We start from the raw sequence: 203,885 nt of genomic DNA, 5'->3' as shown, positions 1-203,885 counted from the left end.
GGCTTCGACTTGTTTGGCAGCCTTACCCTCACGCATGGCCTGATGTGATTTCTGTTCGTCAGACCAGAGATTTGCCCATGGGTTAGTATGTTCCCCATATCCAGCTTCCTTCAGATTCCACCTCACGATGGACACCCTTGCCTTCGGCTATATCCTTCCCACCACCGGGCGGATTCCGGACTTGCACCGGTTAGAAACGTGCGCCGCCGGGCGCACCAACAAAGCTGCAACACTTTATAAGTGCTGCAGCCTTGTTCTTGTCCCGCTCATACTGACCATATTCACAATTACTGTTTATCGTCCATAAACTTCTTTTATCTGTTCCAATTTTCCATCAGGAATCAATACTGCATAATAAGGCCGCCTCGCCTCCCTGATCTCTCCCTTTATTTCAATCTCCTCTCCCAAAATGATCTCCCGGTCAAAATCACAACAGGTAAGATTAATCATATTCAGTTTAATCCTTGCTCTTCCGCTGCCCTGTGTTCTGATCACAAGAGTTACTTCATTGCCTTCTTTCCTCGCCTTTATCTGATAATCATAAAACGGCGCATCCAGGCGATAGGAACGTGAAGCCAGCAAAGTCATATGTTTTATCTGACCACAGCAGCTAATCTCGTAATTCCCCGCCGGTAATTCTCCTTCATACCAGCCCGTTTCGGAATTGACAGACAGCTCATAGATACAGCCATAATCCATATTGGTAAAAAGTACTTTCCCATTTTTCTGCGGCATGAGTCCGCTGATTTTTGCTCCTCCATGCAGATCGGATGCCAGCCAGATCCATTGAAGAACCGAACGAATCCATACCTCCTTATAAACGCAGGTATTGACCTGTGGCCAGAATGGAGAATCATGTTCATCCAGTGTTGCAAATCCAACTCCCAGTTCCCCAACCATTTCTCCCGGCAGCACTGCATATTCCTGACAATAATCATACCCTTCTCCAAACATCACGGATTCTGCAAACGGATTTTTTCCGGATATCCACTCAAACTGCCGTTGCGCCAGTTCAGCAAGTGCATAATCATTTTTTGCGGCTGCAGCGCAGGCCACACCTTTTCCTCCCGCCAGAGTCACATCGTGATTTCCTCTATGTTCAAATGCTACCGGTTCACGGCGCAGATAATACCCATTTCCCAGCGATACTCCGTTTTGAACCTGAAGACGGTAATTCTCTCTGCGCTCGTCATCGGTTAAATACTTTTTAATCATGCCCATATCATATTCGTTATCGTGCATCGCCTCATTCTCGTGATAGATGGAAGCAGGCACTACATAGTATGGCGCTGTAGCTTCACTAGCATTCTGAATATAATCACTGTACAGGTTAACAGCATACATCCATTTTCCAAAGTTTTCATGATCCGGCATGCAGGCAGCCAGACGAGCCAGCGCCTGTATTGGTTCATTATCATGGCTTCTATGACTGCAGTGAGCAATCAGCTTATGGCTTGCATCATCGTAGAAAAAGCCAACATACGGTGTATCCCAATCTGTTATCTCCTGCTGCTGACAGGCAATGATTTCATCTGCAAAGCAGATTGCCATATCCCGATAATAAACCTCCTCCGTAGCCTTATATAAATCTACAGCAGACCAGCAGGCAGCCGATGATTTCAGCAGAGGGGTGCAAATACGGTTGGGGTCATCAAATTTACAAAAGTCCGGCATCTCGCGATTTGTATATGCAAAATTCCAGTCCTCCTTTGCACATTTCAGGCTGTATGCAGCCAGCTCGGGCTCAATCTCTCTAAGTTCCATATAGGCAAGCGCCTCCGCTCCAGCACACATAAAGTTCTCTATAGGTTCCAATGCAGCTTCACGGAAAATATCATCATCATCTCCAATAATACCGTTCGTCCAACAGGATTTACTGGAAGATGGCACACGATATCCATCACCAAACCGTGTTTTAAGAAGCCACTCCAATCCCCACTTTGCTTCCTCCAATATCCGTTCAAATAAGGGGTCATTATCACGAACCTTATCCAGCAGCTCGAACAACGCGTATGTACACTCCGATGTATTCGTCGTCACCTGAGTCATGTCTCCGGCATCGTGCCAGCCTCCATTCGCAATGATTGATCGTTCTCCATGGCGAATGGTTACATCGTGATGACAGCTGTAATGTTTCCCCGGTACCTCACAGCCACAGCGCTCACAGAAAAGGAAATTAAGGGTTTTCCATATTGCATCTTCCCATATCCCGGTTCCTATGGGAAAGGAACGTGATACGATGCTTCCGCATACCAGCAGATACTCTCCTGGAGTCTGTATTTCTGAAAAATCAAGGACCTGGTGAACTCCATTGCTATCACGCTGCACGTCAATTTCTTTTTCCAGCACTGTGCGCCCGCTGGCGGTTTCCACCAGTTTAAAACTTTTCGCTTCCGGTTCATTTACAACGGCAGTCTTCATACTGCCGGCCTGATAGCCTGATCCTGAAAATGCAATGCGGTGTTCTCCCGGCTGCCAGCCTTCATATACGTCCAAATCCTCTGGCGCAAGCGTTTCCAGCATGATATCCGTAATATACCAGCATGCTGTTTCTGTAGCACCTGGCTCTCCGCCCACCATATCGTACTCAAAACTCAATCCCAGAACATCGTCCCGGTGAACGTAGGGAATTTCGACAGAAACATACTGCCACTTTCCATTCGTCATGTTAACGTTATGATGCCCTTCCCTGTCGTAACGGTCTGGTACCGGATGATCTCCGCCATTGCGGAACTGCATCCGAAAGCTAATGGAGCGGAATCCTGGCATATCTGCATAAACCCAGAAAGAGATCCGGTTTATATGCTCCCAATTTTCATGGTTTACTTTACGTATCACCTTTGGCACAGTATAAATCCGTCCAAAGGCATTGGGCCAATGATCCAGCTTTGTTACTGATGTAAATTTCAGTGAATTTACACACTGTCTTGTATGTTCTTTACTTAGTTCCATTCTTGCATAAGGACCTTCCGTCTCCCAATGATCCAGGGAGGTCATATCGTCAAGCAGTATACTTGAAACAACCCGTTTACGAAGACATCTGGTTTCCCGCATCTCTTCTTCATGAATGCGCAGTGGACGGTGAATATTCTTTGACTCTTTCAAATCCTGCTTAAACCACTCTCTCATTTATTTTCTCCATTCTCACTTCATTTTCAATCCTACAGCATATAAAAACCAGCTGGCATGCGGAAGCCACTGTTCTGCCCAGCGCCAGTTATCCTGAATCTCCGGATGTTCGTCCGGATTCATGACAAATTCAATTCCTTCTTCATCCTCAATGCCGCTCGTAATACCATTTACAATCCCACCCGGAGCACCAATAAAATCATACTGATTCTGGAAATAATAATCGATATTGTGCCGTCCGGCCCCTTCCAGCATACATGTATCAAATGGATTCAGTCCCAACACCCAGGCGATCTGGTCATCCGCATAAATATTCAGCCTTTTTGCCAGGTCCAAATCCCTCGTCATAGACGCCGTATAGCGGGCTGCTGCAGACAGAGACAGAATACGGGCATTATCTCCCTGCCACCATGGAGCCATCTCTGTATTATGAGGGAAGAAAAACTGTTTTCCCCGATCACCGTTCTTATCCTGATAAAAAATCCGGGCATAACCAAAGGGATTCGACACTTCATTTGTTATATGAGCTGCAAAACGCATTGCACTCTCAGCAATATTTAAAGCTCTGTCACGGCAATTTTTATTTTTCTCAATCTGATAATAATTCAGCAATGCCACCACCGGCGTACCCTCATCGGTTGCAGAAAAATACGGACGTCCTTTCCCATCCACACTGAAGTACCCCATTCCATCTTCTACCAAGACAAAATGTGACATAACCCGCTCCGCCAATTCCCTGGCCCGATTTAAAAATCCAACTTCCAGAGAAGCTTTATAGAGTTCAACTGTCGCCTCCAGTGCACAAAATTCATCCAATAGATTCCATGCCCCGTCATTCGTATAGTGCTCATTGTTCTTTTCCAGGTAAAAATAGGACTCTCGGGCAGCGTTTAGATATTCGATCCCTGTAAATTCACAGGACGGGTATGGATAACGAGAAGCCGCTGCAAGAGCTGCGATCGCATATCCTCCGCCGGACCGGAAAGAAGTCTCGTAATATTCATCTCCAACATTCTCCGTCTGTGCAGTCTCGGCAGTACCGAACTGAGGGCTGGAATGCTTGTATTCGAATCCGATCTCACGAGTGATATCTGTTGGATCATAAGCATAATTCCGGCATGGACCCACTTTAAAAAAGCTTCCTGAAGGTGCCCTCCGCCGCATCAGCCAATTTGCACCATAAGATGCCTCATCCAACAAACGACGGCAAAAAACAGAATAACATGGATTCTCATTTTTTTGCAGTAAATCTAATAACCGGTAGAATACTGCAGCTGAGAATGACGCCTGCTGAGGATTAAAATAAGTCGTATGTGACTGATGAGTCATATGTACACCTACATCACCGGTGGCATCAAACCAGCCACCATGAACATCAAATGTTCCCTCACGTGGTCCCTTAAACCCAATATTATGGTCCTTAACCTCCCACTCTCCCGTAGCACGCTGAGATTTGAAATAGTACACAATGCTAGATAGTGTGGAATACTCTACAACGGATCCATAAATCTCAAATGGGGATGAAACTACTTCTCCTGCACTGGTTTCCACATCCAGCAGATAAAAACTGCTGTAATTCTTATGAGCGTTTGGGGCAAACTCAGTAAAATCCATCACCCAGTAATCCCCCTTGTTCCAGCGGGCTACGGGACTGCTTTTTTCTGCTTCTCCACAGTAGACTTCTATCCCTGACTTTTCCTCGAGAATTTTAAATCCAAGTACCTGTATCTCTTCATCTGACTGAAAGACAGCTTTTTTACTAAAATCAGAATCATAGCCTATTTGATTCATTAAAATTCGTTTCACGAATAAATCTCCTTTCACTAATACAATAATTGTGAGATACTGTGTTAACCTTTGACAGAGCCAGCCGTCAGACCTTTGACTACCTGCTCCTGCAGCACAACGTATAATACCAGCAGCGGCAGCATTGTAAAGAAAATAGCGGCCATCATGGCACCGTAATCCGTACCGATCATACTGCTAACCATAGACAGTATTACGCTGACTGGCTGCATCTTCCGGTTCGACAAGTAGGTAAGGGAAGTAAGTAAATCATTGTATGACCAGATGAATACCATAGTTGCTATGGTTGAATACATCGGTACACTCAAGGGACATATAATTCTCCAGTAAATCTGCATGGGACCCGCGCCGTCAATAATTGCTGCTTCATCAAGTTCTTTGGGAACCGAATTCATATAGCCAGTCAGCAGCAACGTAGAAAAGCTCATATTACTGGCAATCAGAGGCAATATAACTGCCATATACGTTCCTCTGAACGGAGACGCACTGATTGTCACAAAATTTGGTATCAGAGTAGAAAACGATGGTACCAGCAAAACAGCATTAAATACAATACTGATTACTGCGGTAAATCTATTAGCAAAACGTGTAATGCTATATGCTGCAAAACCTGCACAAAGCACTACTCCTATGACTACACCCCCCGAAATAATCACACTGTTTCGAAATGCACGCAGAAGATTCATATCGGGATAATTGGCCATTGTAATATAATTTTCCAGTGTCCAGTGAGACGGAAGCATAATGGAATTCTTTAAGATTTCGTTTGATTCCTTAAAGGAGTTGATAAATACCCAAACCATGGGAATAATTGCAGCGCACGCCCACATAATTAATATTCCATAAAGCAGAACGGCTCTGACCGCCGCCATAAAACGATCCTGCGGTGTTTCATAATGATATTTCATCCTCTCACCTCCTTAAGTATCGCCTTGAATCTTATTAGTAAAAACTTTTACAACACCTGTAATGCTTAAGCCAAGTACCATCATAATAATTGCAATTGCACTGGCATATCCGGTATTGTAGTCGGCAAATGCCTTATAATACATGTAGGAACTCAACAATTGGCTGCTGTTTAAAGGTCCCCCTCCAGTGATGATATAAACCATATCAAATACCCGGAAACATCCGGAGATCACAAGAACCACATTGGCAACCAGACTGCTTTTCAGCATGGGAACCGTAATATAGATTGCTTTCTGCCATGGCTTTACACCGTCTAACACCGCCGATTCATATATATCAATAGGGATATTGGCTATGGCTGTTAAATACACGACAAAATAGAATCCTACAAACTGCCAGCAGACCGGTATCAAAAGCATATAAATGGACCGCTCTTTCGTCAGCCATACCTGTGGTTCTCCTCCAAATGCCTGAATGATATAATTCAAAAGACCATAATCATATTTGTAAATCAAAGAAAACATCAGACCGATTGCTGTAGCCGAAATAACGATCGGGAAAAAATACACCGTGCGGAAAAAACGAAATCCATGGTGAGCGGAATCCACACAGATAGCCAGAATCAAAGCCACTCCAACCTGGAAAATAAGTGCAAACACGATCAAAAGCATTGTATTACGCAAAGCAATTCCGACAACTGAATCAGTAAAGAACTGTTTATAGTTGGCCAATCCAATAAAAGTTTTCGTCTGTGAGAAATTAAACCAGGAAGTAAAGCTGTAATAAACAGTTTTAAACAATGGTATAATTAAAAATATCAAAACAAAAATCAATGCTGGCACAAGCAATAAAACAGAATACATCAAGTTTTTTTTGTCTCTTCGTGTCATAAGCCATCCCCCCGCCTGACGATCATTTAGTTCGCTTTAATATTACTCAATGCTGTCCGGCATTCTTCTAAAAGTTCGTCCGCAGTCATTTCACCTTCGCATACATAAATCAATTTTTTAGCAAGGTTGTTAAACACTTCCCTTGGTATCATGGTATCGATCGGCGGATTCATAGCAGTTGCATTTGCCGTCATCTCATTTGCACTGACTAAAAGAGCCTCCGCTTCTTCCGGCATCTCAATATTCATAGCTGGCGTACCGCCTACTTCAATAAAACGGGCAAGGATTTCCGGTGAACACATATATTTCACAAAATTCAACGCGGCATCACTGCGTTCAGCGGCGGCCTTGGACATATACCAACCGGAACCAAAGACTGAGATAATGGCTCCCTCCTGTCCCTGAGCCCCTTCCGGAACCGGAACAGCAATCATGCGCATATCCTGATTTTCTTTCAGCGTATTTAAAACCCAGGAGCCGGTAAATGTCATAGCCGCACGTCCGTCCTGGAAAATAATGCGGGAGTCTGCATCCGAAATAGTTGCCGCATCAGCTGGAAATGCGCCTAAATCATACAGCGTCTTAAACTGGTCAATCGCACCCGCCCAGGAAGCATCCAATGGTTTCTTTTGATTTTCCGGCCCTACCTGCGCCAATAACATGGTTTCCAGTTGACATGTCGGACTCAGTAAAGAATTACTGATGGGAATGATATCCGTGTCTGCCAGTACCTCACACGCCTTTATAATATTATCCCATGTGGTCGGATACTCCAGACCGTACTCATCAAATATCTTCTGGTTATAGCACAATCCCTCAAAGGATCCAATATATGGAATATTAAATTGTTCGTTATTAATCTGGCCGGAAGGCATTACGGTAGAACGGAAACTTGACGCCCATTCGGAATCCTCTTCCAGATATTGATCCCAACTCACGTACAGTCCGGACTCATAGAGCGGCTCTGCATCGGAACCATTAAAATATAATGCAACATCGACCGGAGTTCCGGCTGCAATATCGGCATTCATCTTTGGACGGAACATATCGTTATTACCAGCAGTAGGAACCGATTCATCCGAAATCGTAATGTTGGGATTTGCCTCCATATATTCCTTAATGACTTCCTGCCAAGTAGGGGCCCACTGATCCGAACCTGCAAAGAATGTGATTACACGCAGATTTTCTTTCTTTACACTTTTTTCCCCTGCTGCACCTGACTGGTTTTCCGAAGCCGGTGTTTCCGTTTTCGAAGAACAGCCACTTATGGATGCCGCCCCCAGCATAACTGCCATTGTTATCCATGCCATACATTTTTTCTTCATGATAAAAATCTCCCTTCTCCAAATCATATTTATAATAGGTACCCTTTCATCCATACTGGGATCCTACAGTATGGTAAAATTTGAAATAGAAAACAATCTATCCTTCGTTCTTCTCTATCAGATGGTAACAGACTGAGAAAATACCCGCACCAATAAATGCCGCTGCTCCCGCAAGCCGAAGCATGGTAGGCACTCCGAATATATCGCTTAGATATCCGATCAACACACCTCCGATCACCCGTGATAAAATCGTAGTTACCATATTATTCATGCTTTGCCCCGTCGCTCTCAAATCTCTAGGAACATGCACATTTATATAAGTGACTATGCAATAGTTTAATGTTACAAAACAAAAACCATGAGTTAAGTTAATGCATATGGCAGCAAGTGGATTCATAGCTATGCTGAGTGTCGTCCACCGCAATCCCGTTACTACAGCCGCAACCACCATCATTTTTTTATAGCCGAAGCGTTCTGTCAGTCTCCCGGCAATCAGCCAAAATGGAACTTCCGACACCGCGGTAACGAACATCAGGATTCCTACTTTTTGGCTATCCCCGCCGATTGTTGTAAAATAAAGCGGATAATAGGAATAATAAATCACTGTACCTAATGAAAAAATAAAGTTCATAAAAATAAAGCAAAAAATTTTTTTGTCACTCAGTAGTTCTTTAAATGATGATTTTTTTGCTTTCTGACGATATCCCATAACAGGTGGTACAAACTGAAGACAAATAAATGCACACAGAAGAAGAAGACTGATCATATAAAACATTCGTCGATATTGATTCTGCATTAGCTGCCCAGCTGTCAGTACACCGATCGCATAACCAACTGTTCCTCCCAACCGGATATGTCCGAAGTCAAATATACTTTTGCTGCTCTCCAGCGTCTCCAGAGAAAGATTATCGAGGAGAGGCGGCACCGGATTATAAAAAACACAGAACAGGCAATTGACCACCATAATCCACCAATAATTTATATTTAAATAAAAACCCAATATTGTAGTTGCCCCAGCAATCAACAGTAAATTTAAAATACGGTTTTTTGTTTTTGAGCGATCACTTACATATCCCCATAGCGGTTGCACAATTAAGACAAGCAGTGTTGACAACGAAGTAAACATACCCATCTGCGTTTTAGAAAATCCAACATCATTCAGATACAGATTGAGATAAGTTCCGAATATTGCCTGTGCCGAATAAAAACCCAAATAAGGTAAAAATAGATTAATTGGAAATTTTTGCTTTTTCATATGGCAGCACTGCCTCCGTTCTTACTATAGATGTAATTAATTAACTAAGTTTGTTATTTAATTATGATTATAGCCCGAGACAGTCATTTTGTCAACCTATTTTTATATTTTGCACTATTGTAACTAATAATTAGTGTTTTTACAGTGCAACTTGCACATATATTTTTTTTGCTATTTCCCTTTTTCCATCAGTTGTTTGCCATGCTGCTTTTTACTGCGAATACACACTAACGATCCATCACATTTTTTTCACATTTTCATCAAATATTCTTCACATTCTTTGGGTATATTAATACTCGTAAACAAGGTAAACACCTTTTCAACATAAAACTTTTTTTCATACTCAAAGCCGGCAGGATCCCCCTCTTGCCGGCTTCCTCCCTTTTGGGAGAACTTTTCATCAAATAAAAGATCTTTGAAAGTAACACAGCTTCAAAGCACTGTTGACAGGCTTATGCCCGATTAATGAGACAGTTTCCATTAAGCCACTCCTTCTCACTTATTGTCTTTTTCATCTGCGTTTGATAAAATACTATTATCAAATATAGAGTAGAGGGTATGATTATGAAGAAGACCATTTTGGTTTTGAGTGCTGCTTTCCTTGCATCTGTATGGCTGGCTGCGTGCAATTCTGGGAATAAGCCATTTCCGGAGCCGCCTGAAGCAACTGAGATTAAGGAAACGGAGACAACAGCCGAAGGGAAAAAAACAGCTGAATTTTCAACCGGTTCCTGGGATGGTTATGCATTTACCAGCCCCTGGTTGAATCTCACTTTTACGTTTCCTGAGGACTGTACGATTTCCACGGAAGAGGATATTAAGAAAGCGCTGGGAACTGGCCAGGAGATCCTGGTCAACAATGGGGTTTCCAATGATGTGCAGTATAAAGTTGCGGAGTTTACAACCGCTTATGACTTTATGGTAATCCTGCCGGATCAGTCCTCAAACTTTCAGATGGTGCATGAAAATATTTCAGTTGCAACCCTTGGAAAAGGTATGTCTGCTGAACAGTATTTGGACTCTGTGAAGGAGCAGTTAGGGACTTTGGAGGATTATGGCTATGAGTTTAATGATTATGAGGATGTTAATATAGGGGGACAGACCTTTACGAAACTTTCGCTTTCTGCGCTTGGAGGAGCCTTGCTTCAGGATTATTACTGTATTTCCAAAGGGAAATATATTTCTTCCATAATTGCCAGCTATATCCCTGATTCGGCCGAAACAGTTGAAACTGTTATGGCAGGGGTTACAGCTGCGAAATAGAAAGCAAATATACTCATATTAACTTGTTTGTAAAAAATACAAAAATGCCGGAATCCTTGATTTTACAAGGAATTCCGGCATTCATTCTTTATTCCAGATATTTCTTCACATACTGCCCCGTATAAGATGCAGGATTAGCAGCCACTTCCTCCGGGGTTCCCTGGGCAATCACCGTGCCGCCCTTGTCTCCCCCTTCCGGACCGATATCAATAATGTAATCCGCAGTCTTTATGACATCTAAATTATGCTCAATAACGACCACGGTATTGCCGCCTTCCGACAGCTTCCGCAGTATCTCAATCAGCTTGTGGACGTCGGCAAAATGCAGCCCTGTCGTCGGCTCGTCAAGCAGATAGATCGTCTTGCCTGTACCGCGCTTGCTTAACTCCGTCGCCAGCTTGATACGCTGTGCCTCTCCGCCGGAAAGTTCCGTGGAAGGCTGTCCCAGCCTGATGTAGGAAAGCCCCACATCGTACAGGGTCGCTATCTTTCTTGAGATGGAGGGCACATTCTCAAAGAACTTCAGCGCCTCCTCCACCGTCATGTTCAGCACGTCATATATACTCTTGCCCTTATACTTTACATCCAGAGTCTCGCGGTTGTACCGTTTTCCTCCGCAGACTTCACATGGAACGTAAACGTCCGGCAGGAAATGCATCTCAATCTTAATAATACCGTCGCCGCTGCACGCCTCACACCGGCCGCCCTTCACGTTAAAGCTGAACCGGCCTTTGGAATAGCCCTTCGCCTTCGCATCTGAGGTCGATGCAAACAGATCACGGATCAGATCGAATACCCCGGTATATGTGGCCGGATTCGAACGCGGGGTTCTTCCGATCGGGGACTGGTCGATGGCGATGATCTTATCCAGCTGTTCCACACCTTCGATGCATTTGTGCTTGCCCGGAATGGTCCTTGCCCGGTTTAACTTTTTCGCCAGCGATTTATACAGGATCTCGTTCACCAAAGAGCTCTTTCCTGATCCGGAGACACCGGTTACACACGTCATCACACCAAGCGGGAATGTGACGTCGATATTCTTTAAATTATTCTCCTTTGCCCCGCGGACGGTCAGATAGCCGGTCGGCTTTCTGCGCTCCTCCGGAACCGGAATCCTGATTCTGCCGCTTAAGTACGCGCCTGTGATGGAATCCTTACACTTCATGATCTGGTTTGCCGTTCCGACAGCTACCACATTGCCGCCGTGCTCGCCTGCCCCTGGTCCGATATCGATGATACAGTCCGCCGCGCGCATGGTATCCTCATCATGCTCTACCACCAGCACACTGTTGCCTAAATCCCTTAAATGAAGCAGCGTCTTCAGCAGCTTGTCATTATCTCTCTGATGAAGGCCGATACTCGGCTCATCCAGAATATAAGCCACCCCTACCAGGCCTGATCCAATCTGCGTTGCGAGACGGATACGCTGTGCTTCACCGCCGGATAAACTTCCGGTGGCACGGGTGAGCGTCAGATAATCGAGACCGACATCGATCAGGAACGTCACTCTGGCCCGGATCTCCTTTAAAATCAGGTCGCCGATGGAATGCTGCATCGGAGTCAGTACCAGCTGATCCAGAAACTCCCGGAACTTGATGATCGACATATTGGTTGCTTCGTAGATATTCTTATCTCCCACCGTTACGGCCAGAGACTCCTTTTTCAGCCTCATTCCGCGGCAGGCAGGACACGGGGTAATCCGCATAAAGGTTTCATACTCCGCCTTGGATGCCTCCGAGTACGTCTCACGGTACCTTCGGGCCACATTCTGAACCAGACCTTCAAAGGCCACATCGTATACGCCTTCTCCGCGCTGTCCCTTGTAGTGCACCTTGATTTCTTTTCCGTTGGTTCCATTAATCAGAACGTCGTGAACCGGCTTCGGATACTCTTCGAACGGTGTGTCAAGGCTGAACTTGTATTCACTGCTCAGCGCCTCCAATATGGCGCGTGTAAAGCTTCCCTTATCTGTACAGGACTGCCAGCCCAGTACAGTGATGGCCCCCTGGTTGATGCTCAGACTCTTGTCCGGAATCATCAGATCCTCATCAAACTCCATCTTATATCCCAGACCGAAACAATCCGGGCAGGCGCCGAAGGGGTTATTAAAGGAAAAGCTTCTCGGTTCCACCTCATCGATACTGATTCCACAGTCCGGACAGGAAAAGCTCTGGCTGAAGGTAATCGGCTGGCCGTCAATCACATCCACGGTCATCAGCCCGTCGGACAGCTCCATCACCGTCTCGATGGAATCTGCAAGACGCTTCTCGATTCCTGCCTTTACCACGAGACGGTCTACCACGATATCAATGTTGTGCTTAATATTCTTCTCCAGCTTGATCTCCTCTGACAGCTCGTACATATTGCCGTCAATACGGATTCTGACGTAACCGCTTCTCCTTGCGTGATCCAGGACCTTCGCATGTTCGCCCTTCCGTCCTCTCACCACCGGAGCGAGAAGCTGGATCTTCGTTTTTTCCGGAAGACCCATGATGTGATCCACCATCTGATCCACTGTCTGCTTCTTAATCTCCCGTCCGCACTTCGGGCAGTGGGGAATCCCGATTCTCGCATAGAGAAGTCTCATATAATCATAAATCTCCGTCACCGTTCCCACCGTGGAACGGGGGTTGCGGTTCGTCGACTTCTGATCGATGGAGATGGCCGGGGACAGTCCCTCGATGCTTTCCACATCCGGCTTTTCCATCTGACCCAGGAACTGGCGGGCGTAAGAAGACAGCGATTCCATATAACGTCTCTGCCCTTCCGCGTATATTGTGTCAAACGCCAGGGAAGATTTGCCGGAACCACTGAGACCCGTTAATACCACCAGTTCGTTTCTTGGAATGTCCAGAGAAATGTTTTTTAGATTGTGCTCGTTGGCACCTCTGATTTTAATATACTGCTTTGCCATACATATGACTCCTGTCTTTTCGTATGAATATAATAACTGTATGATCTGTGCTGCATCCAGCACTCGTTCTAATGGTCTGCCATCTCATAATATCACAGCTTTTTCATTTTTGCAAACATTTGTTCGTGTTTTCCATGATTTTCTGTTTTGCTCTTTTGGGGGCTCTTTTCAGGGCCGGCAGACCTCTGATTCCGAAAGAAAATCGAAGGGATTCTTCTCTGTTTTGGCAACAGCGGTATAAAAAGAAATCCGGACCCCAGGGCCCATTTAAACTTACATGCCCTGAGATTCGGATTTCTTTTTACACTGCTGTTTCTGCTCTGCATTTCCCTTTAACTGGCGGAAATCCTTCAGTCCCGCTCACATAAACCATACCCTCTGATTCGTCACCGATATCGCAACCGCTCCCGCATTCAGCGCATTCATCACGTCCTCCTTATCGGAGATCAGGCCCCCCGCGATGATGGGCACATTCACGGTGCTGCACAGTTTCTTAATAATCTTCGGCATCAGCCCCGGCAGAATCTCCACCGCATCAGGCACCAGGGAAGCACACTGTTTTTCGATATTTCCAAATGCCATGGAATCGATCACAAAAATCCTCAGAATTCCGAACAGCCCCAGCTCCTTCGCCCGCTTCACCAGCTGCGGCTTCGTGGATATGATCCCGTCCACTCCGGTATGCTCCCGGATAAAGTCGACGGCCACCTCTTTATTTCCCAGCCCGTTAATCAGATCCATATGCACAAACACCATCTTTCCGGCGCTTTTGGCAATCTCCACATACCGGCCCACACTGCAGATATCGCCAAACAGCAAAAATATAATCTGACTCTCGGAGTACAGGCATTCTTTCAGTCCCGTCTCGTCCTTCACCGCGGCGATTACCGGGCAGTCCTCCAGGATTATTCTAAATTTCCTCTTCTTATCATCAATCATCATCTTCCCCCTCATCCAGTTCCTTCATCAGCTGCGGAAAGCTTTCCCGCTCAAATTCCTGAATCGATATGGACTTCTTATTCGGATTGGCGAATACGAATGTCTTATCCACATTCTCCACGTAATTCTGAATCTTATCATTGGTAGCACTGATAATCGCCTGGAATCCCAGGCCGCGGATCAGCTCAATACAGCTGGCTACCTTCTCCGCATCCATCTTGGAAAACGCCTCATCCAACACCACCAGACGGATCGTCGGATTCCTCCTGACGCTCTCCGGCATACTGATGCGGTACGCCTGGGCAAAGCTGGCCAGAAGCGCCACATAGAGCGGATTCTGTCCCTCGCCTCCGGAATTTTTCTTGATCATTTTGCTTAAGCGGATCTTAATCACTTCATCCTCATTCTGAATCAGCTGCTGCATATCAAAGGATAAGTAGGTCCGGTAGTCGGCATACTTGTCCATATTGCGTTTCGCCTCCTCCATCTGTTCCGGCGATGCGTTATCCGGCGGGATGAAGACGTGAATCAATTCCTCGATCAGTTCTCCATACTGGCTCTCATGCTCCATTGTGAACAGATTCATCTGGTTGTCCACGGTATCATTTAAATCGTTGGGATTTACTTCCAGGGAATCATCCATGAACATATCGTAAAAACGACCGTCTGCCCCCTTGTTCTTTCCGATGACAAACTGGTATTTATCCTTGCCGAAATCGAGGCGGCTGATGATGCGGTTCAGTTCATCCTTTCGCTGCAGCGCCTCCCGGATGGCGCTCCTGATCTTGAACATGAAATCGTCCTTAAAATGCTCCACCGCCGACCGCGCCTGTTCTGCCGCGATCTGACGGTATTCCTCCAGATGATCACACTCCAGGATCTCCATCAGCTTCTCATATTCCCGGTTATCCTTCGCCGTGATGGAAAAATTCCGGTTGGGATACTTTCTCGCGTACTCTCCCCTGGCGTCCATCAGCGTCTGGAACGCCTGATCCCTGGCCTCCGCCGCCGCGTTCAGCCTTCCGGTAAAATAGTCCCTAAGCTTCTCATACCTCGGCTGTTCCTTCCCGGCCATATACTCTGTAAATTCTGCCTCCAGGATATCGTCCTGCTTAAATTCCCGCTCTTTTGCCAGCAGCTCCTGTTCCACCGCTGTGACTGCCTGGGTCATCTGGGCGATTCTCGTATGAAGCTCGTAGATCCGGCGGCTGACCGCGTCCCGTTCTCTTCTCTTGCCGTCGGCAAGGGCCAAAAGAGCGCTCCGCTCTTTCTCCCACTGGTCCACGTTCTCTTCCTTCAGCTTTAGCAGCTTCTGTTCCAGTTTTTTCTTTTCCTTCTGCCGCTCCTTCAAGTCCCCCATATCCTTCTGCCATTCCAGATACAGGCCGGTCTCCTCGTTTAGTCCTTCCAGACTTAGCACGGCCTCGCATTCCCTGACCGTCTTTTCTTCCGGAGCCCGCTTCTTCTCCATTTCCGCCAGAGATTTTTCCAGAAGGCGGATCCTCTGTCTCACACTGTCCTTCCCGATATAGGCGGATTTGGTGTACTGCTCTGGATTCATCTGCTGCAGACGGAACGTATGATAAACCATACAGTCCGGCGTCACACCGATGCGGCAGCCGCGCAGCTCGTCGATACTTCTGCACTTCACCACCTGTCCCAAAAGCCGCTCCAGATAAGGCTTTAAGTACGATTCTCTTACGTCAAGCTCCTCACAGAGCGCGCCTTCCAGAACGGTTGGCGTATCTTTTCCGGCCTTTTCCGTATCGAGAACAGCCACGCGGAAATACTCATTTTTGTCCAGTTCACTGTATATCCGCAGCGCATCCTCCGCATACGCCGGGGGCACCACGAGAGCCAGCTTGTTGCCTCCTAAATATCCCTCGACTGCGTTTCGCCATTCCTCATTGCGGATATCCAGCAGATCGGCCATGACGTGAACCTCCACAGCCTTTCCCGTCTCCTCCAGCAGCCTTCTCTGGATATAGGAACGGGCGTGCTCCAGAACCTTGGGATATGCCTTACTTCCGGCCTTTAACTGGGCCAGTTCCTCCTTCAGCTGGCGCTCCTGGCGTTTTAAATCACGAAGAACCGCTGACGCCTCGCTCTTTAGGTCCTCCGCTTCCTTCCGCATCTCCGCAAGCGACTTTTTCAGGCGTTCCAGCTTCTCTCCATCGATGGTGTTCTTCTCAAATTCCTCGATATCCCAGATCGTCTGATTCGATGTGGTCTCCTGGTCGATCCATGCGTTTAACCGCTCTGCGGTCTGATGCCATTTCACCTCACTCTTGTTTAAATGCTCCATCAGCTCATTTAAGGATTCCAAACGCGTCTTTAAATCTTCGTATCCGGTGGAAGAGATTCGTTTCAGCAGTTCCTCTCCCTGAGTGGTCAGGTCTGCAATCTGCTCATCCAGACCGTCCTTTAAGCGTTCCTGATTCTGCAGATCATCTCTGGAAAGCGCCGCCTTATCCGTCAGTTCTCCTGCCCGTTCCATCAGCTCCAGAATCTCAAGTTTTCTTGTAAAGTATCCGTTCTTTTGGATCGTTTCTTCCTTTTCCAGAACGAGACCGTATTTCTCCTGCATTTCCTTCAGGATAGAAATCTCTGTGTAAGTATCTTCAATCTTTTTTCTCATGCGTCCGTACTGCATGACGCTCTCCTGCATGTCGTCGATATGGATATCCTGCTCCATGCAGATGTATTCCTTCACAAAGTCTTCCAGACGGATGTTCATACGGAACGGAATGGCCCGTTTAAACAGCAGCGGAAATTTCTCGGAATCCAGACCGCCTAAGTACACATCGTAAAGCTGCCTGCGGAAACGCTCATTGTGGGAGGTGGCGAAATACTCTTCTTTGCCGTAATGGCTCTGCAGCCAGCCTTCCAACTCCAGGGTAGACATGGTGCGTCTGGCCGTCCGGTAACCGTTTTCCAGAAGCGGTCCGCGGTGCCAGAAGAAGCGTCTCGATATCTCGTTGGTCGATGTGTCCACATCGAATACGATTCCCACACACTGGTATTCCTCTGTATCTGTACGCTGCAGCTCCAGAACAATGGTACTGGAGAAATTCTGGTTCCTTAGGTAGGCGAACTCATTGTTCTCTCCGATGTTCACCATTCCGCGCAGATACTCGATTAAGTTGCGGTCAGAATCGTCCGCAGCCGCCTTATTGAAAAATCCGCGGCCATCGGTGTTGGCATAGAGCACAATCTGCATGGCGTCAATCACCGTGGACTTTCCGCTGCCGGAATGCCCGGTAAAAAAGTTAATCTCCCGGTTAAAGGACAGCGTTTTGCGGTTGATATAGTGCCAGTTATTTAAACAGATCCGGGACAGGGCCTCAAATCTCTGATTCGTCATCGTTATCTTCTCCTTCGCCAAATGATTCCAGCAGCACCCGCACATCGTCACCGAACAGCACCACATTGATGCACGGATAGATAATCAGCCTGCTGTCGCCATTTAAATCTTCCAGCAGATCTAAAGGCTCCACAACCTGATATTTTTTCAGCAGGGTGACCGCTCTTCTGATATCGGTGGGCGACGGCTGTTTTTTAAAGAGCCGGTAATTTCCCAGCTTTTCATGTATTTCTCCCAGTGATGTATAGATATTGACACTGGTGGATACCGTGGCCATCTGTTCGTCATAGATCAGCTTTAATATCAGTAAATAAAGGGTAGCCAGCTTCGGAAGCTTGTCACCCACCAGCGTTTCGCCCTGAATGTAGATAACTCCCATCTGGCTGTTCTCCACCACCGAGACGCCGCTGACGGCAAAATATTTTCTTAGAAATTCCAGATGCTTGTTGCAGATCCGGAACTCCCGGTTATTCGTAAAGCGGCCGGAACGCTTTTCGTATTTCCGCTCCAGCACAAACGTCTGCCTGAGAAGAAGCTTAACGGCTTCTGTTACTTCCTGCTGCTCTTCCGGCAAAAGGCTGTCGTAATAGGGGATCCCCATGGTTCCTGTCGCCTGTTCCTCGTACCCCATTATGATTTCCTCCTTGTAAATGTCAGCTTCGGATAACGGTATCCTCCGCTCTCTATCATTTCCGGTTCCCCATCCGCATCTTCCACCCGGTACAGACTCTTTCGCCTGGTGGAATAGTCGTAGGCCAGTATCAGCTTCTCGAAGTCTTCCCCGGAGCGGATCATATCGCCGGTGACCTCCATCCGTCCGTCCTCCATATTCTCCTCGATGAAGCTCTCAATTTCTTTTTTACTGTAGCGGTTTTTCAGCTTATTCAAGTTCAGGATTTCTTCCCTGGAAAGTTCCTCCGCCTCTTCCTCCGGCTCCAGATTACCGGTGAAGTCTGCCTTTGGCCTTCTCCGCTTATACAGGGATTTCTCGGACAAAATAGTCATCTGGGACAGATTCATGCGCTCTCCCACCTGCCGGATCCGTTCCTCCTGCTTATCTCCCTCGGACAAATGATTCAGCAGCTGAATGACCATCCCCTTCATGTTATCATCCTGGTTGAGTAAGTAATTAAGCCTTGTGACTGTAGCGCGGATATATCTGGAATGCTCCCGGTCCATGTTGGCAATCCGGTGTTCAATGCTGTCGAAGCCTCTCTCGATCTGGTCCAGCTTCTCCGTGATATCGGCGGCTGATACCTTTCCCCCGCTTCGCCTGCTCATCTGTTCAATCCATTCCGTATCATCCCGCATGGCCGCTATCCATCTCTTAATGTCGGTTTTATAAAGGTAAAAATTATCGGAGGTCTTTAAAATGTGGTATTTCTTCTTCACAATTTCCTCCACATATCCCTCTAAATGATCCTTGAGAAGATCTTCATACGTCTTCTGTTCCAACAGGCTTGCAAAGAATTTATCCATATTGTGAAGCATGTCCTGCAGTGTCTTATTCAATCGCTTCGTGTTGACAAGCGCCGTATTTAAAAGGCTGATGCTGGCTCTCGGATCGTTCTTTAAGGAGAACAGTATGGCATAGACATTTTGAATATAGATCTGCGTCTCGTCCTCATCCTCGCTGTCAAGCCGCAAAAAAGCCTCTGTCATGACGGCGGCGTAGTCCGGAATCACAATATACACCGTCATAGAGGCATAATCATCCACTTTTCTGAGCCAGCCGGTCTTCAAAAGCCAGCTTAACACCCTCGTGGCCGGCGGTTCCAGCGTATCCAGTTCATCCTCCAGCTCGTCCTGCCAGATCACGTACCGTTTCTTTGCAAAATACTCGCTTAATATCTGGATGCAGACCTCACGGCTCAAAAAGTAGTTGCTGTATTCATATTCCTCGTTGATTCTCAATAGTGCTTCTATGTAGATAGACCGGTTCACCGAGCGGAACAGCCCCCAGAACCGGTCCGGTATTTCTTCCATCAGTTTCTTATTCTGTTTCATTCTTTATGCCTCCGCAGCCACATTCCGGCGGTTCGGAACGCAGTTCTTCCTGTTTCCGTTTCCGCTTCATCTGCTGCTTTTTCTCATACATGGTAAAATCGGCGCGGCGAAAGGCCAGATCGATTCCGCACTCATCCTCTTCGGCCCAGCCGACTGCGACTGAGACAGGAAACCCCAGCTCATTCTCCGCCTCTCCCAGTTTCTCCTCCAGCCTCTCTTCAAAGGCCTTCGCCTCTTTTCCGGAGATCCGGTCAGACAGTATACAAAATTCGTCCCCGCCGATACGGTAAAGTCCCGAACAGTCTTCCAGAGAAGCTTTTAATGCCGCTGCCACGAAAATCAGGGCGGCGTCTCCCTTCTGATGTCCCCACTGGTCGTTGATCCTTTTTAATTCATTTAAATCGGCGACCACCACCATGGTACCGGGGCCCGATTCACCGCGGAGCAGTGCCATCTGCTTCTCAAACGCATTCCGGTTGGGAAGCGCTGTCAGCATATCCGTATAAGCCATGTGCTCTAAAAGCTCCCGTTTCATGCCCTCATCACGCTCCAGTACAAGCTGCCGCACTGCGTAATAGATCAGAACGCTGAAAAATATTACCACGCCTATCTGGCTGAAATAGGCCGAGCTGATGTCCGTTCCTCCCACATAGAATCTCACAATATCGAGGCAGGCAAACAGGGCAAAGGACAGGCACGCCGCCATGAGCTGAATATCCTTCACCGGATCTCTGCGCAAAATCCGCATAATAAAGCGGAAGAGAAGTTCCGCCATAACAAGAAGCAGGATTACATGAGCTCCGATCAGGCTCTCTATAAAATCACTGATTCCGGTTATCTGAAGAATCGAAACCACTATGAAGTTTAAATTGGCGAGCCAGAAAAGCAGGTTCATCCATCTGTCTTCTGAGAAGCTCTCATACGTCAGAATAAACTGGATACAGGCAGGCGGTATCAGGTAAAACAGAAGAAAGAGCGCATTGGATACGAGAGGCGCCTTTCCCCACAGAATCTGGTATCCGCCGGATTCCAGTATAAGCCACATGCAGGTCACAAGGGAAAAGATACAGAGACAGCGCAGCTGATACGTGATGTATTTTTTCTGAAAGCTGAAACTGTATATCAGCAAAAGAAGCGCCGCCAGTATAATTGCTGAATTGAAGATCAGCGTCGGCATGCATTCATGGATAACCTGAAATACCAGCGCATTTTTCGTACCGATATAGACCCTGCCCAACTGGCCGGATAAACCATTGTAGTATTTTACCGTCTCGATGGATAGTGTCTTTCCCTGCCAGTTTTCCGGAAGTCTGGCAATCACCCAGGCATTATATGGCGCATTCCCGAAGGGAGTCTCCTGATTGTATCCGAATTCTTCAATGAGTTCTCCTTCCAGATAGATTCTCACATACTGGTGAACGGCACGGAGCATGACGGAATTCCCCTTAATTCCATAATCCCCAAGTTCTGTGGAATAGCGGATGAGTTCCTCCTTCTGCGGAGAAAACGGTCCGGGAAGCTCAGACTGCACTTCCTGCCCCTGATATTCAATCTTCCACTCACCGGTGACTGCTGCCGACTGTTCGCTGTCAAAACGGACATCCGGCGCCTTACCTGTGATAAAAATCCATAAAAAAAGACAGAAAGAAAACGCCATCACAAAATACATGACAGCGGACCGACAGCTCCTGTCACTTCCTGCTCTCTTCTTTTCCATGCCTGTGCACCCCATTTTCTTTAAAGGTTACAGCAATATTATAGCAAGAACAAACACATGTGACAATCACATTCTTTAAAATGGTTCAATTGACACACCGATGATGCCGGTTTTAAAAGAATTGTGTATGAAAGAAAATACGGCCGGAACAGCACCTCTGGAAAACGAAGTACAGTCCTGCCGTATTTTGTTTCATTATTTATGGAAATCAGTTCTTATCTTTTTTTCATATACCGGACGCAATATCGTTCCTGATTCGATCAATCGCAGCAGCCATACCATATTTTTTCCCAGTGTCCGCATGGTTTGAAGTCCTTCCTGATCCAACAGCAAATCGCTCCTTCTGTTTCCATTTCCATGAATCTGGTTCCAATATTGTGAAGTAACTACCGGCATATTTCTGATCTGAAAATATTTGTTGATCTGATCGTATGCAGTGCTGGCTCCTCCCCTTCTGCAGCTCACAACCGCAGCAGCCGGTTTTCCGGAAAAATCGCCACAGTAAAACACACGATCCATAAAGCACTTCAGCTGTCCCGTAATACCCGCAAAATATACAGGCGAACCGAACAGAAAGCCGTCTGCAGTATCTGCCATATCCAGAAATTCATTCACCAAATCCTGCTTACAGCACCGTCCTGTTGACTGACAGTGCTTACAGGCAATACAGCCAGCCACCGGTTCCATCCCAATCCAGAACCATTCTGTTTCAATACCGTCATTGATAAGCATTGAAGCCACTTCTTCCAGAGCTCCCCGCGTACAGCCATTTTCATGGGGACTTCCATTTACAATTAACACCCTCATGCTTTTCTTTCCCTCTCACTCTATAAATGTTTCGGAAACCGTCCATAGATGCGGTCAATATAGAAAAAAGTGACAAATGCCTCACTTCCCCGGTCTTTCATATACCGTTCCAGCATCTTCGCCTCCTGGCCTGACAATGCCGCATATATTACCTGGTACGGCTTCCCGCTGTACCCGCCCCGGCCTTCCAGAACAGTAGCTGAACGGTTACAGTTTGTGATGATCCATTGTATGGATTCCTCGTTATCTGAAACCAGAATGGCTCCCATACTTCTGTTCTGTAAATGGACCATATCAGTAATGGCAGACGACACACATACATACACCAGCGAATAAATAACAGTTTCCAGGCTGTAATGGAACGCACACCATGCGTAGACAGCCAGATTAATCATAAAAGCAATTTTCCCTACGCTCATACGATTATGGTACTTCATTATAACAAGTCCCAGTACATCCTGTCCCCCACCGGAACCGCCTTCCCTCAAAGTCAGCCCCACACCCCAGCCGCATATCACTCCTCCTACTGCAGCACTGGCAAATGGAGCATCTGGAAGTAACGGAAATGAAACGGGAATCACAGTCAGAAAAAACGTCTGTACAGCCACACAGACTATAGTCTTACAGAAAAACCGGCTTCCAATATTCAGCCAGGCCAGACAGAAGAGTGGAAGATTCAGAAAGAAAAAGATGATACCAGCTATGTCACGCTCTCCGACAGGCATATGAAATACTTCCTCAAGAATTGTCCTCATAATCTGGCAGATTCCCAAAAGGCCGCCGCTATACAGACCTGAGGGGACAATAAAACAGTTCATTCCAAATGCAAACAGAAAAGTTCCTGCCATCGCTTTTAATAGGTGCAGTCCATCATCCCGTTTCATCACAATTCTTCCAAACCTCTGCTTCTTCTGACCATGTTAATGCTTGCCAGCAATCCCTGTTCCATCGTATGGGCGGGTTTGTATCCGATTTCCTGCTCAAGTGCCGATGTATCAAAATGGAACGGTATGTCCATATCTCCCCCCAGAGGCTGGATATCCGTTTCAGGCAGAACTGACCGAATAAACTCTATCGCATCCTTCACCGGCCGGTACTCCCCTCTTGTATTAAAAATACCACTCTGTGTTGGTGGTGCTAAAAGAGCATCACGGAAGATATCTGCCATGTCTCCGACATATTGAAAATCAAACATGGTATCTGAATATGGTACTCTGCTGGCAGCTCCTACTGCAGGCTGATCAATAATAGAAGAGAAAAACGGTTGGAAAGAGGACATAATATACGGGCCATAGGAAAGATTAACCCGCAGAGCAATGGAATCAAGACCATATTCCTTCCGGTAGAATTCACTCAGCCCCTCGTTGAAGACTTTTGTATAGGAATACAGACTTCCCGGGCAGAGAGGCGTGCGCTCATCCATACTCTCCTCATTGCCGTCCCCATACCTCCGCTTTCTATCACTTTGGACTCCATATACAGCGGAAGAACTGGCCCATACCAGGCGTCTTAATCTTTCCATTTTACATATTTCGAGAAGATTCTGGAACGCAACAATATTCGTCTGCACTCCATCGGTCGGATTCGCCCTTGTCTTCTGGTTTAGCCTGGAAGCCAGGTGGGCAACCGAGTCACAGCCATAATCGACGATCAGTTTTCTGATTCTCTCTGCGTCTGTCATATCTCCCTGTTCCAATACCAGGAGTTCCCTTTCCTCCTCTGTCAGCATCTCATCCAGCCATCTGCTGGTACTTTTGCTGTGATACAGCGCCACCACTTCTATTCCAGCCTCTACCAGACTTTTCACTACATAGGAACCGATAAAGCCTGTTCCTCCTGTCACAAAACATCTCATCTCCCCAGTCTCCTTCCTGTATTACTTCCCCTTCCCGCCTGACAAATTCATTTTCTGCATTTCATACGTTACCAGACGTACCATGGCATTCACTTCCGCCTCTGTCAGCACTTTCCCTTTTTCTTTCGTACCGGCTTTCGCATCGCCCATCACACCGGTGGACGTCACCTCATCCCAGTAAGTCGGCGTACTGTCAAAATCTTCCGGAAACTTCGGATAATCACAGATTGCCCGTTCCATATAGACACGATCAGGACAGCATTCCAGCGCCTGGGATGTCTCGACCTCACATGCATGCCAGAATACCGGATGGGCGAACGGTGAGGTACAGACTTCCTTCGCTTTGTCCCTCATGCTCTGCCGCTCCTCCAGAATGACCATCTTCATATCCCGGAATTCATCATAGCATTCCCGGACTGCCTGCTTTACTGCAGGTACATTTCCATAATGGTGGCTGTGAATAAAAACAAGCTCAAAGCCTCGTTTTCTGAAGCTGTACAACAGGTCCTTAATCACCGCAATCAAGGTATGGTAGGACAGGGTCAAGGTTCCCGGGAAACGATTTAAAGACCATACCTGTCCCACAGGAATCGTCGGCATCAAAATAATTCCCGTCTCCGCACAAACTCTCCTGCATTGTTCCTCACAAATATGATTATCCACATCAAGCTTCATGTGGGGGCCATGGGCCTCAATTGCACCAAGCGGCAGAAGGCAGACAGGCATCTCCTCCACGGCCTCCTTCGCCTCCGGCCAGGTTAAATTTCTCCACTCCTTCATAAATAATCCCTCCGTGTTCAGGCTTCAAAGCTTAAGTACTGCCTTGGATTATTGCATATCAAATCGTCTCTGATATCCATAGCCTGTTCTTCCTGCATTCCCTGTTCTGTCAGCTGCCTGACCAGCCTGGGCAAAAATACTTTTAAAATATATCCAAAGCCCGGTCCGCCGCCAAACGATGTTAAATAACTCTGTCTGGCCATATCGCCGCACAAAAGTATCTTTTTCCGGTATCCCAAACGAATCAGTTCACAGATTAAATCAATTCTTGTCTGTTCTGTACAATACTTTATCTTGCTGATCTGATCCAATCCGATGAAAACACCATTCTTTAGTAATTCCCTGTAATACCACAGATCCGGATTCCTGTCCATGTGACCAATGCAGACCTGCTCTAAATTAGCCCCTTCCTCCTTCAGCAAAGCGATCTGCTCCAGTCCCATGGTTCCGATCCCTGTATGAGTAAACAGAGGCATTGACAGACTTTTCTGAGCCCTCGCCACCGCCCTGGCACATCGGTTCTCTGACTCTGAGATAAATCCGTAACTTGTACCGAATTTTAACTGGCCAGGCTTCAAATGATTTCTTCCATATCCATTTTCAGCAGCATCCATCACCCGCTCATAAAGTTGTTCCGTAGTACTGTTTCTGACCTGCTCACTGTGATGCTCTTTCTGACCAAAGCCGACGGTTCCCACTATGGGAATTCCACTTTTTTCGGATATTTCCAGTCTTAAGTGGGAATTCTCCCCAAAGTCGGCTATAGAGGCATCTACCAGAAGAGTTCCTCCTGCTTCTTTAAACAGTTTTACCTCACTCACCATTCTGTCAATATCGCACAGCTCCAGATCAGGTTCTTTTTCTCTGGAAACAGGAGATCTGGCAATCACATGTTCATGGTAATACACTGCTCCGGCTCTTTCCGGTATCATATCTCCTGTAAGCGTCCTGATTATCTCCAATTTCTTCTCCCCCTAAATCGGCTTTTCCTTCAACATCTTCTCCAGTGTCCGGCACGCCTCATCTTCATCCTCTCCGGTAATCTCAATATGAAAGGCTTCTCCCTTCTTGATCCCCAGCTTCAGCACAGAAATCATACTTTTTAAATCTCCTGTTTTTTCTTTGTATTTGATTTCCATTGATGAACGGTAATTTTGTGATACCTCTGCCAGTCGGCTGGCTGGCCTGGCATGCATACCGTAATCATCCTCCAATGCATATATAATCTGCTTCATAAAATCTCTCCGTATCCTGTCTTGTTTTTTTGCTTAAAGGTCATACATCTCTGTGGATTCTCATAAAAAAACTTGTGAAAAAGCTTCTCTCCCTCCAGTCCCGATTTCTCTGCCATTTCCTTAAACTGTATCTGGAACCAATCAAATACATATCCAAGCCCCAATCCAAACTGATAATGACGGTAATATGATTTTCTCGCCATATCTCCGGAAATAAGAATCTGATCTTCATACCCTTCCTTCACCAGTGTCAGAATATGGGTAATCAGACTGCTCTCCGTATGATATTTAGTTTTTCCAATACCGTCGAAACAGAGATACGCTCCCGTGTCTGCAATCCTGCGGTGATACCATAGATCCATGTTCCTGTCCATATGACCAAAGCTGACATTCTCAAGCGATACTCCCACGGCTTTCAGCAGTTCGATCTGCTCCAGACCCATAGTTCCTGCTTCCGTATGGGAATGAATCGGCGCCCCCGTTGCAAAATGGACTGCTGCAGCCACTTCCATTGTCTTTTTCTCCAGCGGAGAGATGGAATTATAACCTGTGCCGAATTTCACCTGCCCCGCTTTGCAGCTGGTTCCCTCCAGACCCACTTCCACCTCCCGGCAGACGAAATCCGCGAGTTCTGAGACGGAACTTTTTTCTATCCACTCTTTAAAGGTAGAGTATCCCCCGATCAGCCCGCGTCTTCTCTCATCCAGTGGGGCCTCCCATAAAAATCCTTTATTAAAGCCCGCGGTTCCAATGACATGGAGGCCACTTCTTTTCGAAAGGTCTGCAACCGCTTCTACCTCCCGGCCATAATCAATAGCCGTTGCATCCACGATAGCTGCTCCTCCCATTCTTTTGTAGTCCATCATGTCTGCCAGCGTTTTCTCGGGATCGTCAAGAAGCAGATCGTCGTCATTTTTCCACACCCAGTATGGCGGACGGCATACCAGATGTTCATGGGACAGTGTAAACCCCATCTCTTCCGGCCTGATATCTCCAAGCAGTGTTCTTATAAATCCCATGAACAGCACCTCCGTTCTTTTAACCGAACAGTCTGCCAAACAGGGCAAAAATCCAGAACAGTAAGAATTCATCTGTCTCTCCCGCCCACATAATAGTATCCGGGATAGTGGCTGGTACCAGAAACTTGATGAATACCAGCTGCCCAAGCGCGACTATGGTCGAAATAATAAATCCGCCCAGCAGTGCCCCCTTGATTCCTCCAGTAGAGTTTCCGAAGATTCCGGCCGTCGCTCCATGAAAAAACAGAACAATCATTGTGGGAACCACAACAAAACCGATAGACAGCCCCAAGGTCAGCATCCAGAAGATAATACCTGCAAACATCCCGACAAAACCAAGGATAACCGAGTTCGGAGAATAGGTAAACAGCACCGGGCAATCGAGAGCCGGGATTGCATTCGGAACAAGTTTATCTGCAATCCCCTTAAAGGACGGAATAATCTCTCCTACGAATAACCGTACCCCTACAAGAATCACTGCAATGCCTGCGGCAAAAGTGAGCGACTGTACAACAGCGTAAACAATAAAATTCTGTGTTCCCGCATTCGCCATTAACGCCTGTCCATTTTCTGTATTCTTCACCATAACGATCACTGCGCCGATTAAATAGAATATCATCATGACAAGAGCGGTGATCACGTTGTTGTCCCGCAAAAAAGACAGCCGTTTAGAAAACACAATTGTTTCTGCATCCTTTTTATTTTTCGCAAATACTTTCCCCGCATTTGCTGCAATAAAGCTTCCCACTCCGGAAGGATGCGCCAGAGCAAAATCATTGCCTCCAGTGATATTTCTTACGTATTTCTGGCAGATAGCCGGCTGTAATGTAAAGTAAAGTCCCAGAACAGGAGCCAGAATACAAACCATCTTCCAGGTGGCCATTTCCGGTGCGAAATTAATCAGTACACCGCTGGACACCACTGTAACCCACCAGAGTTCGTGCCCTGTTAAAAAAATATATTTAAATGGTGTAATCCTTGCCAGTATCACATTGATCAGGAACGAGGTTGCCATAACGATGGCAATCACGCTTCCAAATTTTCCTACGAATGCGTCATAACCCATACAATTGGTAAGCACAGCCGACGGCAGCCCGAATACCTCAGACCACAGCGGTTCAAAAACCTTTAAGGCACCGGTGACAATATTGCTTCCGGAGCTGATGACGAGAAAGCCGATCCCAGCTTTCAGCGTTCCTGATACGGTCTTCTCAAACGGTGATTTCTGCAGCAGATGACCGATGAGTACAACAAGCATCAGCAGGAAAGCCGGTGTGTTAAAAAAGTTATTAGAAAGCCATGTTGCGATTGTACCTAAAGTCCCCATAATTCTTCCCCTTTCTTTTCCCCATTTTCTTTTTACTTCTGTTCGTTCTCCAACGCCTGTAACACCTCCGCAATCTCTTTTTCTATAATTCCCTTATTGATATAATTGGTAATACAGACAATTTTCGCCCTCGGATTCGTAATACTGTCTGCAATCTCCTGTGATGTAATAATAAAATCACACCGCTCGCTGCAGGCACACGACGCATCCGTATGTTCTAACTCCGCCTGAAGCCCTTTACGGTTTAAAATATCCTGGACACTCATCTTTAAAATCAGGCTTGACCCCTGTCCTGTTCCACATACACATAATATTTTCATGTTCATCCCTCCTTTGTGCTTTAATCCGTTTCGTATCGGTGAATCAGTTCCACCACTTCTTCCACTGTCTGCGCCTCCATGAATTTCTCTAAAGTCTCTTCCTCCCCGAACATATTGGACAAATGAACCAGCGCGTTAATGTGGCTGTGTCCGTCTACACTTGACAGAATAATTAAAAGATTGGCATATTTTTCTTCGTTAAAATAAATTCTTTCCCTGGAGCACAGCATGGCCATTGCCAGTTTTTTCGCTCCTTCCGAAGGTCGGGCATGTGGCAGGGCTACTCCCGGTGTTAAAACAATATAAGGCCCTGTCGTCTCAATCGAATCAATCATAGCCCGCACATAGTTCTGTGTAATGCTTCCATCTTCAATAAGCGGGGCTGACGCCAGTCGGATCGCCTCCCTCCAGTCAAGTTTGTCATCCGTAAACTGTATTCTGTCCGCCGTCAAAAGATCTTTCAACATATAGTTTTTTGCTCCTTTAAATATGATTTCGTAATCACCGCTGTTATAAAGCTGTTCCAGTCTAATTCCTGCTTCATCCCTCTGTCCTGACGGAAGAAAATCCTTCAAAATATACATGGTTTCCTTCAAAAGAATTTTTGTTGAATCAGCCGCCCGATCCCCTTTTTCCGCCAGCATCCTGCTGATATTTCCCTTGTCCTGTGCCGTCAGAAAAGGATTCACCCGCACGCAGGGAATGTTCTCATCAATCTTTAAAAGCATCGGCGCCACAAGCAAATCCAGCTTGTTATAGAAGGTCCAGTAATTAATTTCATAGGAAGGAATCAGTATGGTTCTCACACCGGAGAACGTACTCTGTATCTGTTTTTCCACGAGAGCCCCTATCCCGATATTATTGGCACAGACGATCCCCACCAGTGGTATCTTCTGCTTCTGTTTTGCCTCTTCCCCCTGGATAAACCAACCGATGAGCTGCGCGGTTATATAGGCAGCTCCGTTCTCCGATATTTCCGCCTCCTGCAGTCCCCTGATCGTATTCATCTTTCGCGTAACATCAAAAATGTATTTATAATTGCTCCTGATCGTCTCTACGAATGGATCATAAATCTGAAATCCACAGCTCATACGCAGCAGTACACCGCTTAAAGACTGGCTTAATTTTTCGATCACCACCTCCTTCTGTGTACATCCAAGTCCTATTCGCTCTTCAAATTCAGTGATAATCTCCTCAGCAAACTGCTCCAGTGAAGTCTCATGCATCACAAACTGTTCCAAATTATCTTCCTGGACACTTCCCATGCATACAATCGTTTGGGAGAGCAGTTCCTTCTCCATTGTCAGGATCTCTTTCCAGTCGTCCACCTCTGCTGATGCGGTTTTAGAAGCAGTTTTTATTTCCTGCCAGATCCCCGACTTTAAGATCAGATATTCAATGCAGTTTCTGGTATATGCCTCTCTGCTCTCTTTACTGACTGCCCCTCGCTCTACATAATGCCCCTGTCTGATTCTCCGGGCAATCAGTTCCACAGCCAGGGAAATATTTACCGCCGACTGAAGCGACAGCTTATGTCCCAGTTCTTTTGATGCCGTCTCCAGTCTGTCAGCCCGTTTTCTAATCTGTACGTCATCAAAACCATATAAATGGAAGAGAATTTCTTCGTCTATATGATACAAAGGTGCATCTTCTTCTGATGAAAAGATGGGGATCAGAGATATGTAATAAGGAATCAGCCTTCGAATTTCCGACTCTTTCCCTGCCAGCATATACCCTTTTTTATTCGACGTAATCCTTAACTGAAACCCATTGTTTTTCAGAAACCGGCTGATCGCAGTCATATCCGCAATACAGGTATTCCGACTGATTTCAAACATCTCACAGATTTGGTAATTCGTGATAAAATGGTTTGTGAGAAGTTTAAAAACAATATACTTTCTTCTTTCAAAAAACGAATAATAATACTCTTTTTCTGAAATATTTTTTAACAATTCCCTCAATTGCTCCAGCCCTTCAGGTGGAACGGACACAGTCCTTTTCTCCCTTTCATCCTTAAGCACCACCCCCCTTTTCTCCAGCCAATAAATACAGTCCTCTATTATTTGTTTTGCCTGCGTCCTCGAAACTCTCATAACCTGAGAAAGCTGATGTACAGTCAGACATCCCATATTATCTGATAAAAGCTGGAAGGCGATGAGAATATCCCTTGCTATCTTCATATTTTTCACTCCCTGATTTCATTATATAGAATATTATTTTCCACCAACAGTCCAAATAGTTTAATTTTCCTTTCTATAAAAATATACTATATAAGTGTACGGAACACCATGACGGCTTATTTGTGTAAATATGCTTTATCTGTGCATATTTATATAACTTCACTGTTTATTTCCTGTATAACTCCAGCTTTTTTCAATAACCTGCTCAATTAATTCTGATACAGAGAAATTATAATTATTAATGGCAGCCATATTATTATCCATATATTACCAAAGAATAAAGAGTCCGCCTCCTGCCCGGAGGGCTTTTTATGTAATAGGAGCACTTTCCTATTACATAAAAAAACAGCCTAGAGCATATCAATCTGCCCTAGAGCTGTTAACTGTTATTCTTCCTTTCTTCTATCAGCAATTCCGCGCCACCTCAGCCGCCTCCCTGGCAATCTCCAGTTCTTCGTTCGTCTTAATGACCAGCACATTGACCTTCGATGTCCACTCTGAAATCCGGAACGCCTCCGCCTGGTCTCTGTTGCTCACCTCATCTATGGTGATTCCCAGGTATTCCAAATAGCTGCATATCTCCATACGGATATCGGAATCATTTTCACCGACGCCCGCAGTGAATACAATATTATCCACTCCATTCATGGCGGCCGCGTAGCTGCCGATGTACTTTGCGACTTTATAGGAAAATATCTCGCGCGCAAGTGCCGCGTGGTCATTATATTTGACCTCCGCGTCCTTCAGTTCCCGGAAATCACTGGAAAAATTCTTGGAAATACCGAGAACTCCTGATTCCTGATTTAAAATTGCCATCACCTGGGGAAAATCCAGATGTTCCTTTTTGGCCAGAAATTCCAGGGCTCCCGGATCTACGTCCCCGCATCTGGTTCCCATGACGAGCCCCTCCAACGGAGTAAATCCCATGGAATTGTCCACGACCTGTCCATATTTTACCGCGCAGATACTGGCTCCATTTCCCAAATGACAGACAATCGTCTTCACCCGCTTCGGATCCTGTCTCATAAATTCAGCCGCTCTTCTGGAAACATATCTATGGCTGATTCCGTGGAATCCGTAACGGCGTATTTTGTACTTCTCGTAGTACCGGTAAGGAAGGCCGTAGAGAAAGGCCTTCGGCTCCATAGTCTGATTAAACGCCGTATCAAACACACCTACCATCAGAGTGTCCGGCATCAGTCTGCGGCACGCTTCCACCCCCACTAAATTTGCCGGATTATGAAGCGGAGCGAGATCGTTGCACTCCGTCATGGCCTCAATTACCTCGTCATTAATCACCACGGAACCGGTGAACTTCTCTCCGCCATGAACCAGACGGTGGCCAATGACGCTGATTTCCTGAAAATCCTTTAAGACACCCTTTTCCGCATCTGCCAGCATATCTAAAAGCGTATGGACCGCCTGTGTATGATTCTCCATCGGAACCGATTCCTTCAGGGAAATGCCCGTATGCGTCCTGTATGTGAATATTCCATCTATCCCGATCCGCTCACATACCCCCTTCGCAAGCACTTCCTCGGTCTCCGGATCTATAACCTGGAATTTCAGCGACGAACTGCCGCTGTTGATCACCAATATTGTCATGCGCCCTCTCCCTCTCCTTATATTTCTTCCCCGACAGACTGCACCAATCAAATCTGTATCGTTTTTTCTATTATACTTTACGGAATCACCAAAGGCAATGAAAACCGGCATCATCGAGACCACGGACTGTCTGCCGTTTCGATGATGCCGGTTCCCCTGATCCGTTATAGTTTCTTCATCTGATTATCCGGATCCTATTCATTTCCCTCTGTAAATACTACACTGACCATCCCCATACTGCATGAAACCTTATAAAAATTGGAATCCCCCGCGTTCATCGTCTGGCTTCCGCCGATTCCGCTCAGTCTGTTATCTCCGATTCTGACCTCCCCCATTCCCACGGAAGTTCTGTAACCATAGTGCTCCGGCTCTCTTAAGTATAACCGGACAGCGCCCATGCCGCAGTCCACGGCACATTTTCCGTACAGTCCGCCCCGGACCACAATCTCACCCATTCCACACGTAATCTTTGAACCATTGCTGAAAAAATTCTTCATGGTGACCTGGCCCGCCCCCACACTTAAAACACACGATTCCGTAATAATACCCGCTCCGGTCAGCGTTCCCGCACCGATATTAAGATTGACAGAATCAAAATGATACCCCTTCGGAATGGTAAGAATCATCTTTCTCTTTGAAAGTGTGTTCCTTCCGATCCGCAGTATATTTTTATCTGCAATGTCACGTACCGTCCAGGTTCCATCCGATACCTCACTGATGATTTCACCGTCCTGATACCCCTCCGTCTCCAGGCCGAAATCACTGCCGTATTGAATCACTGCGGCACAGGCTCCGGCACTAACGGTAAATTCACGGATAGCGCGGGTCCTATCCTCAGCAGCCGGAACCACCAGCAGGCTCTGGAATCTGTTCGGTTCCCGGATTGGAGAACCATCCGCCGTCCCCTTCGCTTCTGCATTCGATTCTGTAATAGGTTCCGTATTCGATTCTGCGTGTTCTCCTGCTTCCATTGTACCGGATGCCTCAAATCCGCCGGCACCCATGCCGCCCTGAACGCCCAGAAGTTCATCCGTGCTCACTCCCAGTACCTGTGACAGCGGAACCAGTGTCATAATATCCGGGCAGGAAAGCCCTGACTCCCATTTACTAACGGCCTGCGCAGAGATTCCCAGTTGTTCCGCAAGCTGCGCCTGTGTCATTTTTTTGCGTTTTCTTAAATAAGTAATTCTCTCCCCCATGGCACCAGGGATAAATATCTTTCTGTCTGCATTTTTCTCTATATCCGTGCCGGACTGATCCTCTGACATATATTTTTCTGAATCCTGTGGCATACTGTTCTCCTTCCGTCTCAGCGTCTCATTTCACCGCGGTTTTCTGCGCTGTACAACTTTAAGATATCCTCATTTCACCCCAAAAATCAAGCAACCAGCGGTTGAGCTGCGCATTTTTTCAGAATAACAACCAATGGTTGATTTTTAAAGCCAGTATATCATGATTTTCATGAACCGTCAGCAGAAATGGAAAAATTTTCAGTCAGACAGGATCGCCATTTACACCCATAAGAAACGGAGATTTGATGCTATAAGCAGCACCAAATCCCCGCCGATATCCATCTATACGCCGCCCCCGGCTTCTACTGTCTCCAATTCAGGACAAATACATAAGTTCCTTCTTTTAAAGAAATCTCAAATGTCTCACTCACTGTAAACCCGTTGGCCGGCGCCATCTTCTTCACATGACCCGCGTTATGGGAATACAGAATCATGATTCCATCATCCTTTAAAACCTTCTTCGCGGAAGAGAAAAACGCTTCGTACAGGTTCTCGATCTCCTCCTCCGTCTTTCTGCCAATTTTAAACGGCATATTCGTAATAATCTCATCAAACAGATACTCGTGTTTAAAGTCAAAGAAATCCCGATTGATATAGTGAATAATCTGGCCTGCCGCCGCGGTATTTTCCCGTGCTTTTTCAATGGCTTCCTCCAGAATATCCAGTCCGTACATCGTACCGGCCTTTACCGCCTTGTGGCGCTCGATCAGCATGGTTCCCACGCCGCAGAACGGGTCCAGCACCTGCGCCCCCTCTTTCATATAAGGCTGTGCCAGCTTAACGGTCAGAGCCGCATTTACCGCCTTGATACTGGTTGGGATTACTTCCTTCCGGTATGAAAAGCGTTCATCTTTCAAGGTAAACAGCTTAATCAGCACATTGCAGCTTCCCTCTTTGTTTTCGATAAGCCGTATCTCGAACTCGTAATTGGATGTGGTATTAATCAGCTTCCTGCCGGACAGCTTTTCGATTTTGGAGGAAAGGCGGCGCGTAAAGGCACTCTTCTTGCTGTGATCCATCTTACATTTTAATTCTACCCGGAAGTAGTACGGGGGATTTCCCTCGTGACTTCTGGCCAGGAACTTGAAGAGATCGGATTTTACAATCATTTCCGCCGCTTTTTCTGCATCCATGGGACAGGACGGGAGCCCCTTTACAGCGAACAAAAGCTCCTGATACGTCCTGATCTCCTCCAGCCAGTTTAAATTCTCCACTCTGGCCATCACACCTGCCCCGAACACCTTAGTCTTCGCATGAGGCTCCAGTTTCCGCAGCTCCTCCCTGGTAATCTCCTGGAAATTGCGGTTGGTTAAGAGCACAATATCGAAGGTCTCCTCCCACCCGCAGAACGGATGCAGCAGAACACCTTCTCTGCTGATGATCATGGACGATAATTCACGGATTTCCTCCGTAATATGCTTCTCGGTCTCCGGAGTCAGCTTGATCTTCGCCAGTTCGTCCAGCCGTTTTTTAAAAAATGCCAGATGCTCCCCATAGTCAAACTTCTTAACCGCGTTTAAATAGGAGCTCTTCACAAACAGCTGCTCCTCTGACCGGTATGCCTTCAAAACGGGTTCTAAATACTCCTGGTTACCTAAGTCTCCCATGAGCAGCGCCGCGTTCTTTCTAATCTTGGCGTCCTCACTCTCCAATAACAAAATCAGCTTCTCTTCTTCTCCTGAAATGCAGGAACATGCGGCTTCCCTGCCTCTGCCCTCTTTCATCTCCTGCCTTAATTTACTTAAATTCTGCCGGACATCCTGATTCTGCACAATCTCATTCCACGTCTCTTTTATCATAGTTCTCCTTTTGTAAGCTATTGCTTTCCTATGAGTATACTATAAATTCCCTGACAATTCTACAAAATAAAGGATTTTTCGAATTGATCATGTGGTTTTTCAAAACAGCTGCCAGATATACAGTCCGCCCGCCACTGCCGTTAAGCTTGTTTTTGGCATTTGCACCCTTTTAAGCGATCACAGCCAGTCATGGAAAACACCGGACTTATTCATCCAGAAGCTCTGCCAGCCTTCCATAAGCTTTCTTATAAGCCGCGATTCCGTCCTGCTCTCTTCGCTCTTTCGCTCCCTTTTCCAGTTTTTCCAGCCCGTCAAAGGATACAAGATGTGGTTCCAGGCTCAAATATCCCTGATAGCCTGCGCCGTCCAGCATGGTCAGAATCTCCTTCACACAACCGTCCCCGTCTCCCGGGAGCACAACCTCACCGCTCCCTTTCACCGCATCCTTAATGTGGATATAGGCGATATAAGGCTTCAGCATCTCATAGGCCTCCATCGTATCCTGGCCGCACTGGACAAAATTAGCAAAATCAAAGACACATTTAAAATGATCCCCGTAAAATGCCTTCATCAGCTCTAAGCATCTGCCGGCGGCATCGCCGTAGATCTCTTTTTCATTTTCATGGAGAAGAACCACATCCTGTTCTGCTGCGTAGTCCACCATACGTTTTATCCTGGAAAACACCTCTTCTCTGTACTTTTCCGGCGCCTCTCCTTCTGGCATGAAAAAGCTGAACATACGGATATTAGGCACCGACCAGAGCTTCGCCAGCTCCACAACATGGCGGAACACTTCGAAATGCGGCTCGAAATCATCGGTAATCATGATTTTTCCTATGGGAGATCCTACAGATGAGACGGACACTCCCGCGGCCGCCATCCGTTCCCCCAGTTCCGCGGCCGTCTCACAGGTCAAATCCGCTACGCCGGTTCCATCGGCGCTTCGAAGCTCCACGTATTTCTGTCCTAACTCCTTCAACACCGCCATCTGCACATCAAAATCCCTGTTGATCTCATCCGCAAATCCTGAAATTCTGCAATTCTTTAACATGTCTGCGCCCTCCCTGCAGTCTCATAAGCCGTAAGCATCAGCTCTACTGTATCTTCAATCTGTTTTAAGCCCACCGAAAATGGCCGGTCCTGTTCTATACTTTCGTAAAAGCTGCGGATACAGTCCATATGACCGGATCCCCAGTAACTTTTCCCCAAATGTTCACTTCCTGAATAATCGACCGTCTGAGTCTGACCATCCGCGGTCATGACAGTCACCCGCAGGTCCTCGATCCGGACCCTGGCCTTTTCGCACTCCATCTCTATCATCGGCGGTACATCAGCCACATAGCCGGTTGTCGCATAAAAGCAGGCGGTCTGTTCGCCATAGGAAATGTAGGCCTCCATGGTGTCCTCCACTTCAATGATTCCCTTCAGATGATGATTGGAGACATTGGCTTCCATGAAGACCGGCTTTTTCCCAATCAGATACTGGATCAGATCGAGTGTATGGACAGACTGGTTGATCAGAGCCCCGCCGCCTTCTTTTTCCTTCGTCCCTCTCCAGCCGCTTTCCGTATAGTACTTTTCACCTCTGCACCACGTCACCAGGCCTCTGGCGCCCAGAATCTTCCCGAATTCGCCGGCTGTAATCCGCTCTTTCACCGCCGCCACGCTGGGATTAAACCGATTCTGAAAGCAGACGCCCAATTTTGCACCGTCTTTAGCGGCCTTCTCCGCCTGTTTCAGCTTTTCCCACTGTTCCCGGCTGATAACCGGCGGCTTTTCCATAAAGGTATGAATGCCCATTCTTAACGAAGCCTCCGCCATGGGAGTATGCAGATAATGGGGTGTGCAGATATGGACGACATCAATCTCCTCTTTTTCCAGCATGGTCCCCCAGTCTGTGTAGGGAACCGCACCGTATTCCCGGGCCATGGCCTCTGCCCGCTCCGGTATCACATCCGCCACAGCGGTCAGTTCACAGCCGCCCAGCCCTGTGATTGATTTTGCGTGTACCGCGGCAATACTGCCGCAGCCGATGATCGCACTTTTCATTGACGCTCCTTTTTATCCCGCTTATTTTTTAAATTGTCTTTCTAATACGTCCCTTTCGTATTAAAGGTCACCTCTTCCACTTTCTCCTTCTTTCTGGAACCGGCCCTCTTCTTATTCAGCTCCTCCAGAAATAATTCCTCATCGAACGGAATCTCCACCGGGCGCTTCAGCCAGCTGGATAAATGCATGGCATTGGAAAGCGTTAACCCGTTGATTCCTTCCTCTCCGCCCGCAATCAGCGGCTCTCCTCTTAAAATGGCTCCTGCAAAGGCCCTTAAGACTCCCACATGCTGAAGATTTTCCCCGTCTGTCTCCACGTCGATCCATCTTCCCTCAGGCTTCTTAAAGCCCTCCACAGCGGTATAGCAGTACTCCCGCTCATTGACATCCAGCTCGTAAACCTTGATCTCTTCATTTTCGCAGACGATCTTCGCCTTTTCCAAATCCACCTCAAACCGGTTGGTTCCCGGCGCATCCCCCGTAGTCGTCACAAAGACACCGGTCGCTCCGTTCGGAAACTCCAGATACGCGGTTACATCGTCCTCCACCTCGATGTCGTGCCATTTGCCTTCGCGGCAGAACGCCTGAACCGTCTTTGGCATACCACAGATCCACTGGATCAGATCCAGGTTATGGGGACACTGGTTTAAAAGGACGCCTCCGCCCTCTCCCTCCCAGGTAGCGCGCCAGCCGCCCGAATTATAGTAGGCCTGCGTCCGGTACCAGTCAGTGATAATCCAGTTGACCCGTTTGACCGCCCCATACTGTCCTCCGGTCACAAGTTCATGCATCTTCCGGTAGATATGGTTCGTTCTCTGATTGAACATCATGCCGAATACCAGATCGTGTTTGTTTGCCTCCTCGTTCATCTCCCGAACCTGCTTCGTGTAGACTCCTGCCGGCTTCTCACACATGACGTGGAAGCCTCTCCATAAAGCCTGGATCACATACCTGGGATGATCGTAATGGGGAACCGCTACAAGCACGGCATCCAGATCACTGTCGTCCAGCAGCTCCTCCGCTGTCTCAAAAATCTTTACGGTTTCCGGTACCGTTTCCCTGGCCCACTGACGTCTTACTTCCCGCAGATCGGCAACCGCCGCCAGCTCGATCTCCGGCACTTTTCCACCTAAAATACTCTCCACATGGCCGCTTCCCATGTTTCCGATTCCGATAATTCCAAGTCTCACTTTACTCATGCTGATTTCCTTTCTGTCTCCTTTACTGCATTTTTATCATCCAGCCTCTGTTAATATCTACCGGTACCCCAGCTCTGTGAGATTTCTCCAGCTCTTTTCCAGACATACAAACGGATTCTCCTGGCACGTGTCCTGCTCCACCAGGGCATACTCGCAGTCCGTTTTTTCCAGAGCTTTTAAAATGGCAGAAAAATTCATATTTCCTTCCATTACAGGGGCCATAACCTCCTGGCCGTTCACAATCCCTCTGTCCTTTAAATGGACACATGGAATCCGGTCTGCCAGACGCTCGATCCACTGGCATACATCCCCGCCCGCAGTCTGCACCCAGTAAGTGTCCAGCGTAATTCCCAGTTCATCCGGCGCAAAGTCGTCCAATAAGTAATCCAGCAAATATCGGCCGTCAGTTTTCTCGAATTCAAACGCATGGTTGTGGTACATGAGACGCATTCCCGCATCCTTTATCATACGGGCCGGCTCCTTAAAATCGGCCGCAAACCGTTTAATCCAGTCGGGATTTCTGTATTTCTCCGGCATCGATCCGATTCCGATGTACTTACACCCCATTGTCTCATGATCGCGGATCAGCTGTTCCGTATCCGTTAATATTCTGTTTAAATCGCTGTGGGTCAGCACAATTTCAAGTCCCGTCTCGTCGGCTGTCTCCCGGGCAATCTGCGGAGTAACCGCGCCGCCGATTGCAGACAGTTGTACTGTTCTGTAACCGATTTCCGCTACCCGTCTCATTGTCTCCTGAAAATCCGGCACTGTCTGTGTAAACAGCCTGACTGTATAAAGCTGTGCTCCTGTCTTCATAAATTCTTACCTCCTGTATTTCTTTCCTGTTGTCTCTATCATAGCGCTCTTCATGCAAAAAATGGATTGGTAATGATGAAATAAAGTTTGCAAATATAGCCCTCCATGATATACAATAGAAACAGCTGACTGCTGCCTGCTGGTCATACCACTGCTTACGGTTCACATTACGGAGGAACTGCCCATGATTTATGAATCTGCCCCGGCCCCTGTGTCGGGAAAAGTAAATTTTACCACCAGCCATATAAAAAGCGATACCTTTGAAGTGCATTACCATTCCTGCTATGAAATCTATTACTTTGTGAAAGGCGACGCCGATTATGTGGTGGAGGGAAGAGAATACCATCTGACTCCTCACAGCCTGATTCTGCTTTCTCCCTACGTTTTTCACGGAGTGAGGGTAAATTCTACGACGGACTATGTCCGCTGTTCGGTTCATTTCTCGCCGGAATCCGTCATCGCGGAGCGGCGCGTCCTTCTGCTGTCGTCATTTCCGGGAAATAAGAAGAGCGGGCCCGGCGAGGTGTTTTACGAAAAGACAGAGGACTATGGGCTCTATGCCTATTTTGAGCACCTCATCTGGTCTCAAAAACAGCCCGATGCCTTAAGCAGTTCCTACTATGCCATGTTTTTAGAAGCGCTCCTGGCCGAAATTTCCCTGATGTGCCAGACTCTGCGCCCCTCTACACCTGACAGCAGCGCCTCCGGCACAATTACAGACATGATCCGTTATTTAAATGAACACTTAACAGAGCCGGTCACTCTCGACGACTTATCCAGCCGCTTTTTCATAAGCAAATACTATATGAACCGCGCATTCAAAAAGGCCACCGGCACCACTGTCATGGATTACTTAATCTACAAGCGCGTCGTCATGGCCAGGCAGCTGATGCTCAATGGTTTTACGGCCTCCGATGCGGCCAATAAGACAGGATTCGGAGACTACTCCACCTTTTACCGGGCATATAAAAAGGTTATGGGATGCCGTCCCGGAGCTGACCGGCCTGGAAAAACCTCTCCGTATACAGACAATAAAATGGAAAAAGCACAGGGAACCAAAGCTTAAATGGTTCTTCTGTGCTTTCTTTTTACAAGCGTTTTGCCGATACTGCGCAGATCGTATCCGATTCCCCTGTGAACGGCCTTCCACACACATCGTCAAAAAACGTAACCGTTTCAAAGCCGGCTTCCCGCAGTTCTCTCTCCAGTGACTCCGCGGTAAAAAGCTGATTCCAGTTATTATAACACTGACATGCATCGTCCGTAACGATCACGTACTGTTCGACGTAATTATTCGTTTCCGGATACTGATAATTGCGCTGAATACATACATGGGGTTCTCCCGACCAAAAGCCCTGATCCAGATACTCCACGGATTTCATTTCTTTCAATTTCGTACCATATTTCATGGAATCTCCATCCACAATGAATATTCCATTATTCTTTAAGGCTTTATATATTTTTTGCAGTAGTACCTTTCTGTTCTCCGGAGGAAGCACGCCAAAATCACAGTAAATAAGAACAGCCGCATCAAAAACGTCCTGGTAATCCATATCCAGATAGTTCCGGTTTTCATATTCGACAGGAAGCTTCTCCGCTTCCGCATGTTCCATGGCGTACTTGATGGAGCGCCTGGAAAAATCGAGGCCCGTAACGGAAAAGCCCAGCCTGCTGAATTTTTCTGCGTAGAGCCCGGGACCACACCCCAAATCCAGCAGTCTCATTCCGGGCCTGACATTACAATACTGTGCGATCCATTCCGCCGACTGTTCGATGAAGCCATGGCGCCTGGAAGCCGCATCCAGCTCCGGGTCGAGGTGAGCCTTCAGCATATGCTTCGAAATATGTTCATCATCCCAGAACGGGGCCGAGCTTGGCGCGTAGAGAGCCGGTTTTTCCTTTAAATAATTGATAAATTGACTGTACATAGAACCTCCGTATCATATTTTTACTTCGATGTATTTTACTAAGTATACTCTTTATTCTCTATGGGACGCAACCCTGTAAAATATTTTATTTTCCTGTCACACACGTACATCTCTGTTGTCTAACTTTACAGGAGGTGAATTTGAAACAGCATAAATAATCAAAATAAAGGAAGAGGGATTAAAATTGAAAGAACTTTTACTGACTCTGCTGATCGGCATTGCGGCCGGAGTAATTGACGTACTGCCCATGATCAAAATGAAACTCGACAAATATTCGGAGATATCCGCGTTTGTCCATTATCTTATCGCTCCATTTATCATATTTAACACGGAGCTCTTCGGTATGGCATGGTGGCTTAAGGGCGGCGTGATCAATCTGGTGCTTGCCATTCCGGTTGTCATACTTGCGGCAAAGGATGATAAAACTTCCGCGCCTCCGATGATTGTCATGTCCGTTGTTTTAGGGACTTTGATTGGTGTTGTGGGGCATTTTACGTTTTCGTGATCAATGCGCCTTAAGCCAGGGCGTTACAACAGGCAGGACCATACACATCATGCGTACATCCTGCCTGCCGTCTCTATCCTTACATCTTACAAACTACTGTCGAAACCCCTTTTATGGATTTACACACTTACCATTCTCATCAAACCGATAGTCTTTTCCCTGATAAGTGATCCCATCTTTTACCATACTTCCCGTCTGATCAAAGTAATACCAGCTGTCCTTATAATACAGCCACTGATTTGCCAGCATGCTGCCATCTTCCTTCAAATAGTACCAGCTGCCATTATCCAGGAACCAGGCTTCGCTCACCATGGCTCCCGAACTGCCCAGCAGATACCAGCTGCCATTTAAGAAAATCCAGCCAGTCTCCATATAGCCATTATCGTTGAAATAATACCATTGGCCGTTAATCTTTCCCCACTGGTTTCTGGCATATCCGCCCGAATATTTGGAAAACCACCAGCCGTACTGATCCTGTTTCCACTGGCCGTAGATTGTATTCTCTGATGCTCTGACTACTTTTCTGGAGGAGCCGCTTCCACTGCCGGAACCTCCCGTACTTCCGCCGTGGCTGCCGGAGCCGCCTCCGTCTCCGGTATCGCCTTCATCTCCGCTTCCGCCTTCATCTCCGCTTCCACCTTCATCTCCGCTTCCGCCTTCATCTCCGCTTCCACCTTCGTCTCCGCTTCCGTCTTCGTCTTCATCCGCCGCTTCATTCACAAACGCCAGATGTCCCATATCCGTCAGCACCACTGTCAGCATTTCATCCTCAAGTTCTGTCTCCAAAACCTTCGGGGAACCGTTTTTCCAGTACAGAACGTATATTTCCCGCCCCGCGTCCAGTCCCTGGGGCAGTGCCATGGTTATCATAACAGGGGCCAGCGGCGCCGCAGAGTTTTTAATTCGTTTTCCCTCCTCCGTTCTGATCTGTAATGCGGCTTCCGTTACAACCGCGTTCTTTTTATCCAGCTTCACAGTTTTTCCATTTACCGTTACGGTGTCCGGGATGGCTGCGGAAGACTTCTTCCACTGAAGCACCGCGTTGGAAGGACTTGCAGTCTTCGATGGAACGCTCAGCGCGGCTCCCACCACACTCATGGAAGTGTCCATCACGCCCTCCAGAGCTTCAGGCATCTCTGCTTCCGTATCCAGGACATGTTCAAAATACTCCTGATACCGTTCTTCCAGCTCCTCCTCTACCTCCAGGAATCCCTTAGAGACCAGTTCCGCATTGGAAGCGGTAGCCACCGCTGCAACTGCCTTTTTCACTTCTCTTCTGGCTGCCTCTTCATCCTCTGCGAGACCGCTGTCCGGAGAATTGATCTGTTCCAGCAGTTCACGGATGAAGGAGATGATCTTTCCCGTCTCCGAGAAATCCGGTTCTTTCTTAAGGCCTTCCATGGCCTCCTTAAGTCTCTCTGCGGCTCCCTCCACGTCTGCGTCAATCTTTTTCGACTCTAATACGTTTCTGGCCTCTTCCATGGCTTTCTCAAAGGCCTTTCGGCTCTCCTCCGTACAGCCCTCTGTTTTCAGGGAAGACGCCTCTTCCTCCAGTTTTACCAGTTCTTCCTTATCCATGGCGACAACCAGACGGAAGCTGTCAATCATGACCACATCCGATTCTCCTAAAGGAGCCTCAAACCGAAGCTCATCGCCCTCCTTCAGTTCCAGGGCAACCGGCCGTTCCGCACAGACGATACCGTCTCCCGTGTTTCCAAACATCATGTTTTCCACGACAATTTCACCGTTGACGCTGATGTTCAGGCAGCGTTCTTTAGAAAGCTGGTTGGCATAGCGCAGAATCAGTCCGTCCGCGTCGTGCTCCACCGTATAGGACCAGTAAGCTTCCTGCGTTTCGCCGGTACTCCAGTTTTTGGAATTAAGCCATATCAGCGTCTCGCCTGCCGCACTCTTCGTAGTTCCTGCCACGTATCCGTTGATACCTGCCTCCCCGTCTTCCGCCTGGAATTCAAGTTCTGCCGGCAAAGCTGACACCGTGACTCTGCACGTATCGCTGATATCGCTGTCCCTGGCTGTCACCCTGACCGTGGTCGTTCCGATTCCGGTTGGGATCACCACGCCGTCTTCCACGCGCGCTACCTTTTCATCCCTGCTGCTCCACACGAGATCACCTGCAGCTGCATGCTCCGGTTCCACCACTGCTTCCAGCACTTCCTTCGCCTGCCCGACAAACTGCAGCGTCTCCGGTTCGATGGTGATACCGCTTAATACCATGTCTGCATCAATTCTTGTAGATACGTAATCAATCATGGCGACTTCGGATTCTCCCGCCGGGGCTCTTAAGGACAGCCGGTCTCCCTTCTTCAGCGCAATCTGCAGTTCCACCTCCGCAAATGTAAAACGGTCGCCTGTCGGTTCAAATACAACGCCTTCCATGACCGGTTTTCCATTTACGTAAATATCCAGATAGCGGTTCGTCTGCTTCTCATTGGCATGGCAGATCGTGATATGAGTGGCATCACTCTTAATATTGAAAGTCAGTCCGGAATTCTGATTTCCCGAATCATTAATCCAGACAAAGCTTCCGCCTGAGGCACCCTCATCACTGATTGTCCCCGTATAACCGCTCCGTTCCGCTGCTTCCGCCTCGTAGCAGGGTGTAATTGACAGATAGTCGAGATACAGCCCGTCAACACCGTTTCCTTCCAGGAGAATGGTCCCCGCATTTGGAATCTCGGTCTCCGCTTCCAGAGTTTTATACTCATCGCACGGCTCAAAATCAATGGTCTGAATCTCCTGGCCATTGATGGTCAGTGTGAGGCTCTGGCTCCTCTCTCCCGGATTCTTATAGCAGACGGTCAGGCGGTTTCCGCCGTTCATATATTCTGCTTCCAGAGACGCCTCTTCTCCCTCAAACAGAACAGCCTTCTTTCCTGACGCCTTACTGTCTGACACGATTTTTGCCGTTCCGCTTAACTTACAGCTCTCTGCCTCCGCAAAGACCCGTTCCTCCTCTTTCCTGTCCGGGTCAAGAGGCGGATTTTCCGTGACAGAATCATTGAGATCCAGAGTCAGGTTGTCAAATGTCACATCTGCCTGATTTCCCGTAATCGCAAACTTATTTTCAAAGATCAGGATATAATCATCGGCAGCTCCTGTTCGGAATGAGATTTTCTCTTCCTTCACCTGTCCCTCATAACCTTTTAAATACCGGTTGACCAGCACTTCTCCCGTACTCTCCGAAAGAATCGTATACTTCCAGCCATTGGCCGGCCCGCAGCTGGACTTGTAAAGGAAAGAAAGATCGTATCCCGTGTCGGGCTTAAACCTTAAGGTTCCCGGCTGTGTCTTGATTTTGCTGGCATTCCGGCCTCCCATTAAGAGGCTCATGGAGCCCTCCAGGGTTACGGCTTCATTGACACCGTTATTTGAATACGCAAGTCTTGCCATCTCCCCATTTTCATGGACAAACGGTCCCATGGAATGACTGGTCTCGAAATTTTCAAAATACTCGTGGCCTTCCGCTCCATTAGGATCTTCCTCCTCATAGATACGGATATCATCAAAGTAAACTGCTCCGCTTCCGCTCAAACCGGCCAGAGAAACGTCGGCTTCCCCGCTGTCAGCCGTAAAATAGACACGGATCTGGCTCCAGTTGTCAAACGCATTTCCCATAACCGTCTTCGTATCGTAATCGGCAGAATACTGGCTCTTTTTGACGCCTCCGCAGTCGATTTCCAGCATTCCGGGCCGTTTTCCGCTCGTTTTCACCATAGCGGAAACCACGTAACCGCGGCCCTGCTCCAGACCGGTAATGTGCTGTGTTACTCTGCTTTCTCCAGCCACTGCCAGATAATAGTTGCCGCTGCCGTCATCCTTGCGGATCTCCGCCTGTGATGAGTTCTCCGGAAACCAATACCGGAAACTGTTGCTGTTAAAATTGCCATCCTTAACCGGCAGGCCGTCTCCCCATACCACTTCCTTCTCTGATACGGCTTCTCTGTAAAGGACGTAGCCGCAGCCCGCCTCATACTCAATAGCCACCCTGCCTTCTGTAACCGGAACCTCTTTCACCAATACTTTTCCATTGGTTTCGTCCATGCGGTACAGCCAGAGACTGCTTAATCCCTTCCAGCTGTCCGGCAGTTCCCACTGACGGCTTCCGCCCGTACTCCGGTATGTATAGATTTTTTCTTCCTGTTCCGGATCCCATGGCATAAAAATATCCTGTCTGCTGTCATTGAGCTCTGCAAACACGATTCCATTTCTGGATATCGTCCGCTTAGAACCGTCAAACTCAGATTTTACTCCGCCCTCAAATTCAGCGGTTCTGCCGACGCCGTCCGCTGCTTCCCGAATGGACAGAAGGGGGAAATTCTTTAAATACGTATCAGCCAGGGTGTGCTGCCAGAATTCTGCCACCATGCCGTCCACCGTTTTCTGAGATTCCGACCAGCCCAAAAATCCGTATGTCTTCTGATACCCGGGTCCCAGTACCTCCTGGGAGTAATCCGTCCCGGCCTCATAGATCGCCTGGTCATTGATGATAAAACGGCGAATATCGGAATTTCCGTGATTGCCTCCGCCGTTCTCTTCCCCGTAATAATACGTATGGCACCAGGTAACGTACTTGGGGCTTAAGGCCGCGGTAGTGGTGTCATTGAGCGTATATTCCACATAGCCCTTATACATCTCCGTGAAATACGTCCAGTCCATCTCTTTGAATTTCTGCAGCGTCTTATAGGTCGTCCACCTGTCTTCTTTTCTGTCCCATCTCGCCGCGGAAACATCCAGATACTGGAATTTCATATCAGGGAATTCATTTTTATGCGCCTCGTAGCGGCTGTCCAGCAGGCCGCTCTCCCAATATTCGATATCATCCACCGCAGTGCCGCCGCGGTCTACGAAGTCCCACACACCTCCGTTGTATTTCGGAGTCTCCTCATAGAACGGGGATTCCGGATACGCCTCCACGGAATTGGTGTGGCTTCCCACGGTAATATTATACTTTGCCGCCTCCTCGATAAGCCAGCGGAACTGATCATTTCCCCCCAGCATGGGGTTGGTATCCCCATAGGATGGCCACCCGTCACCATACTGGCGGTGAGAGCCTTTTACCAGCATAATCTGCGGAAATGAATCCGTGGCCAGTGCCTGGCGCTTCACATAGTCAAGCCCGTTCTCCCATGTCCACGGCAGTCGGCCCCAGTAATTTAACAGGATATTGACCGCTATGGTCTGCCGTCCCAGATTTTCTCCAATCATGGGATCCATGATCTTCCGGTAAGCGACGGCGCCGTCCTGCCAGTTTACCACACCGTCTCCGTTGCAGTCGTCTGTAATGGTGATTTTACACCAGGGCAGATTCGTGACAGAACCGTCCGGGCCGCGGTACATGAAATCAATGTTGGAAACCGATGTCTCCTTCACCCCATCCAGATCCCTGGTCTGCAGATAATTATACTGGCAGGTCATATCGGATTCCAGCGTTGCCGCCAGCTCCTCCGTGTTAAAAAACACGTGTCCTACCTTTTTCCTCGATGCATCCGCCGGTTTTTCCGACGCCTTATAAAAATGGTCTCCATTGACGAAATTGTCATTATAGACTACCTCTCCCCCCGCCTGATCGCCGCGGACCGAGAGCAGCCCCTGATCCGGGAATTCTAAATACCTGACTTTTTCCTGCGGATCGCTGATTTCCGTCGCTTCCATCGTAAGAACACTACCGTCCAGCGTAAATGCCATGGTTATGGTGACGCCGTCAAGCTCCGTCCCGGAAAAATCCAGTTCATATTCCATGGTCTTTCCGCTCTGATCCGGCCTTCCGGTGACAGCCGGTTCATAGTCGATTCCGTTGATCCTTACCTTCGTCAGTTCTCTCGGCTGTCCGTAGAATACCTTGTCTCCATCGTTCCATTTGTATTCAATCACCCGGGGAAATCCCATATCCATTTCCACATTCATTTTATCCCCGGTTAACGTTACCGTGTCCGCCGCCCGGCTGGCCATCCCCGGCGTTCCGCATGATAATACCATGGCTGCCGCCCCCAAAACCAGCCCTTTCCAATACGTTTTCCTATTCATCTCTTCCTCCTCTTACAATTCGTTCCAGTGTCAGTTCTGCGGTCGACGTAAGCTCCAGATCCGGCCGTACCGTCCGGACCTCCACTCCGATCCCCACCGCGAACATTCTCCCCGCCTTAATTGCTTCGATCCCTGCCTGGGCATCCTCGATTCCCACACACTGTTTTGGCAAAATCCCCAGATGTCCGGCGCATGTAAGAAATATCTCCGGATCAGGCTTTCCCCTCTTTATTTCCTTTGCCCTCGCCACATAGTCAAACCTGTTCCGTATTTCGAGACGCTCCAGCACCGTATCCGCATTCTCACTGGCAGATGCCACCGCCATCTTAATTCCCGCATTCTGAAGCTGATCTAAAAATGCAGCTATTCCCGGCAGGATATCCCGGCGGGTCAAATCTTTCAGAAGTCTTTGATACGCTTCATTCTTCCAGCCGGCCAGAAAGGCCATCCTCTCCGGAGTATACGCTCCTTCCCTTCCATTTTCCCGAAGGATGATTTCCAGAGAATGCATTCGGCTTACGCCTTTCAGCTGTTGGTTCATGGCCCGGTCAAAATACAGGTTTTCCCGCTGTGCCATCTGCTTCCACGCCTCATAGTGGCACGCAGCCGTATCAGTCAGGACCCCATCCAAATCAAAAATTACAGCCTGCGGCCACATGATTTTCTCCTCCTCGTTCCACCGTTATCATATCCTGATTCTCCTCAAGAACCGCTTGTTTTCCTTCTATCCACATGTTCAGTCTGGCACCGGCCGTACTCCGGCTTCCCGGCAGTTTCTTCCCGCCGCCGTCTGCTTCACCGCCCTCTTCTCCGCATTCTTCTCCAATCCGCTTCACCGTCACCCGGGTTCCGGTAATCTCAATGCGGGCCGTCACACCCCCGAAGGAACCGGCAATCTCCAAACCGCTCCACTGCACCGGCAGATGCGGGTCGATCATCAGAGCGCCATTCTCGAAGCGGACGCCCGCGAACCCGAAGTAAACCGCCTGCCATGTACCTCCAAAATTTGCAAAATGAAGCCCGCTGACCGTATTTAACTGCGTATCCTCGATGTCCAGACATGCCGAACGGCAAAAATACCGGTAAGCCTCGTCTGTCCTTCCAATCTGCGCCGCCAGAATACTGTGGGGCGCATAGCTTAAAGAACTGTCGTGTGCCGTTCTCGGCTCATAGAAATCATAGGCCGTCCGCTTCTGCTTATTCGTAAATCTGGATGGATACATGGCCATCATCAGCACCACATCCGCCTGCTTCGTCACCTGATAGAGCGGCAGCGCCTCATATGGAAGTGTCGAATCAATGATTCTCTTTCCGGTGGGCTTCGCCCGCTTCATATCCAACTCCCGTCGTTTGAAATACGCATCATCCTCTTCATAGAGATCCCGTTCTTTACAGTATGGAAGTTTCAGCCCTTCGGCGATTTTCTTCCACTGCTCCGCCTCTCCCGGCCTGATGGAAAATCGCTTTTCAGCCTCCTCCTCCCGTTCCCTTACCGCCCGGTAAGCAGCCATCAGATTTTCAGCAGCCGATAAATTGGTGTAAGCGTTGTTATTCACATAGACGTCGTACTCATTCGGTCCGCGGACCGCCCGGATCTCATAAACGCCTTCTTCCCCGTTCCAATCGCATCTGCTGGCGAAAAAACGGGCCGTCTCGATCAGAATCTCCATTCCATACCGCTCGTAGAATTCCCGGTCTCCCGTCACCCGGCCGTACTCCAGAACCGCGTGTGCAATATCTGAAACGATATGAACGGCATAAAACGCCCCCACGTTGTATGGAGTCTGCTCCACACCATCCTCACTGGCCTGCCAGGGATACATGGCCCCGTCAAACCAGTTGCGCCCTGCATGGCGCCTGGCCGCGTCAAGCGTATGATAGCGGAACTTAAGCAGCCCCGCCGCCGCTCCCGGATTGGTATAGATAAAAAACGGAAGCTTGAAGATCTCATTATCCCAGAAGACACAGCCCTCATACATCTCTCCGCTTAAGCCGCGCGCTCCGATGCTTAAACGGTCCGTATGTTCCGGACAGACAGCCATCAGCTGGAACAGATTATAGCGAAGAACCGCCTGGTCCTTTAAGGCATCGGGATTCTCCGCCTGGCCAACCCTTATGTCTGACAGAATCCATTTCTTCGCCCACGCCTCTCTGTGAGCCTCCTCCGCCTCATGATAACCGGGCAGTTCGGCCTGCGGGCAGCTCTCCTTCCCCGTCGTCACACGAATCATTTTTTCCAGACGGAAGCTCTCCCCCTTTTCCAGGCGGCATCGAAACAGGATTCCCGCCTCCGCCTCCCCGTTGGTAAGACTTCCCGTAAGCTCTCTCCCGGCCGCAAACGCCCTGGCCCTCTGACATATATGGATTTCCGTCTCTTTATAATCCAGCATGACATGCAGGCTCTGTTCCCCGGTCTTCCATCTTGTGATGTGATTTCTCCCCGGCTGGACCGGCAACGGCTCACAGCTTTCCAGATTTAAATTTGTCACCCGCCCGTCGATCGCAGCTTCCACCTCCAGCTCCAGCCCATCTTCCTCCGCCCGGATCTCGATTTCCTGGCCAATCACGTTTTTCCATCGTTCATCCATGACTGCGAAGCGCCGGAAGGCGAGGGCAGCTTTTGCACCTTCCTCCGTGTAAGGATACCTTCTCTCATAAATCCCCTGCTTCATATCGAGTTTCTGAAAGAAGCCCGCCTCCCCGCTTTCCTGCAGACCGTTTTCCCCCGGCCCCTCTGCCGGCCGGCCGTTTATCTTAATCCTGGCCCGCAGTACATTGGGCAGATTACACAGCTCCCGGCTGTCCCCTTCCCAGGCCGCATAGCTTCCTTTCCCAAAGACTCCCGCCGAATAGATTCCTCCCAGGGCAGAGATCCCCCTGCCATCCTCTTCAAAAAATCCACGGATACCAAAGTACCCGTTGCCAATGGTAAACAGCGCATCCCGGCTCTGCCGCTTTGCCTGATCCATTTCCTCATTCACAATCGACCATGCTTCGTATCTCATCGTTCACCTATCCCTTAATTCCGTCTGAAGCGATCCCCTGAATAAACTGCTTCTGCAGAACGAGAAACAGGATCAGCACGGGAAGTGAGATCACCACAACCCCCGCCATGGTCAGATTCAAACGGTTGAAAAATGTGTCCTTTAATGTATTGAGCCCTACGACCAGCGTATACTTCTCCTGACTGCTGACAAACGTGGACGGCACTAAGTACGCGTTCCAGGACTGTGTAAAGTTAAATATGGTGATCGTCGTGATCACCGGTTTGGAAAGCGGAAGCCCAATCGAAAAGAAGATTCTCCCGTGTCCCAGCCCGTCAATTCTGGCCGCCTCTATCAAGTCGTCGGGCAGTGTAACGAAAAACTGCCTTGCCATAAATACATAGAGCGAATTGAGCATAAAGGGAATAATCAGGCCGATCAGCCTGTCATGCCATCCCAGCTTTGCCACCATAATATAAAGCGGAGTAAGCAGCACCTGAAACGGAATCATCAGCGTTACCAGCACACAGTTAAACGCGATTCCTCTTCCCGGAAAACGCAGCTTCGCCAAAGCGTATCCCGCCAGGAGCGCCGTCGTAAGCTGGCTCAAAAGGGTCACACCTGCCACCACGAGAGTATTGATAAACCATGTAAAAATGGGGCGGTTGACGAAAAGCTCCACGTAATTATCCAGAGTGAACTCCGAAGGCGGCACCAGCGTATTGACCTTATCCAGAGGCAGCAGGGAATTATAGAGCGCATACATCAGGGGACAGATAAAAACCAGCGCCAGAAGAACCAGCAGAATGTAAAAGGCAGCTTTCTTTAAATATTTCACCAAATCTCCCCCCTATTCCATGGCATCGCCGCCGGTCAGCTTCTTCTGAACCAGCGATACCATTAAAATTAACAGAAACAGTACGACCGCGATGGCGCTTCCGTATCCAACCTTATAGTACTTAAAAGAATTGAGATAGAAGTACGTTAAAAGTGTATTGGTCGCTCCCGCCGGAGACCCCAGACCGCCGCTTGCGCTGGTCACCGCTGAGATCTGGTCGAAAATCTGGAACGCCTGAATGATACTGTATGTAACGACCAGATACGTCGTCGGCTTCAGCAGGGGAAAGGTAACGTAGCGGAACTGCTTCCAGCCATCCGCGCCGTCAATGGCCGCCGCCTCATACACCTGATTCGATATGGTCTGAAGGCCGGACAGGTAATAGATCATATAAAATCCCACCTGCTGCCAGATAAACATGGTTCCGATAAAAGGCATGGCGTATTTGACATCCGCATACCAGGTCGTATTTTTAAACCCCAGCCCGGCGAGCGCAGAGGTCACCGCTCCGTCCTTCACAAAAAGGTACATAAAGACGGTCGCCACTGCCACGGGAGCCAGCGTGTAGGGGACAAAATAAATCGTCCGAAACGCTCCTCTCGCCCGAAATTTCTGATTTAAGATCACGGCCAGAAGCAGCGAAAACACAGTCATAACCGGCACCGTGACAGCCACGAACAAAATCGTATTTTTCAAAGATAAAAAGAACTTGGGGTCCTGAAACATCTGCAGGTAGTTTTGAATGCCGATAAATGCCTTTTCGTCGGGTTTCGTATATGAATAATCAAAAAAGCTGATATACACGGACTGTACAAACGGAACTACAAACCAGAGAATCCAGCACACCGCCGCCGGCAGCATGAACAGCCAGCCGGTAATCATTTCATTCCGGGGGATTTTTTCCCTCCGTTTTTCTGTTTTCTTACTCACAATCGCGCCTCTTTTCCTAAAAAAGGGTATAAATATAGAGTACCGCACGGTTTCACCGCACACCATGCAGTACTCTCATCCTGTTTTTACTGATTTCCGTATTTTTCAGCCAGCGTATCTAAAATCTCCTGGGCCGTGGTCGGATCTCCCGCGTACACATGAGACTCTAACGCAGTAGAAAAATCGGTTTTGAATTCCTGATCCGCCGGATACCCGAAACCGGTTGCCTGGCCGATATACTCATCAATAACGGCAAGAGCCGGGTTCTTCTCACGGAAGGAGACAAGGGCGGATTCGATGGAGGGACGGTCTCCCGTAATCTCCGCTCTGGCGATCTGCGCTTCCTCTCTGGATAGGTAGTAAGCGGCTTTCGCAGCCAGCTCCGCGTTCTCGGCATCCTTCACCACGGCAATGCCGTAGGAGTGAAGCGTTACGCCGGAATTTCCATTGCCGCCGGGCATCGGAATGAAGGAATAGTTCACATCCGGAGCGGATTCCGCCATCATTCCCACATACCATGGACCGCCTGTGGACATGGCGCACTTCTCGCCGGCAAACACCTCGCCATCCCATGTCATTCCCGCATCCTTGGCGGTTACGGCCAGGCCTTCATCAAACATTTTAAAGATATATTCCAGGGCTGCCACATTCTCGGAAGAGTTGATGGCTTTTCCGTCCTTCCAGCCGCCGCCGAAGGAATTCATGTACTGTGTCGGATGGAAGATATTTCCGATATCGAGGCAGAGTCCGGTCACACCGTCCTTTGTCAGGACTTTGGCCGCGTCATACACCTCTTCCCATGTCTCAGGATATTCCTCAAGCCCCGCTGCCTTCCACAGATCGTCATTCACCGCAAATGTCGCAGCCGTAGAGGTAATCGGGATGGCATACTGCTTATCCTCGTAGCTCCATGCCTCCACCGCGTTCTGGGCATAGCTGCTCAAGTCAAATCCGTACTGATCCAGCGGAAGCAGCAGCCCGTCCACGATAAGCTTCAGATGCTGTTCATTGGTGGCGATAATCAGATCCGGCGCCGTGCCTGCCGCAATCTGTCCCGGCAGCTTCTGATAAAAATCATCGGCGCCCGGATACTGCTCCATCTTAATTTCCGCAACTCCGGGAACCGCCTCCTTAATTCCCTCCGCCGCAGCCTGTACCGCCTTGTCCTCTCCTGATGATCCCCAGAATCCGACTGTCAGCGTAATTCCTTTGCCGTCTTCACTGCCGGACTCTGCCTGGCTGCTTTCACCCGCCGATGTTGTATCCTCTGCCTTTGCTGCCTCTGTCTTTACCGCTTCCTCATTACCGGCTTTGGAACATCCGCTCATGGCTGACGCCGCAAGCATGACTGACAGTCCCACACCAACAGCCGTCTTAAAACCTCTTCTATTCATCTGAATCTTCCTCCTTGCATTTGATACGCTTATTTTACCTCACCGGAGCCTGATTCTCATTACTGGATCTTGTCGATTCTTAAGCTTGCTTTACCACTTTTTCTTCTGATGCTTCCGCCATTTTTAAGGCCTGCTCCGGATTTTTACATATCTTAAACTTTCTTTACCTCACGGTCGTTCCGAAACTGGTTGGGCGTCATGCCGCAGACCTTTTTGAACATATTATTGAAATGGACCGGGGAATGAAAGCCGCACATCTCCGCAATCTCGTAAAACTTCAAATTAGTCGTAAGAATCAGATTCTTCGCCTTCTCGATTCTTTTCCCGATAATATAGGAAGAGAAGGTCTGGTTCATCTCCTTCGAAAACACTCGGCTGAAATAACTGGGACTGACGCCCAGCTTCTCCGCCACCCCCTCCAGCATGATCTCCCTGGATAAGTTCTCCGTTACCAGATCGATGGCCTGATGAATCAGATGGCTGTGGGAGCCGGCGTTTTTTGCCGTCTCAATCTCCCCATCCAGCTCCTCCAGCTTGTTATACACCATTGCAATGGATTCACACTCTTCAAAATGGAACCGGGAGTCCAGTTTATATTCCCGCTCCCGAATGCTGACCGCGCTGCTTAACAGATAACCAAAACGCTCCCTGTCTATTAACAGCCGTTCCTTCCTGCAGGACACCACATACTCTTTCACAACAGAGAGTAAATCTCCCTCCCCTCCGGCAGCTTCCAGGCGGGCCTCCAGCTCACACGCCTCCGCCGTCTTCCACTGATCCTGAAACCAGAACTGGCTCTTATCCGGCTGAAAAAATGACTGGCTTAATATCAGCTGTGTCTCCTCAAACAGACGGTTAATCTCGCTGATATCCCCATGCCCCCGGTTCACCGCCACCGCCAGGTCCAGATCCAGGAAGTTCTCCATCTGAAAACAGATCCGGTTTACGATTCCCCGCACCTCATTCTCTGTCTTCATCTGGCTCGGTTCATGGGAAAATGTGAGAAGAACCACGTAAGAATCCCCGATCCAGAAGTTTTCATGCTCCGGATATCCTTTTAAGCTTTCCCCCACCAGATTATCCACACTGTTAAGCAGAATCCGGGAATCCTGATTCTGGTAGCGCATCTTCACCGCTTCAAATCGTTTGATCTCAAACAGAATCATGTAGATTCCATCACACTTGATCCGGATTCCGTAACGCTTATGTACCTGAAGAAACTGGCTTTTATCGATCCCGCCGATTTTCAAAAGATTATTCAGAAAATTCAGTTTGAAAAATGCCTGTTCCTTTGCATTTTCCAGCGCCTCCTCGAAATCGGCTCCCTCATGCTTCCGTTCCCTCGGTATTTTTTCCAGATATTCAAGCATCCGCTCTCCGGTCATCTCATTCTTAAGCACATAATCATCCGCCCCGATTCGCATGGCCTTCTGAATCAGCCGGAAATCCTCATGACAGGTCAGCATGGCGATATACCCGCGGTATCCCTCCTGCCTTGCCTCTGAAAGCGTATCCAGTCCGTTTTTTTCCGGCATGGTAATATCCAGAAAGACAATATCCGGATTCAGGCTCCTGATCTTTTCCAGCGCCTCGATCCCATTTTCAGCCTCTCCGGCCACCACATATCCGTACTTCTCCCAGTCCAGAGACGATCGGATCCCCATCCGGACAAAATGCTCATCATCTACAATCAGTATACTGGTCATTGTCTTTCCCCCTGTTTTCTTCCTGATACACTTCCCTCGGAATCTCAATCTTAACCAGCGTATACGTTCCATATTCGCTCTCGATGGAAATCCCGTATTCCTCTCCGAAAATCAGCTTGATCCTTCTGTCAATATTGTAAATCCCGATATGATTGACTCCGCTCTCCGCCTTCTTCTCCCCCTGAAGCACGGCCCTTATGCGTTCCGCCGTCATGCCCTTTCCGTTATCCCAAATCTCATAGATCACCCTGCCGCCGCTCTCATATATCTTCACACGGATGAGTCCCTGCCCCTCCATCTCGTCAAACCCATGAAACACGCTGTTTTCCACAATCGTCTGAAGCATATATTTCAGCGTGCAGTTATTGTAGAGCCCCTCGTCCACCTCATACTCAATATCGAATTTGTTGCAGTAACGCAGGGTCAGAATCTGGATATAGGACTCCATCTGCCGCAGTTCCAGGGAAATGGGAATCTTCTCTCTCCGCTCCCGTACGGCAAATGTCAGAATATTGGCCAGACAGTCCAGCGCTTTTTCTATGGAGCGGTTTCCCTGAAGGCAGGCCAGCCACTTGATGGTATTGAGGGTGTTGAGGGTAAAATGAGGAGAAATCTGTGCCTGGAGCGCCTGATACTCCATCTCCCGCTTTTCCGCCTGCTCCCGGTATATCTTGTCAATCAGCTCCTTTGTCGTCTTCACCATACTGTTAAAGGATCCGCAGATTTCCTCAAAGTCTCCGGCGCCCTCCACGGTGGACCGTACCTCCAGATTCCCGCCGCGCACTTCCTTCATCAGCCCGTTCAGCTCGGCAATGGGCTTCATAATGCCTTTCGTGAGAACATTGGCAGCGATAAATGCCAGCGCTATGCAAAAAAGTCCTGCCATGACAATCAGGAAAATGGTCCGGTAGGCATCCGCATAAATAATATGCTCCGGGACCATAGTGATCATGGTAACCCCATATTTGGACGACTGCGTGCGGATAGCCAGCCGCTTTTCACGATCCAGTGTGACGGTCCCCACCATGCTTTCCCCGCCGCGGGCGGAGAGTTCTCCGTCTTTATACTCCTGCTTCGCCAGCTTTTCCGCCGGAAGAGAGCTGTAAAGCAGCCGGTCATTTTCGTCAAGAACGATGAATTCGCTTTCCTTTGCAAAATTCTTCCGGTTCCAGATTTTCTCCAAATCCTTCACCGCTATGTCGATCCGCAGCACTCCCAGCCCCTGATCCGTGATGTGATTGATCAACAGCCGCCCCACAGAGATAATCGGCTCTTCCCCCAGGTAAAGGTCATCCTTCATCTGAGGCAGCAGCACCGGCTCTTTGCCATTGGTGTGAATAAGGGTCTGAAACCAGTCTCTCCCGCTGGCATCATCGTAGCGGGCCGTCTTGCAGAAACGCTGTTTGGAATAGACGACATCGGTATTAAAAGGGATCAGCGTAACGGAATACACATACTCGTTCCTGTAGAACATCTCCGCATACAGTTTTCCATCGATCGTATCCATATCGCGGTAGAGGTAAAACCGCCTCACCTTGTCCTCATAGTCCTTCTCGTAATCCTTATTGAGAATCTCATAGATTTCGCGGTCCATGAGAGGAAGCTGTGACATGGTGCCGAAGGAATCCAGAAGATTGTCGAAGGTAATCAGGGTCTGCTGATTGACTGACTGGATAGACTGGACTGCATTTTCCTTCAGAGACCCCGATATATACGCGGTAATGATTCCGGTGTTCAAGACCACCACCAGAGCTACCAGAAAAAATACGGTCAGCTTCACTCTTGTCTTCAGTTTCATACCTTCCCCCTGTCCGCGCAGCGGCCTTCTGTGGCAGAAAGCCCTTTCCCGCCTGTAATTATTATTAAGTATATCCGGCTTTCCGCGGCCGGACATTAAAATATCTTATTAATTCTTAAAGTATTTTTACCTCCTTCCATCTTACCACCTGCCCCCGGAAAACGCAAAGCTGTTCCTCAACTGATAAGAGTATTCTCCTGTTTCACCAAAAAAGAGAGCAAACGGCTGGCCATTTACTGGATAGCCATCCGTTTGCTCTCTCTTAATCCGTAAACCGCATCTCTGACGGTTTACCAGTCTTTCCTTATCTCTTCACTTCACCAAAATCCGGATTCCCGAACATATCTCCAAATCCGTCTCCTGCGTCTTTCGTTTCTTCCGAAACGGCAGATACCTCACCGGCCGCCGGATTCTCCAGGGTACCGGAATTCCCCGTACCGCCGTCATTCCCCGGGCTTCCTGCGTCTCCGCCGTTCTTATCTCCGAACGTATCCTTATGGCTTACCACGTCATCCATCTTATCGGCGTCGGATTTCTCCTTCTCCTCCGGCTCCGGAATCCCCTTCATCTCTCTGAAAATCTTCATGAATTCTTTGCCGGTGATGGTTTCCTTCTCGATCAGGAACTCGGCGATCTTATCCATCACATCACGGTTCTCTGACAGCAGGGACTTGGCTTCCTCATAAGCTTCCTTTAACATCTTCATGACTTCGGCATCGACCTCGGCAGCCGTGGCGTCGCCGCAGTTCATAACAGTACGGCCGGTTAAATACTGATCCTCCTGAGTGGCTAAGCCCATCAGGCCGAACTTATCGGACATACCGTACTGAGTAATCATGGCGCGGGCCACTCTGGTGGCCTGTTCAATATCGTTGGCAGCGCCTGTGGTCACAGTATCAAATACCAGCTCCTCCGCCGCACGGCCGGCCAGGGCTCCAACCAGCATGGCGTGAAGCTCTTTTTTCGTATTTAAATATTTCTCTTCTTCCGGCACATGCATTACATAGCCGAGAGCACCCATGGTTCTCGGAACGATGGTGATCTTCTGAACCGGCTCCGCATCCTTTTGAAGGGCGCTTACAAGAGCATGGCCAACCTCGTGGTAAGACACGATGCGGCGCTCTTCCTTATTCATGATTCTGTCTTTCTTCTCTTTCCCCACAAGCACGACTTCGACCGCTTCAAACAAGTCTTTCTGGGCAACGGCCTGCCTGCCGCTCTTAACCGCCAGAATCGCCGCCTCATTGATCATGTTGGCAAGGTCAGAACCAACCGCGCCTGAAGTGGCCAGCGCAATCGCGTCGAGATCGACGCTCTCATCCATCAGTACATCTCTGGAATGAACCTTTAAGATATCCACACGGCCTTTTAAATCCGGCTTATCCACGATAATACGGCGGTCAAAACGGCCTGGACGCAGCAGCGCCGGGTCTAAGATCTCCGGGCGGTTTGTCGCGGCCAGAACCAGAAGTCCCTTGGAGGAATCAAATCCATCCATCTCGGACAGCAGCTGGTTTAATGTCTGTTCCCGCTCATCGTTGCCGCCTCCGAATCTGGAATCACGGCTCTTACCGATGGCATCCACCTCGTCAATGAAAATGATACACGGCGCGGATTCCTGTGCCTGTTTAAATAAGTCACGCACACGGGAGGCGCCGACACCGACGAACATCTCAACGAAATCGGAGCCGGATAACGAATAGAACGGAACCTTGGCCTCACCGGCCACTGCCTTGGCCAGCAGCGTCTTACCTGTACCGGGAGGGCCCACAAGCAGGGCTCCCTTCGGCAGCTTGGCGCCGATCTTCGTATATTTGCCGGGATTATGGAGGAAGTCGACGATCTCCGTCAGCGACTCCTTTGCCTCGTCTTCACCGGCTACATCGCGGAACGTAACTCCGGTCTCTTTCTGCACGTATACCTTGGCGTTGCTCTTTCCCACGCCCATGATACCGCCGCCTCCGCCGACACGGCGCATCATAAAGTTAAGTAAAATTCCCATCAGGCCAAACAGCAGCAGATAGCTGACAATGGTCTGGATAATAAAGTTTCCGTCTTTCCGGATCCTGTGCGTATCAACGCCGGCTGCCCGGAGTCTCTCCGCCAGAGTCAGGTCATTATCCATTCGCACGGTATAATATGTCTTCCCGGGCATGTAGCCTTCCCAGGTCTTCTTCGGCTCAATTGTAATTCTGGAATCCTCCACGCTTACAGCCTCTACCTGCTTCTCATCCACCATGTTCATAAATGTATCATAGCTGAGCTCTTCCGTAGTTCTGGCGGAGAGTGCGTTGTGCAAATAGGACAGCCCTGCCACCGCAATTAAAAAAGTAATCACCCATGCAATAATCACCTGTGCGTTCTTTGGCATCTTACTGTTATTATTCTGATTGTTGTTGTTATCCATATGTGTAAATTCTCCAATCCGGATATTCTATACCCATTCTATATCATTATAGTGTCAGTCTCTCCATAAATCAAGAAAAGAATTATAAAATCCTTATAAAGAGATCTGCATTCCATGCCATTTTAAGACAAATTTTACACTTAATAATCGAAAGTTTTTTCATGAAACGGTGGATTTCTGAAATAATTAGTTGTATAATATCGTTTTTATTGAATGACACATCCCCAAAAACACTCAAGGAGGTACCATTTTTATGCCAGTGAAATACGTATTTGTCACCGGTGGCGTCGTGTCCGGTCTTGGCAAAGGCATCACCGCAGCATCCCTTGGCCGCCTGTTAAAAGCACGCGGCTATCACGTCACCATGCAGAAATTCGATCCCTACATCAACATCGACCCCGGCACGATGAATCCGGTCCAGCACGGTGAGGTGTTTGTCACGGAGGATGGCGTGGAAACGGACCTGGATTTAGGTCACTATGAACGGTTTATCGATGAAAATCTGACAAAAAATTCCAATGTCACCACCGGAAAGGTATACTGGACCGTTCTGACAAAGGAACGCCGCGGAGACTTCGGCGGAGGCACGGTTCAGGTGATCCCCCACATCACCGACGAAATCAAGAGCCGCTTTCACCGCAGCGGAGAACGGACTCTTCCGGATGGCGAACCGGCCTCATGGGGCGTGGGACAGAACGGCTCCGGCAAGGAGGGCTCCCAGGAATCGGATGACATGGAGATCGCCATCATCGAGGTCGGCGGCACCGTCGGTGACATCGAGAGCCAGCCGTTTTTGGAGGCAATCCGTCAGTTCCAGCACGATGTAGGCCGTGAAAACGCCATTTTGATCCACGTGACATTAGTCCCTTATTTAAAAGTATCCGAAGAATTAAAGACAAAACCCACCCAGGCCAGCGTCAAGGATTTGCAGGGTATGGGAATCCAGCCGGACATCATCGTCTGCCGTTCCGAGCTTCCCCTCGACGACGGAATCCGCAGCAAGATCGCCCAGTTCTGCAACGTTCCGAAAAATCACGTACTCCAGAATCTGGATGTAGAGGTGCTCTATGAGCTCCCATTAGTAATGGAACAGGAGCATCTGGCCGAGGTTGCCTGTGAAAGCCTTCGGATTCCATGTCCCGAACCAGATTTAACCGAATGGAGCTCCATGATTGAAAGCTGGAAACACCCGCAAAAGCAGGTAACGGTCGCTCTTGTCGGCAAGTACATCTCCTTGCATGACGCCTACATCTCCGTTGTGGAAGCGCTGAAGCACGGCGGGGTGGCAAACCATGCCAGCGTATCGATCCGCTGGGTTGACTCTGAGACGGTAAACGACAGGAACGCCGCCGAAATCTTCGACGGTGTCAACGGCATCCTCGTCCCCGGCGGCTTTGGAAGCAGAGGGATTGAAGGGAAAATCTCCGCAATCCGCTGGGCTCGCACCCATGGAATCCCGTTCCTCGGCCTGTGTCTCGGAATGCAGATGGCCATTGTGGAATTTGCCCGCGATGTCGTTGGTTACCGTGACGCCCACACCGCGGAACTGGATCCTGACACCAGCCACCCGGTCATCCATCTGATGCCGGACCAGAACGGCGTCGAGGATATCGGCGGAACCCTGCGTCTCGGTTCTTATCCCTGCATCCTGGACAAAACCTCCAAAGCCTATGAGCTGTACGGACAGGAAACGATTCACGAACGTCACCGCCACCGCTATGAGGTCAACAACGATTACCGCCAGGCCTTGACGGAACACGGTATGAAGCTGTCCGGCATCTCCCCGGACGGACGGATCGTCGAGATGGTTGAGATTCCGGATCATCCCTGGTTCGTCGCCACACAGGCCCACCCGGAATTTAAATCCAGGCCAAACCGCCCGCATCCGTTATTTTCAGGATTCATCGAAGCTGCTTTGAAAAATCAGGAAAAATAAATTTTTCAGTGATCCTGCCGCCCGCATAAAATACGAATATTGGTTATACTATCAATATGATTAATTATGGGGGCAGACGGAATCGTGACTACAGATCAAGCAGTGATTCTTTTAAGGGCATACGCCGCCTGTATGCTAAGTGAAAATTGCTCTGACTGTCCATATCAGGGAAAGTGTTCCGGCTGGACAGAGGAGCAGTTGCTCCAGGCATTGCATCATTTAAATACAGAATCCGCAGAAGAGTAAAAAATTCAAAATAACGGACAGGAAAAGCTGATACCCAGTTTTTCCTGTCCGTTTTCTGCCCGATTTATGGAAGCCTCCTCCAGCCATGGCCACGTCTCCTCTGCGTCCTCTCCTGCTACGGGATCACTCTCCGTATGGTCACCGGCTGCCTGTAATTCCAGGCTGATATCTTAATGCCGCTTCTCCGGTTGGCCGCATGGACGATTTTTCCGCCTCCGATGTACATGGCGACATGATCGATGGTGCTGCCGCTGGCATAAAACAGTAAATCACCCGGCTGCATGGCTTTGGAAGAGACTGCCATCCCCTCCGCCGACTGTTCCCTGGAGGTTCTGTCTAAATGAATGCCGGCGGCGTGTTCCATGACATACTGCACGAAACCGGAACAGTCAGCTCCCGTATTGGGGTTTGTCCCTCCCCACCGGTAAGGATTGCCGACGAATCGCACGGCGTAGTTCACCACCTGCCGGCGAAGGGAATTCTCTGTTTTTTCCGCCTCCGGTATGGTATAGGCCACCACCGCATTGCCCGGCACACAGGCGTAACCCTCCTGTTCCCCGTAGCGGATCTTAATCCAGCCGCCTCCCGCTCTGGAGAGGTAATCATACGTCTCTCCCTCGTGAATCCGTCCCAGAATCTCAGAATCCGTATCCGGAGCGCTCCGGACCCTCAGGGTATCCGTATTTACACGGAGCATGAGCTTCATATCGCAATAGGCCGATGCTCTGGCAGCCTGTCCCACGGCGAGATACTTACCCGAGACGTAACCGGTCACCTGGCCCGATCTTATCTTATACCAGCCATGTTCCATCCCCAGCACGCTGCATCCGGCATGGCTTTCCATCTTTCCAACAATCTCCGCGTCATTCTTTGGTTCTTTTCTGATGTTTAAGGAATCCTCCACCATGGCTACGCCAAGGTTCTTAAAAATATCACGAAAGGTTCCAAACACCACTTTTTCCTGCGTAAGAGCGGCAGGCGCCGCCTGACTTCCCTTTTCCTCCACAGACTTAAGATGCCTGTCCATGGCCGTCCCGAATCCCGCAACTGAGGTTCCGGACGTGTAGGAAGGTTCCGGCTTCGCCGCCTGTACATCTGCTGTCCCCAGGACCACGGCACTGCCGCAGGCCAGGCAAAAGCCCAGCATTTTCCATGCTTTGTCAGTCATTATGCACATTCCTTCGCAAGTTATTATTCTGTTTTGCTGTATCTGTTTATGATAAATGAGTAATCTGCTGATCCGACAGGTTCTTCAAATACGCCAGAGCGTAATCCCTGTCTCTTCCTATCTGCGCCTTCAGCTGCTCAAGTCCGTCGAATTTCTTCTCCGGGCGTATAAAGCTAAGCAGCTGTACCTCTATATTCTTCCCATAAATATCCTGGTCTATACCATACAGAAACGTCTCCGCTCCCACAGGGGATTCTCCGCTCACCGTCGGCTTCCTTCCGATGTTCGTCACTCCCCCGTAATAAGTACCCTCTACATAGACCTTTGACACGTATACGCCAAACGCCGGCAGATGCTTTTCAGGCGGCGGCAGAATATTGGCAGTCGGAAATCCCAGGACGCTTCCCCCGATATGATTTCCATGCACTACCATTCCGTGGATGGCATACGGCTCTCCGAGAAGCTCGTTCGCCTTCACGATATTTCCGGCATCCAGCTCTTCCCTCACATAGGTACTGCTGATATCCCGGTTGTCGTCCCGTTCCTTGCGGATGACGATCAGCTCATACCCGTACTTCGCCTTCCACGCCTCGAGACAGTCTGCATTGCCCGCCCCCTTATAGCCAAAAGAGCAGTCCGTTCCGACGACAATGACCCTGGCGTGCATACGCGAAACCAGGATGTCCCGCACAAAGTCCTCCGGCGCCATATGGGCCGTCTCCTCCGTAAACGGATACTCCACTAAATAGTCTATGCCGATTTTTTCCAGATTATTCCGTCTTTCTAAATTGGTGGTGATGACTGTCTGCTGTTTTCCCGCCACCAGGCTTCCCGGCGTCATGTCGAAGGTAAATACGGCCGTCTTGAGACCGCGCTCCGCCTTCACCTCCAGCATCTGCTTTAACAGCTTCTGATGCCCTCTGTGGCGTCCGTCAAACTTTCCGATGGTCACGACTGAGGGCTCCTGAATCTGAAAATCCGTTGTTTCGGTTATATATTCCATCATTTGTTTCCTCCCAGAAAAACCTTCTGAGGCTTCAGTACATGTTTCTCTCTGTCCATGGCATAGATCCCGATAAATCGCCCCTGACTGTCGTAGACCCTGACCGGGCTGCCCTGCACAGGGAAGTCCCCTACCGCCTGACTGCGGCGGAACGCATTGCCGTTATGGACCAGCCTGTCAAACTCTTCTTTCATCGTGAGAGCCGGATAATCCTGAAACACTGCGTCGACAGAAAGAATGTGATCCGCAAGTCCGCCGCTGTCTCTCTGCCTTTCAATCTCGGAAAGCGTCAGGCTGTCCTTCAATTCAAACTGTCCGACTCTCGTCCTTAAGAGAGATTCCATACAGCCGCCGCAGCCCAGCTTTCGTCCGATATCATAACAGAGTGTGCGGATATAGGTTCCCTTCGTGCAGGACACCGTCATGGTTACACGGGGCAGGGCGGTCTCCTCCACGCAGATATCCAGGATCTTCACCGGCCTCGCCTTCCGTTCCACTTCTTTCCCGGCGCGGGCCAGCTCATAGAGCTTCTTCCCGTCCACCTTCAACGCGGAGTACATGGGCGGTACCTGTTCGTAATCGCCCTGAAAGCTTAAGACTGCCGCTCTCACCTCTTCCTCCGTCACGCTTACCGGATACTCAGCGAGCGTCACCCCTGTCGTGTCCTGTGTATCGGTCTCAAGACCCAGCAGCAGCACGGCGCGGTACGTCTTCGTCCGGTCAGCCAGCATATCGCAGAGCTTTGTGCCGTTTCCAAGACAGACCGGGAGCACACCCTCCGCATTGGGGTCCAGCGTACCGGTATGTCCGATTTTTTTCTGTTTTAAAATACCTCTCATTTTCGCAACAACGTCATGAGAGGTATAGCCTTTTTCCTTGTATACATTGATGATACCGTCTGCCATCTTTAAGTATCTCCATTTATTTGTGCTGAAATCCGTGCGGATAAGTTGTTGACGACATCGTGAACACTTCCGGCCATCGTACAGCCCGCCGCCTTCACATGGCCGCCGCCGCCGAAATACACGGCGATCTTACTCACATCCAGATCGTTGGTGGAACGCAGACTCACCTTGTATTCACGGCAGGCCGTCTCGTACATGAAAATCGCGCACTCCACACCCTCCGTAATCCTCAGCTGATCGATAATTCCATCCATATCGGCGCTGGTCACGCCGTAGAACTCCATGTCCCTCTTGTGAATGACGCTGAAGATACAGCGGCCATCCAGGAACGTAATACTCTCCAAAAGCGCACGCCCCAGAATCTGATTCTGGATGTACGTTTTCCGGTAAAAGCTATTGTCGATGATATGGGGGAAATCGATTCCCTTCGCCATCATCTTTCCTGCTATTTCCATGGTCTTTGCAGAGGTACAGTCGTATTTAAACACACCGGTGTCATGGATGATACCTGTGTAAATACACTCCGCCACCGCCTTGCTTATCTTCTCTTCATCCAGCAGACCGAAGAGAACCTCGCAGGTGGAGCTGGCCCCTGCCTCCACGATATTCTGTCCCGCAAACCCTGTATTGGTCACATGATGGTCCACGCAGACACTCTTTTTGGCGCTGTTTAAGTACCGCACCGCCTCACCGAAGCGGAGCACATCGCTGCAGTCTAAGCAGAGGCAGAGATCAAACTCCGCCTCCACTGAAAAGTCACTGCAGATACGGCCGATATTCTTTAAATAACCGAATTTTATGGAGGGTTCCTCTAAAAAGACGGTCACTCGGACATCAGGATAATGTTCTTCCAGGTAATTGTACGCTGCCAGACAGGATCCGATACAGTCCCCGTCGGGGCGAATATGGCCCATGATGGCCATCGTCTCAACACCTTCAAGCATGGTATCAAAAAAGCTCATGGAAACACCTCCTACTCTTTGATATCTTTCGTTACCTCGTCAATCAGCTTCGACATATTTACCCCATATTCGATGGACTGGTCCAGAATAAATTTGATCTCCGGAGTATTCCGTAAATTTACTCTTCTGGCCAGCTCGCGGCGGATATAGCCCTCCGCGCTCTTTAATCCCTCGATGGTCGCCTTGCCGGCCTCCTCGTCGCCTAAAATACTGATATATGCCTTGCAGAATTTTAAGTCCGGAGTCACCGAGACGGCAACCACCGTCGTCATGGGGTGAATTCTGGGGTCCTTGATCTCCAGGCGGATAATCTCGCTCAGTTCTCTCTGAACCTCCATATTGATTCTTGTATTCTTTATACTGTTTTTACGCATGTTATTCCTTTCGTTTTGCCGCTCCGCCATCCGGCGGGATTCCCCGGCTTCCGCTTAAGACCTAGCGGGGAACCTCTACCATTGCGTATGCTTCAATCATGTCGTCTTCCTGGATGTCGTTAAACTTCTCAAATACAAGACCACACTCATAACCTGTCGCCACTTCCTTCACGTCATCCTTAAATCTCTTTAAGGAAGCCAGAGGTCCATCGTAAATCTGCGCTCCGGCACGTGTAATACGTACGCTGCAGCCCCTCTGGAACTTACCATCCATGACATAGGAACCTGCGATCGTACCAACGCCGGAAGCCTTGAAGGTCTGACGCACAATGGCGTGGCCGATCACCTGCTCTTCAAAGATCGGATCCAGCATGCCCTTCATGGCCGCTTCCACATCCTCAATTGCCTGATAGATTACCTTGTAAAGTCTCATATCCACTTTCTCGCGCTCCGCTATGGACTTCGCCGTCACATCCGGTCTTACGTTAAAGCCGATGATGATGGCGTTGGAAGCGGAAGCCAGAGATACGTCGGATTCGTTGATGGCGCCGACACCGCCGTGGATTACTTTTACCATAACCTCTTCATTGGACAGCTTCACAAGACTCTGCTTCACTGCTTCCACAGAACCCTGTACGTCAGCTTTGACGATGATCGGCAGTTCCTTAATGTTGCCGGCCTTGATCTGGCTGAATAAGTCATCCAGTGATAACTTAGCTTTTGTATCTTCCAGTAATTTATTCTTGCCTTCAGAGATAAATGTCTCTGCGAAGTTTCTCGCTTCCTTCTCGTTCACAGTACCTACCAGAACTTCGCCTGCGTTTGGAACATCGTTAAGTCCAAGAATTTCTACCGGTGTGGATGGACCGGCCTCTTTGACTCTGCGGCCCTTGTCATCCATCATGGCGCGGACTTTTCCGTAGCAGGAACCGGCAGCGACGGTATCTCCCACGTGGAGAACGCCCTTCTGTACCAGAACGGTGGCAACCGGGCCTTTTCCCTTGTCAAGCTCTGCCTCGATGATCAAACCTCTGGCATTTCTGTTCGGATTGGCTTTCAGTTCCTTCACCTCTGCGGTTAAAAGGATCATTTCCAGAAGCTCCGGAATTCCTTCCTTCGTATGCGCGGATACCGGTACGAATACCGTGCTGCCGCCCCAGTCCTCCGGAATCAGTTCATATTCGGATAATTCCTGTTTTACTCTGTCGATGTTGGCACTTGGCTTATCGATCTTATTGATTGCCACAATAATCTCTACGCCTGCCGCCTTCGCATGGTTGATCGCCTCTACGGTCTGCGGCATCACGCCGTCGTCCGCCGCAACTACCAGGATTGCGATATCAGTAGACTGTGCCCCCCTCATACGCATGGCCGTAAATGCCTCATGGCCCGGGGTGTCTAAGAAGGTGATCTTCTGTCCATTGATTTCCACCATGTAGGCACCGATATGCTGAGTGATGCCGCCGGCTTCTCTGGATGTCACATTGGTCTGACGAATCGCATCAAGAAGAGAGGTTTTACCATGGTCTACGTGACCCATTACGCAGACTACCGGAGGTCTGGCGACCATATCGGCCTCGTTCTCCTCTTCCTCTTTTAAGAGTTCTTCAATAACGTCTATCTTCACTTCTTTTTCGCAGAGAACTTCGTATTCCATGGCGATCTCTTCGGCCTGATCAAAATCAATCTCCTGATTCAGGGTTACGATCTTTCCCTGCAGGAACAGCTTCTTAACGATTGCTGAAGGCTGAAGCTTCATCTTCTCCGCTAATTCCTTGATTGTTAAAATCTCAGGAAGGACGATTGTCTTAACGACCTCTACCTTGGGTTCCTCGTGTACCGGCGGCTGGATCGGCGCTTTAAACTTGCCGCCCTTACCCAGCTGCTTCTTTGCATCGTCATCCTTGTCTCTCTTATCAAATCTGTCGTTTTTATATGCGTTTTTATTGCCTCTGTTGCTCGTTGGCTTTGCCTGAATCGGCGTGTCAAAGGATTTTGCTCCGCCGTCTCTTCCTGCTCCCGGACGTCCTCCCGGTCCCTGCGGTCTGCCTCCGCGATTATCGCGGTTTCCCTGATAACCGCCCTGGCCCTGCGGCCTTCCGTCGCGGTTTCCCTGATAGCCTCCCTGGCCCTGCGGTCTTCCGTCACGGTTTCCCTGGTAGCCTCCCTGGCCCTGCGGTCTTCCATCGCGGTTTCCCTGGTAGCCCTGGCCCTGCGGTCTTCCGTCGCGGTTTCCCTGATAGCCTCCCTGGCCCTGCGGTCTTCCGTCACGGTTTCCCTGATAGCCCTGGCCCTGCGGCCTTCCGTCGCGGTTTCCCTGGTAACCCTGGCCCTGCGGTCTTCCGTCACGGTTTCCCTGGTAACCCTGGCCCTGCGGTCTTCCGTCGCGGTTTCCCTGGTAACCCTGGCCCTGCGGTCTTCCGTCGCGGTTTCCCTGGTAGCCCTGGCCCTGCGGTCTTCCGTCGCGGTTTCCCTGGTAGCCCTGGCCCTGCGGTCTTCCGTCGCGGTTTCCCTGGTAACCCTGGCCCTGCGGTCTTCCGTCACGGTTTCCCTGATAGCCCTGGCCCTGCGGTCTTCCGTCGCGGTTTCCCTGGTAGCCCTGGCCCTGCGGTCTTCCGTCGCGGTTCCCCTGGTAACCCTGGCCCTGCGGTCTTCCGTCGCGGTTTCCCTGATAGCCCTGGCCCTGCGGTCTTCCGTCACGGTTTCCCTGGTAGCCCTGGCTCTGCGGTCTTGCAGATGAATCCTGGCCGGTACGTGCGTCTGTCTGCGGAGGCTGAGCCTGCGGTGACGGACTAGCAGAAGCCGGCGCCTGAGGAGTCTGGCCCTGGCCCGGTAAAACCGGTGTCGTCTGGCTCTGCGCTGCCTGTGTCTGCTGCGGTTTTACCGCGTTGTCTGCTGCCTCACGCGGCTGGACACTCTGACCGGATACGGTGGTGTTTCCCGCGGTTCTCTGCTCATTGATGCCGCTCTGATTCTGCGGTCTTCCGTCACGGTTTCCCTGACTCTGCGGTCTTCCGTCGCGGCTTCCCTGGCCCTGTGGCCTTCCGTCGCGGCTTCCCTGACCCTGCGGTCTTCCATCGCGGTTTCCCTGACCCTGTGGACGCTGCGGCTTCATCTGCGCGTTCTGGGGACGGAAAACTGCTGCTATTTTCTTCTTGTGCGGCTCTGCCGAACCTTCTGTTTTAGCTGAATCTTCACCTGCCGGTTTTGCCGGGGCCGGTGCGTTCTGCCTTCCCTCGCTGCTTTTTGCAGCGCCGCCCATCGCTTTTCTGACGATAGACGCCTGGTCATCCGTTATATTGGATGAACTTTTTAAATTTATATCGTGCTTTTCCAGGATATCCAGTATCTCTTTACTGCTGTCTTTTCCCAGTTCTTTTGCCAGATCATATACTCTCATACTTACTACCTCCATTTGTATTCAATAGTTTCACGACTGCTTTTGCGAACCCCGCGTCCATCATGACAAGGGAAGCTCTCATTTCCTTTCCCATCGCATGGCCGAGCTCGCTCTTTTTTCCGAAAAAGTAGATTGGAACTTTATAGTAAGTACACATATTGGTGAACATCTTTCTGGTATTGTCAGAAGCCTCCTCCGACACGATCACCAGAAATGCCTTTCCACTCTTCACGGATTTCTCCGTCATGAATTCTCCGCTTGCAGTCTTCCCGGCCTTTGTAGCCAGACCAATCAGATTAAGAACTTTCTGTCTGTCATCCAAGCTGTTCCATCTCCTTTTCCAACGTTTCGTATACTTCCTTTGGAATCGCCGTCTTAAAGGAGCGTTCCAGACCCTTGTTCTTAACTGCCTTCTTAAAACAGTCCATGGAGGGACATAAATATGCTCCGCGCCCGTTCTTTCGTCCGGTTGCGTCCAGTACAATCTCGTCCTCCGACGTCTTAAGCACACGAATCATCTCTTTTTTACTTTTCATCTCACCACAGCCGATACACTGTCTGAGCGGTATCTTCTTTGTACTCACGTTTCAATCACTTCCCGTTCTATTTTTCCTGGCTGTCAGCCTCTAAGCCGTCGTCCTGGTAATCCTCCTGGTAGTCGTCCTGGTAGTCCTCCTGGTACTCTGCCTCGCCGTCTTCCTGATAATCGCTTTCGTAATCGTCATAACCTCCGTCTTCCTGATAATCGAGACCCAGTTCTTCAAATAATCCCATCTCTCTGGCCTGTGTCTCACTCTTGATATCAATCTTATAACCTGTCAGCCTTGCCGCCAGCCTTGCATTCTGGCCTTCCTTGCCGATTGCCAGAGAAAGCTGGTAATCCGGTACGATAACCTGTGCTTCTCTGGATTCCTCGTCAGCCACTACGCAGATTACCTTTGCAGGGCTTAACGCATTTTCAATTAAGTATGCCGGATTGTCATCCCAGTTGATGATATCGATCTTCTCGCCGCGAAGCTCGTTCACAATGGAGTTCACCCTCGCGCCGTTGAGACCTACACATGCACCTACCGGATCCACATTCTGGTCGTTGGATTTCACGGCGATCTTCGTTCTGGACCCCGCTTCTCTGGCGATGGCCTTGATCTCTACCGTACCGTCCTTTACCTCTGCCACTTCCGATTCAAATAAACGCTTCACCAGATCCGGATGAGTTCTCGATACGGAAATTCTCGGTCCCTTCGGTGTATCCTTTACTTCCAGGACGTAAACCTTGATTCTCTCCGTGGCCTTGAACACCTCGCCCTTAACCATCTCTGTCTCATTTAAAATGGCATCGACTTTACCTAAGTTAATGCTGACATTCTTCCCTAAATATCTCTGTACAATACCGGTAACCACTTCCTTCTCCTGGCAGTACCAGTCATTATACAGGGCTTTTCTTCCCTCTTCCCGAATCTTCTGAAGGATTACATTTTTCGCATTCTGTGTGGCAATACGTCCAAACTTCTTGGAATCGATCGGACACTGTACAATATCTCCAATATCATATTTGGGATCCGTCATCTTGGCTTCCGCCAGGCTGATCTGAAGCAGCGGGTCTTCCACTTCCTCCACCACTTCCTTCTCTGCGTAAACGGAAAAATCGCAGGTCTCGTGGTTCATACTCACCTTGACGTTGTCTGCCTTGCCAAAATGATTCTTGCACGCTGTAAGAAGAGAATTCTCGATCGCCTCCAGTAGGGTATCTTTGCTGATATTATTCTCTTTTTCCAGAATATTCAGTGCTTCTAACAGTTCCTTATTCATTTTTTTATCCTCCTACTCTCATCCATCATACTGTTTAGAAATCAAATGCCAGCCGGATTAATGCGATCTCCGGGCGGTTCAACACAAGCTCGGTCCCGTCTTCCACCGTGACTGTCACGGTATCTTTATCATATGCTTTTAAAGTACCCGTATAATCCTTCTGTTTATTCATCGGTTTGTACAATTTAATATCCACATCTTTTCCAATGCTTCTGTCGAAGTCCTTATCTTTCTTAAGCGGCCTTCCCAGCCCCGGTGAACTCACTTCCAGAATATAGCTGTCCTCGATAAAATCCTTCTCGTCCAGCCAGTCTCCCAGTCTTCTGCTGACGACCTCACAGTCGTCGACCGTAATTCCGCCTTCCTTATCTATATAAGCACGCAGATACCAGTTTCCCGCTTCTTTTACATATTCCACATCAACCAGTTCAAAATGATATTCTTCCATCAATGGAAGCAGGTAGTCTTCCGTTTTCTTTTCGTAGGTCTCTCTTTTTGTCATGTTCTTCCCACCTTTCTGCACAAAATTGAAAGAGTGGACTCTCGCCCACTCTTTATCAGTCTTCTATCATGTTATCGCTACGATTATAGCACTGTTTTCCAGTCAATGCAAGGTATTTTTAACTTTTCCCCATAAAACCGTCGTATTTACGCCATTTCCGTCTCATATCCCCTTCACTGTGTGCAACTTTTCCTGGATTTCTACTCACTCCGAAGCGCATCAATGGGATTTAAGCTCGCCGCCCGTCTCGCCGGCATATATCCAAAAACCAGACCGATTGCCGCAGAAACGCCAAACGACACAAGAATTGCAGGCAGCGTGGCCGCAGCCTTCATCTGCATCAGGCTCCCCGCAGCCGGAGTGATCACACAGCCCAGTACGATGCCCACCAGTCCTCCGATCGAGCTGGTAACCGCCGCCTCAATGACAAACTGCTGGAGAATCACGGATTTTTTCGCCCCCAGGGACTTTCTGATCCCGATTTCCCGAGTCCTCTCCGTCACGGACACCAGCATGATGTTCATCACGCCGACGCCTGCCACCAGCAGAGAAATCCCGGCAATTCCTCCAAGGGCGGCCGACATCATGGACATAGTAGACTCCATGGACTTTAACATCTCGCTCATGGAACTGATATAGAAATAGTCCGGCGACTTATACCGGCCCTGGAGAAACACGGTCAGAAGGATTCTGGCCGCGGCAATCTCCTCCACCTTATCCACCGTTATGATATAATCGGAAACATCGGCGTTCTGATTCATTAAGAGTGCCGTGGTATACGGCAGCAGGGCGCGGTCATCCGGTCCTCCCTGCTTTAACTCATCTTTATCCCGGCGCTTAAGCACTCCAACCACCTTGACCACATTTCCGTCAAACCGCACGCTCTCCCCCACCGCCGCTTCCGCACTCCCAAACAGGCGCGTGGCGGTAAAGTATCCAAGCACACAGACTGACTGTCTGGATGCGATATCCGAATACTGGATATACCGACCTGCTTCCAGCTTTTTCGCATCAATGCCGTAAAACTGCTCACTGACGCCGGAAATTCTGGTTCTGGTCAGCTTATCGGTCTTATGCTTGATCGTCGCCTTCACAGAAACCTGCGGAGACATTTCCTTAAAGTATGCTCTGTTCTTATCGTAAAACGCATATAAATCCTGAGGGGAGACCGATCTGGTTGGAGTATTGGTCAGCTGCACCTGCAGCTGGTTGGTTCCCATATCTGAGAAGCTGGCTCTTATGTAGTTCATCTGCCCTTCCACCAGCCCCACCAGAATAATGACCGAAGCAACCCCGATGATGATTCCCAGCATGGTCAGGAAAGAACGCATCTTGTTGCTCATAATATTTTTGATTGCCATCTTAAATGACTGCCGCATAGTCGCTCACATCCCCGTCAAAATTAATCTTGCCATCATGGATCCGGATTACCCGCTTTGCCTCCAGGGCAATGGAGTTATCGTGGGTGATCATCACGATGGTGTTTCCTTCTTCGTTCAGCTGCTTTAAAAAATCCAGAACCTCCCGGCTCGTTCTGGAATCCAGGGCTCCTGTCGGCTCATCGGCCAGGATCAGGGAAGGGCTGCCTGCCAGAGCCCTGGCGATAGAGACACGCTGCTGCTGGCCTCCGGACAGCTGGCCCGGCAGATTTTTATACTTATCCGCCAGACCCACCCGTTTCAGTGACGCCATTGCGCGTTCCCTCCGTTCTTCCCCGTCAATTCCGGCGTAAATAAGCGGCAGCTCCACATTTTCCAGAAGCGTACTGCGCGTCAGCAGATTGTACTGCTGAAAGATGAATCCGATCAGCCGGTTGCGGATATCCGCCAGCTGGTTGTCTGTCATCTCCCCCACGTTCTCGCCTTCCAGATGGTACGTCCCGCTGGTAGGCACATCCAGCGCACCGATAATGTTCATCAGCGTGGATTTTCCGCTTCCCGACTTTCCCACAATGGCTGTCATCTCGCCCCTTTCAATCGAGAGGGATATGCCGTCGTTGGCCCGTACCTCCTCATCTCCCATTTCGTATATTTTATAGATGTTCTGCAAATCAATCAAAGAGCCCATAGCCGCTCCTCCTTTCCTGTTATAGGTCCATCGTCATTCCTTCTCCCATATTTTCGCTTCCCGCAGTACTTTCGGCACCCGGAACCAGATAGACCTCATCGCCTTCCGCCAGGCCTGATGTGACCTCCACCTGCTCATCGTTCATGATTCCTGTTTCCACCGTTACCTCTCTGAATCCGGCGGGTACCTCCCCCTGCGCCGCTTTCACCGAGGGATCCTTTACATACACTACATTTCCTCTCATCAGGCTGGCAGCCGGGATGACCAGCGCGTTCTTCGATTCCTCCAGAAGGATTTTCCCGTTGACGTTCATTCCCGGCAGAAGTCCCTTCGGATCTTTTACTGTCACAGAGACAGGATACGTGGTAATTCCGTTATTATTGGCGCTTTCCAGGCTTACATTTTCCACAATCCCCCGGAATGACGCATCACCGGCCGCTTCCGCCGTAATCTGTACTGTCTGCCCCGTTTTCACCTTCGATATGTCCAGCTCGTCTATTGACATGGAAAACGTGATGGATGAAAGGTCGTAGATCACCGCCATCACCCCGTCTCCGCTTCCTTTGCTCGTAATTTTGTCACCAGCCTTCATGTTTTTGCGGATGACGGTTCCTGATATCGGTGCTGTAATCGTGTAGTTATTCATACTGCTTTTCGTACTCTCGATCTTACTGTTGGCGGAGTCCATGGCATCCTTCGCACTGTCCAGCTTCTCCCGGAAGCTTCTCATCAGCTTATCTGCCGATTCCCGGTCGAACCGGAAAATGGGCGCTCCTTTTGCAGCGTAGTCACCTTCTGAGACAAGAAGCTGTTCTACGGTCACACTATCCGGTAAATCTGCACTTAATATCGTCTCGACTACCGGGCTGAAGGTTCCTTCCAGGCTGCTGCTGTAATCGCCAACCGACGCGGCCGCTGACTGTTCCGTGGTCAGACCACCCGGATTGGCCGCCTCTATGGTCACATAGCGCACAATCCGGCCTCCTGTCAGCGTCTCGTCCTTTGAACTGACCGCTGTCACGGTACCCGGTATCTGTTCTCCCGTGGATGAAAGGGTAACAAGGGCCGTACTTCCCGTTCCGATGGCTGCCGCTTCCGCAGAAAGGAAAGGAACCTTCAGCCGCATGATGGAATCATCCTCGATATCAGCGATCTTCGTTCCGCTGGACACCGTCTCGCCTGCTTTTATGTAGATCTTTTTGATATATCCGCTGTCACCGGAGCGGAAAATACCGTCGTTAAACCAGCCCTGGGCTCTGGAATAGTCCTTCTGGGCCTCTTCTAAGTTTCTCGCCGCCCGTTCCGCGGAATTCTGCGCAGCCTTCATCTCCTCTTCCATGCTGCTCACATCGATCCGGTAAAGCACCTGGCCCTTTTCCACCTGGTCCCCCACCTCGAAATCGGCACTGGTGATCTCGCCCTCTGCCAGAGAGGATACATGATAGGAATTCCTTGGCTTCAGCACTCCCGAGGAGGAGAGTCTGGAACTGATATCCTGCCGCGTCACCGGCGCAGTCATCACCGCTGTCCCCTTGCCCGTTCCTGCACTTCGCCCGCTGCTCCTTAAGGCCGCGGTTCCTGCGGCCGCCAAAAGCACAAATGCCGCTGCCGCGATGATTACCGTTTTCTTCTTTTTCCTGTTTTTCATGGCCGTTCTCCTGTCAGTCTTCTAAATAATCCAATACCGTATACGTTTCTGTTCCGTCCTCTTTCACGGTCTTTTCATAGACCAGCGTGACCGTGTCCCCGACTCTGACATTCCCGTACATGGAGAACGCAAACTGCATCTCCGAACTGGCAAGCTGATACTGATCTCCGCTTTCCTCCAGCGTTACGGCGCTGGGTGACATCACGTCCACGGAGGTATAATAGATGTTGGAAACCGTCCCCCGGACGATTCCGCGCCTGCTGTCCGATGAATCCTCCGTGTAAGCCCAGATACTCTTTGATCCGGGATGATAATAGAGCAGCACCGCACCGCCGCTCTCCACCGCGTCTTTCAGTGTCGAAACCGTGGAGGACTCCCCGTTGATAAACACATTGGCCTTATCCAGCTTAAACGGAATATAGCTGGATAAACTTCTCTTGCTTCGAACCAGCCTGGGACCCTTCAAACCGTTGTCCGCCATTTTCAGGGGATTGATCTCTCCGTCAGAGGTCAGCTCACAGCCAAACAGTTTGCCGTAGATATCACCGCCGTCTTTCTGCTTCGTCTTTAACAGATTATAAAACAGATTGATACAATCCCCTCTCGACAGGAGCTCCGCCGCTTCCCGGTTCACATTCCTGTCAAGCTTCAAAAAACGGTACTGGGATATCCTTCCTCCCGCCTGGCTGCCTGCAAAATCTTCATCCTTATATCCCAGCAGTGCCAGAATGCCTCTGACTGCCTCCTGGAGTGTGACGTTCTGGTCCGGTTTAAACACACCGCCCAGATAACCCGTCATATATCCCTTTTCCACTGCCGTTTTAATGTAGGATGCACAGGCGTGATCTCTTCCGACATCCGCGAAGACGGAACTGCTGCCTTCCGGCGGCACCGAACTGCCGTAGGGGGAGGCCAGCACCACCATCCTGGCATATTCTGCCCTGGTAACATTTTTTTCCGTGTTGGTCACGTTCATGATCCCGGCCATGCCGACTACTTTCTTTTTCAAATCCATATTAACGGCAGCCAGGGAGGTCGTCGGATATACCGCTGCAACCATGATGCAGGCCGCTGTCGAAGCTGCAAATAATCGTCTGTTCATCAATTAAAATCCCTCATTTCTCATCATAAATTCATCCGCATTATAACGTGTAAGGCGGCGTTTTTCCATAAATCCGGCCTCTTATTCAGTTTTCTTCAGAATTTAAAATACGCCGGCTGAAATGACTTTTCAGCCATTTCAGCCGGCGTTTCTCTTCCTTTAGCGCGCCGTTCCCGGCAGGAACAGCGTCGCGGTAAATCTGTCTTCATCTTCTGTCGTCTCAAAAGAGCCTTCGTGTTCCTCCATGATCTTCCTGCACGTCTTAAGACCGATTCCGGAGCTCTCCACCAGGGCCCCATCCGTCCTTTTCCGGTTGCGGATCGTTATCCGGGCTCCTTCCTTCGTCTGTACACAGGTAATTACAATAGGAAATTCTCTGGCGGCGTACTTCGCCAAGTTGGAAAAAAGGTTATCCACTACCCTGCGGAATAAATCCACGGAAACGTAGTAAATCCCTTTCATCTCCTCCATTTGAAAATCCACCGTAAATCCCAGGCCTTCCAGTGCAAAAGCGCTCTCTCCCACCGTCTGCTGGAACAGAGCTGCCCCATCCACCGGCTCCATGGCCGGTTTTTCCTCTCTACCGTACACAAGAAAATATTCAAACAGACGGTCTGACATCTCCTTGATCTGCATGGCCTTCTTCCTGCTGGTAGCGATAAAATGCTTCTGCTGGGCAGCATCCTCCGTCTCCCCCTCGTCCAGGAATTCCAGATATCCCAGCAAAGACGTGAGAGGGGAACGCAGGTCGTGAGACATGGCAGTTACCAGTTCCTGATTGGCCTGTCTGGCCTCTGCCTCCTTCTGTTCCCGCTCCAGGATAGAAATCCGCATCCGGTTGATCCCCTCTGCCAGTTCCCCCAGTTCATCGCTTCCCTTAACGGAAACAGCGTACTCCATCTGGCCGCCCTCCAAGATCTGAAGCTCTTTTTTTAAGAGTTCGATATAAGAAGTCTTTTTCTGTATTAAGTGCAGAAATACAGTAATAAAGAGCAAAAATCCACAGATCACAGAAATACGGTCTGCCCACTGGTAATAGCGGTATTCATAGAACGGCATCAAAAGTACTGACGCCGTTCCGTCTGCAAATGTAAATGTATACGTGCTGTCGTCTGACACCGGCATGACCTCAGTCTCAGCCGCTTCCTCTTCTGAAATAGTTACATTTTCCACATCATAGGGATATGAGGAATAGATTACACGCCCGGAGCGGTAAATGACCATTGCCACATATGCTTCCCTGTCGACCCACTCGTCCAATGGGCTCAAATCAGAGAGTGCGATGTCCTTATCCCTGATATACTGCCGCAGCAATTCTTCCGACCGCGTCAGCTGCCGCGCATAGGCTTCCTGGGTACTCTGTGTCCTGTCTATCCAGTCATAGGCAGCCGTATGAATTCCCATATAGAGACAAAATGCCGCCGCCATGGCGATTGCCACCGAGGCCATTAACTCTGCCCAAAGTCTGTTTCTCCATGATAATTTCTGTTTTCCGACAGGCAGCTTAATCAATTCGGTACCCCTTTCCCCACACATTCCGGATGCAGCGCGGATTCTGGGGATCAGCCTCCAGTTTTTTTCTCAGATTCCGGATATGGACCATCACGGTATTGTTCGATGAAAATAAAAACGGCTCATTCCAGACCGCCTCATAAATGTCCTGTGTAGTATACGTCTTCTTACGGTTCTCCGCCAAAAGAAGCAGGATCCGGTACTCAATATCAGTCAGAAGAACCCGTTCCCCATTCTTGATCACTTCCTCCGTATCTGCAAAGATTTCCAGGCCAGGAAGGCTGATTACCTCCCTCTCTGTCCCCTTCTTGCCTTTATATACACAGTAGCGGCGAAGCATGGCATTGACTCTGGCCTTTAACTCCACACTGGAAAATGGTTTCACCAGATAGTCGTCTCCACCCGCCGCAAATCCTTCTTCCTTGTCCCGATCCCTGGATTTGGCCGTCAAAAACAGAATGGGAGCCGATGATTTCTTTCTGATCTCCCCGCACGCCTCCACACCGGAACACCCCGGCATCATCACATCCAAGATGATCAAATCAATCGTGTGGTCTGCCTTTTCAACCGCCTCGATTCCATTGACGGCCTCCACCACCTCATAGCCGTCTCTCGCCAGTAATATTCTTACAACCTCTCTTATCTCGGGATCGTCGTCTGCAAATAGTATTTTCTTCATTCCGGCACCTCCGATGTCATTATAACCCGGACGTCTTTTATTTTCCATCACTCGGACGTATCCTTAAGCATTCTTAAGAAAGCAGTATATAATCAGGCTCCGATTCCAAACTTCCATCCCGTACTTGCAACTTCCCGGACTTTGTACATATCATAACACTATATCAGATAAATCTGTTATACAAGGAGGACCCATGAAGCCAAAACTGGAAGTTTGTGGGGTCAGCTACTCCTATCATTCCCTCGAGGGTGAGACTCTGGCCCTTTCCAATATATCATTTACGGTAGATAACGGGGAATTCATTGCCATCGTCGGACCTTCCGGCTGTGGAAAATCCACCCTGCTGTCCTTATTGTCCGGTCTGATCGAACCGGATGAAGGAGAGATTATCATAGACGGAGTCCCGCGTACACATTCCGGTGCGGGCATCGGATACATGCTGCAGCGGGACCATTTATTCGAGTGGCGCACCATCCTGGGCAACGCCGAATTAGGACTGGAAATTCAGAAAAAACTGAACGACGGTTCCAAAAAGAAATTACATGAGATGTTGAATACTTACGGACTTGAGGCATTTAAAAACTCCCGTCCGTCAGAGCTGTCCGGAGGTATGAGGCAGCGTGCGGCTCTCGTCCGTACACTGGCCCTGGAACCGGACCTTCTTTTATTAGACGAACCCTTTTCCGCTCTGGATTACCAGACAAGACTTGCAGTCTGCGATGATATCAGTTCTATCATAAAAAGTACCCATAAGACAGCGATTCTGATCACCCACGATCTATCGGAGGCCATCAGCGTCGCCGACAGGGTTATCATTCTGACAAGCAGGCCGGGAAGAATGAAGGGTATCGTCCCTGTTTCCTTCGGAGATGGCTATGTAAGGCCACTGGAACGCCGGAATACTCCGGAATTCTCCGCTTATTTTAATCAGGTATGGAAGGAGCTGCAGAACCATGATTGAGACACATCCAACTCTGGCACAACAGGAATTCATTGCCAAAGAAATGCTTCACCGCCGGAATGTCCGGATTCTGCGCATCATGCTGCTGGTGCTCTTTCTCGCTCTGTGGGAACTGTGCGCAAGACTGGGCATCATCAATGATTTCATCTTCAGTTCTCCCTCCAGAATGACCATATGCTTCATAAGCATGGTGAAGGACGGTACGATCTTTCTCCACACTGGTGTTACAGTTATGGAAACACTGGTAAGTTTTGCTCTCGTCGTCGTGGTCGGTCTTGCGACCGCGATCCTGTTATGGTCCAGCCGCAGCGTTTCCGAGGTTTTAGAGCCTTATCTCGTCATGCTCAACAGTCTTCCGAAATCGGCTTTGGCCCCGATCCTGATCGTATGGCTGGGCAACAACATAAAGACTATCATTGTGGCCGCTATCTCTGTGGCCGTCTTTGGCTGTATCATGACGCTTCACACCGGCTTCATGCAGACAGATCCGGATAAAATCAAACTCATCTATTCCCTCGGCGGAACGAAAAAAGATGTGCTCACTAAGGTCCTGCTGCCCGGCTCCGTACCGCTGATTATCAGCAATATGAAGGTAAACATCGGACTCTGCCTTGTTGGTGTTATTATTGGAGAGTTTTTGGCGGCGAATAAGGGACTTGGATATTTGATCATTTATGGAAGTCAGGTCTTTAAGATGGATTTAGTCGTCATGTCGATCGTTATTCTTTGTATTGTTTCAGCAATTTTATATCAGGGGATTACGATTCTGGAAAAGAAAATGAAATAAACAAAAGAAGCGCCATTATTCTATAAGATTGATGGCGCTTCTTTTGACTGTACTATCCGATGTAGAATCAAGCTCTGCCTGAATCCTTCTTCCAATAATCTCTACACAACTGTCGTCATCGTCCCCGCTCTCGCAAAGTCGATCTCGCAGTCCAGATTTTCCCCGTTCAGGAACCGTTCCATGTCATCAAGCACATAGCTGGTAACTGCGTACCTTCTGTCTGCCGTAGGCCCCGCTGCGTGAGGCATCAAAAGGACTCTCTCGCAATCCCGAAGCGGAGAATCCATGGGAAGCGGCTCTGTTTCATATACGTCAAGCGCCGCCCATACCGGTCTCTCTCTCAGCACAGAGACCAGCGCCTCCTCATCGATCAGCGCACCGCGCGCCGTATTGACCAGCAGCGCGCCGTCTTTCATGCTGTTTAACAGCTCTGCCCCTATGCTGTGCTTCATCCTCATTGTCAGACTGTTGTGGAGCGAGATGATATCACAGGTTCGGAAGATTTCTTCCGCTGACGCCGCCTCAATTCCCGCTTCCGCAAGTTCTTCCTCAGAAATATGACGGGATGAAATCAGGATCCTGCATCCGAAGGGCTTTAGAAACTTCACGAGATACTCCGCGATCATCCCATATCCCACCAGACCCACGCTGCGGCCCAAAAGTCCTCTCGTTCCGATGAGGGAAGGCCATTCACCGGCCGCCATGCGGGCCTCATACTCTCCAATTTTCCTCAGGGAACAGAGCATATAAGTGAGAACGCCTTCTGCCACACTCTCCGCGAAGACCCGGTTGCCGCTGCAGACCCGGATCCCCCTCTCAAATGCCGCGTCTCCCACCATGGGACGCACGGATCCGCCGATATGGGCGATCAGCTTCAGTTTGTCCGCATATTTCAATGTCTTCTCATAAAAAGGCGTATTTCCCCAGCCGCTGATACAGATATCGACTCCGCTCAGGTTTTCTGCCAGTTCTTCTTCGCTGAACTGCTCCGTATTCGTATTCCACTCCACACAGCCCAATTGCTCCAGACGTGCACTCAGCGCCTCCGAAAAAAAGCTGTCCCGCATCTCTCCGGCCGGTATAGAGACCAGGATTTTTATTGGTTTTAATTTGTCTATCACGGCGTCTCTCTCCTTTCTATCCGAAACCGGTACCGCAGGCTGTTCTCCCCACCTGCAATTTCTATCTTACCATCTCCGTCCCGCCGTATCACCACTTTTCTCATTCCCTCATTTTCATACCGAAAAGAAGTAAAGTCGTCTTCATACAGGGTATACTCCCCCTCTTTCCGTCCATAGGAACGAATCGTCATCTCAAACACCGTATCTTCTCTGACGCAGAGAACCGGTTCTGCCGTGGGAACTATGGCGCCATCTCTCACAAATACAGGAATCTCCTCCTCCTTTGCCTGTACGGTAAATCTCCGGCCGCCCTCATAGGGCTGACCATCAAAAAAGCCATACCACAGCCCGCCAGGCAGATATACCTCTCTCGAATCTCCATCTTCCAGAGTCAGCGGACACACCAGAAGGTCCTTTCCAAAGAAATACTGATCATCGATGTTATGTGCCTCATAATCCTCCGGGTCCTCAATCGCCATGGCCCGGACAGGCGGTATTCCAAGCTCGTGATATTCCGCAAAAGCGCTGTATAAGTACGGAAGCAGTGACATTCGCAGCTCGAACAGTTTCCGGCAGGCAGCCATGTAAAACCCCCGTTCTTCCATCGCCTCATTTTGCAGATTCTTCTCTATACAGACCTGTTCCCACGGCGGATTCGGGATTCTCCAGCAGTTTAATAACGCCTGGGGAGAAAATACGATCGTCTCGATTCTTCTTAACAGATCTTTTCCATTTGCACAGTCCCTCACCTCGGGCGCCCACAGCATCCCTGAAAAAGAGGCAGTAACCATTCCTCTGATAAATTCCCGGTGTCCGTATAAATCAGAATACAGGACAAACGGAAGCGGTGCCGCGAGCGCCCCGGAAGAGCGGACGGAAGACAGTGTCCGGATGCCTCTGTTCTTAAACGCCCGGAAAATCAGTTCCTGATACAGCACCCCTACCGCATTGTGCATCTGTTCCCCATCCATGCCGGAAGGAAATTTTGTGGAATCCGGGAAGGACCAGTTAGAGGGATTAAAATCCGAATTATCACATTCGTCCAGCTTAAATCCGGCTATTCCATTTCGGATAAACTGCTCTTCGTGCCAGCCTGCAAATATATTCTGTGCCTCTTCCGTCGCAAAATCCGGCACCAGACCGTTCCATACCTCATAATTCCCGCTGTAATCCAGCAGCTTCTCATAAAACGGCGCAGCCGGATAGACAAAAATATGTTCCCAGAGATTCACATGATATCCATCCCGGTTTAAGGTGTCCACCATTTCCTGATGATTGGGAAAGAGATATCCCCACTCATACGTGCAGGAATACGAGTGCGAGTGCCAGCCCGGTTCGATTCCAATTACATCCACCGGCATTTGATTCTCTCTGAAGCCCTTCGCCAGCTTCTTCACATGGTTCTCATCGCTGCCTCCGTACACCCGGTACCACATACCGAGCCCCCACATGGGCGGCAGACAGCCGCCTCCCGAAAACAGGTTGTACCGCATCACGGCTTCCTTCACGTTTCCTGCAAAGAAATACAGATCGATACCGCCCGCTGCCGGAATCTCAATGATGACCTTCCGTTCTTCCCTGGCCCGCTTAAACGCGTACAGCGCAGATTCACTGAATTCCTGATGCGGAATATTTACCTCCCGTTTCCCTGCAGATGCCCCTTTTTCCGTATTCGTCCCCATATAAAAGGTGGCGTACCGATATGTATCCACCAACAGCCCGTATCCTGCCGTCGAGACGTAAAACGGAGCCGGTGCATGGCTCTCTCCCGTATCCATCCTGGGATCAGAATTCACCTTAATGTACCGCTTTCTTCCTGCCGCATTGAGACTCAACAGCTGAAGCCCAAACCCATAGATGTCTTCATCCGTCTTCATGGGAAGCGTCACCGTAATCCCGCGCGCTGTCTGTTCAAACTGAATTTCTGTTTCTTCAAACGGCAGAGCTGCGGCACCGTCTTTCCTCCCATTTTCTAACCGTTTAAGCGCGCCGTCCGCCATCTTACTTTTCCTCATGGAAACGGGCGTAAATGGTTCCGGTTTCTGATACGTTATCTTATAAATGCCTTCCGCTATTTTTTCCATCTGCTTTTCCTCTCCTGTTACCACAGAAATACGTCCTGCCCCTTTAGTTTAAGCATTGCCTCTATAAAGAAATAATCTCCGTAAATAATAGGCATTTCATGATCCTTTTCATTATGATAGGAACCGGTGCATTTGGTCAGGAAGCAGTCACTGTCCATGCTGAAATCACAGTGTTCCCGGCATAATGCATGCAGAAGCTTAAGGGCGGCCCTCTCGTACAGCTCTTTTTCTAAGTCTCCCACTTCTTTTGCAATCTCCAGCAGGCCGCAGGCCGCGATCGCAGCGGCCGTATCGTCATACCACAAAGGCGTTGCCGGCTGCCTGAAATCCACCGGAATCAGGGCGTCTTCGGGTATATTGGCGATAAAATAATGGGCAATCCGTTTCGCGGTATCTAAGTATTCCTGCTTTCCGGTATGGCGGTAGCTCATGAGGAAGCCGTACAATCCCCACGTCTGTCCTCTCGTCCAGGAAGATCCCTGGCCATATCCCTGGCCGCCGTAATCCCGCACCATTTCCCCTGTAAACGGATCGAATTCCACAATGTGGCGTACCGAGCCATCCGGTCTCACAAACGTTTCCATAACCGTATCTGCGTGCATTTTGGCTATCTGCTCAAACCTTGGATCCTTCGTTTCTTCACTGGCCCAGTACAGCAGCGGAATATTAAATAAGCAGTCAATAATCGCCCATCCCCTCGTATCATCCTGGCTGCCCGGAATGTCATTCCAGGCACGGATAAATTTCCCCACCGGATTGAAACGGCCTGCCAGGAGATTTGCAGCATGCAGCCCCCGTCTCCTCGAATCCGGGTTTCCTGTCAGACGGTAATCCGCCACTGCGCTCGGCAGGAACATGAAGCCGACGTCATGATGCAGCCCGTAATAATCGCTGAAGCACCGGTCCAGCTTCTCCTCCGAAAGCCGGGCGATTTTTGCATACTTCTCATCTCCCGCCGCATGGTACATCTGCCAGAGCATGCCCGCCCAGAATCCGTTGCACCACCAGTTTATTCCGTCATCCGCCGAAAAGGTCTGATCTTCCCTGCTTCTGTCATCATGAACACCATTTATGGCCGTGTAGGGAATCTTGTTCCTTGACCGCTCACTGACCAGATCCATCTTTTTCATCATTTTTTCTACCGCCTCATCAATCCAGGCGTTATCCTGCAGACTTATCATACTATTCTCTCCTGTTCTCATCCTGTTTTGCGGCTCCGGCCCAAAACCTCCGCCGGGAGTTCACCGCTTTTGTGTAACATTGGGTTCATCATTAAAATAGCAGAAGGAAGAGGAAAATGAAACTGCATTTTTTAACGATTGAGTACACTTTTTATACATTTTTTCCTTCATTCTTCACTGGTTACAGCTCACTGGCAGGCTCTAATGACGACTTTTGTCCTCCTATTGCGTTTTCTATCCTCCTAAAGTAAAATAAGGATATAGGAAGGAAAGGAAAAACCGCCATGACAGAACCAAGTATTGAACAGATCAGAATTTTCAGGCTCCGCTCCCATCATCTGGATGCTGTGTACCCGAAATCGGAGGCAGACAGGCTGGCCGGCGCGTGCGGTATGCAGAATACGCCGCCCGGAGCATGGGAAACCGCCCTCTTTAACCGGGCGCCGGACTGTACCTTATCGGATATGGAACACCTGCTGTATGAACAGAAAACACTCCTGCAGGCATGGAGCTACCGGGGCACGCCGGTCGTGTTTCCGGTTACGGAGAGCGGCACTTTTCTGTCTGCGCTCATACCGGCTGAACCGGAGCCATGGATTTACACGCAGGGAATTGCTCTGGCCCTCGATTTCCTGGAGATGGATTTTGACAGTCTGCTCGAGATGCTGAAACAGGTAATTCCGCAGCTGGACGATCACGTCATTGTCAGCAAGAGTTCCCTCGATCAGACTCTGGCCGGGTGGATGACGCCTCTGATTCCCGTCCAAAAACGGGAGCTGTGGAATCAGCCCTCCATGTACGGCAGCCCCGATGTCCAGACCGTCGGCGGAGCCGTTGTCTCCTTTCTTCTTCGGCCGTGTGCGTTTTGCGGACTCGTCGTATTCGGTAAACGGGACGGGATCAGCCCGACGTTTACCTCATTTAAAAACTGGACAGGCAGCCCTCTCCCCCCGGATCGTGATGCCCAAAAAAAGCTGGTCCGAAAATACTTACATTGCTATGGACCAGCGACCGCCGATATGTTTGCAGGCTGGCTGGGCTGCTCCGGCAAACAGGGGCGGCGTATTTGGAACACCATTTCAGAAGAAATGGAGCCTGTCACAGTCTTCGGAAAAAAGGCATTTATCCTGTCAGAGGACAGGGAACGCCTCTTTGCTCCGGCCTCTTTTACCGGGAATCACCCGGGAGATTTGCAGAGGGATCTCCTGCTGCTCGGAGGGCACGATCCTTACCTGGACCAGCGTGACCGCGCGGTCCTCCAACCCGATAAAGCGCTTCAGAAGCAGATCTGGAAGCTGGTGACCAATCCGGGGGCGGTTGTATACCGCGGAGAGGTGATCGGAATCTGGACAACAAAAAAGAAGGCCAAAGGAATGGATATCAAGATAACCCTGTGGACCGATGCCGCCGGGAAAGCACCGCTTCAGAATCTCGCCGAGAAATATGCGGCGTTCCGGCAGCAGGCGCTGATAAACCTGGAAATCGATCAACAAGCACACGAATCAAACAGTTAACGAATGATACGACCATACCAGGAAACCGTAGTGACACGCTTTATTCCACTGGCTCCATATGAAACAGAACCAGCGATTGAGGCCATCTGTGAAAGCTATTGCCAGACATTGGCCATGGAAGTTATTGACCCTCTCATTCTGATTCCCACTTTTATCTGCGACTTTCTTTGTATCCACCCATTTAATGATGGCAATGGCAGAATGAGCCGGCTGCTCACCTTGCTGCTCTTCTGCCAGAATGGCTATGAAGTGGGCAAGTACATCAGTGTTGAAAAGAAGATTAAGGAAACCAGGGATGCCTATTATGGTGTTCTGGAACGAGTTGATGCAGGATGGCACGAGGAACAGAATGACCCCACGCCGTTTATCAAGTATATGCTTCAGGTGCTTCTTGCCTGCCACACCGAATTTGAAGCTTTTATGTGCGGAAGGACGCTATGGAATCATAGTGTTTCGTCCAATTACGGAGTTTTCGTCCAAATGGAGCAATAAAATAGACGATAATTGAATAAATATGGATGGAAGACTTTTTCTTTCACCTGGTATATAGCCAGTCAGTTGACCAAATTTCAGCCGGCCGGCTATTTTTGTATTCAAAACCAGAGCCAGGCTTAATCCAAATCATAAATTTCTTCCTTCAGACATTTACATCCTTCCACCAGATACTTCGGCCGTTCATCCTCGTGCACCGTGGAAACCATCACCTGCGCCAGAATGAGATTCTTCACATTCCGAATATCCAGATGGGTGGTCCGGCTCCAGTCCGGATAATAGTTTTCACTCACTGCAGCTTCTGTTTTTCCTGTATCCGGCTTTTTCTCCGCCGTATAGTCAGTTTTATTCTCTGTCCTCTGGCCCGTACTATGATCCGTATCATTCTTCGCCATATAGTCCGGTACTTCCGGATATCCCTCCGGGATATCAGCCAGCCGCACTCCTCCGATCGCCGTATAGTCGATATTCTGGAACACCAGATTTTCAATCGGATGATCCTTATTCGCATCCACCCGGATTCCTCCAAATTCCGGTCTCCCCATAACATCGTCCTGGAAACGGTAATGAATCTTTTCCATTTCTTCGTCATCCCTTGCAATCAGCCCGGAAATGGTTACCCGCTTAAGTGTTCCGATTTCCGGCATTTCCTTCAGTTCCACAGAGGAACCTATTTCCTCCATTCGGTTGTTCAGCAGGATGAAGACAGGTCTGCTCACATTGTGCATGGTATTTCCCTGAATGCAGATATCCGAGATATTTCCGCCCTCGGTGCACTCGATCTTAATCCCCTCCCGCCATACATTCTGGAAGGTACAGCCGGAGACCGTCACATTTCTGATATCCCCGATGGATTTGAGGCCGATCCTGATTCCCGCACAGATGGAGGTAAAATGGCAGTCCGAAATATGGACGTTTTCCACGGGGTACTCCCTGCTGCCCGCCTGAAGGCAGAGATTGTCATCCGTACCGGATATCCTGCACCGTGCCACAAAGACATTTCTGCATCCGTCGAAATCGAGGCCGTCTCCATTGTATCTCTTGTCGTTGCAGATCTCCAAATCTTCCACCCAGATGTTTTCACTGTCCAGAAATGCGGTTGTCCATGCCGCGGCCTGATGGAGCTTTATCCCCTTCAGCTTCACATTGCGGCATCTTAAGAAACGAATCATCATGGGGCGGTAAATACTTCCTTCATTCGGAAAACATTCCGCATTTCCGTCGATAGTCCCCTCCCCCATGATTCCGAAATTCTCCGCCTCCTCCGCGTAGATAAAACAGCGGTCCATGTCATGCTCATTGACATAGCGGTTGTAATGAGTGTCCGTCCCATACGCGGCAATGGAACCGCTTGCTGTCAGCTTTGCCGACGCCGTCACAATCAAATAGACGCCCGACTTCATATACAATGTGCCAGAGACGAATTCTCCTTTTTCCAGAAGAACGCATCCGCCGCTCTCCCGGCTGCACCGGTCAATTGCCGCCTGAATCGCTTCCGTGTCCAGACTCTTTCCGTCTCCCGCCGCGCCAAAATCTTTTACTGAATAAAATGTTTCCATATCATCTCTCCTTTGACTGTCTTCTCTCTTTTTACTGTCAATATAAACCCTATCCTGAAAATTTGAGTGCCGCTTTTTTTAGGTTTCCATGCACATTTTTCAGGAGTCTTCCTGTTTCTTTCTGTTACAAAAACTAATCCTGGCAGCCATCCCCTGTTTTTATACTTTCATCCTCCCCAATCTTCTTTTATAATGAAACTGGCAGTACGAACATCATTTTTATGAAAGCGGGGTATCATTATGACTTACTCTTACAAACATTTTTTTCGGCAGTTCTATGAATCCGCCCCTCCCAAATACGCCTGCACCGCGCCGGATGCCCCTTCCTTTTTAATCTGGAAGGCCAAATCCAGAGACCGTCTCCGGGAATTGCTGGGTCTTTCACGTCTGGAACAGTTTGTCGCCGATTCTGCTCCGTACAGCAGGGAACCGGAGCTTTTAAGCACCTTCCAGGAGGACGGATATACCCGGTATAAACTGAGCATCCAGACGCTTCCGGAGGTTTTCATGCCTTTTTACATGCTGGTACCAGACGGACTTTCGAATTCCCGTCCTCACAAGGCCATGATCGCCATTCCTGCCCACGGCGCCAGCAAGGAAAGTGTGGCCGGCGTTTTCACCTCTCCCGGAGTAAGGGAAAAACTGGAGGCTGCTCCCAAAGAGAGTTACGGCCTTCAGCTGGTCAAAAAGGGCTATACTGTATTCTGTCCGGATCCGCCGGGATATGGGGAGCGCTTAGAGCCGGTCTCCATGGAGGATCGTGCCTTCCTCGGTGATGCCCCGCCGAATCCTCTTGGCTCTTCCTGTAAAAATCTGACCATGACCGCGGAAGCCCTGGGACTTACCTTTGCCGGTCTCGTCCTGTGGGATCTGATGAGGCTCGTCGATTATATAGAAACACTTCCCACGATTGATTCAGAGAGTCTGGGCTGCTGTGGTTTTTCCGGGGGCGGTCTCTATACCATGTGGCTTGCCGCCATGGACGACCGAATCCGCCTTGCAGTGATCAGCGGTTACTTACACAGCGCAAAAGAAAGTATACTGGAAACCCATTTATGTCCCTGCAATTTCGTTCCCGGACTGTGGCGTGATTTTGACCTGTGTGACATCGCCTCTCTCATCGCTCCCCGGCCCGCGTTCTATGAAAATGGTCTTCGGGATGTGCTGAACGGACCAAAAGGTATTGATGATCCCGTCAGCCAGTTCCAGAAAATCCAGAGAATCTACTCCCTGTTCGGCAAAGCCGGCCATGTGCGCCACCGCACTTTCGACGGACCGCATATGTGGTATGGACTGGGATATGATTTCACAGACGAATGCCTTTCTTCTTCTCTGCAGTAAAATGGCGGAAGCGTTAAACCGGACAATCACTGATCGTCCCCGTTTCGCTTCCGCCTTTTATCTGTGTTTCCGTTTTGCCCGCGGCTTACTTCCCAATCATCTTATCTGCTTCCGCCTGCATGAATTCCAGGATCTTATCGAGTCCTGCTGCCTTCTGGCTTTCGATATACTTATTGATGGCCGCATCCACATCATTGTTTTCCACAATGCCTGCCAGGAGCAGCTTGCCCTGCTCGTCGTACAACTGGTCTCTCTGTGCCAGCTCTGTCTTGATGCTGCTGGTGTCAGGGTTAAATCCTGTCAGCGGAGATACGACAAGGCTGTCCTTTTCAAGCCATTCATTTTCCATCTCCAGCGCCTTTGGTGTGATCAATCCTGACGGCTTATCAAACTGGCCTCTGACAAACGGCCAGCAGAACCATCCGAGGAATGTAGAATTTGTCGCCTCCTGTCCTTCCGGATACTGGATGGAGCCGTCTTCGCCTTTTACGTATGTTTCACCTTCAATTCCATACATGAATAAATCATATGCAGCCTCATCCGTGTTTAACAGTTCCAGGAGCATCAGAAGACGTTCCGGATTAGCCGCATTCTTGTTGACTGCAAATGCGTTGTTTAACGGAGAATCATAGCGGTACTTTCCGTCCGTATAAAGTTCCGCATACCCTAATTCTGCATTCGGAATGTTAAATACAACTCCCTGCGTGGCAGTCTCATGAAGCCCTACCTTTGCAAATGTCTTGCCGTTCTCAAACATCTTCGTATCGGTCTCAGAAAGTTCATTTTTGGATACGATGCCTTCGTTATACCACTTATTCATCCAGGTGACTGCCTCTTTAAACATTGGCGTCTCCTCCACAGCCTCCAGCACCGGCTTTTCGCTGTTTAAATCAAATGTCAGAGTGTGGTAATTCATGTTGTCCATTTCATATTTTGCATGGAGAATCGCCAGCACATCGCTGTATGTATTGCCTCTCGGAAACCCCGATTCGAATATAGTGATATCCGGAACCTTTGCCTTGGCATCTGTCAGCATGGCGTCCAGATCCTCGATCGTCTCAAGTTTGGAGGTATCGACTCCGTACTGATCCGCCAGGTCCTTCCGATAAAGAAGGATGGCTTTGGAGCTCTTCTTTTTCGTCCACGGCATAGCCACCAGCTGGCCGTCGATGCTGCATGCGGTCATGGAACCATTTTCCTGATACGTCGCATAGAGTGACGGCGCATACTGCTGCATGAAATCATTTAACGGCATCAGACCGCCCTTGTTGGACATCTTATTATAGAGCATCCAGTCAGAAACATACATTCCGTCGAAATCATCTCCGCCTGCAACCAGGGATATCATCTTATCCTCGTAATCGCCAAACGGTACGTAATTGAACTCTATCTTCTCAATATTCAATTTGTCTTTATACGTTTCACAGAATTTTGCCAGCACCTCATCCTGTGCCTGATACTTATCGCTGCAGGACCACAGCTTCAGTGTCACCGGTTTTAACTCCGCAGAAGCGTCTCCCGCCTCTGTCTTTGCTGCGGTGCTTCCCTGTGTCTCCTGTGTTTTGGAACCACATCCCGCAAGTCCCGTCATGCACAGCGCAGCGGCCAGTGCAATCGATAATGCCTTTGTACCTGTTCTTTTTTTCATTGTACCTCTCTCCTTTTGATTATTATATATTTTTTTGTTGCGCATTGCAAAAACATCTGTATCATTTTGCGGTGATGCTCCTGACGGAGGCATCACCCTTTAACAGCCCCTACCATAATACCTTTTACAAAGTACTTCTGTACAAACGGATAGACCAGAATAATGGGACCGATCGTAGCGATACAGGTCGCCATCTTGATTCCCTCCGACGGAATACTCCCCGCCGCCTGTGTAATCGCGTTGACATTGGAGGAAGAACTCAAAAACTGGATATTGGAGGTAATCGTCCGGAGGAGCAGCTGCAGCGGCTGTAAATCCGTATTGTCGATCAGCATGATCCCCAGCCACCAGTCATTCCAATAGTTCAGACTGATAAATAAGCTGATTGTGGCGATAACCGGTTTCGCCAGCGGCAGAATGATCTGGAAGAAAATCCGGTATTCTGACGCTCCGTCGATTTTCGCAGACTCCACCAGCTCAGCAGGAATGCTCCGATAGTAGTTTCTTGTCAGGAAAATATACCAGGCGTTGGCCAGATACGGCAGAATCAGGGCCCATACGGAATCTTTCAAGTGAAGCATATTCCGGCAGACGATAAACCACGGTACCATTCCTCCGTTAAACAGCATGGTAAACAGTACAAAGAAATTAAGAGCCCTGTGATACTTCACGCGATCCTGTGAGATGGGGTATGCCGCCAGTGTAATCACCGCAACACTTAAAACCGTTCCCACCACAGTGACAAAAATTGAAATCTTATATCCATTTAATATTCTTCCCGCGTCCGCCAGTAGGATTTTATATGCCGTAAAATCGATCCGCCTCGGAATCAGGGAATACCCGTATGATATGATATCGGCCTCCGGCGTCAGAGAGCTGACCAGCACCAGCCAGAACGGCACGATACAGATGAGTGCGCTGACCGCCAGCAGGATACTGATGGGAAAATTTTTCCATGACAGCTTTTTTCCTTGTTTCATTATTTTTCCTCCCTTGATATGAGCATTTAGCGCCTGTCTTTTAGGCGCTTACCTGCGATGCATGTCATCTCCACTTGGCGAGGTTTTCCACAAACCTGGCGGAGTGGATCAAAACAACGCTCCGTCAGGATTGTGTTTTCTCGCCAGACGGTTCATAAAAAGCAGGATTGCCGTGGACAGCACCGATTGGTAAAGACCAGCGGCCGATGACATTCCCACGTCTCCGTTAAGCCTTAAATTACGGTAGATAAACGTATCCAGCACATCTGTAGTAGAATAGAGCTGTGCGTTATTTCCGATCATGGAATAAAACATTCCAAAATCTGCATTCATAATCTTACCGCAGTTCAGCAGAAGAAGGGTAATCGCTGTCGGTGCCAGAAGCGGCAGGCTGATACTCTTAATCTGCTGCCATCTCGACGCCCCGTCAATCTTCGCCGCTTCGTAGTAGGTCGTATCAATCCCCCCCAGCGCCGCTATGTACATGATCATGCCGTACCCCGTCATCTTCCATACCCGGAACACCACCAGTATCACGATCCACATCTTCGGATTCTCATACCAGTTAATTGCCTCCATCCCGAATACCTTCAGCAGTGTGTTCAGACTTCCATGCTCGTAATTGAATAAGTTGTAGGAAAACAGCCCTACCACGATCCAGGAAATGAAATAGGGAAGAAAGATCCCAAACTGTACGGCAGATTTAAATTTCTTCATCCTCAGTTCATTAAACATCAGTGCAAATCCCAGTTCAAATACCAGTCCAAATACAATAAACAGCAGATTTAACATGATCGTATTCCATGTGGCCCTTGTCGCCGATCCCGACGAAAACAGATATTCAAAATTTTTCGTCAACGGTGAAATCCAGGGGCTTCCGAATATTCCGTCCGCAAAGTTAAAATCCTTAAACGCCGTTACCATACCAAACATCGGCAGATAATTAAACAGGATTAAAACTGCGGCGGTCGGAAGAAACATGCTGTACAGAGCCCTGTTCTTATAAAGTTCTTTAAAAAATCCCTTTCCTTTCATATCACTTTTTTACTCCTTTCCTGCTCCCTGCATGATTTCACTATACGCTCCCAGGCATGCCTCCGTAAACTGCGAATACTCCGTAACAGCTTTAAAAAGCGGGGTTTTCAGACTTTAAAATCTAACACTTTACTCTCATTTCCAGGGATCCGCCCTCATGGCGATTGATTCTAAGGCCGCTTTTCGCTATACTGAATACAGAGTCCGGTAATCCGGACTCCCGCGTCTAAAAAACACTCTTGGGAAATGGTATGCTCAGAGAACTATTACGATTGGGGTAAAAAGAGATATGATGAAGAAATTGATTGGTGGCCAGAATTATTTCAGAAAGATGCTCAGCACGTGCCTGCTGGTCATCTCCGTCACAATTTTCATCCTGACGGTATTTTTTTATCAGAGATACGCGGATTCTCTCTCTAAAAATCTGTACGACGGTCAGGAAATGAATCTGGAAAAGAGCGCCCGCACCATGAACGATCTGGTCAGTGAGATCTCACAGCTCTACAACACGGTCATCCTGGATTCCAGAGTCGTCGGTTTCAGCTCACTGAAGGAATTCGATCCGGCGGAGAATTACGCTACGTATCTGATTGTAAAAAAATTCTACAACATCAATCCATACGTAAACTCCCTTTATATTTACAACGCCATGGCAGACGACGCCATAACCTGCGGCTCCTACCGTTTCGACCTCGATTACTGCTGGGAGTATTTAAAAGAGGCAAAGAAGGCTTCCATCTTCCCTTCCCCTCTGACTGGAACACCGGAGGAGGTCCTGACCTTCGCCTATCCGGTCTATGCGGATAATTTTGATGAGCTGAGCGGAGGCATCTTTATCAATCTGGATATGGAAAAGCTGTCGGAACACGTGCTGGGAACCGGCTCCCAGGCAGGTATGGTTCTGGGGGATAATGGTATGGTTCTGCTCTCCGACTTGACGGAAGATTTTACCTCAGATCCGGAAGCCTGCGAGGCGTTTCTCGCCTGGCCCGGTCTGACAGAGGGCGAATCCGCCAGCAGCTTAAGAACCTTTCACGGAGACGATTATTTATGCGCCTTTTACAAGGATCCCGCCCGGAATTTTACCTTTTTAAGCGGTGTCCCGTACAGTGAAATCGTCGGCCCCATGAAGGCTCAGAGAAACTTGTCTCTGGCCGTGGCGGCCGCGATCTTCCTGACCGCCATTCTGCTGCAGTATATCATTACCAAACGGCTCTACCGGCCTTTGGAGGCAATTACCGAAGAGTTCCGGGATTCCAAGTACGCCGGCGGCTCGGACATGGATGAATTCACCCTGATCCGCCACGTCTATGAAAATGCCATCGATGAAATCAGGGAGCTGGAGGAGGAACATGCATTCTATCAGCCCCGCATGAAATCGGACTTAATCCGCGGTCTGGTTCTGGGGAACCGCGATATCGCACAGACGAAGGAGCTTCTGGAAAAGAACGGCTGGGAGATTCCCTTTGAAGGGATGTTTTTGGCCTGCTTTTTCATAGAGAACAGTGACAGCAGCGATGTTCTGGCTCCCATTGTACAGACCAGGATCAGCCAGCATCTTCACGAAACCTTAAGCCCCCTCTTCTACACAGAATGCGTTCCCGTCGCCTCTGACCAGGTCATCTGTCTGATTAATACCATAGAAGACATTCCCATCACCTTCGATGAACTGGTACGGCTTCTGGAGGCGGCTAAGGACGAACTTCTTACAGACAACCATCTGGTTTTAACTATCAGTCTCGATGGCGTAACCAGTGGAATAGAGGATTTAAACCGTGTGTACCGGCGCGTATTGGAGCTTAAGAATTACCGTTTCGTGCTGGGTACCAATCAGATTATCTATCCGGGGCGCGTGATGGAACTGATGCCGGAATACATGACGTATCCCGATAAGCTGGCCGATGAGATTCTTGCCTGCATGCTGCACGGAAAACAGGAGGAATTCACGGAAAATGTTCAGGAGTTTCTTTCTATTTTAAAGCAGTATTCTTATCAGCCTGCCTCCCTGCTGTTTAACCGGCTGTACTTAGACCTCCTGTTCCAGATGCAGAAATTAAACGCCCCCGGCAAGGACTCCTATTTGTCTGCCGAGACGCTTCACACTCCCGCCACTCTGACCGAAGGAGCCGGCGTCCTCTTAACCATCTTTGAATGGTATCAGGAACGGAAGGCCGCAGCCGAACAGTTAAAGGACAACAAGCATTTTGAACGGATTGAGGAAAGCAGAAAGTACATTGAAGCGCACTATAATGATTACAATTTAAGCGCGGGAATGGTAGCCGAGTACTTAGGCTATTCCACCAATTACTTTTCCAGAATTTTTAAGTCCATCACCGGCTTTTATATCAACGACTACATACGCCAGATCCGCATCGTTAAGGCTCAGGAGCTTCTGATGAACAGCGATATGACCATCACCACCATCGCAGAGGCAACCGGATTCTCCAATCCGAACTACTTTTATTCCATATTCAAAAAAGAGACCGGACTGACGCCGGCCGCGTATAGGAATGCGGGGCAGAGGATAGTCTGATGGTTTCCTTCGGAAATAACCGCAGGAGGACATGCAATAGGAATACACTTGAAGTGTTGACATTAGTGCTGGTGATCTTTATCTTTGCCGTGCTTACTTACATCGATAATCGTCAGAAATGAAACCAGCTATCCTCTGCCCGGAGGATAGCTGGTAACCATAAGTCTCCTTTCAAAAATATCTTCTATTATTCCTTCCGAATCAATCTCACTAAAAAATATTTATTATTGTTAAAAATCCTTATTATATGTCAAATTTTGTCGATACAGCAATTAAGGGCTTTATAGATTAAATTCAAATGGGAGTTTGACTTTCATATAAGCATGCAGCTGATATTTTTCATTACCAGAGTGAAAGGCAAAGTCCTCTTATTTTTTATTTTTATGGCAGTTGGACTATCAATTAAGGAGGTGAAATCATGCGAATTACGGAAGAGACAATGCAAAAACGCAGAGAATTGATTATATACAATGCCTTTCAAATGTTCAGCGAACGCGGGATTGAGAAAGTCAAAATCATTGAAATCGCCAGAAAATCCGAAGTAAGTGATAATACTGTTTACCGATATTTTGAAAATAAGGAAAATCTTGTGCGTGAAGCGTTTATCATGCTATGGAGCAATATAATGGACGGCGTAGAAAAAAACGTGGAAAATACCCCAAACTATTCAGAATTATCAGGTTTTGAACAAATAAAGTCATGGATTGAGGGATTCCGTCATCTCTATATGTTTGATAAAGCATTTGTGCTTTTTTCCTATGAAGCAAAGCTGTATCTGCTGCGTCATAAGGTGAAACTGGATAAGTACCAGCAGGATATCCTTATGCGCAGCATACGGGGACCGTGTCTGGCTGCGCTGGAAAAAGGGAAAAGAGATGGTTCTGTTCCGGCACTGGCAGACAGCGAGGATTTATTCTATGCCATTTGGGGTACAATCCGCGGATTTGTAGCTAAAATAGTTATATATGATGGTCTGTATGGCGAGGACAGCCCATGGGAGAAACATTATCAAACTGTAGAAGATGGTGTTTTGAGTGCATTGAGCAATGGGTGGACAATATCAGGAGATTTGCAAAAATCGGTTTAAAATGCATTTCCTCCCTGTTATAAAAAAATGTTAGAGAATCAGGAGAACGTATCTAAGATGAAGAATTTAAAAATTGGCAGAAAATTGTTTGTAACATTTTTTATTATTGTAGCAATGTTCCTGGCTACGGTATTTGTTGCTATATCAGGTTTAAATTACAGCGATGAACGGTTCAGTGATTTTTATGAATACAGCTATCCGGTTTCAACAACAACACTGGATATCCGCAGAGGCCTTCAAACCTCCGTTAAAGCATTGGGATTGAGCATGCTGACAGAAAATCCTGCGGATGTTGACCGTTATATTACAGAAGTAGATGAACAGATGAAAACTGTCGAGAATAATTTCAATTATTTAATACAGACTTATCGCGGAGATACCAGCCGGCTTCAGGAGGCGCTCTCCAAACTGTCAGATGCAAAGAAGTACCGTATAGAAATCGAGGAATTATCGGCTGCCAACAAAAATAAAGAAGCAACCGCACTCTTTTTCGACCAGTACAATCCCACAATCCTGGAGGTCAGAGAACTGCTGACTGCCATGGATGAAAGCACCAAAGAACTCGCAAAAGATACTTACATGATTGCTCATAAATCCCAGACTATAGTAAAATTACTGGCCGTCGCCGTCAGCGCCATTGCCCTGTTTATTACATTTATTCTGTCAATAAGGTTATCCGTCAGTCTGAAAAAACCGATTGCAGAGATTGAGAAAGCTGCAATCAGCATGGCAAAAGGCTACCTGGATGTCGAAGTCTCCTATGAGTCAAAAGACGAGTTAGGCATCCTGGCTGAAAACATGCGGAGGATGATCACCACACTAAAGACTATTATCAATGATTTGGATTATCTGATGAGCAAAATGGCGGATGGTGATTTTGCAATAAAAACAAAAACAGAGGAAAGTTATATCGGTAATTTTGAAAATCTGCTCCTGTCTATTCGCAGAATGAACCGTAAACTGACTGACGCGCTGAGTCAGATCAATGCGTCAGCGGATCAGGTAAATATCGGCTCCGATCAGGTTTCCGCCACTTCTCAGACGCTCAGCGACGGCGCCTCTGAACAGGCTTCCGCCATTGAAGAACTGGCAACCACCATAAATGAAATCTCCCATCATGTAGACATGACTGCACAGAATGCAGCAGAAGCCAATGCCCAGACAGAGAAAGCAGGAAACGAAGTAAATGACTGCAACACACAGATGCAGGAACTGATATCTGCAATGAATGATATCAGCCAGCGCTCCAGTGAAACCAGTAAAATCATTAAAACCATTGAAGATATTGCTTTCCAGACTAATATTCTGGCTCTCAATGCTGCAGTGGAGGCCGCAAGAGCCGGCGAAGCCGGAAAAGGATTTGCCGTCGTAGCCGATGAAGTCCGTAATCTGGCCAGTAAATCGGCGGAAGCATCAAAGAATACGGCAGTTTTGATTGAAGGTACGGTTACTGCGGTAGAAAAAGGCACGAAGCTGGTCAATGGTACGGCGGAATCATTACAGCGGGTTGTAGAAAGCGCTCAGCAGGTAGGCGGAATTGTCGATAAAATAGCAGAAGCCGCCAGCCAGCAGACTGCTTCTGTCAGTCAGGTAACACTGGGAGTCAACCAGATCGCCAATGTGGTACAGACCAATTCCGCTACTGCCGAGGAGAGTGCCGCCGCCAGCCAGGAACTTTCCGGTCAGGCAGCGTTATTAAGAGAGCTCGTAGCGCAGTTCCGGTTAAAGCAGCCTGACCATACAACAGCTCCAGTACCGTCAGAAATACAATCTGCCTCCCCGGCCTGTTTGGCGGCAGTTGTTGAATCAGATAAATATTAAACGAAAGAGGGGCTGCAAAAAAACTCCCCTAAAAGAAATAATCAGACTTTACTTAAAATAGCAGATAGAAAACTGAAGAATCGCCAGGACCAGCAATTTGCTGGAACTGGCGATTCTATATTAAGGACTTCTTTTACAGCCCCCTTGCTTGACTGCTTCCTGTACTCATTTGGCACGCTCCTTACCTTTCAAACATACGCCTGTGATAATTCCCGTCACTGTATCCCTTCGAACGTTTCCGGACCGCGCCGCTCCGCGTTTCAACCGTCTTTCACCCGTTTCCGGTAATTAGAAGGCGTCTCTCCATATATTCTGGAAAACAGTTCCGAAAAAGACCTGCTGTCCCTAAACCCCACATCCGCCGCTATTTCCGCAGTTTTTTTATCGGTGGATACCAGCAGATCAATCGCATGCTTCATCCTTACCTTATTCAAATAATCCTTAAAGTTCTCACCGGAATTTTTCTTAAAAAAGCTGCTGAAATAGTAAGGATTCATATGTATTTCTCCGGCCAGCACCTCCAGCGTCAGGTTCTCGCTGTAATGCTTCTCTATATACTCCCTGGCATGGATAATGTCCTTTTTTTCACTGCTCACAACCGCTCTTTTTATCCGGTCCTTATACTCCTTAAAGTATCCTTCAAACAGATCCGTGAGGCTCTCATAAGACTCGCTCTGTCTTGCCTGCTCCAGGATATCCTTGAACGCCACAGGCATTCCGTCAATTCCCATGGTTTCAAACCGTTCCTCTATAATACGAATCGTACTTCCATAGTGGAAACAGGCGTCATCTCTTCGCCCCTCCGAGATTAAGCACACCAGACGGCGGAAACGGACGGCCGCTTCCCCAAACGCCTTTTCGTCCTGGGCTACCATCCCTTCGATCAGCTGTTTTCTCACCTCCCGGATCTCCTCCAGCGCAGCGGGCTTCTTAAACACCGGTTCTCCCACGCGCAGAACCGGCACCTGAAGCTGACTGCTGAAATAGAAATATCCCAGCATGGAAAGGCACTCTTCATACGCCTTCGGAATTTCTCCCATAGAGTCGGCAGAATTACCCACGATAAATCCAAGGCGGCAGTGGAGCTGTGCCTGAGCCTCCTCCATGATGGAACAGAGGACCATTCCCGTCACCTCCTGCTCCGGATTCTTAAACACCATGACAATATGGCCATTCTTTAAGAATACAATCCCCATCTGCCGCTGTTCCAGATACTGCTCCAGAAAACTCACGACCGAAAACTGAATCAGCCTGCGCTCCTGCTTTCCGGTCTGTTCCCCGTATAGAATTTCCGTCAGAACCGGAAGATATCTGCACTCCTCCATCTCCACCAGCTTATCATACGCTGCTGCCGTCCCCACTTCCTCACGATCCTCCAGGCTCTCCCCACCGCTGCCTTCGCCATCCGGTTCCTGTTTCAGCACGGTAATGCATTTCTCCAGCGTCTCCACCAGTTCTTCCCGAATCACCGGCTTCAGCAGATAATTCACAGCGCCGTATGTCAAAGCGTCCTTTGCATACTGGAAATCCTGAAATCCGCTGACAAATATCACCTTTGTCTCAATTCCCAGTGCCTTCAGTTCTTTCAGGATTTCAATCCCCGTCTTTTTCGGCATATAGATATCGAGAAGCGCAATATCCGGTTTCTCCGTGAGAATTCCGTCAAAGGCGGCCTTCCCGTCTTCGTATTCCCCCACAATCTCAATTCCAAGGCGGCTAAAGTCCACAAGCTTCTGAATTCCCTTTATGATCACGGGCTCATCGTCCGCCAGAATCATTTTTATCATTCCGTTTCTCCCCCTTCCAGCCATGGCATAACAATCCGAACCATGGTTCCGACTCCAGGTGTGCTGGTGATTTCTATTCCATATGCCTCTCCATACAGATACCGGATACGGTCATGCACATTTTTCAGGCCAATGCTCTGCCAGTTGTGCTCATTTTTGATACCCGGCTCACTTCCCTCCAGAAGCAGCTTCAGCTGCTCCAGTTCCCCGGTACTCATACCGACGCCATTGTCCATAACCGAGATTTCCATACGGTTTTCCACATGATCCGCCTCAATCATCACGTGACCGGACCCAGCCTTCGGTTTCATTCCATGGACATACGCATTCTCCACAATCGGCTGAAGTATCAGCTTGGGAACGCGTCGTTCGCTGAGCCCGTTTAAATCTGCAGTAAAATGAACCTTTCCCTTGATCCGGCAGTTTAACAGATATACATACTGCCGTGTTATCTCCACCTCTTTTTCCAGCGGCACCATGTCCTGCATAGGGCCTATCATATAATGAATCTGGCTGGACAGTGCCTCTATCATCTCCGAAACCACGGTATCATCCTTGTCCAGTGCCGTCATCCGTATAATTTCCAGCGTATTGTATAAAAAATGAGGATAAATCTGAGATTTCAATGCCGTCATCTCTGCTTCCGCCTGTTTCATATGTGCAACGTAAGACTGATTGATATAGCTCTCCAGCTCCTTCGACATCTGGTTAAATCTCCTGGACAGCACCCCGATCTCATCGCCGGAGGTTACAGGCAGACGAACCTGGAAATTACCTGTCTCAATCTCCGACATCTGTTCCATCATATTACGTATCGGCTTTGTCAGGCGCCTGGAAAACCACACGGAACCACACAGCAGCGCAGCCAGAGAGGCGCCGATAAATACGTACATCATTTTCTGCATACGCCTGATTTTTTCGTAGGCCGTGGCCGTTTTCATTGTAATAATAACCCTGAGTCCGCTGGCGTTATAGTCGGTATCCACGACGAACTCCTCCTTCGTCTCCTCGAACCGGATGCCCTCCTCATCCAGATTTCTGCCGATCACAGACTTATCACTGCTGTAATAACAGTTATTATCCCTGTCGCAGACATAGACCTGGTCCTTCGCGTTTAAATTCAGGTTTTTAAATACTGCCTCCATGCGTTCTAAATCCACATCGATAAACAGTGTTCCCACATACTTATAATTTCCCACAGTCCCCGTTAAATCAAAGTAATTCCTGGCCAGGGTAAAGACCCAGGAATCCTGCATACGGAAATAATCATTTTTATGTGTCAGAATCAGCATCAGATTCTTACTGCTCTTATCCAGCCTGTCAAGCCCCATCCTGGCGTCAAACACCGCCTCCTCCTCAGACGGTATATTCCGCCGCGACCGGTGAAAGGCCAGCTTTTCCCCCCGAAGACCGTTCCCGACAAAATGTGCTCCGGAAATATAACTGTCCACCGCCTGGACATTCCCCAGGAACACCATCATACTTTTATACCGGTTCGCCTCCATAGTTTCCGGTTCTTCTCCAATTCCATAGATAATCTGTCTCAGATTATCATACGACATATAATTAAACTGAAACTCCCCCTCACTGGAATAATTATAATAATAAGGCATCTTCGACACCCCGTTATAGTTCTCCATCATATCGTCCAGCGACTCACTCACATAAGATGCCGCCTGAACGTAATTACTCCTCAGCGAATTGCCATACTCTTTAAACATCCGGTTTACGATCACCGTCGAAAGAAAAAGCATGGGAATTAACCCCAGTAGAATAATAACCAGGCAGAATTTCTGATATAAACTCAAATTCCTTTTCCAACGCTTCTTCATACCTGTCTCCTCCCATTCTCCCCAAAAACTTTTATCTATTATACCACACCTCCCTTTTTTCCTCAATTTCCGCCGCTGTCTTCCGCCTTTATCTCCTCCCACCGCCAGTACACAAACCTAATGCCTGCATAAAAGCCCGGGAACGGCAGGAGCAGAAGAATTCAGCATCTTCCGCTCCTGCCGTCCCCGGGCTCTCCGCAGGCGTTGGGGCGTACCCCCTTGTCACCCTATCCCTTCGCTGCTCCCGCCGTAATTCCTTTCACGAAATACTTCTGCAGCAGTACGAATATGATGAGTGCCGGAACGATGGAGCAGACGGTTCCTGCAAACACGATATCCCATCTGGCTGTATACTGGCCTACAAAGGAATACACCTCGACGGTAATTGTCTTTGCCCGGTCGGAAGGAAGAACGAGATACGGCATCAGGAAGTCATTCCAGATACCCAGACCGTTTAACACCACCATAGAAGCCGTACACGGTCCAAGAAGCGGAAACGTCACTCTCCAGAAAGTCTGAAACGGGTTGCAGCCGTCGATCTGAGCGGCTTCCTCAATCTCCAGCGGAACGCCATTTAAAAAGCTGCAGTACAGCAGGGAACCGAAGGCCACCGATCCGGATATGTAACAGGCGACAGGGCCTGCCAGGTTCCCGAACAGTCCGAACATCTTCATTTCCTTAAACAGCGGAAACATATAAAGATGAAAGGGAATCATCATGCCCGCCAGGAAATACGTGTAGATGAGTCTCGTCGTCCTGGTTTTTCTCCGCTCCATGGCATAGGCCGCCATGGGAACGATAAAAACGATCAGAACCTCCGACACCAGCGTCAGCACAATGCTGTGAAAAATAGCCGTCACAAAATCCGACTGTGCAAATAAATCCTGAAAGTTTTTTAAATACAGCGATGCAGGCAGTGACATGGGATTTTTGAGAATGTCACCATTGCTTTTAAATGCAGAGATTATTGCAAAAAACACGGGTGCCAGAAACAAGACTGCCAAAAAGACAGTCACTGCAAACAGGAGGCCGCTGCCCGGGCGGATTCTTCGTTTGCTGGCTTTCATTCCTGCTGTTTTCATTATAGCTGCACCTCCCTGCGTTTTAAGATACTCTGCTGAACCGCATTAAGAATCAGAATAATAAACAGAAGCACGATGCCAACTGCCGTTCCAAATCCCTGTCTGCCCTCGTTGAAGCCTACCTTATAGAGCAGGTATACGATCGTCTCTGTCGTAAATCCGGGACCGCCGTCCGTCATAACAGAAATCTGATCAAACACCTTCAGTCCATTGATTAAGGAAAGCGTTAAATTGATGGTAAACGCTCCGGATATCAGAGGCAGCGTAATCGCCTTAAACCGTTGAATTGGCGACGCTCCGTCAATGGCCGCCGCTTCTACCACATCCGTAGGAACGCTCTGGAGCGAAGCCAGATAAATAATCATGTAATAACCGGCGCCCTTCCAGATCAGCACCACACCTACCATGATAAGAGCCAGCTTCGGATTTCCCAGCCAGTCCTGACAGGCCTCTCCCATACCGATGGAGCGGAAAATGGAATTGATTGCTCCAAAATTATAGTTGTACATAATTTTCCAGATAAACCCTGATACGATACCGCTAATCAGTACCGGGACGTAAAAAGCGCTCCGGAAGAAATTCTTCCCCCATTTTACGTTATCCACAATTAAGGCAAGAATCAGTGCCATGCTGTTTTCCAGAATCGATATGAATGCGGTCAGTATCACCGTATTCCTGAGAGCATTTCCAAAGCGGGCGCTGGTGAATATTTCTTTATAATTTGCCAGCCCTACAAACTTGACGACCGGATTTAAGCCATCCCATGAGGTAAAACTGTAATAGACGCTGGCGATCGTTGGAACGATGATAAACAACGTAAAAAACAGGAACGCCGGCGCGATAAATCCCATTGTAACGAAATCAAATCTGACTTTTTTCTTTCCCATCCTCTGTTCCCATCTCCTTTCCCTTTCTTTTTTAAGGGGCTGTCAGGGAACCGGTCAGGCTCCGTAACAACCCCATTTGCACATCTGTTCTATTGCCTTACTTTGCGTCGGTTACCGGATTAAAGCTCTGCATGGCAACCTGCCATGTCTTGTTCATCTCCTCACAGGCAGACGGAATGTCTCTCTGGCCCTGGATCACTTCGATCACTGTCTTGTATGTAAAGTTTCTGAAATCCGGAGGAAGCTCATTCTCTCCTACACGTCCGTTCCACATTACGCTTAAATCATCCGCAGTGTTCGTCGCTTCAATTACTTCCATCATGACAGGGTCAGCCGCTAAGTCCGGAGTCTCCACGGTTGATGGAATTGCGTTCAGCTTGTCGCAGTAAACCTTATAGTTTTCCGGCGTATAGAAGAAGCGGATAAATTCCTCTGCTGCTGCCTTCTTGTTGGGATCCTTTGCGGATTCAGCGGAGATCGCAAGGCCTCCTGCACCGCCGCCGCCAACGAGACGGGTTTTGCCATCCGGACTCGGAACTGCAAACCATCCCACTTCAAAATTCGGATCTGCGTCTTTAATCTGAGAGAACATATGGGTGCCTGAATACATCATGGCCGCCATATCGCTTACCAGGAATGTGGTAATCTGGGCATCAGGTGTAGATACCCAGCCATCCTGGGCATACTGAAAGATAGTTTTCATCTCTTCAAAGGTCGCCACGATTGCCGGATCCGAGAAGTCCTTGGTTCCCTCGTAACAATGCTTGATAAAATCTGTATCCTGACTCATAACCTGGTCATTGTACGCCTTATAGAACCAGAAGCCCACATGCCAGATATCCTGGCCGCCCACTACTAATGGAGCCATGTCTCCCTTATCCTTAATCTTCTGGCAAAGCTCGATAAACTCATCATACGTCTTCGGCTCCGCAAACCCATTTTCGTCAAAATACTTCTTATTATAAATAATTCCATTGGTATTTTCACCGCCTAATGGCGCCGTATACGTCTTGCCGTCAAACGGAATCGTCGTCTTAAACATGGAAACGATATCATCCGGCAGCGGTTCCAGCATCCCGGCACGCACGTATATCGGCGTATCTCTCATCTCCATCACATCCGGGAACTCACCAACGCTCTCCTTTGTCTTTAAAAATTCACTGTATGCGCCACCATTACCCGGCTGAATCTTTACCGTAATATCCGGATAAGCCTCGTTAAAACGGTTAACGATCTCATTCATGGATGCCTTGGCTCCCTCATCTCCATCGGCGAAGATGAAAGTCAGTTCCGTCGGCTCTGTCACGATGGAAGCTTCGGTTCCTGCAGCTGCCTCCGTCTTTTCTGCTTCGTTTTTTGCCGCCTCTGTCTTTGCCTCAGTTCCCGCGGCAGACGTCTGTGACGTACTTCCCGCAGTATCCTTAGAGCCGCATCCGGCCAGCAGCGTTCCCGCCATGGCCACACATAATACAGAAGCCAGTAATCTCTTTTTCATGTTGTTTTCCTCCTTAACGCCAATGTTTTCTGTGTTTTTCTTTCTGTCATAACTATATCAGGAAATGCGTTTTTGAAAAACTGTGTTTTTTAAGGTATTCATGCAATTTTTAAAGATAGTTGACCAAATATCATAGACAGCAGGAACAGATAACGATACAATAAGACATCATAAGACCAGGATAACAGAAGATCATACATTCTTTGGAAAGGATACCTTTGATATGAACTTAGAAGCTCTCATAGACGCCGGTTTCAGAGGCTGTATTCAAATCGCCGTACACGGCAGAACCGTTTTCGAAAAGGCTTGCGGATATGCTGATCTGCCAAACCGGATTCCTAATGACAGCAGCACAAAATTTGCAACTGCCTCTGCCGGCAAAGTATTTGTAGCAGCCGGCATTTTACAGCTGATCGAAAAGGGAAAACTGAATTTTAATGATACGATCGGTGATATGCTCGATTTTGACTTAAAAGCCATTGACCGCAATATTACCATAAAGGAGCTGCTGACGCATACCTCAGGAATACCGGACTACTTCGACGAAAGCGTTATGGAAGACTATGAGGACTTGTGGAGAGATTTCCCCAATTATAAAATACGTTCGAACAGAGATTTACTTCCGCTGTTTCTTGAGAAACCCATGATGTATCCGCATGGAAGCCGCTTTCAGTACAACAATACCGGATTTGTCGTGCTTGCCATAATTATGGAATCCATCACGGGAGCTGTGTTCGATGAATGGCTGGAGGATCACATATTTGCCCCCTGCGGCATGACCTCCACCGGATACTATGAGCTGGACCGTCTTCCTGCAAAATGCGCATCGAACTATATCTGCAGCGCCCAGGATCAGACGTACCGCACCAACATCTTCAGCGTCGATGCCAAAGGCACAGGGGCCGGCGGAGCCTTTACCACAGTCGGCGATATCAGACGATTCTGGGATCATCTCATGTCAGGCAGACTTCTCTCACCGGAAATGACCGCAGACATGATAAGGAATCACAGCGGCGGCGCGCAGTGCTACGGATACGGTGTCTGGCTCAAAAAACAAAACGGAGTCTACTCCCCCTATATTCAGGGAAGCGACCCCGGAGTCAGTTTTATCTCTTCTTACAGGAAAGAGAATGAAACTGTCATCACTCTGGTCAGCAATTACGGAGATAACGTCTGGCAGCTTCACAAAATGCTGGCGGCAGAATTAGAGAACAGGGGACAGAATTCTGACTAAATCAGAATTCTGATCCTTTCCCCATCGTAATCCACCTGGCAGCTTCCGCCTTTCTTCAGGCGCCCAAACAGCATCTCATCCACCAGAAGCGGCTTGATCTCCTGTCCGATGATCCGTTTAATCTCTCTGGCTCCATACTCACGGCTTACGCCTTTCTTCGCCAGATACTTCCGGCCTGCCTTCCCGATCGTCAGTACTACGTTCTTCTCTGCTGCTTTCCGAGCCAGACTGCGGAATTCCTTCTCCACAATCCGGTCTGCCATGGCCGCATCCAGAGGGCGGAAAATAATAACACGGTCGAGGCGGTTTCTGAATTCCGGTCGGAACACCCGCTTCACTTCATCGGTAATCCCTTCCTCATTCAGCTGACGCCCCCCAAATCCGATGGAGGAGCGGTCGGCTTTTTCAGCCCCCGCATTCGAGGTCATGATCAAAATCACGTTGCGGAAATCAGCTTTCCTGCCCTGGTTGTCGGTCAGCGTCGCATAATCCATGATCTGAAGCAGAATATTATAAATATCCGGATGCGCCTTCTCGATCTCATCAAGCAGGAGCACGCAGTGGGGATTCTTTCTGATTGCTTCCGTCAAGAGTCCGCCCTCCTCGTATCCCACGTATCCGGCCGGTGAACCGATCAGCTTCGCTACGGTATGTTTTTCTGCGTATTCACTCATGTCAAACCGCACGAGCCGGATTCCCAGCACCTTTGCGGCAGACTTTGCAAGCTCTGTCTTTCCAACGCCGGTGGGACCGACAAACAGAAGGCTGCTCACCGGTTTGTTCTCTTCATTCAACCCCGCTTTCGCCAGTTTAATCGCATTGGTCAGCTGATCCACCGCCTCGTCCTGGCCGAATACCCGGCCTTTCAGCTCCCGCTCCAGCCTTGCCAGCTTCTGCCGTTCCTCCGTCTCCACTGTCTGCTTCGGAATCCTGCAGATCTTCGCCAGCACCTCTTCCACCAGTTTTTTATCCACAACCTGAACCTTTTTATTCTTCGGATGCAGCTCTAAGTAAGCCCCTGCCTCATCGATTAAATCGATGGCTTTATCCGGAAGGTACCGCTCATTGATATACTGGTTGGAAAGAACTGCCGCATGTTCCATCGTTCCCTTCTGATAGCGGACATGGTGAAATTTTTCATAATACGGCTTTAAGCCATTTAAAATCTCCACCGTCTCTTCCACGGTCGGTTCTTTAATGTCAATATTCTGGAACCGTCTCACCAGGCTCTTATCCTTTGAAAAATACTTCTTGTACTCCTCATAGGTCGTTGCACCGATAAACTTAAGCGTTCCATCAGTTAAATACGGCTTCAGCAGATTGGAGGCATCCATGGAACCGCCGTTTACTGCGCCTGCCCCTACCAGATTATGGATCTCGTCGATATAGAGGATGGGGTTCTCCTCCTCCTTCAGCTCCTCCATCACAGCCTTCAGCCGTTTCTCAAAGTCTCCCCGGAACTGCGTTCCCGCCACCATAGAGCCCAGATCGATTCCGTAGATTCTGGCATTTTTCAGCTTCTCCGGCACCCGCCCTTCATTAATTCTGGCCGCCAGCCCGTAGGTGATGGCCGTTTTTCCCACACCTGGTTCTCCGATGTGGAGCGGATTGTTCTTTTGACGCCGGCATAAGACCTGCATGGTACGCTCCAGCTCCGCTTCACGGCCGATCAGAGGACAGCTTATTTTCACTTCCTCATTGATACAGACGGCATACTTCATCAGGAGGCGTTCCCGCTCCATTCCTTCTTCTGATTCCGCATCTCCTGCTTCCGTTTTGCCTGTTTCCGTTTTTCCCGATTCCCCTCCGGATCCATCTGCCGCACGCTTTCCCCTTCTGTCTCCCGTTCTCATTTCCATATCACGGCTTCCCGTTCCCAGCTCCACTAAGAGATCCACACATTCCACACCCTGAAGCTGAACGAAATACGCACCGTAACTCTCTTCCAGTTCCATCATGCTGTACAGCAGATGAGGAAGTTCCATGATATCGCGGTCCGAAGAAACCGCCTTCCTCGCCGCCTCTTCTATGGCCTGGCTCAATCCGTAGCTGACCAGTATTCCGCCTGCGTCTTTCTCCACAGTGTCCATCTGCCCCAGATACTCTTCCAGCCGTGATTTTAACTTTTTCACATCACCGCCGCAGCTTTGAAACGCGGCCCGGAAGACAGGCCGGTCCGTGAGCACGTACCATACGTGTTCCGGTGTCACATACTCATTCCCTCTCCGGCCCGCATTTAAAACTGCATCATTCAGCAGCTCCTCCACTTCTTTTGCTATCTTCAACTTTCCACCTCCACCCGGAACGGATATCCCTGCTCTCTTGCAATCTTTACCGCCCTGGCCGCCTTCGTCATGGCAATGTCATAGGAATAGACGCCAACCACCGCTCTTTGTCCCTTATGAACCGTCATCATAATAGCCACCGCTTCCTCATAATTCTTGCGGAACACATCGATCAGAATTTCCACCACCACATCCATGGGTGTAAAATCATCGTTGTACATGACCACTTTATACTGTTTCGGCTGTTTCAGCCTGATTTCTGTTTTCTCTGATAATCCCGTATTCGCCGGCATACTGTATCTTCCCTCCTGATCAGGATCGCTAAACTTCATTTTAATCGATCGTACATGGAAATGCAATTTTTATTTTCTCTCTTGAACCCAAAAAATCTTTGTGGTACGATAACCTCATCCCATTGACAGAAAGGCTTACCCATGACAAAAGAAAAAATAATTCCTTTGGCCCGCAAAACGGTCCATATACTTTTTACCCTGTTTCTTCTGACGGTTCCATGCATTTCCTATTTCTTATTTGAATATGTAACCGGTAATCTGGCGACGATCCCTTCTTATATGGCAGTATTAAACATCGGCTGGATTTACACCCTTTATCTTCTTGTGTTTGCTGCAACAGGACGGACAAGGATCGCCGTTCCGGCCGTATCCATTCTCCTCTTTATCCTTTCCCTGGCCGAGGCTTTCGTGGTATCCTTCCGAAGCCGTCCCATCATGTTCTGGGATATTCTGGCCTTTGGAACGGCCATGACCGTCTCCCAAAATTACGTATTCACCATAACAAAGTCCATGAAAATCGCCGGACTGATTCTACTCGTCATCAATATCGCTGCAATCGCATTTCCAAGGCGTATCTCCGGCCGCAGATTCAGACTCGCCTTTGCGGGCACGGCAGCCGGTGCCATCGCAGCTTACGGCGTGTGGTTTTTTACATTTCTCATGCCCTCGTGGGGTCTGGGAATCAACATGTGGGAGGTCAACGAAACCTACAAAGAATACGGTTACATCCTCTCCACCGCGGTGTCCTTCCGCTACGCGGTGAAAGAGAAGCCTGCTGGATACAGCACTTCCCAGATCAAGCGGATTTATCATGAATACAAACCGGAAGATGTCGTCCTGGCCTCCGCCGAGGATGTTTCCCTGGGCGAGGATACTGCAGCCCCGGTCAATATTATCTGCATCATGAATGAAAGTCTGTCCGATTTACGCACAGGCGGCTCATTTGACACAAACCAGGAATATTTTCCATTTCTCTACAGCCTGAAGGAACATACCATCAGCGGAAGTCTCTGTATTCCCGTCTTCGGCTCCATGACATGCAATTCGGAATTCGAATTTCTGACCGGGGATTCCATGGCCTTCCTGCCTTCCAACTGCAGTGCCTATCAGTTTTACATAAAGCCCGGAACATACAGCCTTGTCAGTACCTTAAAGGAGCAGGGCTACCGGACCATCGCCATGCATCCTTACCCGGGCGAGAACTGGAACCGCGATACGTGTTATAAGAACATGGGATTCGATGATTTTATTGACGAGACCCGCTATGAAGAACGGGATTTTCTTAGAAACTACGTAAGCGACCAGTCGGATTATGAAAACCTGATCAGGCAGGTGGAAAACAAGGAGAACCCAGACGACCGCCTCTTCCTGTTCAATGTGACGATGCAGAATCACGGCGGCTATGAGGGAATCTACGACAACTTCCCGCAGGAGGTATGGCTGACCGGCTCCTTAAAGGATAAGTATCCAAAAACTGACCAGTATTTATCCCTGATGAAGCGCTCGGACGAAGCCCTGGAATATTTAATCCGTTACTTTGAGAACAGCAGCGAACCTACGATGATAGTGATGTTCGGCGATCACCAGCCCAGTGTGGAAGATGAATTTTACGATGAAATCGCCGGAATGCCCAGCGCCGACGTCCCCACAGGCGATCATCTGATGTGGTATGAGACGCCGTTTCTCATCTGGACAAACTATGAATCCAAGTCAGAACAGAAAGGGAAAATGAGCGCGATCTATCTCGCTTCCGAGCTTTTAGATCAGGCGGGCCTTGATATGACGCCGTACCAGCGTTTTCTTCTGTCCATGGAAGAGGAACTGCCTGTGATCCATCCGCTGGGCTGCTATGACGCCTCCGGAACCTACTATTCCTGGGAGGAGACCGGCACCGACCGTTTTCCATACCGGGAAACCATCAGGGATTATGAGTATCTCGTTTACAATCATAGCTTCGATCCAAAAAAATATAAGGACATGTATACTGCAGGACAGTAATGCCGGATACTGCAGGATACTGATATCTCAGACCAGATAAAGGAGCATCCGTCATTCTTCCGGAAGCTCCTTTATCTGGTTCATCATCTCCTCGGACATAGAATCCAGCAGATAATTTTTATTCTTTTCCCCTGTCTTTTTCTCCTGATACTCCTGATGAACCGTTTCACTCAGGCGGCTGATCTCTTCCTTCAGTTCCCTGGCCGATATCAGCCGGCATCCCTGGCCGTGTATGATAATCTGCTCCAGATGATCCGAGGTAGCCACCGTCACATCGTATTTTCTCCCATTTTCATGGGCGAACTTCTCAATATACTGGTCCGCCGTCTCCGCTTCCTTCGTATAGACGACGCGGATATTGTGGTAGTCCAGGCACTCCGTCACATGGCCCTGCACCCGATAGGCATCAAACACGGCAATCAGCCGGCATTTCTTCATTCCCTGGTAATTGCACAAAATATCGAGCAGTTTTCCTCTGGCGCCGTCGATGGTATGTTCCGCCAGTTCCTTAAGCTCATCCCATGCAAAAATAATATTGTAGCCGTCAACCAGAAGATACTCTTCCCTGGGGGCTTCCTTTTTGTAGGTTCTCACCACGGGAACACTGTAAGATTTCTCCCGGTTTTTCCAACCGGACTTAGTCCCCGAGGAATTCCCCCGCCGGTTGGCGTAAAAGGTGCGTTCCAGGATGGCATCCACTTCCTCCGTGCCAATCCACGTTTCTTCCCGTTCCGTTCCATCGCCCCGTGCGCCTGTCCGCTGACTTTTTCTGTCGGCAGCTCCGGCCGCCCCGGCTATTCCATCTGCCCTGTCTTTCTGTGTTTCCAGACAGCTCTCCAGATGCATATACTCCGGAACCTGGTCCCAGTCCACCAGGAATCCTGCCCCATGGGCACAGAATACGGAGCCTGACGGGTTCGCCGTGTCTCCGTCCGCTTCATAGCCGATGGCGGCCACAACCTCCTCCGTATTGTGGCACGGCCCGTAGCCGGAAAATGTAAACGACAGCCTTCCCGCACCTCCCGTATAAGCGGTCACCTCTTTCTGATATCCCCCCATACAGGCTGCGGGAGCGCTTCCGGTCAAAACCGCCCGGTCTCCTTCCATAACAGGAGGCATCACTTTCCCGGCCATGCGTTCCACGTCGCTCATTGCCCGTCCGACATAACGGTCCGGCAGTTCAAGACGAAAATCGTAAAATGGCTCCAAAAGCATGGACTCCGCCTGCATCAGTCCCTGACGGACAGCCCGGTAGACAGCCTGACGGAAATCGCCGCCCTCCGTATGCTTTATATGGGCCCGCCCTGACATCAGCGTAATCTTCATATCCGTAATCGGCGACCCGGTCAGCACACCTTTGTGCTCCTTCTCTGCCAAATGTGTCAGCACCAGTCTCTGCCAGCTTTTACCGAGAATATCCTCGCTGCAGGCGGAAGCAAACTGAAGCCCGCTGCCCGGCTCGCCGGGTTCCAGCAGAAGATGTACCTCCGCATAGTGGCGAAGCGGTTCAAAATGCCCCACGCCTTCCACCGTGTTCATGATTGTCTCCCGGTAAACAATACTCCGATCGCCAAATTCTACCGCAATCCCAAAACGTTCCGCAATCAGGCTCTTTAAAATCTCCATCTGAATCTCGCCCATAATCTGGACATGGATTTCCTTCTTGCTCTCCTCCCACTTGACATGCAGCTCCGGGTCTTCCTCTTCCAGCTCCCGGAATTTCGGCAGTACGGCCGCCGCATCCAGCCCTTCCGGCAGCAGGATCCGGTATGTCATAACCGGCTCCAAAAGGGGCATGGCCGAAGCTGACTGGGTTCCAAGCCCCTGCCCCGGAACCGCTTTCGTAAGCCCCAGCACAGCACAGACAGTACCAGCCGGTGCCTCCCGTACCGTCTCGAACTTATCCCCGGAATAGAGGCGGATCTGATTTACCTTCTCCTCGTTGATGATCTCTCTCGTCGACAGACTGCCGCCCGTGATTTTCATATGGCTCATCCGGTTTCCCTGTGCATCCCTCGATATCTTAAAAATCTTCGCACCGAATTCCTGCGGATAACTGGGCGTTTCCGTATACTCCTCAAGCCCCCTCATGAATTCTTCCACGCCATCCAGCTTCAGCGCAGAACCGAAAAAGCAGGGGAATAAATGCCTGTTACGAATCTGCATGCGTATCCCGCTCTCCTCCACACGGCCAGTCTCCAGAAATTCGTCCAGCACATCCTCACCGGACATGGCAATCTGCTCATAAAAATGATCCGTTCCGGCTTCCCCGAAGTCCACAAAGGTTTCTTTCAGAACCTTCCTCAGTTCATCCAGGAGATCACCTTTTCCCAGCTCCGCCAGGTCCATCTTATTGATAAACAAAAATGTGGGAACCCGGTATCTGGCGAGAAGACGCCACAGCGTCCTCGTATGTTCCTGAACCCCATCCGTCCCGCTGACCACCAGGATCGCATAATCCAGAACCTGGAGGGTACGCTCCATTTCCGCCGAAAAATCCACGTGGCCCGGCGTATCGAGCAGCGTCATCTCCATGTCCTTCCATTTCAATATCGCCTGCTTTGAAAAGATCGTGATTCCGCGTTTCTTCTCCAGTTCATACGTATCGAGAAATGCATCTCCCCGGTCCACCCGCCCCATTTTCCGGATGCTTCCGCCTATGTAGAGCATCGCTTCGGACAGTGTCGTTTTTCCTGCATCCACGTGGGCCAAAATACCGACTGCCAGTTTCTTCATCTTCGTATCGTTCTCCTTCTATGTGCTGCTGCAGAGCTCATGCTTTTTTCCTAAAGGTACTGCCATTGGACAATCCTGATTTTTATTCGTTCTGATTCCGCCTCAATACCGAAAGCAAGCTGTCTGCAAAAAACACAGACAGCCTGCCATTCAGATTTCTGCTTTCACTTTTATGGATTTATGAATATTATATCATTCACAGGTCAAAAGTGAAAGCTGTTTTTCGGTTCCGCTTTTAGTAAATCAAACTAACCAAAGCGGCTTATCTCTTTTACAGTTCAAAAAAATCTTCCTTATCCCCCCAGGAGCAGTGTCTGCACGACGGATTTCTCCCATTTTCCACCAGCTTCCGGAACTTTTCGGCTTGTTCTCCCCGAAACAGTGCCTCAAGCGGCTGTTCCCGCACATTCCCCATGGAAATGTCGGTAAAATCAGTACAAAACGATGTCTCCCCGTTCCACATAATATGGAGATGACGCCATGGGGAAAGACAGGGCCTCACGATTTCTCCGGAACGAACATGCGGCAGATACCGGACTTTAAAAGCATGCGTCCCGGGCTCCTCCAGACGGAATCCGGCCTTCTCCATCTCCGAATCCCCCTCACCACTCTGCCTCCACGATTCAATCGCCTCCGCTTCGATGGAAAATTCCCGTTCCATCACGGCTTTATATTCTCCAATCTCCCGGCCGTTTAAAACGATCATATCCTGAAGCAGCACCTCATCCACGGGAAAATCTGACAATTCAGCAAAAAACTCCTTCAGCTGTCCTTTCAGTTCTTCCGTCAAAACGGCCATACAGACCACCGGCAGTAAAGGCGCCGCCCTCTTTACTGCAAGCAGATTCTCCCGGATCTTCCGGAATGTTCCCGCTCCGCGGATGCTGTCATGGAGTTGCTCCGGTCCGTCAACAGACACGTAAATCTTGTCCAGGCAGTACGGGACAGTCTCCGCATGCCGGTCCAGCAGAGTCCCGTTTGTAACGATTCCGACCCGGTACCCCCGTTCATGAAGTGTGGAGGCGATCTCATCAAAGCACGGGCTCATGAGCGGTTCCCCGCCCCAGAGCATGACCGATGGCTTCTTTCCGGCGGCCGCGTCCAGTTCATTTACGATCCCAAGCCACTCTTCCGTTTTCAGGGCCATGCTCTCCTTGCCGTCACGCAGCTCGCTGTTTTTCCTCTGTCCGCAAAACCAGCAGTTTAAATTACACTGCCTGGTCAGCTGTAAATGAATCATCTCCAGTCGTCGTTCCATCTCACTCTTCCTCAAAATATCGCATCTCCATCAGCCTCTCCTCGATCAAACCAAGCTGGGAACTCATAATATCGGGTGAATACAGGGAACGGAGCCCGGCGATTCCCAGTTCCTTCATCGCCCCCGCCACCCGGTCATTTGCCCGGTACAATGCCTCCAGCGCCTCTCTCACATTAAATCTGCCGGGAGAAGTCGGAGCAGGCGGCCATCTCGCATCCGACACCCACCCTTCGGTAACCGCCCGAAAGGCCGCAGCCAGCGCTTCATTCTCATGCCAGTCGATCTGCTTATAGGCGGCGATCCCCTCGATCCCCTCCAGAATCATGCGGCAGACCGGATCCAGCTGCAGCGCCTGATCCGTATTCAGCCAGGCCTTTGCCGTTCCCCCGTGCCACGCAGCCCCATTTTCAATTTTTAAAATGAAGGGATTCTCCAGAAGCTCTGCAGATTCCACCACCTCCGAAGGTGTCGCAGGAACAAATCCGCTTTCTATGGACAGGTCCATGATTTCCTTAAACCGCTTCAAGCTATCGCCTTCTTCCTCAAAGAACCTGGCCTGATTAAACTGTTTGACATAGAAGTATGCCGAACTTCCTATGTATTCCGCATCCTCGGCATACGGCATGATAAAGGAGCCTGTCTCCTGTGCACGCGCGTTCCAGCGGCAGAACATGGACTGAATCTCCTCATAGCGGACCGCCTCGTTTCTCACGCCCTCCGTCGCCCCCATCAGATACCAGAGCAGCAGATTTGCCATACAATCGGAACGGAAGATCAGCTTCAGCCCATCATCACAGATAGAGGGATTCGTCAGATACTTTAAATACTCCGGCTTATCCTTTATATATTCCTCTATAAGAAACAACTGGTTTTTATTGCTATGTCCCTGCACATCATAACACAGTCCGGTGGCCTTTCTTATCTCAGGAAATGAGAGGAAGAAGGAATCGGCGTCCATAATGAGCGTCTCGATTCCCACCTCCTTATAGATGCCCGGAATCTGTGCGTTCCAACTGCATTCCGGATTCCATCCAACCGTCGGACGGATACCGGTATAACGCTCCCATGTGTCCAGGCTCCTTAGCAATGTATGTACCGCCACCTCACGCGGCACATTTCCCATCATCAGATGTGTATACGGGGATGCCACCGGCTCCACCTGACCGTCCAGAATCAGCGCCTTCAGCTTTTCCATGACCTCTGGAGCCAGCCTCTCTATTTCATCCAGCGTCTTGCCGCTGGCCTCAAATCCTATTTTATACTGATTGTCCCGAACCAGGTCAAACAGCTTTTCATAGCAGTTTTTCACGACCCATTCCCGCCGTTCCATTTTCAGCTGGGAATACTGGATATTCGCATGTGGAAGAAAAATAACTTTAGGCCTCATATTATTTGCTCCAATCAAAGATTATTTTAAATACATCCTCGCCCTTCGCCATCTTGTATTCAAATGCCTCCGCACACTTCGACACCGGCCAGATCTCCACCGGAAGGCCGTTCGTATCGAATTTCCCCTCGCTGATCCAGGTAAGAATCTGCTCCTTACAGCCGGGCGCCAGCGCACAGGACATGGAAATTGTACAGTTCTTTGTAAACCAACGGTGATAGCTGTCCATGATGATTTTCTCCGGATAATCCCCCTGCCAGTGAATATGGCCCGGCGCATCGTCGGTTCCCCAGCCGCCGTCCTTCAAATATTTATGGAGAATACCTGGCACCTCTGCATTGCCTGAGCACTCGATAATCTGATCCGCCATGGCGCCTCCGGTGGCCTTCCTGATCACCAGTTCCGCTTCAAACGGATCGGCCACAAGATCCACATACTTCTTCGCAATGTCACGCCTGAATTTATTCGGCTCAATGGCAATGACTCTCAAATCCGGATTTACGATCTTTAAAATCTGCATGGCGCTGATTCCCACCATGCCTGCGCCGCTCACCACGATCGTCTGTCTGCCCTCCAGATTCAGCGTCCGGATTCCCTTTAGGGCTACACACGGAAGATAAGCCAGCACACCGTCAATATAGGAAAGGTTTTCTGGAATCTTAACCATATAGTCAAACGTGTCATTCGTGGTATCGGAATCCTTTACCGTGTATTCGGAGCCGCCGCCCCATGCGGCACAGACATCACCGTATTTCCGGCATTCGTTAATCATAACCCGGTCTCCCGGTTTCAGGCTTCCATCGCTCTCTTCCCCTGCCGCGACTACCTCACCGGCGGTTTCATAACCAGGCACCAGCGGATAGTAGCACTGTTCCGGATGCTGAAGTCCCTTATAGGTCTTCATATCCGTTCCGCTGGAAATACTGCTGTAATACGTCCGCGCGATATAGGCATCCTTTTTGGGCTCCGTCAGAGTAATCTCCCTTAAGCGGACTTCATATGGTCTCTCAATCACGACGGCCCTTGTCTTCTTATAATCGTAAATAGTACTCATAACCAGACCTCCTTCAAAATAGTCTCCAGGTACTGTTTGCTGCGCCTGGTCCCTTCTTCTATGTCCCGTGGTTCCTCATATTCGATCATCAGGGTATCCGTCCATTTCAGGACCGTTTCTATGGTGCGTTTCCAGTCTCTCTTCTCATCTCCGATGGCTCCAGGTTTTAAGTGACCGCCCGGCAGCTTCACAAAATCCTTGATATGGGCATAGGCGATGCGGCTGCCGACAAGCTCCGCCGTCTCTTCCACATCGCATCCCGCAATGGCATAGAGATTGGCCGGATCGAAGACGAATTTCAAGCTGTCATCCGTTTCCCGGAGAATTCTCTTTAAACACCCGGTCTCCGTGGCTGCCGAATGGAAATGAACCACCCCATCCGGATACGCCATCACTCCCCCATGGGTCTCCATGGCTGTCACCACTCCATGCTCCTTTCCATACCGGGCTACCATGTTTAACGCATCTACCATACGTGAAAATCGCGTCCCATCCACTTCCCTGTAAGGCGTAAAACCAGCAAATATCCGCAGCGTTTCCACTCCTAAAAAGGAACAGATATTGATTACCTTCTTAATCTTCCCGATGTCCTCCGTTGCCGCGTTCCCGTCTTCAAGCGTAAAGTCATTGCCCGTCGCCGCGGTATCCAGAGAAATCCCAAATGCTTCATACTCCTTCTTTACCTGCTCGAGAAGACGTACATCTGCGTCTGTCTGCACATCCGCAGGCGAATTGGCGATTCCCAGTTCCAGGGAAACGAGCCCCAGGCTCCTTGCCAAGTCAAGCTGCTGTGGCAGTGTAAGCTCCCGAAAGCCCCACGCAGCCGCTCCGATTCTAATCTCCTTCATGCCTCACTCATCCTTTCACCGCTCCCGCGATCAGTCCCTGAATCAAATATTTCTGGAAAATCAGATAAATAATAATGATTGGAATACACACGATCATGGCTCCGGCAAACGCCGTCACATAATCCGTATTTAAATATCCGTTTACCACCGAGTAGAGCCCTGCGATAATTGTCCTCTTCTCCGGCCTGCTCACAATGGTAAATGCCAGCACAAACTCGTTCCACACCCACATAAACTGATAGAGAAGCACGGTGGCCAGAGCCGGTTTCGCCAGAGGAATTGCAATGTTGGCGAAAATTTTAAATTCCCCTGCTCCGTCTATCTCCCCCGCCTCGTAAAGTTCATACGGGATTCCCGCAAAAAATCCCTGAAGGACAAAGACTGCGAAGGGCAGGCCGCCCGCCGCATAGGTCAAAATCAGTCCCGCGTGGGAACTGCCGAATCCCAGCTTTCTTAAGACAATAACGATGGGAAATATGATCATTCCAGCCGAAATCGTTTGTCCTGCCAGAAGATAAATCAAGGTCACCTGACTTAAATTCCCCTTATACCTGGAAATGGCAAAAGCCAGCATCGTTGCAAAAACCAGCATCAATAACAGAGAGAAAGCGGTAATCGTCACGCTGTTTTTCGTGAGAACGGCAAAATCCGCTTTCTGCCACGCATCGCTGTAATTGGAAAACAGGAACTTTTCCGGAAGGCTCCAGGGCTTTGTCATCAATTCCTTTTTGGATTTAAAGGAAGAAAAGAAAACCCAGATAATCGGGATCATCGTGACGCTGAATACCATCGCAAGTACGAAACCTAAAAATAACTTTTTTATTGTCTTCATGCTGTCCGTCTCCCTTCTCAATCCGCAGTCCTGTTCTGTATTTTCATCTGGATAAAGGAACAGATGATCACAAACAGTGTCAGTGCTGAGATGATCGCCATCCCGTATCCGGCATTGGAATTCGTAAATACAGTTTTATACGAATACGTAAGAATCATCTCCGTGGTATAATACCCCGGCCCTCCTTTTGTCATTGTGTATATCAGATCAAAAACTCTGAATATATCTATAAATACTAAAACATAGACAATTGTGATAATTCGTTTCATACACGGGATGGTGACATTTCTGATCACCTGCCACCTGCCTGCTCCGTCCAGCACCGCGGCTTCGATCAGATCGATGGACACTGACTGGAGACCCGCAAGAAACAGAACGAAATAGACCGGAATCATCTTCCAGAGAGAGGTAAAGGTCACCGCATACAGGGCCGTCTTCGTATTGGTAATCCAGCCTGTAGCCAGCCCTCCCAGTCCCACCGCCTTTAATATCTCGTTTAAAATACCGTACTGCGGATTATAGATCCACTTCCAGAGAAACACGGTTACAATCGTCGGTATCATAGCCGGCAGGTATGTTACAGTCCTCCAGAAGGACTTTTTCCTCGTGAAATTCTCAACCAGATAGGCGACGGCAAATGCGGCCACCGGAACGACGATCAGGGTGATAATTCCATATTTAATGTTGTTGAGAACCGATACTCTTAAGATGCTGTCATACAACAGATTCACATAATTCTTAAATCCCGTAAACTGCGCGTCCGCCAGATTCACAATGCCGTTCCAGTTGGTAAAGCTGATATAGAATCCCAAAAATACGGGAAATATCCAGAACACGGTGTACACGGCCAGCGCAGGAAGAGAAAACATTAGAAAATATTTTCGGTTCCTTCTCTCTTTCATAAAGTGTACTTGAAGACTCAGCTTTAGACATGAGAGGAATTATGCCCCTCTTTACTCCTTTGTGAGCTCCTTCTCCTTTTTAATAATTTTCAATTGCTCAAATATTCGCTTGCATTTTACTCTATTATTCAGTATAATATACTCATATTTAAAGTTAAGCTAGGAAGAAAACCGTTATGTAATCGCAGAGAAACACCTGATTACAAAGACACTTATCTCGACCCTTCCAGTGCAATATATGTTGTACTGGTTTTAAGAGAGGAGCCGGATGTATGAATCCGGCCCCTCAATTTAACTAAGAAAGTGAAGATTCCCCCACATCTACAGGCGGAAGGGTAAATCGCCAAAACAAGTTTAACGGTAGTGGCGGGCGGAGAGAAATCGGTATCCCCCACTGACATGAGGTCAAACTACACATCTCTAAAAGGTGTGGCCGCACTCTGTGAAATTACCGAACGTGGATTGAAACAAACGCTATTTCTGAGCCTGCTCCTCCTCCCAGATCTTCTGGACATTATCCAGCACACCGGCCGGAGTCTGATTTCCCTGAATCATCTCCTGGATGCCCTTGATCATATTATCCAGTACCTTGGAGGACACCATGTCCAGAAGGTAGAAGGAATCTGCGGTTCCCGCGCCCTTTAACTGCTCTGCCGCTGTAAGGAGAGCCGGATGGGTAAGACCTGCGTTCCATTCGTCCACATTGACTATTTTTCCTAATTCTGTTACATCACTCTTCTGAACCTTTTCACCAAATAAGAATGCCAGTGCCTCCTCGGCTGCCTCCTGATTTTTCACGTTTGCCGGGATACACCACATGCTGCCCCAGGTAACCGACACACTCGTCTTTGGATTCTCTACAAAATCCATTTTTTCAATGATATTGTACTCGAAATCGTCTTCCTTCGAAGAATCGATAGCCGATGCCATGCCCGTGTGAGCCGTGTACATGCCGGCCTTTCCCATAACAAACTCGGCAATCGCGTCATCGTCGGAAATATAGTCGGCGCTGGACTTATCGATTACGCCGCTCTTAACCATCTCATCGACAATCGTCATTGCTTCCACCATGGAAGGATCGTTGTATTTCGCCTCATTATTATAGGCTTTGATCAGCAGGTCCGTCCCCACAAGCTGAGCCTGTACCTTAGCCAGGAGATCCGGAGCACACCAGTTCCCTCCGCCGGTCACAATCGCTTTGTAGCCATTGTCATTTAAAGTCTTCGCGGCATTTGTAAGTTCCTCGAGATTTGCAGGCTCTTCAATTCCCAGCTCCGCAAACAGCTTCGTATTATAGAAGATACAGCTTGTATTTGCAAAATCCGGGATTCCGTACACGCCATTTTCCGGATTATTGAGCGGGCCTGCCCATGCAAGCGCGCCTTTGTTGTAATTCCAGCCCTCTTTTCCGAGGAAACCGGTCAGTTCCATGAGCTGTCCATTGGCGGAATATTCGTTGAAGGTCGTCTTCATCAGCTGTACAATCTCCGGCGGATTATCCCCCATCAGCTCCGCCTTCACCTTGTCGTCATAGCCCTCTGAACCGTAAAATTCCAGATTGATCTTAACCGGATTGCTGTCATCTGCATTGTACTCGTCCACAAGAACGGGCCAGTTGGAAATCTGGCTCTCCGACCATTTAATCAGAACTCTCACTTCCGGTCTCTCCGCCGGCTTCTCACTCTCTGCAGCCGCCTCTGTTACTGCCTCCGTTTCTTTTTTCTCTGCAGCCGTCGTCGTCTCTTCCTTCGCAGCAGGTGCAGACCCGGTCGATCCGCAGCCAGTCAGTGCTGTAAATGCCAGTGCTGCTGTCATAACAAGTGCCAGTGTCTTTTTCTTCATTTCCTTCTCCTCCTGTAATCAACATTTTTAATATAGTTCATCAATACCTTTCACCTCATCTGTAGCCTTTTAAAACAAAGAAACCGCGGTTTATAGTGCACTCTGTTTACTTTTTATTGATTTACAAACTCATTTTTGTTAATATTATAATATAATAAACATTCATCAAAAACAATATGTTTTGTTGTATTTTATATAAAAAATGTTGTATGTCAGGAGGAACTTATGCAGAGAAATATGATAGAAATCTTTCGAAAGAATATTTCCGGGGAATCTTCATCCCTTTCCTTTGGTTATGCCGGCCGGGAACAGTGCATGGGCAGCCACTCCTTCGGCCCAGCCAGGAGGGCCCACTACCTGATTCATTTCATTATAAAAGGAAAGGGCGTTTTCTTTGCCGATGACAAAAAATACATACTTAAGCAGAGAGACATGTTTTTAATCCGGCCAGGAGAGACAACATTTTACTATGCGGATGAGGTGGATCCCTGGGAATACGCATGGGTCGCATTCGTTGGAAGTGACGCTGCACAGATTACGGAAAGCTGCGGCTTTGCTTACAGTCCCGTTGCCACCTATCCCGATTCCCCCGAACTGATTGAATCCATCGACGATATCATCCACCACATGCAGACCGGTGATGAAAACGACTACTACCTTCTTTCCCGGCTGTACAACATTTTTTACTATCTTTCCAAGCCGGTTATCAACACACAGAATACTTATAAAAATGAGATCGTCCGCCGCACAGTCAACCTAATCCGGAGCAGCTATTTTGAGAAACTCACCATCCAATGGCTGGCCGACCAGGTCCGGGTTGACAGAACTTATCTTTACCGCCTTTTTAAGGAAGAGGTGGGAATCTGTCCAAAAGAATATCTGACCCAGTACAGAATCCGCATGGCCACAGTCATGCTGTCCACCACAAACCAGTCAATTAAGGAGATCAGTTACGCCTGCGGCTTTACCGACACCTCCCTTTTCTCTATCTGCTTTAAAAAATATTTAGGATTTACCCCGCAGCAGTTCCGGAAGATTGATGGCATCCAACAGCTTTCTTTTCAAATGATGGATGAAAAGGCAAAATGAATTAAGAGCCGGAAACGGGCATCATCCCCCATTCCCGGCTCCGCCTTTCGCCGCATACCGATCCTGTAAAAATCTTCTTCTGTACTTAAGCTCCGCATAATCTGTGATCCGTTTTAGATACACACAGTCCGACAGTCCACCCGCAATCCCGATAATCGGCAGTCCCTGTACAAACTTCATATACAGAAGTTCCTCCGACAGCCGGTTCGCCGCCTTCCGCATTACCACCTGTTTTTCTTCCAGACTGCCAGTTCCCTCGATCCAGCGGTTAATTCTCTCATTATCCTCAGCCAGTTCCCCGCCCCGCTCCAACGCGGTCTTTATGATCTCCAGCAGAAACACCTGCTCCCGCCCGGACTCATAGGCATACCCGTAGCTGACTGCAATCTCATATAAACTCTTCAGGATAACGCCTGTAAACAGCGGAATATCCGGTATTCCGATCCCGAAGACTCCGGTGCCGATCCCCTCAACGCCGGAGATCAGCAGGTTCTTCGCCTTCGTTGCGCCTGCCTGCCTCGAAAACGCTTTTAAATTCTTCCTGCTTTCCTTCAGTTCCGCCGCATAAGCATTCAGTTTCTGCAGGTACTCTCCGTCTTCCTTCCGGTAAGTCTTCTCAATCACCGTACCGCCCTTTTCAAAAACCAGCTGAAACGCCTTATAAAACGCGGCATCCAGTGTTCCCTTTAACTGATCCGGCACAACCTGGTCCAGCTTCTGATTGATGGGCGACGGCCCCTTTTCCTTCTGCCGTTCCACGAAACGGGCCTCGCTCCTTTCAAGCGCAGCCCATTCCTTTTCCAGCGCCGTCCTCTTTTTCCCCGGCCGCTTTCCCGGAAACTCCATGTTTAATACACCTCGCTTCCGAACGGCATCAGTGCCAGCTTCGCCAGTTTGAACTGCTGAAGCCCGAAAGGAATTCCAATCACCGTAATGCACAGCACCACCCCGATGAGCGCCGATTCGATTGCCAGGGGCAGACCTGATACGATGAGCCAGATTAAATTCAAAAGAAATGACCCGGCTCCGCCGCCGTACCGGACCTCCTTTCCAAACGGAAAGAAACTGAGCGCGGCAAATTTAAAGCACTGCATCCCCACCGGAATGCCAATGATCGTAATACACCACAGGCAGCCGGTAAGCGTCCAGCTCAGTCCGCTTAAAAAGCCGCCGAATATAAACCAGAGTAAATTTCCAAGACAACCCATTCTTATCCCTCATTTCATGACTGATCATTCTGTTACTGGTCACTCTATTACACTGTACCATCCCGCCGCACACTCCGCAATCCCCGGACAACAGCTTTTAGAAAAAAATAAGGGTTCGCTAAGAATTCTCTTCGTTTTCCTCACCTGACCATACGAAATACCACTCCATACAGAGTTCATGCCAGGCGGCAGCCGCTTCCTCATACTGGCGGCAGAGTTCTACATAAGCCGGTTCCATTTCCCACTGACCACCGGTCCAGAAATCTTCCGATTCCATCCACTCCTGCTTCATCGACACCATCGACGCATACAGCTCTCCCGCCCTCTCTCCGGCCGGAATCATTGTTTCTGATACCAGACGGAGCCGCCAGTCGATGTATGCCTCTTCTGCAGATATTTCCTTAAGCCTGTGGCGTTCCGCCTTTGGAACCGCCCTCATTCCGGCGATCAGCGCCTGTTCCTCCGCCTTCACCTGAGCCGCCAGGCCGCCTTCTCCCTCCGATTTCCGTTTTCTCTCCAGGTAATGCCCATATCCAAAGGGATAATACATCACCGAATGATTTTCAAAGATCAGAAGCGCGTCCGCCACCTCGCTTAAAAAATACCGGTCGTGAGAGACGAACAGCAGTGTCCCTGTATATGCGCGGAATGCGGATTCCAGCGTCTCCTTCGCCTGGATATCCATGTGATTCGTCGGCTCATCCAGAACCAGAAAATTGGGTCTGCTCTGCAAAAGTTCCGCAAGCACAAGCCTCGCCTTCTCCCCTCCCGAGAGAGAGGAAACCGATTTCTGCGCTTCACGCCCTCCAAACAGATACGCCCCCAGAATGCTGCGCGCCTCCTTTTCCGTCAGGGACGGGAATAAGTCATGAAAATGATCCGCCACCGTTTTTTCAGATGTCACCTGAGCTGAGAGCTGGTCAAAATACCCCATGGTTATGTTGACTCCAATCGCCATTTCGCCGTCCAGCGGCGGAAGGAAGCCTGCAACCGTCTTTAAAAATGTCGTTTTTCCCGAGCCGTTTGGCCCCAGGATACCGATTTTCTGCCCACGCCGGATTCGCAAGGTGATCTCCAGCAACGCACGGTCATACCCTACTTTCAAATGTTCCGATTCAAACACCCATTTACTGCCGGTAATGAGCGGCGTCAGTTCCCCGGTAAATATATGGATCTCATCTTCCTCCGGCTTTTCCACCCGGTTCATCCGTTCCATGGCTTTCTTCTTCGCTCTGGCAAACGAAGCCTTGGACGGCTTGTGTTTAAACCGTTCCACCACGGAATTCAGCCGCTCCAGTTCCTCTTTCTGGCTTTCATACGCCTTTTTCTGAAGCCTTATGCATTTCAGTTTCTGCTCCCTGTATGCAGAATAATTGCCCGCGTAGCGGGTAAGCTTCCCTCCCGCCAGCTCATAGATCACATCAGCCGTCCGGTCTAAAAAGAAGCGGTCATGGGATACCATTACCACTGCCTTGTCATACTGCCTCAAATACTCCTCCAGCCACTGTACCGTTTCTAAATCCAAATGATTCGTCGGCTCATCAAGCAGCAGAATATCCGGTTTTTCCAGAAGAAGCCGGATCAGTGCGATCTTCGTCTGCTCTCCTCCCGAAAAGGAAGACACTTTCTTTTTCTTATCTTCCTTCGAAAATCCAAAACCGGTAAACAGGATATCATACTCCCGCTCGTACTCGAACCGCTCCCTGTCCCATTCCGAAAAAACGGCGGAACCGTTTTGGCCCGTTCCCGCTCTTTTCGGACACCCTTTTAAGAGTTCTTCCTCCACCGTCTCTGATGGATCATCAAAGGGCTGCTGCCTCATCATGCCGACAGTAAGCTTCCTGGATGTCATAATTCCCGGGCCGTTCCGCTTATCGTCCCGGTCCAGGGTCAGCTCGCCTGCCAAAAGTCTTAAGAGTGTCGTCTTCCCCGCTCCATTCTTCCCGGCAACCGCAATTTTTTCCGTTCCCCGTATTTCAAAATTAATATGAGACAGAATCGGCACTCCGCCGGCACTCACCGTCCCATCTGTTATCTGGTATAACATAGCGTTTCCTTTTTCCATTTTATTATTTACGCAGGCAACGAGTCAGGCGGACATGCTTAACGATCCGTCTGGCGGCTGCGTTTCCGCCTCTTCATCTTACCACACCAGCTCCCCGGGCGCCATCTCTATTTAAAACCGTTCCTTTTCTCTTACACAAAATCGGAGCCCGGAAGAATCAGTGATTCCTCCAAAGCTCCGATTTTCTGACTTTTTGCTTTTACTCATTGTCCCTGCGGTCAATGACAGCCGTGGCTTCCATGGTTCCCATGATTTCTGTGGTGTCCACTCCGGCTTCCGCTTTCCGTGCCGCAGGTTTCACTGTGATAGGAACACGTTCCATCCTGGCAGGTTCCGCGATAGATTACTCCATCGTGCTCATGGCAGGCCGCTGTCTCACAGCCTTCCACGGCACACGCCTCATACCGGTCGCAGGCGCGTGTCGACGCCAGCGCCGGAAACGCCATACTTAATACAACAGCAGATGCAATGATTCCGGTTATTATCTTTTTCATAAAATCATTTCCTCATTTCATTTTTATTCTCGCTTAAAGAATACGAAGGATCTCCGGCAAACCATAGGGTCTGAAAAAATTTTTATTGATTTACACCAGCTGGAAAAAGCTGTACAATGGCAGGGAACAGGAGGTGGAACCGTGGATGACATTGAAAACCGTATAAAAAAAGCACAGTCAGACTCTTCTGAACTCGAGCTGCTCATAAGCGACTATCTGCCTCTCTTAAAAAAACAGGCCGGCGCGGCCGCCTCCGGAATTCTGGAATACGAGGACCGGCTCAGCCTCGCCATGCTGACGTTTATCAGCTGTGTTCGCCAGTATACGGAAAAGAGAGGCAGCTTCATCTCATTTTTCTCGGTCTGCTTCCATAACCGGATCACGGATGAGATTCGCAGGCAGAACCTGTATTTAAAGAACGTTCAAACGCTTACTCCCGACTCGGCCGAACTGGAAACCGCGGCCGGTAAAGCTTCATTGGATGCCTACGACAGGGAACAGGAACGTCTCTCCCTCTGTGAAGAGATCGACCGCCTTTCCGAAGCCATCGGCGTTTACGGCGTCGCCTGGAAGGATCTTCCCCGCATTTGCCCGAAGCAGCCGCGCGCCAAAGCCACGTGCCGTCAGGCGGCCGCTGCCGTACTCCTGAACCCGGAATTTCACGCCATGTTTTTCGGCCAGAAGAAGCTCCCGCAGGCACAGCTTGCCTCCGCACTCTTTCTTTCTCCGAAAACCCTGGAAAAGCACCGAAAATACATTGTAACTCTGATCATCCTCTTATCCGGAGACTATCCCGGAATCAGAGCATTTCTTCCACAATACAGGGAGGTGATACCGATTGAAGACTGGAATTGTCATTGAAATAACAGGGAAAGACGCTATTGTAATGAAAAACGGAGGAGAATTCATCACACTCCCGGCGAAGGAAGGCTGGAAAAAGGGAGATATCATCCCTGTAAACAGGAGAAAGAGACCGGCTGTCCCTATCCGCCGCTTCCTGGCAGCGGCCGCTGCCTGTCTGTGCCTTGCAGTATCCGGAGGCGGGTACCACTATTACTATGCACAGGCGGCTTTAATCAGCGTGGATGTCAATCCCTCCATCGAACTGTCTGTTAACCGCCAGGACCGGGTTACCTCCACTGCAGCCCTGAATGAAGACGGTGAGGCACTGCTTACGGGAATCCGGCTGACCGGCATGGAATGCGGGGAGGCCGTAAGAGAACTGCTGCAGGCAGAAAGCAGCGGACAATATCCGGCCGATCATAAAAACGTGGTCGTCACCGTCTATTCCGCCAATGAAGACCGGCAGTCCCGGCTGTTAAAAGAAATCCGCGAGACAGCAGATCATGCGCTTACCACCCGCGATGCGGACGGCAGCACGGAATACCGGGCTGTGACCTCCGAGGAGGTAAAAGCCGCCCATTCCTGCGGAGTGACCGCCGGCAAATACATTTACTTGCAGAAACTGGAGGAAGCCGACCCCGGGACCGATATTTCCCGGTACAGCCACTGCTCCATCGATGAAATTAAGGATCACATTTCCAATTGTGAAAAACGGCATCAAACGGATTCCACGGAATCAGACAGCGGCGGCAAAGACTGTCACTCCGGTCATGACCATAAAAACAGATAGGCCCGCCTGTCCTTACAGGGAATCGTGCGTCCGGGCTCTCGCCCTTCTGTCCCGAACCGACTGAATCACCGGTACCAGGAACATGGCGATAATGCCCCCTGCAAATCCATTGTTATAGAGGTTCATTCCTCCATATACGATTCCCACATTCAGCGCCACGGATGCGTGCAGAAATCCGGCCAGTACACCGGCCACCACACCGAACTCCCCCGCGATGGGTGCCAGAGTCGTAGAGAGCAGAAGGGCCAGCATGGCACTGGGATCAGATATATTCCACGTTTTCACAAAACTTCCCAGAATCACGCCTGCCATAACCGGCAGTATATTCCTCAGATGCTTTCCTGTGGCGCTGAACCCGACGATTGTGAAGATTCCGCCGATGGTGGGACCGTTTAAATCTCCGCCGGCCAGCAGTACAATCAGAGTGGATGCGATTCCATTGACTCCCATATTAAACAGAGTCGGCGCAAATCCCTCACTTTTCACGTAATCGGTACCGCTTAACCCGTACGTCTTCCATATTTCCATATACCGCTTCCAGACCGACTCCGCGATAAGGCAGGAAAACAGAATCATACCGCCAAACAGCCCGAGCAGCAGTCTGGCGAAGAGCACGTCATTTCCCGTAGACCATATCAGACGGGCTTCCGTCTGCAGTCCGAAGGATTTCATCAGAGAGACGATAACCGTCGCTATAATCCCCGAGGCAAACCCCACATTATACAGGGAGTAGCCCTTATGGGAGTAATGGGTATGTGTGGACAGCGGCGGCAGCACGAATCCGATGATCATGCCCACAAGAATGCTGAACGGCAGTCTTACTGCCAGAGGCAGATGTCCCACCGTCATAAGCTGGGTAATAATCGGCGACAGACTGGTTCCATAGAAGCCGACATAGATATACCGTGTGACCGAGGTCTTGTGGTAAAAGGCATAGAGACAGACGCCCATCATAATCGACCAGATATTTAAGATATTCTTTCCGAACAGAGAAAACCCGAACATAAGAAAGCAGGAAGTAATTGTATGCCCGCTCATGTCCATCCCCAGGAAATAGACAATTGCAATGGAAATCAGAGCCAGCACACCGGCATTGATAAAAGCGGCCCCAATTCCCCCAATTGCAATATAATCCGTAATCAGGAAATCCGGCTCCCTGATAATGGTAACAATTCCCTTCCATACTTCATCTGCCGGCTGAAGAATCAGCCCCGCAGCCATAAAATAAACCGGCACCAGGGCAAGAATCAGAAACTTTGTCCGTCTGGACAAAGGTCCATGATTTCTGAACTTGTGTAATAATTGTCCTGTCATGTCGTTTCCTTCCCATATTGTATTCTGTTGATACCGAATTATTTTATCATACTATTTTATCCATGAAAAGCGTTAAAAAAACAACGATATCCTCAGCGGCTCCGTTCCCTGATCACCTTCGTCATCTGTATGATCACAGTCGGAATCACCGCCAGCAGATAGACGAGTCCAATCTGGCCGCCAGTCAGAGCCGTGACGGAAAACAGTTTTTCCAGGAATGGCACAAACATTACAAGGCTTAAGAGTACGACGCCTGCCAGAAATGCACCAAGGCTGTACCAGTTGCCGGAAAATCCAATTCTGAAGATCGAATGGCTGCTTCTGCAGTTAAATCCATGGAACAGACGCGCCAGTGTCAGCGTACAGAATGCCATGGTACTGGCAACCGCAGCGCCGCCCTGATTCAGCCCCAGATGGAAGGCCGTCATGGTACAGACAGCGATAAGACCGCCCTGCAGGAACAGCTTCATCATAAATTCCTTTGTCAAAATCCCCTCTTTCGGATCTCTCGGCTTCTGAGACAGCAAATCCTTATCCGCCGGTTCCATACCGATGGCAATGGCCGGAAGCGAGTCCGTCAGAAGGTTGATAAACAGCAGATGGACCGGTGCAAACGGCACAGGGAGCGCCATGATGGAAGTATAAAGCACCGAGAGAATTCCTGCCGTATTTCCCGACAGTAAAAACTGTATCGCATTTTTAATATTCCGGTATACGTTTCGCCCATTCGCCACGGCCTTGATGATGGTGGCAAAGTTATCGTCCGCCAGGATCATGGATGCCGCATCCTTGGACACCTCGGTCCCCGTAATTCCCATGGCTACGCCGATGTCTGCCTTCTTGAGGGCCGGCGCGTCATTGACACCGTCGCCCGTCATGGAAACAATGCTGCCTCTTCTCTGCCAGGCATCGACAATCCGGATCTTATTTTCCGGCGATACCCTGGCATAAACAGAGATCTTCGTAATCTTTTCATCCAGCTCCTGATCGCTCATACCATCCAGCTCGGCTCCCGTAACCGCCAGATCGCCCTCTGAAAAGATGCCGATCTGTTTCGCAATAGCCGTCGCCGTGATCTTATGGTCTCCCGTAATCATAACCGGGCGGATTCCGGCCCGCCTGGCATCCGATACGGCCTCTTTCGATTCCACCCTCGGCGGATCCACCATGGATACCAGCCCCAGAAAGGTAAAACCGTTCTCTGTTTTCAGGGACAGCACATGGCCGTCCTCCACTTCTTTATAAGCAAATGCCAGAACACGCAGACCATTCCGGGAAAATTCCATATTCTGACGGTTAATTTCCTCCCTGTCTGCCTCCGTAAACTCCCGGATTCCCTTGGAGGTACGGATATGGGTTGTCCGGTCTAACAGGACATCAACCGCCCCCTTCGTCAAAATAGTGGGCACACCGTGGAGTTCATATTTGGTGCTCATAAGCTTTCGGTCGGAGTCAAACGGAATCTCCTCCAGCCGGAGCATCATTGTCCGCAGCACATCGTCACTTACACTGACCTTTCTGGCCATCTCCAGGAGCGCATATTCGGTGGGGTCACCGATACCCTTTCCGTCCACGATGGCAGAATCATTCGTCAGGATCGAATCGTATAAGATATAGCGGTGAAGCTGTTCATGCAGATCCAGTTCTTCCGGGCGGAAGATTCTGCCGTCTGTGTAAATCTCCTGGACAGTCATCTTATTCTGGGTCAGGGTTCCTGTCTTATCAGAACAGATCACAGAGACGCAGCCCAGACTCTCCACCGCCTTCAGTTCCTTGATAATCGCGTTTTCCCTGGCCATCTTCTGGGTTCCCATGGCCTGCACGATGGTGACAATGGAACTGAGCGCCTCCGGAATCGCAGCCACAGCCAGCGCCACGGCAAACATCAGCGAGTCCAGAACCGGCATCTTCCGATACAGGCTTAAAGCAAACACAATGGCGCAGATGACCATGATAACAGCCGCCAGGCGTCCTGAAAACTGATCCAGACTCACCTGAAGGGGCGTCTTTTTCTCCTTTGTGGCATTCATCAGACTCGCGATCTTACCGATCTCCGTATCCATTCCCGTTCCGGTCACCACCACCATGGCTCTTCCGTAGGTGACAAGGCTTCCGGAATATACCATGTTGGTCCGGTCCGCCAGAGGCATCTCGCCGTCAATCGTCCCCTCCTCCTTATCCACGTTGGTGGATTCTCCTGTCAGGGAGCTCTCATTCACCTGAAGCGAATAGTTATTTAAAATTCTTCCATCCGCCGCCACCATGTCTCCGGCCTCCAGAAGGAGAATATCGCCGGGAACCACGTTGGCCGACGGAATCTGGATCTTCTGACCGCCGCGGATCACCTTCGCACTGGGGGAAGACAGACTCTTTAAGCTTTCCAGAGATTTCTTTGCCTTTTCATGCTGAACAGTCCCTAAAACCGCGTTCAGAATGATGACGGCCACAATGACAATCGTACTCTCCACATTCCCCGAAAACATGGAAATGACGGCCGCTGCAATTAAAATGACAACGAGAAGGTCACAGAACTGCTCCGCAAATACCGCAAGCACGCTCTTCTTTTTTCCCTCCTTCAACACATTTTCGCCCTTTTCGAGAAGGAGCTGTTCCGCCTGACCGGCTGTAAGTCCTTCCTTCGTTACATTGAGTTCCTTTAATATTTCCTGTTCGTCTTTCTGATACCAATCCTTCAAATTTTCCTCCATTCTGCCGTTTTTCGAAAAAACGGCCGCGCATCAGACTTAAGCTGAATCGTGCTTCCGAGATGATGTTCCGCACCATCGTCTCTTATGAAACAAAAAAGACTTTTAATGTACCTATTATAAGAAATGACCCATTTCTCAAAATAAATACATTAAAAGTCTGGTAACCAACGTCTGGTATGCATCACCAGACTGTTTTCACAGCCAGGATGTTGATGATGCACTGAAACTACTCCCTCTTAATGAATCTGATTCAGCAGATGCTTCCTATTCAATTTGTGATTAGTAGTATATCCGGTTTGATGGGGGGTGTCAAGGTATTTTTGACATTTTTTCTCATCAAATGCGATCTTCACAACTTCTTAATCTCACTCCATGCCCGGAAATTCTTGTTGAGACCGTTAAATATGGAGCCTTCCTTCCAGTCCCTCATAATCCACCGTGACCGTCCTGCCATCCTTCATCTCCAGAACAATGGGACCGTATGCCCCGCATTTTTCTTTATCCGCATAGGAGATGCTCCGGATCGGGAAAAGGTCCTCGTCCCGCCACTCTTCCTGGCTTTTCTTTGTCAGAATCACGCTGATCATCGCATACGGAAGGTATTCATAGTATTTCCTCCTGCGGCTGACGCCATACATAATACAGCTCTGCTTCGTCACAGCGCTCACGCCCTGTCTCGACATGATTTCAATATCATCGAAGCCGCCGTAGATGACCATCGCCATCTGTCCCTCGGAAGACTTCAAAAGGATTGCCTTGGCCCCCGTCACCTGATCCGTGCGGATTCTCACGTCCACACCCGAGCGGTCCACGTCCGGCATTCCATAGGAACCCAGTGTCAGGGTATATGGCTTATCCGGAATTCTGGTCCTGTCCACGCGCACGATGCCGTCCGCCACCGGAAAATCGGCCAGATCGATCGACGCCTGGTTCTGGAAGGTAAATTCAAATTCAAAATATTCCTTCCGGTAGAGCACTCCGTCCTTCACACCGCCGTACATCAGGATATTCGGGATCAGGCTCTTCGGTCTGCCGTCATAGGTCACACTGTACTGCATGGCCTCAATCCCCTTAAAATCGAAGTCCTCCCATAGAAACTGGCTGTTAAAGGACAGTCTGGAATAGGTATTGAGGGAGGGATTATCTTTCTTCATCAGGACCTTTGCCGTCCTGAATTCTGTAATTCCCGTATCTTTGTGGTTATCCACCACGATCCCCGGACCATCGAGCACCGTAGTCCTTACTTCCCTTTCCTTCATCTCCTCCCAGACCCCGTTTCTCTCCGTATCGGTCCAGAACGGATGATCCTCCGGAAGGGCGAGACAGACAAATGCGTTGGCAATCCAGAATGGGCTGGCCGCGCAGCTGTAGGTCTGAATTAGCGGCTGAAACGGTCCGTAGAAGCCAAGGCACGGCACTCCCTCATAGAAACACTCTTCCCGGGTCGCAAACTGGAGTACGGCACCTGAGGCGATTCTTCTGGCCAGCCCCGGGTCCGCAGCCGGATTCTTTAACAGAAAATTAGCCGCCAGCGGAGCGGATGCCGCGCTTCTGTAGATACCGCTTCTCCCCCACATGGTCACATGGCCCTCTTCATCGAACATGCGATGGAATGTCTCCACCAGACGGTTGGAGTATTCTTCGATCTTCGCGGCCATGTACGGCTCCTTTTCATAGCCGTACCACTGGTTCCAGAGAGGTCCGTACACATGGAAGGCCCAGGGGCAGTAGTAATCAAACAAATGCCCGTCGCGGTACCAGCCGTCCCCTGCGTAATAGGAGAGAATGGCGGCCGCGTGATCCCGCATCATCCCATGATCCACCGGGTATCCCTCCCGGTCCAGAAAGGCCAGAATCAGCATATTAAACAGGCGCCAGTTGTGGTGGCCCGTATAGGAATGGCCGAAATTCGACAGGTAATCTGCAATGCGGTCCCGCTCCTCCTTCGCATAATTCTCCCAGATCACCTCCCGGCACATGGACAGGCCGATAACAAGAGAAGCGCACTCACACGTGTGCTGAAACGCCATCTCCCCTTCCTGCGCCTCCGGAAATATCTCCTCCACCCGAAGCAGATAATTGGGCGTCCCGGGTGTGACGGAGAGCAGGATCTGTTTTGAATAATACTCCTTAAGAGAGTAGCCTCCCGCAGCTGCCTCCGGCTCATTATGAAGCAGCGGTGCCGCAATCAGAAAGCTCCTGGCAAGTCCCTCAAACCGCTCCGCCGCAATTCTCCATTTCGGCCCATCCGGCTGTGGATAGCTGACCTTTGTCTCATGGCGTCCGACTACGATCGGATCCTCGATCTTCTCCACATGCTCAAAAATTCCTTCCAGAAAAAAATGGCTGATACTGATCCAGTGTTCTCTTGTCATTCCCGTATAGGGACTCCGTTTCTTATCCGGATTTTCTACTGTAAACTTCATCGTAATTCCCCTCTCCCGCCTCTCAGCTGTTTTCTTTTTTGTATACACAGACACCACCCACGTATACTGCCAGTATGGCCGTGTCTTTTATCCTGTCCGGCGCGCACGTTCTGATGTCCTGTTCCAGCACAGCGAAGTCCGCCAGCTTTCCCACAGACAGCGTCCCCTTCTCGTCTTCTTCAAAGCTGGCCTCCGCTCCCATGGCGGTATAGGTGGTAATAGCCTCTTCCACCGTAAGGGCCTGCTCCTTCAGAAAGGTTTTCGTCCCATCCAGGGTGGAACGGGTCACTGCACACTGAATTCCTGCCATAACATCGGGTCTCTCCACCGGACAGTCCGATCCGTTGGATACAGAGACTCCCATAGACAACAGTGTTTTAAACTGATACGTCTCTCCTGCCCGCTCTGCTCCGATCCGCACCTCCACAATATGATTGTCATAATCGAGAAAAATGGACTGAATGTACGCGTGCAGCTTCAGCCTCCGGAATTCCTCCAACAGCCTGGCGGTCGTAATCTGGCAGTGAACAATTCCATGACGCCTGTCCCTTCGGTCCGGATTTTCCTCCATAGCCCTCTCATATGCCCTCGCCGTCATCTCCATGGCGCCGTCTCCGATGGCGTGAACAGCGATCTGCATGCCGGCTCCATCGGCCAGAACAATCATCTTCTCCAGTTCCTCCTGGCTGTAGATCGCGATCCCTCTCTCACCCGGACGCTCTGCATCCTCGTACGGCTGTCCCAGAAAAGCAGTTCTCGCCCCCAGGGATCCGTCTGCCAGAAGCTTTAACGGCCCGATTTTAAAATACCCGCTTCCCTGGCCCGTGCGGTAACCACACGACAGGAATTCCTCCAGCAGTTGCTCAGTCGGAAGCAGGCACTGTTCATAGACCCGTACCGTCATCGCGCCCTCCCGCTCCAGTTCCCGGTACGCCTCCAGCACGGTCTCAAAGGGGATGCCGGGAAATGCGGCCAGGTCATCGGTCTGGCACGACGTCACACCGCGGCTGTTTAAATCCTTCATGGCCAGCCGCAGATACTCTTTTAATTCCTTTTTACCGGGCTTAGTGACAGCTCCCAGAATCAGGTCCACACCAAATTCCCGGAATATTCCGTTGGGATTCCCAGCCTCATCAGTGTCAAAACAACCGCCTTCCGGCTGGGGTGTCAGCCTCGTGATCCCAGCCGCCTCCATAGCCTTCGTATTGGCACAGGCGATATGGCCGCAGGCGCGGATAACCAGAACGGGATGCTCTGTGGAAACCCGGTCTAAATCGCTGCAGTCCGGAAATCGCTTCTCATCCTGAAAGTAATCGTGGTTCCAGCCCCGGCCTACGATCCACGTGCCGGGGGACGGCTTTTCCTCCAGCAGATAACCGGACAAGGCCAGACACATGGCTTCCAGCGAGGTGGTGGCCTGCGTTAGATCCACCAGCTTCAGCGTGTGGCCGTAATTTAACAGATGCATGTGGGAATCATTAAACCCCGGAACTACAAACCGCCCCTCCAGATCGTGGAAGACGGTATCCTCCGTATGGTTCACGTCTCTCAGACTCCCCACCGCAGCAATCCGCCCATCCTCAACGGCTATCGCCTCCGCGTCCAGACCGGTTCCCGTATCGATAACTCCATTATAATAGATTTCCCTCATTTTTAATATACCTCTCTGAAAAAACAGGCAGCAAAACCGGATGTACTCCGTTTCTGCCGCCTGTCAGTTTTTATTTAGGAATTCCTTCTGTCGGAATCTCTTCTGTCAGAATCTCTTCTTCCGCCGTCACGTCTGCCGGAATCTCTTCTTCCGCCGTCTCTTCTGTCGGAATCTCTTCTTCCGCTGTCAAGCGTTGATACATCCACATTGGGATCCATATCGCCCGGCTTCATGCTTAAGTTGATTCTGCCCATCTTATCTACTTCAAGTACCCTTACAGTCACCTCGTCGCCGATATTTACCGCATCTTCCACTTTCTCAACGCGCTTATCTGACAATTTGGAAATGTGAACCATACCGTCCTTGTTCGGCGCCAGTTCCACAAATGCGCCGAAGTTCATGATTCTGACAACCTTGCCCTTCATGACAGCGCCCGGTTCGATGTCTGTCACGATGCTCTTAATGATCTCAATCGCACGTGCAATCATGTCTTTATCGGTTCCGCATACGGATACGCTTCCATCATCGGAGATGTCGATCTTTACGCCGGTCTCTTCGATAATCTTGTTGATTACCTTGCCCTGCTTGCCGACAACATCACCGATCTTCTGAGGATCGATCGTGATCTGCTCGATCTTCGGAGCATATTTTCCAACTTCCTTACGCGGCTCTGCAATCGCTTTTGCCATAACCTCGTCCAGGATGTAGATTCTTGCTTCTCTCGTTCTTCTGATGGCTTCCTCGATGATCGGTCTTGTCAGGCCGTGAATCTTGATATCCATCTGAATCGCTGTGATACCCTTGTGAGTACCGCCTACCTTGAAGTCCATGTCTCCGAAGAAATCTTCCAGTCCCTGGATATCGGTTAAAACGATGTAATCATCGTCAGTATCTCCGGTTACGAGACCGCAGGAAATTCCTGCTACCGCGGATTTGATCGGAACACCGGCCGCCATTAACGACATGGAGGAGGAACAGATGCTCGCCTGAGAGGTGGAGCCGTTGGATTCCATGGTCTCCGATACGGTACGGATTGCATATGGGAACTCTTCCTCCGATGGAAGCACCGGAATAAGGGCTCTCTCAGCCAGCGCACCATGGCCGATCTCACGGCGTCCCGGTCCTCTGGATGGCTTTGTCTCACCAACGGAGAAGGACGGGAAATTGTAATGGTGCATATATCTCTTGGAGGTCTCCATATCGTCAATGCCGTCTAATCTCTGGCTCTCAGATAATGGAGCAAGTGTACAGATGTTTAAAATCTGAGTCTGTCCGCGTGTAAACATAGCGGAACCGTGTACTCTCGGAAGCATATCGATCTCGGCCGCCAGAGGACGAATCTGATCGATGGCACGGCCATCCGGACGTTTGTGATCCTTTAAGATCATCTTACGGACAGTCTTCTTCTGATACTGGTAAACAGCTTCTCCCAATACAGCCAGCCACTCTTCCTTATCCGCAAATGCCTCTTCCAGCTTCGCAGTGATGGTTCTGATATTCTCTTCTCTCGTCTGCTTGTCGTCTGTGAAGACGGCTACTTCCATCTCTGCCGGAGGAACGATCTCCTTAATGGCAGCAAATAATTCTTCCGGAACAGCACAGCTGATATAGGAATGCTTCGGTTTGCCGCACTCGGCTACGATGGTATCGATAAATTTGATTACTTCCTGGTTTACGGAATGTGCCTTGAAGATCGCTTCGATCATGATATCTTCCGGAACTTCATTGGCTCCTGCCTCGATCATGATTACTTTTTCCCTGGTGGAAGCGACGGTTAACGCCATGTCGGACGCCTGCTTCTGAGCCTGGGTCGGGTTCACAACCAGCTCTCCGTCAACCATACCGATCTGGGTCGTCGCACATGGACCATCAAACGGAATGTCGGAAATACAGGTCGCAATCGCGGAGCCTAACATCGCGGTCAGTTCAGGACTGCAGTCCTGGTCTACGGACATGACGATGTTGTCCAGGGTCACGTCGTTGCGGTAATCCTTCGGGAATAATGGTCTCATCGGACGGTCAATAACACGGGAAGTCAGAATTGCGTTCTCCGAAGCCTTTCCTTCTCTCTTGTTGAAGCCGCCCGGAATCTTTCCTACCGCGTATAATTTTTCTTCGTACTCTACGCTTAATGGGAAGAAATCGATGCCTTCTCTTGGTTTGTCAGAGGCTGTCGCCGTAGATAATACGACAGTATCTCCATAATGCATTAATGCAGCGCCGCTGGCCTGCTTTGCAACTCTGCCGACTTCGACCGTTAAGGTGCGGCCGGCAAGTTCCATGCTGTAACTCTTGAACATGTTTGAATCTCCTTGTTGTTATAATATTTATATTATAAAGCAGAGGAGGCCGAAACTACTGATCTGCGCGCAAGCTTGATTGGCAGCTTGCATGGTAGCTTGATTGTGTGACCCGTTACTCCGCAGTGCACCTCGGTTCCGCTGCGCTTCACCTCGGTCGCGGGCTTCGCCCTATGAAAAAAGTCAAAATAAAATTTACTTATGTGCCAGCACAACGTAAATTTTTTTTTGCCTTTTTTCGCACTGCTCATGGCTTGCGCGTACATCAGCGGTCTCGGATTTTCCCTCCGCTTTTAATACTCTTTTTGTTATTATGTCTTTCTTTTCATTTCTCTAATAATAGACAGATAGGGTGGAGAAGTTTCTCCACCCTAAATGGTTTTATTTTCTGATTCCTAACTTCTCGATTAACGCACGGTAACCGTCTAAGTTGGTCTTCTTTAAGTAGTCAAGAAGTCCTCTTCTCTGTCCAACCATCATTAAAAGTCCTCTTCTGGAGTGATGGTCTTTCGGATTCTTCTGAAGGTGATCAGTTAATTCTGTGATTCTCGCTGTTAAAATAGCGATCTGTACTTCCGGTGAACCTGTATCTCCGGCTTTTCTGCCGTATTCTTCGATAATTGCTGCTTTCTTTTCCTTTGAAATCATGATGATTTCCTCCTTTAATTTTTCATTCCCACCATATACCAGGCGCTGGTTGGAGTATCCAAAGCGCTGAGCACTGGCGCATTTTCATACCGATCTAGTTTACCATAAGCTGTCCTCTGTTGTCAATGATTTTTTCCTCAGATTCCCGCCCTGGTTTTATTTTTTTCATGCTCCGATACCTGGCCGGTGCATTCCCAGTCGCTTTTTGAAAATGCCGGCAAAAGGAGGAGGAATCGTGGTATCCGCAGGAATAAGCGATCTCGGTAATCCGGTATTCCGTCTGCACCAGCATCTCCTTCGCTTCCTCCAGGCGGTAGCGGCTCAAATACTGCTTCGGCGACACCCCCGCCTGATGCATGAAAATACGATAGAGATACGTCCTGTCAATCCCTACGTAACCGGCAATCTCACTGATCTGTATGGGATAGCTGTAATTATGACGGATAAATGCAACGGCCCTCTTAAAATAGCCTTCCTCATCCACAGGTACGCCGCCCTTTCCCGATCTTAAAAGGCAGGCCATAATTAAATAGAAGTATCCCAGAACTCTCTCCCGGTTTTCCTCTGCGCTTCCAAAGGCGCCGAGAAGTCCTTCAAACCAGCCGGAAACCGCGGTGATCTCACCCATGGCGCATACAGGAAGGCTGTGGTCCGGATAATACCGTTCCAACAGCGCTTCCGCCCCGTCGCCGTCAAACGCAATCCACGCATAACTCCATGGCTCCTCAAAATCCGCCTGATAGTACGTCACCTCTCCCGGTCTGATCAGAAACGCTTCCCCTTCCTTTATCTCATACTGCCCATACCCGGTCCTGTAAATTCCTTTTCCCTTCAGCACAAAATGAATCAGCTGGTGAGACCTCACTGCCGGACCAAAGAAATGGCCCTTCTCGCAGTCCTCCCGGCCGCAATAGTAAACCTTCACCCGATTCCCCTTCTCCTTTCAAGATGCAACAAAATGACAATAATTACGAAACAAATTTTCTATCTTGTTTTCCTGTCTCATTATATACTTTCTTCATAAGCAGCACAACCGAAAAAAAGAAAAAAGGAGAATCATTATGGTAAAAATTACGTTTATGGGCGCCGGCAGCACCGTGTTTGCAAGAAATGTCCTGGGAGACTGCATGTGTACCCCCGCGCTGTGCGACGCAGAGATCGCACTGTATGACATCGACGGTGAACGCCTGAACGACTCTTACGTCATCCTGTCCGCGATCAACAAAAATGTCAATCAGGGCCGCGCATCCATCCACACCTATTTAGGCGTGCCCAATCGGAAGGACGCACTTCGTGACGCCGACTTCGTCGTAAATGCCATCCAGGTAGGCGGCTACGATCCCTGCACCATCACAGATTTTGAGATTCCCAAAAAATACGGCTTAAACCAGACCATTGCCGACACGCTGGGAATCGGCGGAATCATGCGGGCACTGCGCACCATTCCCGTACTGGAAGATTTTGCCAGAGATATGGAGGAGGTATGTCCCGACGCCTATTTCTTAAATTACACCAATCCCATGGCCATGCTGACCGGATATATGCAGCGCTATACAAACGTAAAGACCATCGGATTATGCCACAGCGTCCAGACCTGTTCAAAGACCCTGCTAACGGAGCTGGGTATGGAAGATAAGCTGGAGGGCCGCACGGAGCTGATCGCCGGTATCAATCACATGGCCTGGCTTTTAAAGCTTCACGACAGGGAGGGCAATGACCTCTATCCGGAGATCCGCCGCCTGGCCGATCAGAAAAACCGGGAAGAGAAGCATAAAGACATGGTTCGCTTCGAATACATCCGCCATCTGGGCTACTACTGCACTGAATCCAGCGAGCACAACGCCGAGTACAATCCGCTATTCATCAAGAGCAAATATCCGGAGATGATTGAGGACTACCAGATTCCATTGGATGAATATCCCCGCCGCTGCATCAAACAGATCGAAGGCTGGAATCAGGAGAAGGACAGTATTCTGATGGATGGAGCCATCACCCACACCCGCTCTTTAGAATACGCATCCTATATTATGGAAGCAATTGTCACCAATCAGCCCTATAAGATCGGCGGAAATGTGCTCAACCATGGCCTTATCGATAATCTGCCGGCCGAAGCCTGTGTGGAGGTTCCCTGTCTCGTAGACGGAAGCGGAATCACGCCATGCCATGTAGGTGCCCTCCCCACACAGCTGGCCGCCATGAATTTAAGCAATATTTCGGTCCAGCTTCTCACCATCGAGGCAGCCCGCAGCAGGGACCGCCGCACCATCTATCAGGCAGCCATGATGGACCCCCATACCGCCGCCGAGCTTAACATCCCCGATATTATCGCCATGTGCGACGAACTGATCGCCGCCCACGGAGAGTATATGAAGGAATATTAATCCCCTGCCACAGCAAAGGAGCAGCCGCTGCAGATACTTAACGCCGCGGCTGCTCCTTTGTCTCCTACTGTCATAATCCATTCCCTGTACGGGTTTCGCCGAATCCCTGTTTAATCAAATGAATCGTACCTTCATCATTCATCTTCTTTACAATGGTGGCAATAACCGGAAACGTAAAGATCCCCAGCACACCGATCAGCTGTGCCCCTGCGAAGATACACAACAGGGTAACGATCGGATGGAGTCCCACCTGTTGTCCGATCACTTTTGGTTCGAGAGTCTGTCTGACGATAGTAATTATTACATACAGAATAAAAATCCCCACACCGAGTCCCGTTTTTCCAATGATACAAAGAATAAGCGCCCACGGTATCAGGACAGTTCCGGTTCCCAGTACCGGAAGGATGTCGACCACAGCCACCAGAAACGCCAAAAGCAGAGGCATTGGTATCTTCAGCAGCACAAATCCCAGATACAGTTCCGCAAAGGTAATCGTCATCATAAGCGCATACACCTTAAGAATCTTCCAGATGGTCGTCCTTGCCCCCGCTGCGGTCTCGGCAATCATCTTTCTCCGCTCCTCTTTAAACTGCCGCAGGACAAAATCCCAGATTCTGTCATAATCAATTGTGAAGAAGAAAGACGAAATAATCGTAAATATGGTCTGTACCAGAATCGCCGGAAATCCCACAATCCAGGAAGCTCCCCAGCCGATCAGAGTTCCTGACATCGTCATAATTCCGCTCTGCAGGGCATTTTCCAGGCTGGCAGACATCTGACTCAGCCAGTCCTGATATTCAGGGAAACTGACAACGATCCGTTCAAACAGAATTCCCAGCTCCGGCTCTATCACCTCCATATAAAACTGAGGCAGCTTTCCGGCCAGATTTTGAATAAAGGCAACGATATGGCTCGCCGAAAACAATGCCGCCATCACCAGAATTCCGTAAAATACCAGAAGCACCGCAATCGACACCGACGCTCGCTTTCCTCCCGTTCGTCCGCACAGCTTCCGGATCAGAGGCGACAGCACTGCAGCCACCGTAAGCCCCAGCAGAAACGGAAAAAACATAGGTACCAGCCGTTTCATCACAAAGAGAAAAATCCCTCCCAAAATGACGAAGTAGATCACATTCGTTATAAACCGTTTTCTGCCTTCCATCCTGCGTTCCTGTACTGCCTGTTCCTTACTTTCTTCCATATTTGGCTATCCATCCCTTCCTCATGCATCTTATTATGGTTTTGTCCAATTCATGCACAAAAAGGCACAACCTGCCACAAAAATGCAGGCCGTGCCTTTTTCTTATCATTTTTATCCCTGCGTCGCTTCCGGCGTGGTTCATGGTTTCCTCTGACTGTCCTTTATTTGAGAAGTCTCCGCCCGCCTCTTCATGGAAGTACCGGACTCAGGCCTTCATCTGAACGCCATTATAGAAACAGAAAGCCCTTTCGTCAAGCGAACCGGGGGAAGCTTAACGACATCTTTACAGGGATACCAGGGCGTTCTCCGCAAACGCAGTCTTCGCCATCTTTCGTTCCAGCTCCTCCCTCAATACGTCCAACCGTTTTTCAGCCAGCTTCCCGTCCTTTACAACACAGGCGCCTTCCACAAACACCATATTCACATTTGAGGGGCCTGCGCTGTAGACCAGAGCAGAATACGGATCATAGACAGGAAACATATTGGCGGAACGGGTCTCTACAAGAACCAGATCAGCCCGTTTCCCCACTTCAACCGAGCCGGTCATCTGTTCCATATGAAGAGCCTGTGCCCCCATCACCGTAGCCATCTCCACCATCTGCCGCGCCGGAAATGCGCTGCGGTTCTTCGTTTCATTCTTGTGGAAATTGGCGAACAGCTTCATCTGCGTAAACAGATCCAGTGTATTGCCGCTGGCCGGCCCGTCGGTGCCGAGGCCCACCGTAATCCCCAGCTCCCGCATGCGGCTGACCGGAGCCACGCCTTTGGCTGCCTTCGTGTTGGAACCGATGCAGTGGGCTACCGAAGCTTCCCTCGCAGCAAACAGCTGCAGATCCGATTCAGACATATGGATACAGTGGGCCGCCAGCGTCTGTTTTCCCAAAACTCCCAGAGAATCCAGATATCCCGCCGGCGTCTGTCCAGACGTCCCCCGGAAATAATCCATCTCATAATCCATTTCTGCTGTATGGAGGCTGAATGGAGCCCCATAAGCATGATCCAGCTCCCACGCCGCTTTCAGAAGGCCGGAGGAGCAGGTCGTCGTCCCGTGGGGAGCCACACACCCGGAAATTCTCGGATGCCCCTGATACTTCTTCATCAGGCTCTCCCCATAGGAAAGCGCTTCATACGGATCTTTAAAATCACAGGCCTCCTGTTCCATAACGGTTTCTCCGGCAATTCCGCGAATCCCCATCTCATCCATGGCCCGGGCCGCCTCAGCTTCGTAATAATACATATCGAAAACGGTGGTGACACCGGCCAGCAGCATCTCCGCCGCCGCATATTTCGTGGAAAGATAGACAAGCTCCGCATCCATGGCCCTCTGCTCCATCGGAAGCAGAAATACTCTCAGCCGGTCTTTGCAGTCGTCTCCCAGGCCGCGAAACGGGATCATTCCCATATGCGTGTGAAGGTTCACCATGCCCGGTATGAGAATACCGCCCTTCCCGTCTATCAGGCAGGGACCGTCTCCAGTTTCATGCTTCCTCGCCTCTGCGATCACCGTCTCCAGCGTATCCATCGTTCCCACCGCAGTAATTTTCCCGTCTTCCCACGCGGCAAAGCCGTGTTTTATGACCTCCCGCTGTGTATTCATCGTTACCACAACGACATTTGTAATAATTGTACTCACTGTTCTGCTACCTTTTCTTCCTGTATCTGAAATGACTCTACCAGAGGAACTTTCCTCTGGCTTTTTACATCGAACATTCCCTGATCGCTCAGCTTAAGCTCCGGAGACACCAGAAGGGACAGTGTGGAAATGGACATAATGACATTATGATTCACATACCCCATTCGCTCAATCTCTTCCCTTACGGCCTTTATCTCTGCCGCCAGCTCCGGAAGGCTCTTATCCGACAGGATTCCTCCCACCGGCAGTTCTGCCGCCGCGGTCACTCTGCCGCCGCACGCCGTCACATAGCCGCCCTGCATGTGCACGACCTCATTCTGTGCCAGAACCATGTCCTCCACCGAATTCCCCAGCACCAGCAGATTATGACTGTCATGCGACCACGTAGTCGCCACGGCTCCTTTTTCCTGAAAGCCATGCTCCACAAATCCCCAGGAGACATTTCCATTTTTCCCGTATCGCTCGAAAACAGCCGCCAAACACAGTCCCGCCTCCTGCCAGCAGAGAGTTCCCTCCCGGACAGGAATTCTTCTCTGAACATGTTTCGCCCTGGTACCAAAGGTCTGTATCTGCATCACATTTACCAGTGCTGTCCCGGACAGCGCAGTCCGGTTATCTTTCCAAAAATCAGTAATCGGCAGTACAAAGTCCGACGCCAGCGCCAGCCGGCATTTCACGGAACTGTAAAAGTGGTCTGGAAACCTTCTTTTAAGGCCCCGGTCCGGCCCATCTGGCATCCTGCTCTGGCATCGCCTTCCATTTTTGAAAACAGCCTCCGGCACAAAGCTTTTTAAGTCAGGAAGAACTGCGAAATCCGCTATCTTCCCCGGAGCAATGATCCCTCTGTCATCGAGATGCATTCTCCTGGCCGGTGTGAATGTAGCCAAATAAACCGCCTTCTCTGCCGGCATCCCTTTCTCCACGGCCAGCCTGACAATCCGGTTCAAATGGCCTTCCATCAGGCGGTCAGGCATCGTATCATCCGTCACCAGCGCCACATTTTCGTAAAGCTGATGCCTCTTCACAGCTTCCACCACATCCTCTTTCAGAGATTTCTCCTGCAGCTCGAGAAACATCCCCATATCCGCCTTCTCCACCACAGATTCCGCCGTCTGTTCCGTATGATCCGCATCCACGCCCGCTCTGACAAATGCCGCTAAATCTCCGCCGGACAGTCCCGGACAATGTCCTTCTATCCTGATATTTCTGCCGCATTCCCCGCAGATTTTGAGAAATCGCTTACTCTTCGTATCCTCTTTTGCCGCCAGATCCTTAAAGTTCATCACTTCTCCCAGACAAACCACACGCTCATCCTGCAGTAGCTTCCAAAGCTCCTCTTCCCCAAGCTCCGCCCCCGAAGTCTCCATCTCCGTTCTGGTAGCAGGCACGCTGGACGGAATTCCATAAAAAATATCCAGTTCCGTCTCCTGTTCCATAAAGCTTAAGATCCCCTCCAGCCCAAATACATTAGCAATCTCATGAGGATCTGCCACTGCCGTAGTGACCCCGAAAGGTATCACTGCCCGCGAAAATTCCTCCGGATACGTCATCGAGCTTTCCACATGCATATGAATATCCACCAGCCCGGGAATCACAAACTTTCCAGTCCCATCAAAGACCGACTCTGCTTCCCATTCCCCGCGCCGTGCTCCCACCCGCAGCTCCGAATCTCCCACAAAATCAGAAACAGGAGAAACGTCAAAAAACTTTCCTCCTGTCACTGCAATATCCATCCGTTCAAAGCACTGCCTGAAAGTCCGATAAACCCAGGCATTCTCTATCACCAGATCCACTTTCACAACCACAACACCTCCGTCATTCCCGTTAGCCAAATTTCTCCAATTATCCCGTTTTTGCTCCTCAGCCCACTTTTTACTTTTCCTCAATTTCTCCGCAGTTCCACCATCTACCCACCAATCCCCTTCATTCACAAATTTGTAGGCCAGCCTGCCCCAGCGGACTTTTCACAGCCTCGCTGGAAAACGAGCGCGGGAAACGCGGGCAGGGAACGCGCTCGTTTTCCTCACCCCCCTCCGCAAAGTCTGCGTCCCCTTGCCATCACCCCAAATTTGCAAATCAAGAATTAATAATCCTGTTCCACTGATCAATCCACTCTCCCAGGATCGGATTCACAAACGAATAATCAATCACCTTCGCGTTCTCCGCCGCATCTCCATACGTCATATTGGCGGATTCTTCCTCTGTAAATACCACCTGGTTATTTGTAGGCGCTTCATTCAGCGCTTTTCCTGTCTTTGTCTGAAGTTCCCGGCTCAGTCTGTAATTGATGTACTCATAAGCCAGTTCCTTATTTTTAGAGTTCTTCGTAATGCTGATCGTATTAAAGTTGGCGTATGTCACGTCAGGAGTCACGTAGACAAGGGACGGATCCGCCGCCTGAATTGTCGGAACGCCAAAATCACCGACAATCGCAGCCTCTATTTCCCCGGAGGTAAACATATTAATCAGGTCCGAAGACTTCGCATACGTCTTCACGATATTCGGTTTCAGTTCCTTAAGCGCTTCAAATGCCGCCGCTCCCTGATCGGCTGTCACATCCGCTCCCTTGTAATCACTCGCCATATACACCATGGCCGGTCCGAAGGTGGTGGTAATATCCGGAATTGCGATCCGTCCTTCCAGCCTCGCATCCCAAAGGTCATCGAAACTCTTAATCTCAAATCCCACAGCCTCCGGATTGTACATGATACCGATACTGTTAATGGTATAAGCGACACCCTGTCCCGCTTCCGCCATCGTCTTCGCAGCGCCGATCAGATACTGGCTGTTTTCAATTTTACTTAAGTCGATCGGCTCGAATAAGCCTTCCTCGATCCCCTTCGCCGTCATGGCCTGGGACAGCTCGATCACATCAATGACCGTTTCCGAGTCTGCCGACAATTTTGTATAACGTTCGTTGGTACTGCCTGTCTCCGTCACAATTTTACATCCAAACTCATCCTCAAATGGTTGATAGACCTCTTCCTCCGAGATATCCTCGCTGAGTCCGTAAGTCGAGAGAATCAGTTTCTTCGAATTCCCGTCAGAGTTTCCTCCCTCTGCAGAATTGGAGCTTCCGCAGCCCGTCAGCACCAGCGCCGCACAGAGAGACAATGCCATCATTTTCTTCATCATAATCGTACCTCACCTTTCAAAAATTTATATGTCTTCCGTTACCTGTTCACTAAAATCAGTTTCTCCTCCGGCAGATACAGGCGAATCGTCTGCCCTTCTTCATACGATTCATCCGCGTTCCTGTTCACCAGGAATTTTCCTGCTTCGGTATGAACCTCATACTGATAGCTCTTTCCAAGAAACGTACGCACGCCTACCGTCCCGGTCAGCACATTTTCGGTCCGGCCTTCAAAGTCCACCAGAATATCTTCCGGCCGGATCGTTCCGATAACTGTTTCTTCCGACGGAACCACACCGTCCGCCGTCTTTACGGTAAACACTTCCCCGCTGTCTGTCCGGTAAACGTCCCCGCCTTTGTGGAGCGTAAGAAAGTTTTCAAATCCAATAAATTTCGCCACAAACTCCGTCTTCGGCCTGCTGTAAATATGCTCCGGAGTGTCATACTGTTCGATCACACCGCGGTTCATTACCGCCACCTTGTCAGAGATGGAAAAACACTCCTCCTGATCATGGGTGACAAACAGCGTGGTGATTCCCAACTGCTTCTGAATCCGTTTGATCTCCATTCTCATGTTAATCCGCAGCTTGGCATCCAGATTACTGAGCGGCTCATCGAGCAGCAGCAGCTTCGGCTCGATCACCAGAGCCCTGGCAAGTGCGACTCTCTGCCGCTGTCCGCCGGACATCTGCTGAGGAAAACGGTCTGCAAATTCCGTGAGCCCGCATACCTCCAGGATGTCCTTCACCTTTCTGTCCATCTCCGCCTTGTCCAGCTTCCTGATCTTTAAGCCGAACGCCACATTGTCATAGACTGACAGATGGGGAAACAGCGCATAACTCTGAAATACGATACCGAAATTTCTTTTATGCACCGGCACCTTTGTTAAATCCGCTTCATCCAGTGAAAAAATGCCGCTCTGGGGTTCGATGAAGCCGGCCACCACCCGAAGTGTCGTAGTCTTACCGCATCCGCTGGGCCCTAAGAGAGAGACCAGTTCGCCTTCCTCCACCTCCAGGTTCAGTCCTTTTAGGACCTGCTTTTTCTTATCATAACAGACATCAATATCCTTAAGTGTCATAAATGCCATCGTCTTTTCCTCCTTAACTGGCGACTATTTTGTCAACGCGGCGATTCCCAGCGTCTTATCTACAATTACCATAATCATGACTGTGGCTGCCATTAAGAGCACGGATACCGCTGATACAGTCGGATCATAATTATATTCGATGTAATTCATCAGAGTCGCCGGAAACGTGGAGACTCCCGGACCGGAAAGAAACATGGATACCGGTATATTGTTAAAGGAATTGATAAAGGCAAGCATGAAAGCGGCCGAAATTCCCGATGTGATATTCGGAAGCACCACTTTAAAAAATGCGGAAATTTTGCCGCACCCCAGGCTCCATGCCGCTTCCTCCACCGAGAAATCAAACTGGTCCAGACTCGACCCCACCACACGGATAACGTATGGAAGCGTCACCATAAAATGTCCTGCCAGAAGTCCGGCATACACCGGAATCCTCAAGGACAGCACGAGAAACTGGTAAAGCACAAAGCCGATTACAATTCCCGGAACAATGGTAGGAGACAGGAACACCGACTTTAAGATCCCTTTTCCCTTCATGCCGGATCTTGCCAGTGCATAGGCCGCCGGAATCCCCACAAGAAGAGCGATGAAGGTAGCCAGAAAAGCAATTTCCAGGCTCGTTAAAAATGATTTCCGGAAAGATTTTAAGGAGAAAACATTCAGAAACCATTTCATGGAAAATGATTCAATGGGAAAGGTGATGGCATTACCTCCGCCAAACGCCGTCACGGTAATGATGATGAGCGGTATGATCAGAAATGCAAAGACCAGTCCCGCAAAAATCGTGAGCAGTTTATTTTTACGCACGGCTTCCTCCTCTTCTGTCCAGCCTGTTGGCCAGAGCGTTAAATCCTTTGATGACAATCAACGTCACAATAATCATAATCAGGGATATCACCGCCGCTCCATCCCAGTCACCCACCGTCATGGCACGCTGGTAAATGAAGGTCGACAGCACCATATTCTTATTGCCGCCCAGCAGCTGCGGCGTGGTGTAGGCTGTCAGCGTTCCGGTAAACACGAGTATACCGCCTACAATAATTCCCGGAAGGCTCATGGGGAAAACAACCTTCAGAAACGCGGTAAACCGGTTGGCGCCCAGGCTCTGAGCGGCCTCCATCATATCATCCCCGATATTTTCCATGACGCCGGCCACCGTCACAATCATCAGAGGAAGGAATAAGTAAACAGAACCGATGATAATGGCAAAATCGGTGTATAATAGTTTCACCGGCTTATCTGCAAATCCCGCGGCCATAAGAAACCGGTTTATTATCCCGTTGCTTCCCAGGATATTGATCCATGCAAAGCTGCGGATGACAGAATTCGTCATCATCGGGAAAATGGAAACTGCCAGAAGGATTCCCCGCCATTTTCTGCCGCACCGGCTGATAAAATACGCGGTCGGAACACCTGCCGCCATACAGGCCGCCGTCGTAATTACCGCCACCTTCACGGTCCTTGCGAATATCTTCAGATAATACTCGTCCAGGAAAAAGTCCACGTAAGAGTTGAACGGATACTCGCCGGCAAAGAGCGTGGGGACCAGAACCCTCAAAAGCGGAAGAAACAGACACACCGCCAGGATGACAAGTCCGGGCACCACCATAACAAATGCACTACTTTTCTTCATCTCTACCTCTCCAATTTATTTTTTTCATTTATTAGTTTAGTTAATCCAACGATGTACATTTATTATAAAATGTGATATACTGTACGTCAAATACATATAATCTATAGTTTTTATGCAGTAAAGCTATAATCCCTCATTGATCCATTGTCTTTCACCCAGGAGGAGACCGCCATGGAATTAAAAGAAGCCCGCTATATTCTAGCCATCGCCCGCCACAAGAGCATCAGCAAGGCGGCCGAGGCCCTGTTCATCTCCCAGCCATCGTTAAGCAAATACTTGAAAAATTTAGAGCAGCAGCTTGGAACCCGGTTATTCGACCGGATCGGCAACGGTTATTTTCCCACCTATGTAGGTGAGCGCTATCTCCACTATGCGGAAAAAATCGTGGAGTACGGCCTGGAATGGGATACAGAGCTTGATGATATTATGCACCAGAACCACGGCCGTTTAAACATTGCAATTCCAATCATGCTGGGCAACAGCATCATCGGCCCGACTCTGCCCCGTTTTCACAAGCAGTATCCTCACGTGACCGTAAATATGATGGAGGCAGTCAACTTTGTAGCAGAACATACCCTGACCGATCATACCGTGGATTTAACCTTCTATAATGTTCATGAATTCCCCAGGGATTTGGATTATCAGATCATTGGAAAAGAAGAGATTGTACTGGTGCTCTCCGCCTCCTCTCCCGCGGCTCATAAAGCAGTGGATAAAGAAGGCTTCCGATACCCGTGGCTCGATCTGCGTCTGCTGAAAGAGGAGGACTTTATCCTGCTTTACCCGGACCAGAATACCGGCGGAATAGCCCTGAAGCTCTTTTCCGAGTACGGTATGGCCCCCCACGTCCTGATGTATACAAGGAACAGCGAAATGTCTATCCGCCTGGCCATGGAAGGCGTGGGGGCGGCTTTTGCACCCGAGAGCTATTACCATTATATAAAAAGACAGGAAAGCTCCTCCCCCGCAGTCCGTTCCTCCGCCTGCTTTTCCATAGGAGCTGAAAAAATCGAAAACACGCTGATCGCCGCTTACCAGAAAAACCGGTATCTGCCGCAATATGCGCGGGCATACTTAGATATGATTAAGGAATACTGCTTATATATGGATCGGAAGAAGATACAGGGGGAAGATTAGAAAATTACAGATATAAAAAGAGAACACATTGAAAGACAGCTAATTGAAAGGCAGTTATTTCAAAGACAGCTATTTCAAAGGCAATGCTTTTAGATACAATAAGCTTACATTCAGCTATGAATAACGTCGGAAAATGTCGAATATTTATCTACATGGAATATTAGCCCGTTATTGTTTTTACTTTGTTTTTATGTTAAAATAACTTTGTATAATTGTGCCGCGGTCAAGAGGGTAGTCTGATGGTTTCCTCCGGAAATTTACAAAGGAGGATATGTGGTATGAATACACTGGAAGTGTTGACGCTGGTGCTGGTTATCTTTACAGTACTGGCCTACCTTGATAATCATCAGAAAAGAAAATAGCTATCCTCTACTCGCAATAGAGGATAGCTCGTAACTATAAATTACTCAGTTATCCGAAGTCTTAATCATCAGACCGAAACAAATCTTTTGATTACTTCTAAGTACATTATACCCAAGGTACTTGTATTTTACAAGTACCTTTTTGGATTATATCATAATTTCTGGTAAACAGACCACATCACACCGCCTCCGTCCTCACTTAAGCTGGAATCTCTCCAAGTTTCCTGTTTTCGCATCAGGAATCCTGTGGTATGATAAATGAAACGTAATATATAGAAAGCAATAGGAGGCCAACTATGAAGGAAATACAAAGCACTGCCATCATTGGCATGGGAGCACTCGGCTTACTGTACGGGAATCAGATTGTATCCAGGCTGGGTTCCTCCGGCCTGCGCTTCATTGCAGACAGAAAACGTATTCAGAAGTACCATTCCATGGAATTCACCGTGAACGGGGAGCACCGCACCTTTCCAATGGAAGACTGTGAAACCGCAGCTCCTGCCGATTTTGTGATCGTAGCGGTCAAATACAACGCGCTCCCCGAGGCCTTAAACACCATGAAGAACTGTGTCGGACCGGATACCACCATAATCTCTGTTATGAACGGCATCAGCAGCGAACAGATGATCGGGGAACGCTATGGCCGTGAAAAAGTACTGTACTCCATCGCCCAGGGCATGGACGCCATGAAATTCGGATCTTCCCTGACCTACACACAGGCAGGAGAGCTGAGGGTTGGCGCTCTGTCACCGGAACAGAACAACCGTCTGGAAGCCATGACCGCCTTCTTCGACCGGGCCGGGATTGCCTACACCGTTGAAGATGACATTCTGCACCGCCTGTGGGGCAAATTCATGCTGAATGTCGGTGTAAACCAGACCTGTATGGCGTATAAGACCACCTATTCCGGCACACTGGTTCCCGGAGAAGCCCATGACACCATGATTGGCGCCATGCGCGAGGTCATCAGGCTGGCCCATGCGGAACACGTCAACTTAACCGAGCAGGATTTAGACAGCTACATCGACCTGCTGAAGACGCTGTCACCGGACGGCATGCCGTCTATGAGACAGGACAGCCTGTCACACCGGCCGTCAGAAGTTGAGATGTTTTCCGGAACCGTCAGAGAGATGGCGAAAAAACACGGACTTGCCACACCGGTCAATGACCGCCTGTATAAGCGGATCAGGGAGATGGAGTCACAGTACACTTAATACGTTCCCGCAGGCGAAAGCAGACGAAAACTACCGCAGCACCTTCTGCCCGCTGGCCGTATAAACCCGGTACCAGTCCACGTGCTCCAGCCGGATCTCCACACCGCGGACCGCCTCCAAAAGGCGGTCGATCCGGTTGCTTCCGCAGATTGGCAGCGCTTTCACCGGATGGTATGCCAGCCATGCGTATACAATGGCAGACTCGGTAGTCCCGTATTGCTCCGCCAGTTCTTTCAGAACAGCCCTGACCTTTACACAGGCCTCATCGCTGCCGGTAAACAGCCTTCCGCCGGCCAGAGGCGACCATATCATGGGATGGATTCCCGTGCCTGTCAGCAGATCCATCATCCCTGAATCGAAGTGCTCAAAGCAGAGCGGGCTGCACTCGATCTGATTTGTGACCAGGCTCTGTCCGGTCGCCTGATTCAGCGCCTGGAACTTCCAGGGATCAAAATTCGATACCCCGTAAGCCCGGATAAGCCCTTCCGCCTGCAGGTCCTTAAGCGCCCTTCCGCACTCCGCCGGATCGAGACAGGGATCCTCTCTGTGAATCAGCAGCAAATCCACGTAATCCGTTCCCAGCCGCTCCAGACAGTCTCTGCACGCACGCATCACATGATCGTACGTCGTATTGTAATGGGAAAATGCTGCGTTCTCCCCTTTCGGCACGATACCGACCTTCGTCACCAGTTCGATCCGGCTTCTCAGCGTGGGATCGAAGGCCAGCGCTTTCCCCATCTGCCGCTCACACTCTCCGCCGCCGTACACGGCTGCCGTATCAAAGGTGGTAACACCGTTCTCCACACAGGCGTTCATATGATCTGCCAGCTTCTCCGGGCTCCAGTCCCAGGAAGTTAACCGCCAGTAGCCCTGTATTACCCGTGACAATTCAATCGGCCCCATCTTAATTCGTTCCATATGCTCTCCTTTTACTATCAATCTCTACATTAAGCTCCAGCTCTGTATTCCACCTATAACTACAGATTCTCACCATTCTGCATAATCGCATTCCTATACCACTCAAACGAATCCTTCGGTATCCGCTCCTGCGTCGCATAATCCACATAGATCAGACCAAACCTGTCGTTGTATCCTCTGGCCCACTCAAAATTGTCCATAAGCGACCACTGGAAATACCCTGCCACGTCCACGCCCTCCTCAGCGGCTCTCTTAAGCCCGCGCAGATGGCGGTGAAGATAATCAATCCTGGCATAATCATGAACCTTTCCATCTAACGCAGGCCAGTCATGGCTCGACATACCGTTCTCCGTAATAACGACCGGTGTCTGGTACCTCTCATACAGGAACTTGACGCCCCAGTAGAGACAGTCAAAATCCACATGCCAGTTAATGGCCGTCTTCGGCGCGCCGGGGCTGTGAGGCACCGTCTCCCAACCGCCGGGAACCGCCTTTGTCGGAATTCCTCTATAGATATTCTGGCCGTAAAAATCCGGTTTCTGATGGATAATCTTCATATCATCCGGTCCCATGACAGGCAGATCCTTTTCCAGAATGCGAAGACCTTCCTCCGGATAGTTTCCCAGCATCACAGGATCGCTCCACCAGCTGACGTTCCACGACCAGTCCCCATTCTCCGACATACGGAAATAGGCGTTTCTCGCCGCCTCCACATCTTTCGGATCGCTGCTGACCGGAACCGGCACATTGGACGTAGGCGCATAACCAATCTTTGCATCCGGAACAATGGAACGGATCTCCATGGAGGCCAGACCGTGCGCCATCATAACGTGATGGGCCATGGACAGTGCCTCGCGGCGGGGCAGCTTATGTCCCGGAGCGTGAACTCCATCCACGAATGCCAGACCGATGAATACCTGTGGCTCGTTAAACGTAATAAAGTTCTTCACCCGGTCTCCCAGCGCCCGGGCAACTACTGCTGCATATTCCGCAAACCATTTCGGGCTGTCAGGATTCAGCCAGCCGCCCCGCAGATACAGCTCATAAGGCTGATCCCAGTGGTACAGCGTCACATACGGTGTAATCCCGTTCTCCAGCAGCGCATCCGTCAGACGGGAATAAAAATCCAGCCCCTTCTGATTGACCGTACCAATCCCGTCGGGAAGAATACGGGGCCAGGAGATGGAAAAGCGATACGCCTTAATTCCCAGCTGCTTCATTAATTTTACATCTTCCTCAAATCTGTGGTAGTGATCACACGCCACATCGCCGTTGTGTCCTTCAAAAACCTTTCCGGGCTGGTGGGCGTACACGTCCCATATGGACAGCCCTTTCCCATCCTCAAAGGCCGCCCCCTCGATCTGATACGAACTGGTTGCGGCTCCCCATACAAAATCCTTCTGAAATCCCATAAATGCCTTCCTCCTGTTAACTCGCAGTTCACGGCCCCGCCCGTAAAAGGCAGAACCGTGAACCGCAGTGATGATTATGAAACAATTATTTTACATGAATCATTTCACATATCCGCTTTCTTTCATGCGCAGATACGACGCCGTTAAAGTCTGAACCCGGTCTAAATGCCGCAGCACATCCTGTTCCACACAGGCATATGATAAGCCCTGCCGGTCCATCTCCTCCAGGATCGGATCGACGGGAAGCAGCCCGCTGCCCAGGCTGGTAAAACCAACCTTCGTGGACGGATCGCTGTTCAGTATGTGCTTCGGCGCTTCCAGATCATAGAAGTCCTTCAGATGTACATTGGCAATCCTGCCCTCCAGACGTTTTAAGAGCTTTACCGGGTCCAACCCCGCCACCATTGCCCAGCCCAAGTCAATATTAAACTTAAGCCTCGGATCCACGTGCAGCAGCATTAAATCGAATCCCGAAATGCCGTTGTAGCAGGTGGTGAACTCCTGGTAATGGTTATGATAGCAGAAATGGATTCCTTCGCTCTCAAAAAACAGAACCGCCTTATTCATAAATTCAAAATCCTGCATGACCTCATCGTATCCGGCATTGCTGCCGTATCCCCTCCGGAAGCTGGCAATCATGCTGGAAGAATACATGCATACCTGATTTATCTCCTGAATGTGCAGTGACTTAATCTTCGCCGCCGGGTCCTGAAAGACCTCCGGGGATGCTCCCGACATGATGGGTTTAATCCCCAGACTGCAGACACGTTCATACTTCTCTTTTAAATCTCCTCCGGGAATGGCGTAATCGAGATCCATGTCCATGGCGCGGTATCCGATCTCCGCGTATTTTTCCAGCAGCTTCCATGTCTCCTCTGTCTTCGATCTGTCATCCGGAAGAAATCCTACTACACCAGCCTTTAACATATCCTGCCTCCTGCCCATTTTATCACATCCGGCTGCCAGTCTGCAAGCGCAGCCTCATGGCATTTGCCGATCATCCCGGCTTTTAAGGCTGCCGGCCTGGCCGGTCTGGTCTCCATCGTATAGACCGTCCCCTCCCTGGTGCAGACATCAAGCCCGTGAATCAGTTCCAATGCGTGCAGATGCAGTCCCACATCGCACCGGTGGGGCCTCTCGCCGCGAATCGCCCACGCCATCTCTGCCACGCCCATACCGCGCCTTGAGTCTCCCCACGTTCCCGGCGCTCCCTCAAACTTATTCGTCGTCACATGATCGTGGGTGATCGGTATCTCCATAAAACGGCTTCCGCCCTTTCGCATCAGCATCACCGGCCCGCCGTAATAGTTGGGGTCCGGGCAGATCAGCGTGCCTTCGCTTCCATACACTTCCACCCGCGGCGTCTCCATAAAGCTCTCGCCCGTCACCACGAGGGTGCCGCAAACACCGCTTTCGAACCGCAGCGCTCCGTATAAGCTGGTAATTCCCGGAACCTCCGCGCTTTCTCCCTGCCGCGGATTATAGGGATTTCTCAGTTCAAACGGGTACGAGTCCGCGAATCCCGCCACCGTCTGAACTGGTCCGAATAAGTGAACCATAGCGTGAATATAGTAGGCCGCCATGTCAAAGGGCAGCGTTCCTCCATTTTCCAGCTTAACGTCGTTTCTGGCGCCATCCGGCCAGACATTGCGCGCCAGAAATGCGTGCACGCTGATGGGCTTTCCTATGTATCCATCATCAATCAATTTCCGGCAGGTCTGGTACCCGCCTCCTAAAAATGTATCTGGCGCACACCCGATCCGAAGCCCCTTTTCCTCTGCCAGCCTGGCAATCTCACATGCCTCCTCATAGGAGGGTGCAAGGCTCTTCTCTGTATAGACGTGTTTTCCCGCGTTTAATGCCTCCCGGATCACCTGTGTATGGCTCTGCCAGTTGGTGGTATTCACCACAATCTCGATCTCGGGATCATCGTAGATCTCCTGGTTCGTCATCTGACGGATTCCGAATTCCTCCGCGCGGGCGGCGCTCCGCTCCGGTATCAGGTCACTGCATCCCACCACTTCCACGGACTCGAAACAATTCACCATATTATCCAGATACGTCCAGCTTATAATACCGCTTCCAATTAATCCTGCTTTTACTGGTTTCATTTTCTCTCCTTTTCCCGGACAGTCAGGCATTTCCCCTGCTGCCATCCGGTCTTAAGCCGACAGCATTACCATACATACCCGCTTTCCTTCATCGCCAGGTAAGACATGGTCAATGCCTCCCTGGGATTTAAGTTCCGCATGATATCCTGTTCCACACACGCATATTCCACCGACTGCCTGTCAAGTTCCTTCAGCACCCCCGGAATATTCACGACTCCCGTTCCCACAGCGGTAAACCCTTCCTTCGATGAAGGATCCTTCTCCACCATCTTCCACGGCTTCTGTAAATCGTAAAAATCCTTCACGTGGATGCATGCAATTCGTCCTTCCAGCCTCTTTAAGACCTCCACCGGATCATAGCCGCCGGAGGTAACCCAGCCCACATCCAGATCAAATTTCAGACGGGAGTCCACATTGTACAGCATGTGGTCAAAAGCATTGACCCCATGATATACCGTTATAAACTCGTGGTAATGGTTATGGTAACAGAAGGTGAGGCCCTCTTCGTCAAAGAGCTCTGTCAGCCGGTTCATATACTCGAAATCCCGCATCATCTCGTCATACGTCCCATGGACGCCATATCCTTCGTGAATGCTTTTCGATATGCTGGAGCTGTAAGCCGTAACCCGTTTGATTCCCTGGGCGTGGGCTTTTTTTGCAATCTCAGCCACACGGCCCACCGCCAGTTCAAAATCTCCCGGACAGCCCATGGTGAGCGGCTCCAGACCGAGATTTCTCAGTCTGGAAGCGCTTTCTGTTAAGTCTTCTCCGGGGGCGGCATACGATAAATCCATATCAATTGCTTTGTATCCCAAATCAGCACACCATTTAAAAAATTCCCAAACGTCTGATTTATCTTCAGGCAAAAAGCCTACGATACCCGCTTTAACCATGATTTCCCCTTCTTACAGATATTTTTTCAGGTTTTCGATGCTGATTTCAGCATTTTTAAGACTCTCCGGCTCATTCCACAGCTCCGTCATCAGCCACTTTGTCCCGCATGCCCTGGCCGCCGGGATAATCGTCCCGATATCCTGAATTCCGTGATCCCCTACTGCGCAGCCTCTGTGGTTGTCACAGATCTCATTGTGGCGTACCAGAATATAGTCGCTGTCTTCCATCGGCGGCTGGAAATCCTTGAAATGCAGGATATCCACGTGACCTTTGTACTTATCCAGATAAACTGCAGGTATCACCCCGCCTACAATCATCCAGGCCGTGTCAAATTCCGGCTGAAGCAGATCCAGACCGCATTCCTCCAGCATGCCGTCGATGGTACGGCGGCCCCTGTAATCTCTTAAGTAGCCGAAGGCAGACCCGTGTACCTGGAACTGGATTCCTGCGTCCCGAAACATCTGTGCAAACCGTTTCGTATTCTCATAGCACTTCTTCTGCTCGTCAAACGGCGTACGGTCTGCATAAAAACACGGTCCCACAGCCGCATAGGACAACCCCAGCTCCCTGCACTCAGCAATCACCGGTTCCGGATCCTCTAAAAGCCGTTCCGTGGATACGTGGCAGCCTAAGAGTTCAATCCCGTTTTCCGCAGCCGCCTGCTTTACCTCCTGCAAATCAATGGGGCGTTCCATACGGTCGGCCAGCGTAGCGCTGGAGCCGAGTGCAAACTCCCAGCCCTGATATCCCATTTTAGACACAAGTTCAAATGCTTTTGCAAATCCCAGTTCCTTGCAGACATTATGAATACTCCACATCTGAATCCCAATCTTAAGCTCGTTCTGTTCCATGATGAAATCCTCCTAAAAATTTTGTTTTGTTTGTTTTTTCCTGTAATTTACTGGTGTTTCCCCATATTTTTTCTTAAACAGACGGTAGAAATAATTGATACTTCCCACCCCCACGCGTTCACTGATTTCCTGCACCGGCAGAGACGTTTCCCGAAGGAGTTTTGCGGCATTTTCCAGCCGCACATCTGCGATGTAATCGCTGCACGATACACGGAGTGTACTATAAAACTGTTTTCCAAAGTAAGCCGGTGATAAATCCACCAGTCTGGCAAGGTATTCGACGGACAAATCCGCCCTGCTGTAATTTTCCTGAATATAGTTCTGTGCAAAAGCGATGGGATTCCCCTCCCCCGGCCTGTCTTTTTTCTGTTCCTCTCCGCACCGCTTCATCATTGTTTCACACCACTGCGCAAATACATCTGCCAGCTCTTTTTCAGTATCCGTTCCGAACACTTCTCCATGAATATCCTGGTGTTCCACGATGACCGACCGGGCAGCCAGTCCCGATACCAGACTGTTAATGCAACGTTCCATGTAACCCTTGATTCTCGTTTCCTCCGGAGTCCCCAGAGACTGCCGGAATCCATTTACTGCCTTTTCAAGCGCTTTGGAATCCTGAAGCAGGATTGCCTCTAAAATTTCTCTCTCTTCCTTCACCGGGTAGGCTGACCGCTTCGTCTCCCACTCCCGCACATATGGATTTAAGCTTCCGGTTCCGCGGTAAAATCTGTAGTTTAACGCACTGCACGCCTGGCGGTAACTCACGGCCATATCCTCAGGTGCAGCCGCCGGAATCCCCAGTCCGATGGATACGGAATACTTGAAAAACTCGTAGAAATTTTTCTGAAACAGCTTCAGAGCATCCAGAATCTCGTCATCTATACTTCCGGCCGGGCAGGCGACCATACAGGCCAGCTTCTGCTCATCCATACGGATCAGCACCCCCAGGATCCGCCCTCCCAGCAGCTCGCTTAAAATGTTGGAGACTGCAAAATCATGAAGTCCCCGCTCTCCCACATCCACGGTGCTGTTATAGGTTTGGTAACGGTCCACTGCCAGTACTACCGCACACTTGTACGGACTTTCCGGCGCTCTCATTCCCTGCTCCAGCGCCAGTTTCTCCACCCGCTTCGCCGTCTCCATATCTCCCAGGAGCTGGCTTTTTACCCAGCTCCCGTTAAAGAGAGGCTGTGAATGGGTCAGGCGGCTGTTCAGCTTCTCGATTTCATAGCTCCGTTTAACCAGTTCTTCACAGATCACTCCGATCTCATCCACGGTTCCCGTGTCATAACCGTCCACCTGCTCTCTCACCATGGTTTTCACAGGCGCATAGATTCTGCGGATCATCAGCCAGATTCCGTACAGCACAGCAAGCAGAAAGATAAAAAGCGCCGCTCCAAGCTGCAGAGAAAACTTTCTGGTCAGAATTCCGCTTCCGGCCATGGGCATCAGACGCACCATCTTCCAGCCCGGAATGCAGGCCTGTTTCGCCGTTACGGCGCACCGGGTATTCTCGATGTCCATGATCCGGAAATTATCCTCCTCTATCCCCTCCAGAATTGGCCGCCAGTCTATTTCCGGCAGATCGGTTCTGCCGATCAGAACCGATTCATTGGTGACCAGAAAGATCTGGTCCAGCGGCTGGAGAGCTGCCGGATTCAGCAGATCAATAAAGTAACTGTCTTTTAAGTCCAGGACGATGGCACTGTCCCTGTACTGGCCTGATGGAAAGAATACAAACGTAGTTACCTCTGTACAGGGACTGTTCGTCAGCCTGATTTTTTCCGGAATCGTCCGCCGGAAGGAAACCAGGCCGCCTGCACCGCTCTGTTCATAATGCTCCACGATGGAATCATCCACCTGGTCAGAAGCACCGTCTGTCCCCAAATACCGGTTTCCCGACAGATTGATCAGGGAAATCTTCTCAATATACGGATATAAGTTTTTAAGTCTCCTCAGTTCTAAAAAGATATTGGCCTCGTTGGCTCTGTCGGCCTCATCGCGGAGAAAGAAGACTGAAAGATTGTTTAAGCTCAGGACCTCATTGATCACGCCGGACAGCTTATCGTAGGAATTTAAAAGCACACTGTCTGCGGATACGAGGCTGTTTTTGGCCATATACTTATACTCCTGATGCATCACGTGAGAAAACAGCGTGTATAGCATCGTAACAATCAACAGCGAGAACACAGCCAGCAGCGTCATAAACGACAGAACCAGTTTCCGGTACAGTGTAAACCTCTTAAGCTGGCTGAAAAAACTATGGATCAATATCTTCATGCAAACTCCCCCTTTTCTTACTTTCAATTATATCAAAAAGTAAGCTGTTTGCATACGCGGCGGCCTGCCTGCCCTCTTTGTCCCTGCTGTTACATCCCCTCGATTTCCTCTGCAGTTACTTCGCGTTTTAACTCTGCCGAACGGTAGAACGCCTGGATGATCGTAACCACGTTGAGAGCTTCTTCCTTCGTAACGATAGGTTCTGCCTTTCCGTCCAGCACATCGAGAAAATGCTCTACGATCAGATAGATGCCCGGATTCTGGATATGCTCAAATTTGTGGTGCACATTCAGATTCAAAATCGTGTCCGTCATGGTCTCTCCCTTAGAGCTGTACAGCATAAAGGGATTCTCCGCGTACTTGTTAAATACGAGTCCGCCCTTCGTACCATTTAAACGGATTCCGTCAAATGGCGGGGAATTCAGCGCCCATGCGAACTTAAAGTTAATCAGGATATCTTCTCCCAGTCTCAGCGTACCTGCCGAATGGTCTTCCACCGTAAACTCACTGCTGGAATACGGACGCGGAACAAAGTTTTTGGACTTGCTCACAGTTCCCAGGTTGGGGCGGTCCGTCTCGTACGGTGCAATCTTGCTCCACGTATTGCCGCTGATGGACTTGAATTTCGGATTGCCCAGCATGTATAAGATGGAATCGATAAAATGCACGCCCACGTCGCAGAACGGTCCGCCAAAATTATCCTTCTTGATGTGGAAACTGCCCCAGTTGGGAATTCCCCTGCGCCGGATATTCTCACATTCGCCAAAATACACATCTCCCAGAGCGCCGTCCTTGATCATATCTCTCAGGACGGTGCGGGCCCCCATGCGGTCGTTCTGAACCGGCATAAAGATTCTTCCCGCTCTCTCGGCCGCCGCGTAGATTTCCTTCGCATCCGCCAGCGTCACGCAGATCGGTTTTTCACATAAGACATTGGCTCCCGCCTCCAGCGCCGCAATGCTCCATTCCTTATGGTACTGATTGGGTACGCAGATGGAGACCACATCCGGTTTGCACTCTTCCAGCATCTGCTGCGGGTCTTCATAGAACTTCTCAACCCCGTATCTCTTTGCCACATATTCGGCGGCTCCCGGCTTTAAGTCGGCCACTGCCACCAGTTCGCACCGCTCATCTGTCTGATACGCCGGTACGTGGCTTCCCGCGCCGATAAAGCCGACGCCAATTACCGCTGCTTTGTACTTCTTATTCATGGGTAATTCTCCTCTCAACTTTCTTTTATTATTTTTCAAACACTCCGACCAGATCCTTGTTGGCCTCATAGTGTTCTTTATACTGTTTGGAATACTCCTCTAATACCTTGTCTAACCCGGCCGCTTTCAGACGCTGGATGGCCTGGTCGATATTGCTGTCGTAATCCACCACGCCGAATTTAATCGGGTAAATGGACGTAATAATCTCATTGGTCAGATTGGCTACCTCATTGGAGACGTTGACCGGATCAAAGTTGAAGCCGACCATAGGGGTACGCACATTGGTACCGGTAATCGGTGTGGTATACATCTTCATCAGAGTATCCGTAGCAGTGGCGTCGTAAAGTCTGAAATCCGCATTGCCCATCTGCCAGTCATCATACTTGTAAAGCGGCTTTCCATCAGCCCCAAAGATGGTTTCCATCGTATTATCAGTTACCTTCTTATACGTCTCGCCTTCCACTCCATACATGAATAACTGGTAGTTTTCGGCATCCTTATAGAGCCAGTCCAGGAAAGACAGCGGTACATTGGGGTCTGTGCAGGACACAGGAACCGCATTGCCGTTATAGATACCGAAATACTCCACATTGCCAAGCTCCGGATTCAGCCAGAAATCACCTAAATACGCCCCTACATTCTTCGTCATGGTGGATTCACTCTGGTAGTCGATGGTCTCAAAGCCGAAGACAAATTTGCCGTAATCGGCTGCGTTGCTGCGGTCTTCACTGTCTGTAGTGAGAATATCCGGATCAATCAGGCCAAGGTCATAGAGTCTGCTGTATATCTCACAGTCCCTTTTAAAGATATCGCTCTCATAGAAGCTTTCCACGGTGCCATCCATATTGCATTTTGCAATTCCCATGGTGTTGTCTACGATAAAAGGCGCTTCCTCGTAGGAGCGGTGCAGCCATGTGGCCGGACGGGAAAGGGTATGGAGCCATGTATAGCATTTCTCTCCTGTCTCCTCCATTAAGATCTCCTGCATCTTCTGTCCCAGTTCTATCACCTCATCCACGGTTTCCGGCACCTTTCCTCCCGCCTTATCAAAGATATCCTGGCGATAGAAGATACGGCCGTAATCGCGGCTGATATAGTAGTTTGGTTTCACCGGCACAGCCAGGATTTCACCGTTTACGGTAAATTCCGGCCAGCGCTCGGACAGAGTCTCCTTCAAATCCGGGAAATTGTCCAGATAGTCGTTAAGCGGCGCGATTGCATTCTGAGAACGCAGTACCGTTGCGCTCTTTCTGTCCTGCATGACATGCAGCAGTTCGAACTCCTCACCGGTGGACAGCATTAAGTTTACTTTCTGATCCCATGCGTCCCAGGGGATACGGATCAGCTCTACCTCGATATTCACTCCGTCCTTCTGAAGCTTGTCGTTGACCAGACCGATGATCTCGTCCTCCTTCTCCCAGTCGCTGCCCGGCGCTACATAGCGCATCTTCTTCGGCGCTTCCCCGGCGGTTCCCCCTGCCGTCTCTGCAGCCGACCCCTTCGCCCCGGTCGTACCAGGACTGGATTCTGCCGGCTTGGAACCACATGCAGTTAATGAACAGACCATTGCAGCCAGAACGACTAACGCCCCGATTCGTTCTACTCTTCTTCTCATTTCAATTCCTCCTCAACTATAATTGTTTTTCATCTATTGATTCTCCGTCTCTGATCCGAAACGGTTAAATCCCTCTCCGGTCAGCCCTTAACGGAACCGACCATAATACCTTTTACAAAATACTTCTGCAAAAACGGATACAAAAATACCAGCGGCCCTATGGTGACGATCACCGTCGCCATCTTAAAGCTCTCCGCAGGCGGGGTATCCAGCTGAATTCCCTGGGTTACCATCTGGGACAGCATACTGATATCCGACTGCAGCCGGAAAAGCAGCATCTGTAACGGATAAAGCTTTTTGTTATCAATCAGCATAACAGCGTTAAACCAGTTATTCCAGTAATTAATTCCGTAAAACAGTGTAATCGTCGCTATAATTGGTTTGCAGAGCGGAAAATAGATCTGGAAACCGATCCTGGTCTCGCTGGCTCCGTCAAGCCTTGCGGATTCCATCAGCGATTCCGGTATGGTGGCGACGTAATTGCGCACCAGAAACATATTAAACGGTGTAAAAATCATGGAAGGGATCAGCAAAGACAGAATATTGTTGTACATCCCCAGCTTCCGGCAGATTAAATACCACGGAACCATTCCTGAATTAAATACCGTTGTAAAAAAGAAAAACATGGCAAACTGATTTCTGTATTTCAAATTCTTATTAGCCAGCGGATACGCCACCATGAATGTCATCAGCACGGCAATCGCCGTTCCCACTACTGTGATGAAAACCGTTATCCCACAGCTTGCATAGATCGAAGAGCCCGGATAAAACAGCTTCTGGTAAGCGGCCAGCGACAGCTTTTTGGGAATTAAGCTGTATCCGTATCTGCCGATACAGCTTTCATCCGTAAAAGACACGGCCACGACCAGCAGCATCGGCAGAATACACAGCAGCGAAATGCAGGTCAGTAATAAGTAAATCAGCCCCTGGGCTATACTGAAACGTTTGCGTTGAACCATAATAATCCCCTCCCTGATCAGAATAATGCGCCTTCCGGAAACAGCTTTTTCACAAGCCAGTTGGACCCGAATACCATGATAAATCCCATGATCGACTGGTATACGCCCACCGCCATGGACAGCGACGGGTCGCCGGTCACACGCAGCATACGGAACACGTACGTATCAATGACATCCACCTTCGGAAGCAGCTGCCCGGAATCCTTCACCAGCGCATACACCATACCGAAGTCGCCGCAGAAGATCTTTCCGACCTCCAGAAGAATCATGATACATATGGTCGGTGTGATTAACGGAAGCGTAATTCTCTTAATGCACTGCCACCGGTTTGCTCCGTCAATGGCCGCCGCTTCATATAAGGAATGATCGATTCCTACGATGGCCGCCAGATAGATGATCATCGTGTACCCTGCCGACTTCCAGACCTTCGCAAATACCAGAATCCCCCGCCACAGCTCCGGCCGTGAATACCACCTCACCCGGTCGAGCCCGACCGCCGTCAGGATATTGTTAAACACGCCCTTTTCCGTAGACAGCATGGCATATAAGATGTAGCTTACAATAACCCACGAAATAAAGTATGGAAATAACATTGTGCTCTGCGATATTCTCACAAAAGCTTTGCTCTTCACCTCATTAAGAATCAGTGCAAGTCCTACCGACACCAGTGTACCGAAGAAAAGAAACAGTGCATTTAACAGGATCGTATTAAATGTCACCTCCCAGGCCCGGTTGCTCTCAAAGAAAAACCGGAAGTTCTCTAAACCGACCCAGGGACTGAAGATTCCTTTTTTGTAATCAAAATCTTCAAATGCAATGATCATATAAGGGAGTGTCACGTATCCAAATATGAATGTATACAAAATTCCCGGCAGCATAAAGAGGTAAAGCCCTCTGTTCTTTCGCAGTTCATACCAAATCCCTTTTTTTTGGCTGGCTGCATTTAACCCCATAGTTCCCAACTCCTTTTTCCCTATATTCCCGTCTCCCAATATTCCGGATTCCCGCAGTCTGCCGGCGGAACGGGTACGCCGACAGTTCCATGTGACGTTTCCTCAGCGGTTGTTTGTCTGTATGACCATACTCCCCCATGACGGCAGAGGTTTTCAATTTTAAAAAATGGCCTTTCTTGAACAAATTTAGATAATTTTGTGTAATCACTAATTTTTTTAATAGAGCAAATTTGGATATTTTTCCTGCTTTCTCAAAGGGAACCGGCTGTTGGAGCCTAAATTGAATCAAAAAACCACCGCAGGCATCGGAGCATTAATTTGGCAGAGGTACAAGTGGCGGGGGGGGACCATTGCGGCAATTGTCAAATGGATACACCAGCGCGTCCGTTTGGCTCGTTTCGCGCAAAAATAAATTCATCTGTCTTTGCGCAGCATACTGTACTAAAAAGAGGTTATAAAAATGGAGTGATTAAACTTCATTTTTATAGCCTCTTTTTCTGAACGCAGTATACAGTAATTTCATTCCATTGCATCCTGCCATCACCATCTCTGCTACACATATGGCAAGTAAGTGGAAAAAGAATAAAGACAAATCGGAAAATCCCTTGATTTTACGGGGCCTTTCCGATTTGCCTTTATTATACTGTATGGGCACACAGCAACATCCAAAATGTACCAGCTCACTATCCCCCCATAAACGCAGAGGTATTCACTGCCTGTTACAAACTCCTTCCATACAGCTTTACAGCACTTTCTGATTCACATAAAACACACATCACCGCACACATTTCACCACGAAATCACGAAATTCTTACATCCATACTGCCGGATCGAAATCCTTCCAGATCCAGCGTAATATAGAGAAATCCCATTTCCTTCAGTTTACGGATCAGTTCCTCTCTCATCTCCAGAACTTTTTCGAATGCATTTAAATCTACTTCGATTCTTACAATATCGCCGTGCAGGCGCAGGCGTACATTTCCTCCAATCATGGTTCTCAAATACGCTTCCCCTGCCCCGATTTTCTCCAGAACCTCATAATCAATTTCCGTATTATACGGAATTCTCGTAGCCATGCAGGGAGTAGAAGGCCTGGAAGCCACGGATATTCCATACTCTGCCGCAATCGCCTTCACTTCCGCTTTCGTCACATGAAGTTCCGCCAGAGGGCTTACAATTCCCAGCTCCTTAAGCGCCTGAATTCCCGGCCGGTATACATGCATATCGTCTTCATTGGTTCCGTCCAGAATCAGGCTGATGTTCCGCTTCCCTGCAAAATCCTTCAGGCTTTGAAACAGGTGGCGTTTACATAAGTAACACCGGTTCACGGGGTTATGACGGATCTCCTTCTGTTCCAGTTCATCCACTGTGATTACCTCGTGAATGCCTCCCAGCTCCTCCGCCACTCGCCTGGCGATCTCCAGATCACAGGAAGGATGAAGGCGGCTGTCAAAGGTTACCGCATAGACCTTCTTTCCCGTTTTTTTAATGGCCTCCGCCGCTGCCTTTAAAAGAAGGCTGGAATCCACGCCGCCTGAGAACGCAAGACAGATATCCTGGTTCGCGTATTCTGCCATCTTCTCTTCCAGTTTCATTTTCTTTTCCGCTGTATTCTCTGTCATGATCTCCTCCTGCTGCTTTTGTGTTGTAATTCAGTTCCCTGTTTCTTTTGTTTTCCGCTCATTTTCCAGACACTGCTGCGGATGGCAGAGTCGAAACTGCCGGCGGCCTTTTTTCACCGGCCTTTTTACTGCTTGTGCTCCATTTCCTCCGCCGCTCTTCTGACCTCACTGTAAACAGTCTGAAAATCCACGTTCTGTTTCCTGCAGATCGCCCGGACGCTTTCATATTCCGGATAAAAATACGTCTTTCCATTTCCCATGCAAATTTTCACTTCTGCCTTTCCAAATCGCGTCTCTGCCACAGCCTTCCTCCGTCCCAGAACCGTTCTGGCAACGGAATAACGGCGAATTCCGATGCTGGTAGTCTGTTCAAAGATCACGGCCTCCATCTTCGGAATAAAATCTTCCCGGCACAAAACGGAAAGCATGTAGGAAGGACGGTTTTTCTTCATGTAGATGGGCGTGCTCCATACGTCTGCCGCCCCTGCCTCCAGAAGCATTTCCATGGCAAATCCCAGCATCTCGCCTCCGCAGTCATCAATGTTGGTTTCCAGCACCCACATCTCATCGTCTGCCGCTTCCTCCGTCTCCAGAAGCATGGCGCGCAGCACGTTGGCGTGGGCAAAATCCTTTTTACCGGCTCCCATACCGGTCTTTATGATTTTACAGGAGTCAGGCAGTTTATCTCTCGTCCTCACCGCCGCTGCAATGGCCGCTCCCGTGGGAGTCACCATCTCCCCTTCCTGATCCGTCATGCGCAGAGCCAGGCCGTGGGCAGATGCGATATTGGCAGTTGCCGGAACCGGAACCGGAATCACGCCGTGCTGGCACCGGATCTGGCCGTGGCCCTCCGCCAGCGGAGATACCACAACCTCCTTTATTCCCAGGTTGTCGAGACAGACTGCCACGCTGATGATATCGACAATGGAATCGATCGCTCCCACCTCATGAAAATGAACCTGATCAATGGGAAGACCGTGGGCCTTTGCTTCCGCCTCTGCTACAATCAGAAACATGTTCTTCGCCAGTTCCTTCACTGCATCGTTGGAATCCAGACGGCCTATGATTTCATAAATATCTGAAAGATTTCTATGGGTATGACCGTGATGATGGCCGTCTCCGTGGTCATGGCTGTGCTCGTGATGATGGTTTTCTTCATGATTATGGGGATGGTCATGAGAATGGCCTTTTTCGCAGTCATGGCTGTGCTTATGAGAATGGCCTTCTTCGCAGTCATGGCTGTGCTCATGAGAATGGCCTTCTTCGCAGTCATGGCTGTGCTCATGAGAATGGCCCTCTTCACAGTCATGATTATGGTCATGGGAATGCCCCTCCTCACAGTCATGGCTATGCTCATGCCCCTCTTCCTCCAAATGCACATCAAAATCATACGCATCCAGGCCGCACTTCACCGTCCTGCCAAAATGAAGGTGGTATCCTTCCACTCCCAGGCTGTCCAGCGCATGCTCCAGCACCGTTTGGTCGGCGCCAAGATCCAGAAGCGCTCCGACCGTCATATCTCCGCTGATTCCCGAATTACATTCCAAATACAGTATTTTTCCCATTTATTTCACCGCCAGTCTGTTTATTTGCGTTGCCAGATAGCCCGCACCGTATCCATTGTCAATATTTACCACGGAAATCCCGTTTGCGCAGGAATTCAGCATGGTTAAGAGGGCCGAAACTCCGTGGAAATTAGCCCCGTAGCCGACCGATGTCGGAACAGCGATGACTGGGCAGTCCACCAGGCCGGCCACCACGGTTCCCAAGGCTCCCTCCATACCAGCCACCGCGATAATGCAGTTCGCCTTCATAAGCCGTTCTCTCTGTGACAGCAGGCGGTGAATTCCCGCCACGCCCACATCATAGATCCGATCCACCGCGCAGCCGAAATATTCCGCGGTCTGAGCCGCTTCCTCCGCCACCGGAATATCAGCGGTCCCGCCGGTACATACCGCTACACAGCCCGTTCTTTCCTTATCCTTCTTCTCTACCTTCAGAATCCTGGATACCGTATCGTATTCAATCTCCGGCACTTCCTCTTTCACCAGAAGGAACTGTTCTGCGGACGCCCGTGTTCCCAGGACCTCTCCATCCCTCTCATAAAACCTCTTCATGATCTCCACCAGGTATTTATCCGGCTTTCCCTGGCAGAATACAGTCTCGCCAAACCCGGAACGCAGCTTCCTGTGATGATCCAGTTTGGCGTAGCCTAAATCTTCATAGGGAAGATCCTTTAAAAGCGCCTCGGCCTCAGCTACATCCAGCGTTCCGCTGCTCACACTCTCCAACACCTTTTTTACATCCATTACATCTGTATCCTTTCTACATTTGCTGTCATTCACAGTCCCCTTCGGCCTCTGCTTCCTGTTCAGCCATTCAGTCTCACGATTTTCGTACATATACGCTCCAACAGTACCTCCGAGTGACTAACCGCCAGAAGGCCAATTTCCCTGTTCTTCACTTCCTCCAGGAGGAAATTCCACAGCTGGCTCTGTGTAATCAAGTCCAGCATCGTACTGATCTCATCCGCCAGAAGGAATCTCGTTCTCTGTCCAAGCGCCCTGGCAATACAGAAACGCTGGAGCTCACCGCCGGATAATTCCGATGGATACCGGTTGAGCCAGTCCGGCTCAATTCCCAGGCCATCGATAATCCTCTTTTCCACCTGGTCCCCCTCTTTTAAAACTTCGCCCATCTTCCACCTGGGATTGACCGACAGTTCCGGATGCTGCCATATCATCTGCACCGGACAGTACCCCTTCCAGGCTGAAAGAGGCTTTCCATCCAGCAGCACCTCGCCGCTGTCCGGCTCCTCATATCCTGCCAGAATCTTACAGAATGTCGTTTTCCCAAAACCACTGGGGGCAATCAGTCCCAGGCGGTCCGTGCTTTCCAGAGTCATACTCATTTTATTTAATATCTGTCTGTTCCCATTATCATATCGAAAAGAGAGTTCTCTCGCCTCCAGCTTCATATCTCCCGTCACCTCCTGCCGTGGCCTTTCAGATAACCAATTCCATCTTCCTGCCTTACTTCTCTGCTCCATCCCCGCTGAAAGCCTGACTCAAACCGCTTTGCGGCATCTCACCTTGCCTCCCCGAAGCCCTGTATACTCCACCTCTTTGCCGCACGCTCCATCTGCCAGTTCACACCGCGCCGCATACGGACAGCCCGCCGGAAAATCCTTTCCATAAGGCTGGCTGCCGGATACCGGGACAAATCCATGTTGCGGCATAGCCCGAAACAGCGCCTTCGTATATGGATGGCGAAGTCTTTCTTCCTCCTCAAAATCAGAAACCGAAGCCTCCTCCACATTGGTTCCTGCGTAAAAGACAACAATCCGGTCTGCCGCCTCTAAAGCCAGTTCCAGATCATGGGTGATCAGAAGAACTCCCGCCCCCTCATCCGCAATCTCCCGAAAATGGGTCAGAACCCGTTTGGCAGCTTCCAGATGAAGCCCCGGAGTAGGCTCATCTGCAATGACCAGCCCCGGCTTTTCCATAACTGCTGTGGAAATGAGCACCCGCCTCGTCATACCGCCGGAAAGCTCGAACGGATACAGTTCCTCCGTCTCTTTACCAAGCCCATAACGGGCCAGAACCTCCCTGCATTTCCTTCTGCTCTCTGAATCCTTCCTCCCTTTTCTGACCTGTGCCCCCGCCTTCATAAGCGGATCTAAATAAGAAACACTCTGGGGAACAAGAACGATCTCCCTTCCGCGCAAAGCCCGTATTCTCTTATCCGTCAGCTCCACGCCGTCATAATCAATACGCCCTCCGGTCACGGCATTATATGGAAGGATTCCCATCACAGCGTGGGCCAGAAGACTCTTACCCGAACCGCTGGAGCCCACCACCGCCACCATTTCCCCTTCCTTCACCGTAAGGCACAAATCACGAATCGCGGGAAGTTCTATCTGGCGAAAGCCCCGCTCATACTGGGTGAATTTCACCGATAAATGTTCCACGGACAGAACTGTTTTTCTCTCTTCCATCGTATTTCTTTTATCCTTTCGATCTATTCTCATGAGGTATTTCACTGATGCGCATGGGCCGGATCCAAAAGCTGGCTTATGGTGCTTCCCATAAAATGGAACAAAAGTACCACAAAAACAAGAAAGAGTCCCGGAAACAGGGCCAGCCACCATTTTCCCATAGCAAGATACTTCATGCTTTCCGACAAAATGACGCCGATCGCCGGCTGTTCCGGCGACAGTCCGAAGCCCAGGAATGTGACACTGGCCTCATGCAGAATCGCATGGGGAAACATCAGTACCAGGCCGACAAACAGCTGTGGTATCAGATGAGGCGTCATATGCCTAAAAGCAATCGACAGCTTTCCCTGCCCCAGTTTCTCCGCGATTTTTATGTACTGGCTCTGCTTCAGCTGCAGGACTTCCCCACGGATCAGGCGGGCAAGTGAAGTCCAGTGTGTCAGTGAAATTCCGGCGACAACGCCCCAAAATCCCTTTCCCAGCGCAAAGGAAATAAGCACCAGCAGAAGGATATGGGGAATTCCCATCACCAGATCAATGATCCCAATAATCAGGCCGTCCGCGATCTTTCCCATGGTCGCGGCCACAATTCCCATGAGAAACGCAATCACTGCGCTGATGGCCGCCGTCAGCAGCCCGATCCGGATACTCATGGATAGTCCTGTGATGGTGCGTACAAACATATCTCTTCCCATCCAGTCCGTTCCAAAAGGATAGGCCAGACAGGGAGCAAGATTCTTTCTGGAAAAATCCGTCACCATGGCTGCCTCCGACAGAAGCTGCCCTGCCACCGTAATCACAGCCAGCATCAGAACGGACAGGCCTGCGAGAAGAAGCATCATCTTCCTCCTGTTCATGCGCCGCTTCATGTCCTTGCCCTCCCTCTTCTGATTCTTGGATCCACAACGCCGTAAAGTACATTGGCGGTAAAATTCCCCGCAAATACAATTGCCGCGCTGATCACGGTAATTCCCAGAAGCAGCGGAATATCGCCTCCCAGCCCGGCCGTAACCGCCGCCTGCCCGATTCCCGGATAAGAAAATACCTGTTCCACCAGAACGGAGCCTCCGAATATCTCACTGATCGAGGCAAACTGCAGAGTCATGGCCGGCAGAACGATGTTTCGCAGTCCATGGCGCAGAATAATCTGCCTGCCGGACTCGCCTCTTGCCTTCGCAAACAGTACGTAATCACTCTCCATAGCCTCGGCCATTTTCTCTCTGGTATGCAGAATAATGTTGGACAGTCCGGTAACGGAAAGCGTCAAAGCCGGCAGAACACCATGGGCGATTCTGTCAGAAACAGTAACCCCGGCGGCTTCCACTCCAATGGGAACGCTTAAACCGATCGGGAGTACCTTCAGCCATACCGCAAAGATCATGAGCAGCACCAGAGCCAGCCAGAATGCCGGCGTACTGGCAGTCACCAGCGCGTATCCGGAAATAATTTTATCCACCGGCTTTCCCCGGTTTGCCCCCGCCACAACTCCGAGAAGCAGCCCGGCCGCACCGGAGATCAGCCAGGCTGTTCCCATCAGCCATAAGGAATCCTTAAGCTTCACCGAGATCACATGGGCCACCGGCTGACGGTAAAGCAGGGATGTCCCCATATCACCCCGGAAAAAATCCATGGCCCAGGAGACAAACCGCTTAAGCGGCGGGGTATTCATTCCCCAGTATTCCTCCAGCTTAGCAATCTGTTCCTGACTCATGGATCCCAGGGCAGTCTGCCCCACATTAGTCTTAAGCGGATCAAGAGGAGACGCCGACACCAGAAAGAAGGCCGCCGCGCTCACCAACAGCAAAAGTACTGCCATCCGTATTAAATTTTTTAGAATAAACCATGGCATGCTCTTCTCCAATGCCGTCCGCCTCCTGAATTTCCTTTTTCTTTTGCTCTAATTTCTCTTACTTCCAGCTCCACTGATCCACATTATTTACAATCGACCAGCCGTGACCGTGAGGATGCAACTTCTGCTGCGCCACAGCCAGATCGGACTTTGCCCAGTAGAGATGGTCGATATTGACGAGCCAGATCCATGGAATATCGCCCTGCTGCGTAATACCGGTCTCTCCATCCCACTGCGCCTTCTTCCACAGTTCATAGGACTCATCCAGACTGCTGCTTGCCAGCGCCTCATCCATATAGCGGTCCACCGTTTCATTGCCGTATGGAGAGTATTCCGCCAGTCCTGTATCCTTCATGGTATGGTATATATTATAAAGCTCCATCGGCGTATGCGCTCCCCAGCCCCACATCAGCGGTTCTGCCTGAGCGCGGTCGTAAGCGGTATCCCAGCCCACGCCTTCCGTCTTCACGTCGATGCCAACCTCTTTCAACTGGTTGGCCGTATCCGCAGCAAGGGCCTGTCTTACAGAGTCACCGGCCGGATACATCAGGGTAAATCCCGCCTTCTTCCCGTCTTTTTCCCTGATTCCGTCTTTTCCTTCCTTCCATCCGGCTTCCTCTAAAAGCGCCTTCGCCCCTTCCTCATCATACGTTGTTTCCGCCGCGTTATTATACCAGGGCATCTTATCGCAGACACTGTAGGCGGGACTTCCGTAACCACTCAATACATTTTCTATCATTTCATCTCTATTGATGGCGATGTTGATGGCCCGTCTCACAAGCACATCCGCGGTAAAATCATTTCCAAGAGGATTCCCGCTGCCATCGCTGCCGCCTGATGCTACAGCAGGGAGATTGAAGCCCCGGTTGTCCACCGTCTCGAAGGACAGGAGGTCATAGCCGGGAATCGTCTGATCCGAATAAGAAGCCGCCGTATAGGCAAGATCCACCTGACCGGACTGCACTGCCGCAAATGCCGCATCCTCTTCCATAAACAGTACGGTCACCTTCTTCATCTTCGGCGCCTCCCCGTAATAGTCCGGGTTCGCTTCAAAAATCACCTGCTGGCCTCTGTCCCACTGTTTCATAATATATCGTCCGGATCCGATCGGATGCTCGCCATAGTCAGAACCATATGCGTGTTCCGGTATGATTCCCACAATTGCCATGGTATACGGCCAGATCGAATATGCCCGTTTCATATGGAAAACCACAGTCGTATCATCCACCGCTTCTGCGGAGTCCAGCATGGTAAAATCATTGACTGAGCTCGTATCTCTAAGCGTATTATAGGTAAATGCCACATCCTTCGCCGTCAGCTTCTCTCCATCGGTAAAAGAGACGCCGTCCCGGATCTTTACCGTCCAGGTAAGTCCGTCATCGCTGACGTTCATCTCTGTAGCAAGGTCGTAATCAATCTTTAAATCCGCCGTCGTCACCGTCAGCGTGCTCTGAATCAGCGGCTCATGCACATGTTCTCCCGCGCCCCATCCGTAAGCCGGATCAAATCCCGCCTCCGGCTCCGAGCTGGGCCCCATCACCACAATCACGCTGTCCTTACCGGTGTCTTCCGCTTCCGCCGCGCTCTCCGTGTTACCCGCCGGATTCTGCTCCGTACGATCTTCCTTCCCTGCCGCTCCCGTTGCTTCCTGGCTCTTACCGGCGCTGCATCCAGTAACCGCAATCGCTGCCGCAGCCAGTAAAACCGCTGTTCTAAGTTTCCATCCTCTTTTTTTCATCGTTCTTTTCCTTCCTGTTATCCGCCTGCAAAGGATCACACAGAAAACCAAAAAATACCAGGTTCAGGCATACTCCTTGGGAGTACTCATACCTTCCTGGTATCTGATGATCATCATTCACTTATCCTGTTTGATCTGTGTTCTTACTCTTCCAATGCCCTGCACTTTTTGTGCCTGCAACCATTCTGTTTCAGGGTGGTGACTTCAGTCAGCCGTTATAGAAAGTATACGAAAAAAGAAAGAAAACGTCAATCAATTTTAACGCAAACGTTTGAGGAAAATTTGCGTTCCAGTCACGTAAAAAATACGGACACCAATCAGCCCACCGGCTGCAGGGCGCATACGCGGATCTCATCCAGTTCCTCAGCCCGAAGAGTGCCGTGATCATAAAGCCGCTGATACTCTTTCGATACATCACTGTCAAACATCAGCACATCGTCAGAATTAATCGTCACTTCGATCCCCTCTCTGAAAAGGACCTTAATCGGATGCTCCTCGTAGGAATCCACACGCCCCAGCTTCCGGTTGCTGGTTGGCGTAATATTCAGTCTGATCCGGTTCTCTGCAAGATACCGCATCACCTCAGCTGAATTCACAGCCGCGATCCCATGCTGTACCTCGTCGAGATGAAGAAGTTCCACGCCGGCCCGTATATCTTCCGCCGTTCCCCATTCCCCGATATGTGCCTTCCGGATGAGATGATACTCTTCCGCCTTCCGGTAAATGGGCACAAAGTTTTCAATTGGCTGCGCCATCTCATCTCCATACAGATCGATGGAACAGAACTCCGGTCTGCCCCAGAACGGTTCCAGCTGCTCCATAAGCCACTGCACCGGACAGTGCCTCGAAAGCCCAACCAAAAGCCGCAGCTCGAGATCCGGTGCGTACTTATCCCGTGCCGAAAAAAATGCTTCTGTCAGCGCATTCACGTCATGGTCAAAGTACTGTCCCAGTCCCCATACATCCTCTCCAATCTCCAGGACCGTAACGCCGTCTTCCCTGGCCTGTACAAATGCGGCCTCAATCAGAAAGCGGCGGCCTTCGCTGCTTTCAAAATACTTCCCAATGAACTCCTGATTCCACTGATCCATCTCCTGCATCGACTTTAAAACGCCTTCCAGCGCAGGAATCATGAGTCCCTTTCTCTCACATATAAAGCTCCTGCTGCCTCCCAGCACAAAATGGTTATGCAAATCCGCTTTCGGAATCTGCCGCAGCCGCTCTGTATCTCTGTTCTTTAAGGCGTTTATGAATGCTTCCGACCATTCATCTCTCATACCTGGCCTCCCATTTCTTTTATTTTCAAGACAGATCCTTACTCCTGTCAAGTAAAAATATCTCCCGCAGATATCCCCCGTACTTTAAAGCAGACTTCACCGGCTCATATCCCTGACTGATGACATTCTGCCTGCTGTACCGGTTCTCCGGATGCACCGTACACATAAAATACCGGTATCCCTGTTCCGTCAGTTCCCGCTCTGCGTGCTGCATCAGCCTTTTCTGTAATCCCGCTCCACGGTACTGCGGAAGAATTGCTACGGAATCCATCTGGGCCACCAACGAAAGTGCTTCCTCCGAAAGTCCGATATCACGCCCCAGATTTTCTTCAGAATTCCCGGGAAATGTCACAAGAAAAATACCGGCCACAGCGCCCAAAGGCTCATGAACTGCCTTGTAACCGACGCCGTTGCAGTCTTTCAGCATGTGGTACGTATACTCCGCATTATCGGCCGCAAACCATTCTTTCTGTTCAAGTGCCTCATAAACTTCCTGAATCACAGAGGCGAACAGCTGGTAATCCGTTTCCTCCGCCTTCACAATTTTAAATGTCATACTGGACCTCCTTTGACCTCCTTTGATCTCTCTTGATATCTCCTTTCATTTCTCCTTGGATATCTCCTTCTCTGTCTCCTTCATTCTGCGGCTTCCTGCTCTCTGATCCGAAACACCGGGATCCATAGAGGTCTATACCTTTTTATCAACCAGAATACGCCATATAAGGCGCCATATTCTTTATGTATGCCAAAATTACGTTCATACGGTTAAATACTCTGTTTCCACTTGTACTTCCTGGACGGTTCCCCTGGGAACGTAATTCTCTGAGGCCCGCTGTGCTGCTACCCTGCGGCCGTACATACCGGCTCCCAGTAATACGAGAATCAAGCAAAAAGCAATCAGCATGACTTTGTTATACAGATTCTTATCCTCCATCTCCCTGTCCTTTCCTGCCTACCGGCACGCTTCACTCTTTTCTTCAGTCTACCATAAAACAGGCTCGCTGTCTCTTTCTGTTTTCTTACATCTTACACAACAATATTTTTCGTATACCTGCAGGCCGGGTAGTTAGAGCAGCCGTAGAATGGTCCGAATTTCCCATTTCGCTTTGTAAGCTCTCCCCCGCATCTGGGGCAGACCGGAATATCCGCGTCCTTTAAAAGTTTTCCCATGTGCTCATAGCAGATCTGATTCATCACACAGTCGTTAAACGCCCGGTGTGCGCCCTCTGAACTGATCTTAAAATAATCGGCCAGATCCGTAAGCCGGTGACGGGAAAGACCCGGAAGCAAGGCCCTGGCCATAAACAGTGTATCAATAAAATCATTCAGAACCGCCTTCCTGCACACCTCATCAGCCGCACGGTTCAGAAACAGCAGATCAAAGGACTGGATGTTATGGCCGATCAGAATCTCTCCGTCGATAAAATCTAAAAACTCCGGCAGAATAAACTCCAGCCCGGGCTCACTCTGAACCATCTCATCGGTTATCCCGTTCACCTTTGTAGCCCCGGCCGGAATGGGACGTCTGGGATTAACCAGCCTTGAAAAGGTCTCCACCTGTTCATGATTCTTAACCTTCAGGGCGGATATCTCGATGATATCATCCTTTACCGCACTGATCCCCGTCGTCTCCAAATCGAACACCACATAATTGTCCACATATTTACTGAGCCGTTTTCCTCTGTTGTCCGCTGCTGCCATAGTTCTTTTTCCTTTCCGTATATCAGATATCCTGTCTTCTGTTCCTGATTTCATGTTCTGTTCCTGGTTCTGTTTTCTGCAATTATACCGGATTTTGACCGGGATTTCCACTCTAAACTTTACTTCTTCCGTTTTAACCTGGAAAAATCGAATACCAGTCCCCTGCATACCCGTGACCCCAGTGCACCGGAAAAAGATGCAAGATCCATCTCACCGTCATCGAAATAATAGACGTAACCGTGATCCCAGTCCCGGTCCACAATCCAGTACTCCTTCACACCGGCTTTCCGGTATCTGGTCAGTTTGATCCGGTAATCCATATACTGGGATTCCGGAGCTACCACCTCAATCACAATCTCCGGCGCTCCGCTGCATCCGCATTTCGTCAGCTTTCTCCGGTCGAGAATCACACAGAGATCCGGTATCAGATACGTCATACCCCCGGCCAGCGTAAGACCGAACGGGGCTGTACGCACTTCACAAAATCCCGGATTTGCCTTTCGGTACTCCTCTATCATTTCCTTTAAAATTCTTACAATCCTCTGATGCCACCGTTTCGGCCTCTTCATAATATAACTCCGGCCATCGATCCTCTCAGCAAGCGGTTCCCCGCCAGGACTGGTACATTTTTTTCTTGAATAACTTTCTTCTGGCACATCTCTCACATTTCAGGCCTCACTTTCTTAAGACTCCACGCTCCATACGAATCCATTGTCAGCCTCATGTCCGATCACATCATTTCACAGTAACAACTACTTTTCATATGTATTCTGTTTCGTACAAGAGAACACTGGTCCTGGTCCGTCTGTCGCCCCCCTGCTTAACGCTCCTACAATTATACTTGTTTTCCGGGAGTACTTCCAGTTATTTTTCTCTTCCCTGAGTTCCATGCCTGTCATGGATCCTGACGGATCCCTGCCATACAGCTTTTCGTAACTGCAAAAATCACCGGCCGCTCCGTTCTAATGCTTTTATTCTGGAGCAATACCGGTGATTTTGTTATTTTCATTGATCGGATTTCATTGATCAGATTTAGTTGATCGCCACCATCTGCGCCGCTACTGTTTCCGCTTCCTCCGCCGAGAAGTAGCCGCAGTCTTCCATGCGCCTCAACACCTGCATCTGCCGTTTCTCCGCCAGCACAGGATTCTTTGTGGGAGCGTATCTGGAAGGGGCATTCGGAATTCCCGCCAGAAGAGTGCTCTCATATTTCGTCATTTCTTCCGGCGCCTTTCCAAAATAGCCCTCGCTGGCGTCGGCTACGGTGTAATAACCATCTCCGAAATAGATAGTATTTACATACAGTTCCAGAATCTCTTCCTTACTGTAATTGCGCTCCAGATCAAAAGCCATGAAGACTTCCGCCGCCTTCCTCGTCATCTCCTTCTCCTGGCTGAAATAAAGATTCTTCGCCAGCTGCTGGGTGATGGTGCTTCCGCCTTCCACGAATCTGCCTGCCCGTATATCATTAAATACCGCTCTTCCAATGGCAATGAGATCGATTCCCGAGTGCCTGTAAAATCTGTGGTCTTCCACAGAAACAACCGCATTCACATATACCTCCGGCAGTTCTTCAAATGGCGTATAATGTTCTTTGTTCTGGATCGATTCTACTTTATCCGCCAGACTCATCTGATCCAGCGCATTCCGGTACATGGAGTATCCCTTACCTGCAACCGCGAAGCCGGAGCAGATGCACAGTACCATTGTCAGAACGAAGAACCATTTTAATATTCTCATAACCTTTATTTTTTTCATTGTATCTGCTCCTTTCTTTTTGGTTTCAGACTTTTTTTGTTTTACTGGTTCTATTGTAACAGATTTTCAAACAAAAGACTTTAATAAACCCTTATAATAATCTGACAGATTCCGGTAAATACTAACGAGAATCTGAACAATTATTACGAAAAACAGAAGTAAAAATAAAATTGTAAAACATTCCAGATAAAACAACAGCGGAGGGGACTGCGAAAACCACAGCCCCCTCCGTATATTGAGGAAAACAAATAAAAGAAAGTATCCTATTTAATCACAATCGCCTGAGATAAATGTCTCGGTGAATCTGCATCAATCCCTTTTTTCTCTGCGATATAATATCCAATAAACTGACCGATAAATCCAATGAGGGCCGCGTTCTGCGTATCATTATAGCCATATGGCAGATCCAGGCAGTAATCTGCGTCTTTAAAATCCACAGAAGCCGTGTTACCGATCGCTGCAGTAACAGCTCCATACTCCTTCATCTGGGCCAGCAGCTTCCCATCCTCCTTTACAGTCTCCGAATGGCTTAATAAGATGATGAGCGTATTCTCATCTACCAGGCTCATCGGGCCGTGGCGGTATTCCAGCGAGAAGTAGGCCTCCGAATTGGAGAGTCCCATCTCCTTCATCTTATTCATACACTCATTGGCCACGCCATAGTTAATCCCCTGTCCCAGCGTAATAAACAGGTTCAGTCCCTCATGCTCCGTAATGATACGCTTTGCCATCTCATCCATTTTCTTTAACGCATCCCGCGCATGATCACCGTAACCGGCCATAGCTGCGATCTCGTCCTTTTTACCGCCCACATACATCGCCATGACGGCAGCCAGGTACACCATGCTGGTGAACGAGCGGGTCATGATGACACTGTCTTCCGCCGTATCCGGAGAAAGGATCATAAAGTCATTGTAGAGTGCGCTGTCCTTATCACAGGTAATCGCCAGTGATTTCACTCCCGGATAACTTCTCACCTTATCTATCGCCATGCGCACTTCCGTCGTATAGCTTTTCCTCGTAATCGGAAGGACAAGCACCTTCCGGTTTTTCACAAACGTCTCCGGGAAATAATAGAGCTCCGAACAGCATACCGCTTTTGATGGTATCGCGTTATAGCTTGAAAATGCGTGTGCCGCAGCCTGGGCCAGATAGAGACTGGTGCCGCAGCCTGTGAAGATCAGTTCGTCGTAATCTTCTGCAAATACCTTGTCGAGAACACCATAAATATCCTCTAAAGTCTCATTGACAGCCTCAAATGATTCCGGCTGTAAATAAATTTCTTTGTATGTAATTTCACTGTTTCTCTTTTCCATTATAAAAATCCTCTCTGTTATAATCAATTTATTCTGTACTATTAAGCTTTCCCCTCAGAACCGGCCAGGCGGATAATGTCCTTAATGTCTTCTGTCAGTCTGTCGTTGGCAAACTGTGACAATTTCCACGAGTGTCCCTGATGGTCCAGCGTTTTCAGTCCCTCTTCGTAATGTTCCACATATTTGTACCGGATTTCCGTACCAAAATTAATCTTTGCCACTCCCAGCTTAATTGCTTCTTTTACAATCTCCTCCTTCATTCCAGTACAACCGTGAAGCACCAGTGGAATATCCGTGAATTTTCTCACAGCCTCCAGTACCTCTAAATGGATATCCGGCTCACCCTTATAATAACCATGAGCATTGCCGATCCCGATTGCCAGGGAATCCGGCTGGCACAATCCTAAGAATTCCTTTACTTCACAGGGATCTACGATGTTCTTATTTTCCATCACGGTTCCCATATTGTCAAGGCGCAGGAGTTCTCCAATCTCCGCCTCCACAGGCACTCCAAAACACTTTGCAACCTTGATCACCTCGTTCGTCATAGCTGCATTCTCTTCGATCGGGCTTGTGGAACCGTCGATCATCACAGAGGTAAATCCAAGTTTCAGCGCCTCCATGCAGATATCAAAGTCGGCTCCGTGATCTAAGTGTATCGATACAGGGACAGAAACTTTGTCGGCACACCATTTACAGACCTGTACAAACCAGTCATGGCCGGAATAAGCACCGGTAGACACATAATGAGCCAGTATAATAGGAGATTTCATCTCCTCAGCCGCACGGCATGCAGCCCATATGATATCGTAATTGCCACCCTGTGTATTGAGTGCCGGAATGGCATATCCATTTTTGGATGCCTCAATTAGATTTTCTTTGTTAGTTACAAGCATAATATTCTCCTTTTTCTTAACCTTTTACCGCTCCGGCTACCAGACCCTTGATCATGTACTTCTGGAAGAAGAAGAATACAATCACCATCGGAATCGTACCCACAATGGATATTGTATTGATCAGCGACCAGTCATAGGAAAGTTCGCCCAGATAGCGAAGCGCCACGCCTGCGGATAATGTCCGAAGCGAGTCTGTCTGTATGAGTGTGGATGCGTGTAAATAATCATCCCAGGACAGCAAAAATGCATAAATGCCGACTGCCAGCATGCCGGGTTTCACTAACGGAACCACAACCCGGAACAGTGTACCGAACCGACCGGCTCCGTCAACACGGGCAGCTTCTTCCAGTTCTCTGGGAATTCCATCATAGAAACTGGACATCAGCATAATGGTGAACGGAAGCTGTCCGGCTGCAATAGCCAGGATCAGTCCCGCATGGGTATTGATCAGATGAACGTCTCCAAGTATTTTATACAGGGAAATCAACCGGCTGACAACCGGGAACATCTGTGCGGAGGTAAATGCAGCTATGATCCATTTGTTCCATTTAAAATGGAAGCGGGACAGCGCATAACCGGAAATAATCGCCATAAATGTCGTCAGCAGCGCCGTGGAACCGGCTACAATAAAGTTGTTTTTATAATATGTAAAGAAATCATTATCCACTGTAAACAGATTGATATAACTCTGGAAGGTGGGATTCTTTACGATAAAGGTCGGAGGAAATTTATATGCCTCCATATTGGTTTTAAAGGACGTCAGCAATACCCACAATAAAGGGAACAGCAGGAAGACGAGAATGATAATTAAAACCACGTATTTGATCACGCCGTTAAGAATACGTTTCCGTTTCATAAGCTTTCCACCCCCTCTACATGTCTTCGCTCTTAAAGATGCGGTTATAAATATAAACTACAACAATCATCATCAGCATCCAGACGGTCGTAACTGCAGCTCCTGATCCGAAGTTGTTGGAGACGAACGCCTCCCGGTAGCTTAAGATCGCCATCGTAGTCGTAGAGTTGTTTGGACCGCCCCCTGTCATGGTCCAGAACAGCGGGAACTGTTTGAAATTCTCGATGATGGACATGGATACCGTAACCTTGATAACGCTCTTCATGTAAGGAAGGACAATCCGGAAAAATCTCTGAACACCGTTTGCCCCGTCAATCTTTGCCGCCTCCTGCATATCCTCCGGAACATTGGCCAGACCTGCCAGAAGGAGCAGTGTGGCAAGCGGAATCTGCTTCCACAGTGCAGCTACCGACACACCAAACATGGCCGTAGCCGGATTATTCAAGATTGCAAAATCCGTGATTCTCCCTTTTGTCAGGACGCCTACGAAATATTTGACCAGACCGTACTGAGGCTGGAACATCCACAGCCAGACGAGACCGGATATCAGCGTCGGAACCACCCAGGGAACCATCATAATACTGCGGATAAATCTGGAAAATTTTACATTGCTGTTAAGAATCAGTGCCAAAGCCATACCAAGTACGAACTGGGCAATCACCACGCCAAAGACGAAGGTCAGCGTGTTTGTCATAGACGGAATCAGCTTTCCGTTGGAAAACAGCTTCGTATAATTGGCAAAATTATTCCACACCCCCGGCTGTCCCGAAATGATGTTCCTGACCTTATAGTCGAAAAAGCTTCGGTAAATTGAATCCACAACAGGTACCAGAATAAATGAAACTGTTGTGATAATAGCAGGAATCAACAGTGCGATTGCAAATATTTTATCACCCGTCTGATTTTTCCAGAGGGATTTCTTAATACCTTTCTCCATCGTAACAACTCCCTTTATATATTTTCCCCATATACATTGATACCCGGTCCCAGTACTCCCGCTAAGTCTTTCTGTCCACCGCCCATAACAGGCTCCTTAGCTCCATCGATTCTGGGATCCACATACTGTAAAAACCACAGTTCCATTTGCTTCTTCATATCCCGAATCACATCCTGATAGGATTCATCTTCTATTCCGTTATATGCCTCCCCCGGATCCGCCTCCAAATCATAAAACTCGTCGGGGCCGAAAGGATATCTGTGAACCAGCTTATACTTCCTGCTTCTTATCATTCGGACCGGTCCATACTCATCGAAGACGACAACACTGTTCTCCTCTCCTTTCTGCTCCTGGCCCATCAAAGCCGGAAGGAAGCTCTTACCCGGAAGCTTATCCGCCTCATCATTTTTAAATCCCAGGTAATCTAAAAGAGTGGGCATAAAGTCATAGCCGCTGTGCATCTCGTCACAAACATGATTCTCCGGAATATGCCCCTTATGACACATAATCAAGGGTACCTTCACGGAAGAATCATACATATTGAGTGGAAATGTCCCGTTGCCCTTGCCCCAGATTCCATGGTGGCCGCAGTTAAATCCATTGTCGCTGGAAAAAATAATCAGGGTATCTTCCATAAGATTCTCTTCCTCCAGCTTTTTTAAGATGCGCCCCACATTATCATCCATAGCTGTAACTGCTGCAAAATAACCGATCAGAGACTCTCTGGGCTTTTGATACCCCGCGATTACCTCTGTCTTTGCCCATGGATGCGCCTCCCCCTGAGGACATGTCTCAAACGGACAATCTTCATAGAGATCCGTATATTTCTTCGGATGACAGTTTATCCATGGAGAATGGGGCGCTGTATAATGCACACTTAAGTAAAAAGGCTGCTCCTTATTCTTCTCTCTGTCTATGAAGGAAATCGCTTCATCGGTGATCACATCGGTTATATAACCCTTTTCCTCAATCTTCTGCCCGTTACGGAACATTGGTGCGTTGTAGTAGGGGCCGCCTCCCTTCTGGTGAGCATACCAGAAGGAGAAGCCCTTTTGCGGATGACCGCCGTCACCCAAATGCCACTTCCCGCTCAGACCGCAGGTATATCCCTCTTCGGCCAAAATGTCCGTATAGCCGCGATGATCCTTCAGGAACTCAATTGCAGCCTGAGAGGCGCCTCCATTTCCCCCGCTTAAGTAATCAAGAATTCCGTGCTGTGACGGAATCTTTCCTGTCAACAGAGAAGCTCTGGCAGGAGAACAAACCGGAGACGTGCAGAAAAAGTTATCAAATCTCACTCCCTGTTTCGCCAGCTTATCAAGGTTTGGTGTCTGGATCTCAGAGTTGCCATAACAGCCCATAGACCAGATTCCCTGATCATCCGTCAGAATAAATAGAACGTTCGGTTTCTTTCCTGCCATGTCTTTCTACCTCTTTTCTTAATCTTGACTCGATCTTTTCTATGGAAGCAGCGGCTGTACGGCCGTCTTAAAGCCTTCGATCGCCGTATCCACATCCTCGCCGCCTACTGTTACCGCCTGTGCCAGTGCACACAGTTCCAAGTTAAACTCCGATAATGTCGGGAACATGTAAACCGGTTCTGCCTTCTCAACAGAATCCCCTGCACCATTTAAGATCGGACTGTTCTTAACAGCTTCCATATCCTTCATGGAATTTTTAGCCGGAAGTGCCGGTGCGATATTGGCAATGTAGTCATTCAGCACCTCAGGTGTAATTACGTACTGGATAAAATTCTTAACTGCTTCTACGTGATCCGGCCCATTATCTACTGCTACAAAGCAGTGTGATTGAAGAGTTGATGCGCCTTCACCATTTCCTCCCTTTAACGGCTCTGCTGCTGCCGCAAAGTTCACTACATCCGGATTGATGGATTTTGCACCGTTAAAGCCCCAGGAATTATCGTAGTACATGGCCAGCTGACCAAGCGCAAATAAGTTCCGTAAATCCTTTGGCTTCGCGTTCTGTGGATTGTATCCCTTCTGATCCAAAAGCTTTAACATCTCCAGTGATTCTTTAAATGCCGGATCATCAGCGGTAAGCTTGCCGTTATCATCGATAACCTTTCCGCCAAAGTTTGCTGCAAATGCCTGAATAGAAGAACCGATAACGATAACAGATGCTGTCGGCTGTCCAAACGCGTATACTTTATTTCCATCGTCCGTTGTCAAAGCCGCTAACTTCTCAGCCATTGTAAGCATCTCATCATATGTTTTCGGCGGCTGTTCCGGATCCAGTCCTGCTTTCTTAAACAGATCCTTATTGTAGAACAAAAGTGACGGAGATACGTAAAGCGGCGCTCCATATACCTCTCCATCGATGGAATGTGCTTCCAGAATGTTTGCATAATAATCATTCAGAAACGATTCATCCAGCACGTCCTTCATCGGCATTGCCAAACCGGAATCTACCAGAGCCGGCAGCCAGATCATTTCGCTGAAGATACAGTCCACACGGTCCCCGCCGCCTGCCATGTTGATGACCTGATTTAAAATTTCTCCATAAGGAGCCGTCACCCATTCGATCGTTACATTCGGATATTTCTCCTCATATCCAGCTTTCACACTGCTCCAGAACTCATCATACCCTTTTTCCAGCACAGCATAATTGGCGATCTTCAAGGTTATCTTTTCCCCGCTGCCCGTATCCGCCGCCTTTGCTTCCTCTTTCGTACCCGCTTCTGTCTTTGCCTCCGTGCCTGCCGTACTTCCCGCTGTACTGCCGCCTCCGCCGGAACACCCGGTGGTCAATGCCATAACACAAGCGAGTGCCAGTGCTGCCAGTCTTCTCTTTTTCATCATAATACCCTCTCTTTCCTCATTTTTCATATAGTTTTTGTGTTTCTCTATATTGACTCGAGCCTTATACACTCGAGTGTATAAACCCCAATATAAAATGGAAAACCATTTTATATTTTCACATTGTTACTTTCGTCTTCCGGAAGAGACCTTCTTACGTACTCTCCCGGATAATCAGCTTTGTCTCAAACGTCGCGTTTTCCGGCATCTGACCGCCGATCATCTGAACCATCATATCGATAACAGTTCTGCTTATCTCCTCCCGCTGCATCTCCAGTGTCGTAAGCTTTGGTGAACAGAACCGGCTGATGCTGGAATTATCAAATCCTACAACGCCGATATCCGCGGGAACCCGCTTTCCAATTCCTATTGCTGCCTGCATGGCAATGCAGGCCACCATATCGTTACGTCCCATCATTCCATCCACCTGATCATGACACCTTAAGTAATCTGCTACAGTCTCAGTCAGTTCCTCTTCCGTATGGCAACCGGCTATTACCGTATCGCCGCCTGCCTCCAGGCCGTGATCGTGAAGTTCATCCAGATATCCGCTGAGACGAAGATCCGACGGACCGCTGACATTCCCCCGCCTGCTGATGCGATCGATGTAGATGATATTCTTTTTTCCTCTGCTGATTAAGTGGTTTACCCCTGTTCTCGCCCCGGAATAAAGTCCGGAAGCCAGTGTCGCCACATTCTCCGGCAGAGTATCGTGCTTCTTATGTTCAAACAACAGCACCGGGATACCGGCCTTACTGAAATGCCTTACATACTCTTCCGGAAAACTGATGGAACTGATGATGATACCGTCATACTGGCGGCTGATAACCTGTGATACAAACTCCGGTGTGTTCCGGTTGGCACAAAGTGAAATCAGGAATCCGGCTTCGTAAGCATACTTATCCATCTCACTGACAATTCTGCTGAAATACTCGTTTGTAATCTGATCTGCAATGAACAGCAGCTGATTGCTGCGTTTTCCTTTCAAAGCTCTTGCCACATTGTTAGGACGGTAATGCAGGGCCGCAATGGCATCCTCCACTCTCTGTCTTTTCTCCTTTGCTACATAACGGTTATTATTCACAACATATGATACTATGGTTTCACTTACTCCAGCAGCCTTTGCTACGTCTGCCCTTGTGACCCGCTCACGATTTCTCTCCATACGTTCTTTTCTCCTTGCCGCATACCCTCGTACTGTACTTTTATTCAGTATAACTCTGTATGGGAAAAAGTGTCAATGATCACAGTCATTATTGTTTACAAGCCAGGATCCCACGAGGTGTATTTTGTGAGTGGAGCGAAGCGCGTTATTGTTCACGGAGTGAACAGTAATTCACGGTCAGATTTTACATCTCAATAACCGGAATATTTAACAATCCACAGATTCCCTTCATAGCTTCCGCCACATCTTCCCAGACAATGCTGTAATGATGAGGAATTCCCTCTGTTATGATTCCTTCTATAATTTCTCTCACCGGCCGCTCCACCTTTACACTGGCTGTTACGCCTTTTGTACAACGGTCCAAAGCGACGGCTTCTCCACGAAGAAGAAAAAGTTTGTACGCACCGTCTATATTGCAAAACCTGGCGACTGTCACCTTTCCAGGCTTAAGCGCCCCATAAAAAGCCGTTCCCTGTCCCGCCAGCGGATGGTTTCTGATTTCCACCTCATATGCTTTGTTAAATAAAGATGGGGCAGCGTTTCCACAGTGCCAGAAGGTAATTACATTTTTCTCTTCATCAATGTTAATCAGGTCAGTGATAAAACTGGGCTCCCCCGTAAGATAATATTCTGTCATCTGAGCCAGTTCCGCATCGACATCACCCTCGCACCCGATAGTAATACCATCGTCAGCCAAACGTCCAAGCACCGCACACGGTGTCGTATGTAAATTCCCCATCTCCGGCCAGCATTTAATTGCTGCGAAATCGTAATGCTGCTCTGCCATCACTTCTTTTAAAGCAAGATACAGCCTGGAATGATTCTCCAGATGGCCCTCCGGCAGTTTTCCTGTGTCATACGCTTCCGCCATCTTCGCCATGTCTGCCTTATACTTCTCAGCTGGCAGATCAGCCATCTTGTCGAAAACCACCTTTAAATCAGTCTCTTCGATCTTAACTCCGAAGGTTCTCCGGATCAGCCCTTCGTCAAATGCACAGTTATAAAATGCGGTAGGCCGGTACCCCAAAAGTCCTAATGTGGTATACTTTAAAGACTTAACCACTCCGTAAGCAAGAAGAAGATTTTTAACTTTCTCTGCTGCCTTATCATCTTCCCTGCTTCCGTAAATTGTATGGCAGGAAACTCCCAACCGTCTTAATGCAGCCGCATTCATCGTCATTGAGCAGAGTGCATTGGAATACAATCTGTCTTCCCTTTCAAAAGGTACTTCATAGGGAGCCCAAAGGATAATCGGTTTCTGAACCATCTCCGCCAGATAGGAAGCCACGTCATCGCCGGTAAATGCCCCATATACAAGAACAATAACATCTGCCTCCTGGCGCTTAAATTCTCTGACCGCCGCTTCAACCGATTCAATCCCGCTTCCAAGTTCCGGCGCCCGGACTACTTTTACTTCTGGCATCTGCGCTTCCAGCCATTCACCATACTCTCTGTTTCTTTGTTCCGGAACCTCTCGCGGCCACCGTCCCGAACATGTTGTTATAAAACCAATCGTTAGCTGCATCTGATTACCTTCCCCATTCTTAGTAATTTGCACAATTGTAGTTTATATCAACTCGTGTGTATATATCATTTTTACCATATTCTTTTCGCATTGTCAATACCCTTTTCTCATTTTTTTTGCTGGTAACAGTGACTTCCGGAAACGAATGCTGAACGGTTACCAGCAAAAAATGAAGAGTCCGCGAACCGGACTCCCTCGCCGGAGCGCGGTTGCTTCAGCAACCATACTTCCTCAGCGCGGAGTGCGCCTCCTGCCCGGAGGACTTATTATGTAACAGGAGCACTTTTACATAATAAAAGCAGCAGCACCCAAAGCCGAGAAAGAACCCCATCGTTCGCGTGCTGCTGCCTGAAAACCAGTGACACCTTTGTCTTATTCTTATGGCAGCAATGGCTGAACAGATTTCTCAAAATCTGCCGCTGCCGCCGAAACCTCCTCATCTCCCATTGTCACTGCCTGAGCCAGCGCACAGAGTTCCAGATTAAAATCTGCCACGGTCGGAAACATCAAGCTGGGTGAGAGGTGGTTTACCGTATCTCTGGCACCTGCCAGAAAGGCACTGTTATTCACTCCATCCATATGCTCCATAGCTTTCTTAGCCGGATATGCCGGTGCAATATTCGTCATATAATCCTCCATTATTTCCGGAGTAATCACGTATTGGATAAAATTCTTCACTGCCTCTTTTTTCTCCGGACCATTGTCAATCGCGATAAAACAGTGAGACTGTGAAACCGTCTCGCCGCTCCCCTCTCCTCCGGCCAATGGACATGCAGTAGCTGTAAAATCCGCTGCCGCCGGATTAATGGATGTTACTCCATTGATTCCGCCTGTCTTGTCATAATACATGGCCAGCTGTCCCAGTGCAAAAAGATTTCTTAAATCCTTTGCTTTCGCATTCTGAGGATTATAGCCCTTTTCATCCAATTCCTGCAAGAATTCAAAAGCCTGGATAAAACCAGGATTTTTCATATCCAGCTTCCCGTCAGCATCCAGAATCTCACCGCCGAAATTTTTTATGAGTCCCTGCAGATAAGAGCCAACTACAATCACTGATCCGGTTGGAAATCCGAACGCATATACCTTGTTGCCGTCAGATGATTTTAACTGTGACAGCTTTTCCGCCATTCCCATCATCTCATCATACGTCTTCGGCGGCTTCTCCGGATCAAGTCCGGCTTCCTTAAAGAGTTCCCTGTTATAAAATAATACCGGCGGCGTCAAATACAGCGGAGCTGCATATACGGTACCATCCATAGAATGAGCCGCTAATGCATTAGGATAGTAGTCGTTTAGAAAATCCGAATCAAGTACCTGATCCATTGGAGCCGCCAGGCCAGCCTCAACCAGCGACGGAATCCAGATATCTTCACCAAATACACAGTCTACCTTGTCTCCGCCTCCAGCCATGTTTATAACCTGATTTAATATCTCTCCATAGGGTGCCGTTACCCATTCTACAGTCACATTAGGATATTTCGACTCATATCCTGTTTTTACATTCTGCCAGAATTCCTCGTACCCTTTTTCCAGTACTGCATAGTTTGCAATTTTAATGGTGACAGGAACCTCCGAATCTGCTTCCGAAGTATTGGTCTCCGGTATACTCTCCGGTATACTCTCTGTTGTCACTTCACTGGAATCCGTACTGATCTCCTGTGTGGACTGACTTTTTGCACAACCTGTCGTCAACACCAGTAAGCAGGCAAGCAGAAATACTGACATCCTCCTCTTTATCATAAGTTTCCTTCTCCTTTCTAAACACAGATCAACTCACAGTTTCAAACAGTATACTGAGATTCATCAGAGCACGCGGCACATGAAACGCTACCCGGTGCTTCCCTCCTTTGTTTTTACGAAGCGGCGTCCCATCCCGCTTTAACACAGGATACCAGTCTCCCCCTTCTTCAGGCTTAAAATACGTCTGGCAGAACTGATGGAGCTGACGAAACTGCTCTATGGCAGTCTCCTCCCCAGTCAGCACAGCGGCAAGCGCAAACGCATAAAGACTCTCACAGTTCACCCAGTCCACTTTGTCATCTGCCCTGAGCTCTCCCGTATCCGTCTTTAACGTGTCCTCTCCCTCCTTTCCATAGCAGTCAAACCGGTGAATCACACCCCCATGCGTCCGATCAACTGCTGCTTTCGCTGTTTCCTGTATAATAGTAAGCGCACGCGAAATCACAGCGTCATCTGTATCCCTGGCATAATCGATGCAGAACCACATGCCTTCGAAAATGTGCCCCGGATTGACAATGCGCCCTTCCGGAGTATCCCATACGGATCCATCTTCTTTAAGACTTTCCAACAGATAACCGCTTTCATTTTTCCCAAAGAAATACAACAGTTTTCTGATACAGAAATCAATAAACGGTCCTGTCACCTCTTTTCCCAGAACTTTCTCCGCTACCATTGAAGAATGAACCGCAATCATATACGGGGAATGTCTCTCTATTCCGTTTTGCCACACGTGTGGTTTTATATCCCGAAATTCAGGATCCATGATATGATTTCTCGCACTGTCAAATGTTTTTCGAATCAGGTCATAATCCGTCTGATCCCCCGATGCAGATGCATACTGTGCTAACGCAATCAGGGCAAACAAGTCCGTAAAGATGGAAGTCGTCCCTTCAATCACCTCTTCCCCATTCTCTGACACCTCATAGTTCCATCGCCCTTCCCCCGCATAAGCATGGCAAACCAGAAAATCTCGTCCTGCCTTTGCCAGTGAGAGCCACTTTTCCTCGCGTCCTGAATATTCATAATAGGCAGCAAACATGTAGGTCTGACGTGCCTGAGCCCATATATTCCTTCGTCTGGAAACCAGTTTCCAGTTTTCTCCGAAGTCTGTTAAATATCCGCCGGACGGATCTGCAGAATGCTCCGCCCACTCTTCCATAATCTCCGAGAGCTGGCTTTTATACAGGGCTGACAACTGCCTTGCCTCTTCTTTTGTTATCCCAATTTTCATATCTAATCCTCTCTGGACACACTTAATCAAGAATCATTTCCGCGGCCTTCTTGAAATCTGCAATCGCCTTGTCCACATCTGTCTTTCCGACCGTCACAGCCTGAGCCAATGCACAAAGTTCCAGATTCAAATCACTGTTCTGAGGAATGAAAACCTGAGTTTTCGTATTAGCCTCGGAACCAGCTGCTCCCTTTAAGATCAGACTGTCATCCACTGCGTGTTCCATGGATTTCTTAGCCGGATATGCAAGTGTTTCATTGGACATACGGTAACTTAAATTATCATTTGTTATAATATATTCAACAAGCTTTTCCACGGCTTTTTTACGTGCTTCTCCATTATCCACCATCATCAGACAATGAGACTGCAAAATACTCTGTCCCGTGCCACTGCCTCCTTTTAAAGGTTTTGCGGTAACCGTAAATGCTTCCGCCTCCGGATTAATTGGTTTAATTCCTGCAAATCCCCATGACTGGTCGTAATACATAGCGAGTCTTCCCAGCGCAAATAAGTTTCTTAAATCCTTCAGTTTCGCATTCTGTGGATTATATCCCTTCTCATCCAAAAGCTTCAGCATTTCAAATGCCTGTTTAAATCCTTCGTTATCACAGCTTAACTTTCCGTTTTCATCAAGCACCTGACCTCCAAAATTAAATACCATGCTTGTCAGCGAAGCACCAGACACCGGCACCGATGCCGTGGTCTGTCCAAATGCATATACCTGATTCCCATCCGCATCCTTTAGCTGCGAAAGCTTCTCGGCACACTCCAACATCTCTTCATAGGTGGTCGGAGGATTGGCTGCATCCAGTCCGGCCTGTTCAAACAAATCCTTATTAATATACAGAATATACGGTCCTACATATAATGGAAGCGAATAGAGTACATGATCAATCGAATGCGCCTCCAAAACATTAGGGTAAAAATCTTCGAGATATTCCTGCGGCATAATGTCCGATACCGGACATGCAATTCCCGAATCCGCCAGCGTCGGAGTCCAGTCCAATTCACCGAAAATCAGGTCGACATACTCGCCTCCCCCTGCCATATTGATGACCTGCTGTACCATTTCCCCAAATGGTGCAGTGATCCACTCGATTTTTATATTAGGGTTCTCAGTTTCAAAATCTGTTTTGATCTTTTCCCAGAAAGCGCTGTTTCCTTCTTCCAGAACCGCATAATTGGCAAACTTAATTGTAACCGGCTCCTCCTGACTTACAGAATTTTCTGCCTTTGAATCCTCTGCTTTTGCCATCTCCGTTTCGCTTACTTTTGTTTCCTGACTTCCTGGTACTTCAGCAGTCTCTTTTCCCCCTTTTTGACATCCTGCTGTAAAAATCATCGTGCAGGCGAGTGCAAGTGCCATCCATCTTCGTTTCTTCATGTAAATCCCCTCTCTTTCTTAGTACTGTACCCCGTTTTTGTTTGTCGCGCATATACACACGTGTGTATATTGTTTATATAAAATGGCAAGCCATTTTATTTTTCCTATACGCTTCTGTGCCAGATCCTTTTCCCCTTCGTGAACTGTCTGAATCTTATCGTTTCGTGCATTGGCTGAAAATTGTCTTTTGACAGCTGCTCTAAGGAATCAACCAGGTTCTGTCTGCTCAATTTATAATTAACTCTTTCTAGTACTGAAAAAACAACACAGTAACCGTGCTTGATATCCGCGTCAGGTGTACGTCTGCAATGCGGCGGCAGAGTGGATCATGCGTGTGGCTTTGCTGACGGGCCTGGCACGGACAGTGAATACTGTTACCATAGAATTAGACATCCGCTCATTCACAGTTTGCCATTTCCATTGGAATTATGTAAGGAAATAGAATATAGTAATAATTGTGGGAAAGGCTTGAATTATATTGGCACTTTGCACAATTAACTTTTTATAAACTCGTGTGTATAATACATATTTACCATACTTCACACGAATTGTCAATACCCTTTTTCTCTCTGTATAAACCAATAAGTTACTATTCTGACTTGCGGTAAGCTATCATTAGCAACACCGTTCATCTCAGAATCCCCTGAACCACAATCACCATCCCGGCAAACGCCATAAATCCGTACACGCATTTCCTCATCACATCGATATTGATCTTCTTGACAATCCTGCTTCCAAGAACACAGCCGGTTAAAATGGCGGCAATTCCCACACCCATAAGCGGCACCAGCGATACCGTCAGAAAGCCGTTGTAAATCCTGGATATCAAATTAAAAATGACAGTAAATGAAAAAAATGCGTTTAAAGTCCCCAAATACTCTTCCTTCGTATCCGTCGCGGCCAGATAAAACAGACTGACCGGCGGTCCGCTGATTCCAAATAAACCACCACAGATACCAGCCAGCGCACCGCATCCGAACTTCATAAAAAGTGTTGGCTTCACGGATAGTTTTCCGGAAAATCCAAAGAAGTACACTGACAGTATGATCAAAAACACACCAAAAACTCCTTTTAGTTTTCCTGCATCGATAAAGGCGGAGCCGTGAATCGCCAGGGTACTGGAAATCAGATAAACAGCAGCGGGAATTACAATACTTTTAAAGCGTACCGATTTGCGGTACCTCCAGAACATGGAAAATGACAGCGTCATGGTGATGACATCGCTGAGTGCCGGCGCCGCCGTCATATTTAAAATAAGAGGCAGAAAAATCATGATGATGACTGCTCCGCCAAATCCTGTAACCGCCTGCACAAGTCCTCCGCAAAAGGAGGAAAAGACTACAATCAATACCTGTTCCATCGCATCTCCTTTCCTGATGCACGTTTTCACGTGAATAATGTCTGCTTTGTGTGTTGCAATGTGGCTTGGATTTTCGCTCCGGCTTGGATCTCTGCCCGCCAGTCCGCAGTGCACTTCAGTTCCGCTTCGCTGCCCGCCAGTCCGCAGTGCACCTCAGTTCCGCTCCGCTTCACTTCGGTCACGGGCTTCGCCCTATGAAAAAAGCCGAAGGTAAATTTGCTTATGTGCGAGCACAACACAAATTTACCTTCGGCTTTTTTCGCACTGCTCATTGCTAACGTGCAAACTGATAAATATTATAAATGTTTATAAAGATGATGACTATCATTAAAAAGATGAATAACTTATCTACTACCTTGGAATCGATCTTCTTATTGATGCTGCGGCCGCTCATGCCTCCCAGGATGCCGCCGATGACCATGAGGGCTAAAAGCCATATCGTAAATTCCGGTACTGTTCTGGTGACCAGGGAATTGATCAGGCTCGTGATCTGGGAGAAGAGGATGATGTACAGGGAGTTCTGGGCCGCTGTCTTTGTCTCCATGGAGAAGAAATAAAACAGAACAACCAGATTGATGGGGCCTCCGCCAATTCCCAGGAAGGAGGAGAAAATCCCCAGTACTACGCCGATGATAATGCATACTACTGCATTTGTCACATGAAGCGTTTTTATCTTATCTTTTTTCAGTGTATAAATCAGCGTTCCCAGTGTGATAATGAGCAGACATCCCGCCTGTACAGCCCCCACCATATCTTTATTCGCAAACATGTTGGAAAGCGCCTGGAACATGGATTTTCCAACTACGCCTCCGATGGCGGCACCTATCGCTAACGGGGTCCCTGTCTTCATGTCAATCAGTGATTCCCCGCTCATCTTACCCTTAATTACCGAGTAGCAGGTCATCGCCAGCACCGTGCAGCCTGACACAAAACTGATGGTTGAAACGCTTAATACTCCAAACGCGTCAAGCGTAGGCTTAATGATAACGCCACCGCCAATTCCACAGATCGCTCCCGCTATAGATGCCCCGAAGCTGACAATCCAGAATAAAATATAAAGATATCCACTCATTATCTAACCGTCTCTTTCTTACTCATTTTTATGCATTTGCCGTCAGTAACACCATTCATTCCGCAATGCTGAACTGACACTCTTTTCCCTTAACAAAGGTACGCACAACACTGCAGTCCTCATCCAAAAATACAAGGTCTGCGTCCTTACCGGGTTCAATAGAACCTACCCGGTCATAAACACCGATCAGTCTGGCAGGATTCTCCGTCAGCATCGGGAGAATATCCGTCAGAGAACGTCCTGTAAATTCCAGAAGATTCTTCAGTGCTTTTCCGGTTGTCAGCGTACTGCCTGCACGGGTTCCGTCGGAAACCAGCTTGGCATCACCATCCACAACGACTACATCATTCACTCCCAGCTTGTAATTACCATCCGGAAGTCCGGCTGCCATGATGGAATCCGTGACCGCAATCACACGGTCCAGGCCCTTAATCTTTATGATAAAACGGACAGTTCCCGGATGAAGGTGTCTTCCGTCACAGATCATTTCACAGTACACCTCGTCGTCTTCCAGTACTGCTCCCCAGATGGCCGGAAAATGCTGATGTAAAAGCTTCATGGCGTTGCCGGTATGTGTGGCTCCCAACGCACCGTTTTGTATTGCTCGCCGCGCCGTATCATAATCTGCCCCCGAATGACCGATAGCCACCTGAATCCCCAGACTCTTAATATAGGGAATAAAATCAACAATGCCTTCCACCTCAGGAGAAACCGTGATATAGCGTACCTCTCCTTCCGCCGCCTCCTGATACGCCTTCAGAAGCTCCATATCCGGCTTCTTTAAAAGGTGTTCCGGCATGGCGCCTTTATAAGCCGGGCATAAGAACGGCCCTTCCAGATGGATTCCCATGAGATTTGCACCGTGATGCTCCGTATTTTTCCACTCTTTATACATCTGGATGGCATGCATCGTCTGCTCCTTCGTGTCCGTAAGAACAGAACAGAGCCAGCTGGTCGTTCCCTGTGAAGCAAAGAAACGACAGATTTTCTCAAAGCCGTCCGCATCCGCTCCATTGACATCCACACCGACTGCTCCATGAGTATGAATATCGATAAATCCCGGAACCACCCGTTTTCCTCCGGCATCAATCACCTCATCACATCTCTCTCCCTCGCAGCCGCCCATTCGGGAAATCCTTCCGTCCTCCAGGAGAAGATCCAGCGCCTCGAAACGATGGTTGTGGTACACAGATGCATTTTTGATCAATGTTCTCACTGTAAAACCTCCTTCCATAAACTCTGTTAACGGTACAGCCAATGCCCTGTCTCCATGATATTCCAAAGAGCGCCGGGCATCGCTCAGAACGGCCTGCCAGCCGCAAAGTCCTGCCGCTGTAAGGCCGTTCCGTCGTTGTATGAATCAGGAATCATTTTATTCCTGCACACATCACAATTCTATTAATGGTGCATATGAGCTGCACAGGCACAATCTTCTGCACCCTTTCCCTCATACACATCATCCTTCATCATCAGATGTACAGCTCCCAGCTTGAATGTCTGTGGAAGCGCAAGAATATTCGGATTCGGTCCTACAAATTTCTTCTTTGCATCCTCCAGCGCCTCTTCAATAGTCGCTCTCGTCTTAAGCCCCATTCCCCTTGCATAGCCCGGATCCTGAGCGCCGCAGAGGTAGATTGCGGAGGTATTCATCTCTGCAATATGGCCGCAGCTGATCATGGAAAATCCGTGGAACGGATGGAATGCGTTGCAGTAGCGGTACTTTCTGATATACTCCTCATTGGTTGCAAAATACTCGCCGTAGCGGTTCATATCAGGAAGTGTATTCATAAAGTCATGCTGGAACATCTCATACATTTCCCTTGTATACGGCCACAGTTCATCGTGGAAGTATCCGTTGCAGAGAGAAGAACAGATAATCACACAGTTATCGCTCATAATTCTCTTATGCCTGATTACCTGGGCGGAAATAGCCTGAAGCAGCATAATCGGATTGGTTCCCATGCCTTCCCCGTAATGGAAGAACTGAGGCATACCGAATACCATGACATCGTACTTCTTCTCTGCCCACGGCACGTACGTTCTCTTGTCTGCCGTGATCCAAGAATGAGGCTGCATAACCTTTGCATATCCGCTGTTGATCTCGATCTGTCTGGACTTTGTATCGAGAACCGCATCACAGCAGAAGAACTTCTTGCCCATGCATTTCTCCATGTGCTGTCCGATCTCATCGAACTTCGTTCTCATAAGGGACTTTCCGCTTACCGGAGTAAAATCCTTCCGGTGCATAACCTCCGGCACATGGTGGGAGGCGATGGAGCGCCAATGGGTAATTCCCGTCGCACAGTGCTTGTATCCTCCTGAATATCCGCCATAAGGATTGCCCTGGGTATGGCCGATCAGAATCGCAACATCACTGTCGTAGACGTACTTGTTCATCAGAACCGGGTCACCTCTGTCCGTGGTTCCCAAATCTACCAGATGATCGTAATCCTCACTGTCGTGGTTGATAATCTGGTGCGTATGCCAAAATTCATGGAACAGCTCGTCGCCCAGAATATTATGTATCTCCTGTTCCGTATTCTTCCGATGGAGACCGTTGGAACAGATCAGTAAAATGTCCTTCTTCTCAACACCAGCCGCATACAGTTCGTCCAGAATCAGCTTAATGGAAATCTTGCGGTGGGACGTCGGCTGCTCACCGCCTTTTACACGGTCCGGAAAAATAATGGTAACCTTGGATCCCTTATGAGCCAGCTCAGAGAGCGGTTCCATTCCCATTGGGTTCCTGATGGACTTTAAAGTCTCTTCAATCAGACGGTCCTCCGGTATGCATGCCGGATCCGGCACGGTCTCGCCCGGAATAAAGATGTCAGTTGTATCGGGAAGTTCTGCTGCCATAAGGCCAGCACCGTATTCAAATGATAATTTCATATAATTTCCTCCTGCTTTCTCATTACAGTGTTAATGTCCCATGTATGTCTTAATGATCTCCAGATATTCCTCCGGATAAAAACCGATCTCTCCCTGGAATCTGGTCAATGCGATGAGACCACCGTCCATTACCGGCACGGAAGCCAGCATCTCTGCGTTATCCACCTTTAATCCGCCTCCGTACACAACGTCGCAGCCTTCGGTGATTTCCTTTATATAGGTACCGATCATGGTGATATAGTCTTTATCCGGCGGAATCTTTCCCGGTCCGATAGCCCAAATTGGTTCATAGGCAATGGTAACCAGATCTTTTTCCACACCCTCCAGACCGATATCAATCTGCTCTTTTAATACCTCTTTCCATCTCTCCTGCTCTTCAGAAGACTCTCCGATACAGTATAGCACAGAAAGACCGGAAGAAACAGCCTTTTTTATCTCCTGATTCAGCAGACGGTTCACTGCCTTTGTATCTGTGACGCCGGCTTCCGCAAGGATTCCTGCCTTGTCTTTTCGCTCTTCACAGTGACCGATGATTGTCGTGGTACAGCCGATGGCTTTTGCCGCGTTCGCGGTCCGGTTCGTCGTAAAAGCGCCAAAACCGCCCCCAACCGCCGTATCATCACGGTATACGCCCTGGCATCCCACTTTAACCGGACTGTTCTCACACAGCGCTCCCACAGCGGGAATCAAGTGTGCCTCTGGAAAATACATGGCAAATTCCACGTCTTCTCCGGCGTACTTTTTTAGCTGCTCCTGTGTATTGGAGACAATAAAGCTTCCCCATTCTCCGATCGGAGCAATGCTGTTTACCCCGCCGTATTCTTTGGGGATGTCAAACCGTTTCAAATTCAAAAAAATATGTTTCATGAAATACCCTCCTTGTTTTCAGTGCTGAGTACACTGCTCATCCTATTTCTTAATTCTCACTAGTAATGTTAAAGTCAAAAAAGTCTCTCAGTTCCGGTCCAATCAAAGGTCTGCACCAGCGGATAAACTCCTCTGTCACATCGTTGCCGCGCTCATTTAAGTAGGATTCCGGAATGGTACGCTCATACATCATGACTTCTTTAATCGGTATCATCTCTGTATGCATGCGATATACGCCGTCAATCTTCTCCGCCTCTTCATCACGAATAAATCCAACCATAACGCCGCTCTGACCGGCAACTGCCGCTTTTAATGCCTCGCTTCCCGCCAAAACCGCCTCATCCCGGTCCACTGGAGACTGCCATGCGATCGAAGCCCTTCCGCAGATGCCCGGTTTCTCACTTCTCGCCTTGATTCCCAGTTTCTTAATAACCAGCTCGGCCAGATAGGCGCTGACATCTCCATAATAGGTTGCCCGCTCCGTCTTAAAGATTGGAGGAACAATGGGCTCACCCGCTTCATTTTTCAGGCCCTCGCTGACTACGACTACCACTCCGCCCTTCTCTTCATGAAGCCGTTTTACATCTTCTAAGAACTCCGCCTCGTTAAAAGGTCTTTCCGGCAAATAGATCAGATGTGGGGCATCCCCCGGTTTTTTCCTGGCCAGCGCAGAAGCCGCGGTGATCCAGCCGGCATTCCGTCCCATGGCCTCAATGATGCATACGTGAATTGGAAGAGATTTTACATCCACGCCCACCTCGGCGGTCGTAGCCGCTATGTATCTCGCCGCGCTTCCAAACCCCGGCGTGTGATCTGTAATTGCAATATCATTATCGATGGTTTTGGGAATTCCAACGACGCGGATATCCTCGTCCTTACAAACCTCATAAATACGTCCGCACGTATCCATGGTTCCGTTTCCACCGTTTAACAGCACATACTTAATCTCATGCTTTTTAAAAATACCGACCATGGCCTCATAATCTTCCTGCTCCAGCGCATACCGGGACGATCCGATCGCCGTAGCAGGAGTTTCCAAAAGCAGCTTCAGCTTCTCTTCCGGAAATTCCAGTAGATTTAAAAAGCGCTCCTTCAAAATCCCTTCACTTCCCCCGATTGCCGCATAAACCTTATCAATTTTTCCAATCTTCTTCGCTTCCTCTATGACTCCGTAAAGGGAAGAATTGATAACCGCTGTCGGTCCGCCTCCATGGACAATCAAAACATTTTCCGCCATGCTTTTCCACCTTTCTTCATTTTGTTTCTTTTATGTTTTTGCGTACTTCAATGACTTTATATTACCACATTTCAGAGGGAATTTGCGAAGTTTTTACTCAAACGTTTGCGTGCAAAAAGGAAGGCGGTATGAGAAAGAATGAATGATTGTTAAGGGATTTAATTATGAATCGATTGATTATGATATGAAGCGATGAAAACAAATATTTTATGTTTTTTTTACAACCTATTATCGTTGTATTTTTCTGGATGTGATATACTAAAAAAGGAACAACCGTGTTGCAGGGTGGCGTTGGCCTTCATTCTATTATTATTCTCTATCAGAATGGAGGTGATGTCTATGAAACATTTCGATTTTAAAGACCTGATGGCCTTTGGAATGTTTATTCTGGCGTTACTGACATTTATGTATTTGATCTGTCACTGACCCTACATAGAAAAAACCACCCCTAAATGATATGCCCCCTGTCAAGTAGACAGGTGAAATATTTAAAACGAGGGGCTGATGAACGGCCACATTTTGTGGCCGTTTTTCTATGCACACCATTTTTCTTTATATTTTTCGATTCGCTTGTTTTTAG

The 203,885-nt window shown here is 49.2% G+C and carries 156 protein-coding genes and 1 pseudogene; 20 read left to right on the top strand and 137 right to left on the bottom strand.

Translation table 11 applies throughout. The features are described from left to right. Nucleotides 1–294: 294 nt before the first annotated feature. The 6 genes from NE473_RS11135 to NE473_RS11110 form a co-directional block, all read right to left on the bottom strand. Nucleotides 295–3,129 (bottom strand): glycoside hydrolase family 9 protein, encoded by a 2,835-nt coding sequence (locus NE473_RS11135; protein ID WP_055652323.1) that lies wholly within the window; start codon nucleotides 3,127–3,129, stop codon nucleotides 295–297. 15 nt (nucleotides 3,130–3,144) lie between these two features. Then, the gene (locus NE473_RS11130) at nucleotides 3,145–4,935 is read right to left on the bottom strand and encodes a glycoside hydrolase family 9 protein (protein ID WP_055652322.1); all 1,791 of its coding nucleotides are present in this window, start codon (nucleotides 4,933–4,935) and stop codon (nucleotides 3,145–3,147) included. A 44-nt stretch (nucleotides 4,936–4,979) separates the two neighbouring features. Further along, nucleotides 4,980–5,843 (bottom strand): carbohydrate ABC transporter permease, encoded by an 864-nt coding sequence (locus NE473_RS11125; protein WP_006774482.1) that lies wholly within the window; start codon nucleotides 5,841–5,843, stop codon nucleotides 4,980–4,982. Between the two features lie 12 nt (nucleotides 5,844–5,855). After that, the gene (locus NE473_RS11120; RefSeq protein ID WP_242866265.1) at nucleotides 5,856–6,527 is read right to left on the bottom strand and encodes a carbohydrate ABC transporter permease; all 672 of its coding nucleotides are present in this window, start codon (nucleotides 6,525–6,527) and stop codon (nucleotides 5,856–5,858) included. A gap of 233 nt (nucleotides 6,528–6,760) precedes the next feature. After that, nucleotides 6,761–8,059 (bottom strand): ABC transporter substrate-binding protein, encoded by a 1,299-nt coding sequence (locus tag NE473_RS11115; protein ID WP_055652320.1) that lies wholly within the window; start codon nucleotides 8,057–8,059, stop codon nucleotides 6,761–6,763. Between the two features lie 97 nt (nucleotides 8,060–8,156). Next, complete coding sequence (locus NE473_RS11110) at nucleotides 8,157–9,314, bottom strand: MFS transporter (protein WP_055652319.1); 1,158 nt, start codon at nucleotides 9,312–9,314, stop codon at nucleotides 8,157–8,159. Between the two features lie 564 nt (nucleotides 9,315–9,878). Between NE473_RS11110 and NE473_RS11105 the strand changes: the two genes are divergently transcribed. After that, nucleotides 9,879–10,577, top strand: a complete 699-nt coding sequence (locus NE473_RS11105) for a hypothetical protein (protein ID WP_055652318.1) — start codon at nucleotides 9,879–9,881, stop codon at nucleotides 10,575–10,577. A gap of 88 nt (nucleotides 10,578–10,665) precedes the next feature. Here NE473_RS11105 and uvrA read toward each other — a convergent pair whose 3' ends face one another. The 23 genes from uvrA to NE473_RS10990 form a co-directional block, all read right to left on the bottom strand. Further along, nucleotides 10,666–13,491 carry an excinuclease ABC subunit UvrA gene (gene uvrA / locus NE473_RS11100; protein ID WP_055652317.1) on the bottom strand — a complete coding sequence of 942 codons (2,826 nt, stop codon included), beginning with the start codon at nucleotides 13,489–13,491 and terminating at the stop codon, nucleotides 10,666–10,668. A gap of 360 nt (nucleotides 13,492–13,851) precedes the next feature. Then, nucleotides 13,852–14,430 carry a glycerol-3-phosphate responsive antiterminator gene (locus NE473_RS11095; protein WP_022033184.1) on the bottom strand — a complete coding sequence of 193 codons (579 nt, stop codon included), beginning with the start codon at nucleotides 14,428–14,430 and terminating at the stop codon, nucleotides 13,852–13,854. Then, on the bottom strand, nucleotides 14,423–17,794 hold the full coding sequence (locus tag NE473_RS11090) for an ATP-binding protein (RefSeq protein ID WP_256265242.1): 3,372 nt from the start codon (nucleotides 17,792–17,794) through the stop codon (nucleotides 14,423–14,425). The genes NE473_RS11095 and NE473_RS11090 overlap by 8 nt, the downstream gene beginning before the upstream one ends. Beyond that, nucleotides 17,775–18,425, bottom strand: a complete 651-nt coding sequence (locus NE473_RS11085; RefSeq protein WP_022033182.1) for a DUF4194 domain-containing protein — start codon at nucleotides 18,423–18,425, stop codon at nucleotides 17,775–17,777. The genes NE473_RS11090 and NE473_RS11085 overlap by 20 nt, the downstream gene beginning before the upstream one ends. Next, nucleotides 18,425–19,801 (bottom strand): Wadjet anti-phage system protein JetA family protein, encoded by a 1,377-nt coding sequence (locus NE473_RS11080; RefSeq protein ID WP_006774494.1) that lies wholly within the window; start codon nucleotides 19,799–19,801, stop codon nucleotides 18,425–18,427. The genes NE473_RS11085 and NE473_RS11080 overlap by 1 nt, the downstream gene beginning before the upstream one ends. Beyond that, nucleotides 19,788–21,518, bottom strand: a complete 1,731-nt coding sequence (locus NE473_RS11075) for a GGDEF domain-containing protein (RefSeq protein ID WP_256265241.1) — start codon at nucleotides 21,516–21,518, stop codon at nucleotides 19,788–19,790. The genes NE473_RS11080 and NE473_RS11075 overlap by 14 nt, the downstream gene beginning before the upstream one ends. Nucleotides 21,519–21,713: 195 nt before the next feature. Then, entirely contained in the window at nucleotides 21,714–22,325 is a 612-nt protein-coding gene (locus tag NE473_RS11070) for a flavodoxin family protein (RefSeq protein WP_006774496.1), read from the bottom strand. 20 nt (nucleotides 22,326–22,345) lie between these two features. Beyond that, entirely contained in the window at nucleotides 22,346–23,209 is an 864-nt protein-coding gene (locus NE473_RS11065) for a YitT family protein (RefSeq protein WP_118041508.1), read from the bottom strand. Continuing rightward, a complete protein-coding gene (locus tag NE473_RS11060) occupies nucleotides 23,209–24,180 on the bottom strand; it encodes an NAD-dependent epimerase/dehydratase family protein (RefSeq protein WP_256265240.1) in 972 nt (323 codons plus the stop codon). Before NE473_RS11060 ends, NE473_RS11065 begins: the two co-directional genes overlap by 1 nt. A gap of 21 nt (nucleotides 24,181–24,201) precedes the next feature. After that, entirely contained in the window at nucleotides 24,202–24,960 is a 759-nt protein-coding gene (locus NE473_RS11055) for a creatininase family protein (RefSeq protein ID WP_006774500.1), read from the bottom strand. 17 nt (nucleotides 24,961–24,977) lie between these two features. Next, nucleotides 24,978–25,922 (bottom strand): phosphotriesterase family protein, encoded by a 945-nt coding sequence (locus tag NE473_RS11050; protein WP_138312037.1) that lies wholly within the window; start codon nucleotides 25,920–25,922, stop codon nucleotides 24,978–24,980. A gap of 12 nt (nucleotides 25,923–25,934) precedes the next feature. Continuing rightward, entirely contained in the window at nucleotides 25,935–26,195 is a 261-nt protein-coding gene (locus NE473_RS11045; RefSeq protein ID WP_006774503.1) for an HPr family phosphocarrier protein, read from the bottom strand. Then, complete coding sequence (locus NE473_RS11040) at nucleotides 26,192–27,214, bottom strand: phosphotriesterase family protein (RefSeq protein WP_256265239.1); 1,023 nt, start codon at nucleotides 27,212–27,214, stop codon at nucleotides 26,192–26,194. The genes NE473_RS11045 and NE473_RS11040 overlap by 4 nt, the downstream gene beginning before the upstream one ends. A 19-nt stretch (nucleotides 27,215–27,233) precedes the next feature. Beyond that, on the bottom strand, nucleotides 27,234–28,541 hold the full coding sequence (ulaA, locus tag NE473_RS11035; protein WP_022033175.1) for a PTS ascorbate transporter subunit IIC: 1,308 nt from the start codon (nucleotides 28,539–28,541) through the stop codon (nucleotides 27,234–27,236). Nucleotides 28,542–28,573: 32 nt separating this feature from the next. Beyond that, entirely contained in the window at nucleotides 28,574–28,861 is a 288-nt protein-coding gene (locus NE473_RS11030; RefSeq protein WP_022033174.1) for a PTS sugar transporter subunit IIB, read from the bottom strand. 20 nt (nucleotides 28,862–28,881) lie between these two features. Further along, nucleotides 28,882–31,041, bottom strand: a complete 2,160-nt coding sequence (locus NE473_RS11025; RefSeq protein WP_055649707.1) for a BglG family transcription antiterminator — start codon at nucleotides 31,039–31,041, stop codon at nucleotides 28,882–28,884. A gap of 405 nt (nucleotides 31,042–31,446) precedes the next feature. Then, nucleotides 31,447–32,646 (bottom strand): acetate/propionate family kinase, encoded by a 1,200-nt coding sequence (locus NE473_RS11020; RefSeq protein ID WP_138312039.1) that lies wholly within the window; start codon nucleotides 32,644–32,646, stop codon nucleotides 31,447–31,449. Between the two features lie 194 nt (nucleotides 32,647–32,840). After that, nucleotides 32,841–33,938, bottom strand: coding sequence for a helix-turn-helix domain-containing protein (locus NE473_RS11015; protein WP_256265238.1), 1,098 nt, complete (start codon nucleotides 33,936–33,938; stop codon nucleotides 32,841–32,843). 302 nt (nucleotides 33,939–34,240) lie between these two features. Continuing rightward, a complete protein-coding gene (locus tag NE473_RS11010) occupies nucleotides 34,241–35,737 on the bottom strand; it encodes a TRM11 family SAM-dependent methyltransferase (protein ID WP_256265237.1) in 1,497 nt (498 codons plus the stop codon). A gap of 205 nt (nucleotides 35,738–35,942) precedes the next feature. Beyond that, a complete protein-coding gene (locus tag NE473_RS11005; RefSeq protein ID WP_256154469.1) occupies nucleotides 35,943–36,788 on the bottom strand; it encodes a sugar phosphate isomerase/epimerase family protein in 846 nt (281 codons plus the stop codon). After that, complete coding sequence (locus NE473_RS11000) at nucleotides 36,782–37,786, bottom strand: Gfo/Idh/MocA family protein (protein ID WP_256265236.1); 1,005 nt, start codon at nucleotides 37,784–37,786, stop codon at nucleotides 36,782–36,784. The genes NE473_RS11005 and NE473_RS11000 overlap by 7 nt, the downstream gene beginning before the upstream one ends. 41 nt (nucleotides 37,787–37,827) lie before the next feature. Beyond that, nucleotides 37,828–38,985, bottom strand: a complete 1,158-nt coding sequence (locus tag NE473_RS10995) for a Gfo/Idh/MocA family protein (protein ID WP_256265235.1) — start codon at nucleotides 38,983–38,985, stop codon at nucleotides 37,828–37,830. 57 nt (nucleotides 38,986–39,042) lie between these two features. Continuing rightward, nucleotides 39,043–39,801 (bottom strand): sugar phosphate isomerase/epimerase family protein, encoded by a 759-nt coding sequence (locus NE473_RS10990; RefSeq protein WP_006774686.1) that lies wholly within the window; start codon nucleotides 39,799–39,801, stop codon nucleotides 39,043–39,045. A gap of 184 nt (nucleotides 39,802–39,985) precedes the next feature. Between NE473_RS10990 and NE473_RS10985 the strand changes: the two genes are divergently transcribed. Continuing rightward, nucleotides 39,986–40,867 carry a helix-turn-helix domain-containing protein gene (locus NE473_RS10985; RefSeq protein ID WP_256265234.1) on the top strand — a complete coding sequence of 294 codons (882 nt, stop codon included), beginning with the start codon at nucleotides 39,986–39,988 and terminating at the stop codon, nucleotides 40,865–40,867. 22 nt (nucleotides 40,868–40,889) lie between these two features. Here the strand turns inward: NE473_RS10985 and NE473_RS10980 are convergent, their stop codons facing one another. Further along, a complete protein-coding gene (locus NE473_RS10980) occupies nucleotides 40,890–41,729 on the bottom strand; it encodes an SAM-dependent methyltransferase (RefSeq protein ID WP_256265233.1) in 840 nt (279 codons plus the stop codon). A gap of 184 nt (nucleotides 41,730–41,913) precedes the next feature. On the opposite strand from NE473_RS10980, the gene NE473_RS10975 reads away from it, so the two are divergent. Next, nucleotides 41,914–42,234 (top strand): hypothetical protein, encoded by a 321-nt coding sequence (locus NE473_RS10975; RefSeq protein WP_256265232.1) that lies wholly within the window; start codon nucleotides 41,914–41,916, stop codon nucleotides 42,232–42,234. Nucleotides 42,235–42,345: 111 nt separating this feature from the next. Here the strand turns inward: NE473_RS10975 and NE473_RS10970 are convergent, their stop codons facing one another. The 9 genes from NE473_RS10970 to ftsH all read right to left on the bottom strand — a co-directional run bounded on the left by NE473_RS10970 (nucleotide 42,346) and on the right by ftsH (nucleotide 60,336). Further along, nucleotides 42,346–48,279: an endo-alpha-N-acetylgalactosaminidase family protein gene (locus tag NE473_RS10970; protein ID WP_055649696.1), complete on the bottom strand. Its 5,934-nt coding sequence runs from the start codon at nucleotides 48,277–48,279 to the stop codon at nucleotides 42,346–42,348. Further along, nucleotides 48,272–48,937 (bottom strand): beta-phosphoglucomutase, encoded by a 666-nt coding sequence (gene pgmB / locus NE473_RS10965; RefSeq protein WP_055649695.1) that lies wholly within the window; start codon nucleotides 48,935–48,937, stop codon nucleotides 48,272–48,274. Before pgmB ends, NE473_RS10970 begins: the two co-directional genes overlap by 8 nt. Beyond that, a complete protein-coding gene (locus tag NE473_RS10960; RefSeq protein ID WP_055649694.1) occupies nucleotides 48,912–51,284 on the bottom strand; it encodes a glycosyl hydrolase family 65 domain-containing protein in 2,373 nt (790 codons plus the stop codon). Before NE473_RS10960 ends, pgmB begins: the two co-directional genes overlap by 26 nt. Before the next feature lie 7 nt (nucleotides 51,285–51,291). Next, nucleotides 51,292–52,101 carry a carbohydrate ABC transporter permease gene (locus NE473_RS10955; RefSeq protein WP_055649693.1) on the bottom strand — a complete coding sequence of 270 codons (810 nt, stop codon included), beginning with the start codon at nucleotides 52,099–52,101 and terminating at the stop codon, nucleotides 51,292–51,294. A 12-nt stretch (nucleotides 52,102–52,113) separates the two neighbouring features. Further along, nucleotides 52,114–53,031 carry a carbohydrate ABC transporter permease gene (locus tag NE473_RS10950; RefSeq protein ID WP_242866093.1) on the bottom strand — a complete coding sequence of 306 codons (918 nt, stop codon included), beginning with the start codon at nucleotides 53,029–53,031 and terminating at the stop codon, nucleotides 52,114–52,116. Nucleotides 53,032–53,117: 86 nt separating this feature from the next. Next, a complete protein-coding gene (locus NE473_RS10945) occupies nucleotides 53,118–54,425 on the bottom strand; it encodes an ABC transporter substrate-binding protein (RefSeq protein WP_055649692.1) in 1,308 nt (435 codons plus the stop codon). Nucleotides 54,426–54,577: 152 nt separating this feature from the next. Continuing rightward, on the bottom strand, nucleotides 54,578–56,131 hold the full coding sequence (locus tag NE473_RS10940) for a response regulator (protein ID WP_055649691.1): 1,554 nt from the start codon (nucleotides 56,129–56,131) through the stop codon (nucleotides 54,578–54,580). Beyond that, the gene (locus NE473_RS10935) at nucleotides 56,106–57,929 is read right to left on the bottom strand and encodes a cache domain-containing sensor histidine kinase (protein WP_172682241.1); all 1,824 of its coding nucleotides are present in this window, start codon (nucleotides 57,927–57,929) and stop codon (nucleotides 56,106–56,108) included. Before NE473_RS10935 ends, NE473_RS10940 begins: the two co-directional genes overlap by 26 nt. 304 nt (nucleotides 57,930–58,233) lie before the next feature. Next, on the bottom strand, nucleotides 58,234–60,336 hold the full coding sequence (ftsH, locus tag NE473_RS10930; protein ID WP_055649689.1) for an ATP-dependent zinc metalloprotease FtsH: 2,103 nt from the start codon (nucleotides 60,334–60,336) through the stop codon (nucleotides 58,234–58,236). A 253-nt stretch (nucleotides 60,337–60,589) separates the two neighbouring features. Here ftsH and pyrG point away from each other — a divergent pair, with 253 nt between their 5' ends. Next, nucleotides 60,590–62,272 (top strand): CTP synthase, encoded by a 1,683-nt coding sequence (gene pyrG, locus NE473_RS10925; protein ID WP_055649688.1) that lies wholly within the window; start codon nucleotides 60,590–60,592, stop codon nucleotides 62,270–62,272. Nucleotides 62,273–62,633: 361 nt separating this feature from the next. On the opposite strand, the gene NE473_RS10920 is transcribed toward pyrG, so the two are convergent. The 16 genes from NE473_RS10920 to NE473_RS10845 form a co-directional block, all read right to left on the bottom strand. After that, complete coding sequence (locus tag NE473_RS10920; RefSeq protein ID WP_006774677.1) at nucleotides 62,634–63,686, bottom strand: C40 family peptidase; 1,053 nt, start codon at nucleotides 63,684–63,686, stop codon at nucleotides 62,634–62,636. Between the two features lie 46 nt (nucleotides 63,687–63,732). Beyond that, nucleotides 63,733–64,689 (bottom strand): bifunctional riboflavin kinase/FAD synthetase, encoded by a 957-nt coding sequence (locus tag NE473_RS10915; protein WP_172682243.1) that lies wholly within the window; start codon nucleotides 64,687–64,689, stop codon nucleotides 63,733–63,735. Further along, nucleotides 64,689–65,594: a tRNA pseudouridine(55) synthase TruB gene (gene truB, locus NE473_RS10910; protein ID WP_055649686.1), complete on the bottom strand. Its 906-nt coding sequence runs from the start codon at nucleotides 65,592–65,594 to the stop codon at nucleotides 64,689–64,691. The genes NE473_RS10915 and truB overlap by 1 nt, the downstream gene beginning before the upstream one ends. A 2-nt stretch (nucleotides 65,595–65,596) precedes the next feature. After that, complete coding sequence (locus NE473_RS10905) at nucleotides 65,597–66,556, bottom strand: DHH family phosphoesterase (RefSeq protein ID WP_006774674.1); 960 nt, start codon at nucleotides 66,554–66,556, stop codon at nucleotides 65,597–65,599. Between the two features lie 11 nt (nucleotides 66,557–66,567). Beyond that, a complete protein-coding gene (rbfA, locus tag NE473_RS10900) occupies nucleotides 66,568–66,930 on the bottom strand; it encodes a 30S ribosome-binding factor RbfA (protein WP_006774673.1) in 363 nt (120 codons plus the stop codon). Nucleotides 66,931–66,991: 61 nt separating this feature from the next. After that, nucleotides 66,992–70,330, bottom strand: coding sequence for a translation initiation factor IF-2 (gene infB, locus NE473_RS10895; protein ID WP_256265231.1), 3,339 nt, complete (start codon nucleotides 70,328–70,330; stop codon nucleotides 66,992–66,994). After that, nucleotides 70,317–70,652 (bottom strand): L7Ae/L30e/S12e/Gadd45 family ribosomal protein, encoded by a 336-nt coding sequence (locus tag NE473_RS10890; RefSeq protein ID WP_022033158.1) that lies wholly within the window; start codon nucleotides 70,650–70,652, stop codon nucleotides 70,317–70,319. The genes infB and NE473_RS10890 overlap by 14 nt, the downstream gene beginning before the upstream one ends. Further along, the gene (rnpM, locus tag NE473_RS10885; protein WP_022033157.1) at nucleotides 70,645–70,914 is read right to left on the bottom strand and encodes an RNase P modulator RnpM; all 270 of its coding nucleotides are present in this window, start codon (nucleotides 70,912–70,914) and stop codon (nucleotides 70,645–70,647) included. Before rnpM ends, NE473_RS10890 begins: the two co-directional genes overlap by 8 nt. A 19-nt stretch (nucleotides 70,915–70,933) precedes the next feature. Next, nucleotides 70,934–72,139 carry a transcription termination factor NusA gene (gene nusA / locus NE473_RS10880; RefSeq protein WP_006776849.1) on the bottom strand — a complete coding sequence of 402 codons (1,206 nt, stop codon included), beginning with the start codon at nucleotides 72,137–72,139 and terminating at the stop codon, nucleotides 70,934–70,936. A 34-nt stretch (nucleotides 72,140–72,173) separates the two neighbouring features. Then, a complete protein-coding gene (rimP, locus tag NE473_RS10875) occupies nucleotides 72,174–72,641 on the bottom strand; it encodes a ribosome maturation factor RimP (protein ID WP_039893434.1) in 468 nt (155 codons plus the stop codon). 200 nt (nucleotides 72,642–72,841) lie between these two features. Beyond that, nucleotides 72,842–74,020 carry an ABC transporter permease gene (locus tag NE473_RS10870; protein WP_055649684.1) on the bottom strand — a complete coding sequence of 393 codons (1,179 nt, stop codon included), beginning with the start codon at nucleotides 74,018–74,020 and terminating at the stop codon, nucleotides 72,842–72,844. After that, complete coding sequence (locus NE473_RS10865; protein ID WP_006776846.1) at nucleotides 74,004–74,708, bottom strand: ABC transporter ATP-binding protein; 705 nt, start codon at nucleotides 74,706–74,708, stop codon at nucleotides 74,004–74,006. Before NE473_RS10865 ends, NE473_RS10870 begins: the two co-directional genes overlap by 17 nt. 19 nt (nucleotides 74,709–74,727) lie before the next feature. Continuing rightward, nucleotides 74,728–76,356 (bottom strand): RND family efflux transporter, encoded by a 1,629-nt coding sequence (locus NE473_RS10860; protein ID WP_055649683.1) that lies wholly within the window; start codon nucleotides 76,354–76,356, stop codon nucleotides 74,728–74,730. 13 nt (nucleotides 76,357–76,369) lie between these two features. After that, a complete protein-coding gene (locus NE473_RS10855; protein WP_055649682.1) occupies nucleotides 76,370–77,458 on the bottom strand; it encodes an S-layer homology domain-containing protein in 1,089 nt (362 codons plus the stop codon). 159 nt (nucleotides 77,459–77,617) lie between these two features. Beyond that, the gene (locus NE473_RS10850; protein WP_055649681.1) at nucleotides 77,618–78,970 is read right to left on the bottom strand and encodes a sensor histidine kinase; all 1,353 of its coding nucleotides are present in this window, start codon (nucleotides 78,968–78,970) and stop codon (nucleotides 77,618–77,620) included. After that, on the bottom strand, nucleotides 78,963–79,649 hold the full coding sequence (locus tag NE473_RS10845) for a response regulator transcription factor (RefSeq protein ID WP_055649720.1): 687 nt from the start codon (nucleotides 79,647–79,649) through the stop codon (nucleotides 78,963–78,965). The genes NE473_RS10850 and NE473_RS10845 overlap by 8 nt, the downstream gene beginning before the upstream one ends. 193 nt (nucleotides 79,650–79,842) lie before the next feature. On the opposite strand from NE473_RS10845, the gene NE473_RS10840 reads away from it, so the two are divergent. Together NE473_RS10840 and NE473_RS10835 are read left to right on the top strand one after the other, a co-directional pair. Next, nucleotides 79,843–80,610: an ABC transporter ATP-binding protein gene (locus NE473_RS10840; protein WP_006776501.1), complete on the top strand. Its 768-nt coding sequence runs from the start codon at nucleotides 79,843–79,845 to the stop codon at nucleotides 80,608–80,610. After that, nucleotides 80,603–81,397: an ABC transporter permease gene (locus NE473_RS10835; RefSeq protein WP_022033149.1), complete on the top strand. Its 795-nt coding sequence runs from the start codon at nucleotides 80,603–80,605 to the stop codon at nucleotides 81,395–81,397. Before NE473_RS10840 ends, NE473_RS10835 begins: the two co-directional genes overlap by 8 nt. 101 nt (nucleotides 81,398–81,498) lie before the next feature. Here the strand turns inward: NE473_RS10835 and NE473_RS10830 are convergent, their stop codons facing one another. The 3 genes from NE473_RS10830 to NE473_RS10820 are packed head-to-tail and all read right to left on the bottom strand — an operon-like array spanning nucleotide 81,499 to nucleotide 85,783. Then, nucleotides 81,499–82,518 carry a hydroxyacid dehydrogenase gene (locus tag NE473_RS10830; protein WP_055649680.1) on the bottom strand — a complete coding sequence of 340 codons (1,020 nt, stop codon included), beginning with the start codon at nucleotides 82,516–82,518 and terminating at the stop codon, nucleotides 81,499–81,501. Continuing rightward, the gene (locus NE473_RS10825) at nucleotides 82,515–84,602 is read right to left on the bottom strand and encodes a TIM-barrel domain-containing protein (protein ID WP_055649719.1); all 2,088 of its coding nucleotides are present in this window, start codon (nucleotides 84,600–84,602) and stop codon (nucleotides 82,515–82,517) included. Before NE473_RS10825 ends, NE473_RS10830 begins: the two co-directional genes overlap by 4 nt. 17 nt (nucleotides 84,603–84,619) lie before the next feature. Then, nucleotides 84,620–85,783 carry a glycoside hydrolase family 88 protein gene (locus NE473_RS10820; protein ID WP_055649679.1) on the bottom strand — a complete coding sequence of 388 codons (1,164 nt, stop codon included), beginning with the start codon at nucleotides 85,781–85,783 and terminating at the stop codon, nucleotides 84,620–84,622. Between the two features lie 284 nt (nucleotides 85,784–86,067). Here NE473_RS10820 and NE473_RS10815 point away from each other — a divergent pair, with 284 nt between their 5' ends. Both NE473_RS10815 and NE473_RS10810 read left to right on the top strand, forming a co-directional pair. Next, the gene (locus NE473_RS10815; protein WP_055649678.1) at nucleotides 86,068–87,297 is read left to right on the top strand and encodes a winged helix DNA-binding domain-containing protein; all 1,230 of its coding nucleotides are present in this window, start codon (nucleotides 86,068–86,070) and stop codon (nucleotides 87,295–87,297) included. Between the two features lie 24 nt (nucleotides 87,298–87,321). Further along, nucleotides 87,322–87,711, top strand: a pseudogene (locus NE473_RS10810) (Fic family protein); the annotation flags it as partial. Nucleotides 87,712–87,908: 197 nt separating this feature from the next. On the opposite strand, the gene NE473_RS10805 reads toward NE473_RS10810, so the two are convergent. Then, complete coding sequence (locus NE473_RS10805; protein WP_055649677.1) at nucleotides 87,909–89,348, bottom strand: glycoside hydrolase family 28 protein; 1,440 nt, start codon at nucleotides 89,346–89,348, stop codon at nucleotides 87,909–87,911. 240 nt (nucleotides 89,349–89,588) lie between these two features. Here NE473_RS10805 and NE473_RS10800 point away from each other — a divergent pair, with 240 nt between their 5' ends. After that, nucleotides 89,589–90,689, top strand: a complete 1,101-nt coding sequence (locus NE473_RS10800) for an alpha/beta hydrolase family protein (protein WP_055649676.1) — start codon at nucleotides 89,589–89,591, stop codon at nucleotides 90,687–90,689. 85 nt (nucleotides 90,690–90,774) lie between these two features. On the opposite strand, the gene NE473_RS10795 is transcribed toward NE473_RS10800, so the two are convergent. The 3 genes from NE473_RS10795 to NE473_RS10785 form a co-directional block, all read right to left on the bottom strand. Next, nucleotides 90,775–92,337 carry an extracellular solute-binding protein gene (locus NE473_RS10795; protein ID WP_242866092.1) on the bottom strand — a complete coding sequence of 521 codons (1,563 nt, stop codon included), beginning with the start codon at nucleotides 92,335–92,337 and terminating at the stop codon, nucleotides 90,775–90,777. A gap of 92 nt (nucleotides 92,338–92,429) precedes the next feature. Further along, nucleotides 92,430–93,317: a carbohydrate ABC transporter permease gene (locus tag NE473_RS10790; RefSeq protein ID WP_022033132.1), complete on the bottom strand. Its 888-nt coding sequence runs from the start codon at nucleotides 93,315–93,317 to the stop codon at nucleotides 92,430–92,432. A 108-nt stretch (nucleotides 93,318–93,425) separates the two neighbouring features. Beyond that, complete coding sequence (locus tag NE473_RS10785; protein ID WP_055649674.1) at nucleotides 93,426–94,352, bottom strand: ABC transporter permease; 927 nt, start codon at nucleotides 94,350–94,352, stop codon at nucleotides 93,426–93,428. A gap of 289 nt (nucleotides 94,353–94,641) precedes the next feature. Here NE473_RS10785 and NE473_RS10780 point away from each other — a divergent pair, with 289 nt between their 5' ends. From NE473_RS10780 to NE473_RS10770, 3 genes are all read left to right on the top strand, one after another. Further along, a complete protein-coding gene (locus NE473_RS10780; protein WP_081034832.1) occupies nucleotides 94,642–96,885 on the top strand; it encodes a helix-turn-helix transcriptional regulator in 2,244 nt (747 codons plus the stop codon). Between the two features lie 418 nt (nucleotides 96,886–97,303). Then, nucleotides 97,304–97,972 (top strand): TetR/AcrR family transcriptional regulator, encoded by a 669-nt coding sequence (locus tag NE473_RS10775; protein WP_055649672.1) that lies wholly within the window; start codon nucleotides 97,304–97,306, stop codon nucleotides 97,970–97,972. A gap of 57 nt (nucleotides 97,973–98,029) precedes the next feature. Beyond that, complete coding sequence (locus NE473_RS10770; protein ID WP_055649671.1) at nucleotides 98,030–99,793, top strand: methyl-accepting chemotaxis protein; 1,764 nt, start codon at nucleotides 98,030–98,032, stop codon at nucleotides 99,791–99,793. Nucleotides 99,794–100,053: 260 nt separating this feature from the next. On the opposite strand, the gene NE473_RS10765 is transcribed toward NE473_RS10770, so the two are convergent. The 5 genes from NE473_RS10765 to NE473_RS10745 all read right to left on the bottom strand — a co-directional run bounded on the left by NE473_RS10765 (nucleotide 100,054) and on the right by NE473_RS10745 (nucleotide 106,876). Further along, nucleotides 100,054–101,580: a response regulator gene (locus tag NE473_RS10765; protein ID WP_055649670.1), complete on the bottom strand. Its 1,527-nt coding sequence runs from the start codon at nucleotides 101,578–101,580 to the stop codon at nucleotides 100,054–100,056. Beyond that, nucleotides 101,577–103,412 carry a sensor histidine kinase gene (locus tag NE473_RS10760; protein ID WP_242866091.1) on the bottom strand — a complete coding sequence of 612 codons (1,836 nt, stop codon included), beginning with the start codon at nucleotides 103,410–103,412 and terminating at the stop codon, nucleotides 101,577–101,579. Before NE473_RS10760 ends, NE473_RS10765 begins: the two co-directional genes overlap by 4 nt. 227 nt (nucleotides 103,413–103,639) lie before the next feature. Continuing rightward, nucleotides 103,640–104,494, bottom strand: a complete 855-nt coding sequence (locus NE473_RS10755; RefSeq protein ID WP_006771375.1) for a carbohydrate ABC transporter permease — start codon at nucleotides 104,492–104,494, stop codon at nucleotides 103,640–103,642. Beyond that, entirely contained in the window at nucleotides 104,494–105,381 is an 888-nt protein-coding gene (locus NE473_RS10750) for a carbohydrate ABC transporter permease (protein ID WP_022033127.1), read from the bottom strand. Before NE473_RS10750 ends, NE473_RS10755 begins: the two co-directional genes overlap by 1 nt. 97 nt (nucleotides 105,382–105,478) lie before the next feature. Continuing rightward, nucleotides 105,479–106,876: an ABC transporter substrate-binding protein gene (locus NE473_RS10745; RefSeq protein WP_055649668.1), complete on the bottom strand. Its 1,398-nt coding sequence runs from the start codon at nucleotides 106,874–106,876 to the stop codon at nucleotides 105,479–105,481. Between the two features lie 223 nt (nucleotides 106,877–107,099). Here NE473_RS10745 and NE473_RS10740 point away from each other — a divergent pair, with 223 nt between their 5' ends. Beyond that, complete coding sequence (locus tag NE473_RS10740) at nucleotides 107,100–108,110, top strand: serine hydrolase domain-containing protein (RefSeq protein ID WP_155560836.1); 1,011 nt, start codon at nucleotides 107,100–107,102, stop codon at nucleotides 108,108–108,110. Here the strand turns inward: NE473_RS10740 and clpA are convergent. Then, complete coding sequence (gene clpA, locus NE473_RS10735) at nucleotides 108,107–110,395, bottom strand: ATP-dependent Clp protease ATP-binding subunit ClpA (protein WP_055649666.1); 2,289 nt, start codon at nucleotides 110,393–110,395, stop codon at nucleotides 108,107–108,109. The genes NE473_RS10740 and clpA overlap by 4 nt on opposite strands. Next, the gene (locus tag NE473_RS10730) at nucleotides 110,392–110,688 is read right to left on the bottom strand and encodes an ATP-dependent Clp protease adaptor ClpS (RefSeq protein WP_022033124.1); all 297 of its coding nucleotides are present in this window, start codon (nucleotides 110,686–110,688) and stop codon (nucleotides 110,392–110,394) included. The genes clpA and NE473_RS10730 overlap by 4 nt, the downstream gene beginning before the upstream one ends. Before the next feature lie 141 nt (nucleotides 110,689–110,829). Between NE473_RS10730 and NE473_RS10725 the strand changes: the two genes are divergently transcribed. Then, nucleotides 110,830–112,686 carry an LTA synthase family protein gene (locus NE473_RS10725; RefSeq protein WP_055649665.1) on the top strand — a complete coding sequence of 619 codons (1,857 nt, stop codon included), beginning with the start codon at nucleotides 110,830–110,832 and terminating at the stop codon, nucleotides 112,684–112,686. A gap of 51 nt (nucleotides 112,687–112,737) precedes the next feature. Here the strand turns inward: NE473_RS10725 and NE473_RS10720 are convergent, their stop codons facing one another. From NE473_RS10720 to NE473_RS10685, 8 genes are all read right to left on the bottom strand, one after another. Continuing rightward, complete coding sequence (locus NE473_RS10720) at nucleotides 112,738–115,422, bottom strand: translation factor GTPase family protein (RefSeq protein WP_055649664.1); 2,685 nt, start codon at nucleotides 115,420–115,422, stop codon at nucleotides 112,738–112,740. Nucleotides 115,423–115,693: 271 nt separating this feature from the next. Next, on the bottom strand, nucleotides 115,694–116,680 hold the full coding sequence (locus tag NE473_RS10715) for a radical SAM protein (RefSeq protein WP_155560838.1): 987 nt from the start codon (nucleotides 116,678–116,680) through the stop codon (nucleotides 115,694–115,696). Between the two features lies 1 nt (nucleotide 116,681). After that, nucleotides 116,682–118,067, bottom strand: a complete 1,386-nt coding sequence (locus NE473_RS10710; RefSeq protein ID WP_055649663.1) for a polysaccharide deacetylase family protein — start codon at nucleotides 118,065–118,067, stop codon at nucleotides 116,682–116,684. A 1-nt stretch (nucleotide 118,068) separates the two neighbouring features. Beyond that, nucleotides 118,069–119,121: a zinc-dependent alcohol dehydrogenase gene (locus tag NE473_RS10705; RefSeq protein ID WP_055649662.1), complete on the bottom strand. Its 1,053-nt coding sequence runs from the start codon at nucleotides 119,119–119,121 to the stop codon at nucleotides 118,069–118,071. Continuing rightward, on the bottom strand, nucleotides 119,118–119,969 hold the full coding sequence (locus tag NE473_RS10700) for a sugar phosphate isomerase/epimerase family protein (protein WP_055649661.1): 852 nt from the start codon (nucleotides 119,967–119,969) through the stop codon (nucleotides 119,118–119,120). The genes NE473_RS10705 and NE473_RS10700 overlap by 4 nt, the downstream gene beginning before the upstream one ends. Before the next feature lie 7 nt (nucleotides 119,970–119,976). Then, nucleotides 119,977–120,801, bottom strand: coding sequence for a carbohydrate ABC transporter permease (locus tag NE473_RS10695; RefSeq protein ID WP_055649660.1), 825 nt, complete (start codon nucleotides 120,799–120,801; stop codon nucleotides 119,977–119,979). Between the two features lie 17 nt (nucleotides 120,802–120,818). Further along, on the bottom strand, nucleotides 120,819–121,703 hold the full coding sequence (locus tag NE473_RS10690; RefSeq protein WP_006771361.1) for a carbohydrate ABC transporter permease: 885 nt from the start codon (nucleotides 121,701–121,703) through the stop codon (nucleotides 120,819–120,821). Nucleotides 121,704–122,177: 474 nt separating this feature from the next. After that, a complete protein-coding gene (locus tag NE473_RS10685) occupies nucleotides 122,178–123,545 on the bottom strand; it encodes an ABC transporter substrate-binding protein (RefSeq protein ID WP_138312097.1) in 1,368 nt (455 codons plus the stop codon). A 225-nt stretch (nucleotides 123,546–123,770) separates the two neighbouring features. Between NE473_RS10685 and NE473_RS10680 the strand changes: the two genes are divergently transcribed. Next, nucleotides 123,771–124,634: an AraC family transcriptional regulator gene (locus NE473_RS10680; RefSeq protein WP_006771359.1), complete on the top strand. Its 864-nt coding sequence runs from the start codon at nucleotides 123,771–123,773 to the stop codon at nucleotides 124,632–124,634. A gap of 21 nt (nucleotides 124,635–124,655) precedes the next feature. Here the strand turns inward: NE473_RS10680 and NE473_RS10675 are convergent, their stop codons facing one another. From NE473_RS10675 to NE473_RS10660, 4 genes are all read right to left on the bottom strand, one after another. Continuing rightward, nucleotides 124,656–125,480, bottom strand: coding sequence for an EcsC family protein (locus NE473_RS10675; RefSeq protein ID WP_055649658.1), 825 nt, complete (start codon nucleotides 125,478–125,480; stop codon nucleotides 124,656–124,658). A 2-nt stretch (nucleotides 125,481–125,482) separates the two neighbouring features. Continuing rightward, nucleotides 125,483–125,842, bottom strand: a complete 360-nt coding sequence (locus NE473_RS10670) for a YccF domain-containing protein (RefSeq protein ID WP_006771357.1) — start codon at nucleotides 125,840–125,842, stop codon at nucleotides 125,483–125,485. A gap of 118 nt (nucleotides 125,843–125,960) precedes the next feature. Further along, a complete protein-coding gene (abc-f, locus tag NE473_RS10665; RefSeq protein WP_055649657.1) occupies nucleotides 125,961–127,889 on the bottom strand; it encodes a ribosomal protection-like ABC-F family protein in 1,929 nt (642 codons plus the stop codon). Between the two features lie 236 nt (nucleotides 127,890–128,125). After that, nucleotides 128,126–128,401 (bottom strand): hypothetical protein, encoded by a 276-nt coding sequence (locus NE473_RS10660; protein ID WP_022033118.1) that lies wholly within the window; start codon nucleotides 128,399–128,401, stop codon nucleotides 128,126–128,128. Between the two features lie 141 nt (nucleotides 128,402–128,542). Between NE473_RS10660 and NE473_RS10655 the strand changes: the two genes are divergently transcribed. Together NE473_RS10655 and NE473_RS10650 are read left to right on the top strand one after the other, a co-directional pair. Next, entirely contained in the window at nucleotides 128,543–129,262 is a 720-nt protein-coding gene (locus NE473_RS10655; RefSeq protein ID WP_006771354.1) for a sigma factor, read from the top strand. Then, a complete protein-coding gene (locus NE473_RS10650; protein ID WP_055649656.1) occupies nucleotides 129,240–130,034 on the top strand; it encodes an anti-sigma-I factor RsgI family protein in 795 nt (264 codons plus the stop codon). The genes NE473_RS10655 and NE473_RS10650 overlap by 23 nt, the downstream gene beginning before the upstream one ends. A 12-nt stretch (nucleotides 130,035–130,046) precedes the next feature. On the opposite strand, the gene NE473_RS10645 is transcribed toward NE473_RS10650, so the two are convergent. The 7 genes from NE473_RS10645 to NE473_RS32840 all read right to left on the bottom strand — a co-directional run bounded on the left by NE473_RS10645 (nucleotide 130,047) and on the right by NE473_RS32840 (nucleotide 142,006). Then, nucleotides 130,047–131,348, bottom strand: coding sequence for a DUF1576 domain-containing protein (locus NE473_RS10645; RefSeq protein ID WP_055649655.1), 1,302 nt, complete (start codon nucleotides 131,346–131,348; stop codon nucleotides 130,047–130,049). Nucleotides 131,349–131,440: 92 nt separating this feature from the next. Beyond that, nucleotides 131,441–134,044: a cation-translocating P-type ATPase gene (locus NE473_RS10640; protein ID WP_055649654.1), complete on the bottom strand. Its 2,604-nt coding sequence runs from the start codon at nucleotides 134,042–134,044 to the stop codon at nucleotides 131,441–131,443. A 410-nt stretch (nucleotides 134,045–134,454) separates the two neighbouring features. Continuing rightward, the gene (locus NE473_RS10635; RefSeq protein ID WP_055649653.1) at nucleotides 134,455–136,482 is read right to left on the bottom strand and encodes a DUF2264 domain-containing protein; all 2,028 of its coding nucleotides are present in this window, start codon (nucleotides 136,480–136,482) and stop codon (nucleotides 134,455–134,457) included. A gap of 22 nt (nucleotides 136,483–136,504) precedes the next feature. Further along, entirely contained in the window at nucleotides 136,505–138,133 is a 1,629-nt protein-coding gene (locus NE473_RS10630) for an amidohydrolase (RefSeq protein WP_055649652.1), read from the bottom strand. 74 nt (nucleotides 138,134–138,207) lie between these two features. Further along, nucleotides 138,208–140,433, bottom strand: a complete 2,226-nt coding sequence (locus NE473_RS10625; RefSeq protein WP_081034830.1) for a polyribonucleotide nucleotidyltransferase — start codon at nucleotides 140,431–140,433, stop codon at nucleotides 138,208–138,210. Between the two features lie 381 nt (nucleotides 140,434–140,814). Then, a complete protein-coding gene (rpsO, locus tag NE473_RS10620) occupies nucleotides 140,815–141,081 on the bottom strand; it encodes a 30S ribosomal protein S15 (protein WP_006771345.1) in 267 nt (88 codons plus the stop codon). Between the two features lie 94 nt (nucleotides 141,082–141,175). Further along, nucleotides 141,176–142,006 carry an AraC family transcriptional regulator gene (locus NE473_RS32840; RefSeq protein WP_022033110.1) on the bottom strand — a complete coding sequence of 277 codons (831 nt, stop codon included), beginning with the start codon at nucleotides 142,004–142,006 and terminating at the stop codon, nucleotides 141,176–141,178. A gap of 136 nt (nucleotides 142,007–142,142) precedes the next feature. Between NE473_RS32840 and NE473_RS10610 the strand changes: the two genes are divergently transcribed. Beyond that, a complete protein-coding gene (locus NE473_RS10610; RefSeq protein WP_055649650.1) occupies nucleotides 142,143–143,462 on the top strand; it encodes an alpha-glucosidase/alpha-galactosidase in 1,320 nt (439 codons plus the stop codon). A 70-nt stretch (nucleotides 143,463–143,532) separates the two neighbouring features. Here NE473_RS10610 and ytvI read toward each other — a convergent pair whose 3' ends face one another. The 7 genes from ytvI to NE473_RS10575 all read right to left on the bottom strand — a co-directional run bounded on the left by ytvI (nucleotide 143,533) and on the right by NE473_RS10575 (nucleotide 152,152). Continuing rightward, entirely contained in the window at nucleotides 143,533–144,663 is a 1,131-nt protein-coding gene (gene ytvI / locus NE473_RS10605) for a sporulation integral membrane protein YtvI (protein WP_055649649.1), read from the bottom strand. Between the two features lie 283 nt (nucleotides 144,664–144,946). Beyond that, nucleotides 144,947–146,296: an amidohydrolase gene (locus NE473_RS10600; protein WP_055649648.1), complete on the bottom strand. Its 1,350-nt coding sequence runs from the start codon at nucleotides 146,294–146,296 to the stop codon at nucleotides 144,947–144,949. After that, a complete protein-coding gene (locus NE473_RS10595) occupies nucleotides 146,293–148,128 on the bottom strand; it encodes an adenine deaminase C-terminal domain-containing protein (RefSeq protein WP_081034829.1) in 1,836 nt (611 codons plus the stop codon). The genes NE473_RS10600 and NE473_RS10595 overlap by 4 nt, the downstream gene beginning before the upstream one ends. Before the next feature lie 244 nt (nucleotides 148,129–148,372). Continuing rightward, nucleotides 148,373–149,431 (bottom strand): ABC transporter substrate-binding protein, encoded by a 1,059-nt coding sequence (locus tag NE473_RS10590; RefSeq protein WP_341465588.1) that lies wholly within the window; start codon nucleotides 149,429–149,431, stop codon nucleotides 148,373–148,375. A 38-nt stretch (nucleotides 149,432–149,469) separates the two neighbouring features. Continuing rightward, complete coding sequence (locus NE473_RS10585; protein WP_055649647.1) at nucleotides 149,470–150,519, bottom strand: ABC transporter ATP-binding protein; 1,050 nt, start codon at nucleotides 150,517–150,519, stop codon at nucleotides 149,470–149,472. Nucleotides 150,520–150,543: 24 nt separating this feature from the next. After that, on the bottom strand, nucleotides 150,544–151,326 hold the full coding sequence (locus NE473_RS10580) for an ABC transporter permease (protein ID WP_022033103.1): 783 nt from the start codon (nucleotides 151,324–151,326) through the stop codon (nucleotides 150,544–150,546). Then, on the bottom strand, nucleotides 151,319–152,152 hold the full coding sequence (locus NE473_RS10575) for an ABC transporter permease (RefSeq protein ID WP_055649646.1): 834 nt from the start codon (nucleotides 152,150–152,152) through the stop codon (nucleotides 151,319–151,321). The genes NE473_RS10580 and NE473_RS10575 overlap by 8 nt, the downstream gene beginning before the upstream one ends. Before the next feature lie 171 nt (nucleotides 152,153–152,323). Between NE473_RS10575 and NE473_RS10570 the strand changes: the two genes are divergently transcribed. Next, nucleotides 152,324–153,289: a LysR family transcriptional regulator gene (locus NE473_RS10570; protein ID WP_055649645.1), complete on the top strand. Its 966-nt coding sequence runs from the start codon at nucleotides 152,324–152,326 to the stop codon at nucleotides 153,287–153,289. A gap of 658 nt (nucleotides 153,290–153,947) precedes the next feature. Further along, complete coding sequence (locus tag NE473_RS10565) at nucleotides 153,948–154,865, top strand: ketopantoate reductase family protein (RefSeq protein WP_081034828.1); 918 nt, start codon at nucleotides 153,948–153,950, stop codon at nucleotides 154,863–154,865. A 30-nt stretch (nucleotides 154,866–154,895) separates the two neighbouring features. Here the strand turns inward: NE473_RS10565 and NE473_RS10560 are convergent, their stop codons facing one another. The 42 genes from NE473_RS10560 to NE473_RS10355 form a co-directional block, all read right to left on the bottom strand. Continuing rightward, nucleotides 154,896–155,783 (bottom strand): aldo/keto reductase, encoded by an 888-nt coding sequence (locus tag NE473_RS10560; RefSeq protein ID WP_055649644.1) that lies wholly within the window; start codon nucleotides 155,781–155,783, stop codon nucleotides 154,896–154,898. Nucleotides 155,784–155,842: 59 nt separating this feature from the next. Continuing rightward, nucleotides 155,843–157,195, bottom strand: coding sequence for a GH1 family beta-glucosidase (locus NE473_RS10555; RefSeq protein WP_256265225.1), 1,353 nt, complete (start codon nucleotides 157,193–157,195; stop codon nucleotides 155,843–155,845). Nucleotides 157,196–157,294: 99 nt separating this feature from the next. Next, complete coding sequence (locus NE473_RS10550; RefSeq protein ID WP_022033099.1) at nucleotides 157,295–158,122, bottom strand: sugar phosphate isomerase/epimerase family protein; 828 nt, start codon at nucleotides 158,120–158,122, stop codon at nucleotides 157,295–157,297. Continuing rightward, complete coding sequence (locus NE473_RS10545; protein WP_172682240.1) at nucleotides 158,116–159,306, bottom strand: Gfo/Idh/MocA family protein; 1,191 nt, start codon at nucleotides 159,304–159,306, stop codon at nucleotides 158,116–158,118. Before NE473_RS10545 ends, NE473_RS10550 begins: the two co-directional genes overlap by 7 nt. A gap of 65 nt (nucleotides 159,307–159,371) precedes the next feature. Continuing rightward, nucleotides 159,372–160,199, bottom strand: coding sequence for a sugar phosphate isomerase/epimerase family protein (locus tag NE473_RS10540; protein WP_055649641.1), 828 nt, complete (start codon nucleotides 160,197–160,199; stop codon nucleotides 159,372–159,374). A 12-nt stretch (nucleotides 160,200–160,211) separates the two neighbouring features. Further along, nucleotides 160,212–161,051: a sugar phosphate isomerase/epimerase family protein gene (locus tag NE473_RS10535; RefSeq protein WP_006771324.1), complete on the bottom strand. Its 840-nt coding sequence runs from the start codon at nucleotides 161,049–161,051 to the stop codon at nucleotides 160,212–160,214. Nucleotides 161,052–161,063: 12 nt separating this feature from the next. After that, nucleotides 161,064–163,331: a helix-turn-helix domain-containing protein gene (locus NE473_RS10530; RefSeq protein ID WP_055649640.1), complete on the bottom strand. Its 2,268-nt coding sequence runs from the start codon at nucleotides 163,329–163,331 to the stop codon at nucleotides 161,064–161,066. A gap of 89 nt (nucleotides 163,332–163,420) precedes the next feature. Next, nucleotides 163,421–164,542, bottom strand: coding sequence for a Gfo/Idh/MocA family protein (locus NE473_RS10525; RefSeq protein ID WP_022033095.1), 1,122 nt, complete (start codon nucleotides 164,540–164,542; stop codon nucleotides 163,421–163,423). Nucleotides 164,543–164,570: 28 nt separating this feature from the next. Then, nucleotides 164,571–166,157 carry an extracellular solute-binding protein gene (locus NE473_RS10520; protein WP_006771321.1) on the bottom strand — a complete coding sequence of 529 codons (1,587 nt, stop codon included), beginning with the start codon at nucleotides 166,155–166,157 and terminating at the stop codon, nucleotides 164,571–164,573. Nucleotides 166,158–166,237: 80 nt separating this feature from the next. Next, the gene (locus NE473_RS10515; protein WP_022033093.1) at nucleotides 166,238–167,116 is read right to left on the bottom strand and encodes a carbohydrate ABC transporter permease; all 879 of its coding nucleotides are present in this window, start codon (nucleotides 167,114–167,116) and stop codon (nucleotides 166,238–166,240) included. Between the two features lie 17 nt (nucleotides 167,117–167,133). Next, nucleotides 167,134–168,069 carry an ABC transporter permease gene (locus tag NE473_RS10510; protein WP_022033092.1) on the bottom strand — a complete coding sequence of 312 codons (936 nt, stop codon included), beginning with the start codon at nucleotides 168,067–168,069 and terminating at the stop codon, nucleotides 167,134–167,136. An 800-nt stretch (nucleotides 168,070–168,869) separates the two neighbouring features. Next, entirely contained in the window at nucleotides 168,870–169,691 is an 822-nt protein-coding gene (gene larE, locus NE473_RS10505; RefSeq protein WP_055649638.1) for an ATP-dependent sacrificial sulfur transferase LarE, read from the bottom strand. 125 nt (nucleotides 169,692–169,816) lie between these two features. Next, a complete protein-coding gene (gene larC / locus NE473_RS10500; RefSeq protein WP_055649637.1) occupies nucleotides 169,817–171,256 on the bottom strand; it encodes a nickel pincer cofactor biosynthesis protein LarC in 1,440 nt (479 codons plus the stop codon). Next, nucleotides 171,257–172,000, bottom strand: coding sequence for a nickel pincer cofactor biosynthesis protein LarB (larB, locus tag NE473_RS10495; RefSeq protein ID WP_039890607.1), 744 nt, complete (start codon nucleotides 171,998–172,000; stop codon nucleotides 171,257–171,259). Between the two features lie 62 nt (nucleotides 172,001–172,062). Then, nucleotides 172,063–172,668, bottom strand: a complete 606-nt coding sequence (locus NE473_RS10490) for an ABC transporter ATP-binding protein (protein WP_055649636.1) — start codon at nucleotides 172,666–172,668, stop codon at nucleotides 172,063–172,065. Between the two features lie 90 nt (nucleotides 172,669–172,758). Beyond that, nucleotides 172,759–173,688 carry an ABC transporter ATP-binding protein gene (locus tag NE473_RS10485; RefSeq protein ID WP_055649635.1) on the bottom strand — a complete coding sequence of 310 codons (930 nt, stop codon included), beginning with the start codon at nucleotides 173,686–173,688 and terminating at the stop codon, nucleotides 172,759–172,761. 41 nt (nucleotides 173,689–173,729) lie between these two features. Next, nucleotides 173,730–174,557 (bottom strand): ABC transporter permease, encoded by an 828-nt coding sequence (locus NE473_RS10480; protein WP_006771306.1) that lies wholly within the window; start codon nucleotides 174,555–174,557, stop codon nucleotides 173,730–173,732. Beyond that, nucleotides 174,554–175,537 (bottom strand): ABC transporter permease, encoded by a 984-nt coding sequence (locus tag NE473_RS10475; protein ID WP_055649715.1) that lies wholly within the window; start codon nucleotides 175,535–175,537, stop codon nucleotides 174,554–174,556. Before NE473_RS10475 ends, NE473_RS10480 begins: the two co-directional genes overlap by 4 nt. 58 nt (nucleotides 175,538–175,595) lie before the next feature. Beyond that, complete coding sequence (locus tag NE473_RS10470) at nucleotides 175,596–177,275, bottom strand: ABC transporter substrate-binding protein (protein WP_055649634.1); 1,680 nt, start codon at nucleotides 177,273–177,275, stop codon at nucleotides 175,596–175,598. A gap of 317 nt (nucleotides 177,276–177,592) precedes the next feature. Next, nucleotides 177,593–178,552: an amidohydrolase family protein gene (locus tag NE473_RS10465; protein WP_055649633.1), complete on the bottom strand. Its 960-nt coding sequence runs from the start codon at nucleotides 178,550–178,552 to the stop codon at nucleotides 177,593–177,595. 25 nt (nucleotides 178,553–178,577) lie between these two features. Beyond that, complete coding sequence (locus tag NE473_RS10460; RefSeq protein WP_055649632.1) at nucleotides 178,578–179,108, bottom strand: GNAT family N-acetyltransferase; 531 nt, start codon at nucleotides 179,106–179,108, stop codon at nucleotides 178,578–178,580. 201 nt (nucleotides 179,109–179,309) lie between these two features. Then, entirely contained in the window at nucleotides 179,310–179,486 is a 177-nt protein-coding gene (locus NE473_RS10455; protein ID WP_006771298.1) for a hypothetical protein, read from the bottom strand. 92 nt (nucleotides 179,487–179,578) lie between these two features. Then, complete coding sequence (locus NE473_RS10450; RefSeq protein WP_022033084.1) at nucleotides 179,579–180,253, bottom strand: 3'-5' exonuclease; 675 nt, start codon at nucleotides 180,251–180,253, stop codon at nucleotides 179,579–179,581. 119 nt (nucleotides 180,254–180,372) lie between these two features. Next, the gene (locus NE473_RS10445; protein ID WP_256265249.1) at nucleotides 180,373–180,909 is read right to left on the bottom strand and encodes a Uma2 family endonuclease; all 537 of its coding nucleotides are present in this window, start codon (nucleotides 180,907–180,909) and stop codon (nucleotides 180,373–180,375) included. 376 nt (nucleotides 180,910–181,285) lie between these two features. Further along, a complete protein-coding gene (locus NE473_RS10440; protein ID WP_055649630.1) occupies nucleotides 181,286–182,011 on the bottom strand; it encodes a transglycosylase domain-containing protein in 726 nt (241 codons plus the stop codon). A gap of 263 nt (nucleotides 182,012–182,274) precedes the next feature. Beyond that, nucleotides 182,275–183,327, bottom strand: coding sequence for an SIS domain-containing protein (locus NE473_RS10435; protein WP_055649629.1), 1,053 nt, complete (start codon nucleotides 183,325–183,327; stop codon nucleotides 182,275–182,277). A 41-nt stretch (nucleotides 183,328–183,368) separates the two neighbouring features. Further along, nucleotides 183,369–184,223, bottom strand: coding sequence for a class II fructose-bisphosphate aldolase (locus NE473_RS10430; RefSeq protein ID WP_006771291.1), 855 nt, complete (start codon nucleotides 184,221–184,223; stop codon nucleotides 183,369–183,371). 16 nt (nucleotides 184,224–184,239) lie between these two features. Continuing rightward, nucleotides 184,240–185,079 carry a carbohydrate ABC transporter permease gene (locus NE473_RS10425; RefSeq protein WP_006771290.1) on the bottom strand — a complete coding sequence of 280 codons (840 nt, stop codon included), beginning with the start codon at nucleotides 185,077–185,079 and terminating at the stop codon, nucleotides 184,240–184,242. A gap of 16 nt (nucleotides 185,080–185,095) precedes the next feature. Then, nucleotides 185,096–186,016: a carbohydrate ABC transporter permease gene (locus tag NE473_RS10420; RefSeq protein WP_006771289.1), complete on the bottom strand. Its 921-nt coding sequence runs from the start codon at nucleotides 186,014–186,016 to the stop codon at nucleotides 185,096–185,098. Between the two features lie 14 nt (nucleotides 186,017–186,030). Next, nucleotides 186,031–187,437, bottom strand: coding sequence for a sulfatase family protein (locus NE473_RS10415; protein WP_055649628.1), 1,407 nt, complete (start codon nucleotides 187,435–187,437; stop codon nucleotides 186,031–186,033). Nucleotides 187,438–187,476: 39 nt separating this feature from the next. After that, complete coding sequence (locus NE473_RS10410; RefSeq protein WP_022033079.1) at nucleotides 187,477–188,835, bottom strand: ABC transporter substrate-binding protein; 1,359 nt, start codon at nucleotides 188,833–188,835, stop codon at nucleotides 187,477–187,479. A gap of 151 nt (nucleotides 188,836–188,986) precedes the next feature. After that, entirely contained in the window at nucleotides 188,987–189,997 is a 1,011-nt protein-coding gene (locus NE473_RS10405; RefSeq protein WP_006771285.1) for a LacI family DNA-binding transcriptional regulator, read from the bottom strand. A 184-nt stretch (nucleotides 189,998–190,181) separates the two neighbouring features. After that, a complete protein-coding gene (locus tag NE473_RS10400; RefSeq protein WP_055649627.1) occupies nucleotides 190,182–191,522 on the bottom strand; it encodes an L-fucose/L-arabinose isomerase family protein in 1,341 nt (446 codons plus the stop codon). Nucleotides 191,523–191,900: 378 nt separating this feature from the next. After that, a complete protein-coding gene (locus NE473_RS10395; protein ID WP_022033076.1) occupies nucleotides 191,901–193,262 on the bottom strand; it encodes an ABC transporter substrate-binding protein in 1,362 nt (453 codons plus the stop codon). A 28-nt stretch (nucleotides 193,263–193,290) separates the two neighbouring features. Further along, nucleotides 193,291–194,493 carry an AGE family epimerase/isomerase gene (locus tag NE473_RS10390; RefSeq protein ID WP_055649626.1) on the bottom strand — a complete coding sequence of 401 codons (1,203 nt, stop codon included), beginning with the start codon at nucleotides 194,491–194,493 and terminating at the stop codon, nucleotides 193,291–193,293. Nucleotides 194,494–194,515: 22 nt separating this feature from the next. Beyond that, the gene (locus NE473_RS10385) at nucleotides 194,516–195,877 is read right to left on the bottom strand and encodes an ABC transporter substrate-binding protein (protein WP_055649625.1); all 1,362 of its coding nucleotides are present in this window, start codon (nucleotides 195,875–195,877) and stop codon (nucleotides 194,516–194,518) included. A 628-nt stretch (nucleotides 195,878–196,505) separates the two neighbouring features. Then, on the bottom strand, nucleotides 196,506–197,237 hold the full coding sequence (locus tag NE473_RS10380) for a sulfite exporter TauE/SafE family protein (RefSeq protein WP_055649624.1): 732 nt from the start codon (nucleotides 197,235–197,237) through the stop codon (nucleotides 196,506–196,508). 274 nt (nucleotides 197,238–197,511) lie between these two features. Further along, nucleotides 197,512–198,309 carry a sulfite exporter TauE/SafE family protein gene (locus NE473_RS10375; protein WP_055649622.1) on the bottom strand — a complete coding sequence of 266 codons (798 nt, stop codon included), beginning with the start codon at nucleotides 198,307–198,309 and terminating at the stop codon, nucleotides 197,512–197,514. A 55-nt stretch (nucleotides 198,310–198,364) separates the two neighbouring features. Next, complete coding sequence (gene nagA / locus NE473_RS10370) at nucleotides 198,365–199,525, bottom strand: N-acetylglucosamine-6-phosphate deacetylase (RefSeq protein ID WP_055649713.1); 1,161 nt, start codon at nucleotides 199,523–199,525, stop codon at nucleotides 198,365–198,367. 182 nt (nucleotides 199,526–199,707) lie between these two features. Further along, complete coding sequence (locus NE473_RS10365) at nucleotides 199,708–201,201, bottom strand: lactate racemase domain-containing protein (protein WP_006774256.1); 1,494 nt, start codon at nucleotides 201,199–201,201, stop codon at nucleotides 199,708–199,710. Nucleotides 201,202–201,231: 30 nt separating this feature from the next. Further along, complete coding sequence (locus tag NE473_RS10360; RefSeq protein ID WP_022030664.1) at nucleotides 201,232–202,068, bottom strand: triose-phosphate isomerase; 837 nt, start codon at nucleotides 202,066–202,068, stop codon at nucleotides 201,232–201,234. A gap of 49 nt (nucleotides 202,069–202,117) precedes the next feature. Beyond that, nucleotides 202,118–203,305, bottom strand: coding sequence for a diphosphate--fructose-6-phosphate 1-phosphotransferase (locus tag NE473_RS10355; RefSeq protein ID WP_055649621.1), 1,188 nt, complete (start codon nucleotides 203,303–203,305; stop codon nucleotides 202,118–202,120). Nucleotides 203,306–203,885: the final 580 nt, after the last annotated feature.

Source organism: Hungatella sp. SL.1.14, from assembly GCF_024460495.1.
GTDB classification, from domain to species: domain Bacteria; phylum Bacillota; class Clostridia; order Lachnospirales; family Lachnospiraceae; genus Hungatella; species Hungatella hathewayi.
This window is presented reverse-complemented; position numbering and strand designations above follow the sequence as displayed.

Bases quoted from the DNA above. Each gene is read 5' to 3' on its own strand.
- NE473_RS10570 (WP_055649645.1), top strand. From the start codon at position 152,324: ATGGAATTAAAAGAAGCCCGCTATATTCTAGCCATCGCCCGCCACAAG.
- NE473_RS10365 (WP_006774256.1), bottom strand. From the start codon at position 201,201: ATGAAATTATCATTTGAATACGGTGCTGGCCTTATGGCAGCAGAACTT.
- larE (WP_055649638.1), bottom strand. From the start codon at position 169,691: ATGACAGAGAATACAGCGGAAAAGAAAATGAAACTGGAAGAGAAGATG.
- NE473_RS10865 (WP_006776846.1), bottom strand. From the start codon at position 74,708: ATGGGCTCTTTGATTGATTTGCAGAACATCTATAAAATATACGAAATG.
- NE473_RS10460 (WP_055649632.1), bottom strand. From the start codon at position 179,108: ATGACATTTAAAATTGTGAAGGCGGAGGAAACGGATTACCAGCTGTTC.
- NE473_RS10645 (WP_055649655.1), bottom strand. From the start codon at position 131,348: ATGACAGGACAATTATTACACAAGTTCAGAAATCATGGACCTTTGTCC.
- NE473_RS11000 (WP_256265236.1), bottom strand. From the start codon at position 37,786: ATGAAAAGTGCGATCATCGGCTGCGGCAGTATTGCCGCGGTACACGCA.
- NE473_RS11060 (WP_256265240.1), bottom strand. From the start codon at position 24,180: ATGAGATGTTTTGTGACAGGAGGAACAGGCTTTATCGGTTCCTATGTA.
- NE473_RS10740 (WP_155560836.1), top strand. From the start codon at position 107,100: ATGAACTTAGAAGCTCTCATAGACGCCGGTTTCAGAGGCTGTATTCAA.
- NE473_RS10845 (WP_055649720.1), bottom strand. From the start codon at position 79,649: ATGAAGAAAATACTATTTGCAGACGACGATCCCGAGATAAGAGAGGTT.
- NE473_RS10765 (WP_055649670.1), bottom strand. From the start codon at position 101,580: ATGATAAAAATGATTCTGGCGGACGATGAGCCCGTGATCATAAAGGGA.
- NE473_RS10660 (WP_022033118.1), bottom strand. From the start codon at position 128,401: ATGAAAAAGATAATAACCGGAATCATTGCATCTGCTGTTGTATTAAGT.
- NE473_RS10790 (WP_022033132.1), bottom strand. From the start codon at position 93,317: ATGAAACAAGGAAAAAAGCTGTCATGGAAAAATTTTCCCATCAGTATC.
- NE473_RS10835 (WP_022033149.1), top strand. From the start codon at position 80,603: ATGATTGAGACACATCCAACTCTGGCACAACAGGAATTCATTGCCAAA.
- rimP (WP_039893434.1), bottom strand. From the start codon at position 72,641: ATGACAAAAAGAGAGACCTACGAAAAGAAAACGGAAGACTACCTGCTT.
- NE473_RS10915 (WP_172682243.1), bottom strand. From the start codon at position 64,689: ATGGAATATATAACCGAAACAACGGATTTTCAGATTCAGGAGCCCTCA.
- NE473_RS10485 (WP_055649635.1), bottom strand. From the start codon at position 173,688: ATGGAAGAGAGAAAAACAGTTCTGTCCGTGGAACATTTATCGGTGAAA.
- pyrG (WP_055649688.1), top strand. From the start codon at position 60,590: ATGCCAGTGAAATACGTATTTGTCACCGGTGGCGTCGTGTCCGGTCTT.
- NE473_RS10585 (WP_055649647.1), bottom strand. From the start codon at position 150,519: ATGGCATTTATGACACTTAAGGATATTGATGTCTGTTATGATAAGAAA.
- NE473_RS10610 (WP_055649650.1), top strand. From the start codon at position 142,143: ATGGTAAAAATTACGTTTATGGGCGCCGGCAGCACCGTGTTTGCAAGA.
- NE473_RS10420 (WP_006771289.1), bottom strand. From the start codon at position 186,016: ATGGAGAAAGGTATTAAGAAATCCCTCTGGAAAAATCAGACGGGTGAT.
- NE473_RS11105 (WP_055652318.1), top strand. From the start codon at position 9,879: ATGAAGAAGACCATTTTGGTTTTGAGTGCTGCTTTCCTTGCATCTGTA.
- NE473_RS11030 (WP_022033174.1), bottom strand. From the start codon at position 28,861: ATGAAAATATTATGTGTATGTGGAACAGGACAGGGGTCAAGCCTGATT.
- NE473_RS10440 (WP_055649630.1), bottom strand. From the start codon at position 182,011: ATGAAAAAAATAAAGGTTATGAGAATATTAAAATGGTTCTTCGTTCTG.
- NE473_RS10775 (WP_055649672.1), top strand. From the start codon at position 97,304: ATGCGAATTACGGAAGAGACAATGCAAAAACGCAGAGAATTGATTATA.
- NE473_RS10800 (WP_055649676.1), top strand. From the start codon at position 89,589: ATGACTTACTCTTACAAACATTTTTTTCGGCAGTTCTATGAATCCGCC.
- ytvI (WP_055649649.1), bottom strand. From the start codon at position 144,663: ATGGAAGAAAGTAAGGAACAGGCAGTACAGGAACGCAGGATGGAAGGC.
- ulaA (WP_022033175.1), bottom strand. From the start codon at position 28,541: ATGGGGACTTTAGGTACAATCGCAACATGGCTTTCTAATAACTTTTTT.
- NE473_RS10675 (WP_055649658.1), bottom strand. From the start codon at position 125,480: ATGGAGTTTCCGGGAAAGCGGCCGGGGAAAAAGAGGACGGCGCTGGAA.
- ftsH (WP_055649689.1), bottom strand. From the start codon at position 60,336: ATGGATAACAACAACAATCAGAATAATAACAGTAAGATGCCAAAGAAC.
- NE473_RS10385 (WP_055649625.1), bottom strand. From the start codon at position 195,877: ATGAAGAAACGAAGATGGATGGCACTTGCACTCGCCTGCACGATGATT.
- truB (WP_055649686.1), bottom strand. From the start codon at position 65,594: ATGGCAGACGGTATCATCAATGTATACAAGGAAAAAGGCTATACCTCT.
- NE473_RS10400 (WP_055649627.1), bottom strand. From the start codon at position 191,522: ATGCAGCTAACGATTGGTTTTATAACAACATGTTCGGGACGGTGGCCG.
- NE473_RS11090 (WP_256265242.1), bottom strand. From the start codon at position 17,794: ATGACGAATCAGAGATTTGAGGCCCTGTCCCGGATCTGTTTAAATAAC.
- NE473_RS10520 (WP_006771321.1), bottom strand. From the start codon at position 166,157: ATGAGAAGAAGAGTAGAACGAATCGGGGCGTTAGTCGTTCTGGCTGCA.
- rbfA (WP_006774673.1), bottom strand. From the start codon at position 66,930: ATGCGTAAAAACAGTATAAAGAATACAAGAATCAATATGGAGGTTCAG.
- NE473_RS10990 (WP_006774686.1), bottom strand. From the start codon at position 39,801: ATGAAGACAGGAGCACAGCTTTATACAGTCAGGCTGTTTACACAGACA.
- NE473_RS10635 (WP_055649653.1), bottom strand. From the start codon at position 136,482: ATGAAGTTTACAGTAGAAAATCCGGATAAGAAACGGAGTCCCTATACG.
- NE473_RS10905 (WP_006774674.1), bottom strand. From the start codon at position 66,556: ATGAGCTTTTTTGATACCATGCTTGAAGGTGTTGAGACGATGGCCATC.
- NE473_RS11025 (WP_055649707.1), bottom strand. From the start codon at position 31,041: ATGAAGATAGCAAGGGATATTCTCATCGCCTTCCAGCTTTTATCAGAT.
- NE473_RS11010 (WP_256265237.1), bottom strand. From the start codon at position 35,737: ATGATAAAAGAGACGTGGAATGAGATTGTGCAGAATCAGGATGTCCGG.
- NE473_RS10805 (WP_055649677.1), bottom strand. From the start codon at position 89,348: ATGGAAACATTTTATTCAGTAAAAGATTTTGGCGCGGCGGGAGACGGA.
- NE473_RS10820 (WP_055649679.1), bottom strand. From the start codon at position 85,783: ATGATAAGTCTGCAGGATAACGCCTGGATTGATGAGGCGGTAGAAAAA.
- NE473_RS10755 (WP_006771375.1), bottom strand. From the start codon at position 104,494: ATGAAAACAGCAGGAATGAAAGCCAGCAAACGAAGAATCCGCCCGGGC.
- NE473_RS11085 (WP_022033182.1), bottom strand. From the start codon at position 18,425: ATGGGGTACGAGGAACAGGCGACAGGAACCATGGGGATCCCCTATTAC.
- NE473_RS10380 (WP_055649624.1), bottom strand. From the start codon at position 197,237: ATGGAACAGGTATTGATTGTAGTCTTTTCCTCCTTTTGCGGAGGACTT.
- infB (WP_256265231.1), bottom strand. From the start codon at position 70,330: ATGAGAGTATATGATCTGGCAAAAGAACTGGGAAAAGACAGCAGTAAA.
- NE473_RS11075 (WP_256265241.1), bottom strand. From the start codon at position 21,518: ATGGAAAAGAAGAGAGCAGGAAGTGACAGGAGCTGTCGGTCCGCTGTC.
- NE473_RS10625 (WP_081034830.1), bottom strand. From the start codon at position 140,433: ATGTTCAAGAGTTACAGCATGGAACTTGCCGGCCGCACCTTAACGGTC.
- NE473_RS10840 (WP_006776501.1), top strand. From the start codon at position 79,843: ATGAAGCCAAAACTGGAAGTTTGTGGGGTCAGCTACTCCTATCATTCC.
- NE473_RS10785 (WP_055649674.1), bottom strand. From the start codon at position 94,352: ATGAAAGGAAAGGGATTTTTTAAAGAACTTTATAAGAACAGGGCTCTG.
- NE473_RS11045 (WP_006774503.1), bottom strand. From the start codon at position 26,195: ATGAAGCAGATTATATATGCATTGGAGGATGATTACGGTATGCATGCC.
- NE473_RS10855 (WP_055649682.1), bottom strand. From the start codon at position 77,458: ATGAACAGACGATTATTTGCAGCTTCGACAGCGGCCTGCATCATGGTT.
- larC (WP_055649637.1), bottom strand. From the start codon at position 171,256: ATGGGAAAAATACTGTATTTGGAATGTAATTCGGGAATCAGCGGAGAT.
- NE473_RS11015 (WP_256265238.1), bottom strand. From the start codon at position 33,938: ATGCCACAGGATTCAGAAAAATATATGTCAGAGGATCAGTCCGGCACG.
- NE473_RS10870 (WP_055649684.1), bottom strand. From the start codon at position 74,020: ATGCGGCAGTCATTTAAGATGGCAATCAAAAATATTATGAGCAACAAG.
- NE473_RS10670 (WP_006771357.1), bottom strand. From the start codon at position 125,842: ATGGGTTGTCTTGGAAATTTACTCTGGTTTATATTCGGCGGCTTTTTA.
- NE473_RS10995 (WP_256265235.1), bottom strand. From the start codon at position 38,985: ATGAGTAAAGTGAGACTTGGAATTATCGGAATCGGAAACATGGGAAGC.
- NE473_RS10560 (WP_055649644.1), bottom strand. From the start codon at position 155,783: ATGGAACGAATTAAGATGGGGCCGATTGAATTGTCACGGGTAATACAG.
- NE473_RS10535 (WP_006771324.1), bottom strand. From the start codon at position 161,051: ATGGAACAGAACGAGCTTAAGATTGGGATTCAGATGTGGAGTATTCAT.
- NE473_RS10680 (WP_006771359.1), top strand. From the start codon at position 123,771: ATGCAGAGAAATATGATAGAAATCTTTCGAAAGAATATTTCCGGGGAA.
- NE473_RS10705 (WP_055649662.1), bottom strand. From the start codon at position 119,121: ATGAGTACTATTTACGATTATAAGAAGACAAGGGCCGTCGTGATTGAG.
- NE473_RS10355 (WP_055649621.1), bottom strand. From the start codon at position 203,305: ATGGCGGAAAATGTTTTGATTGTCCATGGAGGCGGACCGACAGCGGTT.
- NE473_RS10970 (WP_055649696.1), bottom strand. From the start codon at position 48,279: ATGAATAGGAAAACGTATTGGAAAGGGCTGGTTTTGGGGGCGGCAGCC.
- NE473_RS10770 (WP_055649671.1), top strand. From the start codon at position 98,030: ATGAAGAATTTAAAAATTGGCAGAAAATTGTTTGTAACATTTTTTATT.
- NE473_RS11065 (WP_118041508.1), bottom strand. From the start codon at position 23,209: ATGAAACGGGATGATGGACTGCACCTATTAAAAGCGATGGCAGGAACT.
- NE473_RS10730 (WP_022033124.1), bottom strand. From the start codon at position 110,688: ATGCCGGCGAATACGGGATTATCAGAGAAAACAGAAATCAGGCTGAAA.
- NE473_RS10795 (WP_242866092.1), bottom strand. From the start codon at position 92,337: ATGAAAAAAAGAACAGGTACAAAGGCATTATCGATTGCACTGGCCGCT.
- NE473_RS10980 (WP_256265233.1), bottom strand. From the start codon at position 41,729: ATGTACAGTCAATTTATCAATTATTTAAAGGAAAAACCGGCTCTCTAC.
- NE473_RS10945 (WP_055649692.1), bottom strand. From the start codon at position 54,425: ATGAATAGAAGAGGTTTTAAGACGGCTGTTGGTGTGGGACTGTCAGTC.
- NE473_RS10700 (WP_055649661.1), bottom strand. From the start codon at position 119,969: ATGAAGGAGATTAGAATCGGAGCGGCTGCGTGGGGCTTTCGGGAGCTT.
- NE473_RS11115 (WP_055652320.1), bottom strand. From the start codon at position 8,059: ATGAAGAAAAAATGTATGGCATGGATAACAATGGCAGTTATGCTGGGG.
- NE473_RS11135 (WP_055652323.1), bottom strand. From the start codon at position 3,129: ATGAGAGAGTGGTTTAAGCAGGATTTGAAAGAGTCAAAGAATATTCAC.
- NE473_RS10685 (WP_138312097.1), bottom strand. From the start codon at position 123,545: ATGAAGAAAAAGACACTGGCACTTGTTATGACAGCAGCACTGGCATTT.
- NE473_RS11040 (WP_256265239.1), bottom strand. From the start codon at position 27,214: ATGGGATTTATAAGAACACTGCTTGGAGATATCAGGCCGGAAGAGATG.
- NE473_RS10920 (WP_006774677.1), bottom strand. From the start codon at position 63,686: ATGACTGACAAAGCATGGAAAATGCTGGGCTTTTGCCTGGCCTGCGGC.
- NE473_RS10480 (WP_006771306.1), bottom strand. From the start codon at position 174,557: ATGAAGCGGCGCATGAACAGGAGGAAGATGATGCTTCTTCTCGCAGGC.
- larB (WP_039890607.1), bottom strand. From the start codon at position 172,000: ATGGATGTAAAAAAGGTGTTGGAGAGTGTGAGCAGCGGAACGCTGGAT.
- NE473_RS10435 (WP_055649629.1), bottom strand. From the start codon at position 183,327: ATGGAAAAGAGAAACAGTGAAATTACATACAAAGAAATTTATTTACAG.
- NE473_RS10465 (WP_055649633.1), bottom strand. From the start codon at position 178,552: ATGAGAGATGAATGGTCGGAAGCATTCATAAACGCCTTAAAGAACAGA.
- NE473_RS10530 (WP_055649640.1), bottom strand. From the start codon at position 163,331: ATGAAGATATTGATCCATAGTTTTTTCAGCCAGCTTAAGAGGTTTACA.
- NE473_RS10425 (WP_006771290.1), bottom strand. From the start codon at position 185,079: ATGAAACGGAAACGTATTCTTAACGGCGTGATCAAATACGTGGTTTTA.
- NE473_RS10360 (WP_022030664.1), bottom strand. From the start codon at position 202,068: ATGAAACATATTTTTTTGAATTTGAAACGGTTTGACATCCCCAAAGAA.
- NE473_RS11005 (WP_256154469.1), bottom strand. From the start codon at position 36,788: ATGTTAAAGAATTGCAGAATTTCAGGATTTGCGGATGAGATCAACAGG.
- NE473_RS10545 (WP_172682240.1), bottom strand. From the start codon at position 159,306: ATGAAACCAGTAAAAGCAGGATTAATTGGAAGCGGTATTATAAGCTGG.
- NE473_RS10510 (WP_022033092.1), bottom strand. From the start codon at position 168,069: ATGGGGTTAAATGCAGCCAGCCAAAAAAAAGGGATTTGGTATGAACTG.
- NE473_RS10540 (WP_055649641.1), bottom strand. From the start codon at position 160,199: ATGGTTAAAGCGGGTATCGTAGGCTTTTTGCCTGAAGATAAATCAGAC.
- NE473_RS11125 (WP_006774482.1), bottom strand. From the start codon at position 5,843: ATGAAATATCATTATGAAACACCGCAGGATCGTTTTATGGCGGCGGTC.
- NE473_RS11110 (WP_055652319.1), bottom strand. From the start codon at position 9,314: ATGAAAAAGCAAAAATTTCCAATTAATCTATTTTTACCTTATTTGGGT.
- NE473_RS10415 (WP_055649628.1), bottom strand. From the start codon at position 187,437: ATGGCAGGAAAGAAACCGAACGTTCTATTTATTCTGACGGATGATCAG.
- NE473_RS10715 (WP_155560838.1), bottom strand. From the start codon at position 116,680: ATGGAACGACGACTGGAGATGATTCATTTACAGCTGACCAGGCAGTGT.
- NE473_RS11080 (WP_006774494.1), bottom strand. From the start codon at position 19,801: ATGAAACAGAATAAGAAACTGATGGAAGAAATACCGGACCGGTTCTGG.
- NE473_RS10405 (WP_006771285.1), bottom strand. From the start codon at position 189,997: ATGGAGAGAAATCGTGAGCGGGTCACAAGGGCAGACGTAGCAAAGGCT.
- NE473_RS10720 (WP_055649664.1), bottom strand. From the start codon at position 115,422: ATGAAGAAACTGGCAGTCGGTATTTTGGCCCACGTGGATGCAGGAAAA.
- NE473_RS10475 (WP_055649715.1), bottom strand. From the start codon at position 175,537: ATGCCATGGTTTATTCTAAAAAATTTAATACGGATGGCAGTACTTTTG.
- NE473_RS10745 (WP_055649668.1), bottom strand. From the start codon at position 106,876: ATGAAAAAGAGATTACTGGCTTCTGTATTATGTGTGGCCATGGCGGGA.
- uvrA (WP_055652317.1), bottom strand. From the start codon at position 13,491: ATGGCAAAGCAGTATATTAAAATCAGAGGTGCCAACGAGCACAATCTA.
- NE473_RS10780 (WP_081034832.1), top strand. From the start codon at position 94,642: ATGATGAAGAAATTGATTGGTGGCCAGAATTATTTCAGAAAGATGCTC.
- rpsO (WP_006771345.1), bottom strand. From the start codon at position 141,081: ATGATTTCAAAGGAAAAGAAAGCAGCAATTATCGAAGAATACGGCAGA.
- NE473_RS10825 (WP_055649719.1), bottom strand. From the start codon at position 84,602: ATGGAAAAAATAGCGGAAGGCATTTATAAGATAACGTATCAGAAACCG.
- abc-f (WP_055649657.1), bottom strand. From the start codon at position 127,889: ATGTTATACCAGATAACAGATGGGACGGTGAGTGCCGGCGGAGTGCCG.
- NE473_RS10860 (WP_055649683.1), bottom strand. From the start codon at position 76,356: ATGAAAAACAGGAAAAAGAAGAAAACGGTAATCATCGCGGCAGCGGCA.
- NE473_RS10590 (WP_341465588.1), bottom strand. From the start codon at position 149,431: ATGATGAAGAAAATGATGGCATTGTCTCTCTGTGCGGCGCTGGTGCTG.
- NE473_RS10395 (WP_022033076.1), bottom strand. From the start codon at position 193,262: ATGATAAAGAGGAGGATGTCAGTATTTCTGCTTGCCTGCTTACTGGTG.
- NE473_RS11095 (WP_022033184.1), bottom strand. From the start codon at position 14,430: ATGATTGATGATAAGAAGAGGAAATTTAGAATAATCCTGGAGGACTGC.
- NE473_RS10690 (WP_006771361.1), bottom strand. From the start codon at position 121,703: ATGAAAGAGAGAAGGAACCGAAAATATTTTCTAATGTTTTCTCTTCCT.
- NE473_RS10575 (WP_055649646.1), bottom strand. From the start codon at position 152,152: ATGAAGAAAAGTAGTGCATTTGTTATGGTGGTGCCCGGACTTGTCATC.
- NE473_RS10525 (WP_022033095.1), bottom strand. From the start codon at position 164,542: ATGAATAAGAAGTACAAAGCAGCGGTAATTGGCGTCGGCTTTATCGGC.
- NE473_RS11055 (WP_006774500.1), bottom strand. From the start codon at position 24,960: ATGAAGGAGTGGAGAAATTTAACCTGGCCGGAGGCGAAGGAGGCCGTG.
- NE473_RS10750 (WP_022033127.1), bottom strand. From the start codon at position 105,381: ATGGGAAAGAAAAAAGTCAGATTTGATTTCGTTACAATGGGATTTATC.
- NE473_RS10550 (WP_022033099.1), bottom strand. From the start codon at position 158,122: ATGTTAAAGGCTGGTGTAGTAGGATTTCTTCCGGATGACAGATCGAAG.
- NE473_RS10935 (WP_172682241.1), bottom strand. From the start codon at position 57,929: ATGAAACTGAAGACAAGAGTGAAGCTGACCGTATTTTTTCTGGTAGCT.
- pgmB (WP_055649695.1), bottom strand. From the start codon at position 48,937: ATGTGGCCGCAGGCTGTAATTTTTGATTTGGATGGGGTCCTGACTGAT.
- NE473_RS10630 (WP_055649652.1), bottom strand. From the start codon at position 138,133: ATGAGGGAAATCTATTATAATGGAGTTATCGATACGGGAACCGGTCTG.
- NE473_RS10960 (WP_055649694.1), bottom strand. From the start codon at position 51,284: ATGAGATACGAAGCATGGTCGATTGTGAATGAGGAAATGGATCAGGCA.
- NE473_RS10430 (WP_006771291.1), bottom strand. From the start codon at position 184,223: ATGCTTGTAACTAACAAAGAAAATCTAATTGAGGCATCCAAAAATGGA.
- NE473_RS10470 (WP_055649634.1), bottom strand. From the start codon at position 177,275: ATGAAAAAAAGAGGATGGAAACTTAGAACAGCGGTTTTACTGGCTGCG.
- NE473_RS10565 (WP_081034828.1), top strand. From the start codon at position 153,948: ATGAAGGAAATACAAAGCACTGCCATCATTGGCATGGGAGCACTCGGC.
- NE473_RS10710 (WP_055649663.1), bottom strand. From the start codon at position 118,067: ATGAGGCCTAAAGTTATTTTTCTTCCACATGCGAATATCCAGTATTCC.
- NE473_RS10940 (WP_055649691.1), bottom strand. From the start codon at position 56,131: ATGACCAGTATACTGATTGTAGATGATGAGCATTTTGTCCGGATGGGG.
- NE473_RS10455 (WP_006771298.1), bottom strand. From the start codon at position 179,486: ATGGAGGATAAGAATCTGTATAACAAAGTCATGCTGATTGCTTTTTGC.
- nusA (WP_006776849.1), bottom strand. From the start codon at position 72,139: ATGAATAAGGAACTGTTAGAAGCACTGAATATTCTGGAAAAAGAGAAT.
- NE473_RS11070 (WP_006774496.1), bottom strand. From the start codon at position 22,325: ATGAGGGTGTTAATTGTAAATGGAAGTCCCCATGAAAATGGCTGTACG.
- NE473_RS11020 (WP_138312039.1), bottom strand. From the start codon at position 32,646: ATGACAATATTGGTGATCAACAGCGGCAGTTCGTCGCTGAAATTCCAG.
- NE473_RS10725 (WP_055649665.1), top strand. From the start codon at position 110,830: ATGACAAAAGAAAAAATAATTCCTTTGGCCCGCAAAACGGTCCATATA.
- NE473_RS10985 (WP_256265234.1), top strand. From the start codon at position 39,986: ATGATTTATGAATCTGCCCCGGCCCCTGTGTCGGGAAAAGTAAATTTT.
- NE473_RS10555 (WP_256265225.1), bottom strand. From the start codon at position 157,195: ATGGGATTTCAGAAGGATTTTGTATGGGGAGCCGCAACCAGTTCGTAT.
- NE473_RS10515 (WP_022033093.1), bottom strand. From the start codon at position 167,116: ATGGTTCAACGCAAACGTTTCAGTATAGCCCAGGGGCTGATTTACTTA.
- NE473_RS10450 (WP_022033084.1), bottom strand. From the start codon at position 180,253: ATGGCAGCAGCGGACAACAGAGGAAAACGGCTCAGTAAATATGTGGAC.
- NE473_RS10390 (WP_055649626.1), bottom strand. From the start codon at position 194,493: ATGAAAATTGGGATAACAAAAGAAGAGGCAAGGCAGTTGTCAGCCCTG.
- NE473_RS10760 (WP_242866091.1), bottom strand. From the start codon at position 103,412: ATGAAGAAGCGTTGGAAAAGGAATTTGAGTTTATATCAGAAATTCTGC.
- NE473_RS10815 (WP_055649678.1), top strand. From the start codon at position 86,068: ATGACAGAACCAAGTATTGAACAGATCAGAATTTTCAGGCTCCGCTCC.
- NE473_RS10410 (WP_022033079.1), bottom strand. From the start codon at position 188,835: ATGATGAAAAAGAGAAGACTGGCAGCACTGGCACTCGCTTGTGTTATG.
- NE473_RS10490 (WP_055649636.1), bottom strand. From the start codon at position 172,668: ATGAAGCTGGAGGCGAGAGAACTCTCTTTTCGATATGATAATGGGAAC.
- NE473_RS10695 (WP_055649660.1), bottom strand. From the start codon at position 120,801: ATGAAGACAATAAAAAAGTTATTTTTAGGTTTCGTACTTGCGATGGTA.
- NE473_RS10375 (WP_055649622.1), bottom strand. From the start codon at position 198,309: ATGAGTGGATATCTTTATATTTTATTCTGGATTGTCAGCTTCGGGGCA.